Source organism: Marinobacter alexandrii (assembly GCA_039984955.1).
Taxonomy (GTDB): domain Bacteria; phylum Bacteroidota; class Bacteroidia; order Cytophagales; family Cyclobacteriaceae; genus Ekhidna.
Genome location: JBDWTN010000007.1, coordinates 2,158,260 through 2,388,945 on the forward strand (window position 1 = coordinate 2,158,260; position 230,686 = coordinate 2,388,945).

Annotated in this window: 240 protein-coding genes (2 of these 240 only partly in view); 107 read left to right on the forward strand and 133 right to left on the reverse strand. The window is 37.5% G+C overall.

Annotated features, from left to right (window positions below):
• On the forward strand, window positions 1-1,656 hold the 3' portion of the coding sequence (locus ABJQ32_15825) for a penicillin-binding transpeptidase domain-containing protein (protein ID MEP5291122.1). The gene continues 168 nt to the left of window position 1, outside the view; 1,656 of the gene's 1,824 nt are visible here — the last part of the coding sequence; the start codon falls outside the window, past its left edge; the stop codon is at window positions 1,654-1,656.
• Entirely contained in the window at window positions 1,625-2,893 is a 1,269-nt protein-coding gene (gene rodA, locus ABJQ32_15830) for a rod shape-determining protein RodA (protein MEP5291123.1), read from the forward strand. Before ABJQ32_15825 ends, rodA begins: the two co-directional genes overlap by 32 nt.
• A gap of 34 nt (window positions 2,894-2,927) precedes the next feature.
• On the opposite strand, the gene ABJQ32_15835 is transcribed toward rodA, so the two are convergent.
• From ABJQ32_15835 to tpiA, 11 genes are all read right to left on the reverse strand, one after another.
• Window positions 2,928-5,789: an AsmA-like C-terminal region-containing protein gene (locus ABJQ32_15835; protein MEP5291124.1), complete on the reverse strand. Its 2,862-nt coding sequence runs from the start codon at window positions 5,787-5,789 to the stop codon at window positions 2,928-2,930.
• Between the two features lie 81 nt (window positions 5,790-5,870).
• The gene (locus ABJQ32_15840) at window positions 5,871-6,263 is read right to left on the reverse strand and encodes a hypothetical protein (protein ID MEP5291125.1); all 393 of its coding nucleotides are present in this window, start codon (window positions 6,261-6,263) and stop codon (window positions 5,871-5,873) included.
• A 26-nt stretch (window positions 6,264-6,289) separates the two neighbouring features.
• Window positions 6,290-7,690: an aldehyde dehydrogenase family protein gene (locus ABJQ32_15845; protein MEP5291126.1), complete on the reverse strand. Its 1,401-nt coding sequence runs from the start codon at window positions 7,688-7,690 to the stop codon at window positions 6,290-6,292.
• Between the two features lie 61 nt (window positions 7,691-7,751).
• Window positions 7,752-9,800 (reverse strand): OmpA family protein, encoded by a 2,049-nt coding sequence (locus ABJQ32_15850; GenBank protein MEP5291127.1) that lies wholly within the window; start codon window positions 9,798-9,800, stop codon window positions 7,752-7,754.
• A 12-nt stretch (window positions 9,801-9,812) separates the two neighbouring features.
• Entirely contained in the window at window positions 9,813-10,490 is a 678-nt protein-coding gene (locus ABJQ32_15855) for an OmpA family protein (GenBank protein ID MEP5291128.1), read from the reverse strand.
• Between the two features lie 109 nt (window positions 10,491-10,599).
• Window positions 10,600-11,895, reverse strand: coding sequence for a peptidoglycan DD-metalloendopeptidase family protein (locus tag ABJQ32_15860; GenBank protein ID MEP5291129.1), 1,296 nt, complete (start codon window positions 11,893-11,895; stop codon window positions 10,600-10,602).
• An 18-nt stretch (window positions 11,896-11,913) separates the two neighbouring features.
• Window positions 11,914-13,854 carry a thioredoxin family protein gene (locus ABJQ32_15865; GenBank protein ID MEP5291130.1) on the reverse strand — a complete coding sequence of 647 codons (1,941 nt, stop codon included), beginning with the start codon at window positions 13,852-13,854 and terminating at the stop codon, window positions 11,914-11,916.
• Between the two features lie 6 nt (window positions 13,855-13,860).
• A complete protein-coding gene (locus ABJQ32_15870) occupies window positions 13,861-15,228 on the reverse strand; it encodes a dipeptidase (protein MEP5291131.1) in 1,368 nt (455 codons plus the stop codon).
• 70 nt (window positions 15,229-15,298) lie between these two features.
• A complete protein-coding gene (locus ABJQ32_15875; GenBank protein MEP5291132.1) occupies window positions 15,299-20,239 on the reverse strand; it encodes a hypothetical protein in 4,941 nt (1,646 codons plus the stop codon).
• 54 nt (window positions 20,240-20,293) lie between these two features.
• Window positions 20,294-21,118 (reverse strand): 50S ribosomal protein L11 methyltransferase, encoded by an 825-nt coding sequence (prmA, locus tag ABJQ32_15880; GenBank protein ID MEP5291133.1) that lies wholly within the window; start codon window positions 21,116-21,118, stop codon window positions 20,294-20,296.
• Window positions 21,118-21,882 (reverse strand): triose-phosphate isomerase, encoded by a 765-nt coding sequence (gene tpiA / locus ABJQ32_15885; protein MEP5291134.1) that lies wholly within the window; start codon window positions 21,880-21,882, stop codon window positions 21,118-21,120. The genes prmA and tpiA overlap by 1 nt, the downstream gene beginning before the upstream one ends.
• Window positions 21,883-21,951: 69 nt before the next feature.
• On the opposite strand from tpiA, the gene ABJQ32_15890 reads away from it, so the two are divergent.
• The 3 genes from ABJQ32_15890 to ABJQ32_15900 all read left to right on the forward strand — a co-directional run bounded on the left by ABJQ32_15890 (window position 21,952) and on the right by ABJQ32_15900 (window position 24,547).
• Window positions 21,952-23,343 (forward strand): DUF5687 family protein, encoded by a 1,392-nt coding sequence (locus tag ABJQ32_15890; GenBank protein ID MEP5291135.1) that lies wholly within the window; start codon window positions 21,952-21,954, stop codon window positions 23,341-23,343.
• The gene (locus ABJQ32_15895; protein MEP5291136.1) at window positions 23,340-24,029 is read left to right on the forward strand and encodes an ABC transporter ATP-binding protein; all 690 of its coding nucleotides are present in this window, start codon (window positions 23,340-23,342) and stop codon (window positions 24,027-24,029) included. The genes ABJQ32_15890 and ABJQ32_15895 overlap by 4 nt, the downstream gene beginning before the upstream one ends.
• Window positions 24,030-24,142: 113 nt before the next feature.
• Window positions 24,143-24,547: a hypothetical protein gene (locus tag ABJQ32_15900; GenBank protein MEP5291137.1), complete on the forward strand. Its 405-nt coding sequence runs from the start codon at window positions 24,143-24,145 to the stop codon at window positions 24,545-24,547.
• A gap of 16 nt (window positions 24,548-24,563) precedes the next feature.
• Here ABJQ32_15900 and ABJQ32_15905 read toward each other — a convergent pair whose 3' ends face one another.
• Both ABJQ32_15905 and uvrA read right to left on the reverse strand, forming a co-directional pair.
• Window positions 24,564-26,381, reverse strand: coding sequence for a hypothetical protein (locus ABJQ32_15905; protein ID MEP5291138.1), 1,818 nt, complete (start codon window positions 26,379-26,381; stop codon window positions 24,564-24,566).
• Between the two features lie 114 nt (window positions 26,382-26,495).
• Window positions 26,496-29,300 carry an excinuclease ABC subunit UvrA gene (gene uvrA / locus ABJQ32_15910; protein ID MEP5291139.1) on the reverse strand — a complete coding sequence of 935 codons (2,805 nt, stop codon included), beginning with the start codon at window positions 29,298-29,300 and terminating at the stop codon, window positions 26,496-26,498.
• Between the two features lie 178 nt (window positions 29,301-29,478).
• Between uvrA and ABJQ32_15915 the strand changes: the two genes are divergently transcribed.
• The 4 genes from ABJQ32_15915 (at window position 29,479) to ABJQ32_15930 (ending at window position 32,295) form a co-directional block, all read left to right on the forward strand.
• Window positions 29,479-30,078, forward strand: coding sequence for a sigma-70 family RNA polymerase sigma factor (locus tag ABJQ32_15915; GenBank protein MEP5291140.1), 600 nt, complete (start codon window positions 29,479-29,481; stop codon window positions 30,076-30,078).
• Window positions 30,053-30,283: a hypothetical protein gene (locus ABJQ32_15920; GenBank protein MEP5291141.1), complete on the forward strand. Its 231-nt coding sequence runs from the start codon at window positions 30,053-30,055 to the stop codon at window positions 30,281-30,283. Before ABJQ32_15915 ends, ABJQ32_15920 begins: the two co-directional genes overlap by 26 nt.
• Before the next feature lie 52 nt (window positions 30,284-30,335).
• Complete coding sequence (gene nth, locus ABJQ32_15925; protein ID MEP5291142.1) at window positions 30,336-30,980, forward strand: endonuclease III; 645 nt, start codon at window positions 30,336-30,338, stop codon at window positions 30,978-30,980.
• Window positions 30,981-31,092: 112 nt separating this feature from the next.
• A complete protein-coding gene (locus ABJQ32_15930; GenBank protein MEP5291143.1) occupies window positions 31,093-32,295 on the forward strand; it encodes a glycosyltransferase family 4 protein in 1,203 nt (400 codons plus the stop codon).
• On the opposite strand, the gene ABJQ32_15935 is transcribed toward ABJQ32_15930, so the two are convergent.
• Entirely contained in the window at window positions 32,284-33,264 is a 981-nt protein-coding gene (locus tag ABJQ32_15935; GenBank protein MEP5291144.1) for a hypothetical protein, read from the reverse strand. The two genes, ABJQ32_15930 and ABJQ32_15935, sit on opposite strands and share 12 nt — an antisense overlap.
• Window positions 33,265-33,305: 41 nt before the next feature.
• On the opposite strand from ABJQ32_15935, the gene ABJQ32_15940 reads away from it, so the two are divergent.
• On the forward strand, window positions 33,306-33,920 hold the full coding sequence (locus ABJQ32_15940; GenBank protein ID MEP5291145.1) for a porin family protein: 615 nt from the start codon (window positions 33,306-33,308) through the stop codon (window positions 33,918-33,920).
• Here the strand turns inward: ABJQ32_15940 and ABJQ32_15945 are convergent.
• Complete coding sequence (locus ABJQ32_15945; protein MEP5291146.1) at window positions 33,917-35,890, reverse strand: dehydrogenase E1 component subunit alpha/beta; 1,974 nt, start codon at window positions 35,888-35,890, stop codon at window positions 33,917-33,919. The genes ABJQ32_15940 and ABJQ32_15945 overlap by 4 nt on opposite strands.
• A gap of 31 nt (window positions 35,891-35,921) precedes the next feature.
• On the reverse strand, window positions 35,922-36,944 hold the full coding sequence (locus ABJQ32_15950; protein MEP5291147.1) for a radical SAM/SPASM domain-containing protein: 1,023 nt from the start codon (window positions 36,942-36,944) through the stop codon (window positions 35,922-35,924).
• Between the two features lie 23 nt (window positions 36,945-36,967).
• Between ABJQ32_15950 and ABJQ32_15955 the strand changes: the two genes are divergently transcribed.
• The 3 genes from ABJQ32_15955 to ABJQ32_15965 are packed head-to-tail and all read left to right on the forward strand — an operon-like array spanning window position 36,968 to window position 41,360.
• Window positions 36,968-38,134 carry a DUF4105 domain-containing protein gene (locus ABJQ32_15955; protein ID MEP5291148.1) on the forward strand — a complete coding sequence of 389 codons (1,167 nt, stop codon included), beginning with the start codon at window positions 36,968-36,970 and terminating at the stop codon, window positions 38,132-38,134.
• 45 nt (window positions 38,135-38,179) lie between these two features.
• The gene (locus ABJQ32_15960; GenBank protein ID MEP5291149.1) at window positions 38,180-39,397 is read left to right on the forward strand and encodes a carboxypeptidase-like regulatory domain-containing protein; all 1,218 of its coding nucleotides are present in this window, start codon (window positions 38,180-38,182) and stop codon (window positions 39,395-39,397) included.
• 52 nt (window positions 39,398-39,449) lie between these two features.
• The gene (locus ABJQ32_15965) at window positions 39,450-41,360 is read left to right on the forward strand and encodes a T9SS type A sorting domain-containing protein (protein ID MEP5291150.1); all 1,911 of its coding nucleotides are present in this window, start codon (window positions 39,450-39,452) and stop codon (window positions 41,358-41,360) included.
• A 1-nt stretch (window position 41,361) separates the two neighbouring features.
• On the opposite strand, the gene ABJQ32_15970 is transcribed toward ABJQ32_15965, so the two are convergent.
• The 5 genes from ABJQ32_15970 to ABJQ32_15990 all read right to left on the reverse strand — a co-directional run bounded on the left by ABJQ32_15970 (window position 41,362) and on the right by ABJQ32_15990 (window position 46,920).
• Window positions 41,362-41,640 carry a DUF427 domain-containing protein gene (locus ABJQ32_15970; GenBank protein MEP5291151.1) on the reverse strand — a complete coding sequence of 93 codons (279 nt, stop codon included), beginning with the start codon at window positions 41,638-41,640 and terminating at the stop codon, window positions 41,362-41,364.
• A 39-nt stretch (window positions 41,641-41,679) separates the two neighbouring features.
• Entirely contained in the window at window positions 41,680-43,059 is a 1,380-nt protein-coding gene (locus ABJQ32_15975) for a HAMP domain-containing sensor histidine kinase (GenBank protein ID MEP5291152.1), read from the reverse strand.
• A 122-nt stretch (window positions 43,060-43,181) separates the two neighbouring features.
• Window positions 43,182-43,970, reverse strand: a complete 789-nt coding sequence (locus ABJQ32_15980) for a hypothetical protein (protein ID MEP5291153.1) — start codon at window positions 43,968-43,970, stop codon at window positions 43,182-43,184.
• Between the two features lie 95 nt (window positions 43,971-44,065).
• A complete protein-coding gene (locus tag ABJQ32_15985; GenBank protein MEP5291154.1) occupies window positions 44,066-46,312 on the reverse strand; it encodes a M1 family metallopeptidase in 2,247 nt (748 codons plus the stop codon).
• Window positions 46,313-46,332: 20 nt separating this feature from the next.
• On the reverse strand, window positions 46,333-46,920 hold the full coding sequence (locus tag ABJQ32_15990; protein ID MEP5291155.1) for a HupE/UreJ family protein: 588 nt from the start codon (window positions 46,918-46,920) through the stop codon (window positions 46,333-46,335).
• A 104-nt stretch (window positions 46,921-47,024) separates the two neighbouring features.
• Here ABJQ32_15990 and ABJQ32_15995 point away from each other — a divergent pair, with 104 nt between their 5' ends.
• Entirely contained in the window at window positions 47,025-47,510 is a 486-nt protein-coding gene (locus ABJQ32_15995) for a DUF6702 family protein (GenBank protein MEP5291156.1), read from the forward strand.
• 1 nt (window position 47,511) lies between these two features.
• Here the strand turns inward: ABJQ32_15995 and ABJQ32_16000 are convergent, their stop codons facing one another.
• The 8 genes from ABJQ32_16000 to ABJQ32_16035 all read right to left on the reverse strand — a co-directional run bounded on the left by ABJQ32_16000 (window position 47,512) and on the right by ABJQ32_16035 (window position 53,661).
• Window positions 47,512-47,928: a PIN domain-containing protein gene (locus tag ABJQ32_16000; protein MEP5291157.1), complete on the reverse strand. Its 417-nt coding sequence runs from the start codon at window positions 47,926-47,928 to the stop codon at window positions 47,512-47,514.
• Window positions 47,915-48,139 (reverse strand): hypothetical protein, encoded by a 225-nt coding sequence (locus ABJQ32_16005; GenBank protein MEP5291158.1) that lies wholly within the window; start codon window positions 48,137-48,139, stop codon window positions 47,915-47,917. Before ABJQ32_16005 ends, ABJQ32_16000 begins: the two co-directional genes overlap by 14 nt.
• A gap of 48 nt (window positions 48,140-48,187) precedes the next feature.
• Entirely contained in the window at window positions 48,188-49,390 is a 1,203-nt protein-coding gene (locus ABJQ32_16010; protein ID MEP5291159.1) for a DUF763 domain-containing protein, read from the reverse strand.
• A 65-nt stretch (window positions 49,391-49,455) separates the two neighbouring features.
• Window positions 49,456-50,187, reverse strand: coding sequence for an energy transducer TonB (locus tag ABJQ32_16015; protein ID MEP5291160.1), 732 nt, complete (start codon window positions 50,185-50,187; stop codon window positions 49,456-49,458).
• Between the two features lie 12 nt (window positions 50,188-50,199).
• Entirely contained in the window at window positions 50,200-50,751 is a 552-nt protein-coding gene (locus ABJQ32_16020) for a 2'-5' RNA ligase family protein (GenBank protein MEP5291161.1), read from the reverse strand.
• Between the two features lie 124 nt (window positions 50,752-50,875).
• Window positions 50,876-51,898 (reverse strand): M12 family metallopeptidase, encoded by a 1,023-nt coding sequence (locus tag ABJQ32_16025; GenBank protein ID MEP5291162.1) that lies wholly within the window; start codon window positions 51,896-51,898, stop codon window positions 50,876-50,878.
• Between the two features lie 102 nt (window positions 51,899-52,000).
• Window positions 52,001-52,801: an alpha/beta fold hydrolase gene (locus ABJQ32_16030; protein MEP5291163.1), complete on the reverse strand. Its 801-nt coding sequence runs from the start codon at window positions 52,799-52,801 to the stop codon at window positions 52,001-52,003.
• On the reverse strand, window positions 52,798-53,661 hold the full coding sequence (locus ABJQ32_16035; GenBank protein ID MEP5291164.1) for an alpha/beta fold hydrolase: 864 nt from the start codon (window positions 53,659-53,661) through the stop codon (window positions 52,798-52,800). Before ABJQ32_16035 ends, ABJQ32_16030 begins: the two co-directional genes overlap by 4 nt.
• A gap of 56 nt (window positions 53,662-53,717) precedes the next feature.
• Here ABJQ32_16035 and ABJQ32_16040 point away from each other — a divergent pair, with 56 nt between their 5' ends.
• Both ABJQ32_16040 and ABJQ32_16045 read left to right on the forward strand, forming a co-directional pair.
• The gene (locus ABJQ32_16040) at window positions 53,718-56,177 is read left to right on the forward strand and encodes a zinc-dependent metalloprotease (protein ID MEP5291165.1); all 2,460 of its coding nucleotides are present in this window, start codon (window positions 53,718-53,720) and stop codon (window positions 56,175-56,177) included.
• A gap of 9 nt (window positions 56,178-56,186) precedes the next feature.
• Window positions 56,187-57,212: an AbiH family protein gene (locus tag ABJQ32_16045; GenBank protein MEP5291166.1), complete on the forward strand. Its 1,026-nt coding sequence runs from the start codon at window positions 56,187-56,189 to the stop codon at window positions 57,210-57,212.
• On the opposite strand, the gene ABJQ32_16050 is transcribed toward ABJQ32_16045, so the two are convergent.
• A complete protein-coding gene (locus tag ABJQ32_16050; GenBank protein ID MEP5291167.1) occupies window positions 57,209-57,541 on the reverse strand; it encodes a type II toxin-antitoxin system PemK/MazF family toxin in 333 nt (110 codons plus the stop codon). The genes ABJQ32_16045 and ABJQ32_16050 overlap by 4 nt on opposite strands.
• On the reverse strand, window positions 57,538-57,774 hold the full coding sequence (locus ABJQ32_16055; protein ID MEP5291168.1) for a ribbon-helix-helix protein, CopG family: 237 nt from the start codon (window positions 57,772-57,774) through the stop codon (window positions 57,538-57,540). Before ABJQ32_16055 ends, ABJQ32_16050 begins: the two co-directional genes overlap by 4 nt.
• Window positions 57,775-58,024: 250 nt before the next feature.
• Between ABJQ32_16055 and ABJQ32_16060 the strand changes: the two genes are divergently transcribed.
• The 5 genes from ABJQ32_16060 to ABJQ32_16080 all read left to right on the forward strand — a co-directional run bounded on the left by ABJQ32_16060 (window position 58,025) and on the right by ABJQ32_16080 (window position 63,766).
• Window positions 58,025-58,858: a prephenate dehydratase domain-containing protein gene (locus ABJQ32_16060; protein ID MEP5291169.1), complete on the forward strand. Its 834-nt coding sequence runs from the start codon at window positions 58,025-58,027 to the stop codon at window positions 58,856-58,858.
• A complete protein-coding gene (locus ABJQ32_16065; protein MEP5291170.1) occupies window positions 58,851-60,008 on the forward strand; it encodes an aminotransferase class I/II-fold pyridoxal phosphate-dependent enzyme in 1,158 nt (385 codons plus the stop codon). Before ABJQ32_16060 ends, ABJQ32_16065 begins: the two co-directional genes overlap by 8 nt.
• Complete coding sequence (locus tag ABJQ32_16070) at window positions 60,005-61,093, forward strand: chorismate mutase (GenBank protein ID MEP5291171.1); 1,089 nt, start codon at window positions 60,005-60,007, stop codon at window positions 61,091-61,093. The genes ABJQ32_16065 and ABJQ32_16070 overlap by 4 nt, the downstream gene beginning before the upstream one ends.
• 38 nt (window positions 61,094-61,131) lie before the next feature.
• Window positions 61,132-62,097 (forward strand): polyprenyl synthetase family protein, encoded by a 966-nt coding sequence (locus tag ABJQ32_16075; GenBank protein ID MEP5291172.1) that lies wholly within the window; start codon window positions 61,132-61,134, stop codon window positions 62,095-62,097.
• Window positions 62,098-62,200: 103 nt separating this feature from the next.
• Window positions 62,201-63,766 carry a hypothetical protein gene (locus ABJQ32_16080; GenBank protein MEP5291173.1) on the forward strand — a complete coding sequence of 522 codons (1,566 nt, stop codon included), beginning with the start codon at window positions 62,201-62,203 and terminating at the stop codon, window positions 63,764-63,766.
• Window positions 63,767-63,786: 20 nt separating this feature from the next.
• Here the strand turns inward: ABJQ32_16080 and ABJQ32_16085 are convergent, their stop codons facing one another.
• The gene (locus ABJQ32_16085; protein ID MEP5291174.1) at window positions 63,787-64,101 is read right to left on the reverse strand and encodes an ankyrin repeat domain-containing protein; all 315 of its coding nucleotides are present in this window, start codon (window positions 64,099-64,101) and stop codon (window positions 63,787-63,789) included.
• 219 nt (window positions 64,102-64,320) lie between these two features.
• Between ABJQ32_16085 and yaaA the strand changes: the two genes are divergently transcribed.
• The 3 genes from yaaA (at window position 64,321) to ABJQ32_16100 (ending at window position 66,317) form a co-directional block, all read left to right on the forward strand.
• A complete protein-coding gene (gene yaaA, locus ABJQ32_16090; GenBank protein MEP5291175.1) occupies window positions 64,321-65,097 on the forward strand; it encodes a peroxide stress protein YaaA in 777 nt (258 codons plus the stop codon).
• On the forward strand, window positions 65,098-65,934 hold the full coding sequence (locus tag ABJQ32_16095) for a universal stress protein (GenBank protein ID MEP5291176.1): 837 nt from the start codon (window positions 65,098-65,100) through the stop codon (window positions 65,932-65,934).
• A 77-nt stretch (window positions 65,935-66,011) separates the two neighbouring features.
• On the forward strand, window positions 66,012-66,317 hold the full coding sequence (locus tag ABJQ32_16100; protein MEP5291177.1) for a hypothetical protein: 306 nt from the start codon (window positions 66,012-66,014) through the stop codon (window positions 66,315-66,317).
• A gap of 86 nt (window positions 66,318-66,403) precedes the next feature.
• Here the strand turns inward: ABJQ32_16100 and ABJQ32_16105 are convergent, their stop codons facing one another.
• Window positions 66,404-67,351 (reverse strand): CPBP family intramembrane glutamic endopeptidase, encoded by a 948-nt coding sequence (locus tag ABJQ32_16105; protein ID MEP5291178.1) that lies wholly within the window; start codon window positions 67,349-67,351, stop codon window positions 66,404-66,406.
• A gap of 61 nt (window positions 67,352-67,412) precedes the next feature.
• On the opposite strand from ABJQ32_16105, the gene ABJQ32_16110 reads away from it, so the two are divergent.
• The 6 genes from ABJQ32_16110 to ABJQ32_16135 all read left to right on the forward strand — a co-directional run bounded on the left by ABJQ32_16110 (window position 67,413) and on the right by ABJQ32_16135 (window position 72,087).
• A complete protein-coding gene (locus tag ABJQ32_16110; GenBank protein ID MEP5291179.1) occupies window positions 67,413-68,177 on the forward strand; it encodes an NRDE family protein in 765 nt (254 codons plus the stop codon).
• A 2-nt stretch (window positions 68,178-68,179) separates the two neighbouring features.
• The gene (locus ABJQ32_16115; protein ID MEP5291180.1) at window positions 68,180-68,617 is read left to right on the forward strand and encodes a PaaI family thioesterase; all 438 of its coding nucleotides are present in this window, start codon (window positions 68,180-68,182) and stop codon (window positions 68,615-68,617) included.
• Entirely contained in the window at window positions 68,614-69,810 is a 1,197-nt protein-coding gene (locus ABJQ32_16120; protein MEP5291181.1) for an Nramp family divalent metal transporter, read from the forward strand. Before ABJQ32_16115 ends, ABJQ32_16120 begins: the two co-directional genes overlap by 4 nt.
• 63 nt (window positions 69,811-69,873) lie before the next feature.
• The gene (pxpA, locus tag ABJQ32_16125; GenBank protein MEP5291182.1) at window positions 69,874-70,614 is read left to right on the forward strand and encodes a 5-oxoprolinase subunit PxpA; all 741 of its coding nucleotides are present in this window, start codon (window positions 69,874-69,876) and stop codon (window positions 70,612-70,614) included.
• The gene (locus tag ABJQ32_16130) at window positions 70,577-71,266 is read left to right on the forward strand and encodes an allophanate hydrolase subunit 1 (protein MEP5291183.1); all 690 of its coding nucleotides are present in this window, start codon (window positions 70,577-70,579) and stop codon (window positions 71,264-71,266) included. The genes pxpA and ABJQ32_16130 overlap by 38 nt, the downstream gene beginning before the upstream one ends.
• On the forward strand, window positions 71,254-72,087 hold the full coding sequence (locus ABJQ32_16135) for a biotin-dependent carboxyltransferase family protein (protein MEP5291184.1): 834 nt from the start codon (window positions 71,254-71,256) through the stop codon (window positions 72,085-72,087). The genes ABJQ32_16130 and ABJQ32_16135 overlap by 13 nt, the downstream gene beginning before the upstream one ends.
• Here ABJQ32_16135 and ABJQ32_16140 read toward each other — a convergent pair.
• The 10 genes from ABJQ32_16140 to ABJQ32_16185 all read right to left on the reverse strand — a co-directional run bounded on the left by ABJQ32_16140 (window position 72,080) and on the right by ABJQ32_16185 (window position 80,794).
• A complete protein-coding gene (locus ABJQ32_16140; protein ID MEP5291185.1) occupies window positions 72,080-72,658 on the reverse strand; it encodes a hypothetical protein in 579 nt (192 codons plus the stop codon). The genes ABJQ32_16135 and ABJQ32_16140 overlap by 8 nt on opposite strands.
• 59 nt (window positions 72,659-72,717) lie before the next feature.
• A complete protein-coding gene (locus ABJQ32_16145; GenBank protein MEP5291186.1) occupies window positions 72,718-73,614 on the reverse strand; it encodes a hypothetical protein in 897 nt (298 codons plus the stop codon).
• Window positions 73,607-74,509: an SDR family oxidoreductase gene (locus tag ABJQ32_16150; protein MEP5291187.1), complete on the reverse strand. Its 903-nt coding sequence runs from the start codon at window positions 74,507-74,509 to the stop codon at window positions 73,607-73,609. Before ABJQ32_16150 ends, ABJQ32_16145 begins: the two co-directional genes overlap by 8 nt.
• Window positions 74,506-75,336, reverse strand: coding sequence for a peptidylprolyl isomerase (locus ABJQ32_16155; GenBank protein MEP5291188.1), 831 nt, complete (start codon window positions 75,334-75,336; stop codon window positions 74,506-74,508). Before ABJQ32_16155 ends, ABJQ32_16150 begins: the two co-directional genes overlap by 4 nt.
• Window positions 75,337-75,648: 312 nt before the next feature.
• A complete protein-coding gene (locus tag ABJQ32_16160) occupies window positions 75,649-76,536 on the reverse strand; it encodes a leucine-rich repeat protein (protein ID MEP5291189.1) in 888 nt (295 codons plus the stop codon).
• A 283-nt stretch (window positions 76,537-76,819) separates the two neighbouring features.
• Window positions 76,820-77,743, reverse strand: a complete 924-nt coding sequence (gene hemC / locus ABJQ32_16165) for a hydroxymethylbilane synthase (GenBank protein MEP5291190.1) — start codon at window positions 77,741-77,743, stop codon at window positions 76,820-76,822.
• Window positions 77,744-78,169: a RimK/LysX family protein gene (locus tag ABJQ32_16170; protein MEP5291191.1), complete on the reverse strand. Its 426-nt coding sequence runs from the start codon at window positions 78,167-78,169 to the stop codon at window positions 77,744-77,746. It abuts the gene before it with no gap.
• Window positions 78,162-79,277 (reverse strand): hypothetical protein, encoded by a 1,116-nt coding sequence (locus ABJQ32_16175; protein MEP5291192.1) that lies wholly within the window; start codon window positions 79,275-79,277, stop codon window positions 78,162-78,164. The genes ABJQ32_16170 and ABJQ32_16175 overlap by 8 nt, the downstream gene beginning before the upstream one ends.
• Before the next feature lie 3 nt (window positions 79,278-79,280).
• Complete coding sequence (locus ABJQ32_16180; protein ID MEP5291193.1) at window positions 79,281-80,462, reverse strand: GlmU family protein; 1,182 nt, start codon at window positions 80,460-80,462, stop codon at window positions 79,281-79,283.
• Window positions 80,463-80,548: 86 nt separating this feature from the next.
• On the reverse strand, window positions 80,549-80,794 hold the full coding sequence (locus ABJQ32_16185) for a type B 50S ribosomal protein L31 (GenBank protein MEP5291194.1): 246 nt from the start codon (window positions 80,792-80,794) through the stop codon (window positions 80,549-80,551).
• 96 nt (window positions 80,795-80,890) lie between these two features.
• Between ABJQ32_16185 and ABJQ32_16190 the strand changes: the two genes are divergently transcribed.
• The 7 genes from ABJQ32_16190 to ABJQ32_16220 all read left to right on the forward strand — a co-directional run bounded on the left by ABJQ32_16190 (window position 80,891) and on the right by ABJQ32_16220 (window position 88,467).
• Window positions 80,891-82,531, forward strand: a complete 1,641-nt coding sequence (locus ABJQ32_16190; GenBank protein ID MEP5291195.1) for a hypothetical protein — start codon at window positions 80,891-80,893, stop codon at window positions 82,529-82,531.
• A gap of 141 nt (window positions 82,532-82,672) precedes the next feature.
• Window positions 82,673-82,990: a hypothetical protein gene (locus tag ABJQ32_16195; GenBank protein ID MEP5291196.1), complete on the forward strand. Its 318-nt coding sequence runs from the start codon at window positions 82,673-82,675 to the stop codon at window positions 82,988-82,990.
• An 85-nt stretch (window positions 82,991-83,075) separates the two neighbouring features.
• Window positions 83,076-83,954: a magnesium chelatase domain-containing protein gene (locus ABJQ32_16200; GenBank protein MEP5291197.1), complete on the forward strand. Its 879-nt coding sequence runs from the start codon at window positions 83,076-83,078 to the stop codon at window positions 83,952-83,954.
• Between the two features lie 41 nt (window positions 83,955-83,995).
• Window positions 83,996-84,673, forward strand: a complete 678-nt coding sequence (locus ABJQ32_16205) for a TnsA endonuclease N-terminal domain-containing protein (GenBank protein ID MEP5291198.1) — start codon at window positions 83,996-83,998, stop codon at window positions 84,671-84,673.
• Entirely contained in the window at window positions 84,658-86,517 is a 1,860-nt protein-coding gene (locus ABJQ32_16210) for a Mu transposase C-terminal domain-containing protein (protein ID MEP5291199.1), read from the forward strand. Before ABJQ32_16205 ends, ABJQ32_16210 begins: the two co-directional genes overlap by 16 nt.
• Window positions 86,501-87,394 (forward strand): TniB family NTP-binding protein, encoded by an 894-nt coding sequence (locus tag ABJQ32_16215; GenBank protein ID MEP5291200.1) that lies wholly within the window; start codon window positions 86,501-86,503, stop codon window positions 87,392-87,394. Before ABJQ32_16210 ends, ABJQ32_16215 begins: the two co-directional genes overlap by 17 nt.
• The gene (locus ABJQ32_16220) at window positions 87,391-88,467 is read left to right on the forward strand and encodes a TniQ family protein (GenBank protein MEP5291201.1); all 1,077 of its coding nucleotides are present in this window, start codon (window positions 87,391-87,393) and stop codon (window positions 88,465-88,467) included. Before ABJQ32_16215 ends, ABJQ32_16220 begins: the two co-directional genes overlap by 4 nt.
• On the opposite strand, the gene ABJQ32_16225 is transcribed toward ABJQ32_16220, so the two are convergent.
• A complete protein-coding gene (locus ABJQ32_16225; GenBank protein ID MEP5291202.1) occupies window positions 88,457-90,280 on the reverse strand; it encodes a hypothetical protein in 1,824 nt (607 codons plus the stop codon). The genes ABJQ32_16220 and ABJQ32_16225 overlap by 11 nt on opposite strands.
• A 115-nt stretch (window positions 90,281-90,395) precedes the next feature.
• On the opposite strand from ABJQ32_16225, the gene ABJQ32_16230 reads away from it, so the two are divergent.
• Window positions 90,396-90,641, forward strand: a complete 246-nt coding sequence (locus ABJQ32_16230; protein ID MEP5291203.1) for a hypothetical protein — start codon at window positions 90,396-90,398, stop codon at window positions 90,639-90,641.
• Window positions 90,638-91,837: a hypothetical protein gene (locus tag ABJQ32_16235; protein ID MEP5291204.1), complete on the forward strand. Its 1,200-nt coding sequence runs from the start codon at window positions 90,638-90,640 to the stop codon at window positions 91,835-91,837. The genes ABJQ32_16230 and ABJQ32_16235 overlap by 4 nt, the downstream gene beginning before the upstream one ends.
• A 22-nt stretch (window positions 91,838-91,859) precedes the next feature.
• On the opposite strand, the gene ABJQ32_16240 is transcribed toward ABJQ32_16235, so the two are convergent.
• Window positions 91,860-92,075, reverse strand: coding sequence for a hypothetical protein (locus tag ABJQ32_16240; GenBank protein MEP5291205.1), 216 nt, complete (start codon window positions 92,073-92,075; stop codon window positions 91,860-91,862).
• A 118-nt stretch (window positions 92,076-92,193) separates the two neighbouring features.
• On the opposite strand from ABJQ32_16240, the gene ABJQ32_16245 reads away from it, so the two are divergent.
• Both ABJQ32_16245 and ABJQ32_16250 read left to right on the forward strand, forming a co-directional pair.
• Window positions 92,194-92,415, forward strand: coding sequence for a helix-turn-helix transcriptional regulator (locus ABJQ32_16245; GenBank protein MEP5291206.1), 222 nt, complete (start codon window positions 92,194-92,196; stop codon window positions 92,413-92,415).
• 47 nt (window positions 92,416-92,462) lie between these two features.
• Window positions 92,463-92,693: a hypothetical protein gene (locus tag ABJQ32_16250; protein MEP5291207.1), complete on the forward strand. Its 231-nt coding sequence runs from the start codon at window positions 92,463-92,465 to the stop codon at window positions 92,691-92,693.
• Window positions 92,694-92,824: 131 nt separating this feature from the next.
• On the opposite strand, the gene ABJQ32_16255 is transcribed toward ABJQ32_16250, so the two are convergent.
• From ABJQ32_16255 to ABJQ32_16305, 11 genes are all read right to left on the reverse strand, one after another.
• Window positions 92,825-93,637, reverse strand: coding sequence for a DNA/RNA non-specific endonuclease (locus ABJQ32_16255; GenBank protein MEP5291208.1), 813 nt, complete (start codon window positions 93,635-93,637; stop codon window positions 92,825-92,827).
• Between the two features lie 117 nt (window positions 93,638-93,754).
• A complete protein-coding gene (locus tag ABJQ32_16260) occupies window positions 93,755-94,027 on the reverse strand; it encodes a hypothetical protein (GenBank protein ID MEP5291209.1) in 273 nt (90 codons plus the stop codon).
• 13 nt (window positions 94,028-94,040) lie between these two features.
• Window positions 94,041-94,454 (reverse strand): hypothetical protein, encoded by a 414-nt coding sequence (locus tag ABJQ32_16265; protein ID MEP5291210.1) that lies wholly within the window; start codon window positions 94,452-94,454, stop codon window positions 94,041-94,043.
• Window positions 94,455-94,549: 95 nt separating this feature from the next.
• Window positions 94,550-94,735: a hypothetical protein gene (locus tag ABJQ32_16270; GenBank protein ID MEP5291211.1), complete on the reverse strand. Its 186-nt coding sequence runs from the start codon at window positions 94,733-94,735 to the stop codon at window positions 94,550-94,552.
• A gap of 384 nt (window positions 94,736-95,119) precedes the next feature.
• Entirely contained in the window at window positions 95,120-95,272 is a 153-nt protein-coding gene (locus ABJQ32_16275) for a hypothetical protein (GenBank protein ID MEP5291212.1), read from the reverse strand.
• A gap of 22 nt (window positions 95,273-95,294) precedes the next feature.
• The gene (locus ABJQ32_16280) at window positions 95,295-95,777 is read right to left on the reverse strand and encodes a hypothetical protein (GenBank protein ID MEP5291213.1); all 483 of its coding nucleotides are present in this window, start codon (window positions 95,775-95,777) and stop codon (window positions 95,295-95,297) included.
• 32 nt (window positions 95,778-95,809) lie between these two features.
• Window positions 95,810-96,079: a hypothetical protein gene (locus ABJQ32_16285; protein MEP5291214.1), complete on the reverse strand. Its 270-nt coding sequence runs from the start codon at window positions 96,077-96,079 to the stop codon at window positions 95,810-95,812.
• Window positions 96,080-96,088: 9 nt separating this feature from the next.
• Window positions 96,089-96,868 (reverse strand): metallophosphoesterase, encoded by a 780-nt coding sequence (locus tag ABJQ32_16290; protein ID MEP5291215.1) that lies wholly within the window; start codon window positions 96,866-96,868, stop codon window positions 96,089-96,091.
• A gap of 53 nt (window positions 96,869-96,921) precedes the next feature.
• Complete coding sequence (locus ABJQ32_16295; protein MEP5291216.1) at window positions 96,922-97,149, reverse strand: hypothetical protein; 228 nt, start codon at window positions 97,147-97,149, stop codon at window positions 96,922-96,924.
• A gap of 45 nt (window positions 97,150-97,194) precedes the next feature.
• On the reverse strand, window positions 97,195-97,821 hold the full coding sequence (locus ABJQ32_16300) for an outer membrane beta-barrel protein (protein MEP5291217.1): 627 nt from the start codon (window positions 97,819-97,821) through the stop codon (window positions 97,195-97,197).
• 13 nt (window positions 97,822-97,834) lie between these two features.
• A complete protein-coding gene (locus ABJQ32_16305) occupies window positions 97,835-98,080 on the reverse strand; it encodes a hypothetical protein (GenBank protein MEP5291218.1) in 246 nt (81 codons plus the stop codon).
• A gap of 24 nt (window positions 98,081-98,104) precedes the next feature.
• Here ABJQ32_16305 and ABJQ32_16310 point away from each other — a divergent pair, with 24 nt between their 5' ends.
• Window positions 98,105-98,494 (forward strand): hypothetical protein, encoded by a 390-nt coding sequence (locus ABJQ32_16310; protein MEP5291219.1) that lies wholly within the window; start codon window positions 98,105-98,107, stop codon window positions 98,492-98,494.
• 56 nt (window positions 98,495-98,550) lie between these two features.
• On the opposite strand, the gene ABJQ32_16315 is transcribed toward ABJQ32_16310, so the two are convergent.
• The 17 genes from ABJQ32_16315 to ABJQ32_16395 all read right to left on the reverse strand — a co-directional run bounded on the left by ABJQ32_16315 (window position 98,551) and on the right by ABJQ32_16395 (window position 107,779).
• A complete protein-coding gene (locus tag ABJQ32_16315) occupies window positions 98,551-98,769 on the reverse strand; it encodes a hypothetical protein (protein MEP5291220.1) in 219 nt (72 codons plus the stop codon).
• Between the two features lie 23 nt (window positions 98,770-98,792).
• Window positions 98,793-99,728, reverse strand: a complete 936-nt coding sequence (locus tag ABJQ32_16320) for a TIGR02391 family protein (GenBank protein MEP5291221.1) — start codon at window positions 99,726-99,728, stop codon at window positions 98,793-98,795.
• 3 nt (window positions 99,729-99,731) lie between these two features.
• Window positions 99,732-100,166, reverse strand: coding sequence for a hypothetical protein (locus tag ABJQ32_16325; GenBank protein ID MEP5291222.1), 435 nt, complete (start codon window positions 100,164-100,166; stop codon window positions 99,732-99,734).
• Between the two features lie 13 nt (window positions 100,167-100,179).
• The gene (locus tag ABJQ32_16330) at window positions 100,180-100,560 is read right to left on the reverse strand and encodes a hypothetical protein (protein MEP5291223.1); all 381 of its coding nucleotides are present in this window, start codon (window positions 100,558-100,560) and stop codon (window positions 100,180-100,182) included.
• Window positions 100,561-100,592: 32 nt separating this feature from the next.
• The gene (locus ABJQ32_16335) at window positions 100,593-101,060 is read right to left on the reverse strand and encodes a hypothetical protein (protein MEP5291224.1); all 468 of its coding nucleotides are present in this window, start codon (window positions 101,058-101,060) and stop codon (window positions 100,593-100,595) included.
• A gap of 17 nt (window positions 101,061-101,077) precedes the next feature.
• Window positions 101,078-101,833: a CDC27 family protein gene (locus ABJQ32_16340; protein MEP5291225.1), complete on the reverse strand. Its 756-nt coding sequence runs from the start codon at window positions 101,831-101,833 to the stop codon at window positions 101,078-101,080.
• A gap of 33 nt (window positions 101,834-101,866) precedes the next feature.
• The gene (locus ABJQ32_16345) at window positions 101,867-102,460 is read right to left on the reverse strand and encodes a hypothetical protein (GenBank protein MEP5291226.1); all 594 of its coding nucleotides are present in this window, start codon (window positions 102,458-102,460) and stop codon (window positions 101,867-101,869) included.
• 278 nt (window positions 102,461-102,738) lie between these two features.
• Window positions 102,739-103,410 (reverse strand): hypothetical protein, encoded by a 672-nt coding sequence (locus tag ABJQ32_16350; GenBank protein ID MEP5291227.1) that lies wholly within the window; start codon window positions 103,408-103,410, stop codon window positions 102,739-102,741.
• Window positions 103,411-103,434: 24 nt separating this feature from the next.
• Entirely contained in the window at window positions 103,435-104,190 is a 756-nt protein-coding gene (locus tag ABJQ32_16355) for a hypothetical protein (GenBank protein ID MEP5291228.1), read from the reverse strand.
• A 35-nt stretch (window positions 104,191-104,225) separates the two neighbouring features.
• On the reverse strand, window positions 104,226-104,378 hold the full coding sequence (locus tag ABJQ32_16360; protein MEP5291229.1) for a hypothetical protein: 153 nt from the start codon (window positions 104,376-104,378) through the stop codon (window positions 104,226-104,228).
• Between the two features lie 28 nt (window positions 104,379-104,406).
• Complete coding sequence (locus tag ABJQ32_16365) at window positions 104,407-104,868, reverse strand: MlaD family protein (GenBank protein ID MEP5291230.1); 462 nt, start codon at window positions 104,866-104,868, stop codon at window positions 104,407-104,409.
• A 5-nt stretch (window positions 104,869-104,873) separates the two neighbouring features.
• The gene (locus tag ABJQ32_16370; GenBank protein MEP5291231.1) at window positions 104,874-105,197 is read right to left on the reverse strand and encodes a hypothetical protein; all 324 of its coding nucleotides are present in this window, start codon (window positions 105,195-105,197) and stop codon (window positions 104,874-104,876) included.
• Window positions 105,198-105,210: 13 nt separating this feature from the next.
• Window positions 105,211-105,636, reverse strand: a complete 426-nt coding sequence (locus ABJQ32_16375) for a hypothetical protein (protein MEP5291232.1) — start codon at window positions 105,634-105,636, stop codon at window positions 105,211-105,213.
• On the reverse strand, window positions 105,633-106,172 hold the full coding sequence (locus tag ABJQ32_16380) for a hypothetical protein (protein ID MEP5291233.1): 540 nt from the start codon (window positions 106,170-106,172) through the stop codon (window positions 105,633-105,635). Before ABJQ32_16380 ends, ABJQ32_16375 begins: the two co-directional genes overlap by 4 nt.
• An 18-nt stretch (window positions 106,173-106,190) precedes the next feature.
• Window positions 106,191-106,613 (reverse strand): energy transducer TonB, encoded by a 423-nt coding sequence (locus ABJQ32_16385; GenBank protein ID MEP5291234.1) that lies wholly within the window; start codon window positions 106,611-106,613, stop codon window positions 106,191-106,193.
• 61 nt (window positions 106,614-106,674) lie between these two features.
• On the reverse strand, window positions 106,675-107,091 hold the full coding sequence (locus tag ABJQ32_16390; GenBank protein ID MEP5291235.1) for a hypothetical protein: 417 nt from the start codon (window positions 107,089-107,091) through the stop codon (window positions 106,675-106,677).
• Window positions 107,092-107,113: 22 nt separating this feature from the next.
• Window positions 107,114-107,779 (reverse strand): redoxin domain-containing protein, encoded by a 666-nt coding sequence (locus ABJQ32_16395; protein ID MEP5291236.1) that lies wholly within the window; start codon window positions 107,777-107,779, stop codon window positions 107,114-107,116.
• 96 nt (window positions 107,780-107,875) lie between these two features.
• Between ABJQ32_16395 and ABJQ32_16400 the strand changes: the two genes are divergently transcribed.
• Window positions 107,876-109,159, forward strand: coding sequence for a PDZ domain-containing protein (locus tag ABJQ32_16400; protein MEP5291237.1), 1,284 nt, complete (start codon window positions 107,876-107,878; stop codon window positions 109,157-109,159).
• Window positions 109,160-109,240: 81 nt separating this feature from the next.
• On the opposite strand, the gene ABJQ32_16405 is transcribed toward ABJQ32_16400, so the two are convergent.
• From ABJQ32_16405 to ABJQ32_16460, 12 genes are all read right to left on the reverse strand, one after another.
• On the reverse strand, window positions 109,241-110,575 hold the full coding sequence (locus tag ABJQ32_16405) for a hypothetical protein (protein MEP5291238.1): 1,335 nt from the start codon (window positions 110,573-110,575) through the stop codon (window positions 109,241-109,243).
• Between the two features lie 276 nt (window positions 110,576-110,851).
• Window positions 110,852-111,571: a DUF1684 domain-containing protein gene (locus ABJQ32_16410; GenBank protein ID MEP5291239.1), complete on the reverse strand. Its 720-nt coding sequence runs from the start codon at window positions 111,569-111,571 to the stop codon at window positions 110,852-110,854.
• A 170-nt stretch (window positions 111,572-111,741) separates the two neighbouring features.
• Window positions 111,742-112,059: a hypothetical protein gene (locus ABJQ32_16415; protein MEP5291240.1), complete on the reverse strand. Its 318-nt coding sequence runs from the start codon at window positions 112,057-112,059 to the stop codon at window positions 111,742-111,744.
• Window positions 112,060-112,079: 20 nt separating this feature from the next.
• Window positions 112,080-112,361, reverse strand: coding sequence for a hypothetical protein (locus ABJQ32_16420; GenBank protein MEP5291241.1), 282 nt, complete (start codon window positions 112,359-112,361; stop codon window positions 112,080-112,082).
• A gap of 17 nt (window positions 112,362-112,378) precedes the next feature.
• Entirely contained in the window at window positions 112,379-112,624 is a 246-nt protein-coding gene (locus ABJQ32_16425) for a hypothetical protein (protein MEP5291242.1), read from the reverse strand.
• Between the two features lie 293 nt (window positions 112,625-112,917).
• The gene (locus tag ABJQ32_16430) at window positions 112,918-113,325 is read right to left on the reverse strand and encodes a hypothetical protein (protein MEP5291243.1); all 408 of its coding nucleotides are present in this window, start codon (window positions 113,323-113,325) and stop codon (window positions 112,918-112,920) included.
• A 154-nt stretch (window positions 113,326-113,479) separates the two neighbouring features.
• Window positions 113,480-113,752 carry a hypothetical protein gene (locus ABJQ32_16435; GenBank protein MEP5291244.1) on the reverse strand — a complete coding sequence of 91 codons (273 nt, stop codon included), beginning with the start codon at window positions 113,750-113,752 and terminating at the stop codon, window positions 113,480-113,482.
• Between the two features lie 17 nt (window positions 113,753-113,769).
• Window positions 113,770-114,636, reverse strand: a complete 867-nt coding sequence (locus ABJQ32_16440; protein ID MEP5291245.1) for a hypothetical protein — start codon at window positions 114,634-114,636, stop codon at window positions 113,770-113,772.
• A gap of 18 nt (window positions 114,637-114,654) precedes the next feature.
• On the reverse strand, window positions 114,655-115,299 hold the full coding sequence (locus ABJQ32_16445; protein ID MEP5291246.1) for a hypothetical protein: 645 nt from the start codon (window positions 115,297-115,299) through the stop codon (window positions 114,655-114,657).
• A gap of 13 nt (window positions 115,300-115,312) precedes the next feature.
• Window positions 115,313-115,798: a hypothetical protein gene (locus ABJQ32_16450; protein MEP5291247.1), complete on the reverse strand. Its 486-nt coding sequence runs from the start codon at window positions 115,796-115,798 to the stop codon at window positions 115,313-115,315.
• Window positions 115,799-115,812: 14 nt separating this feature from the next.
• Entirely contained in the window at window positions 115,813-116,190 is a 378-nt protein-coding gene (locus tag ABJQ32_16455) for a DUF6678 family protein (protein MEP5291248.1), read from the reverse strand.
• A gap of 23 nt (window positions 116,191-116,213) precedes the next feature.
• The gene (locus ABJQ32_16460) at window positions 116,214-116,384 is read right to left on the reverse strand and encodes a hypothetical protein (GenBank protein ID MEP5291249.1); all 171 of its coding nucleotides are present in this window, start codon (window positions 116,382-116,384) and stop codon (window positions 116,214-116,216) included.
• A 91-nt stretch (window positions 116,385-116,475) separates the two neighbouring features.
• Here ABJQ32_16460 and ABJQ32_16465 point away from each other — a divergent pair, with 91 nt between their 5' ends.
• Entirely contained in the window at window positions 116,476-117,402 is a 927-nt protein-coding gene (locus ABJQ32_16465; GenBank protein MEP5291250.1) for a DUF4145 domain-containing protein, read from the forward strand.
• A 35-nt stretch (window positions 117,403-117,437) separates the two neighbouring features.
• Here ABJQ32_16465 and ABJQ32_16470 read toward each other — a convergent pair whose 3' ends face one another.
• The 3 genes from ABJQ32_16470 to ABJQ32_16480 are packed head-to-tail and all read right to left on the reverse strand — an operon-like array spanning window position 117,438 to window position 118,884.
• Complete coding sequence (locus ABJQ32_16470) at window positions 117,438-117,713, reverse strand: hypothetical protein (protein MEP5291251.1); 276 nt, start codon at window positions 117,711-117,713, stop codon at window positions 117,438-117,440.
• Window positions 117,714-117,751: 38 nt separating this feature from the next.
• Window positions 117,752-118,279: a hypothetical protein gene (locus tag ABJQ32_16475; GenBank protein MEP5291252.1), complete on the reverse strand. Its 528-nt coding sequence runs from the start codon at window positions 118,277-118,279 to the stop codon at window positions 117,752-117,754.
• Between the two features lie 38 nt (window positions 118,280-118,317).
• Complete coding sequence (locus ABJQ32_16480; GenBank protein ID MEP5291253.1) at window positions 118,318-118,884, reverse strand: recombinase family protein; 567 nt, start codon at window positions 118,882-118,884, stop codon at window positions 118,318-118,320.
• Between the two features lie 227 nt (window positions 118,885-119,111).
• Here ABJQ32_16480 and ABJQ32_16485 point away from each other — a divergent pair, with 227 nt between their 5' ends.
• The 6 genes from ABJQ32_16485 (at window position 119,112) to ABJQ32_16510 (ending at window position 124,573) form a co-directional block, all read left to right on the forward strand.
• Complete coding sequence (locus tag ABJQ32_16485) at window positions 119,112-120,029, forward strand: nucleotidyltransferase (GenBank protein ID MEP5291254.1); 918 nt, start codon at window positions 119,112-119,114, stop codon at window positions 120,027-120,029.
• Entirely contained in the window at window positions 120,014-120,952 is a 939-nt protein-coding gene (locus tag ABJQ32_16490; GenBank protein ID MEP5291255.1) for a patatin-like phospholipase family protein, read from the forward strand. The genes ABJQ32_16485 and ABJQ32_16490 overlap by 16 nt, the downstream gene beginning before the upstream one ends.
• Before the next feature lie 328 nt (window positions 120,953-121,280).
• Window positions 121,281-122,573: a hypothetical protein gene (locus ABJQ32_16495; protein MEP5291256.1), complete on the forward strand. Its 1,293-nt coding sequence runs from the start codon at window positions 121,281-121,283 to the stop codon at window positions 122,571-122,573.
• A 273-nt stretch (window positions 122,574-122,846) separates the two neighbouring features.
• The gene (locus ABJQ32_16500) at window positions 122,847-123,155 is read left to right on the forward strand and encodes a cadherin repeat domain-containing protein (GenBank protein ID MEP5291257.1); all 309 of its coding nucleotides are present in this window, start codon (window positions 122,847-122,849) and stop codon (window positions 123,153-123,155) included.
• On the forward strand, window positions 123,139-123,576 hold the full coding sequence (locus tag ABJQ32_16505; protein MEP5291258.1) for a T9SS type A sorting domain-containing protein: 438 nt from the start codon (window positions 123,139-123,141) through the stop codon (window positions 123,574-123,576). The genes ABJQ32_16500 and ABJQ32_16505 overlap by 17 nt, the downstream gene beginning before the upstream one ends.
• Window positions 123,577-123,820: 244 nt before the next feature.
• Complete coding sequence (locus ABJQ32_16510; protein MEP5291259.1) at window positions 123,821-124,573, forward strand: ferritin-like domain-containing protein; 753 nt, start codon at window positions 123,821-123,823, stop codon at window positions 124,571-124,573.
• A gap of 157 nt (window positions 124,574-124,730) precedes the next feature.
• Here ABJQ32_16510 and ABJQ32_16515 read toward each other — a convergent pair whose 3' ends face one another.
• Window positions 124,731-125,246, reverse strand: coding sequence for a hypothetical protein (locus ABJQ32_16515; GenBank protein ID MEP5291260.1), 516 nt, complete (start codon window positions 125,244-125,246; stop codon window positions 124,731-124,733).
• 74 nt (window positions 125,247-125,320) lie between these two features.
• Here ABJQ32_16515 and ABJQ32_16520 point away from each other — a divergent pair, with 74 nt between their 5' ends.
• The 5 genes from ABJQ32_16520 to ABJQ32_16540 all read left to right on the forward strand — a co-directional run bounded on the left by ABJQ32_16520 (window position 125,321) and on the right by ABJQ32_16540 (window position 128,535).
• Window positions 125,321-126,055 (forward strand): ATP-binding protein, encoded by a 735-nt coding sequence (locus ABJQ32_16520; protein MEP5291261.1) that lies wholly within the window; start codon window positions 125,321-125,323, stop codon window positions 126,053-126,055.
• A gap of 58 nt (window positions 126,056-126,113) precedes the next feature.
• On the forward strand, window positions 126,114-126,701 hold the full coding sequence (locus tag ABJQ32_16525) for a DUF1287 domain-containing protein (protein ID MEP5291262.1): 588 nt from the start codon (window positions 126,114-126,116) through the stop codon (window positions 126,699-126,701).
• A gap of 17 nt (window positions 126,702-126,718) precedes the next feature.
• Window positions 126,719-127,264, forward strand: coding sequence for a Crp/Fnr family transcriptional regulator (locus tag ABJQ32_16530; protein ID MEP5291263.1), 546 nt, complete (start codon window positions 126,719-126,721; stop codon window positions 127,262-127,264).
• 64 nt (window positions 127,265-127,328) lie between these two features.
• Entirely contained in the window at window positions 127,329-127,958 is a 630-nt protein-coding gene (locus tag ABJQ32_16535) for a hypothetical protein (GenBank protein MEP5291264.1), read from the forward strand.
• A 118-nt stretch (window positions 127,959-128,076) separates the two neighbouring features.
• Window positions 128,077-128,535 (forward strand): hypothetical protein, encoded by a 459-nt coding sequence (locus ABJQ32_16540; protein MEP5291265.1) that lies wholly within the window; start codon window positions 128,077-128,079, stop codon window positions 128,533-128,535.
• 143 nt (window positions 128,536-128,678) lie between these two features.
• Here ABJQ32_16540 and ABJQ32_16545 read toward each other — a convergent pair whose 3' ends face one another.
• Window positions 128,679-131,243 carry an FtsX-like permease family protein gene (locus ABJQ32_16545; protein MEP5291266.1) on the reverse strand — a complete coding sequence of 855 codons (2,565 nt, stop codon included), beginning with the start codon at window positions 131,241-131,243 and terminating at the stop codon, window positions 128,679-128,681.
• Entirely contained in the window at window positions 131,243-131,566 is a 324-nt protein-coding gene (locus tag ABJQ32_16550; protein ID MEP5291267.1) for a helix-turn-helix transcriptional regulator, read from the reverse strand. Before ABJQ32_16550 ends, ABJQ32_16545 begins: the two co-directional genes overlap by 1 nt.
• A 181-nt stretch (window positions 131,567-131,747) precedes the next feature.
• Between ABJQ32_16550 and ABJQ32_16555 the strand changes: the two genes are divergently transcribed.
• The 10 genes from ABJQ32_16555 (at window position 131,748) to ABJQ32_16600 (ending at window position 145,701) form a co-directional block, all read left to right on the forward strand.
• The gene (locus ABJQ32_16555) at window positions 131,748-132,143 is read left to right on the forward strand and encodes a hypothetical protein (protein MEP5291268.1); all 396 of its coding nucleotides are present in this window, start codon (window positions 131,748-131,750) and stop codon (window positions 132,141-132,143) included.
• Window positions 132,144-132,613: 470 nt separating this feature from the next.
• The gene (locus ABJQ32_16560) at window positions 132,614-132,970 is read left to right on the forward strand and encodes a helix-turn-helix transcriptional regulator (protein MEP5291269.1); all 357 of its coding nucleotides are present in this window, start codon (window positions 132,614-132,616) and stop codon (window positions 132,968-132,970) included.
• Between the two features lie 3 nt (window positions 132,971-132,973).
• Window positions 132,974-135,529 (forward strand): ABC transporter permease, encoded by a 2,556-nt coding sequence (locus tag ABJQ32_16565; GenBank protein MEP5291270.1) that lies wholly within the window; start codon window positions 132,974-132,976, stop codon window positions 135,527-135,529.
• A gap of 48 nt (window positions 135,530-135,577) precedes the next feature.
• Window positions 135,578-136,819: a carboxypeptidase-like regulatory domain-containing protein gene (locus ABJQ32_16570; GenBank protein MEP5291271.1), complete on the forward strand. Its 1,242-nt coding sequence runs from the start codon at window positions 135,578-135,580 to the stop codon at window positions 136,817-136,819.
• 2 nt (window positions 136,820-136,821) lie between these two features.
• Window positions 136,822-138,120 carry a carboxypeptidase-like regulatory domain-containing protein gene (locus ABJQ32_16575; protein ID MEP5291272.1) on the forward strand — a complete coding sequence of 433 codons (1,299 nt, stop codon included), beginning with the start codon at window positions 136,822-136,824 and terminating at the stop codon, window positions 138,118-138,120.
• Between the two features lie 2 nt (window positions 138,121-138,122).
• Window positions 138,123-139,331: a carboxypeptidase-like regulatory domain-containing protein gene (locus ABJQ32_16580; protein MEP5291273.1), complete on the forward strand. Its 1,209-nt coding sequence runs from the start codon at window positions 138,123-138,125 to the stop codon at window positions 139,329-139,331.
• Window positions 139,332-139,537: 206 nt separating this feature from the next.
• Window positions 139,538-139,876 carry a PadR family transcriptional regulator gene (locus ABJQ32_16585; GenBank protein MEP5291274.1) on the forward strand — a complete coding sequence of 113 codons (339 nt, stop codon included), beginning with the start codon at window positions 139,538-139,540 and terminating at the stop codon, window positions 139,874-139,876.
• Window positions 139,877-139,879: 3 nt separating this feature from the next.
• Window positions 139,880-142,543 (forward strand): ABC transporter permease, encoded by a 2,664-nt coding sequence (locus ABJQ32_16590; GenBank protein MEP5291275.1) that lies wholly within the window; start codon window positions 139,880-139,882, stop codon window positions 142,541-142,543.
• 11 nt (window positions 142,544-142,554) lie between these two features.
• Complete coding sequence (locus ABJQ32_16595) at window positions 142,555-145,170, forward strand: ABC transporter permease (GenBank protein MEP5291276.1); 2,616 nt, start codon at window positions 142,555-142,557, stop codon at window positions 145,168-145,170.
• Between the two features lie 6 nt (window positions 145,171-145,176).
• Entirely contained in the window at window positions 145,177-145,701 is a 525-nt protein-coding gene (locus ABJQ32_16600; protein MEP5291277.1) for a hypothetical protein, read from the forward strand.
• 153 nt (window positions 145,702-145,854) lie between these two features.
• Here the strand turns inward: ABJQ32_16600 and ABJQ32_16605 are convergent, their stop codons facing one another.
• A complete protein-coding gene (locus ABJQ32_16605) occupies window positions 145,855-146,061 on the reverse strand; it encodes a hypothetical protein (GenBank protein ID MEP5291278.1) in 207 nt (68 codons plus the stop codon).
• 132 nt (window positions 146,062-146,193) lie between these two features.
• On the opposite strand from ABJQ32_16605, the gene ABJQ32_16610 reads away from it, so the two are divergent.
• From ABJQ32_16610 to ABJQ32_16685, 16 genes are all read left to right on the forward strand, one after another.
• Window positions 146,194-146,913 carry a DUF4386 domain-containing protein gene (locus tag ABJQ32_16610; protein MEP5291279.1) on the forward strand — a complete coding sequence of 240 codons (720 nt, stop codon included), beginning with the start codon at window positions 146,194-146,196 and terminating at the stop codon, window positions 146,911-146,913.
• Between the two features lie 128 nt (window positions 146,914-147,041).
• Entirely contained in the window at window positions 147,042-147,374 is a 333-nt protein-coding gene (locus tag ABJQ32_16615) for a PadR family transcriptional regulator (GenBank protein MEP5291280.1), read from the forward strand.
• Window positions 147,375-147,376: 2 nt separating this feature from the next.
• Window positions 147,377-149,962 (forward strand): ABC transporter permease, encoded by a 2,586-nt coding sequence (locus ABJQ32_16620; protein ID MEP5291281.1) that lies wholly within the window; start codon window positions 147,377-147,379, stop codon window positions 149,960-149,962.
• 18 nt (window positions 149,963-149,980) lie between these two features.
• On the forward strand, window positions 149,981-151,255 hold the full coding sequence (locus ABJQ32_16625) for a nuclear transport factor 2 family protein (protein ID MEP5291282.1): 1,275 nt from the start codon (window positions 149,981-149,983) through the stop codon (window positions 151,253-151,255).
• Between the two features lie 103 nt (window positions 151,256-151,358).
• Window positions 151,359-151,805, forward strand: a complete 447-nt coding sequence (locus ABJQ32_16630; GenBank protein MEP5291283.1) for a hypothetical protein — start codon at window positions 151,359-151,361, stop codon at window positions 151,803-151,805.
• A complete protein-coding gene (locus ABJQ32_16635; protein ID MEP5291284.1) occupies window positions 151,802-152,029 on the forward strand; it encodes a helix-turn-helix transcriptional regulator in 228 nt (75 codons plus the stop codon). The genes ABJQ32_16630 and ABJQ32_16635 overlap by 4 nt, the downstream gene beginning before the upstream one ends.
• A 5-nt stretch (window positions 152,030-152,034) precedes the next feature.
• Window positions 152,035-152,253: a hypothetical protein gene (locus ABJQ32_16640; protein MEP5291285.1), complete on the forward strand. Its 219-nt coding sequence runs from the start codon at window positions 152,035-152,037 to the stop codon at window positions 152,251-152,253.
• 2 nt (window positions 152,254-152,255) lie between these two features.
• Window positions 152,256-152,822, forward strand: coding sequence for a 5-formyltetrahydrofolate cyclo-ligase (locus tag ABJQ32_16645; GenBank protein MEP5291286.1), 567 nt, complete (start codon window positions 152,256-152,258; stop codon window positions 152,820-152,822).
• Entirely contained in the window at window positions 152,815-153,318 is a 504-nt protein-coding gene (gene tpx / locus ABJQ32_16650; protein ID MEP5291287.1) for a thiol peroxidase, read from the forward strand. Before ABJQ32_16645 ends, tpx begins: the two co-directional genes overlap by 8 nt.
• Before the next feature lie 106 nt (window positions 153,319-153,424).
• Window positions 153,425-155,839 (forward strand): TonB-dependent receptor, encoded by a 2,415-nt coding sequence (locus tag ABJQ32_16655; protein MEP5291288.1) that lies wholly within the window; start codon window positions 153,425-153,427, stop codon window positions 155,837-155,839.
• A gap of 1 nt (window position 155,840) precedes the next feature.
• Window positions 155,841-156,938 (forward strand): DUF4249 family protein, encoded by a 1,098-nt coding sequence (locus tag ABJQ32_16660; GenBank protein ID MEP5291289.1) that lies wholly within the window; start codon window positions 155,841-155,843, stop codon window positions 156,936-156,938.
• Between the two features lie 426 nt (window positions 156,939-157,364).
• Window positions 157,365-158,111, forward strand: a complete 747-nt coding sequence (locus ABJQ32_16665) for a DUF4331 family protein (protein MEP5291290.1) — start codon at window positions 157,365-157,367, stop codon at window positions 158,109-158,111.
• Between the two features lie 29 nt (window positions 158,112-158,140).
• Window positions 158,141-158,956: a DUF4331 family protein gene (locus tag ABJQ32_16670; protein ID MEP5291291.1), complete on the forward strand. Its 816-nt coding sequence runs from the start codon at window positions 158,141-158,143 to the stop codon at window positions 158,954-158,956.
• A gap of 203 nt (window positions 158,957-159,159) precedes the next feature.
• Window positions 159,160-160,446, forward strand: coding sequence for a hypothetical protein (locus ABJQ32_16675; GenBank protein ID MEP5291292.1), 1,287 nt, complete (start codon window positions 159,160-159,162; stop codon window positions 160,444-160,446).
• Window positions 160,447-160,659: 213 nt separating this feature from the next.
• Window positions 160,660-161,772 carry a hypothetical protein gene (locus ABJQ32_16680; GenBank protein ID MEP5291293.1) on the forward strand — a complete coding sequence of 371 codons (1,113 nt, stop codon included), beginning with the start codon at window positions 160,660-160,662 and terminating at the stop codon, window positions 161,770-161,772.
• Window positions 161,747-162,583, forward strand: coding sequence for a tetratricopeptide repeat protein (locus tag ABJQ32_16685; protein MEP5291294.1), 837 nt, complete (start codon window positions 161,747-161,749; stop codon window positions 162,581-162,583). Before ABJQ32_16680 ends, ABJQ32_16685 begins: the two co-directional genes overlap by 26 nt.
• A gap of 7 nt (window positions 162,584-162,590) precedes the next feature.
• On the opposite strand, the gene ABJQ32_16690 is transcribed toward ABJQ32_16685, so the two are convergent.
• The 3 genes from ABJQ32_16690 to ABJQ32_16700 all read right to left on the reverse strand — a co-directional run bounded on the left by ABJQ32_16690 (window position 162,591) and on the right by ABJQ32_16700 (window position 166,746).
• A complete protein-coding gene (locus ABJQ32_16690; GenBank protein ID MEP5291295.1) occupies window positions 162,591-163,097 on the reverse strand; it encodes a SiaC family regulatory phosphoprotein in 507 nt (168 codons plus the stop codon).
• Window positions 163,098-163,256: 159 nt separating this feature from the next.
• Entirely contained in the window at window positions 163,257-165,899 is a 2,643-nt protein-coding gene (locus ABJQ32_16695) for a carboxypeptidase-like regulatory domain-containing protein (protein MEP5291296.1), read from the reverse strand.
• A gap of 4 nt (window positions 165,900-165,903) precedes the next feature.
• The gene (locus tag ABJQ32_16700; GenBank protein MEP5291297.1) at window positions 165,904-166,746 is read right to left on the reverse strand and encodes a GLPGLI family protein; all 843 of its coding nucleotides are present in this window, start codon (window positions 166,744-166,746) and stop codon (window positions 165,904-165,906) included.
• Window positions 166,747-166,817: 71 nt separating this feature from the next.
• Between ABJQ32_16700 and ABJQ32_16705 the strand changes: the two genes are divergently transcribed.
• On the forward strand, window positions 166,818-168,335 hold the full coding sequence (locus tag ABJQ32_16705; GenBank protein MEP5291298.1) for a HAMP domain-containing sensor histidine kinase: 1,518 nt from the start codon (window positions 166,818-166,820) through the stop codon (window positions 168,333-168,335).
• 2 nt (window positions 168,336-168,337) lie between these two features.
• Window positions 168,338-169,021 (forward strand): response regulator transcription factor, encoded by a 684-nt coding sequence (locus tag ABJQ32_16710; protein MEP5291299.1) that lies wholly within the window; start codon window positions 168,338-168,340, stop codon window positions 169,019-169,021.
• Window positions 169,022-169,065: 44 nt separating this feature from the next.
• On the opposite strand, the gene ABJQ32_16715 is transcribed toward ABJQ32_16710, so the two are convergent.
• Window positions 169,066-169,308, reverse strand: a complete 243-nt coding sequence (locus ABJQ32_16715) for a hypothetical protein (GenBank protein ID MEP5291300.1) — start codon at window positions 169,306-169,308, stop codon at window positions 169,066-169,068.
• Between the two features lie 160 nt (window positions 169,309-169,468).
• Here ABJQ32_16715 and ABJQ32_16720 point away from each other — a divergent pair, with 160 nt between their 5' ends.
• Complete coding sequence (locus ABJQ32_16720; GenBank protein MEP5291301.1) at window positions 169,469-169,768, forward strand: GIY-YIG nuclease family protein; 300 nt, start codon at window positions 169,469-169,471, stop codon at window positions 169,766-169,768.
• Window positions 169,769-169,875: 107 nt separating this feature from the next.
• On the opposite strand, the gene ABJQ32_16725 is transcribed toward ABJQ32_16720, so the two are convergent.
• Together ABJQ32_16725 and ABJQ32_16730 are read right to left on the reverse strand one after the other, a co-directional pair.
• Window positions 169,876-170,679, reverse strand: a complete 804-nt coding sequence (locus ABJQ32_16725; GenBank protein ID MEP5291302.1) for an anti-sigma factor — start codon at window positions 170,677-170,679, stop codon at window positions 169,876-169,878.
• Complete coding sequence (locus tag ABJQ32_16730) at window positions 170,676-171,230, reverse strand: sigma-70 family RNA polymerase sigma factor (GenBank protein MEP5291303.1); 555 nt, start codon at window positions 171,228-171,230, stop codon at window positions 170,676-170,678. Before ABJQ32_16730 ends, ABJQ32_16725 begins: the two co-directional genes overlap by 4 nt.
• A gap of 260 nt (window positions 171,231-171,490) precedes the next feature.
• Here ABJQ32_16730 and ABJQ32_16735 point away from each other — a divergent pair, with 260 nt between their 5' ends.
• Window positions 171,491-173,713, forward strand: a complete 2,223-nt coding sequence (locus tag ABJQ32_16735; protein ID MEP5291304.1) for a TonB-dependent receptor plug domain-containing protein — start codon at window positions 171,491-171,493, stop codon at window positions 173,711-173,713.
• Window positions 173,714-173,800: 87 nt separating this feature from the next.
• Here ABJQ32_16735 and ABJQ32_16740 read toward each other — a convergent pair whose 3' ends face one another.
• Window positions 173,801-175,063 carry a hypothetical protein gene (locus ABJQ32_16740; protein MEP5291305.1) on the reverse strand — a complete coding sequence of 421 codons (1,263 nt, stop codon included), beginning with the start codon at window positions 175,061-175,063 and terminating at the stop codon, window positions 173,801-173,803.
• 18 nt (window positions 175,064-175,081) lie between these two features.
• Here ABJQ32_16740 and ABJQ32_16745 point away from each other — a divergent pair, with 18 nt between their 5' ends.
• From ABJQ32_16745 to chrA, 6 genes are read left to right on the forward strand one after another with little or no spacing between them, the layout of a single operon-like run.
• Window positions 175,082-175,402 (forward strand): 2Fe-2S iron-sulfur cluster-binding protein, encoded by a 321-nt coding sequence (locus tag ABJQ32_16745; GenBank protein ID MEP5291306.1) that lies wholly within the window; start codon window positions 175,082-175,084, stop codon window positions 175,400-175,402.
• Window position 175,403: 1 nt separating this feature from the next.
• Window positions 175,404-175,991 (forward strand): thymidine kinase, encoded by a 588-nt coding sequence (locus ABJQ32_16750; GenBank protein MEP5291307.1) that lies wholly within the window; start codon window positions 175,404-175,406, stop codon window positions 175,989-175,991.
• Window positions 175,942-178,113, forward strand: coding sequence for a hypothetical protein (locus tag ABJQ32_16755; protein MEP5291308.1), 2,172 nt, complete (start codon window positions 175,942-175,944; stop codon window positions 178,111-178,113). Before ABJQ32_16750 ends, ABJQ32_16755 begins: the two co-directional genes overlap by 50 nt.
• Window positions 178,110-178,787: a DNA repair protein RecO gene (recO, locus tag ABJQ32_16760; GenBank protein MEP5291309.1), complete on the forward strand. Its 678-nt coding sequence runs from the start codon at window positions 178,110-178,112 to the stop codon at window positions 178,785-178,787. The genes ABJQ32_16755 and recO overlap by 4 nt, the downstream gene beginning before the upstream one ends.
• A gap of 45 nt (window positions 178,788-178,832) precedes the next feature.
• The gene (locus ABJQ32_16765) at window positions 178,833-179,795 is read left to right on the forward strand and encodes a 2-oxoglutarate and iron-dependent oxygenase domain-containing protein (protein MEP5291310.1); all 963 of its coding nucleotides are present in this window, start codon (window positions 178,833-178,835) and stop codon (window positions 179,793-179,795) included.
• Between the two features lie 3 nt (window positions 179,796-179,798).
• Window positions 179,799-180,980, forward strand: coding sequence for a chromate efflux transporter (gene chrA, locus ABJQ32_16770; protein ID MEP5291311.1), 1,182 nt, complete (start codon window positions 179,799-179,801; stop codon window positions 180,978-180,980).
• Window positions 180,981-181,035: 55 nt separating this feature from the next.
• Here chrA and ABJQ32_16775 read toward each other — a convergent pair whose 3' ends face one another.
• From ABJQ32_16775 to ABJQ32_16820, 10 genes are all read right to left on the reverse strand, one after another.
• Window positions 181,036-181,563 carry an OmpH family outer membrane protein gene (locus tag ABJQ32_16775; GenBank protein ID MEP5291312.1) on the reverse strand — a complete coding sequence of 176 codons (528 nt, stop codon included), beginning with the start codon at window positions 181,561-181,563 and terminating at the stop codon, window positions 181,036-181,038.
• Between the two features lie 69 nt (window positions 181,564-181,632).
• Window positions 181,633-182,166 carry an OmpH family outer membrane protein gene (locus tag ABJQ32_16780; GenBank protein ID MEP5291313.1) on the reverse strand — a complete coding sequence of 178 codons (534 nt, stop codon included), beginning with the start codon at window positions 182,164-182,166 and terminating at the stop codon, window positions 181,633-181,635.
• 26 nt (window positions 182,167-182,192) lie between these two features.
• The gene (locus ABJQ32_16785; protein MEP5291314.1) at window positions 182,193-184,847 is read right to left on the reverse strand and encodes a POTRA domain-containing protein; all 2,655 of its coding nucleotides are present in this window, start codon (window positions 184,845-184,847) and stop codon (window positions 182,193-182,195) included.
• A gap of 85 nt (window positions 184,848-184,932) precedes the next feature.
• The gene (locus ABJQ32_16790; GenBank protein ID MEP5291315.1) at window positions 184,933-185,682 is read right to left on the reverse strand and encodes an isoprenyl transferase; all 750 of its coding nucleotides are present in this window, start codon (window positions 185,680-185,682) and stop codon (window positions 184,933-184,935) included.
• 54 nt (window positions 185,683-185,736) lie between these two features.
• Window positions 185,737-186,426 carry a DUF6089 family protein gene (locus ABJQ32_16795; protein MEP5291316.1) on the reverse strand — a complete coding sequence of 230 codons (690 nt, stop codon included), beginning with the start codon at window positions 186,424-186,426 and terminating at the stop codon, window positions 185,737-185,739.
• Between the two features lie 3 nt (window positions 186,427-186,429).
• Window positions 186,430-187,518 carry a hypothetical protein gene (locus ABJQ32_16800; GenBank protein MEP5291317.1) on the reverse strand — a complete coding sequence of 363 codons (1,089 nt, stop codon included), beginning with the start codon at window positions 187,516-187,518 and terminating at the stop codon, window positions 186,430-186,432.
• 160 nt (window positions 187,519-187,678) lie between these two features.
• Window positions 187,679-188,545 (reverse strand): NAD kinase, encoded by an 867-nt coding sequence (locus ABJQ32_16805; protein ID MEP5291318.1) that lies wholly within the window; start codon window positions 188,543-188,545, stop codon window positions 187,679-187,681.
• Window positions 188,546-188,550: 5 nt separating this feature from the next.
• The gene (locus ABJQ32_16810) at window positions 188,551-189,213 is read right to left on the reverse strand and encodes a CBS domain-containing protein (GenBank protein MEP5291319.1); all 663 of its coding nucleotides are present in this window, start codon (window positions 189,211-189,213) and stop codon (window positions 188,551-188,553) included.
• Between the two features lie 31 nt (window positions 189,214-189,244).
• On the reverse strand, window positions 189,245-189,799 hold the full coding sequence (locus ABJQ32_16815; GenBank protein ID MEP5291320.1) for a CvpA family protein: 555 nt from the start codon (window positions 189,797-189,799) through the stop codon (window positions 189,245-189,247).
• A 4-nt stretch (window positions 189,800-189,803) separates the two neighbouring features.
• On the reverse strand, window positions 189,804-190,253 hold the full coding sequence (locus tag ABJQ32_16820) for a GatB/YqeY domain-containing protein (GenBank protein ID MEP5291321.1): 450 nt from the start codon (window positions 190,251-190,253) through the stop codon (window positions 189,804-189,806).
• 53 nt (window positions 190,254-190,306) lie between these two features.
• Here ABJQ32_16820 and ABJQ32_16825 point away from each other — a divergent pair, with 53 nt between their 5' ends.
• The 4 genes from ABJQ32_16825 to ABJQ32_16840 all read left to right on the forward strand — a co-directional run bounded on the left by ABJQ32_16825 (window position 190,307) and on the right by ABJQ32_16840 (window position 193,730).
• Complete coding sequence (locus ABJQ32_16825) at window positions 190,307-191,023, forward strand: pyridoxine 5'-phosphate synthase (GenBank protein MEP5291322.1); 717 nt, start codon at window positions 190,307-190,309, stop codon at window positions 191,021-191,023.
• A gap of 38 nt (window positions 191,024-191,061) precedes the next feature.
• Window positions 191,062-192,414, forward strand: a complete 1,353-nt coding sequence (rmuC, locus tag ABJQ32_16830) for a DNA recombination protein RmuC (protein ID MEP5291323.1) — start codon at window positions 191,062-191,064, stop codon at window positions 192,412-192,414.
• A 30-nt stretch (window positions 192,415-192,444) separates the two neighbouring features.
• Window positions 192,445-192,822 carry a co-chaperone GroES family protein gene (locus ABJQ32_16835; protein ID MEP5291324.1) on the forward strand — a complete coding sequence of 126 codons (378 nt, stop codon included), beginning with the start codon at window positions 192,445-192,447 and terminating at the stop codon, window positions 192,820-192,822.
• Window positions 192,823-192,893: 71 nt separating this feature from the next.
• Window positions 192,894-193,730: a hypothetical protein gene (locus tag ABJQ32_16840; protein MEP5291325.1), complete on the forward strand. Its 837-nt coding sequence runs from the start codon at window positions 192,894-192,896 to the stop codon at window positions 193,728-193,730.
• Here the strand turns inward: ABJQ32_16840 and hemB are convergent.
• The 5 genes from hemB to ABJQ32_16865 form a co-directional block, all read right to left on the reverse strand.
• Window positions 193,681-194,655: a porphobilinogen synthase gene (gene hemB, locus ABJQ32_16845; protein ID MEP5291326.1), complete on the reverse strand. Its 975-nt coding sequence runs from the start codon at window positions 194,653-194,655 to the stop codon at window positions 193,681-193,683. The two genes, ABJQ32_16840 and hemB, sit on opposite strands and share 50 nt — an antisense overlap.
• Complete coding sequence (locus ABJQ32_16850; GenBank protein MEP5291327.1) at window positions 194,652-195,686, reverse strand: hypothetical protein; 1,035 nt, start codon at window positions 195,684-195,686, stop codon at window positions 194,652-194,654. Before ABJQ32_16850 ends, hemB begins: the two co-directional genes overlap by 4 nt.
• On the reverse strand, window positions 195,683-196,309 hold the full coding sequence (locus ABJQ32_16855) for a hypothetical protein (GenBank protein ID MEP5291328.1): 627 nt from the start codon (window positions 196,307-196,309) through the stop codon (window positions 195,683-195,685). The genes ABJQ32_16850 and ABJQ32_16855 overlap by 4 nt, the downstream gene beginning before the upstream one ends.
• A gap of 61 nt (window positions 196,310-196,370) precedes the next feature.
• A complete protein-coding gene (locus ABJQ32_16860; GenBank protein MEP5291329.1) occupies window positions 196,371-197,054 on the reverse strand; it encodes a DUF6090 family protein in 684 nt (227 codons plus the stop codon).
• Entirely contained in the window at window positions 197,051-198,775 is a 1,725-nt protein-coding gene (locus tag ABJQ32_16865) for an alpha/beta hydrolase-fold protein (protein MEP5291330.1), read from the reverse strand. The genes ABJQ32_16860 and ABJQ32_16865 overlap by 4 nt, the downstream gene beginning before the upstream one ends.
• Window positions 198,776-198,917: 142 nt before the next feature.
• On the opposite strand from ABJQ32_16865, the gene ABJQ32_16870 reads away from it, so the two are divergent.
• Window positions 198,918-199,490: a DUF2911 domain-containing protein gene (locus ABJQ32_16870; protein MEP5291331.1), complete on the forward strand. Its 573-nt coding sequence runs from the start codon at window positions 198,918-198,920 to the stop codon at window positions 199,488-199,490.
• 55 nt (window positions 199,491-199,545) lie between these two features.
• Here the strand turns inward: ABJQ32_16870 and ABJQ32_16875 are convergent, their stop codons facing one another.
• Window positions 199,546-200,097, reverse strand: coding sequence for a hypothetical protein (locus ABJQ32_16875; GenBank protein MEP5291332.1), 552 nt, complete (start codon window positions 200,095-200,097; stop codon window positions 199,546-199,548).
• A 175-nt stretch (window positions 200,098-200,272) separates the two neighbouring features.
• On the opposite strand from ABJQ32_16875, the gene ABJQ32_16880 reads away from it, so the two are divergent.
• Window positions 200,273-201,460 carry a hypothetical protein gene (locus ABJQ32_16880; GenBank protein ID MEP5291333.1) on the forward strand — a complete coding sequence of 396 codons (1,188 nt, stop codon included), beginning with the start codon at window positions 200,273-200,275 and terminating at the stop codon, window positions 201,458-201,460.
• A gap of 88 nt (window positions 201,461-201,548) precedes the next feature.
• Here the strand turns inward: ABJQ32_16880 and ABJQ32_16885 are convergent, their stop codons facing one another.
• Together ABJQ32_16885 and ABJQ32_16890 are read right to left on the reverse strand one after the other, a co-directional pair.
• Window positions 201,549-202,337 carry a prohibitin family protein gene (locus ABJQ32_16885; protein ID MEP5291334.1) on the reverse strand — a complete coding sequence of 263 codons (789 nt, stop codon included), beginning with the start codon at window positions 202,335-202,337 and terminating at the stop codon, window positions 201,549-201,551.
• Between the two features lie 63 nt (window positions 202,338-202,400).
• Window positions 202,401-202,724 carry a hypothetical protein gene (locus tag ABJQ32_16890; GenBank protein MEP5291335.1) on the reverse strand — a complete coding sequence of 108 codons (324 nt, stop codon included), beginning with the start codon at window positions 202,722-202,724 and terminating at the stop codon, window positions 202,401-202,403.
• A gap of 72 nt (window positions 202,725-202,796) precedes the next feature.
• On the opposite strand from ABJQ32_16890, the gene ABJQ32_16895 reads away from it, so the two are divergent.
• Window positions 202,797-203,942, forward strand: a complete 1,146-nt coding sequence (locus ABJQ32_16895) for an aminotransferase class V-fold PLP-dependent enzyme (protein MEP5291336.1) — start codon at window positions 202,797-202,799, stop codon at window positions 203,940-203,942.
• A gap of 20 nt (window positions 203,943-203,962) precedes the next feature.
• Here the strand turns inward: ABJQ32_16895 and ABJQ32_16900 are convergent, their stop codons facing one another.
• The 11 genes from ABJQ32_16900 to rocD form a co-directional block, all read right to left on the reverse strand.
• Entirely contained in the window at window positions 203,963-205,336 is a 1,374-nt protein-coding gene (locus tag ABJQ32_16900) for a mercuric reductase (GenBank protein MEP5291337.1), read from the reverse strand.
• Window positions 205,337-205,411: 75 nt separating this feature from the next.
• On the reverse strand, window positions 205,412-206,707 hold the full coding sequence (gene bioA, locus ABJQ32_16905; GenBank protein ID MEP5291338.1) for an adenosylmethionine--8-amino-7-oxononanoate transaminase: 1,296 nt from the start codon (window positions 206,705-206,707) through the stop codon (window positions 205,412-205,414).
• The gene (bioD, locus tag ABJQ32_16910) at window positions 206,685-207,293 is read right to left on the reverse strand and encodes a dethiobiotin synthase (protein ID MEP5291339.1); all 609 of its coding nucleotides are present in this window, start codon (window positions 207,291-207,293) and stop codon (window positions 206,685-206,687) included. The genes bioA and bioD overlap by 23 nt, the downstream gene beginning before the upstream one ends.
• Entirely contained in the window at window positions 207,290-208,396 is a 1,107-nt protein-coding gene (locus ABJQ32_16915; GenBank protein ID MEP5291340.1) for a pyridoxal phosphate-dependent aminotransferase family protein, read from the reverse strand. The genes bioD and ABJQ32_16915 overlap by 4 nt, the downstream gene beginning before the upstream one ends.
• Window positions 208,397-208,405: 9 nt before the next feature.
• Window positions 208,406-209,395, reverse strand: a complete 990-nt coding sequence (gene bioB, locus ABJQ32_16920) for a biotin synthase BioB (GenBank protein MEP5291341.1) — start codon at window positions 209,393-209,395, stop codon at window positions 208,406-208,408.
• Window positions 209,396-209,654: 259 nt separating this feature from the next.
• On the reverse strand, window positions 209,655-210,704 hold the full coding sequence (locus ABJQ32_16925) for a hypothetical protein (protein ID MEP5291342.1): 1,050 nt from the start codon (window positions 210,702-210,704) through the stop codon (window positions 209,655-209,657).
• A gap of 243 nt (window positions 210,705-210,947) precedes the next feature.
• Window positions 210,948-211,391 carry a hypothetical protein gene (locus ABJQ32_16930; GenBank protein ID MEP5291343.1) on the reverse strand — a complete coding sequence of 148 codons (444 nt, stop codon included), beginning with the start codon at window positions 211,389-211,391 and terminating at the stop codon, window positions 210,948-210,950.
• Between the two features lie 85 nt (window positions 211,392-211,476).
• Complete coding sequence (locus ABJQ32_16935) at window positions 211,477-212,136, reverse strand: response regulator transcription factor (GenBank protein MEP5291344.1); 660 nt, start codon at window positions 212,134-212,136, stop codon at window positions 211,477-211,479.
• A gap of 56 nt (window positions 212,137-212,192) precedes the next feature.
• On the reverse strand, window positions 212,193-213,971 hold the full coding sequence (locus ABJQ32_16940; protein ID MEP5291345.1) for a tetratricopeptide repeat protein: 1,779 nt from the start codon (window positions 213,969-213,971) through the stop codon (window positions 212,193-212,195).
• A 248-nt stretch (window positions 213,972-214,219) separates the two neighbouring features.
• On the reverse strand, window positions 214,220-217,435 hold the full coding sequence (locus ABJQ32_16945; GenBank protein MEP5291346.1) for a PDZ domain-containing protein: 3,216 nt from the start codon (window positions 217,433-217,435) through the stop codon (window positions 214,220-214,222).
• Between the two features lie 69 nt (window positions 217,436-217,504).
• A complete protein-coding gene (gene rocD / locus ABJQ32_16950) occupies window positions 217,505-218,779 on the reverse strand; it encodes an ornithine--oxo-acid transaminase (protein MEP5291347.1) in 1,275 nt (424 codons plus the stop codon).
• A gap of 265 nt (window positions 218,780-219,044) precedes the next feature.
• Between rocD and rpmB the strand changes: the two genes are divergently transcribed.
• The 6 genes from rpmB (at window position 219,045) to ABJQ32_16980 (ending at window position 224,296) form a co-directional block, all read left to right on the forward strand.
• Window positions 219,045-219,284: a 50S ribosomal protein L28 gene (gene rpmB, locus ABJQ32_16955; protein MEP5291348.1), complete on the forward strand. Its 240-nt coding sequence runs from the start codon at window positions 219,045-219,047 to the stop codon at window positions 219,282-219,284.
• A gap of 162 nt (window positions 219,285-219,446) precedes the next feature.
• Complete coding sequence (locus ABJQ32_16960; GenBank protein MEP5291349.1) at window positions 219,447-220,898, forward strand: aminopeptidase P N-terminal domain-containing protein; 1,452 nt, start codon at window positions 219,447-219,449, stop codon at window positions 220,896-220,898.
• 99 nt (window positions 220,899-220,997) lie between these two features.
• A complete protein-coding gene (gene rpmG / locus ABJQ32_16965) occupies window positions 220,998-221,180 on the forward strand; it encodes a 50S ribosomal protein L33 (GenBank protein MEP5291350.1) in 183 nt (60 codons plus the stop codon).
• A gap of 2 nt (window positions 221,181-221,182) precedes the next feature.
• Complete coding sequence (locus tag ABJQ32_16970) at window positions 221,183-221,332, forward strand: DUF4295 family protein (protein ID MEP5291351.1); 150 nt, start codon at window positions 221,183-221,185, stop codon at window positions 221,330-221,332.
• Window positions 221,333-221,423: 91 nt separating this feature from the next.
• A complete protein-coding gene (gene ftsY / locus ABJQ32_16975; GenBank protein ID MEP5291352.1) occupies window positions 221,424-222,377 on the forward strand; it encodes a signal recognition particle-docking protein FtsY in 954 nt (317 codons plus the stop codon).
• Between the two features lie 17 nt (window positions 222,378-222,394).
• Complete coding sequence (locus ABJQ32_16980; protein ID MEP5291353.1) at window positions 222,395-224,296, forward strand: tetratricopeptide repeat-containing sensor histidine kinase; 1,902 nt, start codon at window positions 222,395-222,397, stop codon at window positions 224,294-224,296.
• Between the two features lie 8 nt (window positions 224,297-224,304).
• On the opposite strand, the gene ABJQ32_16985 is transcribed toward ABJQ32_16980, so the two are convergent.
• Both ABJQ32_16985 and ABJQ32_16990 read right to left on the reverse strand, forming a co-directional pair.
• Entirely contained in the window at window positions 224,305-224,658 is a 354-nt protein-coding gene (locus ABJQ32_16985; protein ID MEP5291354.1) for a response regulator transcription factor, read from the reverse strand.
• A 42-nt stretch (window positions 224,659-224,700) separates the two neighbouring features.
• A complete protein-coding gene (locus ABJQ32_16990) occupies window positions 224,701-225,336 on the reverse strand; it encodes a DUF6134 family protein (protein ID MEP5291355.1) in 636 nt (211 codons plus the stop codon).
• Between the two features lie 80 nt (window positions 225,337-225,416).
• Between ABJQ32_16990 and ABJQ32_16995 the strand changes: the two genes are divergently transcribed.
• From ABJQ32_16995 to ABJQ32_17005, 3 genes are all read left to right on the forward strand, one after another.
• Window positions 225,417-226,625: an alpha/beta fold hydrolase gene (locus tag ABJQ32_16995; GenBank protein MEP5291356.1), complete on the forward strand. Its 1,209-nt coding sequence runs from the start codon at window positions 225,417-225,419 to the stop codon at window positions 226,623-226,625.
• Window positions 226,626-226,675: 50 nt separating this feature from the next.
• A complete protein-coding gene (locus tag ABJQ32_17000) occupies window positions 226,676-227,362 on the forward strand; it encodes an SIMPL domain-containing protein (protein MEP5291357.1) in 687 nt (228 codons plus the stop codon).
• A 76-nt stretch (window positions 227,363-227,438) separates the two neighbouring features.
• Window positions 227,439-228,464, forward strand: coding sequence for a hypothetical protein (locus tag ABJQ32_17005; protein ID MEP5291358.1), 1,026 nt, complete (start codon window positions 227,439-227,441; stop codon window positions 228,462-228,464).
• 63 nt (window positions 228,465-228,527) lie between these two features.
• Here the strand turns inward: ABJQ32_17005 and ABJQ32_17010 are convergent, their stop codons facing one another.
• The 3 genes in view from ABJQ32_17010 to ileS are tightly spaced (at most 5 nt apart) and all read right to left on the reverse strand, a layout consistent with a single transcriptional unit that may run on beyond the window.
• Window positions 228,528-229,274: a DUF1835 domain-containing protein gene (locus tag ABJQ32_17010; GenBank protein ID MEP5291359.1), complete on the reverse strand. Its 747-nt coding sequence runs from the start codon at window positions 229,272-229,274 to the stop codon at window positions 228,528-228,530.
• Between the two features lie 5 nt (window positions 229,275-229,279).
• Window positions 229,280-229,909, reverse strand: coding sequence for a lipoprotein signal peptidase (locus ABJQ32_17015; protein ID MEP5291360.1), 630 nt, complete (start codon window positions 229,907-229,909; stop codon window positions 229,280-229,282).
• Window positions 229,910-230,686: the 3' end of an isoleucine--tRNA ligase gene (gene ileS, locus ABJQ32_17020; protein MEP5291361.1), read on the reverse strand. It continues 2,604 nt past the right edge of the window; the window shows 777 of its 3,381 coding nt (coding positions 2,605-3,381); the start codon falls outside the window, past its right edge; it ends in the stop codon at window positions 229,910-229,912.

The following is a 230,686-nucleotide window of genomic DNA, read 5'->3' on the forward strand; positions in this document are numbered from 1 at the left end:
AGCAATGACAGCTTAGTCATCTATAATTCACCTGTTTATGACCTAATGGTCGTACCTAAAGAAGCGGAGATTCTTGATACGACTACTTTTTGTTCGTTGCTTGAAATAGAACGTGAAGATTTAATTAAGCGATTAAAAAAGGCTAAAAATTACTCATCCATATTAGCTTCAAAGTTTGTTGAACAGATATCTGATGATCTTTTTGCGAAGCTTCAAGATCAGCTTATAAACTATCCAGGCTTTTATGTTCTTCCAAGAACCGTGAGATCCTACAATACAAAATCTCTAGCCAATGTTGTGGGTTATGTTGGTGAAGTAAGTGGAAACTTTATCAATAGAGACACTTCAAATTATTATAAACCAGGAGACTACATTGGTATAGGAGGTATTGAAAAGGCTTATGAAGAGTACCTGCGAGGCAAGCGTGGTGCTACCTATAAAGTTGTAAACGTTCAGGGAATTATAAAAGATGACTATCGCGATGGCGAATATGACACGCTTCCTAAATCGGGAGAGAGTATTCATTTAACCATTGATTTGGAATTGCAGCAGTATGCTGAAGGACTGATGGAAGGAAAGGTCGGAAGTGTTGTTGCAATTGAACCTAGCACTGGGAGAATTCTTGCGTTAGTTTCAGCTCCATCTTATGACCCACAATTGCTAAGTGGAAAAAATCTAAGTAAGAATTTTCCTGAATTGAATCGTAATCAAGAAAAACCGCTTTTTAATAGACCATTGCAAGCTCGCTATCCTCCTGGCTCAATGTTTAAGACCATTCAAGGAATAATTGCGATGCACGAGGGTGTAGTAACAGCAGATGAGATTATAAAAACTGATGGAAGCAATATCGGTGACTTGGCACCTCCCGGGCCTTACAACATGGTCAAAGCAATTACTAAGTCATCCAATAACTATTTCTATCTTATAATGCGCCGTATGGTTCAGCAAGGACTAGATGAAAGTGCATATATTGATTCCAGGATTGGGCTTGAAAAATGGAGGGAATACGTCAAAGAGTTTGGCTTAGGTAGAAAACTGGGAGTTGATCTTCCAAATGAAATTTATGGGAATGTTCCAAGCCTTGAATGGTATGATAAGCAATATGGCGCTAAGCGCTGGAAGTATTCGAACATCGCATCACTTAGTATTGGTCAAGGGGAGCTTTTAGTAACGCCTCTTCAGATGGCCAACCTTGGGGCAATACTAGCGAACAGGGGATATTTCATTACACCACATGTAGTAGATAAAATTCAAGGGTGGCCAAATCCGAATATTAAAAAGGAGACACTTCCTTTTGATGCTGAGTTGTATGGCCCGATATTGAAAGGGATGGAACAAGTAATAATGGCAGGGTCTGGACGTAGAGGCTATTTAGATTCTCTTAAGTTAGCTGGAAAAACAAGTACGGTTCAAAACCCACATGGAGAAGATCATTCAGGTTTTATGGGTTTTGCACCTTTAGATAACCCAAAGATTTCTATTGCAGCATATGTAGAAAATGCTGGACAAGGAGGACGAGCAGCAGTATCGGTAGCGAGCTTGCTTGCGGAGAAATATGTACTCGGCGAGATCTCTCGCCAATGGTTAGAAGACTATATTTTAGAAGAAAGATATTTACCTGAGAATGCGCCCAGACCCACTATCGCAGAAAATTGACTGGACATCAGCCCTACTCTTCGGGTCGCTTGTTATTGCAGGCTGGTTGAATATCTATGCAGCAGAATATGATCCTGAAATCAATCAAAGTATTTTTGATTTCAGCACAAGCGCTGGTCGACAGTTTATATGGATTTTGACTTCTATTGTGATCGCTTTTGTCATTTTCTTTTTTGACTATAAGTTTTTTGATTCGTTCGCCTACATCATTTATGGAATATTTATGGCTCTATTGCTCTTCATACTGGTTGGAGGTAAAGAGGTAGCAGGGTCAAAGTCATGGGTTGGTATTGGAGCTTTTGGATTGCAACCTTCGGAGTTTGCCAAGTTTGCCACAGCCTTCGCATTGGCTAAATTTCTGGATCAACCCAATCGTAGGCTTACGGACTTAAATACTTTACTCATTGCATTTGCCATTATCATTTTGCCTATGGCAATGACAGTACTACAAGGAGATACGGGGACTGCCATGGTTTTCGCTGCATTAGTATTGCCAATGTTTAGGGAAGGGATGCCACCACTGTTCATAGTTATAGGATTTTCAATCTTAGCTATATTCCTGCTCACATTATTGGTGAGTCAGACAGTGATTTTAGCAGGAATCGCAATTATTACACTCTTAGCTTTAGGACTCAATGCGAGACGCCCAAAGAGATTGTTGTATATAGTCGCATCAACAATTATTGTAACCCTGGCAGTGCGAAGTGTGGATTTTATTTTAACGGATGTTCTGAAGCCACATCAGCAAAAAAGGGTGCTTTCGTTAATAAACCCCAATATAGATCCACTAGGTATTGGGTGGAATGTAACTCAATCAAAAATAGCGATAGGGTCAGGTGGTTTTGGAGGAAAAGGATTTTTAGAAGGTACTCAAACTAAGTTTGATTTTGTGCCTGAGCAAACTACCGATTTTATTTTTTGTACTATTGGTGAAGAGCATGGATGGATAGGAAGCATTATCATGCTTGGCTTATTTACGGGATTGCTATTGCGTTTGGTGTATTTAGCAGAGCGTCAAAAATCGACGTTTTCTAGAGTATTCGGTTTTAGCGTTGTGGGAATAATCTTTTTTCATTTTACGGTAAACATAGCGATGACCGTAGGGCTTTTTCCGGTGATTGGAATTCCCCTACCATTTTTTAGTTATGGAGGGTCATCCCTTTGGGCTTTCACAATTCTCCTTTTTAGCTTCTTAAAGCTAGACGCACATAGAATGCAGGTACTTCAAAGGTGGTAACCCTCTTTTTTGCATAAGTCCTCGAATCAAAAACTTATATTTTTGCTGCGTTTGCTTTAGCTTCTGATTCTATTTTGCTTGCTTTTTGATTTGCTTCCGACTCTAATTTTGCAGCATTTTTGTCTGCTTCTGACCTTAGTTTTTTTGCAGCTTCTTGAGCTACTTTCTTTTTGATAGGGTTAGACCCTGCATCTTTGATTAATTTATCAGCCGCCGCATATCCCTCTTTTTTAACTTTTTCAGCACTTGCTTTGCCTTGAGCTCTTATTTTATCTGCTTGAACTTGAGATTGAGAAATAATTTTTTGCCGCTGTTCTTCTTTCTTTTTTTCAAGTTCCGCCTTTCTCTTTGCCAGCTCGGCTTCCGCCTTTTCCTTCTGATCATCTACTTTGGATGTAAGCTCTTTTTTGAAATCAGTCGTAGCGCTGGAGCTCCCGCCATCCGCATTACTGGTTCCCAATAGCTTCACTTGAGGATCTTCGTAATTACCTCCAATTCCAAGGTTTAAATTGATTTTATCCGAGACTAATTTTTTACCTCCTGTCAATGAACTCACAGCGTTATTTAGTGCATTGCCAATTGCTCCGGTAGGTACATCTTGCAATAGCATGGAATAGTCTAGTTTTCCATCTAATGTATTATTTCCTCCAACCGTGGCTTTCAGTCCGTTGACTTGCAAGTCAAACGGCTCAACATACAATTTACCATCGCGTATTTCGGTAGCTATCAGCACATCTTTCAACTCTATCTTTTTCGATTCACTACTTGCTCCAGATTTTAAAGCCGCTACCGCAGATAGTTTTTGCATAAATGCTCCTTTATCTAGTGTTGCTTTGGCAATGTTGACTAGCCCGGAAAGATAAATTTCATCCATGATTGGCATCATGTCCTCTCCAAGTAACCCATTAACATTGAAATCTGTTGAGAATTTGCCAGCCACCTGCTTAGCAATTGGCACATAATTTTGAATGGTCTCAAAAGTCTCAAAAGCACTTCCAATGGAGAGGTCTTTCACGCTAAAACCAAGATCATACTTAGGCTTTTCTAAATCTTTGGTGACATACGAACCTGTCAGTTCAAACGTACCATCCAGCATATTAAAGCTGTTTTCATCTAGCATGATCGAACCATTCTTTATGAGCACCTTACCCTTGAAATTTGTGATGGGCATATTTGAATATGCTATTTTATTAATAGAGGTAGCTAGTGTGAAGTCAATGTTTTCGGGAATTCTTACAACCTCCAGTGGCTCTCCTTCTTCACTGCTGATGCTGTCTTGATCCGTTAAAACTTGCTCAGCTTCCTCTTCCATAGTCTCTTCGGGCATTAATTCATTTATGTCAATGAGATTTGAATTGAAGTTCAATCGACCAGTAAGCATTTCGTTTTCTGAAAGTGCAAAACCTAGGTAATTACTAATCTTACCATCCATATTGAAATCTGAATTTCCAGATTTGGAAGAAAACTCCGTAAGATTGATTTCCGAAGGATTAAATGTGAGGTTAGCTCTGGAAATACTGAATCCTTGAGGTAAATATTCCTCACTTTTAAATAAGAATTCATTTATGGTCATACTTCCAGAGGTTGGAAGCTTATCATACCGTTCAGCTTCTACGTCAGACATTCTACCTGCCGTCTTTAGTTGGGCGTTTATCTTTCCAAGAAGAGTCATTCCACCTAGAGGTACAATTTTAGTGATCTTTTCTAAGTCAGCATTTCCTTCAACCCCAAAATCCCACATAAAGTCTTCAAGGTTTTTGAACTTTAAGTAGGCTGATACAGACTCACCATCCACAAGCATAGAAAAATTGTCGACATTAAAACTCGTCTCCCGCAGGTCGGCTGATGGGTAGTTAAAACTTGATTTGATATCAAGATTTTCGATTGGGATGTTAAATTCTTCATAAGATATTGAACCGTTATCAACGCTGAGATTTGCTGCTACTTGAGGCATTGAAGTCTCATTAAATGTTCCTTTTACATATCCATCAAAATCTATGGAACCACCAGTGGTCACACCGTTTAGGTATTCCTGATATACGCCTGGAATAAGGGATAGAATGCTTTTTATACTAATATCTTTTCCACCAAAATTGATATCCATATTGATGTCATCACCAGGCATACTTAAGAAGCCGTCAGCCTCCATAGCGAAATTATTAACCGCTATTCGATTCTCCTTGAAGGTGAATTTCATTTCGCTTAGGTTCATATTTAGCGTTACGTCTAAGCCTAATTGTTTGTTAGAAACATATTCAACCCCTTCAAAACCTAAGGATGCAGCATCAATAGTAGTTTTGGTAGTCATATCGAAAACGTCCAAGGTAAAGTCCCCAGAACCTTCATGATTTAATCCAATAAGCGAAGTATAAAAATTCATGGATTGATCTGTGTAAACCACCTTTCCATCTTTGATGCTCCATTTTTCAATTCCGACATTCACACTACTGGATTCTTCATTACCTATTTCCTCATCAACCACTTCTTCTTCGCTTGGTTTTGCTATATCATAGTTTGCCTTTCCATTTGGCAATACCAATACCGAGATTTTGGGTTCGTCCAGTAGAATTTCCTCTACGATGATTTGATCGCCACTTATAACGGACATAATATCGATAGTCACCTGAAAAGTACCTATAGAGGCCAAAGTATCTTTTTCAAACTCTTCAATACCTACCACCCCAAAATCACTCATGCTTACAGTAATGTCTGGGAAGTCCTTTATAAGGGATAAGCTAAATGCATCAATGTCGTAGTACACCCTGGCATTGAGGCTTTCTGACATAGTATCATCCAATGCTGTGCGAATATCATCCTTGAAGACGATAGGCAAAACGATAATCGATGCTATTAGAATGATAAATACAACACCTAGAATGATTAGCAACTTCTTCATATCACTGTTTATTTATGAGCAAATTAATGAGAATACGCGCGAACTAATACAACGCAACGTTTTTTTAACATAAAGGTCAAATCACTTTGTGAGTGTAACGAAGATATCTTCCATTAACTGAAGCTTGATTCGATTCTCAGATTTGGATGCAATCTTGTATGTCATGCCGGGAGTATCAGGCTCATTCAAAAGAAACAATGTGTCATTGGAAACATACCATGATTGAGTGTGTGATAAGGTGTCTATATTGAATATACAGTCAGGATAACCATTTGCCGTTACTGTCAAACTATCTGTTGTAAAGTTAAAATTGCCATCCATGTAGAACTCCATATCTTCAACCCCAGGGTAAGATTCGGGAGGTGTTTCCCATTCAGCAGTCCATGTTCCTTGCCACTCTGATGGCCTGTTATATTCTTTTTCACTGGTACATGCAACAATCAGTAAGAATGGGATAAAGAAAAGCTTTTTCATATTCGAGATTTAATATTCTCTGTTCCTCAAAAATACTTAACCATTAAATCAATCATAAACTTTTTGAAGCTTGAATATGGAGGATATACAGTTTTAGCCATTGTAAGCCCTCTCCTTTGCTTCACCACGGCTTTTTCATTGGAGAAAGCAATAAAGCCAGCATGCCCATGTCCTTTTCCAATGCCGCTGTTATTAACTCCTCCAATAGGAAGATTAGGATGTGCAAATTGTAGTACTACGTCATTAATTGTCATCATGCCTGCACTCGTTTCTTTCTTTACTTTTTCAATGATGGAATTACTTCCAGAGAAAAGATAGAGCGCTAGTGGTTTAGGTTTTTGATTGATAAAGTCGATAACGTTTTTGATATCATGATATACTAATAGAGGAAGAATAGGACCAAAAATTTCTTCTTCCATCACTTTTGAATCTTTAGCAACATTGCTAAGTAAGGTAGGGGTGAAGCGTAGATTGTCTCTATCTGACTTACCTCCGAATTCAATGTTGGCTCCCTTGTCGATAGCATCTGCCATCAAGTCATTGATCCTGTTATGATGATGCCTACTAATAATTCCCCCGTAGGTCTCTTTCGAACCATACATTTTATTTGATTGTATAACTAGCTCATCAATGAGTTTGTCTTTCACATCTTCGTGGACATACAGATAATCAGGTGCAATACAGACTTGTCCTGCATTTTGCCACTTACCCCAAGCAATTTTTTGAGCGGCATCTTTGATGTTTGCATTTTTGTCAACTATGGTTGGTGATTTACCTCCCAACTCTAGTGTTACTGATGCTAAGTGTTTTGAAGCGGCACTCATGACTATTTTTCCGACCTGAGGGCTTCCTGTGAAAAAGATGTGGTCAAAGGGAAGAGAAAGAAGTTCTTTTGATTCTTCTACAGCTCCCAATATGACTGAAACTTCATTTGATTGGAATACTTCATCACACATTTGTTTTATGAGAATAGAAGTGTTTTCGGAAAATTCTGATGGTTTAACAATCACGGTATTCCCTGCGGCAATTGCAGATACCAGTGGTCCAATGGCAAGCTGAAACGGATAATTCCAGGGAGCAATAATTAGACAAGCTCCTTTGGGTTCGTAAAATGTTTCAGCTTTTGTCCCTAGATATGTCAGGCTTGTGGCTGCAGGCTTTGACATCATCCAGCTTCTTAAATTCTTTTTTGCTTTTCGAATCTCAGAAAGAACAACAAAAATTTCCGTTAAGTCTGTTTCTTGGTGAGGCTTTTGAAGATCTCTATGAACCGCTTCCTGAATTTGAGTTCGGTGATTGAGGATCCAATCACCAAGGGTTTTTAGTAACTTCTTTCTCTCCGAAAGTGTAGATTTTCTCTTCTCTATTGAATGGGTTTTTATTCTATGAAAAAGATCATGTATCTGAGGGTTTGTGGATATATCCATAGCTTAAAAATAAAAAAAGTCAGCCCGAAGGCTGACTTAGATAAGAGTTTCTCTTAAGATTTTATTCGATCATGAATTCAACACGTCTGTTTTTCTGTCTGTTTTCTGGCGTATCGTTGGGAACTTTTGGCTGACTCTCACCTAGCGCTTTGTATGAAAGTCTGTCTCTACGAATTCCATTTTTAATGAAATAGTCCATTACAGATTTAGCGCGTTTGCCAGAAAGAGTCATGTTATAGTTAGGATCACCAACACTATCAGTGTGTCCGGCAATGGATATTTTCTCAATTTTTCCATCTTTCAGGTAGTTGAGAATACGATTTAACTCTGGATAAGAAGCTGTCTTCAAATCCCACTTAGCAAAATCAAAGAAAATATTCTTGATTTCAATGGTCTCTCCTTTCTGAATAGGGAATATTCTAATTGCTTTTTCTACAGTATCAGATTTCTTGAGATCCTGAAAGTCTAGTCTTTCTGTTTCTGAAATAAATCCTTCAGCTTCACCAACTAGCCCATATTGCCACCCACCTTGTACAGTAAAATTGAAACTTCCAGTTTCATTTGTTGCTGCATGTCCAATATCCAAACCATCTGGTAAACGTTCGATTAGTACTGTTGCACCTTCAATTGGCTTATCTGTATTTGCATCTAATACAGTTCCCATAACATTCACAATGACTTCTTCATTCATTAGATGTTCCACTGATGAAGCAAGTGGCGAAACTTGATCAGAAAAGAGGTCTTCTACTTTGAAGCTAAAAATATCAGTATCCTCACCTTTCTCACCTCTCGTGAAGTAAAGGTTTTGGCCTGAAGTAGGAATACTAAAGTATTCGTCGTTTCCTTCTTTATTGATGCCAGGCCCTAAATTTTCAGGTTCGGACCAACGCTTCCAAGTATCATCCAGTTTAAATGAAACATATATATCTGATCCTCCATATCCAGTGTATCCGTCAGATGAAAAATATAAAGTTTTGCCATCTGCTGCCATGAATGGTGATTCATCTTCACCAAGGGTATTAATATCATCTCCTAAATTTCTCGGCTCTGTCCATGTGCCATCCTTTTTCTTAAACGATACATACAAATCTCTTGAGCCATATGTATCATCTCTCTCTGCTGACATAATCATTGCTTTTCCTCCTGGAGCAAGGAAAAAATCTGCATTTGGTGAATAGTTATATTCATTTTCTATTTCAATAGATTCAGGATCAGAGAATGTATCTCCTTCTTTTACTGCAGTAGATACACCCGTATACATTCTTCCTTTTTTGCCATATCTATTGCCAAGAATTAAAACTTCTTTTTCACCGACCATACTCATTGAACTGATAAAGTTAGGGCCCTTGGTATTTAAAGGGGCGCCAACATTTTTAGCAGGAAGCCATTCACCAGTTTCCTCATCAAGCTCAGAAACCCAGATGTCTTCAGCATCATTTTCGCCACCTACATTATCTGGGTGAAATTGTCTTGAGAAGTAAAGTTTCTTTCCATCTGGAGATATAATTGGGCTATGTTCTACATAATCGCTATTCACATTGGTGCTTAGCTTTTCAGCATCTACGGTACTATTAACTCCTGGTGCGAGGTTCAATAGGACATTTATTGGAATATTAGATGCAGAAATACCGATAGCGTCCAGCGCATTGTACCCATCGGAAATGCTACAATCTAAGACCACTCGAACTGCCTGAACTGCGTAGGGAGTAAGCTCAAAAAATAGGTTTAATAGACGTGACTCAATAGGAAGATCTCTTGGAGTCAGTTCAAAAAGCAAATATTCATTGTAGTCGCTATCATAACCATAGACAGCTTTCACAGCACCTGGATTCTCAGATTCGGCAATTGCGATTTGCTTAGCTTTTATTGGCGTATTAAAAGAGACCAATATAAACTCTTCCTTGTCTTTGCTTTTTGGTCGCCATGCATTTGGATTTTCGCCTCCACCAGGGAGTACATTGGGTCTATGCAGGGTTTGTATGGCGGAATACTCGTAAGGAGAATATTCCGAGGAAACATCGATTACTTGCGTTCCCCAGGCAACAGTTTCTTGGGCTCTAATGGCGCTGTAGGCCAGCAGGCAAAAAACGATTAGGTATGTTTTTTTCATTACTATTTCTATTTAACGGCGGATCACTCTTACTTCAACTCGTCTGTTGAGGACTTTTGCCTCGTCAGTTCTATCTTGTGTAACTGGTTGAGTACCACCAAAGGCCTTAGTGAAAATTCTACTTTTCTTCACTTTCTGGTCTATTAGGTATTCTTGAACGGCCACTACCCTTGCTTCAGATAGCCGCATGTTGGCATCTGGATTTCCAGCGAAATCAGTATGACCTTCTAATTGTATGATGATGGATGAGTTTTCGTTTAACCATGTAGCAAGATCATTCAACTCTTGATATGAGCTTGATGAGATTTGATCACTACCTCTGGCAAAGATTAGGTTTTCTAGTTTCCTTAATTCAATTAAGTCTTCAGCGATATAGATATTAAAGTTTTGATTGCCGTTTATCTGGACTTCCTCTGCATATTTTTTGAACCCACCCTTGTTAACTAGAAAATTATACGTTTTTCCTTTTATTAATTGAATTTCGTATGAGCCATCTGTTTTCGTGGAGGTCATACCCATATCATCATAATAAGGAAGTTTTTCATATAGGATATTTCCTACAACTGGGGTAGAATCTGCTGCTTTCAACATTTTACCTTGCACGAGCACTAATGTGTCATTAGAGACTTGAGCAAAGGATGAGGCGACTAAAGCGAGCGAAAAAATGGCAATTAGATTAATTTTTCGCATTTGATTTTTAGATGATTTAACCCAAAATAACTCAATTAAATGCAAAAACTAAAGAATAGTTGTTCGTTTTGATTCTTCAAGAGTCAGAACGACTTCTGTGATCTGCGACTTATTCACTAATTTCTTCCGGCAACTTAGCTAAAAGTGATTCTTTTTCACGGTATGAAATACTATCTAAAACCGTTTTAATAGAATCACTCATTATTTTAAATTCTGCAATTCTTGTAGAGTCAATTCCACTTGATGAAGGTAGGTCTACTTTAAGGGCATCAACTTGTCTCCCATTTTTCCAAAATCTAAAACAGAGATGAGGGCCATTGGCTAATCCTGTGCTTCCTACATATCCAATTGTTGTCCCTTGTTTCAAATGCGTGCCAGGCCGAATGCCTCTTGCAATTTTAGACATATGCAGATACTGGGTAGTATAATTACTGTTATGACGAATTTTGACGTAGTTACCATTGCCGCCATGATATCTTGCTTCGAGAACTACACCATCTCCGACAGTCCGAATAGGTGTTCCAGTAGGTGCAGCATAATCAGTCCCTAGATGCGCTTTATACCTTTTTTGAACGGGGTGAAATCTTCTTCGAGAGTACCTAGAACTGATACGACTATAGTTAAGTGGAGCTCTCAAAAAAGTCTTCCTTAAACTATTTCCTTCTTCATCAAAATAGTCATCTTTCTCTCCTGTATTAAATGAGATGGCATAATACTGTTTACCCCAATGTTCAAAATAAGCTCCTTGAATATTTTTTATGCCCACAATTTGTCCGTCAACCGTTTCTTCTTCAAAGATTAATTTGAATCGATCTCCTTTGGCAATTCTGAAAAAATCTACCTGCCATGCAAAAACATCTACTAATTGACTGACTAGCATAGGTGATGCCCCTTGATCCAGAATAGAATTGTATAGTGAGGAGTTAATCTCTGCTGCGATTGTTCGCTTGTTAATTTCAACAGGTTTTTGGTGAAGTGTTACGTAAATGGAATCTTTCAGATTGTAGACCACATACTCTGTTGGCGAAGGTTCAAAAATAAATTGATGAGCTGTTTGGAGAGAATCATCATTGTGTATGATCGAATATGTTGACCCAGCTTTTAGTTTTCTAACGTCATATACTTCTTTAGACCTTTGTGAGAGTATATGTAGGTCTTGGTAGGAGATATTGAATTTGGTCAAAATCTCCGAAAGGTTTTGATTCCACTTCACCTTCCCTTCAGCTACTTTGAATGAATCTATAGGAAATCCATAATGTAATGTTGGTAGCTGAAAAAATGCTGAGTCTATTTCAATTTCGACTACAGTATCCTTCTGCTCATTGAAAGGAGCATAGTTATATAATACTGAGATTACAGCGATGGTTAGCCCGGTGATTACGAGCCAAATTCTCGATTTTCTCATTTTTTTAGCTTGATGACGCTACAAAACTCTGTTATTTCTATGGTTTTCCAATGCTTTGTCGAGAAAATCAACAAATGAAGAGATATTCAAGTCGTAAGCTTTTGGTTGGATCAACAACTCCTCATCCTCATTTATGATGACATAAAAAGGTTGTGCATTGTTGTTAAATCGGGTAATTTGAAAATCAGCATTCTGCTGTCCGATTGTCTTCTTAGTTTTTGCATCATAGGATGATTTGTACCATTCGTTTTCTGGCAATTTTGTCCGATCATCAACGTAAAGGGCGACAAGTACAAAATCTTTGCTTAATCTCTTTAGTACTGCAGGATCTGACCATACACGCTGTTCCATTTCTCGACAATTGACACAGCCATGACCTGTAAAGTCTATGAATATAGGTTTGCCTTGTTCTTTTGCACAGGCTAATGCTTGACTATAATCAAAATAACCATTCAGACCATGTGGCCAATGAAGGATATTAGCATATTTTGGTTCTTCACATGTGCTTCCACCAGCATTTTGCTCTAACAAATTGAAATTATGTGTTGACATTGGAGGGAGAAATCCCGATAAGGATTTCAAAGGCGCTCCCCAAAGACCAGGGATGAGTGAGAATACAAACGAGAAAGTAAGGATGGCTAGAATTAATCTCGAGACAGGAATCTTGTTAGATTCTGAATCACTCTTGAGTTTCACTTTACCTATCAGATAAAGTCCAAGTAAGCCGAAAATAGCAATCCATAGTGCAATGAATACCTCCCTATCCAAAAGTCCCCAGTGATAGGCTAAATCAGCAACACTCAAAAACTTCAATGCAAGCGCTAACTCCAGAAATCCTAAAACCACTTTAACTGAATTTAGCCAACCGCCTGATTCCGGGATTGACTTTAGCCAAGTAGGAAATATTGCAAAGGCAGTGAAAGGAATGGCGAAGGCTAGAGAGAACCCAAACATTGCCGTTGTGCCTTCTAAAATACTTCCCCCACTCAGTGTATTGATAAGAGCTGTTCCAACAATAGGAAATGTGCACGAAAAGCTAACCAGTACCAACGTGATAGCCATAAAGAAAATGCCAATCAAACCTCCTCGATCAGCTTGCCTGTCGATTTTGTTTACGAGTCCAGACGGGAGCGTGATTTCGAACAAGCCAAAAAAGGAAAGCGCGAAAAGAATAAAGACAGAAAATATGATCAAGTTGAAGAGCCAGTGTGTACTTAACTCATTTAGCGCTGTGAACCCCCATACCCATGAGATTAAAAAGCCAAGAAGGCTAAAAAAAATAATGATGGATGCTCCGTATAATAAGGCTTTGCCAACTCCTTCTTTCTTGCTCTTGCTTTGTTTTAGAAAAATAGATACCGTAATGGGTATCATAGGGTAAACACATGGTGTAAGTAGTGCTACCAGCCCAGCTAGAAACGCGGTGATAAGTATTGACCAGAGACTAGAGTCCTGACTTAGTTCGGGCTTTTTTTTTAAACTGGCTGAGTTTTTGGGAGTACTCCCTAAAGAGAATTCATCATCAAAAGGAATACATTTTCCGTCTACGTCCGTACAGACTTGATACATATAGCCTCCTTCAATATGAAACTCCTTTTTTAGTATTCGAATTTTCTGTTTGAATAAGCCTTCTTTTTCAAAGTATGTATATTCTCCAAACCAAATGGTTGAATCATATTTCCTTTTAGGGTTTATGGCTTCAATACTATCTAGTAACTCGTAAGTATCATTTTCAATAAAAGAAAACTTAGTTACTTGTGGACCTAAGTCTGGATCAAAATCGGATGAGTAGAGGTACCAATCTTTTTCGATAGTGGCTTTGAACAATATTTCAACGTCATCTCCAATTTGGACATTCTCATCAGACAAAGAAACTTCCCAACTTATAGGCTTTAGAATCTGACTAAAAGTAGAAAGACTGAAAGATATCAGTAGAAATAAGGTTAAAGAACTTCTCATTAGAGTTTATGATTTGGACATATCCGTGAAGAACTGATAGAAATGAGAAATCGTTTCAATTCCTCTGTAGTAATTAAAAAGCCCATAGCTTTCATTTGGTGAATGGATTGCGTCTTCGTTTAGGCCGAAACCCATCAGAATAGAATCTAAACCGAGAACTTCTTGGAATAGAGCCACAATTGGAATACTACCTCCCTCGCGAGTTGGGATAGGTTCTTTTCCCCAGGTTTTTTCCATAGACTTAGCGGCGGCCTTATATCCAATTGAATTAGTAGGAATGACGGAAGGTTCTCCACCATGATGTGGAGTCACTTTCACTGTAACATGATCCGGTGCAATACTTTCAAAATGTTTAGTGAAAAGCTCAGTTATTTCCTTACTTGATTGATTTGGAACAAGTCGTGTAGAAATTTTTGCGTATGCTTTCGATGGAAGAACCGTCTTTGCTCCTTCGCCTATATAACCTCCCCAGATTCCGTTAACATCAAGTGTTGGTCGGATTCCAGTTCTTTCTATTGTTGTATATCCATCCTCTCCCTTCACAGCATCTATTTCCAAATGCTTCTTATACTCATCCAAATTAAAGGGAGCTTGATTCATTTTTTTTCTATATTCCTCAGACAGTACTTCAACTTTATCGTAGAAACCAGGAATTGTAATCTCTCCCTTTTCATTTTGCAATGAAGCAATCATCTGACAGAGTGTATTAATTGGGTTTCCTACAGCACCTCCATAAGTTCCTGAATGTAAGTCACGATTTGGTCCTGTCACTTCTACTTCCATGTAGCTCAACCCTCTAAGACCTACCGTAATTGATGGGGTATCGTTGCTTAGAATAGATGTATCTGAGATGAGGATTACGTCGGCAGCCAATTTTCCCTTGTTAGCGCGGACAAAAATTTCGAGATTTTCAGAACCAACCTCTTCTTCTCCCTCAATCATAAACTTGACATTGCATGGGAGGCTATCCGTTTTTATTAATGCTTCATATGCTTTTACATGCATGTACATTTGGCCTTTATCATCGGCAGAACCACGCGCATAGATCTTTTCATTTTTAACCACGGGTTCAAAAGGGGGAGAATCCCACAACTCGTAAGGGTCCGCTGGCTGTACATCATAATGACCATAGACTAAAACAGTCGGCAAAGAAGGATCTTTTATATGTTCGGCATAGATAATCGGATATCCTGCTGTCTCACATACCTCAACGTGTGTGTCTAAATCTTTGAAACGCTCCCTAAGGTATTCTGCGGCATTTCTTACATCTCCAGCAAATTTAGAATCGGCACTTACAGAAGGGATACGTAGAAGCTCCATGAGCTCGTTAAGAAATTGGTCTTTGTGATCTTCTATGTAGGATATGGCACTCATGAGATTGTATTTTTCAGCAAACTTAATTCACATAAACTAGCTGGCAATATTTATGAATTGTAAGATGGTTTTAGAATCCGAATCCATCGTCTTCTTCATCTTCTTCGATCGTATCAAAATTCTCATCTTCAAGATTGACATCATCCGGAGATACCAGGTTATATGGCTCTTTGATTCCAAAATAATTGAGACGAAAGTTATTGATGTAACTCAACGTTTCATTTTGATCTCCTAGTGCGAGAATGAGTTCTCCAGGCTTAGAATTTTCAGCATTTGATTTTGACTTTATCAACTCATTAAATTCCGTATTTGATGAAAAAAGAATTAATTGATTGAAAGTGTAACCTAGGTAATACCAAATTCCTGGAGCTGCTTGAATAAAGAGGTTAACAACATCAGCGCCAGACTCGTCTTTTTTGATTTCTAGGAACCCATCAAGTTTTGCATTTAGATCGTTTCGATAGATATTAGATAATGCTAGCTTGGTTGTATTATGCCATGCTTTTTGACCTATATCCCACTTCATTTTTACACCAGAGATTAGAAACTGTCTTTCCAAGTCACGAGAGACGGATACTAGAGGTGTATAATCCTTCAGGCTTTCTTGTTCATATTGTTTTGTAGTAGCATCATCTGTAAGATTAGCAAGCTTGTATAGCATTTCGATTGAAATATCGTTTGCCAGCGGAGGTCCAATACGTTCGATAATATCAATAAGATCTGATGCCATGATGTCAAATGCGGCATCAGGAGCAGGAAAATCTATGGCAAACATTGCATCTGCGGTGTATTCATTCGTTCCCTTATTACCTACTCCAAGGATGGATGAGGAAAGGCTTAATTGAGTATTTGATGGGCTGAGAAAATTGGCTTTTCCTTCAAAAAACACAGATTTACTGCTATCCATGTAAATCATGGTATGCCCTTGATAAGAAGCTCCTGAAGTTTTATCTGGGTTTTCTATTCGATAGGTTTTTAAGGAATCGTTAAAGGTCAATACTCCACTTGCATTGAATAGGTCAAGGTCAGCACTGTTCGTTTTGGTTTCCATAAATGAGGTATAAAGCTCATCTCGTATATTAGAGTGAATTCCGGAATATACACGTTCACCCGTTTCTAGTATGGCATTATCAAACGGGAGTTCGACATCACGTTCTCCTTCGGTTCTTTTGAATTTAACCCAGTGATCATAATCAGGATCTATTAGGTCTAACTTGATTTGACCATCTAGTTCCAAGGCTGGTTTAGAGGCATACATATTTACTGATCCTTTGTAGAAAAACCCAGGGGAGATTATCAGGTTTAGATTTTCCTCTACCTCGCCTCCCGAAACAGTCATCAAACGCATTTCAACATTTCCTCTCTTGTCTGGTTCGCCAACAGGGACCTCTTGTAGCTCAAAGCTGTCGAACCGTATGTCGAAAGTATCGATTCCAACTATCTGCTTATAGTAAGCATTTCCTTCAAATTTATTTCGGGAAATAACTCTGATGTTAGCTCTATCCAAATAGTGATACCCATTTAACGTATCGATGATGATCTCTGCATTTTTAAATTCCTCTAAAACGGAGTTAGCCAGTATGGTAGTTTCGTTTCCTTCGGGAATAATTCTGGAATCTGCTACCGTGATGTAAGGAATGCCCTGAACATTTAATTCTTGCGAATTGATATCATAGATGGCTCTTTCAGCATTGAAAGACAGTGAATCTAAATCCTCTCTGGTTGAGAAAAAGTAAGAATCTTTAATGTCAACATCATCTGGTTTAGTCATTGTTACAACTGAGTCTTCCAAATCCCAGACGGCCTCAGTAATAGATGTTTTCATTTGTGCGTAAGGGAAAGAGATGGCAGCTAATCCTACACGTTCAGGTCTAATAGTTGCCGTATTACTTGTAAGATCAAAACCCAATCGGATATCATCTCCAGCCATGGCGGGTTTTTCAGGGTCATCCGATAGAACTTCAAATTGTGCATGTCTTGCAGTATATACCAACTCCTTAAATGAAAGCTCTTCTGAAACTGATCGAGAACCACGAGTAAGCATTGTTCCCCCTCCATAAACTCCCTGAGTCGTAATATTGGCCTCTCCCGTTAGCTCAGCAGTAGAGTTGTAAAACTTGAAAGGCTCATCAACGGTTCTTAGGTACATACTATCCTTTCTAGGCAACCAATACATGTCATATTTGCCGAGCACAGCTTCTGGATAACTGGCACCTTTGTAGGTACCTGGAGAAATCACTCCACCAGTCCCGTCGGTAGTTACTGAATCAGGATAATAAATAAAGTCATCAGAGTAAATGGTAGTAGTAAGGAAATCTATTTGACCATAACCTCGCATTCCTTTATTGCTCAATCGAATTTCTTCATATGTCTTAGCTTCTGTTCCATATAAGTTATAACCTTCTGCAGGTATCTGATGAACAAAGCCCAAAGACTTATCTTCCTGGACATGGAGCGTTTCAGGGAAAGTAGGAAATATATCTCCAGAGTTAAAAGTTCCTTCAAAACTTATCGATTCACCGTCGGCTCTTTCGATACTATCTAACTTAAATGGTGGAATTAGAAATCTCACCGACTTGTCATAGGCGCCATTTAAAATTTCCGGGCCATCAAAGTAAACGATGGCTTCACTGTCTGATGCAAAAAAGGGATAACTGCTATTCTTTTCTACTCCTGATTTATTTTCTGTTTTATCTATAAACAGTGTACCCGAAGTACTCGTGATTTGATTAGAAAGTTCTGTTTGCTGGAATCCTTCTTCCAACTGAGTAGTATCCTGAAGAGGAACTGTGATTCGCATTGAATCAATTTGAGGCATATTGAATAAGAATTCGTCATAGCTAAATCGGTGACCTGTTCCTTGATAGTCAAAATCCCCGGCGTGTACATCTCCATCAAACTCAATGTCTCTACCTTTTAAAAGTGTGAGGGTGCTGTCATAGGGTTCGACATACACTTTAAAATCTGTTGTTAGATAGAATCTACTTACTCCACGTAAGTTCAGTTTTCCACTGTCAAGTTGGATATATGCGTTGGAACCATCCTTGATTTTAGATGGAACCATAAAATTGTCGAAATCGACAGCCTCGGCGGAAGCATCATAATAATGATAGGCATTAGGATATAATTTCAGTAAACCGGTAGTAGAGTTATATTTAGCAAATCCATATTGAGACAATATTTTTCCTGCACCTTGTGCAAAACGCTCATCTATTCCATATTCCAGAGCTAATTCACCTACATAAAATTCCTGAACATCATATTTTCTTGAATAAAAAACGGCCGCATTTATTGGATGAAAATCCAGAAATCGAGCAAGTTTTCGGTATCGAATAAGGTCAAAGAAATCTGAAGACTCAAACGTAGCTGGCAGTAGATCTTTTCCATTCATTATTTCTAAACCAATGGAGTCCACTTCCATGTCCCATTTGATTAGATCCACATTCATGGAAACATTGAAGTAAGAAGATTTGTAAGCGGTAAGTGTGGAGTTCCTTAAAACAAGAAGCTTGCGCGTATTAATATCGAACTTGGCTCTTACATATTCATGGAATATCGAATCACTTCCATGTAAAATGGTTATTGAGCCACTATTCATAGAGACTAATGAGTCACCTAGGTTGAATTCTTTTGATTTTAGAACGACTGTGTTTCCTCTACCATCCAATATTTTAAGGGTACCTGTTTCCTTGGAAACAGACTTTCCAAATAATTGATTTCCTCGAATTTGAATTCCACCAGTATAACTCAACTTGTCATCATTCAACTTTACAGTGTGATCAGCATTATTGGAGGTAAAAACTGGAAATTTGTTTGGCTTTCTTTTTGGTCTCGGGACACTTTTATACTCAAAAACACCATCGACGAAACCGGCTCCAGTTAGCCCATCGAATTGAAGTTTAGCATTTGGTGTCCAAAAATCGGAGCGATCTTTTTTAAGGCTGAAATCTTTTAATTGAATAACAGCGCCTTTAAATTTTGAATTTTGTGCAGGCCATTCAATAGATCCTTGATTGCCAACCAGAGTTCGACTTTTCAGTAGAAAAGAACCATTCACGCTTTTGATCCTTAATGAATCGTAAGGAGTAGATATGATGACTCGCGAATTAGTAATCTCTATCACTGGTCCTTCTAGCTCAGGGTGAATGTATTGATATTGTTTAAGAGTTAAATAATCTGGAATTATAGGCGCATAGCTTTGACGTACTGCTTTGGGGGCCTCATAAACCTTTTCTTCTGGTTCTGAATCCCAAGAATCCCCCCAGCTATCATTGCTATCTCCCCAACTATCATCATTATTTCCCCATGAGTCATCTGAATCCCCCCAAGAGTCGTCACTCGACCCCCATGAGTCATCCGAGTTTCCCCAACCGTCATCATTTCCCCAAGAGTCATTTGAGTTGCCCCAAGAATCATCGGAAGAACCCTCAACAATCTCGGGCATTTCTTCTTCGGTAATGAAGGCTGTTGTATCTTCTTCAATTTCTTCTTCGCCAGCCTCTTCAATAGATATGTATTCACCTAAGAGTTTAAAATCATAAGTTCCTTCCCCTGCCTGAACGGCTAGATTTTTATCAAGACTTAAATACCTTCTGGCGAAGTAGATGTTTAATCCAAAAAGAAATTCTTTGTATTCTGACTTTGATAAAGTTTGAACAACCTGTTCATTGATCTCCAAAACCTTATCCAATTTATCTCTTTGTAGGTTTTCTTGTGCGACTGAAAAAGCCAAATAGGTAAAGTAATGATAGAAATAGGGGTAAAATTTATACCCCTTTTTTTGCATGGTTAGGGCAATCTTATGAGCTCTATCTTGCTGTTCTGAGGTGAATTTTCCATCCCATGCATTTTGGAAATCGAATGCAATCTTGTTAGCAGACTCAGATCCGATAGACTTTAATTTTGAAATAGCTTGTGCTCGAAATTCCGTCTTGTCATTGGAATAACGTTGTGCACTTGCTATCTGAATAACAAGTGAAGATGCGAAAATGAATAGTATCAGCGAGCGCATAACGCGTTAAAGGTATTTATAAGTACTCAGTGTTTAGTCAATAAGACGACTGTTTTAGACGGAGTATTTTATCAAGGCGACCATTGCCCATCGATCTTTGCTGGTAGTTTGGATCTTTTTTAGTTGATATTTTGAAGCTTCAGTCACTAAATCTTCAACATCTTCTTCATAAAAACCACTTAACAGCAGTTGACCATCAGTTTTTAAACGCATGGCATACTCATTGATTTGATCCATCAACACGTTTTTATTGATATTGGCTATGACAATATCAAAACCTAATTCTTCCACCTCCTCAATCTGGCCTTGAATCAATCTCACATCATTCACATTATTCAACGCAAAATTCTCTTTGCTATTTTCTATGCACCAGTCATCAATATCTGTAACAACGATTTTAGAGGCACCTCTTTTCTTGGCCATAATTGCAAGAATGCCTGTTCCTGTGCCCACATCAAGGATTTTTTTATCCTGATGATCGAGTTTCATTTGGTAGGCCAGAGCCTGATAAGTTGTCGCATGGTGGCCAGTTCCAAACGACATTTTGGGTGTGACTACAATTTCGTACTCGAATTGTGGTTGAGGATTATGAAATGATGCTCTTACGATACATTTATCCTCAACAATGATTGGATCATAGTTTTTTTCCCATTCTTCATTCCAGTTAACTTTTTCCTGTTCTTTAATGGCAAAACTGACATTAGAATAATTAGAAAAGATCTCATTTACTATTTTTTCAGAAAATTCGGATTTATCACAGCTACCCTCAAAACCATCATCGAATTCTTGGAAAGAGTCAAAACTAACTTCGAAAAGTTCGGCGATCAACACATCAATCAAGTCTACTGGACAATTGACTTTAATGGTGATGAATTCCATCAATCAATGGCTTTTACAATATCCACAAAATCTTTGGATTTCAGACTTGCGCCACCAATTAGACCTCCATCTACATCAAGTTGAGAGAAAATTTCTTTCGCATTTCCTGGCTTTACACTCCCTCCGTAGAGGATAGGAATAGATTCTGCTAATTCTGAAGAATACTTTTTGGCAATTTCATTTCTAATGAAAGCATGCATTTCCTGTGCCTGATCTGCAGTGGCGGTTTTGCCGGTCCCAATAGCCCATACAGGCTCATATGCTATTACAACATTTTTGATTTCATTTTCTGATAATCCAAAAAGTGCTTTTTCTATTTGTATAGCAACAAGAGATTCGTGATTTCCAGCTTCTCTAACTTCTAGTTTTTCTCCACAACAAAAAATAGGTACTAAGTTGTTTTCCAAAGCAAACTTTACTTTTTCAGCAAGAAGCTCATCAGTCTCTCCGAAATATTCTCTGCGTTCGCTATGACCCAGGACAACATGAGTAGCTCCAGATGAAACGAGCATAGCTGCTGATACTTCGCCTGTGAAGGCGCCCTCTGCATCTTGATGACAGTTTTGCGCTCCTAGAAAGATTTGCTGGGAAGTACCTATGAGGTTATGAATCCCAGTCAGATGAATAAATGGAGGTATTAAAACTACTTCAGCATTATTTTGGACTTGGTCCTGAACCATATGTATTACCTCAGAAGCTAGTTTTTTTCCTTCTGGAAGTGAACAGTTCATTTTCCAATTTCCAGCAACGATCTTTTTTCTCATGTCCAAGTGTAAGTATTTAGATTGCAATGATACTAACCTAGCATTACTATCTCCTAAAATTGTGTAGGAATGGATCTATTTTACGTACGACATCACTATCAATCTATTGTGAGAAGCCCTTCGTTTGACGGAGAAATTTTTGCTTTTGTCATTCTGGGTATTCTTTTTGGCAGTTCAGTATCATATACCTATTCCTCTCTAGAAAGCTATGCTATTTATGTAAGTGAGTTTTTTGGTAAGGAGGAGGTAAAATATGATCTACTACTCATGATTTACATCTTTTTGGATTTAAGTATCCGCTTGGTGTTTAGAAGACCTCTACCGAAGCTTAGATACTATATACTTTGGAGCAATAAATCCAAACAAATTGCCTCTCAATACCTATTTACTTCGCTTTTTGGGATTGTTCCTTTTGTAATAGCGATCACAATGTTAATGATTACAGCTAAAGCAGGTGAATGGCTTGGTGGAGCGGCGATGCTTTCGATTGTACTTTGGTGGTTGGCAAATCACTTTATTGGGCTGATTGCTCAATTTGCTAATCGATGGTTTAAAAGTTCAGTGGTTGGGGTAGTTGTTCTTATTTTGGTTTTAACTGCTTTTATTCCTGAGTTTAGTGTTTCAGGAGTAGTGGTGTCACCACTGACTGCTCTAATGATTCTAATTCTAGCAATAACAGGAGCTTATTATGTGACTCAATCAGCCATTGTTAAAAGGGATGTATATCAAGAGAATAAGAAGCCTGGTTTATTAGACTCATTGCCTGTTTTAAGCTTTAAAAATCCAATTATCCAACTTGAGTGGGCTTTGTTGGCAAGAAATAAGCGGACAAGGAGTAACCTTTTATTTGGATTAATAAGTGTTTTAATACTGCCATTTCTTATAGATAGTGATAATGATGCTGGTATGATTGATACTTTAGTCTTTTTCATAATCACGGGGTTTTTTATTATTCAACATGGTGTTTATTCTTTAGGCTGGGAGGGTAGCTATTTTGATTTTCTGATTACAAATATTTCCCCAAAGGTTTTTATCAAAACACGATATCTATTCTATGCTGGTGCGTGCCTAATTGGATTGATGCTAGCACTCATTCCGACTGCTATAAATGGCTTAAACTGGTTGGATTTGTTCATGGTTTTTTTATACAATATAGGCATTACCATCCCTCTTGTCTTGTACAGGTCTACCTTAAATAACACAAAAATTGTTTTGACGGAGAACTCATTTATGAACTACAATGGAATGATGACAGGACCCATTTTCGTGAGTAGCTTCTTGGTGATGTTGATTCCTCTTTTTATTTATGGGATCGCTCAGGTGTTTTTAGGCAACAATGCAATTTGGGTCTTAGGATTTATTGGAGTAATGGGATTGATTTTATTTCCGCAGATAACGAATCTGATTGCAAAAAGATATCAAAACAAGAAGTATCACCTTTCTCAAAGTTTTAAAGCGTGATTAAAGTCCAAAACCTTAGGAAATCTTTTAATGGAGTTGAGGCATTGAATATAGCGTCTCTTGAAATACATCCAGGTGAGTGTGTTGGAGTTGTAGGAAATAATGGAGCTGGAAAGACTACATTCTTCAAGTCTATGCTGGATCTTCTCAAACCTGATGATGGTTTTATCTCGGTGGAAGACGCCCACGTAAATTTATCAGCAGATTGGCAAAATCATTTGAATGCTTTTATTGATGAGTCATTCTTAATTGAGTTTTTGAAGCCAAAGGAATATTTGACATTTATTTTAAAGATGAAGAATTCCCAGTTTGGAGTAGAGGAATTGCTCGAAAAATATGCTGAGTTTTCCAATAAGGATATCGATGAAAACAAGAAATACATTCGCAATCTTTCTACAGGGACGAAAGTAAGAATTGGAGTGCTTTCTCTACTAGCCGGAGACCCAAAATATATTGTCATGGATGAACCATTTGCTCACATAGATCCTACTTCTCAAGCAAAACTTCGAAAGTTGATAAGGGCTCAGAAAGGTCAGGGAAGGTCTGTCATAGTATCAAGTCACAACCTTCAAAACATTGCTGAATCATGTGATCGTGTGATTCTAATAGAAGGAGGACAAGTGAAATACGATGTAGAGGTGAATGATAAAAATATGAGAGAACTCGAAGCGTATTTTTACAACTAGCCAAATATTTAGAGTTTCGGCTATTCAACGACTTAAATCGTTGTTTGATCAATAACATTCAAGATAATAAATAGGATTTTATCATCTTGTGAGAGTAAACATTTAGTTGATCTATGAAAGATGTTGTAAAATTCAGGGCGTTGGTCGGAATAGCACAATCAGACGGGGAGTTTGATAGCTCTGAAAAAGACTTTATTCGACATTTAGCTGATCTTGAAGGCTTATCGTTAAAAGAGCTGAAAGAGCTGCTTAAAAATGCAGATAAAACTAGAAATCTAGTTCAGAACCTTGGCTTTGATGATAAAGTTGATATCCTCATTTATATTGTTAAACTTATGAAGATTGATGGCAAGGTGCTTCTTAGTGAAATTAAATTTTGTGAAAGGGTAGCAAAGTCGCTTGGTTTCGAGGAAAAGTCTATTGGGTTTTTATCAGGAATTATTGAAGGCAACCCTAACGATACGCCGAATGTTGGTAGTATTAACCACAGAATGAGAAAGTATTTGATTCTACAGTAATAATTCCTGGGTCTACTCACTTTTTCTGAATGAATAGTGTCAAGTCTTCTGAATCACTCAGTCCTAGTTTTTTCTTGAGTCTATACTTATTCATGCTTACACTTCTCGGTTCAATATTTAAAAGATTTGATATTTCTCTGTTAGTGAGATCCAATTTGATTAACACAGCTAATCTGCGTTCTTGATGGGTAATTTTGCCCGAATTACTTAAAAGATTGCTGTTAAATTCTGGATGAATATTACAAAAGTAAGACTCAAGTTGTTGCCACTCTTTGTCCATGGATTTACTAAGTGTGATGTTGCTAAGTACTTTTTGTACATCTTGGCTTGATACAACTTCCTTTTGTTTAACCGTCTGTAATTTTTCTTCCACTTCAGAAATACTATTGTTCAGGTTAATCATGTGTAAGGTCTGTTGCTGTAATTCAACTTCCTTTTTCTCTATTTTTTGTCTGAGTTCTAACTGTTTAATTTTTTGCTTTCTGTGCTTGTTCTTATGTTGATTTTTTAGGATTAAAATTATTGCAATGGAAAGACCTGCCATTGCGATGATTATGATAAGTAGATAGACTCTTTTTGCATTATCTAATTCTTGTTTTTTCTTCAGGAGTTCAATTTCTTTCTGTTTTTCTAATGTCTCAATTTCGACTCTCAGATCAGCAAATCTTTTTTGCTTTTCGTTATTGAAAACAGAATCTCTATATGCAAGACTTGACCTTAAATAATAGATGGAACTATCTAGTGATCCATTAGAATAGAGCAGGTCGGAAATAAGTTTAGAAGTATTGCTTATTTCGTTGATGTTAGATTTTTTCCTTGCAAACTTTAATGACATATGAGCGTTTGTCAAGGCCTCATTGATTTCTCCCAATGCTGCATGGCTTTTACTTAGGTAAAAGTAGTCTGACCCCTGATTCACGGAAAACTGTGATTGACTTTTCATCGAAAGAGCACGAGATAGATTATCAATGGCTTTTTCAAATTCTCCAAGCTGATAATAGAGTGTTCCTTTTTTAGCGGCAAATGCTGACAAGTGATGCTGCTGTTCTTTGGGTGTTGTTTCAATGAGTAGATCGTAGTAATATATAGCGCTATCCAAGTTTCCTGATGTAGAATAGGCATGTCCTAACGCGTCATAGACATCTACTTTTAAAATAAGGCTTAGGTTAGAATCATTGACCATTGACAGAGATTCTTTTGCAAAATCGATAGATTTTTTAAAATTCTTTAAATAAGAATAAGACCATGATATGCCGTTTAACGCTTGAATTCTTTCTCTTGCGCTTTGACTGATCACCAGCTTCTTATTGTAATAGTCAAGGCTTTTGGTATAGTCTCCTTTTCTTTCATAAGTACTCCCTAGACCACCATAGATATGATTCATCAAATAATGATCACTTTGATTAATTAGTCTTTCGGCTTCTTTATAATTATAGATTGCCAGAGCGATATTCTCCATTCTAGAATACACAATGCCTAAGTATGTATGGGCATATGCAGCTATATATTCGTGATTGTTTTTTAGGAGAAATTCTTTACTCCTGATAAGAATTTGTTCTGCGGTATCAAATTTGAGTTTGGCTATATAGTATTTTGCCATAGGAATCATACTTACATGTTTTTGAAAATCATGTTTTGAGGAAGCATAGTAGGCAGTTTTGGCAAGGCTGTAAGCGTCATCAACAGTATTCCTGAATTGCATTTTCTCAAATGCTTCCCTATTTAATTCATCTATTTCTCTACGGTTAAGATCTTGAGCACCTGATAGGTGAAACATTAGAAAGAATGAAAAGAATAGAATGTCACGTATTCTTTTAGTAGAATTTTTATTCATGACTGCTCCAATACTATGAAAGGCAAAAATTAGGGTGAAAAAGTGTAAGATAATAAATAGCAAAGAGCGTTATCAGATGATAAGTCGATAGCTTTCAAGTATCAGTATGAATAATTAGTGATTTGGAGCTAGCTTCTCCTTCAAGTATTGGGCAGTATAGTTATCCTTGAGTTTGATCATATCTTCAGGGAGTCCGGTAAAGCAAATGGTCCCTCCTTCTTCCCCTCCTTCTGGTCCCAAATCGATAACCCAATCGGCATTTTTAATTACTTCTGTATTGTGCTCAATGATAATCACAGAGTTTCCTGCATCTACTAATGCATTGATTGCATCTAGCAATTTTTTGATGTCATGGAAATGGAGACCGGTTGTAGGTTCGTCAAATATGAAGAGGATGTGGTCTGTGTTGCTATTCTTACTTCCTTTTGAAAGAAAAGAAGCAAGTTTTACTCTTTGTGCCTCACCACCACTTAGAGAATTAGATCCTTGTCCAAGTTTCACATAACCGAGCCCCACATCAAATAACGGCTTTAACTTGTTGGTAACTCCATTATTACCCTCAAAAAATTCGATGGCTTCCTGAACAGATAGATCAAGTACTTCTGATATATTCTTGTCATTATATTTGACTTCAAGAATCTCTTTCTTGAATCTTTTTCCACCACAATTTTCGCAGGTTAAGTGGAGATCAGCCATAAATTGCATTTCAATCTTCACTGTACCCTCACCTTCACAGACCTCACATCTTCCACCATCTACATTGAAAGAGAAATGTGCAGGTTTGAAATTATTCGTTTTTGATAGGGGCTGATCAGAAAAAAGCTGCCGTATTGCATCATAAGCTTTGACATAAGTAACGGGGTTCGATCTAGAACTTTTGCCGATAGGATTCTGGTCTACAAACTCAACCTGAGTTATTTTCTTATAATTTCCTGTCAGATTCGTAAACTTTCCTGATGCCTCTCCGATTAACCCTAATTGCTTACCAATGGCAGGGTGAATTATTTTCCTCACTAATGTGGACTTTCCAGATCCACTTACACCCGTAACAACTGTAAGCACGCCTAATGGTACTTCAACATTGATGTCTTTTAGGTTATTCTCTCTTGCTCCTTCTATCTGAACTGAAGTTCTCCAAGGTCTCCTGCGTTCCGGAACAGGTATTGATTCTTTTCCCTGAAGATATTTGGAGGTATATGAATTAGTATCTCCATTCATCTCAGAAGTTTTACCTTGAAAGACGAGCTCTCCACCAAAAACTCCAGCATCTGGACCAATGTCAATGATTTGATCTGCAGCTTCCATAACCTTTTCCTCATGCTCTACTACAATCACTGTATTGCCAACATCTCGAAGTGTTTTCAAAACATCAATCAATCGGTCAGTATCTCTAGGGTGAAGTCCTATGCTGGGCTCATCCAATATATACATGGAACCTACCAAGGCGCTACCCAGCGATGTAGCCAATTTGATTCGTTGAAATTCTCCACCCGAAAGGGTACTGGTTAATCGATTCAAGGTGAGATAACCTAAACCTACTTGATCTAGATATGAAAGACGATTTTTGATTTCTTCAAGGATTCGCTTTGCTATTTTTTCATCATGCTTACTCAGTTTGATGGAGTCAAAAAATGGCCTCAGCTTTTTAACGGGCATTAATACTAAGTCGGTAATTGAGTGCGCATCAATTTTAACATAGCTTGCATCTTTTCTAAGCTTAGTGCCTCTGCAATCCGGACAAGTAGTCTTTCCCCTGTAGCGAGAAAGCATCACTCGGTATTGAATCTTGTGGAGCTTTGATTCCAAGTGGGAGAAAAACGCGTTCAATCCTTCAAAGTATTCATTGCCTGTCCATAGGAGATCATATTCATTTTGTGAGAGCTCAGCAATTGGACGATGGATAGGAAAATCAAACTTGATTCCGTCTCTAAGGAGAGGTTCCGCCCATTTTTTCATGGTTTCCCCTTTCCATGGAGCAATTGCGCCTTCGTAGACAGAAAGATTTCTATCTGGGATGACAAGATCAGGATCTATGCCTAAAACTCTTCCAAACCCTTCACACTTTCTACATGCACCATAAGGATTATTGAAGCTGAAGAAATTGACTGTTGGCTCCTCGAATATGATATCATCTAATTCAAAACGATCTGAAAAGCTTTTTTGTCCTTTATCAACAAGGGTCACAGTACAATCACCTTCTCCTTCGAAAAAGGCAGTTTGAACGGAATCAGCTAATCTAAACTGCGTTGCTTCATCACTTTGTACTACTGCTCGATCTATTAGAATCTCTACTTCTCCTTTGGGTTCTTTTTTAGTATCTAAGGTGTCTTGAATGAAGGCAACTTCACTATCAATGAGTACTCGGGTGTATCCTTTACTCATCAAAATTTGAAACTCTTTGGTCAGCGTTCGATCTTCTTTCAGCTTTAAAGGGGTAGTAATCATCAACTTTACTCCTTCGTCATGAGATAATATATAGTTGACAACATCTGTGACAGTATCTTTTTTGACTTCTTTGCCAGAAGTAGGAGATATGGTTTTTCCAATCCTTGCAAACAATAGTTTGAGATAATCGTAGATTTCTGTGGTTGTACCAACGGTTGACCTAGGATTTCTTGAGGAGACTTTTTGCTCAATAGCTATTGCAGGAGCAACTCCTTTGATATAATCGACTTCCGGCTTTTCCATTCTCCCCAAAAACTGTCGAGCATACGAACTCAGGCTCTCTACATATTTCCTTTGGCCTTCGGCAAAGAGTGTATCAAATGCCAAGGAAGATTTACCAGAACCTGAAAGCCCTGTTATTACCACGAGTTGATCACGAGGAATTGCAACATCCAGGTTTTTGAGGTTATTTACCCTTGCACCTTTGATGATAATGTATTCTTTGGGATCTAATTTGTCAATTTTTCCAACCATTTTAGGGGTATGCCTGTCTATGAAACACTAACAAAAGAATTCGGTTTCAAGCAGTGCAAAAATAAGGTGCTTACTTTTCCGAGTTGTTTAATTTTTATAATCTTGCTCACAAAATTATTTCAAACCCTTAACCATACAATATGATATAGACCTCTACGTTAACAAACAGGTGAAATACATGAACAAGACAGGTTTGAACGATAGCGAATTGCTATCCCTCTATATTGGAGGAAACGAAGAGGCATTTGAGGAACTCCTCAATCGTCATAAAGACAGGGTTTTTACCACTATCTATTTAATTGTAAAAGACAGGTACACTGCGGAAGATCTCATGCAAGAGGTTTTTATCAAAGCAATTCGTACCATCAAATCCGGCAGGTACAACGAGGAAGGAAAATTCCTTCCATGGATTCTTAGAATCGCTCATAACCTGTCTATAGACCACTTCAGAAAAGCCAAGCGATATCCTATGATCGTGATGGAAGATGGGAGCAGTGTGTTTAACACACTTGATTTTTCAGAGTCGTCTATTGAGGAAGAACATATCAAACAAGATACCTACAACCTTCTAAAAGCCTTCATCAAGGATTTACCGGACTCTCAACGTGAGGTGCTCGTGATGCGACACTACATGAAGATGAGCTTTCAGGAAATTGCTGATGCAACAGATGTAAGTATCAACACGGCGCTAGGAAGGATGAGGTATGCATTGATAAACTTGAGAAAAAAGTTTGAGCAAACCCAAAACGCGTATGACAAAAACCTTTACAAAAAATGATTTAGTAAGATTTCTATACGAAGAGCTAAATGAGGACGAGCGATTAGAAATGAAAGAATCGCTGTGTGCTGACATGGAACTCCGAACAAAATTGGATGAATTAGAAGAAGCAAAGTCTGCTTTGGAGTCTTTAACGCTTAAGGCCCCAAAGGAGGTTGTTTCTAGAATTCTGTATGCTTCGAAAAACCTTTCCGTAAGTAGTTAGATGCTAGAAGTTAGACATTAGATTGCATATGCATCTAATATAACTTTGAACAATGACTAAAAAGGAAAGATTTGAAGCGTTCGTAACGTACTTTTCAGAGTCTTACCCACAACCGGAAACAGAACTTCAGTATTCCAATCCGTTTGAGCTACTTGTGGCAGTGGTGCTTAGTGCCCAATGTACAGATGCAAGGATCAATAAAGTTACGCCTGCCTTATTCAGAGATTTTCCTACTCCTGAACATATGGCGGCTAGTCACTTTGATGAATTGTTCCCTTACATTCGAAGTGTGTCCTATCCAAATAATAAGACCAAACACTTACTAGCACTTAGCAAAAGATTGGTAGAGGAATTCAATTCGGAAATCCCGAATACAATACAGGATTTAACATCTCTGCAAGGGGTAGGAAGAAAAACAGCCAATGTAATTGTTTCGGTTCTTTACAATCAACCTGCTATGGCTGTGGATACGCATGTCTTTAGGGTTTCAAAACGATTAGGTCTTGTTACTCAAACAGCTAAAACACCTCTTGAGGTAGAAAAACAACTAGTCAAACATATTCCAGATGAATATATCTCACGAGCGCACCATTGGTTGATTCTACATGGTAGATACGTTTGCCTTGCCCGATCTCCCAAATGTGATAAATGTGAGATTACTAATTTTTGTAAATATTTTGAGAAAAACCTTTCTTAATCTTATTTTATTTTAATAATCTCAAGCTTTCCTTACTAGTTACCGATGGGTTGATTGTTTTCTTCGAAAACCAATTTGGTTTTTTTCAATAAGATTACATCTTTAAGGTTCAGTGAAAATTTTATACATCCATCAATACTTTAAAACGCCTGAAGAAGGGGGATCAATTAGATCCTACTATTTGGCAAAAGGATTGATTGATGCTGGTCATGAGGTCACGATGATCACAGCACATAATGGCCCATATGAAGTCAAAAAGATCAATGGAATTGAAGTTCACTACCTCTCTGTCCCATATGATAACAGCTTTGGATTTGCACAACGCTTATGGTCTTTTTGGTCTTTTGTGAAACGTGCAAAAAAAGAGGCTAAAGGGCTCTCAAAGCATGATCTAGCTTACGTGATGACTACTCCGCTTACTACAGGCTTTATTGCCACTCATTTAAAGAAAGAACTTAACCTTCCGTATTACTTTGAAGTTGGTGATTTGTGGCCAGAAGCGCCTGTACAAATGGGTGTAATCAAGAATAAATGGCTTAAAAAATGGCTCTATTCATTAGAAAAGAGATTCTATTTTGAAGCAGAAAAAGTCATAGCGCTTTCTCCAGCAATTAGAAATTATATCGAGAAAGTAAGCCCCAACACACGTGTTTATGTGATTCCCAATATGGCGGATTGTTCTTTTTTTGAAGCAGAGTACAGCGTTGGAGATTTTAGTGATAATAATAAATTTCAGATTACTTACTGCGGAGCAATAGGTAAGGCGAACCATTTGGAAAATTTCATTGAAGCGGCAAAGCAGTGTAGGGAAGCTCAACTGCCCGTTCATTTCAATATGATTGGTTATGGCTCGGAAATGAAGCGATTAAAAGCTTCAGCTAAGCGATTACAAAATGTTTCGTTTTACCCACATTCAAGTAAGCAATGTGTGAAAAACCTCTTAGATAAGAGTGATGCGGTTTACGTTTCATTCAAAGATGTAAAAGTATTAGGAACAGGAAGTCCGAATAAGTTTTTTGATTCGTTGGCGGCAGGAAAATTGACAATTATCAACTTCGATGGTTGGATTAAGAATTTAGTAGATAAGAATAAATGTGGGTTTCATCATAACCCATATTCAAGATCTGCTTTCGTGCGAAAATTGAAAGTATTTTTGGAATCTCCTGAGTTGCTTGTTAAATACCAGCGAAATGCGAGAAAACTAGCAGAACTCTATTATGATAAGGATATTCAGGTAACCAAACTCCTGAAGATTCTTAACAATGAATACAAGTTTGAAGTCACAGATTCTGAGGTTTACATTCTAACCGCCTGATGGCTTGTAGCCAGATTGAGTAAATAGTTTGTTTGCGTCTTGTTCAGACATGATTTGCTCCAATGTAGCACCAGTTTTTTTTGCGTACGAATTGACGATTTGCCAACCAACCCATCTGCCAATTCTTCCAGGGCACTTTTCTCCAATCTCATAGACATTTGGCCGCTCTCCTAAAAATTTTTGTTTTTTCTTATGGCTGGTTTCATAAAGCAATTCATTTTCGACAAAGTTTGCCCAGATAATAGCGTCATTATCGAAAACATCTTTCCATTCTTCTTCTGTATATCCGATTAGAATTCGCTCAGGAGTGCATGGTAATATTTTGCTCAAGAGATAGTATGACTTACCATAATCAATCATTTCATTGAGCATAGCATCTCCTAGACTTGTAGCAATATATTGACTTGAGATAAATTGTAAAATGCTAGCTGCTAAATGGTCGGTGGTGTATCTGCTCAATATGTAATCAGGAATTTGCTGCGGTTTATATGAGGCATTCTTTCCTATAAAAAAATCCATTCCAATCATGATGTGTTCATTGGAAATGAAGAGATCATTGTAAAGACCAGTAACTGCTGTTTGAACCATAGGCGAAGGTGTTTGGGGATAGTAAACCTTCAACCTGCCCAGTCCCTCTTCAAGACTGGCTACTACTTCATTGAAATCTTTAAAAGCTTGAGAAGACTCCTCATAAAGGGTATCAATGGAGGGGTTCTGGATTAAATCAAAGATGCTTTTCGCCAGAATATCATTTGAAGGATATTGGTCTGAGTGAAGAAAAAATTGAGCAAAATCCACATGGTATTCCAGGAATTTTTCTACCTCATCGGCGGAACTACTTTTGAACAATTCTTGCTCCAAACGCTCTACTTCTAACATAACATCCAAAGGCTCTACTGAATCTCTGCAAGACTCAGTGTTGCAAGAAGATAAGAAAACAACGCAAATGATTAGGAGGACTACTCGCATACTATCTATTTTTGGCACAAATTTAGAAGTAACAACGATACATGAAGAAGTTTCTTTTCTCTCTCCTTATACTTTTATCAATTGGTTCAATGGCTCAAGTAAAATTGGGATTGAAATTAGCTCCCGTTATATCTTCCAACAGAGCCAAGAATGATGCTCAAACCGTTGAAAATGACGGCTCGAAACTGAAGTTTTCCGTTGGGCTTATAGCTGATAAAACCCTATCTGACACCTACTTCCTTAGTTCCGGGTTAATGTACCTACCAAAGCAGGTAGCTTTTCGAAATGCTGATGGAACGGTAGAGGAAGAATATACAATTCAATATTTACAGCTGCCCGTTACGCTAAAGCTTTTCACCAATGAGCTTGCTCCGGATTTTAAAGCTTATCTGCAAGTCGGCTCTGGGTTAGAAATTAAAGTATTTGATGAGCCAGGAGATCCATCTTTCGTTACTGTTGAAAAATTTACCCCTATTGATATTCCTGTAATACTGGGTGCGGGGATTGAATACAGAGCAGGGATAAATACAACCCTGTTTGGTGGCTTCTCTTATCAACGTGGACTCGTGAATGTAGTCAATGAAGCAGCTACTGGATTTGGAGACCTGCAGCTGCGCAGTACCATTTTTTCTATTGATCTTGGGGTGAAGTTTTAGTAGTTAGCTAAAGCCTCAATTTTTTCTTTTAGTCTAGAATTGGCTAAAAAGTTTCTCTCTAAATCAGCAGCAAATGGAACGGGAGTATCCAAGCTGGCTTCTCGCATAACAGGAGCATCCAGAGACTCAAACCAATGTTCTGAAATCCAAGCTGATATTTCTGCTCCAATACCCCCAGTGAGACAATCTTCATGAAGAACGAGAACTCTACCAGTTTTTTGAACAGATGCTCTTACAGCTTCTTTATCCCACGGAAGTAAAGTTCTCAAGTCAACGATTTCTATGGACGCTTCCAATTCATCAGCAATTTGATTCGCCCAATGAACCCCCATTCCATAAGTGATTATGGATAAATCTGATCCTTCTTTGTTTACAACAGCTTTTCCTACTTCAGTAGTATAATAAGCATCTGGGACATTGCCTGATAAGGATCTGTAAAGAGCTTTGTGCTCAAAATATAAGTAAGGGTTAGGATCTTCTATGGCAGCTGCTAATAATCCTTTAGCATCATGTGGATTTGATGGGTAGACAATTTTTAACCCCGGTGTATGGAAAAACCAAGCTTCATTTGATTGTGAGTGAAACGGCCCTGCCCCTACTCCTGCTCCTGTTGGCATACGCACAACTACATCTGCATTTTGGCCCCAGCGATAGTGAATCTTTGCCAAGTTGTTTACAATCTGATTGAAGCCTTCGGTAACGAAATCTGCAAATTGCATTTCTACCACTGCTTTCATACCCGCGATACTTAAACCTAGCCCTGTACCAACAATAGCAGCTTCGCAAAGAGGTGTGTTTCGAATTCTCTCTTTACCAAATTGCTCCATGAAGCCTTCAGTAATTTTGAAAACACCACCATAATCCGCAATGTCCTGACCCATTACAATAAGTTCATCATGCTTTTCGAGCGACTGTTTTAACCCATCTGAAATGGCATCTACGAGACGCTTCTCGGTTTCCTTTCCTTTTGGATCTATAACCTTCTGCTCATATGGAAAATAGACATTATCGATTTCATTATCTGTATCTGCCGTTATAGAATCTTCGGCGAAGGCTTCTTTGACAGCATCACTTATTTCTTTTTGGATGGACTTTCTGATCTCAGCTATTTGATCATTGGTGCAAACTTTCTCCTTAATTAAGAAGCTTTCGAATGACTTTACTGGATCTTTTTTTGCCCATTGCTCCATGAGTTCTTTAGGCACATACTTTGTTCCTGAAGCTTCTTCATGGCCTCTCATCCTGAATGTTTTTGCTTCAAAAATGATCGGCCGGGGATTTTTTCTAATATCTTCTATGAGTGGCTCTAATTCATTCAAAACTTCCAGAATAGAGTTGCCTTCCACGCTATATGCTTCCATACCATAGGCAGGGCCCTTCACAGTAAAGGAATCAAAGTTGAATTGTTCTCTGCTGGGTGTAGAAAGACCATACCCATTATTTTCAATGACGAATATTACAGGGAGTTTCCAAACAGAAGCCACATTTACTGCTTCATGAAAATCTCCTTGACTGGTACCGCCATCTCCAGTAAAAACAAGACTTACTTTTTCTTCTTTCTTGAGAAGATGAGACAAGGCAATTCCATCTGCGATTCCCATTTGTGGGCCTAGATGGGAGATCATTCCTACAATGTTGTATTCTTGAGTTCCAAAGTGGAAACTACGATCTCGCCCATTGGTAAACCCGTTGATCTTTCCTTGAAATTGTGAGAACAGTCTTTGAAAGGGAACTCCTCTGGACGTGAATACTCCCAGGTTTCTGTGCATGGGAAGGATGTATTCTTCTTTTTCCAGAGCTAGAGCTGCACCAACCGAAATTGCTTCTTGGCCTATTCCGGAGAACCATTTACTGATTTTACCTTGACGAAGGAGAATTAACATTTTCTCCTCAATCAGTCTAGGAGTTACTAAAGCTTCATGGATTGCTAGAAGCTCTTCGTTGGTACGGCCTTTTCTATCAAATTTCATTTTGGATGAATTGAAATGCGAAATAAGTACATCATGCCCAAACCTTCAGCCCTTCCGTGCAGTTTTTGCAGATTTCTATTTCAGAGCGGGAGGTAAGTAACGCTTTTCTAAAGTTTTGATATGATTGAGAATGCCAGATATTGAGAAAATTTTTATCTGAAATACTTCCCATGCTATGACTTGCATCTTTGTCGAAACAGCAAGGGATAACCTGTCCATCCCATGTGATTACGCATGATTGCCACATCTTCCAACATTTATTTTCTAGTTCGTTTTTAATGGAATATGTACCATCCTCATTTTCCCTATATCGAGAATACTTCTCAATACTGGGAATCAAATCACTGCCATTTTGGTAGTCATAAATCTGAGCTGTCTTGAAAGCAACTTTATCTACGTCGTATTCTTTCGCTAGTTTCTTGATTTTAGGAATTTCATGTTCATTAGGCTTAACCACTAAAAATTGCCATACTACCTTGGGGCTTTTTGCCTTTAGCTCTTTTCTCCATTTTAAAATATTTTTTGTGCCTTCTAGTACTTTGGTTAGATCACCTTCTTTTCTATAAGATTCATAGGTTTCCTGAGAAGCACCATCAATAGAAATAATCAACCTATTGAGTCCTGATTCAACAGTCTTTTTCGCGTTCTCATCATTTAGAAAATGCGCGTTTGTGGAGGTGGTTGTATAGATCTTGTGATCATTGGCAATTTTGACCATGTCAAGGAATTGAGGATTGAGATAAGGTTCTCCCTGAAAATAAAAAGTCAAATAAATCAAATGATCACTTACTTCATTTATGATTTTCTCAAAAAGCTGCGTATCAAGTTTTCCTGTTGGTCGTGTGAACGATCGCAAGCCACTAGGGCACTCAGGACATCTTAGGTTGCAAGCGGTAGTTGGTTCAATAGCCATGCTTATGGGAAGACCGGTGATTGCAGCTTTTCCTGATCGTTGGGATTGTTGATAGCTCCTCCAAATCTTCCAGGCATTAGATATCCTTTTTGGGGTTAGCTTTGAAGCCAGTGAGATGCTATCGTGGAGATTGACCAACATTAAACAAAGTAAACACTTGAATCATGAGATTCTTATTGATAGGCCTGCTATTTTTTCTTTGCTTCACAGCAAAATCTCAAATCCAACTTTCTGAGGAGGCTGAAATAGCTGTTGTTACCTTAGGTCCATACCAAGGGGAGCCATGGTCTGCTTTTGGTCATAATGGATTCCGAGTGGTAGACCCTACGTTAGGCATAGATTGGTTTTATGACTATGGTTTATATGACTTTGAGCAAGAAAATTTCTTTTTGAACTTTGCGAAAGGTCTCTTAAAGTACAGAGTTGGAGTTAGGGAATGGGAGCGTTCATTCCGTCTACATAAATACTTGAAACGATATATAAAGCTTCAATATCTGAATTTAAACCTCGAAGAGAAGCAGAAACTGTTTGATTTTTTGCAGAATAATGCGAAACCTGAGAATGCTGAGTATCTCTATCATTATGTCTATGATAATTGTGCTACGAAAATCAGGGATGTGGTAGAGGAAAATTTTCCAAGACGTATTGAATTTGATCTTAGCTATAAAGTAGAAGAGAAGACTTTTCGTCAATTGATGGACGATTATCTTGGTCAACAGGCTTGGGGCGATTTTGGAATAGATCTAGGTCTTGGCCTACAAGTAGATCAGGAGGCATCAGCAGAGGAATATATGTTTTTACCTCCCTATGTATATCGAGCTTTTGATGGCGGAACAATGAAGAGAAATGGAGAAATCTTACCTCTTGTGAGAGAATCTGTTGACGCATATATACCAAAAGAGCCAAGCTCTTTGTCAGTGTGGATGACGCCATTCAATTTTTTTGTTATTCTTTTCTTTATAGCAGGCTTAATTACACATAGAAACTTAAAATCAGGTAGGCGCACTAAATGGATAGATGCTTTGCTTTTTGGCTTTGCTGGATTTGTAGGGTTATGGGTAGTTTATCTATGGTTTGGAACAGAGCATATGTCTAAAAATAACCTAAATATTCTGTGGGCAATACCCTTTCATCTACCATTAATCTTCTTTATTGGAAGGGAAAGATTTAGAAACTTTTTTCGAACCTACTTCAAGGTACTTGCTTATTGGTATTGCGGTCTGTTATTAGTCTGGGCGATTTTACCTCAACCACTGCATCAGGCTTTGGTACCTTTTGTACTTACACTGGTATTGAGGAGCTTTTACATTAGCTATGATTTAAAAAAGTAATAACTATTTTTATAGTTATTCGTTTTATTGGCAAAGTTTGAGTCAATGAGGATAATTATTCTTTCCCTAATTTTTATAGCTTTTACTATTCCTACATTCTCACAATCCTCTATACAAGGGAAGGTTGTAGATGCCGAGACAAATGAGCCAATCCCGTTTGCGAATGTGTTTTTTTCCGGGACGCTAGTCGGAACGACTACAGATGTTGATGGTAACTTTTCTTTGGACTTCTTTTCAGAAGGCAAGTATGATTTAATAATCAAGTTCGTTGGTTATCAAGAATACTTTAGGCAGGTTGATTCTTCTGAAGAAATTCCATTTCTTGATGTGACTTTAAACCAAGAAGTGATTGAGCTTAAAGAGGTTTATGTAAATGCAGATACTTCTGGATGGGAAAACAACTATCCATCTTTCAAAGATCTGTTTCTAGGAAGAACGGAAAATGCTTCTAAAGTAGAAATAGCTAATCCCAGAGATATTTTTTTGTATTATGATGCTGTTGACAATGGATTGTTCGCGCATTCCAGAAAGGAGATAGTCATTGAAAATAAAGCGTTAGGCTATAGAATGAACTACATCATGAAAGACTTTCAGATGCACTATCGAACAGGTGAGTTTGGCTCTTTTGGAGTTCCAAGATTTGAAGAATTGGAATCGAGAGGAAAGGCGCGAATGAAGAGATGGAAAAAAGAAAGGAAACGAGCATACCTTGGATCGTTTAATCATTTTTTGAATTCATTGATTTCCAATACGTTTTCTGAAGAAGGTTTTATTGTACAGGAGCTACATATGATCCCGAATAAAAAGAGACCTTCTCAAGAGCTAATTGATCAAAAATTATCTCTCTTCAGAGGTGAACTAAGATCAACTGGATCTGTGAGTCTAAGCATTGGGGGAAATACTTCCAATATGGATAGTATTCGTCTTTGGAGTCGGTTAAATAGGCTTCCTGCTTTAATTGATAGTCTTGGTGTTAAATACACTAAAAACGATGATTTAGTAGAGCTTGGAAAAGTTATCAATTACAAGGGATACTTACGTATTATCTATACAAAAGAACCTGAGGAGAATAATTATTCCTTGACTAGGCCTGGGGGTGGGGTGGATAATAAACAGACTTCAACAGTTCTTTTTAGGGAACCGTTGAAAGTCTATAAGAATGGCTATTACGATGTTGGTAAAGTGATTTTCTTGGGCTATTTTGGATGGTCTTCCAAAATTGCAGAAATGTTGCCTTTAGGATATCAGCCAGAGTCAGAGTGATTTAACCGACTTCAATTAACATTTCTAAGCAAGATGGTTTAAGTTAGTCTGTATGAATTTGAATTATTCATTCTTAAAACCTTTAGTCCTACTTGGCTTTCTCATTCTTTTTCCAAGTGTGTTAATGTGTCAAAATTTTGGACTTGGTGCAACAAGATTAGACCTTATTGGAGAAGAAGACAATTCCACAATTTTAGAAATTGGCTTTACTCACTATGGAAATTCAGTTAATGCTGCTTCTGTAGAAGTATCATTTTCGATTGTAAATAGCGAAGATTCTATCTTTTTGGGTAAAGCGAGCTATCAAGTTCCAGATATGGAAAATTATCGTTCAGAAAGACAAAGTTTTGTTGTTTCATTGAATGGTAAAATTAGCAATGGAACCAATTACATTATAGCATTAATCGATCCTGAAAACAAACTAATTGAATCAAACGAGAATGATAATGATTTCACTTATTCTTTCGTCTATTCTGAGACCGATTTTCCTAAATCCTATGATACAGTTTACTACGATCAGAAATTCTATAAAGAAGATAATTCTGTTTCAGAATTAATAATGACAAAAAATATTGGTGATTTCGATGGAGATGGCGTTGACGATTTAGCTCTTTTGTATACTGATTCTGTCGAAGTTTACACTAATGCTTTTTGTAAGAAGCTTGTCTTCCAAATTGACAGGGCTGATAATTTTTTTAATACAATCCAATCCGGATTATTCAATAATGATAATTATTCGGATATTATTATTTCTGTAAATAACAATAAGGTAGCAGGATCAGATTATCTTTATTTGATTCATGGTGGTAAAGATAAAGCAAGTGAAAAGGGAGCGGATAGCATCATTTTTTTTAATCATCACATCGGATTCCAAGTTGTTGGGGATGTTAATGGTGACGGAAAAGATGACCTTGGCATAGCTTTAAAGGATGACGTTTTAAGGAGTTCGGCAGATTTGCAGATTCTTTATGGGGGTTCGTTTTCTAGTTCACTAACTGTATCATCCTCTTCTCGCTTATTGCTGGCTCCTAGATTCCATAAGATTGGAGATTTAAATGGAGATGGTATTGATGATTTTGCCTTTACTGAAATCAGTAGCGATTACGTAGATATTCATTACGGTTCGATAAACAAAGAGTCTTTTACTCCTGACAAAACAATTGAAGGAAGTTTTAATTCTAGACTTGGTTATAATATAATTTCCGGCCAGTTCTCTAATGATAAGGTTGATGATTTAATCATCATACCAGCCAATTTTGAATCATCATATTCTGCTCTTCTGGTTAGAGGTGGTTCCATTCCTGAAGTTGTAGATTCAATAAAACTTCCAAGTTATCCTTTTGGAGATTTTACAGGACCCAATAAATTAGGCCTTAGTACTTACGCATTTTCAATTACTGATACTGATTCCAATGGTTATGATGAATTTATGATATCATCGCTTAAAGGACAGGGAGTTTATGAATCAAATGCTCTTCAAGTTGATGGTTCAAGTTTTGAGCAAGATAAGATTAACGCTAAAATCCTCAAGGGTCCTTTCAAGTGGTTAGGTTTTTTGAGTCCAAATACTGGCATCACTAGAACATTAAGCAATGCAGTAGGAGATTTTGATGGAAATGGATCAATAGAAGTCTTATTTCATGTGTCACGCCCTTTTCTTGACCCGATTAATATATTTATTTATTCTCTGGGGCAAGGGATTTTTAACCAAAGTCTTTGTAGCAAACTCCCACTTAATATTATTGAAAGTAATATGGAGAAAGAGATACCCAAGCTTTTCCCTAATCCTGCATCGGATTATGTCAATATTAATAATTTTTCTAATGGTAAATGGTCCATCTTAGATCATACAGGGAGGATAATTCTTCAAGGTGATACTTCAACAATATTCATTGGTAATCTTAGTCCAGGTATTTATATAATGCGTCAAGATAGTCACTTCATTCGTTTCTTGAAAAAATGATTTAACCGACCTGAACCCCTTTCCAGAAAGCTACATACCCTTTAATATTTTTGGCTAGTTCGCTTGTTTCCGGGTAGTACCATGCAGCATCTGCGTTTTCTTCACCGTTCACTGCTAATGTGTAGTAGCTGGCAGTTCCTTTCCATGGGCAAACACTATGTGTCTCCGTTTCTTTGAAAAAATCTTGCTTGATTGATGAAGGAGGGAAATAATGATTTCCTTCTACTACTACTGTTTCATCACTTTCAGCGATTACTTCGCCATTCCATGTTGCTTTCATATTTTTTTATTTCAATAATCGCTTTTTAATACAAAACGTTCAGGCTAAATCTCTAATGAAAATATCGAATGTCGTGCCGATACCTTTTTCGGACGTTACTTTAATGGATCCTTTCATTTTGTCCAATGCATCTTTTACTAAGTAAAGACCTAGTCCAGTTCCTGTAGATGATTGGTTTGCTCTGTAAAACATATCGAAAATCTTGGAAAGGTGCTTTTTATCAATTCCAGGTCCATTGTCTTCTATTTTCAATTTTACTCCACCCTCTATCTGACAAAGTGAGATGTCAATGCTAGGGTGTTTTTTTGAATAATCATGGTACTTGATTGCGTTTGAAATAATGTTAATGAGTACTGTGTGGAGTCTTATAGGGTCATTATGAATTTTGGATGATCCTATTTCTGAAATTGAAAGAATGGGGGCCTTGGAATTGGGAGCAAGTAGTAAATCAAATTGCTGTTGAATTTCCTTTTTTAAGTCAATTTCCCTGATCTCTACATCAGTTTTCTGTCCCCTTCTTAGTGTTATTATATCCCTGATAACATTATCTGCTTGAGCTATCCTAGCTTCTGCTGCATCTAAAAATTCCTTGATGGTGGATTCATCTTTGGTAGTTTTTATGGCTGAAATAATTCCAGATATGGTGGTCAATGGAGCTCTTAAGTCATGGGATGAATGGTATAGAAAGGTATCTAGTTCTTTATTAGCTTTTTTTAATCCATACCTTTCAAACTCAAGCATGCTTATAATCATGCCCATACCCATCATTGAATGAAAAAAGAGATCGTAGATACCCAGATAATATGGAAAATTAACTGGTGAGTTAATATTTGTGAAGAACTCTACAGATGAAATGAAATAGTTGAGTTGCTCTAATCCATATAAAAGGAAAGCTATGGCAATGAATTTAACACCGATACCGATTTTCCATAGACGAACAATAAGTATTGAGGATGCTATAAAAGCAATTGCAGAAAATAGGGCTTTGATTCCTACTCTAAAAAAAATGCGTTGATTGACAGCTTCCGGTATCTTTAAATAGGAGAATACGAGTATAAATGCAATTGGCACGGATAGTATACTCAATATTATTATAATGCGCTGATTTAGCCGCTTCCTTAGACTTAACTCATATGAGCCAGCATAAAGCCAAACTACCTGGGTAATTCCTGCAGCAATTGTGATAATTGAAACAGCGAGTCTAAAGGGGTGTTCGGCGGGATAAACGAATACATTTCTTAACGCTAGGCCTGAACCTAGCATATTTACAATCATTGCCAACCAGCTCCATGACCAATATTCGAAGTACTTGTTTTGGTACTCTTTATAAAATCTCCTTAATATTAATATGATAATAAGGGCCAAAAGAGCCTGAACGACATAGAGAGAAATGACAATGAATGTAGATTCTCTTTGCATAATAATTAGCCTGGTCAAAGAGGATGTAAAATAAGCAGTGTCAAATATTTTTTAGCATCGTTTCGTTAAATGCAGTCTTTTTGACTTCTAAGAATTTTTAGTGGGCTCAATCGGATTCTATATCAGAAAGAGTCGAAAGTTCCTTGAGCCACTTCCTCTAATACTTTTATGTTAGACAGCTCAGACTTACCTCTGTTTCCGGACAAAAGAATGTTTCCATATTTGTTATAGTCTGCCCACGGTGTAATGAAGCTGGGTTCAAGTGATGTAGAATCTGGGTAGAAAGCCCACTGAGTCACCAATTTGGAATCTGTATCAATCCATACCTCGTAAACGTTTTGAGGTGTTACACCAACTTCTTCAAAAGCCAGGCTTATAACATCTGATTGATCCCCAGTGAGAGTAGTGTCTTCTCTGAGATATTTTAAAGTCACACCAGAATCTTTTAGTTTAAATGGCATGACTAACCAATAAGAATCGTTTACCCACAATCCATAGCCTCTATTTAGATAGAAGTCTAAGGAATCAGAGACCTCTTGTCCTCCTTTCATTGCCTTTCCTTCCTTGGTATTAATATTCATTAGAATAGTCAGATCACTTTCAGGTTCTTCTATTCTAACATTACCAGTCAACTTGTCCCAAGTATGATTTCTCCGTCCAAAGAAACTCCAAGAAATGTATCTGGTGTCGTCCCAAGCTTTTCGACCACCCATCGCCAACATTGATTTGTCAGCTAAAAGTGTTGCTAAGAGATCTGACCCTTCTTGATTGAAACCATCTGCTGGTGGATTGCTATACTCAATAAATTCACTTTCAATTGCCAGTGTATCTGCACTGTCTGATGAAGAGGAGCTGGAAGAGCAAGATGATGCAATGATCAAAACAGTAACTAGTAGCGTGAGATTTTTCATAGCTTTTTTAAATAGAGGCTAAAGATAGAAAATAAAAAAGGAGACCAAAATGATCCCCTTTTTATAGTTTAGGTTGGTTATGTACTTTTTAAATCTTAATCCTTACCTTCTTTGAACTGCTCAAATCTATCTCCTTCTTCCGATCTAGGATACACATTGTTGTCCTCATATGCATCTGCAGTCATCTTATCAGGATCAATGACAATTTTAGCTACTTCTTTGCTTTTCATGAAGACTTTCGTCACTTCTTTTTCATTGATCTTCCAGATTTCTGCTGGAATTTTCTCTAATTCAACTGTACCATCAGCATAAGTCCATTGAATGATGACTGGAGTGACAAGCCCACCTTTGTTTTTAAGGGTTAGCTCATAGAAGTTTTTACCTTCAGCAGACTTTTTAACTTTTTCTTGATTCATAGATTGACGATACTCACCAGAACCACCTGTCCATTCCTGGAAAACAAATGGCTCAGGAGCGCTACCAAAATCTTTCTTGCCATCGTCTTTTCCGTCGATACCTTGGCCAGCCCCTTGGATGCTTCTGGTTTCGAGACCATTTTGCTCGGTTTGCATCTGGAACCATCGAACATTTGATAGATCTACATCTACATAGTCCGTACCGTAGAACCATCCTCTCCAGAACCAATCTAGATCTACAGCAGATGCGTCCTCTAATGTTCTAAAAAGATCAGCAGGAGTTGGGTGCTTAAATGCCCATCTTTCTGAATATGTCTTGAAAGCTTTATCAAAAAGCTCTGGTCCCATTACAGTGGTTCTTAAAAGGTTTAGTGCTGTGGCAGGTTTAGCGTACGCATTGTTTCCAAATTGTCTGATTTGCTCCGAGTTTGTCATAATTGGTCTTACCAGTCCTCTTTCTCCACTCATGTAAGGAACAATGTTTGCAGCAGGTCCTCTTCTAGATGGATATTCATAATCCAGATAGTTGTCATCAAACTCTTGCTCAGTTAGATACTGAACAAACGTATTTAACCCTTCATCCATCCAAGTCCACTGACGCTCATCAGAATTGATGATCATCGGGAAGAAGTTGTGTCCAACCTCGTGGATAATAACAGAGATCATTCCATGCTTCAGCCTGTCAGAGTATGATCCGTCTTCGTTGGGTCTTCCGTAGTTAAAGCAAATCATTGGATACTCCATTCCTATAGATGCAGTATGTACTGAAATGGCTACAGGATATGTGTACTCGATGGTGAATTTTGAATAAGTTTCGAGCGTTTGCTTTACAGCCAGCGTCGAAAACTCCTCCCAAAGCGGATTACCTTCTTTTGGATAATAAGACATGGCCAATGGCTCATTTCCATCGCTCAATTTTACCGCCATTGCATCCCAGATGAATTTTCTAGATGCACAGAACCCATAGTCTCTTACGTTTTCAGCTTTGAATTTCCATGTTTTGGTTCCTGATGCTTTTGTTTTTTCGTTTTTCTTAGCTTCTTTCTCTGTTACGATGATCACAGGTTTTTCATACGATTTTTTCGCCTGTTCGAATCGTTCCATTTGATCTGCTGTGAGTACATCCTTTGGATTTTGTAGCATTCCTGTTGCACCAACTACGAAATCAGATGGAACCGTAAGGTTTACTTCATAATCACCAAAAGTCAGCGCAAACTCACCTCTACCTAAAAACTGCTTGTTCTGCCACCCTTCATTATCAATGTAGACTGCCATTCTTGGAAAGAACTGGGCGATGGTGTACAGGTAGTTATCTTCTTCCTCGAAGTACTCAAGCCCGGAACGACCACCATCAGTCATACGATTATTGATATTGTACATCCAATCAATGCTGAAAGACATGTTTTCACCAGATTCCAATGGCTTTTCTAGATCAAGTCGCATCATTGTTTTATTGATGATGTAATCCATGTTTTTACCAGCACTTTTTACGGATTTGATTTTGAATCCTCCGTCATAATCATTGTTGCCAGTTAATCCGAATACTGCAAAGGCGCTTAATGTATCCCTCATACTGCTTCTACCAATCAACGGGGAATCAGAATCAGATGCTCTCATGTTCTGATCTAGCTGAACCCAGAGGTACTCTAGATCATCAGGAGAGTTGTTATAGTAAGTGATCGTCTCGCTACCGGTGATTGACTGATTATTATCATCCAGTACAATGCTCATTTTGTAGTCAGCCTTTTGCTGCCAGTATTGATGACCTGGAGCTCCAGAAGCTGTTCTGTACACGTTGGGCGTTGGCAGCATGGTTCCAAGCTGCTCAAACTTTTGCTCCCACTCTGTGTCTTTTTGCTTTTGATCTTGCCCTATAGCTACAGAGCCAATCAAAAACGCTACGATAAGTAGAATGCTATTCTTCATAGGGTTATTATTAATGGTTTTCAGTTTAAGTAATTTGTGTCTAACATCAACATCAGCGCTATTCCACCTACTGCTGAAGAAATGATCATCTTCCAATCTTTTCTGCTCACGCCTCCAATTCCCACGAAAATGAAGCTAATTATCATGAATAATCCAACGATAATTATTTGACCCACCTCTAATCCTACATTAAAGGCAAAAAGCTGTAAAATGATTGTCTCATCTCCTCCCAACAACGCTCTGAGGTAATTTGAAAATCCCAGACCATGAATGAGCCCAAAGAAACCAGCGTATAAGTAGTTTCTCCAGATCTTGCCTTCTGCAATACGACCTTCTTTTGTAATAAGATTTGAGATTGCAGTGAACAGAATGGTCACAGGAATCAAAAATTCAATAAGATCGGCATTTATTTTAATGATTCGTAAAGTTGCAAGCGCCAATGTAATGGAGTGCCCTATGGTAAAAGCCGTAATAAGGATCAATACTTTTTTCCAGTCAGTAGATTGATAAAGCGCACAAAGCACTACTACAAAAAGAATATGATCATAGCCATTGACATCTAATATGTGATCGAAACCTAATCCGTAATACAGTCTAAACTCACTCATGGGGTTGCGAATATAAATCAAGGAAACGATCTGTTAATTTCTTAATTGAGATCATTTGATGAGTGGTATTGATCTGAGGCACATCATTTGCGTAAATTTGAATTATGATTTCACTAGCACTCATATTTTTTCAGTCTCTGCTGCATCCATTTCATGTCAGTGTCTCGGATATTAAGTATAAAGAAGATAAAAAGGCGCTTCAGATAAGTACGAGAATATTTCTAGATGACTTGGAACTTGCGCTTCAGACTTATTCTGGGAATGAAAAATTGGATATTGCCAAAGCAGAAGATTGGAATTTTGTCAAAGAGAACCTGAAGCCATACATTCTGGAGCGACTGAAACTTTGGGATGAAAAAGGGGAAGCGTATGAGCTCAACTACATTGGTGCAGAAATCGAAGATGATGTAATGTGGTGCTACATTGAAATTGAAAAAGTGAAGAAACTAAAACAGGTGAAGGTTAGCAATACAATCTTACACGAAGTATGGGGAGATCAGGAAAACCTTGTACATTTCAGGGCTTTTGATGATGTGCAGAGCGCCAGGCTTTACAAAGGGGATGAGAGTGAGATTTTTAGTTGGGACTAGTCTATTTGAAGGGATTAATAATCGTCAATGATTCAATTTTTTGATTGTGCTGTAAATCTTCAGAGTAGAGTGTTTTGCAATTTCCTTCCAAAGCGGCAGCAATAATTAACGAGTCATAAAAGGAGTACCGATAATGTTCCTTGGTTCTGATTGCCTGTAAATAAAGGTCACGTGTAGGATAGATTTCCCAAAGTGGAAATATTACCGATTTGAGATATTTCTCCGTCTCTGAATCAGGAACTTTTTTTCGAATGCACGTATTCAAAAACTCTTGAACAACCTGAAAACTGACAATGAGTTTGCCGCTCAAAAACTGCTCTGTGATTAATTCTGAGGCAATCCCTTTTTTTTCTTCACCTAAGTCATCGATTGAATAAATGAAGATATTAGTGTCTATAAATACATTATCCTCTTTCATTCATTTCGTCTCTAGTGAAAGGGGCACCGATAGGAAAACTCATTTTTTCGAAGATTTCTTTTAATTCCTTTTCTTTATTTTTTGCTTGATTTCTGGAATAGTCCTCTAACCATTCTCTAAATCGCTGATTGAGCGTAGTATTTTCTTTTCTAGCACGCTCTCTAGCTTTTTTTATCAATGTTTCATCAGCAGAAAATGTAATGTTTTTCATGTTTTACACTTTTATCGTGTACACGAAAATAGTGTAAAATTGTTTGATTTAAAACAAAGTCCCTTGAATCAACTTCGGCTTCTTCGCAAATCCATTGACTGTTCTTCCACCATACTTCCAGGAGTCTTTCCGTTCTTTTTCAATTAGATCATCCAGATTTCCACTGGGATTAAAGTCTTTCTCCATTCGTTGGGATGCATTTGTAAGTGAATTCAGTGCTCTTAACTTATCAGTATTTCCAATTTTTGCTTTTTCGACGGCTGTTTTTAAAACTGAAATACTCTCATCATACACCTGAGTAGGTACGGGAAATGGATGTCCGTCCTTGCCACCATGAGCAAATGAAAACCGGGCAGGATCTTTAAATCGAGATGTAGTACCGTAGATGACTTCACTGACCAGAGCAAGTGATTGCAAGGTTCTTGGTCCTAAACCTTTGACTAAGAGAAGTTCTTCAAATTGGTCAATGGGCAATTCATTAGAGATGGCAAGTATTGCACCAAGCCTTTTAAGATCAACATCCTTTTGACGCACATCGTGATGAGCGGGCAACCGAATTTTCCTGATTTCTTCAATCATTTTGACCGGATGTTCTTTGCTAAGTGATAGAATGGAACCTCTAGCTTCTTTCGCATTCTTATCGGTAAGGTTTAAGATATCTCCTTGATTTTTTCCATAGATGAATTGGTGAGGATCATCTATATAGCTTTTTAGGTCGGTTGAAGACCAATGATACCTCCTTGCATATCCTGAATCACCATTCATTCCTTGCTGCACGACTGACCAATCCCCTTCATCTGAAACAATGAATGAATGGAGGTAGATTTGAAAGCCATCTTGAATGGCCGTACTGTCAACTTTTGCAACGAGTCGACTACTTCTAACAAGGGAATCACCATCAAGTCCAGTTTTGTCTCCAACTCTTAAAAGCTCCTCTGGTGTCTTTCTACTATGCTTTCCACGTCCTCCGCATACATAGATGCCTAATTCCTTGGCTCGGGGATTTATAGCAGCTTTGAGTGCACCCATCACGGATGTGGTGATTCCAGAACTATGCCAATCCATTCCAAGTACACATCCCAATGACTGAAACCAGGCAGGATCACTCATTCGCCGGATAAAAGCTTTCTTTCCAAACTCCAATAAAATTGCCTCGGTGATTGCCCCTCCCAGTTTGGACATACGCTCGGCTAGCCATTTTGGTACATGGCCATTAAGTAGGGGAAGATCTGCAGATCCAGCGTGTCGCATGGATTAAATTTACTAAAAATTTTAGTTTTTCAATTTATATCAAAGACAGTCCTGAAAAGAAAATATTATTGAAGAGAAAAATTTACGCCTTCAATTAATGTCTGTCTAACCAATTTTCCTCTTTGCTTGGCAGGTTTCCATTTTGGCATTTTTTTAAAAATTCTCAGCACCTCTTCATCGGTTCCACTTCCAAGTCCTTTGACAATTTTGAGACCTGTCAAAGTACCATCTTTTTCAACCACAAATTGTATAAAAACCCTTCCATTGATTCTTTTTTGTTGAGCCGCCATAGGATAGGTCAAATTATTGTAAACAAATTCATATAGTGCTTCTTTTCCTCCAATGAAGCTAGCGGGATCATCAACTTTAGTAAATATAAGTTCGTCATTGGATTGAATTCGTAGTTTGAATCTTTGGCTTTGATTTTGTCCATCAAAGAATGCAGGATTCCAGTCACCTAAATTATATAGACACGTAACTATTAATGTATCGATTTTGCTTACTTGATCACCTAGAATAAAACTTTCGAGATGACCTTCTTTATTTACTGTGAATGAAATAGAAGTGTAGATTTTTGAGTGTTTAAATTTTTTATCTTTCAATATACTGTTAACGTATCTTCTAATAAATATCTCTAAACTGTCCTCTTTAGGTTGAGCATAATGCTTAGGAATCTTGGGATTAATGAAGTGATACGTGTTGCTATCTAAAATTATCAAACCTAAATCGATTTCTTCGGTTTGAGACCTAGCGGTGATGGCGACAATAAATAGAGCTATAGTGATTAGAAACCTCATTCCACAATTTTATCAAAAATCAACCACATCCCACTTGTTTCCATCGTGCTTCAAAAGAGTAATCTTTTGCACCTGAAACTTGCACCTAAATTCTCTTTCCACAAACTCTTTCTTAGCTTCAAAAAACATTACATTCTTTAAATCTCTAAATCCAATGGTTACATGTGGATGAAAAGGGTGATTCTTGTAATCAGAATTATCCAGTTTTAATTGTTTTCTGCAAAGATCTTTTACTTTGGCTTGCAATTGATTTAGCTGTTCATTTTCTAAAACATCCACAAAAACAACCCGAGGCTCAAAGAAGTCAAAGTCTTTTAACTCAATAATGAATGGATCCAAACGCTCATTAAGCCCTTTCATTACTTGCCTTAGTTCCTCAAAGCGCTTGTCTTTCCATTTGAAAGGCATGTGAAGTGTAATGTGAGGAGGAGAATTTAGCGCATGACTACTTCCGTACTTCTCCGCGATCTCATGCTTTAAGTTAGTAATAGCACTCTGAACTTCGTGAGGAGGAACAATTGCAATAAAGTATAACTGGAGCTGATCCTCAGGTTTTACTTTCAAGATTAATTCTTGTTATCTGTTTCATAACCTATTCAGATCAATCTTAAAGAATCTGGAGATAAAAGAAAAGCCGCTTCTAAATTATTGAAGCGGCTTTTTTAAGTTAACAGTATTAAATTTTTCTTTAAGCATAGAACCAAGAACCATTTCTATTGACTACTTGGTACCATCTTGTTCCATTTCGGCCATTGCCATACCAGTACCATAAATTATTGTAGCGGTAAACCCTCAATCCATCTATTGTGTAGTACTGACCATTTTGATATTCTTCTCCACCACCATTTCCAGATTCTGGATACATGATGTTTATGCCAGCAATGTCGCCGCTAGAGAGTCCGTCTCGTTGCGCACCAAATGTACTTCCATCTTTTTTGGTGATCGTCGGCTGTCCATTATTCGAAAAAGCGTTTGAAGGGTACATCATAATAGATCCAAAATCTAATGCAGATGTATATTCATCTCCATCTCTTCCACGTTGCACGTAAGTCTGGAAGTTCTGCTGTGTTCCAGACTGAATATTTTGGAATAAAATATTCACGTAATCATCTCTATCGGCCCTTGATTGTTCGTGGTATAAACCAATGGCATGACCAATTTCATGGATGTTATTTCCAGTAGAGCATCCGTTAGCCAAGTTGATGTATTGAACCCCACCTACTCTACCAACGCTCGAAGAACAGCCTCCACCAGAACGAAAGAAGATGTAGTCACTCTGATTTGTTCGCTGTACAAAGCGAAGTGAGGTCCTTGCTTCCCAATGCGCAATGGCGTCTGTCACTCTGCTTTGGTTCGGAAGGCTTGAACTTACCGCGTAATAGACGGTATTATTTGACCATCTTCCTTGAGTTCTACCAGTACTTTCAGTTGAAACGGTGATTTCAGGTGGCGCCACAAATGAAATCTGGGATTCTGGGACGATGATATCACCATTTAGGAGATACTCTCCTGCGACAAGTTCCAATTCTACAAGCTCTCCTAGATAATACCCCTCAATTAGCTCTCCTTGTACACCAGGAGCTGCCTGTTCTACATTTGCTATAACATCAGCGGGGTTAGATACGAGATCGACAGATTCATCTGATTCGCTACACGCTGCGATGGCCATAACTCCTATGGCCAAGAAAAAACATTTTCTTAGAAATTTCATACTCTTACGGTTAGGTTAAAAAAATTTCCAAGAAGTTAATCATTTTGATTTTATTACACAAAACGGATGAATAAAAAAAGAATATCAAAGCTGACTTAAGACTTAATTACTTATCAAAACTTCTTCCATCTTATTCTGATAGGAATCAAAGCCCATCAAATCATTATGGTGTCCACCTTCAATCGTAAATAACTTGGAATTACCCTCGATACTTTCAAACAGTCGCTTTCCTGACTCATAAGGCACTACTTCATCGTCGGTACCATGGAATATGTAAATCGGAGAATCAGCTGTTTTCAAGTATTCAAAACTTTTGAATTGGTAGCTGAGTAAGTAGCTAGTTGGGTAGATGGGAATGACATCTTTAGCCACATCTTTTAAACTATAAAAAGGTGTTTCTAAAATGACTTTTCTCGGAGTATTCTTACCTGCAAGATACGAAGCAAATGTAGAGCCAAGTGACCGACCAAACAGGATAATCCGCTCTTCTTTCTCTAATGTTTTAGCAAAGGAATAAAGCTCATCCGCATCTCTTAGCAATTTTTTATCTGACCGCTTGCCGGTACTTTTTCCATAGCCTCGGTAGTCAGGTATCAACACCTCAAACCCCATATCTACGAACGGAGTAACGACCTCACCCCAGCGAGCTAGGTTTCCTGCATTCCCATGAAAATATAGAATCAGACCTCTAGAACTGTCTGATGTAAAACGGAGTGTATTGATAATTGCCCCATCCTTCATCTTAAGGCTGTACTCCTCAAAATTCTGATTAAATGAATATTGGTAATCCTGATCTAAAGATTCTGGAAGAAAAATTAGCCTTTCTTGTAAAAGGTACAATCCTACACCACCTACTGCATACAGGATTAATATTACAAGAACGAAAACCTTTAAACCATTCATTGTTTAGTTTTTCGATTGCGTGTAAAATTCAAACTGGATTTTTCCGGATCAATTGGTTTGAGTTCTGAGGAACTCAAGGCTTCTTCAAGCATTCTATGGTATTCTTCAAACGTGTGAAGATTATTATGACCACCCCCAATTACCGAATACAAGCGAGTGATACCTGGATTGATATTAGCGAGTGCCAGACTTGATTTGAATGGAATAAGTGTATCCTTGGTTCCGTGAATGATTTTGATTGGACACTGAACATACTTGATCCATTTATAGGTGGTCAGCGGAAATTTAAGAATCAAGGAAGCAGGCATAAAAGGAATATACCTTTTCGCTACTTTCCTCATACTGTAATAAGGAGACTCTAGTACAAGCATACGGGGGCTGTTGTTGCTTGCAAGCTTAGCGGCAAAACCAGATCCCATTGATCGACCATAGATAACGATGTATTTTTCATCCACTTTACCCTTCAGGATATCATAGACTTTTTGAAGGTCTCCTTTAATTTCTCGTTCTGATCGTCTGCCGGTACTTTTTCCAAATCCTCGGTAGTCCATCATCACTACATCAAAACCCAATCGATTAAAATCGACGGCAAATTTCCCCCAACCTTTTATTGATCGAGAATTACCTTTTAGATACAGAACAACCCCTTTTGATTTGGTAACACTGAAGTGAACGCCATTAATCCTGACATCATCCCCAATGTAGAGATTGTGCTCTTGTACATTTTGCTCTTCATACTTAAACTGGAAATCTGTTGGGAGCTTTTCTGGCTTGAACAAAAACTTTTCCTGTAAGAAATACGCCGCTACATTAACGATAACATAGATTGATACAATTACTAATATGATTGTTGTGATCAATACCTTACTTTAATAGCTCATTTCAAACTCTAAACAGTATCATAAATATACAACTAATGAGAACCTACCCTATTTTGGCCATACTCCTGATCACATTCACTTTAGTAGGATGTCAGACATCTAATCCAGCGGCTACCTCAATCAATTCTACTCCTTCTAACAACATTGAAGGATTTACTTCTGGTATGAACAAGCAAGAAGGCTTTTTCAATTTCTATTATGATGAAGAGGTAGGCAGAGTGTTTCTAGCAGTAGATAAAGTTGGACAAGAGTTTTTATACGTCAATTCCCTTGCGGCTGGAATAGGTTCCAATGACATAGGTTTAGATAGAGGGCAGCTTGGAGGAGAACGAGTTGTGAAGTTTGAAAAACATGGAAACAAGCTATTACTTATTCAGCCAAATTTAGATTACCGTGCAGTGAGTAATAATCAAGATGAAGTAAAATCCGTGGCGGAGGCTTTTGCCAGCTCGGTAATTGGGGGATTTGAAATTAAGACAAAGAATAGCAGTGCTTATCTGATTGATATCACAGATTTTCTGCTAAGAGATTCGCATGATGTCAGTGGAAGATTAAGAGGTTCGAGTCAAGGAAATTTTTCGGTGGACAAATCCAGATCAGCCATCTACATGGATGCCACCTTCAACTTCCCTCAAAATACAGAATTTGAGTCGCTGCTTACTTTTTCTGGAACTGCGAAAGGGCGATTGTTAAGATCCGTGACCCCCACTCCAGATGCTGTAACAGTGCGAACTCATCACTCATTTGTCGAACTCCCTGATAACAATTACACCCCTCGGGAATTTGATCCACGGAGTGGCTTTTTCAATATCTCTTATCAAGACTATGCGACTCCAATAGAGGAGCCTTTAGTTAAACGATTTATTGTCAGACACAGACTGGAAAAGAAAGACCCGAATGCGGCAATGAGTGAGGCTGTTGAACCAATTATTTACTACCTAGATAGAGGAGCGCCTGAACCTGTTCGATCTGCCTTGATTGAAGGCGCAAGCTGGTGGAATCAGGCTTTCGAAGCAGCAGGGTACAAAGATGCGTTTCAAGTCAAGGTACTACCTGAAGGGGCACATCCCTTGGATGTTAGATACAATGTGATCCAATGGGTACATCGCTCTACCAGAGGGTGGAGTTATGGTGGTGGAGTGACTGACCCTCGAACTGGAGAGATGATTAAAGGGCATGTGAGCTTAGGATCGTTACGGGTGCGTCAAGATTTTCTGATTGCTACCGGATTGCTACAACCCTACGAAAATGGAGATGAGACACCCAATGCAATGACAGAAATGGCTCTTGCCAGGTTACGTCAACTCTCAGCACATGAGGTCGGCCACACACTTGGGTTGGCACACAACTTTGCTGCTAGCGTCAATCAAAGAGCATCAGTTATGGATTATCCGCATCCTTATGTGAAAATGGATGAACAAGGCAATATTGATTTAAGTGAAGCTTATGATGATAAAATTGGTGCATGGGACAAAGTGACCATCACGTATGGCTACAGTGATTTTCCAGACGGAGAGAACAAGTCTAAACTTGATGAAATCCTGAAAGAAGCATTTGATGATGATCTTAGGTACATCACAGATCAAGATGCACGTCCAGTAAGTGGCCTTCATTCAGAAGCTCACCTTTGGGATAATGCAACAAATGCTGCCACTGAACTTAATCGCATGATGAAGATTCGGCGTGTTATTCTGGATAAATTTTCAGAGAAAGCAATCCGTACCGGTATGCCAATGAGTTCCATCGAGGAGGCTCTAGTTCCCATGTATTTGTTTCATCGATATCAAGTTGATGCTACCTCTAAACTGATAGGAGGACTGAATTATAGTTACGCATTGCGTGGTGGGGACGAAGTGATTACTGAGATGCTATCAGCAGATGAGCAAATGGCTGCACTAGAAGCATTGCTGAATACGGTCACTTCAGAAAGTCTGAAACTCCCTGAAGCCTTACTTCAGAAAATACCGCCTAGAGCTTTTGGGTTTGGTAGATCCAGGGAGACATTCCAATCCAAGACAGGTCCTACATTTGATTACCTGGCTGCCGTTGAAACCGCAGCAAGTGTTCCTTTCAGTTTTATTTTTAATGCTGACCGCTTCAATAGATTGCTTACTTTCAAAGCAAGAAATGCGGATCAGCCTGGTATTGACGCAGTGCTTGACAGAATTACAAGAGCAGTCTGGATGACCCCATCTGCCAGCACCTTGGATAGAACGATTGAGCGAGTAATAGAAATGGAGATGCTTAAAAAACTGATGGGTCTGGCTGTGAATGATAGAGCTTATGATGAAGTGAAAGCTAAGGCATTTGCTAAAATCAAAGAAATTAAATCATATGCTGTAGGAAGAACAGGAAGAAAAACCAATGACGATGGTACGTACTATCAATACGTTGTTTCACAGATTGATCAGTTCATGGATGGGCCTGGTGACTATAAATTGCCTAGTACCATTAAAGCGCCGGATGGATCTCCTATTGGCAGTTGTGATTTTTAAAAGAGGAAAGTGAATAGACTAATAATTCTGGGGAATGGGTTTGATTTAGCTCATGGCCTTCCCACCAAATATTCAGATTTTCTATTATATTATTTAAAAAAAGCAATATCTGAAGTTCGTCAAACAAGAACGAAATATAGAGACCCTCTAATTAATCTCAATTATCCTTTAGGGCATCTTACAAAAGATGATTTTAACTCTTACAGAACTTTAGTCGATTCACTACTCGAAACTGGCAGTCCACTTTCATCATATACACCTCTTACAATAAATAAGAAGGGATTTCTTCATAAAATTCTTTCAAAGGGGAGTCTTTCAAAATGGCAAAATTTAGAGCTTTTATACCACGATTTTATTATCAATCTATTAGATTCGTTAAAGTCGAAAAAGATTACTGATAAAACTGCCAACACAAGGCTCAAAGAATTCCATAAGTCATTGGAGTTTTTTCTTCAGGAATTCAAGCTTTATCTAGAACAAGTAGTGTCCCCTATGATAGATAAGACGGAATCAATTGAGGCCTTTAAGAAGGAATTCGATTCAAAAGAGAAACTAATATTTTTAAACTTTAATTATACTCAGACTGTAAGAAAGTACATTAAGTTTGAAGAAGCATATATTATTAATATTCATGGATTGGCGGATTCTATTGAATCTGAAATTTGTTTTGGTTTTGGAGATGAACACTCTCCTAGATATGATGAAATAGAAAACTTGTATGAAAACGAGTTTTTAAAGTATTCTAAATCAATGTTTTATTCAAGGGATGAAACCTATAGGCACTTATTGGGCCTTTTAAGCCAAAAATTCAAGGTAGATATTTTTGGTCATTCATGTGGAATTACTGATAGGACTTTACTCAAGCAAATCTTTGAAGACGAACATTGCGTAGGGATACATTATCATTATTATTCATCTCGCAAAGACCATCGTGAAAAATATATTGAGTTAAGTAGGCACTTTGAAGATAAAAAAAGACTAAGAAAAATTGTACGACCTGCAGAGTCGAGCACTCCATGTCCTCAACTTAGTTAATACCTCAAAATATCACTGACAGTAGTTTGAAAAGTAGATACCTCTTGTTTTGAGATTTTGCCAATCTTTCTGACTAATCGATTTTTAGACACTGATCGAATGTGAAAGACCAATATTTCTGATCGCCCAGAAAGTTTGTTTTGTTTGTTAGGTGCTAATATCGGATTCCCTTTATATCCTTTCACTTTGGTAGTTAGTGGGCAGACTATAACAATTTTAAGATGCTCATTCAGGAGATTTCCGCTTACAATTACAACCGGTCGAAAACCAGACTGCTCACTTCCTTTCACTGGGCTCAAGTCCGCATACCAAATTTCTCCCTGTTTCACTGATCCTCAATTTGTTTGTAATAATCAGACATCCCTTCCTCTGCCGCCTTCATGATATCCTCATCATCACCAAATTGCTTATATGATTTAGCATATTCAGCTTTATTTATTTGGTCTAAATAAGCATTTAGAGCTCTTTCTAAAAGCTTGTTTTTAGGGACAGAAAGCTTCTTGGCATTTTCAGAAAGCCTTTTAAGTAAATCGTCTGGGAGAGTGCTTGTAAAAACAGCCATGATATAAATATTTATTTAAATATAAATTTATTTATTTTTATTTGAATAGAAAAAGAACAAACTAAATTTTGCTTTTTAAGAATTAATCAGTTTTGTTTACTTCAACAATGAGAAACAACAGCACATATTTTAGCTATTACTTTTTTTATCCAAAGGATAATAAGGGGTGGCTATAGTATATGCTTAGATTAAATATAAAATTTAAGAAGCCTCCCCAACAGGGAGGCTTTTTTTATGTCAATGATTTGAAATGACGAAACAAAAAATAGCCATACAAGGACTCAAGGGTAGCTTTCACCATGAAGCAGCTAATCATTTTTTTGGAAATGATATTGGGCTTGCGGAGTGCGAAACGTTTTCGGAAGTCATGCATGGGGTGACCAGAGGAGAAGTAGACCATGGTTTAATGGCAATAGAGAATTCTACTGCGGGCTGTATCATTCCTAATTATTCCTTGTTGAGGAAGAATGACGTAGAAGTAGTAGGGGAGGTGGGCCTCAGAGTAAAACTCAACTTGATGACATTAGAGGAAACCTCATTGGATGAATTGGAGGAGGCACATTCTCATCAGATGGCCATCAGGCAATGTGGAAACTTCTTTAAAGATTTTCAACATATCAAGTTGGTAGAAGCTTTTGATACAGCTGGCAGTGCCAAAATGGTTAGAGATAAAAAAATGGAGAAAACTGCTGCCATAGCAGGAAATCTTGCTGCTGAAGAATATGGATTGAAGGTCATTCAAGCGGGTATTGAAGATCATGAATTGAATTATACAAGATTTCTGGTAATCCAAAAGAAGGGTTCTGAACAAGTAGATAATCCTAATAAAGTATCAGTTTATTTCCAGACTAAACATGATCCCGGATCATTATCTCAGGTGCTTGGCGTAATAAGCGGACTTGGAATAAATCTTGGCAAACTGCAGTCTCATCCAGTCCCTAGTAAGAATTCACTCTATGGGTTTTATGCTACACTTGAGATTCAAGACAGACACCAATTAGAAGATTTAAAGCGACTGATGGTAAGGATGACAATACAATTTGAAATTTTAGGAGTTTACAAAAAAGGAGAGACGCATGGTTGATTCATTAAAATCTAAACGGTTATCAGGAGTCGGGGAATACTATTTTTCTAAAAAGCTCAAGCAAATAGAAGAGCTAAACAAAGCTGGCCATCAAGTGCTAAACCTTGGTATCGGAAGCCCCGACTTGAAACCTCCTCAATCAGTTCAGGATGCACTAATAGCTGGTTTGGAAGAGTCAAACGCCAATCAGTACCAAAGTTATAAGGGCATTCCAGAATTGAGAGAAGCATTTGCGAGTTGGTACCAAACATATTTCGATCTTTCTCTCAACCCTGATCAAGAAGTTCTTCCATTGATCGGGTCGAAAGAAGGAATTATGCATATAAGCATGTCGCTTCTTAATGAAAGAGATAAGGTGCTTGTACCGAACCCTGGTTATCCTACATATGGAGCTGCCTCAAAGATTGCTGGAGCAGAGGTGATTCATTATACACTAAATGAGAACAACAATTACCTCCCGGATTTTGATGAATTGGAGTTGTTAGAAAATGTGAAATTGATGTGGGTGAATTATCCCCATATGCCCACCGGAACTGATGGAAGTGAAGAATTATTCCAAAGGCTTGTGAATTTCTCTCGAAAGAAAGGAATCATCATCGTCAATGACAATCCCTATGGATTCATTCTAACAAATGAACAAAACAGCCTACTTAAGCACAGACATGAATCTGATTTGGTTTTGGAACTCAACAGTTTATCTAAGTCGCATAATATGGCTGGTTGGAGAGTTGGATTAATTTCCGGAAATCCCGACTTAATACAAACCATCTTGACCTTCAAAAGCAATATGGATTCTGGTCAGTTTAAACCGATAATGCGCGCAGCTATTGCAGCTTTAAACGAACCTAAAAGTTGGTATGATCAAATAAACAGTGAGTATAGAAAACGAAGGGAGAAAGTGTTGGAAATAGTGGATCTCATCGACTGTAAGATCACGAATAAACAAGTAGGCATGTTTGTATGGACTAAAATTTCCACGAAGCATCAACAAGCTGAATTATTTGCAGATCACCTATTAGAAGAATATAAAATTTTTGTCCCTCCAGGAAGTGTTTTTGGATCTGAGGGAGGTCAGTATATCAGGTTTTCACTATGCAGTGATATGCCCGTTTGGAATGAAGTTATTAATAGAATTAAGGAAAAGAAATGAATACTAAGCCAATAGAATTAATTAATCAAAAGCGACCTGTTGTAATCTCAGGCCCTTGTAGTGCTGAGACAGAAGATCAGGTTTTGCAAACGTGTACCCAGCTTGCAGAAACAGGGAAAGTAGATGTTTTACGGGCAGGTATTTGGAAGCCAAGGACCCGGCCAAACAGTTTTGAAGGAGTAGGTGCTGTAGGTCTTGGATGGTTGAAAAAAGCCAGAGAACAGACGGGCTTACCTATATCAGTAGAAGTAGCAAATTTGAATCACGTCTTTGAGTGTTTGAAACATCAAGTTGATATACTCTGGATTGGGGCAAGAACTACCGTAAATCCATTCTCTGTGCAGGAAATTGCTGATGCCTTAAAAGGAACTGACGCCACAGTTTTGGTTAAAAACCCGATTAATGCAGATATAGAATTGTGGACAGGGGCATTAGAGCGTTTGAACAAGGCTGGAATTACCAAGCTTGGAATGGTGCATCGTGGGTTCGCGCAGCATGGTAATAGCATCTACCGAAATGAACCTAAATGGCAGCTGGCTGTCGAAATGAAAAGGCGTTTTTCTGAGATTCCACTTATATGTGATCCAAGCCATATTGCAGGGAATCGAGAGCTATTGCAAGGAATTTCACAGCAAGCATTAGACATGGATTTTGATGGATTGATGATTGAGTCTCACATTACTCCAGATGAGGCATTGAGTGATCGTGCTCAGCAAGTAACGCCTCAGCGACTGGAGGAGCTTGTGGATAGTTTAGTAATCAGACGTCCTCACATTCCGGACGAAGAGTTGACCAATAAGCTTTCGCTTTTAAGAAATCAAATCGATTTAATTGACGATGATCTTTTGAAATTGCTTGGTGAAAGAATGAAGGTAGCTGAGGAAATTGGGGAGGTTAAAAAGGAAAAGGGAATTACGATACTTCAAACAAACAGATGGGAAGAAATCATTGAAAAAGCGAGTGAGAATGGTGCTTTGCAAGGTTTATCTAAAAAATTCATGATTAGATATTTGAATGCTATACATCAAGAGTCAATCGATCATCAAAATGAAGTGATGAATCAATCAGAGTTGAGTGAAGAATAAAACATCCAAATCAGTTTGTGGTTTTATCTTGCAAGCCAATGAAAAATCTACTTGCTAAGCTGGAAGAAGAAATTGCTGCCCTATCATTTGGCAACAACCCTCCTAATCTTTACGACCCTATCCGGTACATCCTTTCCTTAGGAGGAAAGCGCCTGCGTCCGATGCTTGTTTTACTTGGCTATGGCCTCAAAAAAGAAAATTTGGAGGAGGCTATTTCTCCTGCTCTGGCCGTTGAGATCTTCCACAACTTCACTTTGATGCATGATGATATCATGGATGAAGCTCCTATCAGAAGAGGGCAGCCAACCGTCCACGAGAAATGGAACAATACAGTAGCCATATTGAGTGGCGATACCATGATGGTTAAAGCTTATGATCAACTACTCACCGGGCCGAAAGAGTCACTTGCTGATGCGATTCAAAAGTTCAATAAATGCGCAGTAGAGGTATGTGAAGGTCAGCAACTAGATATGAACTTTGAGGAGTTGGAAACAGTCACCGAAGAGCAGTATATAGAAATGATCCGGTTGAAAACGGCAGTCTTACTTGGGTTTAGTTTGGAATATGGAGGATTGCTTGCCGGGATGGATAAAGAAGAATTAACTCAATTGAATGCTGTTGGGGAAAAAGCGGGAATTGGCTTCCAATTAATGGATGATTTATTGGACGTCTATGGAGACAAAGCTAAGTTCGGTAAGCAGGTAGGAGGAGATATTGTATCCAACAAAAAGACGTATTTATTGATCAAAGCGCTGGAGCTTGCTAATGGTGATCAAAGAAAAGAATTGGATAGATGGCTGTCCGCCTCGGACTTTGATGTCGAAGAAAAAGTAGAAGCAGTCAAAAAAGTATATGGCGAGCTAGGCATTTTTGAGCTGACTCAAACCAAGATGAATGCATACTATGATGAGGCATTTCAGTTATTGGAAGAACTGAATGTAAGAAAAGAAGGAAAGAAAGCGCTAGTTGAATTTTTTGAAAAATTGATGAAGCGAGAAAGGTAGTTTATTGCCTTTTGAAAAATAGTTTGGCTATTTTTACTTGTACTTACCTTAGAAGTAATTACACAATTCCATGATCAAGCCAGCTAAACTTCTTCTGTCAATTATGGTTCCTTTATTTTTTCAAGGGTGTAATAGTGATGATCCTGACCCAGGACAAATCACTTTTGGCTTGCTTGAGCCAAAAGTGACAGATAGAACATATTCTTCTATCACATTTAATATCGGGTTACGGTTTTCAGACGCTGAAGTAGAAGAAGTTTTTGTGGCGATCAGTGAGGACCAAGATCTAGATATCAATGAATTCTATGATAGAACACTAAGATTTAAAGATTTTTCCTTTTCTAAATTACCTTTTACAGGAAACCAAGTTGATTTCAAGAGCACAGACTTAACTCCTGAGACTGGTTATACATTTATTTTTTATCACACCAGTGGAAATGATACCTTGGTAGAAACTCGAAGTGAGTCTACGGCATTTCTAGAACCGTTTGGTTTTGAACCTCGTATAGTTGGCTCTGGAGGTAAGGTCAACCTAATAAACTTAAAAGTAGATGAGGATGATTTAAGTAGATTATCATTCTATGCAGGAGAACGAGAATTGGAAATCATTTCTAGTGAGCAAAGTCCAAATTTGGTAAATAGCGAAAGGTCATTCATAATTCAAGTACCAGAATTTGATTCTTATGATAGCTTGAAACTCACAGCAAAATTTGATGATAATGAGCTTGAGGGGCAGTATGTTGAATATGGATCGAATGGAACGGGTATTCAGCCATTTTATCAAGAAAAGCTGAAATATATAATCCCTTCGGATTGGAGCTATAAATCAATGTTGATACAAGAGCTTTCTGACAACAGGCGAGCTTTTTTTAAAAACGAGATTTATGTGGAGTTAAATGGTGAGATATATTTTTATGGACATGGATCCGTAGGTGACGAAACTTTTGGTTTATACTCATTTGATTTTGAGAACTTGGATCACGAACGAGTTATTTCACATGATTTTTCAGAGAGTTTTTTGAATCAAACATTAGTAGAAGAAGAGGGTCAACTCATTCGGTATCACGTTGAGGAGGATTCAATTGTAAAAGAGAAAATCAATCTGGATTCTAAATCTTATGAATTATTAGACGATGATGTGCTCGATCAAATAGAGGTGGGTAAAGGGTTTTTTCATGAAGGTGATTTTTACCATTATACTTTTTCTGGTGCTAAGAAATACAATCTTGTTTCCGGAGAAGAAACAGGCTTAAACATGTTAGATGATTATTCTTCCGTTTTAGCACCTAGAAGAGACATTTACCAAACCAAATCATACGTAATATCTAAGGATTTTGATGATACATTCAATTTCTGGGATTTAAGAATTTATGATATTTCAAATGACACCTGGACAAGCACTCAATTTCCGAATGAGGCAGTTTCAAACTTCACTATTTTCGAACATGAGGGCCTCATTGGAGCTGGGCATGTAAAAAAAGAACTGTATTTCTTTTTTCCTGGATCTAATGAGTGGAAGTATTTGAATGAATTTCAGGTTTCACATCATGCTCGAAATGATTTTATTCAAACGGTTCCATTTTATATCCCATCATCTCAAAAAACTATTTTTTTAGCTGGTGAAGGAATCTATGAATTCAATCCTATCGGTGTTGATCTTATTGATTAGTATTAAGAGCCAAAGGGGCATTACCTTCTTTTCAAAAGCGAAATCAATTCCTTGTTTCTCAATGATTTGGCTATTTTGATCGGAGATTCTCCTAGCTGGGAAACAATCTTCGGATTTGCTCCATTGTCTAATAACAGTTGAACGATTTCAATATTGCCAACTTTGGTAGCCTCTATGAGTGGATTGGTCATGATTTCAGGGTGTAGAAAGTTAACATCCATTCCGATGGAAATGTAGTAAGCCACTCCATCTATATCTTCATTCATTACAGAGTGGATGAATCCTTTAAAATCACCTGATCGTATCATAAAATCCTTATTGAAATCGCTACTCATCTCATAAAGTTAAAAACAAAAAAATATGATCTTGCAGCCTCAATCAACCAGCTTGTCATAGTCTTGAGATCTAGAAAATCGACATCCATACCTATAGACAAATAGTATGAAACTGCCTAAACGCCTTTATTTATTACTGATTGGATAAACCCTTTATTATCGCCAGAAGGTGTATTAATTTCGTTTGAACCATTTGACATGTCATAAAGTTAAAACAACATGATCGCAGTTGTATCTCCGGCTAAGAGCCTCGATTTTGAAACAAATCACGATGTAAAAACTACACAGCCTCGCTTGTTAGAATGCACTTCGGAGCTTATTGATGTTTTGCAGAAGAAATCTCCAGAAGAAATCCAAGAGTTGATGAGCATCAGCGATAACTTGGCTGAACTCAATGTTGATAGGTATCGAAAATTCGAATCTATACATTCTAAAAAAAATGCTAAACCTTCTGTCCTCGCTTTTCAGGGGGACGTATACCAAGGATTGAAGGCAGAAACTTTTGATGAAACAAAGATGGATTTTGCTCAAAAGCATTTCCGTATTTTGTCTGGATTGTACGGTCTGCTGAGGCCACTGGATTTGATTCAGCCCTATAGATTAGAGATGGGAACCAAGCTTGCCTTTGATGATTATAACACACTTTATCAATACTGGGACAACAAGATTTTGAATTTGCTTTTGAAAGATTTGAAAGCTCAAGGAGATGACATCATCCTTAATTTGGCTTCTGTAGAGTATTTTAAATCTGTCCATAAGAAAGATGTTCCAGCGACTATTATTGATGTAGAATTCAAAGACTTCAAAAATGGTCAATACAAAATCATCTCTTTTTATGCCAAGAAAGCAAGAGGTTTGATGTCAAAGTATGTGATAGAAAATCAAATAAGTGATCCTGCTGATTTAAGAGGTTTTGATTACGAAGGTTATTACTTTGACAAAAGTGCATCTACCGAAAAAATGTTTGCATTTAAGAGAGATAGCAAAAAACATTAGATGCAACGAATACTTGTACCAACGGAATTTACTTATTTAAGCAAATGTGCTCTAAACTTAGGCATGCAGCTTGCTAAGCTAGCAAACGCTGAAGTCCGGATTGCATCAGTAGTAGAGCCGCTACATAATGATTTCATGGAGGAAAGGGATGAATACAGCCATGACCCTACCTCATCTATTCGAAACATTGAAATCACAGAAGAAGCGAGAGCTCGGATGCATGAGCGTGCTGAAGAGGTTTCCAAATGGTTTCCAGATCAGATAATAGCACCCAAAATTCTATTTGGTAATAAGGTGAAATCGCTCGTTAAAGAAGTCAATGAGCAAGCCATAGATTTGGTGATCATGGGAGGTGATTTGTATGAGCCTAAAGACCTTCAATCGAACGAATTTTTAAGACAATCCAATTCTCCAGTCGTCATTCTAAAATGCATGATCAATCAGCTGGAAAAGTTTAAAGACATCATTTTTCTGGCAGATGTGGATAATGATAGTGAAAAATTGATTTCACATGCGAAAGAACTTCAAAGCTTACTCAAAGCGAAAATTCATGTAGTTCGTGTAAACACGCCGAAGAATTTTTTAGCTCCGAAAAGGTGTAAGGAGACATTAGAAAATTTTGTCTCTAGATGTAGACTTGAAAATACTGAATTGGTGAGTTTGGAAGCTAAGACGGAAATAGAAGGCCTGATGAGCTACTGTGAAACCATCAAAAATGCCTTTGTTTGCTTAGGAATTCACGAAAGAAGTTTTTTACAGTCACTCATAACGAGTTCGATTAGCGAAGGAGAGGTTATTGCCAATAGTATACATCCAGTTTGGACCTTTAAAGATTAAATCCAGAAGTTTTTACGAGCTCATTTTAATCTTGAATCTTGTTATTCATTATCTTAGAAGAGCAACTAAGTTCTAAAATGGAAGAGATTATCAAACTACTTTGGGAAGCATCAGAAAGTTTTCTTGCGTGTAGAGTGGTATTGCAAGGAGAACCTTTTCCAAGGGTAATTCACCCTTACGGAGTTGCCAGGACTTCAAAAAATAAAATAGTTCTTGTTTGTCAGCAGTCTACTGGATTTACCAAAGCTGGTGGCAAGGCAGGTTATAGAAATTTGATGTTGAAGCGTATAGAATCGGTTGAAATCCTAAAGGAGAAATTTGAAGTTTCAGATGATTTTAACCCATCAGATATCCAATACAATGAGTGGATTTTTCATGTTTGATTCGAATGAATGGATTTGATTACAGTAAACCTACTAACCTAAAAAGGCTCGCTGACTTAATCAAGGAGGCCCAAGTAAGGTAAACTTTATTTACCCAGGCCCTGCAGCCACCCAAATAGCTCCATCAACCAAGCCACTCCAAGATGAATAAATATTCCTCCCCAGATATTGCGGCTATTGTAGGAGATAATTCCAAGAACATATCCTCCGAAAATGGAACTGATAGTCTCTCCCATTGGCTTGCCAAAATGAAGAAAAGCATAAGTGATAACCATAGGTAAGACAGCATATCCGCCAAGTGTTCGAGTAAAAGCAAAGATTAGAAAACCTCTAAAAATCAGTTCTACAGAGATGAAACTACTTCCATAGCAAAGTTCATAAATGGTCACTAACCAGGATTCTGAAATTTCAGGATTTTCCCTTAAATAAAAGTTAGCTCCAGAGCCTCGGTATCTAGGATAAAAGTCTTGTATATCTCCTATAAACGAACCAATGCCGATAAATACAGCGGATATTCCTAGGAGAATCAGGTACGGTTTTGCATCAAATTTCTTCAAGCTCAATCCATAGTAATTTTTGGTTTCGTCTTTCTCCAAAAATGGATATAGAATCAACATAGGGATGACGACTAAAATTAAACTGGAGGCCCAATTGATGCAACGAATGATAAAGGGGTATTCTAGGCGTGGGAGATATTTAAACCACTCGATGAAACCGTAAAAAGATCGATCCAGAGCCAATAGACCAAACCCGATAATAAATTTGATCCAATAATTTTTGTCCGTAAGCCAGTCTCTTTTTTTGCCAAAAGCATATAGAATAAGACATACAATTAGAAAGGGTCCTCCGTGAAAAAGAAACATCCACAGCCACTTAATGGGTTGCCCATTATAGGAGTCTATTACACCATCTTCAAAATCGTATTTGTAGTTTAAAGCAATACAGATACCCGTGAAAATAAGGATGGTCAGATAGAGCTTGAGATCAAAATGTTCTCGTTGGTAGGCCTTAAGATATTGAAGAACTTTCTTCATTGATTGAGTTAATGCTTTTGAAAATCCTAAATTAGACTATTCAAGTCAAAGCAATTATTGAATGTGCCTAATCACTTTCGCCTACAAGGCTCACCCAAAATATAAGTTTATTCTTGCAGCGAATCGAGATGAGTTTTATGCACGACCTACTGCGGCTACCCATTGGTGGGAGGACCATCCTGAAATTTTGGGAGGCAGGGACCTTCAAGCGCATGGCACATGGATGGCAATTCACAGGAATGGAAGATTTGCAGCAGTTACCAATTACAGAGACATGAAGCATATAAAACCAGATGCTAAATCCAGGGGTGATTTGCCGGTCCATTTTTTACTTAAAAATGACTCACCAAGCTCTTACTCGAAAGCAGTTCACAAAGAAGGAGCCAGTTACAGTGGATATAATCTTATTACGCTAGAAGATGAAATGACTCATGTAAGTAACTACGACTCACAAGTAAACCTATTGGATGCTGGAATATATGGTTTGAGCAATGCCCTCTTAGATACGTCATGGGCGAAAGTGAAGAAAGCAAAAGGAGATTTTAAAACACTTATAGAACAAAAGTTCGATTTGGAAGATCTAATTGAAATGATGCAGAATACAGAAACCGCAGAAGACGGGGCTTTGCCGAATACTGGGCTGGATTATGAGCGTGAAAAGGCGCTTTCAGCAATGTGTATTCGAACGCCTGATTACGGAACCTGTTGTTCAACAGCAATCACGATTGATTATGATGGTAATGTGGCATTCATGGAAAAAAGCTATCCAGTGGGAGACCGGAATGATGAAATTGTATCATTTAACTTTCAAATCGAAAGAAGATAAATATGGATCAGGATCATTATAGGAAGCTTGAAAGAATGTACTTAGCCTCTAAGGTTAATACGCAAATATTTGATTCAACTACGGCGAAGGTTAGTCATGAAAAGGCAGAAATTGGATTGAAGATAGATCCAAAATATTTTCATGCACTTGGAGCTATCCATGGATCAGTCTACTTTAAGTTACTAGATGATGCAGCATTTTTTGCTGTGAATTCTATTGTCGCAGAGGTATTTGTATTGACGACTACTTTTAATATTCAATTAATTCGCCCAGCATCAGAGGGACTCCTAAGAGCAATTGGTACAGTACGATTCAAGTCTAAAAGTTTATTCGTTGCAGAATCAAGGTTGTACAATGATCAAGGCAAAGAGATTGCTTTTGGTTCTGGAAACTTTGCTAAAAGTAAAGTCGCTCTCTCACCTGAAATAGGGTATAGATGAACATCCTTAAAAAATACTTTGGACCAAGTACATTGGTGACTGCTGCATTCATAGGGCCTGGTACATTGACAGTGTGTACCATATCGGGAGCCAACTTTGGATATACACTATTGTGGGTCTTGCTCTTTGCTACTCTAGCTACAATCATTCTTCAGGAAATGACAGCTAGACTTGGACTAATTACTCAAGGGGGCTTAGGTGAGGCTATTCGATCCAATATCAAAAATTTGGGAGTAAGGATAATGGCTGTTACCTTGGTTTTTACTGCCATAATAATTGGAAATGCAGCTTATGAGGCTGGCAATATTTCTGGAGCAGTTTTAGGAATAGAAGGCGTTGTGGGATCAAGAGTTCCTTGGGCTTTAGTAATTGGAGGAGTCTCATTTGGTGTTCTGTACATTGGTAGATTTAAATTGATCGAACAGATCTTGATAGGACTAGTCATTCTAATGAGCATTGTTTTTCTAGTGACGGCAATTGTGGTGAAACCGGATTTAGGAGATTTGTTTTCAGGATTTGTGCCTTCTTTTACTGAGAATAATCAGCTGGCAATTCTTGGGCTTATTGGAACTACCATCGTTCCGTACAATTTGTTCCTTCACGCTTCTTCGGTAAGTCAAAAATGGAAAAACGCAGATCAACTTGGCGATTTGCAAAAAGAAAATGTAATCGCAATTGGACTTGGAGGTTTGATCTCCATGGCGATCGTTATTACAAGTGCAGCTACCATCTTTGGTGTAGGTGTTTCTGGAATCAATGAGATGGCTACACAATTGGAACCACTTCTTGGAAGCTGGGCTAAATACTTCTTAGCATTGGGCCTCTTTGCGGCAGGAATTTCATCTTCTATTACAGCACCGCTAGCAGCAGCTTATACAGCACAGGGCATTTTTGGATGGAAGGTAGATGCGAAGGACGTTAAATTTCGAGCGATTTGGGTCCTCATTCTCGTTGTGGGAACTGTATTTTCAATGATTGGATACAAGCCGATTGAAGTTATTCAAGTCGCGCAAATTGCTAATGGAATTTTGCTGCCTGTTATTGTATTCTTTCTGATCTACCTATGCAATAAAAAATCACTTTTGAAAAACTATGTGAATAAATCATGGCAGAACGGGCTAGCCATCTTAGTCATACTAGTGAGCCTTATTGTAAGTTTTAGGAGTTTAAATAGTGTGTTCGGATTTTTATAATGTTTAAACGAGAAAGAATAATTCCCCCTTTGGAGGGGGTTAGGGGGAGGTTATATTACGTTCATGTTTTCAATTGACCTAAATGCCGACTTAGGAGAGCATCCAGATTCTAATCTTGATGAAATGATCATGCCATTCATTTCTTCATGTAACATTGCTTGTGGCGGGCATATTGGTGATGAGACCTCCGTTAGGCAGACCCTTATTTTGGCGAAAAGATTTAACGTAGCAGTGGGAGCGCACCCTTCTTATTCAGATAAAGAAAATTTCGGAAGAAAAATTTTAGATATCCAGCCAGGAAAGCTAGCTGAAGACGTCAAAGAGCAGATTTCATTGGTTTCTCGAATCTGTCAAGAAGAGGGAGTTACCCTTCATCACATCAAACCACATGGGGCTTTGTATAATCATGCAGCGTCTAATAGATTTGTTTCTGAGCTTATTCTTGAAGTATTAAAGGATACAGTACCAGGTATTTATTGGATGGGTTTTGCAAGCTCTGAATCGGAAAAAATAGCAAAAGAGAATAATTATCCATTCATAACAGAAGGATTTGCAGATCGTAAATATGAATCGGATGGTTCACTCCGATTAAGAACATTGGAAGGTGCGGTTTTGAATCCCCGACAAGTATTAGATCAGGTAGAGGAAATTGTGATTAATCATCGGGTGCATGCTGAAGAATGGATAGACTTAAGTATTCAATCCCTATGCCTACATGGAGATACCAAAGGGGCAGTAACTTTATCTAAAGAAATCAATCAACATCTTGTCACTAAAGGAGTCCAAATCACTGCAGTTCAATGAAATTATCTGGGAGGTTTCCCTATTAGGAGAGCAGGTGATTTTGCTCAAATGCCCGAAGCAAACTCCGATTGAAAAAATCCATGAAAGCACGCATGTCATTGAGCGAGAATTAGGTCAAAGGCTAGTGGATATTGTTCCAGCTTATCATTCTATAGCAGTGTTCACGACTATCCCACTTGAAGAGTTGATTGATTTATTGCAAAAAGCACAAATAAAACCGTCAAATAATTCTAGCGAAAAAGAGCATATAGAACTTCCAATTTGCTATGAGTTAGGTCTAGATATTGAATTAGTTGCTTTGAAGAAAGGGCTTAAGGTTGAAGAATTGATTGCCATTCATTTAGCAGGGAAGTATCGCATTTCTTTTATCGGGTTCACTCCCGGATTCATTTATGCTGATGGATTAGATGAAACACTTTCCTGTTCAAGGCTTGAGAATCCTAGGAAGAAGGTTTTGGCTGGTTCAGTTGGAATTGGCGGAGGTCAAACAGGAATCTATTCGCTTGATAGTCCTGGGGGATGGAACATCATTGGACTAACTCCAGTCAAGCTATTTGATCCCGTAAAACAACCTCCAATGATGATTGATGTTGGGAGTTCGTATAACTTTTATAGAATCACACAAGAAGAATTTGAGTCATGGGGAAGTTGAGAGTGGTTAAAACAGGGCCAGTAGCGACCATTCAGGATTTGGGTCGTTTTGGTTTTCGTAGGTATGGCATCCCTCAATCTGGAGTGATGGACATTGAGATGATGAAAATGGCTAACAAAGCAATCGGAAATCCAGATAATTACCCTGTGGTTGAGTTTGCGATGATGGGAATAAAACTAGAAGTGTTAGAAAAAACTTCTATTTCTGTCATTGGAGCTGCCTTAAAAGTGAATGGAAATTCATTCAAAAAAAAATCTGCCTTCTTGAATAATGGAGACGAACTAGAGATTTCTACGCCAGATAATGTATATGCCTATTTAGGGATAGGGGGTAAAATTGAGGCAAAGGAAGACTTTGGGAGTTTCGCTACGTATCCACCTGCAGGATTTGGAGGCGTAGATGGTAGAGTGTTAGAAAAAGAGGATATCATAATTACTGATTCACAAAAACATAATATTCATGAGGTTGATTTTCCTATAAGGAAGCAGGATACCTTGGAAGTAATTAGAATTTTGAAAGGACCTGAATGGAGTGCATTAAAGGAACTTCCTGATTCAAAAGGTTTTCAAGTGCATCCTTCAAGCAATCGTATGGGTATTCGATTGATTGGAGAAAGGCTTGAGAACACTGGAAAAGAAATCATTTCTTCAGCGGTCATTCCAGGGACCATTCAGCTTCCGCCAGATGGACAACCGATTATATTAATGAACGATTGTCAAACGACAGGAGGGTATCCAAGGATTGGGAAAGTGATTGAGGAAGACATGGGTAAGGTTGCTCAAGTGAAACCTGGCAAGCTAATCTCTCTTCTTCTTAATTGAATCGGAAACCGAATTCAAATCCACCAATAATGCCAAACTTGTTATCAACCATGATGATGTCATCTGATTCAAAGCCGGTATAACCCAAACCCACACTAATGTCTAAATGTATTCCGCTTGCATAGTTTCTCTGAATACCCCAGACCGGTCCAACTGTAAATCCATTAAGATCAGATTCGAAAGTTCCAAATCCGCCTGCATCCACGATTGTATTAAATTGATAAGAAGAATAAAGTCCTACATAGTTTCCGGAGTTGTTTTTCAAATTATCTTTTTTAATCCTCTTTCTATTGTAGTAATTTCTAAAAGAGGCAGTTAAAAAAGGCGTAGAATAGGATTCGAAACTTTCCTCGCCATTGATGCTCTGAAAGTAGAAGCTATACGCCAGACCACCTCCGAAAGTAACGGATTGTTTTTCTCCGACCTTTGCCTCAAGGTGTGCCATTAAGGGGAGTATACTTATAGTAAATTGTGTCGTGTCAAGAGTTACCTCTTTTCCTTGAGCTAGTGATCTTTGCTGACTGGAAATTAGAATTATAAGTGATAGTAAAGTGGTAATAAGAGGTTTCATATCGGGTTATTTCAGAATTAGCTTACAAATAAAGCTGAATAGTTAATTCAACTATGGATTTAGTGCTGAAAGATTTTGTGGATTTCACTAGCTAACATCTCAGCGGCCTTCTCATTTTTCCTAAACCACATCTCTGGCTCAACTAATTCCAGCTCTGAGATAGCAGGATTTCCTCCATTATCATTTACAATGTCCACCCTTGCATAAAGAGGGGTGGTTTGGCAGGCATTCACGGCTGCTACAGCTAAATCGATTTCAGCTTGAGACGGAGTATAATCTTTTACAGTCCCCCCAAAATCATCTTGCACTCGAAAATCTCCTGCCTTTGCAATTTTGAGCACCGCATGAGTATACTCTTTTCCGATCATCATAAGTGAGATTTCTCCACGCTCAGTTACACTTCGTTGAAATGGCTGCAGCATCATAGACTCATCGTTGATTAGGTGTGCAAAGCGATCCTCATGATCAGTTACGTTTTCAGGGGTCAGCTTGAAGGTATCTTTTGCAGCAGCAGAAATTGCTGGTTTCAAAACAGTATCCCTCCAACCTAGTTCCTGATGAATCTGTTTTAAGGTGCGCTGATCCTTAGGCTCAATAAAGTAAGTCTCAACAACATTTACCCCTTTATCTTTTAAATCATCTAGATAATGTTTGTCCAGATTCCAAATGATCGTCTCATAATCATTGATTAATTGAGTTTTAATGGAAACGTCGATTAGCCAGTCGCTGAATTCTGTGAATTTTTCTGCATAGTCCCAGGTAGTTCTGAAAAGGGCAATCTTAGTTTGAGTCCAATCAAAAGAAGCATCAGACCAGGCAATTTTTTTTACTTTCAACCCTAAGTTCTCTAATGCTTTAAGAACCAAACCATCTTCGACGATTACATTGTCAATATATTCGTTCTTCTTTTTTGGCTCTACATAACGCTCATCCGTAAGAATAATAACATCAAGCATAACTAAGTTGAGATTTCAAAATGGCTAATCCTTCTTTAAAGCTAACAGGTTCATACCCTAATTCTGCTCTTGCTTTATCTAAAATGAATCCGGTTTTTCTAGGACGTTTAGCTGGTTGTGTAAAGATGGAGCCATCCACCTCTTCAATAAGGGACTTATCTAGCTGGAAAAAGTCTGCTGTAGCAATGGCCATTTCATAAGGAGTGAGTAGGTCCTTTCCTGAGATATGAAACACACCTTTTGATCTTTTTCCCGCAATGAGTGCACATCCCTTGGCTAGATCTTCAGCCAATGTTGGGGTCCGCCATTGATCGTTTACAACTTTTATAGACTTATTATCTTCTAAACTTTTCTTTACCCAAAGAATGATATTAGATCGACTCATATCTTGTACTATTCCATAGACAAGCATCGTACGAACTACGGAATAGTTGAGATTACTCGATTCTAACAATCTCTCAGAAGCTAGTTTACTTTCTGCATATTTGCTTAGTGGGTTAGGCAAATTTTCTTCTCTGTAAGGCCCATTTTCCCCGTCAAATATGAAGTCTGTAGAAAGTTGAACAAAGAAACTGTCCGTTTCTTTACAGGCCTTGATTAAATGTTCGACCGCCGTTACGTTTAGCGCCCAACATGTATTCGGATCTAGTTCACATTGGTCTACATGAGTCAAAGCAGCAGTATTAATAACCACATCTGGTTTGTGAGATGAAATTACTTCACTTACTTCTTCCTTAGAGGTAACGTCCATTGGAATATAGAGATAGGATCCTGGCAGATTTCTATTTTCTCCTCTTCCAGTTGCAATAACTTCTACATTACTCTTCTCCTCATAAAGCTGAACCAGTTTCTGACCTAGCAGTCCATTTGCTCCTGTGATTAAGATCTTGGTCATTCAGCGGGATACTCGTATCCATATTTTTCAGTCACTTCTTTTTTCTTTATTTCTATGATTTCCATTGTCATTGGAACAGGCTCCACAGGTCTATCTGCTCTTCCTGTTTTTACTGCAGCAATTTTATCAATGATATCAAGCCCTTCTATAACCTTTCCGAATACGGTGTACTCGCCATCTAAACCTGGGTACCCTCCAACCCCTTGATACACATCTGGGTATTCAGAAATATCGACATTTAAATCAACTCCGAACGTCTCTTCAACCAATGATTTGTTGGCTAAAGCAAGACTTGTCATCCCTTTATTATCTCTATTTTTTGCCAATTCCTGAAATTGTTCAAGGAGATCGCTGTATGACGTGTCTTGAAGCAATTCGCTCATTTTTTGATTTAGCAACCTCACATTGGTTGCCATCATTTCCCATGAAAAACCGTCAACAATATAAAATTGAGTGGAAGAAGACTTCTTTTCAGGATTTACATTATCCGGTTGACGAGCTGCCGCCAATGCACCTTTATGATGATAAAAGCCATCAACAATTTCAGCAGGAACTTGATCTTGATCATTTTCACGTACTCCTTCTTTCTCTGAAACGTTTCCACCTTGTATCATGAAATCTTCTATCACACGATGAAAAATAGTGCTATCATATTTTCCTGATTTTGCGAGCTCTAAAAAATTCTTTTTGTGAAGAGGTGTTTCATCATAAAGTAATACGGTCATGTCTCCGTATTCCGTTTTGATTTTTACGAGATAGTCTTTGTTTTTATCACCACATGCCGTGATGCATAGCATCACTGAAAGTATTAAAAGTATCTTCTTCATTGTCGTTATATTATTCTACAAAAATAGGAAGACTTTTCAGGCTACTAGCGAACAATTTAAACTTTACGGAAGACGTCTATGATCTTTGAGAAGATTTCCAGGGTTTCGAATACCCATCTTCATGGAATAATCGAATATTGGGTATCCCGAAACCCATTCTTAATTCATTTGCAAACTCTATTGCGAGCTCTTTTGATTTAAATATTTGGAAGACTTCTGTATTAGAAAATCTATCATTAATAGAAGTCCTGATAAAAATAGGAATATAGTTTTCGGGTTTTGGGTGATTTTTTTGGACTATCCAAAACATAGTTAATTGCCAATGTTTATTCTTAAAGTAGGTGCATACAATTGCTTGAAATTCTCCAGCTCAAATTGTGGTAGTGGATTTCCACTAATGTCCAGATATTGAAGTGATTTTACCTCCTCGAAAGTCGAAGGCAATTTGTAAATTTCGTTTTGATTTAAATAAAGAAGCTTCAAATTGTTCATTTGAAAGATTTCATCTGGAAGGATTTTCAATCGGTCATTTTCCAGATGTAATTCTTGTAACTTGTTTAATCCGATAAGCACTTCAGTGCTACTTTCTATGTCAAAATATGGGTCGTTGTTTAAATAGAGTATTTGAAGAGAATTGATGCGGGTGAGGTATGCCGGCAGTCGTTTTATTGGATTTCCTGATAAATCTAAAGTCTTAAGATTTTTTAGTTCGGCAATGCTTGGAGGAAGATCTGACAAACCATCATATTTTAAATCAAGTGTCTCGAGTGTAGATATTTTGGTAAGTACAGAGAGCACTTGATTGATATCGATAGAAGAGTTATATCCTAAATGAATGGATTTTAGATTGTTAAGACTAGCAACTGATTTAGGAAGTTGCTTTATTCTGTTATCAGATATGTCGAGATATTGAAGTCGCGAAAGAGTAGCCAAATCATTAGGGAGTTCAGCAATGCTATTGCCAGAAATATCAAGAGATCGTAGATTTTTGAAACGAAGAATCGTTTTCGGAAATTCAGTAAGGCCTTTATTCTTTAGGTTCAAAACAACGACACTATCTGGATTAGATAATGCCATGTTTAGATCATTAAATCTCCCCTTTGTTTGCCCAAAGGAATTAGAAAATGAAATTATAAATAATAGTTTGATGAGCCCTTTGAAATACCAGAATTTGAATTGATTAATCTTTTTGTTGTTCATTGGAATATTATTTTTCAGAAAACCCCTATTTACAAATGAAAGTATTACTACTATTTTTTATAGTAATACTAAACGAGAATTATAAATAATAGTTTTATCTGTTTGGCAATTTCATAACTACAGGCATTTTTGCGTAGGAGAAAGGATTTAGAGGTTATTGATTTTCCTATTTCTTATCTAAATTTTTATAAGCATCTTCTAGGCGTTTCGCTGGATCAGTAGAATTAGGATGTGACTTTACTAAGAGCTCTGCTTAACCATATGTTTAACACATCATTAACAATTACAAGACTGACTTAATATCCTCCAGAACTTTCTTTCCTCCGCTTTGGAGGATTTCTTCTGCTAATGAAGTACCAAGTTCAATTGGATCAGAACCGTTCATGGTGCGTTGGATTAATTGTTTGCCATCCAAGCTAGCTATGCCTCCTTTTAGGACTAACTGTCCATCCATCTCCATTTGAGCATGCCCAAAAACGGGGATACTGCACCCACCATCCATTCTGCGCAAGAAAGCTCGCTCAGTCAACAATACTTTCTCTGTAAGATTGTGGTTTGTCGCTTTTTTTATACGATGGGCAATTTCTTTATTCAGATTGTCATGGGTTTCAATGGCTATTGACCCCTGTCCTACAGGAGGGACAAATCGATCAGTATCAAACCAATATTTGACCATATCGTCGAAGTTCATACGTCTTACACCAGCGTATGCTAGCACTAGACCATCCATAATTCCGGTTTCCATTTTCTCCAATCTAGTTTGGAGATTGCCACGTACATCCACAGTGGTGATATGTGGATAATAATGCTTTAGCATAGCTATTCTTCGTGTACTGCTGGTACCTAGAATTAGCTTGGGATTATTCAGATCGATTTCTTTATGAGATACCACAACATCATCGGGTGACTCACGCTCACAGAATGAAAGTACATGAAACCCTTCAGGTAGCTGAGATTGAAGATCCTTAGCACTATGTACTGCTATATCTATTTGACCTCTTCTCAACATAGATTCAAGTTCTTCAGTGAATACCCCCTTGCTACCAATCTTTGATAGTGCTACGTGTTGAATTTTGTCTCCTTTTGTCTCTATAGGTATCAGTTGAGGTTGAAAACCTTCTGCATCCAAGAGGTCAGCCACATAATTAGCTTGCCACATGGCAAGCTTGCTTTTCCGTGTTCCTATTTTAATGATCTGTCGCTCCATTCAGTTTGCTTTCTTTTCATTATATGAAAGATTCTTCTGTGACACATCTACGATGAATTTTCCTGCCAAAACCTTCCTTCCTACCAATAGAGGGTTTTTCATTTCACTTCTATCAGTAAGTGAAATGGATGTGTTATAGTCTTTGCTAAAGAGTCTAATACGTGTTTTAATTACGTATCGCTTCTGTATTTTACCATTCGAGCTTTTAACTAATCGTTGAGTCCATTCCTTGGTAGCATACTCCTGATAGCCTGTTTCAGTATGGAGAGTGAAGTAAAGAAACCCTTCTTCTTCATGTACTTTTTTGCAATGAAGTGAGGAGCGATAAGCACCTGTATCGATTTTCGCATGAATATTTAAGACTCCCAAATCAGGAAGGTCGATTATATCCAGTCGTCCGATTATGTGTGTTTCCTTTTTAGCCATTTAATACCCGAATAATGTCAAGGGATAAATTTAAATGAGTTATTCGAGGGTTTGAATTTCGTTCCAGATGAATGATTGCTTCATTGGATAGTGCGTACGTTTTTTCTAGTCGCTCAAAACCTAATTTATCCGAAAACTTACCAATAAAAGATTTTTCTGACTCGCTTTGAACTGGAGGTGTCTGACCTGAAGCGTGAACAACGGCATTTCTAAGGAGAGCGATTGCAAAATTTAACGTACTTTTCTGAGCTGCCTTTCCCGATTTTGAAAAATCCTCACTTCTTTTCACAAGTCCAGTTAAATTCTTATTCCAACATTCCAACATCCACTGCTGGAAATCTTCGTATTCCTGAGAGTCTCCAGTGTTAGCAATAGATAGCCCCAAGCCTATTTTACCTTCAGCTAATTTAGCTGCTTGATCAGCTTTGCTGGATTCCATGCCTTTCTGAATCAGGTAATCTTTTACTTCTCCTTCTGTATTGGGGGAAACGTTTACAAGTTGTGTTCTGGAAGTGATTGTCGCTAAAAGACTATCATAACTGTAGGAAACAAGAAGATATAGTGTTTTTTCTGGTGGTTCTTCTAATATTTTCAGGATTGCATTGGCAGAGCTTGGATTCATAAATTCTGGCATCCAGATCAATAAAATTTTATAGCCACCTTCCACTGATCTCATACTCACGTTTTTCAACATTTGCCGACTATCCTGCCGACTTATCAACAAGTTTTTGTTCTCTTGGCCATATTTTTTTGTCCATGTTTCGAGATCACCAAATGGAGTTTCCATTACGAACTCTCTAAAACGGGGGATTGCTTCAGCCATTACCTTTTCGTACTTGCTTTCAGCGGCAGATATCTTTGGAAAATGAAGATGAATATCCGGATGAACAAGCTTTTTTATTCGAACACAGTTTGCACATGAGCCACAGCTATCTGCTTCTGTTTTGTTTTCGCACATCAAATAACTCGCATAGGCGAGCGCCATGGGAAGTGCAGCAGTGCCCTGCCTACCGGCGAAAAGCTGAGCGTGAGCTACTTTTCCACGTTTATGCGCAGAAACAAGTTGTTTTTTTAGTTCTGATAGTCCCGGTATTTCTGAAAATTGCATGAATTACTTCTTCTCCCAGACCCGATTTTCGGCTGTAATCTCAAAGATATGTGAAAGCATCGCTTTGTCTGCTTCAGTCAGGTCTTTCTTACGCCTTTTCATAACCAACTCAGCAGTCTCGAAAGCCTTTTTGGTTTGATAGGTAGTGAACCCTGACGCACCACCCCAAGCAAAGGAAGGAATAATATTTCTTGGAAATCCATCACCAAAAATATTGGCTGAAACACCGACAGTGGTGCCTGTGTTAAACATGGTATTGATGCCACACTTAGAATGATCTCCCATGATGAGTCCGCAAAACTGAAGACCGGTATCCTTAAATCTGCCTGAAGCAAAATCCCACATCTTCACATTGGTATAGTTGTTTTTTAGATTGGAATTGTTTGTGTCTGCACCCAGGTTACACCATTCTCCTATCACGGAATTTCCTAAAAAACCCTCATGTCCTTTGTTGGAATATCCAAAAATCACAGAGTTTGAGACTTCTCCCCCTACTTTGGAATGGGGCCCGACTGTGGTGTCCCCTTTGATCTTTGAACCCATATTGACTACTGAGTGAGCACAAAGTGCAAATGGACCTCTAATGAGTGATCCTTCTTGAATTTCGGTATCCCTTCCGATGTAAATAGGACCATTTTCTGCGTTTAAAATAGCGGATTTTACAACAGCCCCTTCCTCCAAAAAGATTTGATCTCCATACGTATTTGTATGTGGGTCATTGATTGATTGAGAGCTTCTGTTTTTAGTTATGAGTTCAAAATCATTTTTGATTTCCTCTCCATTAAGCCTGAAGATATCCCATGGGTGAGCTACTTGCTCGACTGTGTCAATCGTAATTGTTTTTCGATGACCAGCTTCAATAACTTCAGTAGGCTCGAAGTATCCTGCAATGATTTGATTCTCAAAACATAAACATTCATCTTCTTTTAGATCTTGAATCAACAATGCCAATTCTGATGTCGGTAGAACATTACCGAGAATAAACAATCCCTTTTCTTTTGGTCCCTCAAAGAGAGTGCTCAAATAATCTTGCGAACGAAAAAAGGTTGTGTTTATATGAAGATGTTTTGACCACTTTTCATGAACCTTCAAAATCCCAACTCTAACTTTTGCTACAGGGCGCGTATAGCTCAATGGGAGCATTTGTTTCCAGCTTTCTTCTGTATCTATGAAGGTGACTTGCATAAATCAAACTTAGTCGGTTTTCAAAAGGACACAAAAAAAGTCTTCGAGCAACTCGAAGACTTTTAAAATTTCTTTGTTCTGAAGAATTACTTTTTCTTGTACTTTTTGTTGAATTTCTCCACACGTCCAGCAGTATCCAAGAAAATTTTCTTACCAGTGTAGAAAGGATGTGATGCAGAGCTCACCTCGACTTTGATGACTGGATACTCATTACCATCTTCCCATTTGATGGTTTCCTTAGAAGTCATTGTTGATTTTGTCAAAAACTTGAACTCACTTGTAGTATCAAGAAAAACAACTTCTTTGTACTCAGGATGTATATCTTTTTTCATTTCTCTCGTCTCTTTTTCAAAAAGGATGGCAAAGATAGGTATTATTTTATCTTCTTCAAACCCCTTTCTTCAAGTAAAATGGAATATGTTTGATTCATGAGAAAAACGTTCTTTATCCTCAGTATTCTCACCGTTAGTGTTTTGAGTGCACAATCTACTGATTTTGCACTGGGACATCCAGCTTATCAAGTTATAGAGCTTGAAGAAATCAGGTCAAAAATGTCATTTAGTTCCACACTAAAGCCCTTTTCGAGAAAAGAGGTTTATGACCTACTTAATAAATATGATGGTCATTACATGAAGAGAGAACTTCGAGAATATACAAACGATTCCACTTCATCTGATGCACCAATTTTGGGAAGGTTCTATAAATATCCTGCTGATTTATTTTACTATCAGGATGAAAAGGTTGATTTACATATCAATCCAGTGCTCCAACTCTCATACGGGAAAACAAACGATGCGCTTGGTACAACTTATGTGAATAGTAGAGGAGCGGAAATCCGAGGGCAGATTGATAAAAAGGTTTCCTTCTATACAATGCTTGTCGAAAATCAGGCACGCTATCCAGTTTATGTAAACGATGTTCGTGATAGCACATTGGTAGTTCCATATGAAGGGTTTTGGAAGCAGTTTAATGAAACAGGCGTGGATTTTTTTAGAGCTCAAGGGTATGTCGATTTTGGCTTTACTGAAAGTATCTCTGCCCAACTTGGATTTGGGAAACACTTTGTGGGTAATGGCGTACGCTCGCTTATTTTATCAGACTACTCGAACAATTACCCTTATCTAAGAATCAATACGAACACAAAAATCTTCGATTACACCAATGTATTTGCAGAACTAATAGCGGGTGTAAGAGGCGGGACTTTTGGCCTTGAAGGAACAGGAGGATTTGAGAAAAAATACATGGCCTTCCATCATCTAAACATGAAGATCAAGCCAAACTTGCATGTAGGGCTATTTGAGTCGGTAATGTATGGTGATTCCACAGGAGGTCTTAAGGTGGAGTACCTCAATCCAATCATTTTTTATCGAGCGGTAGAGCAACAAAATGGAAGTGAAGATAATGCTATTATAGGTATGGACTTTAAGTGGAATATTAAGAATAGAGTTTCATTATATGGTCAATTGGTCATTGATGAAATGATTGTAGGGGAAGTTTTAGCAGGAAATGGATGGTGGGGAAACAAACAGGGGTTTCAGCTGGGGGCAAAATATGTAGATCCCTTTGGTTTAGAGGACCTAATCGTTCAGGCAGAAATCAACCGAGTTCGCCCGTACATGTATGCTCATGAAGATGGATTTACAAGTTACAGTCACTACAATTTGGCTTTGGCTCATCCTTTGGGTGCCAACTTTACTGAATACATCGGTAGGGCTAATTATGGACTAAATGATCAATGGAACTTTGAAGGTATGCTGATGCTTGCTAGCTATGGGAATGATATTGGGGATGTAAATTATGGAAGAGATATCCTAAAGGATTATACAATACGCAGACCAGATGGAAATGGAGGAAGCCTAGAATTTGGGAATACACATCTCCAGGGAAACAAAACGGATTTGATGATGGGTTTCTTTCGTGCATCTTACATGTGGAAACACAACCTTTTTATCGATGCTGATGTCACATTGAGAACAGAATCTGATTCGAATGGACTAATTGACAGCTCTACTTCCATATTTGGTTTATCGTTTAGATGGAATGTTCCTTCCAGGAGATATTTATTCTAAATAATTGGTGCAGTTATCAACACATATTCACTCGATTTAAAATATCCTGAAGTAAAACTTGAAAAGTTTAATAACTTTCAGCCCAACTCAACTACTCAAATGCAAAGGTTTAAACTCATCTTTCACATAATATATGTAATCGTGGCTATTACGATTATGTATTTTTCGGTAGATATTTTACTGAATACGCAGGAATATCTTTCCAAAATAAAGCTGTCGTCATATATAAAGTTTCCTCGTTATATCATGGGACTCTTCCTGTTTATCTCTATTCTGATGGTTGTGGAGTTTGTCCTTCAGCAATTAAAAATCAGGAGTATAAAGGGTGGGATAGATGATTTAAAGGATGAAATAGTAGACTTAAAAGCCAAACTTTACGATAAGTCTCAATCTGAACCAGATTTTTCTTTTGAGGACAGTGATGAGTCTGAGGAGGAAGATGAGGATGACGAAGATTAATTAAGAGCATTTGATACACTCAACTATTTCTGCTATTTATCTAATTCCTATATTAGGAGATTATTAAGAATTTCATTCAGTTAAGATGCTCGCAAAAACCTATGGAAGTGCAGTCTATGGAGTAGACGCATATAAAATCACTGTAGAAGTAAATGTTGGTCAAGGCACTAAATTTTTTATGGTTGGCCTACCTGATTCTGCAGTAAAAGAAAGTGAGCAGCGCGTAGAATCAGCTATTAAAAATTTTGGCTATCGAATGCCACGTCAAAAAGTGGTAGTGAACCTTGCTCCTGCAGATATTCGAAAAGAAGGATCCGCGTATGATCTTCCCATTGCACTAGGAATATTGAAAGCTTCAGAACAAATCGTCGCTGAAAACCTAGAAGAGTATCTAATCATGGGGGAATTGGCACTTGATGGTGACTTACGTCCAATCAAAGGAGCTTTGCCAATCGCGATTGAAGCAAGAAAAAATGGATTTAAGGGGTTCATACTTCCAAAGGAAAACGCTACAGAGGCGGCCATTGTAGACGGACTTGATGTCATAGGTGTAGACAATATTAAAGAGGCGATTCTACATGTAGAAGGAGAGGAGGTTATTGAGCCACTGATCTACGATACTCGTGATATATTTTTCGCCAATCTGGACAATTATGCTTCGGACTTCTCAGATGTGCAAGGTCAAGAAAACATTAAACGAGCCATGGAAATTGCAGCAGCAGGAGGACACAATGTGATCATGATTGGCCCTCCTGGAGCTGGTAAAACAATGTTGGCGAAAAGATTACCATCGATCCTTCCGCCACTCACATTGCATGAAGCATTGGAAACAACCAAAATTCATTCTGTTGCAGGAAAGCTTGGAACAGAAGGACAGTTAATTTCTCAGCGTCCCTTCAGACAACCTCACCATACTATTTCTGATGCTGCATTAGTAGGCGGTGCAAATAACCAAAGTAATTGAGATATTTACAATAGAGGAGAGACAGTCTCAATTACTATTGTATGAATAAAGAAGAATTAAAGCCGGTTCGAACACTTAAAAAAAACCATACTTCACTTACGGGGAAGGTTTCGAATTCAGATGGAGATTTAAATTCTTTCGAATCTTCTCTTGAAAGAGACTTTATTTTGCTAACGAATTTTGACTCTAATGTCGAGAAATTTGTAGAACAACCCACTAAGATCGAATATCATGATGAATTTGGCAGATTGAGACATTATACTCCAGACTTTCTAGTGTTCTACAGGAACAAAGCTTTAGATCAACCTTATTACAAACCGACACTCGTTGAAATTAAGTATAGTGAAAGGCTTAAAAAGGATAGAGATATACTTAAACCAAAGTTCGATGCGGCAAACATTCACTGTAGAAAAAAGGGATGGGAATTCAAGGTGGTTACTGAAAAAGATATTCGAACAGATTTCCTTTATAATGTCAAGTTTCTATCAGGATATCTTAATAGCTCTGAAGTTAAAAATGAAGATATTAATCTACTTATAGACAGTATTTCTGAAATGGAAATAGCTACTCCATTGAAGTTAATTGATAGTTTGTCTTCGGAGGATAAAGTAAAGGCAACTCTATTGTATACCATTTGGTACATGTTATCAAACCACCTAATAGGAGCGGACCTATCTATTCGGCTAACTATGAAATCAGAGATATGGAGCAGGATATAACAGGTATGGTTGGAGCAGTTGTACTTTACAACGATGAGAAGTATATAATTAATGATATCAAAGTAGATGATGTTGAATTAGTAAATGATTTTGGAGAGGTAATATCGATTGATATTAAAGAACTAGAGGGTAAAATTAAAAGTGGGATCAATTCAATAACATCATTTAGAACAAAGGATATTGAATTAGCTAAACAAAGATTAAAAATTATTGAACCCCTTCTCAGTGAAAGTTCTCGTACCCATGTAGAAGAAATTGCTAAGGCGGAAAACAAAAGTGCTGCAACTCTCTATAGGTGGATTAAGAATTATCGAGAAACTGGATTACTGACTTCACTTATTCCAGAGCAGCGTACAGGTGGAAAAGGTAAAAGTAGACTAGACAGCGAAATAGACCTGATCATTGACAAAAATATTGAGAAACATTACCTGCAATCCCAAAGGAAATCGATCAAAAATGTTCACATTCATATTCAGCTAGAGTGTCGTGAGAAGAATATTGAGGCACCGCACTATAATACACTCAGAAGAAGGATAGCATCATTATCTGAATATAATATCACAAAACATCGTTTTGGTAAAGCGAGAGCTAGAAAAGAGTTTGATGCTAAGATTAAAAAATTCCCTGATGCCTTGTTTCCATTATCATCAGTTCAAATAGATCATACACCTCTTGATATTATAGTTGTAGATGAGAAGCATAGGGAACCGCTCGGAAGACCATGGTTGACCCTTGCAATAGATTCTTACAGTAGGATGGTTGTAGGGTTTTATATAGGATTTGAAAACCCAAACTCAATGAGCGTCGGCCTATGTATTTCTCAAGCTATTCTGTCGAAAGAACAATATCTGGCAAGGATGGAGATAAAAGGAGACTGGCCTTGCTATGGTAGAATCAAATGTATCCATGTAGATAACGCAATGGAGTTCAGGTCAAGAATGCTTGAGGATGCTTGTGTAGAATACCAAATGGACATCAATTGGAGGCCGGTAAAAAAACCAGAGTTTGGTGGCTATATAGAGCGATTGCTAGGCACATTTATGTCGGAATTACATAACCTACCAGGAACTACATTTAGAGCACTCTCTGAGAGAGGTGAATATGATTCAGAAAAAATGGCTGTTTTTACATTTGATGAAATGGAGAAGTGGTTGGCATATTACATAGTGAATGTTTACCATAAGAGAAAGCACAGTGGTCTTGGAACTTCGCCTATTAAAAAGTGGAATGATGGGATTTTTGGATCTGACGATTTTCCAGGGGTTGGGTATCAACCGATACAAGTCGATGATAGGAAGGTGCATTTAGATTTTATGCCTTTTCAGGAGAGAACTATACAGGATTACGGAGTACTTATTGACGGCATATACTACTATAGTGATATTCTGAGAAAATGGATTAACTCTATTGATGTAAAATCTGGAAAACTACGAGCGAAAAGAAAGTTTAAATTCAAACGGGACCCTAGAGATATAAGTGTCGTGTATTTTTTAGATCCTGAATTGAAAGAATATTTTCCTATTAATTATCGAGACTTATCAAATCCAGCAATAACCATTTGGGAACTAAGAAAAATAAGGTCTATTCTGCAAGAGAGAGGAGACAGAGATATTGATGAAAGTGCAATCTTTGATGCATATCGTGTTCTACAAGACATGGAAGAGAGAGCCAAATCGGAAACTAAAAAGATGAGGAGACTCAAGGTTGTCAAAGAGAAACAAAAATCACTTAAACAAACGGTGAGTCAAATGAAAGAAGATAGTATTCAAGACGAGGGACTGTCGGAAGATATTTTTAATGATTTAGGGGCATTTGAAGATATTGACGATGGATCATCTGAATGAGTCAACATCTAAAATAGCTCAGCTAAGTTCTGAGGAAAGAATTCAATTTATCTTGGGTAATAAGTGGGTCGGATATACGAGGGCAACAGAAGTTCTAGAAAAGTTAAATGGATTGGTTACTGCACCTCGCACAACTAGAATGAGGAACTTCCTATTGCTTGGAGCGAGTAATAATGGGAAGACAGTAATTATAGATCGATTTGAGAAAAACTACCCTATGTATTTTGATGATAAAGTCGAAGATGTTCAAAAGCAGGTATTAATGATAGAGTCGCCGCCTTATCCTGACGAAGTGAGGTTTTATCAATCTATCCTTAGAAAGTTGGTTGTTCCTTTCAGGACGAATCATAAAGCCGAACATTTATTTGATCAAGTTATAAATGCTTTTCAACATCTTGACTTAAAAGTTTTGATCATAGATGAAGTTCATCATCTTAATCACGATGTAGGAAGAAAAAGCAGCAAACAGGTTTTTTTAAATTCAATTAAGTCACTCTCTAATATTTTAAGTATCTCAATAGTTGCTGTTGGAACCAAGGAAGCCCATTATGTTTTTCAGTCTGACCCTCAAATAGCTAGTCGATTTGAACTTATAACACTAGACAGATGGAAAATAGATAAAGAGTATATAAGGTTTTTGGTTAGCTATGAAAAGATTTTGCCTTTGAGGAAGAAATCCTCTCTCTACGAAAAAGAATTAGCTATTAAAATTTTATCAATGACAGACTCCACTATTGGAGGAGTCTGTAGGGTATTGAGGGAAGCAGCTATAATGGCTATCAAATCTGGACAAGAAAAAATCACAGTCGAAGTTTTAAATCAACTCAAAATATTACCTCCAGATAAAATGAAAGTTTCATCTATAAAAAACATATGAAGGGTGACAAAATCGCCATTCATGAGAAAATTTTACCTGACGAATTACTGACTAGTTGGTTACTGAGATTCTCTCAGAAGATGAGAGTAAAATATCATACTCTATGTGACGCGCTTTTTAATAAGGCAGACTTGGACTTGAGAGATGCTGACCTCACTATAAAAAAAGAACTTATTGAAAAATTAGCTGATATAACTTTTCACTCAAAAGAGAATCTAAATCAAACAACCCTCAGAAGTTATGAACCTAATCTTGCTTTGGGTAATAATCTTAATTATTGGATTTTAAGCAGAGGTAATTATCATCGAATACCTAAGAATAATTATCTAGTATACTGCCCTAGTTGTCTTGATAAAGATAGTATTCCATATTATAGAAGAGGATGGCGTCTAATAACTACTTTGATATGCGTGAAATGTCAAACAGAGTTGCTGGATTGCTGTCCTAGTTGTTATCAACCTATTAGCTTTTTGAGACTTGACTTTAATAATAAAGAAAAAATCGTTGATGGGCCAATAAGTACATGTTCATGTTGTGATTTCGATTTGAGAAAGGCACATAAAGAAAAAGCAGCCAAGAACTCTTTAGAATATCAAAAAAAAGTTGATAAATATCTGCTATCTGGGTGTACTGAAACTCTAAACTATTCGCATCAATATTTTATAGTATTAAGGCTTATACTAGGACTTATAAATTCTAAAAGAAAGAGATATGTTGAGTTTAACAGGTTTTTAAGTAGAACTACAGAAATACCTCAACAAGAATATCAAACTGGAACTCTTTTACTGAAAAATTCAAATATTGTTTATCGAAAAAACGCCATCTTAAAAGCTCATTGGTTGATTTCAAGAAGTAGAGAGGAGTTGGTTGATATATTTAAGAGACATGGCCTTTGGTCATGTTTCATAAAGAATGACCTTGACTCTGACGATATACCTTACTGGTTTTATAAAATTCTCAGTAATGAATTGAGTATTAAATATTCAGAATGGAAGAAATTCTATCCTGATAGTTCTAGTTTATCCTCATACATATGCCTTGGAGCCAAGTTGAAAAATCGATTTACAAATTAGCGCTGAATTTATTTTCTATGAATTCCAAGATGCGATCATAAGTATGCTTCGGACCTTGAGCGAATTGATGATCAAATTTCTTGAGTTCTAATTCTCTAAAAAGATTTCTATTCAAACTATCGTAAGAATCAGGATCAGGGGATAAACTTTGATTTTTGCAAAATATTAAAAACAACTTATCAAATTGATCCCTACCTACTATTCTGAAGTCATTTGAATGGATAAGTTGAATGCTGCCAAATGATTCAGAATGACCTTCACGAGGCAATACGTCTAATAAGTAGAATGAGTGCCCAGTATTTCTTTTTAGCTCTGTAAGTAATGTGTTTCTTTTACCATAATATGGACCTTTTGTTATTGGATCTTTCCAGCCTTTAGCGTAGTTCGTAGCCTTATCTTCAGAGAGTCTTTGTTCGATGTAGTTAGGATCAAAAGAAATATCCAACTTGTTTATTTGAAAGTTACTATTCGTTGAAAACTCTTTTATTATAGATTGATAAAACTCTACATACTCTTGATTCCCTTTTCTGTCATTAAGCTTAGAATTCTTGGGATCTTTTTTTGGAAAGCTACTTTTGGAATCAATCAATTTTATCTCACCTGCATTGGATTCATCGAATTGAACCTTATGAAAAGAATCGTATTCTGCTTCCTCCTGTGGAATAATGGATCCTTTATTCTTAGTTTTTTGATCCAGTTTTTCTAGATGTATAAAGAGGTTGTCGTCTGGTTCACTTTTAAACCTTGATGTATCAACCGTATGTTTTTTTCTAAGTGCTCCAGATTCGATGGTGCTTTTGTTATTTGCATTCACGCCGTCAACTTCTTGTTCTTCTCCCTGTTTCGGATGATTGACATCTTCTGCATTTTCGTCAGAAGCTCTTCTGTTGTCATTATCTCTAGTCCATTCTACACCATTCCTAGCGAAAGGTCTACTACATGAATGTATTCTGATAATAAAGCATGCTTCTTGCCCTTCAAACTCATGCCCTTTGGAATAAACACCAAGATTAAGCATGCTAACATCAATAGTCGTTTCTCCTTCAAAAGGAAAGAACCCTATTGGATATCTTTGATCTTTCCTAATGCTGTAACCCACTGCTTTTGTCGCTCTAAATCCCTCTTCGGTTAATGCAATTCTTGCTATATGCTTTACATCAGCGTTAAGCATATGCTTTGAGAGTCTAAGCTGATCGGACCCATCATGTCGAGCGTATTTGTAATTGGTAGTTTTCTCTTTTCTAAAAATGGTGTCATGATTCAAGCCATCAAGAAATACACGTTCGATCAAAGCTGATGAAACTCCCAGATAAAACCTTATTAATTCGATACAGGGGAATATATATACTTTATTGTCTAAAATATAGTGTAAGCAATACATGGAGGAATGCCTAGAAAATGGGAAGTTGAAATTTTGATAGACAATGTTTTTATCCGTTTTCCCCTCACCAAACGAGAAATCAGAGAAGATCCTCACTTTTCTAAGAGGGTTTAATCTTCCAGGGGTAACACCCAAACCCGAAACACTTATAGAATCATTTATTTTGGGTAAAATAATTTTCCTCTTATAAATACAACACCCAATAGATAAAAATACCAAAATACCTACGTCAATTTGTGTTGGTATAGCTGAACCTAAAGGTCTATGATTTTGAGGATCAAATCCTTCATCAATAACACTTTCGTCTACCTCAAAAAATATAACGTCTATAACAGGTTGATCACCTTCAACAAAGGAAACTTTTCCAAAGGTTGAAAGCCAGTACGTTTTCTCTGGATCTAGTTTATTATCGTTAAATGTAATTCGACTCAAACCTGTTCTTAGAGTTGGACCATTTTCGAATATATAGTATTTACTTAATTCGTAACGGAATCAACATCGAACGAATCATACTTTTTACTTAAAAAGTTTAAGAATAAGTTTGTGCATGGACAAGAAATTTTTAAGGCTCAAAGGTCTTTCAATATCAAAAGAGGATTTTGAACTTAGATATAATGTTTCATTATCGGACTTAGAATGGCATAACCTGATAAACTCATGTACAAGCTCTTGGGAAGATCATATAGAAGAGTTAAAACTTATGGCGTTTAAGCATATTAAAGAATCTATGAATAGCATAGGGTATAGAGTGGCTCTTGAGGAGAAGGATATAATATTTCAAAAGATAAAATGAATCTTCTTTACTTTAATATTAATTCCAAAATATTCAATTTAAGATTAGGTGTTATTGTTTTACTATCATTGACCTACTCAATAAGTGCTTTTACTCAAGGTGTTTGGACTGCAACTCATTCTTGGAAAACTGCATTGGTTAATAAGGATACGTTGGATTATTATGAAAATGCTGATAATCCTGGAATTCCTAATTTTGGAGACACGTTATACTATAGAAGTTCCGGAATCTGGTATTTAAATAATAATCGCCTTTATCCTTGGTTTGGAACCAGGCATAATTCAGAATTTCCTTTTAGTGTTGAGTTTACAAAAAATCAAGATAGCATATCATTTATTTATCACAGGGACAGATATACTGGGATAATCAAAGATGATTCTATGGTCACTTGGTCAAGCTCGGATTATATTGATTATAGAACATTCCATAAGAAGGTTTTGACGTCTACAATATATCCAAAAGTTCACATATCTAGACTAGCTGACAGCACTGCTTGGATCATAAAACATGACAATAGAGAATACAAGCTTTTGCTTCACGATGATTCTAAAATGACCATTCAAATATCTAATGATTCGATCTCTTACTCTACTGAAGGAGAGTGGAAAGTGGGTGAATTAGGTGGACATATGTTTCTTTCTATTTACTCAGGACATTTGAATAGCTATTCACAAAATGAGTTACGTCCGAAAGGACCTATACATTTTACAGATACAGACGGAAAGGGATATAGGGGAGCTATTTATTTATACGATTCAATTAATGGCCCCTACATTGAAGAGATTTCAATTGAACCATCACAATATAAATTAAGTAAGAAAGTCATTGCAAAAATTGAAAAAAGACTAATTGGAGTATGGTCCGCAGATATAAAACCGAAAAATCATAAGTCTAGGTATAGGGATCTATTTGAAGATAATCCCATTCACTTTTCGCTAGAATTTAAAAACAATATGGAATACGAAATAATCCAGTATTGTGACGATGTGAAAAACCAAGCTATACTTAGTAAACGAAAAGAATCCGGTATTTGGTCACTTGGTCTTTCTGGAGATTATATTTTATTTAAAAAAAATTATTCTACACCTGGAAAAATAGTTTCTCTAAAGAAAAGGAAGATGATATTTGATCGTGAGATCTCGACTCAAGTCAGCAATCACAAAAAATATATGCGCCTTAATTTGACTAAGCAATGATCAAAATGGAATATAGAAAGCTCTATTTCTGTAACTTTTTCATCATATCCTCTTTAATTAGTTCTTCATATTCATCTTTCCAATCTAGTAGTACATTCGTTATTAATGTCGCCATACTTACATCATAGTGCATAGCAACATGCTTGTAGTAGGTATGCAAGCTATCCTTAATATTAACTGTTCTGTTTCTCCCCTTTATTTGACCATCAATTTCTTTTATAAATCTTTCTACGTTCATCCTTAAAATTCTTTGGTTAATCGTCACTTTACTGAAGGGCAAAAATTAAGCTATTTATTTTACACTTAGACTATAGTCTATGGACATAGGATTACGCTAGTAATAGCTTGTCCTATCGATGGAAGGTCAATCAATAGGGAAAGAATTTGGAAGCCAGCTAAGGAAACTAAGGCTTGAAAAAGGTCTTTCTCAAGAAAGGCTTGCTTTGAATTCTGGATACCATCCTACCTATATATCTCATCTTGAAACGGGGAAGAAACTTCCGACTCTAGAAACATTAATTGAACTCTCAAAGTCCTTAGGTACCAACTTAACTATTCTCTTAGAGCCTTTCATCTAAAACTGGTATAATATAGTTTTTCTATATTCCTCAATTTTAGATGCAAAATGTCTAGTAAAAATCATCTAAGACCAGTTATAATAAGGTTTAAAGGCAAAGAGCAGAGAGGCTTTTTTCATAGATTCGTTTATAGTTCCTCTAACTATCATAGTGTAACACAAGCTTTGGTAGAACTGACTGATGGTCGGTTAAAATATTTTGATCCTTACTTCATACAGTTTACCGATCGACAATTAAAAGAAGAAGAGCTAAAAAATTCTAAGAAAAATGATGACTAAAAATATTACTTTATAGAAGAAAGCTTGAAATTATAAACAGTACAATAGATGAATTTAAAATAGGAACTGCAACGCTATTTAACCACTTTCTTAATAGTATAACCTCAATATCTTGCACTTGGGAAAAGGAACTAATTGATCTCATTCAGCTTAAAATCTCGCTTTTTGCTTTCTAGATTTCTTTGTTTAGCCTCAGAAAGTTCTGGAAAAAAATCTATGCCTGTCAATACTTCAACTTCGTCAACACTTTTCACATAATCCATGAAATCACTTGATTCAGGATGCTGAGGAAAAACAAAAGCAATCGTTTTAATAGTTGCTCGATAGCCTCGTTGATAAGCAAATATCTTATAGCTATGAGACGGTATTGGGATTTCATTTCCTATTGTTCCCATTTCGTCCTTAAATACAGGACCTGTTATCACAAATAAATCGTTTACTTCTTTTTCTTCGGTATCATCTTGTGAAAGTGTTTTTCGAGCATAGCTTTCTAGACGCTGCCATATTCCCCTATTTAAGTCACGATGTTGAGGAATAATATTTGACATTAGATAGGTTTCTAACAATGCTGCTTGGCCATACTGTGCTTGAATAGCAGCATCTGGAGCCATGTGCCCTCGGTCATAGCCAGACCCACTGTAATCTTCATGTTTGATTTTAGCGGATGTCCTAGAATCGATCTGAAATGCTCTGGGTCGTTCCCATTTGATGAATGTGGTATCTGCCTTAAAATAAGATTTTTTGACATTACCCAAACGATAGCATACCCACATTGGATTTTTTGCGTCATTGGAATATCCAACTATAAAGCCTTTGTTATACAATATTTTTACTTCCCGGCCTTGTGGGAGACCTCCATAGGTAAACAATGAAGCCAGATGCTCTTGACCATAGACTTGTGCTATTAAAGAGACATACAGGAATAAACCTATTGATTTTTTCATGACACTTTTGGGTTTTTTTAAAGATAGTAAGAGTTCGGTTGAATGGTAAATAGGCTACGCCGTTCTTGAAAAGATCTTATTATATTCTAATTGTTCAAAATAGATTCTTATACAAGACTAATTTGAGCGAAATAACCATATCCAAAAAACAGAGCCTATTAATCCTGTTATATTGATTAATAATAAACCAATACTAGTCTGATGCTTCTTAAAAAGCGACATTACTCCTGGAATGATATATAAATGAGCTACAATGGTTATGGGTAAGAATAGTAATCCATATCCAAATCCACCACCTCCTGAACTTATCACACTAAATGTCATAGGTATGAAAAAAACCACATTGGAGATGATTAGAATAATTCCCGTTGTCAGAATTAGCTTTTTCATTCGTTTTATGAGACTAATCAAGACTATTCCAATACCATTCCTCCCAAATTTTTCTTGGTACGGTTTTATTACTTATTGTCCATCCCTTGAAATTACTAGGGTGGTTATAATTCAATACCGTGAACTGTAAGCGATAATGGCAGCCACATTTAAGTTTCCCTCCTTTATAAACAGTGGCATTATCGGTTACTTCGAATCCAATCACACTACCACCACTTAATTTAATAACCTTGACATCCAATTGAGCTTTACATGGACCATGGGTTTTTATAGACATCTGAAGGGAATCACTAAAGATTTCAGGTTGGAAAACTTTTCCTCCAGCTCTAGGATCGTCTAAACACTCGAAAGTTAAATCATTTACTTCTTGACTATAACACCAAGTATTAAAAGTAAAGATCAATGTAATTAATAGGACGGATTTCATTTCATTCGTTTTGTGAGACAGTTATTTTCAAAACATATTGCTACACCCGTCCTCTCCCTTAATGAGCTTTGCGAGTGGTTTCGAAAGGCTGAAAACTAAGATCTTAGAGCTCTGTACTCCATGTAGCGTTGATAATCCCAAACATAGGCAGCTTCTATGTCCGGAATATCTGGAACTGTTTGGCCATCCAACCACTTCATAAAGTCCTTGGAATCCTTGACTTGATCTACGATGATATATTCAATGCCATCATACTCGTGTATTGGTGCGTCTACTTTCATTAATGAGAACAAAAAAATAAAAGTAGCCAAATAATTCATATATGCACTATCGGAAATTGAATGTTCTTTTTGTGAGACACTTAATTTGATTGACTCAAGAGTTTAAGAAAATCTACTATACAAATAACCAATCCTATGATTCCAAAATTATTTCTGTGTTTCTTTATCGATAATCCTCCAAGTACTAATCCTACTAAAACCGTCACAAAGAGGACTCTTTTATTAGTGCGGCCGTATACAAAATAGGATACATTTTCAAATTGACTTTGAAGTTCATAGAACCTGAGGTTAAAATGTATGATGAAGCCAAGGACTATCAATCCAATCAAAATTGAGGCTATTCCCAACCGCTTGTTCATTCCATCATTCGTTTTGTGAGAAACTCTATGTTTTCAATTTACCCCAGAATAGTATTACAATAAGCATTGTTATAAGCAAAATTGTCATAGCAATTCCAGCAATCCTATTCGAACGAGCTTGCTGCTTCAAAGCTCTTTTCCTTACTTCAATTAAATCCTCGGACTCTTCCTCTTTCATTCGTTTTGTGAGATCAGATACGTTAAGTTTTAGTCGATTTACCAGTTTGCAAATCAATTTTACTTAGTTCACCAACCATCCAATAAGAGTCTCTACGAATTTTATTGAAATCATTTTGCATACTGGCAATGTAGATTTCTTTCTCTTCGAGGAATTCAGTAATTCTTTTGGGGCTATTTTTTCTTGAAAAACCTTCTAATAGCATGTCGTGAACTAGTCCGGCCATTTCATTTGTAATTTTCACAAAGCCCTTTACCATTTTTAAGGATTGGTCGTGTTCTTTGATAGTGTCCTTTGGAATTTTAATAGTTAAGTCATGTAATAAATTCTCAAAATCTCCCTTAATACGGAAGAGATCTATTGACAAGCTTCTCAATCGAATTTTTAAGGCACTTTTTTGCTCCAGATCATTTTTTCGCTTGGTCCAGTAGAAACTTAAGGCAGAAACAAATAGAGCAAGAATTGCTATCCAATTATTCTCAACATTTGAAATGAGTTCGTCCATTCTATTCTATTTGTTCGTTTTGTGAGACACAATTAATAAGCCGAAGTACTCACCTGACTATTTACAATATTGGAGGTAGTACTCCAAGCCAAACCAAAAACTAAAACTCCAAGAGCTGCTCCTACAATAGCTCGTTTGAGTTTCGAGTATTCCGAGAAAAGATATTCAGATTTACTATAACTCCATACATTGATTAGCAGCGCCAAAGAAAACCCAATTATCCAATAACCGATCATTGCTACCATCACACCAATCAGGGCAGCTATAAGAAGAGTGAAAATTGGAATTCGCTTTGCATTCATTTCGTTCAATTATAGTTCAATAGTTGCAGATTCATCAAATGATAGATGCTCATCGGTCTCAACATATCCTAGCTGATTTGTATGAACCATAGTGCTTTCTATTTTTAACGATTCATGATTGACATGAGTGTGGCCGGATATCCAATGATCTATTTTATAAGAATCCATCAACGGAACCATATTTACATGAAAAGCTTCTGATAGGTCATGGTTAAATCTTGGGTAGTCTTTGATGTAGTAATTGTTGTATGGAACGTGATGAGTAACGATAACCGTCTTTCCATCAAATTCATTTAACAATTCTTCTTGAAGAAATTTCTTACACTGATCATGACACGTATTGAACAGATTTACAGAGAGTTTTTCAGCTGTGTTTTCATAGTATTTACTCACATGAAAGTCAGATATCATCCTTTCTATAGACCATTGCTTTTTCTCTGAAACTTTTGAGAAAAGAGTGCTCATCAACATCCGAACATTATCACGAACTATAACCTTATTATTATAATAAGTGATGTTATTACGAATCTTGAATTCAAAATCAGGAAAAATATTTTCAATAGGAAAAACAAACCTATAGAATTCATGATTACCTGGAATCATTAAGACTTCATCAAATGTATCAGATAGTTGGTCCAGAACTTTATTTGCTAGATACGATTCCTCCAAATAGGTAATGTCTCCCGCTAAGATCAGTATGTCTGCTACCTTTTTAATTGGATTTTCTAGTAAATATTGGGTATTCGCATCCATTTCAAGATGTAGGTCAGATGCATATTGAATCGTCATTATTTGAGATGTTTATATCAAATTTAAGCCCTTTTATATCTTCGTTTTTGAGACTACTTTCTCATTTCCTTGTTTGACAAATCACCTCTATAAGTTTTGCCGTCCTTTCCAAATGACCAAACATTTGAAATTTCTCTAAGCTCCGATAACTGTTCATCACCTTTCTTTACTTGTTGCTTAGTCTTTCTCCGGAACTTTCTGTTAGCATCCATTTTATCTTCTTTCTCAGAATCAATACTTGCAATCCCTTGAATCTTGGTTTTCTTCCTCGATCTGCTCATTTCATTCGTTTTGTGAGACTTGTGTTACTTTCTAATTAATATATTTTAGAATTTCAAAATTGGATACGCCAAAGAAAACTGAATAGTTCTATTGAAGAATTCTGGATTATAATCTCTTATGTCAGAAACTCCATGAACGTACCTCAAATCCAGTTCTATTCCAATAGGTGATATCCAACCCAACCCAACCAACAGTCCAATATCTAGATTTGAATGTGCATTTGTGAAATTTCTAATAGTCGGAGGAGAAAAATTTACTTCCTTAGACTCATACGACATTAAGAAGCCTACTTGTGAGCCCGCTTGAAGTTTGATTCCTTTAAAAACAATTAACTCAAATATCAAAGGAATATTAACGAAATCAAGAGTATGCACTTCTCTATTTCTTGACCCGTTAGAGATGACAAAATTATGCACATCATCATGTTCATTGATAGCATATATGATTTCAATTCTTGAATTAATTTTATTGGACATTCTATATGAACCATACAACCCTGCTTGCCAGCCCCAACCATATTCGATTGTGCTATTGGGAGACAAATCTGGTATGTTTTTATCGGGATTAGAAGTTACGGCACCCACCTTTACGCCGAGTTGGAATTTATCTTGAGAATAAGATTCATTAATTAATCCTAGCCCAATTATTACTAATATCAATTTCTTTTTCATTCGTTTTGTGAGACTAATTATTGTTCTTCGAAGGTATGCGATCAATTATATATTCAGCTAGTTGAACGAACAAGGAAAAGAAAATGATAATTGGTAATCCACAAATTCCAAAGACGAAAATGATACCTGAGATACTTCTTGAAGTTTCTGTGCCTGAAGATTCAGAATACCAGCTCAGTCCCAAAAAGATTAAGCCTAAAAGTATCCAGGCAACTATAGCGAATAAGTAGAACTTGAAATACTTCTTCCTCTTTGTCATTCGTTTTGTAAACTAAAAAGATCTTTGAATTTATATATTAAATTCAAGGAAGGTGACAACTTTGCAATTGAAAGGATGCTAGAAATGAAAGAATCAAGTAGAACCGCTCCGTTTGTTTGCTTCTCCTGCAGAAAGCAATTTGAAAGAAATTGGGATTTCAAAACAAATTTCAAAGAGTGTCCTGAGTGTGGTGAAACTACTATTAGATATGACCACAAGTTTAGAATTCCAAAGAGAACGGATGACACTCAATGGAGGAAAATTGAATTTCTCAGAGATAATGGATTCTATTTCCAGAGAGTCTATGATCATATTGAAGACGGCGCATATCAAAATGCGAACTATCCAAGGGATTTAAACGAAGCAAAGGAATTTGTGGTGAAATACAGTGATTTTGCAATTAATCTGGAATAGATCTCAAAGACTTTATCCAATTGCTTCATTCGTTTTGTGTGACTAACGCTTAAAATTTAAAAATCAAATCCTCTTTGGAGATCTTCAGACTTCAAGTGTTTGCTTGCTTCTTTAATAAATTGCTCAGCATTCTCATCGGAAATTTCTTTTCCATTTAAACGATCTTGCCAGCCTTTTTCGGGAGGCCAAGAAATCCCTAGAAGCTCTAATTGCTTTTTAGACCAACCTCCATTTTTACTTCTTCCTTCTTCTATAAATTTCTTAGTAACAATCATAATGAATTCGTTTTGTGAGACAGTTAATCCTCTATTTTCTCATCAAAATAAACGTGTACAACTTCTTTAAATTCACTGTAAACGTTACTAATTCTAACAACTATAGACTTACATTGATCTTCAGTTAGAATCTTAAAATTGTGCGCGAAATCATTGCGGATAAATTTAAAGACTGTTCTTAATTCACCACGATAGTTTTTAATTGCAGAACTGAAGTTCTCTCTGTTTTTGACAATTACATCCCTGATATGAAACTCAATTAATCTCTGACCATATAAGTGAGTCTGATGGAGTTTTCTGATCGATGATTCTAAAAACAAAGAGGCTTCTCGTACAGCAGCATCATACTTTTTAATTTCAATAAAAGGCATAACTAATGATTCAATTTCTTCATGGAACTTAAGTTCTTGTACTATCTCGTAAACCTTCCTAAATCCTTCTGGAGTAATACTTACTGTCGACTCAACTTTTGCGAAAGTCTTATGATGTTCATCATCCTCGTGCTTAATTGGGCGGCTATATGTAGATTCTGCTAATTCCCCTTCAGTATTCTTAAGTGGGAGAAGTAGATTTCCATCTCTATCATATTTATTATGCGGTCCAAAAACTTTCTCAATTTCTTTGAACTTAATCATACTAAATTCAAAATCGCTAATCGCCCTAACACCCTCAATTAGGCTCATTTCTTGAAGTTCGATCAAATCCTCGTGCCACATTGCTAAATGGTAATTTTTATAGTCATAAACGTCTGTTAGGTTGCCAGGATCGCTATCAACGAAAAGAATACACTTATCTATGTCATCTATTTGATAAAAAGAGGTACCGTTCGGAAAGTTAGCCATAGTGGTTAAAGCCAATTTCCAGCCCATTCCAGGTGGATAGATTGGCCAATCAGCATGAATTGCCATCATACCTGGCAAATTGTTTTCAGTATAGTGAAGGAGTCCTGGACCAAACATACATCATTCTTTTTGTGAGCCTTTTTTTAATACAAACCAGATTGTCAATAGAAGTCCTAGACTATAGGAAATAGACATCATTCCAATTGAAGATAATGATCCATTTAGAATTAGATGACTTAAGATGATACTTAGCCCGGTGACTAAACCGACAATTGAAAGTACAAATAAGAGCTCCAAAGGTTGATTAAGATCAAATATGTTCCTGCCCAATTTAGGTCTTACAAGCACAGATTTATTACTATTTAGCTTTCCAAAGAACCAAAGAAGAGCATAAAACATACCTGCTACAAATAAGGTTATGAAGGGTGAAATAATTAATGTATAACCTAAACCGACTCCTTCATCAGGCAGTTGTTCTCCAGAAATAATCGAACTAAAATTGAGCAACCCGATTAACGTAAGAAATACAACAAGAATATTTTTGTTTCTTTTCATTAGTTTTATGAGACTAATTAACTAGGAAGAGATCTACTAGAAAAAGTGCTATCCCTGCTACTGCGAGCAGACTGAATTTATTTGATACTGAATTAGCATAATAGATGTACTTCCCGTGCTTAATAATATCAATTTCATCATGTATTTGAAAGTATCGACCAGAAGTACTAGCAAATTTCACCCAACCACTTTGCATCGTTCCAGATGAATCTGTATACTCAACTATTGGATATTCCAGTGTAGTCCAGGTACCTCCCACTCTACGGAATTTACTTTCGTAACCAGTTACTATTGCTTTAGATCTGACACCATTCCTCCTGATTGCCTTAACCCTGAGGAAAGTTGTAACACCTAGTGCTACAAGAAAGAGTCCAACGAGTGATAAAATGCTCAATGCTTAATTATTCGTTTTATGAGACAACTTAGCTATTTGGTGGTTACGTAAAGTGATTTTTCAATCGTACCTAAAAACTGTCCTAAATGACCTTTGTCTTTTGAATTAAAGATTCCGAAAATCTGAACTTCTCTTCCATTTATACGCTCCTCAAAATTGGCTACTATTATAGTATCATAATCAAAGCCTTCAACCCAAATTTGATTTGAGCCAAAACTTAAACGAACATTTTCAAATATGTAGGTGTATTTTCCCGAAATCAAAATCGTATCTCCATTAAAATCCTCGGGGTTTTCACTTATCGTATTCCAGCTAACTTCAGACAGGCCATCAATAAGATTCTCATCGCCCATCGAAAACCTGCAATTGTTTGAGGAATAATTCCAGCTCCCTCCCTGATCAAGACAATTGTCGCTCTTAAAAAATCTTACAACTCTCGGGTACCCCAAAGCTAATATTGCAATCAGCACAACTAATGTTATGAAAAGGTTCCTATTCATTCGTTTTGTGAGACAGATTAGTCTGGGTTATAACCGAGTGATTTGGCTTGTTCAATAAACTTGGATGACTTTTTCTTATCACCCCTTTCAAGATATAGTTGACCTAAGAAATAACTTCCTTCACCGTCATTCTTTAGCTTATTCCTTACACTGACTAGCAATTCAAAAGCTCTGGAATCATTAGAAGCAAAATATGTTTTTCCAAGAAGCAAATCAACTTTAGCTTTATTGTATCCAATGATATTCTCTGTTTCATTTTTACCTTTTTCGATAGCTGCAATTACTTCTTGATATCTTTTAATTCCAAAATAAGCCTGTGCTTTTCCATAATATCCATCAATCAAAGTTGAGTTAATCATAATGGCCTTGTCAAACCTCTGAATTGCCTGATTGTACTCCTTTTGTAAAAGCATTGCGTTTCCAAGAGTCACGTACGCTGAATAGTTTTCATTTAACCTAATTGATTTCTCAGCTAGTTCGATTGCTTTAACTGGATTTCCGAGAATGCGATGCATGGACCCAGCTAGATAATAAGCATCACAGAAACTACTATCTAACTCTATTGCTTTATTGAAATTCTTCAAAGCCTTACTATGATAATCTCCAACTCGGGCCATTAATATTTCTATTCCCTTTTTTGAAGCTAAAAAAGCATTATACGAGTTAGCTTGACAGAATTGTTTATACTCATTTATGAAGTTATCCTTAGGGTTATGCTGAGCAATCAATGAAAGAAAAGCTAAAAAGAAGAAGCTTGAAATTAAGTTACGCATTTACTAAAATTATTCGTTTTGTGAGACACAATTCTATTTATTTTCAATTGGATTTCCTGATGAATCATAGAGAACGGATTTTTCGTTAGAACCCCTATTCTTCTTTCGCTCCTGAAATTTAGTTATCCAAAATGGAACCGTTAAAAGTGGACCTAGTATCCATCCCAAAACAGAAATTAAATCCCTTAGATTATCGTAAGTAGGTTTTATAACTTTTAAGGAAATTCTATGATTTCTATCCCCGATCTTAACATTAATGCTTTGATCCCCGAGATATTTTGGCAAGACATTCCATGACATATTAGTGATTCCATGCAACCAAAATTGACCACTAGGACCACTTACTTCAAATGCGGCTGCTTGAACTTGAATTTGAGCTAAGCAACTATCACCTGTATTCCCAATTTCGAACTCCAAATCAAACGATTCATGGATTATTACTTTCCCCTCAGGATACCTGTGACCAGAGATAAATACGTCACAAGATTTAAGTGAATCAGTTAGGCTCGCGTACCAGGACTGGGTATACTCAACTTCATTTCGTGGTAAGAAGATATTAGAAATACCAATTAATAGGATGAAGACTCCTAAAAATGCAAATCTTTTAGCAGATTTCTGGTTTATCATAAGCTCGAAATATTATCCAATGTACAGTATGGTTCGTTTCGTTTTGTGAGACAAAATTGACAAACCAAATCTTAACATTTACAATTGATTCTTAACTTACCACAGTAGCCACAATACTTTTCATGGACATAATAAGCTCGCGCTAACCTTACATTTTTTACAAACCCAGGCTTAAATTCAAAGCCACACATTCTGCAGTAGTTATGCCCTTGGCTCTCGTACTCATTACAATCACTACATCTTTCCTTACTGATCATATTCAATTTCGTTTTGTGAGCTTAAATTTTGAGTTTCATTCTCAGATTTAGTTCTTTCTTATAGGCAGTTTCTTTATCCAATCCATACAATTCGATTTGCTCACGTATCAATCCATCATACCAGGTTGAGTAGCTATCAAAAGTGTTGTCACCACATATTTCTTTAGATTTTAGAAAGAATTGCTTGCTAGGGAATACCTCAATATAATTTAAGGCATTGTAGTTGTCGAATTCAGACACAGATCTTGATTCCATCGGTTTAACCATACTCTTCAGATCGTTATGATCCGGGAATAAGCATATCTCTAAATGCTGGTTATTCTCAAATGAAGACAACCAACCAATGATTTGATTTTCTTGCAGTGTCTGAACAAGTTTTTCTCTTTTTCTAAAATCCCTTTGCTTAATATCTAAATCATCAATTTCAGTTTCAAGTGGGTAACTATTTTGGTAAATCTCAACAATTGAAGATATCGCCCTTGCCCTTCGATCAATATAACTCACCATAAAGACTAAATCAATGTCGCTAACAACCTTCCAAACTTGGGGTGTTGGGTTATTTCCCTGGCTATGAATAGCAATAGTATTAAGCGAAAAGAAGATGCAATCTCTATAATCGAACCCATTTCCAAGTCGAACTAAAAATGTACCCTTTGGCACTATGGCATGTCCATATTTTGTTACTGGACTCACGGATTATTCGTTTTGTGAGACTACTTAATGGACATCAATTCCATCAAAAAAGATCTCTGAAATCACAGTATCATCGTATTTGTCCCCTTTATACACTTCGAGAATCTCAAACTTAAGTGTCCAGGATTCTTCCTTTTTTAGTTCTTCGAAATCTGCTCGATTACCTTTGCCAAATTGGCCAATCTTGAATTTCTGTTCAGCAATTCTATCTTCCAACAAGAGAATACCTACTGGAGTATCATTATAATACACCTTCAATTTTTTTACTCTCGAATTAGCCCTCCATGAGGATTCACTTTTCACATAACCATTTACAACGATAATGTCCGTGACTCTCGGACTTTCAGGAGCAAATTCATAAATTAAAAATTCTCCAATTCCATACCCTTTCACTCCTTCTACCCAAGCATTTTTATAGCTTAAATCATGAGCATTCTTTGGTATATAAATATTGCTACCCTGTGATTGTAAGTAGCTAGAAGCAGTCACTTCACGAGGACCACCGCCACAGTACCAACTACAACCTTCACCAACAATGTCCCACATATCTTTGTAAACTTCACCATATTTTTCAAATACAGTTTTCTCTTTTTGAGATAATTCTTCCCAAGACTTTTCTCCACTATTCAAGGCCTTCATGGCTTTATCCTTGACTGCCCATTCGGCTTGAGCTTCGACTCCAAAATCCAACGCCTTAACCTCAGGTGTGAAGACCTTAAATTCCTGACTCCACATAATTTGAGAAAAGATCATTAAGATGCTAAACATTAAGAATTTCATTCTTGTAATTGTTTTAGTTCGCATTGTGAAAACGTCTATGTTTTCAATTTAGCCCAGAATAATATTACAATAAGCATGGTGATAAGCAAAATTATCATAGCAATTCCAGCAACCCTATTCGAACGAGCTTGCTGCTTCAAAGCTCTTTTCCTTACTTCAATCAAATCCTCGGGCTCTTCCTCTTTCATTCGTTTTGTGAGGCTTGGTTATTTATTCTCAATTTCTCTTTTCCAGATTATCGTTAAGTCTTCTCAATTCAATTAAAATTGAATCTATCTTATTTATTTTATCCATAAAAAGGAATTCAAATTCAGAATCTCCACTTGTCATCGGTTCGAAATTATCTCTTAAATCGATTGTATCACTCTGATTGATAAATCGACTTGAGGTCCCAAGCACAATAACTATTGCTTTCCCTCCAAGTAAACCATCATTAATCACTTTTAACTCTGAATCCAATGGGACTTCTTTAATCTGCTGATTTAAACTAATTGATACTAGAATTGAATTTCTTGAGGATATACTAAAGCCCTCTACTTTTCCAATAACTAGACCATTAGTATATACTGAGGAAGAAGTTGTAAGTCCATCTGCATTATCAATTTCAATTAAGAAACTCCTTCTATTCGAGCAAGAACACAATAACACTGTCAACAAGATGGTAATATATTTCTTCATTCGTTTTATGAGACAGATTTGAGTTCGTCATTAATAATTGAGTTAATCACTCCTGTTCCAACAATTCTATCTCCCTCTTTGAACTCAAAACTTAAACCCTTATCGAGTTTACCTGCAAAGTAATCAACACTTGCGATTCGAATTCTAGCTTCTACTTTATTTCCGGGGAATGCTCGGGAAACACCAATAAATTCTTGCTCACCTGATGTCTGCATGGAGTCGAAAGGGAATTGAATACCAGGCCTATATCCTAAACTAACAGGACTTGTTCTACCACCCTCATCTTCCGTTAAGTAGTAGAGAGTCGCTATAAAGTCAGGTGATTTCATTCGTTTTGTAAGACTAATCAGCTTGGTGAATCCATGTTAATTTACCATCCAGAAAGGTGATTATTCCACCGCCTGAAGGGTCCAACTTACCAACATAAACTCCATCATTTTGAAGAGTAACTGCTCGATCACCAGCTATATCGCCATTATCCTCAAAGTAAATCTCATAGGTTTTCCTACCCGTAAAAATCTTCCAATACTCAACCCAGCCAAAATCCTCATGCTCTATCAATTGATTTGGATTTTCACATCCGATTATCACTTCATCCAGCAAGTCTCCCCCAATAATTCTTAGTTGTTTGCAATTATTATAATCAATAAAATAGATACTCTCTTCTAATCCTTTTCCATCTATATCTACTTTTAACGTATCAGTTAATGATTGAGCTGATCCGTATATTGAGAACAGCAATAGTAATGTTTTAATAAGTGGTTTCATTCCTTTACTAAGCGTCTAATTTGATTGATTTCTTCTCTAAGAACAACCAATGCTCGTTGCTTATATTCTGCTTCTTTGATCGCCATTTCAAGATACCAGTCAGCTGGACTAGTCTCATAATCTATGTCCTTAACTGGTGGTGGTACGCTAACTTTCGGATTATCCGATAGTAAAAATGGAAAATTGAAACTTCTTGAAATTCCACAATCACCTATATCAATGGTCTTATTCTTCTTACTAATGTTTGTATAGACCAACCATGTTCCATCTCTTTTTCTCGGAACTTGTGAACAACTATTTAGGTATTGACCAACAATTGTCGAATCCCTGTAGTCGCCTTTAAGTACTTCAATAATCTTCATGGTGTAGTAGCCACCTTCATTAATATCACTGATAGCATATCCGATAAAAATTAAATTATGCTCATCATATGATTCTTTCTGTTCTGTTTGTAAATCGCTAATCATCCCACATGAGCAAGAAAATGCCCTCGGAGAAAGAATAATTAAAACAAAGATGATATAGATACGCTTCATTTTGCTATAAGGGATACTTTACTTATCAATACCAAACTTAATAGGCATTACTAATTTTTGTCTCATTGGGGTGCCTTGAATGTTTGCGGGTATCCAATTTGGCATTTCCCCCACCATCCGTAATGCGGCTTCGTTACATGATTTACAAGCATCAATTCCTCTTAGAATTACGGGTTCTTTTATTGCTCCTTGTTGATCTACTACGAATGACACAAAAACTCTTCCTTGAATAAATTTTTCTGAATTCCGCTTGAGAGTTGTAGCCACGAATTGATTGAGCTTATCATTTCCTCCTGGAAACTGGGCTATTATTTCAACTCGACAACCTATCAATGTTGTTTTCACAATCTCACTATTACCCTCAGAACTTGCTTTAGAAACACGCAAGTCATTTTCAGTACAACTTAGGATGGCCAGAGAAAGTAGCAAAAGATATTTCACAAAATGAAATACTCAATAACTATGCCGATAGATTCTGTTCGTTTTGTGAGACTTCTAAATGTTACTTATAGAGTTTTTCAATCTCTTTGATGTCGTCATTCACAAAGTACTCCAGATATCTAATGGCATCAGTTAAGCTATAATCCCAAATATCATCAACCACCATTTTCTCTTTCTCTCCAAGAATACCGAAAAGAACCTTAACCTTCTTTGGCCTATTGTACCACAGTGAAAAACTAAGCTCTTTTCTATCGTTATATATAGCAGTAAGAGTGAAACTGTGATTTGTATTAGTATTGATAAACTCTAATGAGGGACTATAGTGTACATTTTCCACACCAAGCTTTTCGGTAAGCTCCAACTGACTGATCCAGGGGTATCTTTTTGCATTCTCTAAAACTTGGTCTCCATTCAAGATCTCATCAAAGTATTGAATTTCACTCTTATCGGGAAGGCAGATCGTATATTTAAATTTCATACTTTATTCGTTTTGTGAGACATTAGGGGTTAAGAATTGGAGTAAGAAACTTCATTAAGTTCTTCTCATTAATTCGATTTACTTCATCCCAATCCATTTTGTCGTTTGGAAAAGCAGCTCCTCTAGAAATATCAAGAATCTTCTTCTCAGTGTCAATCAAATATGTAGTTGGAAAATCCAGCAGGTGCTCAAATCCAGATATGGATAAAGTCCTCTGGTCGGACGGAGGATTTAATGCAGGAATGAGAATTATTTTGTCATCATAACGAGTAGCCATTTTTTTCATCTTATTCTTAGTGTCAGCAAATAAGACAATGATTTGAAGCTTATCACTATACTTGCTGGCAACCTTATTTAAAGTTGGTATTTCACCATAGCAAGGAGCACACCAAGATGCTGAAGTTACGATTAAGATAGATTTTTCAAATTCATCAGTATTAATGTTTCTTTTCTTCAGTGTCCTGAATTCATAGTTCGAAAGATATCTTCCTTTAATACAACTGTTTACCAAAGAGTCGAATAGATTCCTTCCTAACTCATAGTCTTTAGATACTAAAAAAGCATCATTTGACTTCTGACTCAGATCCAAGACGCAATCCAAATTGTCTTTATAGTATTCTTTAATGCTTTGAGAATTAGCCTGGAAGAAACATACAAAGAATAAAGTGGTTACTAATATCTTTTTCATTATCGTTAATATTCGCTTTTTGAGACGCAAAATAGTTATTAGTAAAAATACTATGCTTCATATTTCTTTATTTTAAGGTGAACTGATAATGATTATATGGAACAAGTTTACTACTCTCTGTTAGGATTTCTATTCATCAACTTCGTTTACCTTTTTTTCAAATTTCTAATAGCAATAATCCTAGGAGTACATGACGAACAAATATTCCTGGGTTATGGACATCATGAGGCTTTTAAGATTAGAATAAAAAAACTTACTATCTATTTCGGATTATTTATCCCTCTTCCCTGGCTTGCTAAATTCTACAGTTACAAGAACGAAACTAAAGGTAGGATCACCTTCGAATGGGAATTTTTTGAAAAATCAAAGGTATTTAGGATGCTAGTGATTTTCGCTGGGACGATTGGTTCTCTACTGACTTCCATCCTTATTTTCACTATCCTTTCCTATCAGGAATTAGACCAGTATATTTCTAAAGAAGAGCTAAACAAATTCGGAATATTTCCATCTGAATTTGCAGAATCCTCAGGATTTAAAAAAGGTGATCTTATTCTCAAGGTTAATGGAGAAGATTATGATCGGTTTGAAGATCTATTGTCACCATTAACTCTTCTAAACGATTCATCCTACTATGAAATCCTGAGAGAAAAGGACACTCTAATACTTCAATCCAGTTGGGACCTTGACAAGATTGCTGAAAACGCATCCTTCATTTTCGCACCCAATGCACCATATGAAATAATGGGGCTTGTTGATGGAATGCCTGCAGCTAAATCAGGAATGAAAGAAGGAGATATTATCACAAAAATCGATAGCATCAATGTTAGCTCTCAACAGGAAATTAAGAACGTATTTGCCTTGTATTCAGGTGATACTGTTGAAGTTCAAGTTAAAAGAGATAAAGAATTCCTCTTAACGACTCTAAAAGTTTCAGAAGATGGAATGATCGGTTACTATTCCGTTTCATTAATAGAATATAGCTTGTATCAAAAAAACATCCCTGAAGCTTTTATTGAAGGTGTTTCTAGTCCATTTAAGATTATAGGAATAAATCTCAAAGCCCTGGCTCAATTACTTGGTGCAGAAGTAGCAACTAACAAGAAGGCAAATGGACCTGTAAGAATTGCTAATTTATTTGGAGACAGGAATACTGCACAGTTTTTTAGGATTTCAGCTCTTCTACTCGCTCTCATCCCACTATGGGACCTTTTTCCATTCCCGAAATCAGCCGCTTTAAAAAGCATGCCCTTGATTTACGAGATAGCTTTTGAAAGGAGATTTAAATATGAGTCGTTCATCAAAATTCGGAGGGTAGGTTGGTTCATTATCGTTACTTTGTTTGCCGTCACCATTATCAATGATATAGTCAGTTTATTCTAAGTTCCTTTCGTTTTAAGAGACAGATCAGTTTTAAGTAAAATTTAAGCTGATGGATAACAAAAAAGTTAAGTAGAAATGGTTTCAATTTCTATCTTGTTTATCATTAAACTCGATTGCATAATTTTCGGGAAGTAATTGATAGCAATTTGCTGCAATAACGTTGTAGGCAAAGGCTAACTCCATACACTCTTCCTCTTTATTAATTATTTGTGTTATCACATCAGTAGAATTCCTCCTATTTTCAAGTATTTCTCCAAGTTCAGATGCTGGCCAAATAACCTCATGAGGATCTTTATATGTGAAATTCAAGGACCCAGGCCAATTCATTGGGTGAGAATCAGTCAAAGTTCTGATACCATCAATACTGGCATATAACTTAAAACTTCCCAAGTTCTCAAAAGGAGATCTATCCCAAATCAAATCATTCTCAGAAAATGAAGATGTATTTAAACTGTTAGATCTAGTAAGTAAATTGAATGTTTCTTTCTTGTTGAAATTAACGCTCTCAAATTTAACTTTGGACACCCTTCCTGAGACATAGCATCGTTCTAAATCAAATCCCAATTTTCCCTCGACAATTGAAGCAATACCTGTGCTATCCATGTTACAATGAATAAATTTAGTTCTTGCAAAATCTCCGATAATTTTGGATTTTGAAAGGTCACAATTCAAGAAAACCAATCCTGATGCATCAATTTCAGAAAGTCTCACATTGCTTAAGTTTAAGCCCTCAAATGTGAATCCAAAATTAGATTCTCCCAAAAAAACGCCCTCGTCAGTCATTATTCTTTTGTCATCGAATGTGTAATAGGTAGTACTTTTTTCTTTTAGGTAATTAACGACTTTCAATGCAGACCAAAAGATAATTGTCCTTTCTTTCTCTTCCAGATTTTCTACCTTTAGTAGGTTCAGTAGTAATTGGAGAGAAACTTCTGTATATAAACTATCTTCTACAGCAAGATTTCGCAGGGAATTTACACCCCCAAGACGGCTAATAGCCCTATCAGACCCTAACAGCTTTACTGCTTCAGTAAAGAGTAAGACATTGGACTGCCTATTTGAAATAATCTGTTGTGTCCTTATTTGATGAGCAAGTAAATCTCTTTGAGCCTTATTGTCCTTAAGTGTGGAATCTAATAGCCTTATTCTTTCGTTCAAATCTTCGCGGGCAAGAGATCTATCAGCTTCTGCTATTTCAACATTTTTGTTAATCTCTGAGATCATTAATTTATTGTTTTGAAAAGATAATTCGCGATTTAAGGCTCTTTCCTCTCTTGCTATACTTGCTGTGGTATCAAGTTGTAGAAGAATTAAATTTCTTGACTCTTTTATTCCATGAATACTTTGAATAAATGTTGCTCCGAGTATCAGGCCACCTAGTATTTGAGCAATTGTCGCTCGTAACTTATTGGTCATTTCCAATTTCTCACTCGAAGGTTTAATAGATTTAGTTTGCCATTTCGGTACAAAAATTAATACCAAAATTGCTATAACAAGTATTGATAGATAAAATAACAATTGTGATAAACCCATGATTTTATTCAGTCATCAAAATACAATGTAAACAATTCATGTAGTCACCAAATTTATCAATGTAATCGTCTAGTTATTTGGAAGCAAATGTGAGCATAGCTCGATTATAAAATTCATCATTCACATTGAGCCTCTATTTATTCGTTTTGTGAGACTAATTTATTTAAAGTACTTAGGGTCTATAACAAATATTAAGTACTTCCTTACTTTATTTCCATTTAATTCAGCAGGTTCAAATGAACCCTTTCCCATCTTTGTAAATGCGTTTAGTACTACTTTGTCAAAATCTTCTTGGAAGCCGTGTTTCATAACAGGATTAGATATTGAGCCATCTATATTTATGATTGCTCTTACTGATATTGGGAACTTCATTAGTGATCTATCAACATGATTTGGGTACTTAGCTTCCTTTAGTAAGTCTGGGTAAAAAGCATTCCCTTTTTTGTATTTTGGTTGTTTAGTTAATTTTTTCCAGTTTTTATCTTGAAAGAATTTGGCACCAGCTCTAATTGGAAAGTTGAAATGATTATCTCTTGGCGGCCATCCGCATGGCGGTTCATGGGTGTAAGCGCAATCTATATTCATAGATTTATTAAAATCAATTAATACTTTATCCATGTTAGGGAATGGAATTATCAGATAGCGCCCACTCGTATGTGTTTCAAAACCGGTTGTTAAATCAGTATAGGGCAAAAAAAGTAATTTTTCATTGCCTGAATACTTGTAAAGCAAAAATTGGACTGAATCCCGATTAATCAAAAAGCTAATCTCAGCAACTGCTTCTTTGCTAGCATCTAAATATTGAAGGCGTTTAAAATTAGCTTCGATTCTATAGGCACTATCAATTTCGAAAAAAGGCAATGATTCAAATTCATCCATGATATGTAATGGAAGAGGTGAATACTCTTGTAATGAAAACCTTAGGTTTACACTGTCTCTGAATTTTAAGTTATCCTCGTACACTTCAGAAATACTTAATTGAGCAAACAAAAATGATGGAGCTATAAGAGCTATTATTCTAAGAGAATTTTTCAAGATTATTCGTTTCATTAAACAGTTTTAAGCTTAGGGTTTAAAACCTCTTCTATCACACCAGTACCCATTACTCTTTGTGGTTCCTTGAATTCGAACTTGATTCCCTCCTTCAATTTACCAGCAAAGTAATCAACGCCAACGATTCTTATCTCGGCCTTTACTGTTTCTCCTGGATTCACTTCATTTTTGCCTAAGAATTTCTGTTCACCCGACGTTGGCATGGTGTCGAATTCGAATTGGATTAATGGCCGATAGCCGGAATAAACGATTCCCGTCCTTCCTCCATCCTCAGTCTTCTTATAATGAAGTGTTGCTATAAAATCAGCTGCCATTTTTCATTCGTTTTATGAGACTAAAAAATCCTATTAAATAGTCGGAGAAAGTAGTTTCCAACAGAATAATAAATCCAAAAAACTATAGCAAAACAAAGGGCTATCCAGGGTATCAGCACAAGTGTCATTGAGAATCCAAGAATGCCATAATACTGTTTATCATTAAAGGTAAACGGAACTGCGCCAAATAGAACAAAGAAGCTACCGAATAGAACGAATGGCGCTATACAGAAAAGCATATTCCAGAATAGTTTTCCGAATAGCTTAGTTGGTTTTTCTTCAAATTGCTTTAAATGTTTCATCGCTCCGTTTTTTGAGACTAATTATTGTTCTTCGAAGGTATGCGATCGATTATATATTCAGCTAGTTGAACGAACAAGGAAAAGAAAATGATAATTGGTATTCCACAAATTCCAAATACGAAAATGATACCTGAGATACTTCTTGAAGTTTCTGTGCCAGAAGATTCAGAATACCAGCTCAGTCCCAAAAAGATTAAGCCTAAAAGTATCCAGGCAACTATGGCGAATAAGTAGAACTTGAAATACTTCTTCCTCTTTGTCATTCGTTTTGTGAGATTAACTTTTTCTTTTCAAAAGTAAGCTCCTAATTAATTCACTTAACCCAAACATCAGGAAAAAAAGAGAGAAGAACTTCACTGAAAAAGGATAGTCTAGCTCCCAATGAATGTGATCTAAGAATAGTATTAAGAAGACAATATTCAGATTAATCAAATACACCAGGAAATCAGATTTTGTGTATTTGTAGTAAGATCTAACCCTCCATAATAAAGCTGCGAATCCAAAATTCATAATAATTACAAGGAAGAGAATTAATTCAACCATTCGTTTTGTGAGACTATTCCAGCCTTGACTTTAAGTCATCTATGTAAAAAGATTCTTTATCTAACCATCCTTCATCACCTTGCTGTATGCGTGTCCCCGATGAATCAATCCATCTTATCATCTCTCCGTCATCAAAGTAGAATCTGCTTTCTAAGAGCTCTGTTTTGTTGGGATCAAACCATTGGTCAAATCCTGATTGAACCGCTCGAGTAGAGTCCATATAATACGGCATGTTGTAGTTGAACTCTTGATCAAATGCAAAAAGTAATTCATTATTATCTACATAGTATTCTCTGAATAGTTTTCCAGTCTCTCCAAAGTATTCAAGTCTAATCTTCACACATTTTTCTCCATCAAAGTATTTCATAATCTCAGCTCCATCTGTTGACTCATCAAATGTCTTAGATTTCTCAATTCTCATTGAGCTTATATTTTCATTCACATAAGAATAATGCTGCCTAATCAACTGAATTTGATTCTGATTTTGAGCACTAAGTGAAGAGCTTATTAGGAACAGTATAATAGATAGTGCAAGTGACTTCATAGGACTATTATCATTCATTCTTTCTACGAGACTAATTTGAGCTAAAAAACCATATCCAAAAAACAGAGCCTATTAATCCTGATATATTGATTAGTAATAATCCGATACTAGTCTGATACTTCTTAAAAAGCGAAATAACTCCTGGAATAATATATAAATGAGCTACAATGGTTATAGGCAAGAGCAGTAATCCATATCCAAAACCACCACCTCCAGAACGTAATACACTAAATGTCATAGGTACGAAAAAAACCATATTGGAGATGATTAGAATAATTCCAGTTGTCACAATCAGCTTTTTCATTCGTTTTGCGAGGCTGCCTATAGTTGAATTTCCCAAATGAGATATTTCCCAAACAAATACTTGAAGACAATCTCTTTGTAATTTCCATCAAGCTTAATTTTTGCTACATGCAAGGTAGCTTGACCCAAGGCCACTCTAATATTTTCTTCATACTGTAGAGAATCCATTGGATCAATTCTATTAAGAATTTGACTCAATTCTTTTGCGAGAGAGAATATTCCAGAACCATCTTCATTGATTTCTTTCATCATTGAACTATGAAAATAATAGACAGAATCGTTTTTATATACTTCAATTCCTGGAGCAAGAATATTGGATATGAGTTGTCGATTTTCAGAATTTAGTATTTCTGAATACTTCTTAAAATTGGGAATTTCAGTTATGTCGGAAATGGTAAAAAACTCTTGAGATTGATCAATGATTTTTATCCCTGCCAGCAATCCGTTAGGACTTATTTCAAGAGAATAGTTGGTGTTGTCATAAACCCACTTATCTCCATAACCTCCTATGTCTTCAACAGTTGATGCTTCGCCAATAAGTGATTCTATTTCATCTTCAGGCATGCCGAGTTTTAGTCCCTTAAATCCACAGTCAAAGCCTTTCTTTGTACCTGTAAGTTGGATTGACCAAATTGTCTTAAGATCATAATTGGCATATTCAAATAGCATATAAACTGATGTATCAGGTTCAACTAAGAAGATTTCATACTCAAAGCCATCATCAAATTTATTCTCTTGAATAATGGTATTTAATTCATTTTTTGGAACGTCTCGAAATTGCCCTAATCTAAAACCGTTAAGGTCTGTCACAAAATCTTGAATCTCCTGACAGTAACTATTGGAGTTTATAATCAGGATTAATAGAAATGACAATAACAATTTCATATTCATTCGTTTGTGAGACTATTGAAAAAACAAATACCATTCAAACAATGTAAATGGAATTGCAAACCAAAATAAGCCATTACCAGCCTTTCTTGTTTTTGAATCATAGCCATAGACCTTCTGTCCGTTAGGAAGTGTCTTTTTGTAATTCATAAGAATGTATCCAAAGAATATACCAGGGAGTCCACCTGCTAGGACTGAAAGATAGGATAATAATATCTTGTAAAAAGGGAGTGAGTCCTGCTGACCAAGTTCCTCATTTCTTTTAGCCTTAATCTCCGATATAGATTGATTGCTTACTGAAACACCTCTTTCATTCAATAATTTCTGAGCAAGCTTTAAATCAAAAGCACTCCATTCATCTGGTTTCAATACAATCTCGGAGAGCTCTTCATTGGAAAATGAAAACAAGTAGTGATCTGAATCGACATTATTAATAGCATCTAAAGCTTCTTTCTCAAGTAGTTTTTCTGCTTCTGTAAAGTGTTCTTGCCTTACATATAATAGTATTTCATTTTGGAGTTCATTACCTGAGAAGGTAACATCTACAGAAGGTGAATTATCTTTTAAGATAGTATCAATATCACTCTCGAGGAGTAGATTGGTGATTTCAGATGCTTGTGCTGAATCTAAGAATTTACGAAAAACAGAGTATCCTTTCATTCGTTTTGTGAGATTATGCTACGCCATTGACACCAAAGTCATAAAATTGTTCTTGATCTAAATTGTATTTGACTTGCCAATATTGACTTCCCCCATCTGAAACGTTAATCCATTCTTCTTTCCAACCATCTGCAAATGAAGATTTAAGCCATAAGCAATTGATTAGTATTACCCTCTCCCCTTTTTCATTGATAAATCCTAGGTACTGGCGCACATACTTTCTTAAGTTTTTATGAATAGCAGGACCATATCCCTTCCCCTGATTAAGACCATCAGAGTTCAAATCATTTATTTCTAGCTTCAGTTTTACTTCTATCTTATCTATCTCCTCAGATGTAGGAGTAAACCTCTTTTCCTTAATCGTAAAAGTCCATGGAGGCATTGCATATTCTGAATTAAATATTGCTCCCCGGTATTTCTTCCCTGAGACCACTTCTGCTGATTGGCCTTGAAGACTTATTGAAGCAACAAGTAGGATATGGGTTATGATAAGTTTCATTCGTTTTATATGACTTAATTACCTGGCTTATATCCGTAGATAGTGTATATACCATTATCAAGTTCAAATGGTATGTTGCAAGATTTTAATCCTTGTTCTATGAAATCAGAATAGTCTGTTTCACTTGGTTCAACCAAACGTCCGACATATTCTTTACTAATAGGATCTATTTTAACCCATTCAATAATCTCAAACCCATCACGTTTGACATCTTCCCACCATACTGGTGTAAAGCTAGAAGTAATCTTATCTTCTTGAATGTACTTAATGATAACATTAGGATTATGATTTGGATCAGATGTAATCGCTGATACTAGCTCATTCCACTTTGTATTATTCATACAAGAATTAAGGTTTTTGTCACTTATTATTTTCAAAGTGTGAGCATCCATTTCATTCGTTTTGTGAGACACTTTTATTTATTAAGCATTCCCTTGGAAATCATCGAGACAATCTTGCTTCGGATCACTTCTTTTTCCAAAGAAGTTTCAGACTGCAGTTGATTTACAATCGATTCTGATACATTTTTAGAACCAAGCAAATTGCCCACCTTATATAGTTTATGAATTCTTTCTTCAATACTCATATTAATTAAAATTCGTTTTGTGAGACAATCCAGTTATTCACAAATAAAACTTAACTTCATGTAATTTGAAAAGCTATTAACTAATGAGGCAATGTATATCGACTTTCATAAATACAACTATGAATTAGTTCCCTCTCAAAAGGTAGATCAATTCAAACAAAGGGACCAGGAGAGTTATAAATCTCTGTTAAGGAGGTGGTTTGATGAAAACCTAGATGAAATAGTTGATCGAAAATGGGAAATTGAAGAAATCCATTACTTAAAAAACATAAGTGATTTCATAAAATTAGTTCGTGAAGGTGAACAGCTTTTTGAGTTTGGATTTTATACTGGTTGTATTTCACTGATTGGTGTCGCTAGTGAAGACTTTTGTAGATATATCTCCGGTCAACTGGGGAAACCGGAATATGAAAATCTCACTCAGTTTAACCGATTGAAAAACCTTAAATCTGATGGCTTAATTTCCAACGCTACATACAGTTTGCTTGATAGTATCAGGAAAATCAGGAATGATTGTTTACACTATAATCAAAACTTCAAGCAAAAGGACATTAGTGAACTCAGATCTGATGCAATCAAAGTGTTGAATAATATAAAGAACACATTGAAAAGAATGCTTGGTGAAAGTGAAGTTGATTTTCAGTCTAACTTAACTACTGTTATTTCAGAGATTGGATCGAATGAAGGCACAAGGAATAAGGACGAAATTGCGATTAAAGTAAAAAACGCAATATCACACCTTCTCAATTTTCCAGTTGCCTTTGATCCTAATTCAAAGTTTCAAATTAGGACTTCTGTCTTTGAAATATTGGAGATTGATGCGGATTATGACGAGATATCACTCAAAGATTTAATTAGTGAAATACCTGTGATTGTTGAATTTCCCAAAAAAGAGAGAGAGTACTACCAAGACAAAGAACTCAACACTAGGGATAAAGTCAGCGCAACCTTAATATCTATGATTGATCAAAACGGATTAACTGGTGAATGGACCATAATAGATATCAACAAAATATAGCTACAGCACACATTTCCAATATTCGCTTTATGAGACTAATTCTTTGCTTGTCGATTCTTGAGTTCAAGAAGATAATACTCTAGTTCATCATGAACTAGCTCTTCTAGAATTAGTAATCTGTCAGAATGTCCTTTTGGGTATGGACGCAGAAGTAATTCGTTGTGAGAATTAATATTGACAGTGACTATGCCAATCAGCTCTGACGCTTCAAAAGCTCCATCCAAACTTAGCTTCCTTATTTCTTGATATACATCAGTATCATATATCACTTTGGCTACCTCGCCTTCTGTAGTACGGTAATCATCTGTCATTTATCGATAGATCTAATCGTTTTGTGAGACTAATTCCGTTACTCCTTTTTCAATCTAGCTATACTACTAACATTACCTGAATCTCTTGCTTTGAAACATATTTCAGGTAGCCAATGAAGGAAGTAATCGGCTTTTTCCATAAAAAGATCCAATTGTTCTTTGATCTCTTTGTACTCAATCGATCCCTTATTATTGAGGATCTTAATACTATGATAGATTTTCTCATCTACTTCATCGTTTACCTCATAATAAATAGAATGAGCAAACCCATTTCTAATATTTGCCATTTGCATAAGAGATGAATAATCTTGATTATCAATAATGGCCAAACTTCGCAATAACTTTGCTTTACTCCCAAAAGGTGTGATACTACTATGCATAAGTAAATCCATGAACTCTTCTCGTTCTTGAGGTTTGAAATAGAAAGCAAGTATTTCTCCCATCCAATGTTCAAGATTATTTAGTTGGACAATAACATGAGATGAAATCTCAGAAATATTCAAATTATTAATGTCTCCAACTTTCGTATTTACTCTTAAGTCCTTAAAATCATCCCTTTTCTTCATTTCGAGATCTATTTAGTAAAAAGCTTTATTTACAAAAGCTAACTTTTCACACCTTCATTCCTTAAGTACTGATATAGGGTTGATCTACTTATTTTTAGTGATTCAGTTATTTCAGTAATAGGTAGTTCCCTTTTGTACAAAGTTACTGCGGCCGCAGCTTTGTTTTTATCATATGATCCCTTAGGCCTACCTCCCTTTCTACCCCTAACTCGTGCAGCCTCGAGACCATGTTTGGTTCGTTCACTTAAGACCTGAACCTCCATAGCTTTCAGTATTGCTATTATTTGAAAAACAGCTTCGCCCATTGGGCTGGTAGTGTCAAAGACTCCTTCTTGAATACTCTTGAACTGAATTCCTTTTTCCTTAAAATCCGACAAGAGTGATATTAACTCCTTGGAAGTCCTGCCCAATCTATCAAGACTATAGACCATAACAACATCACCACTTCGAAGCTTACTTAATAGTTCATTAAGCTTAGGCTTATTCTCACTTCTACCTGAGAGCTTTTCGGAAAAGACTTCTTCACATCCCTCCTTCTTAAGTGCATCGATTTGTAGAGCCAAACTTTGGTCCTTAGTTGATACCCTTGCATATCCAAATTTCATATCAGTTCGATTTAACCATATATATGTAATTAATCAAACATAGATTAAACCAACTAGTTTTTCGAACTATTAGTTTTAACTATATTCATTAATTTAGTTAAGTGTAATAAGAGTTCGATTAAACGAACGAATTATCGAACCTAGTTACCATCGTTTATAACTAAAATTATAATGAGTATAGGGCGCACAAAGTACGCCATATCGGATGTTGGCAACAATTTAAATAAATGGCGATACCAGAAAGACAATTACAAACATGGTCAAATCAAGGAGCAGTTCAATCTTCGGCAACTACTCACAGGAGTGTTGAAAATTGCATTAAAAAAGTTAATTGGAATGACGATGTAAGCTATGTTACTTATCTGCAGGGATCCTATCCAAATTACACAAATATTTATGGGAACAGTGATGTAGATTTAGTTGTTGAGTTTCGCTCCTTATTTTCAAAGAACTTGTCAGCACTCACACAAGAACAAAAAAGACAATTTGATTCTGACTATGATGATGCAAAATATTCATTAGCTTCTTTTAAGCAAGCGGTTATTGAACAATTAAAAGATTGTTATGGTGACAATGTGGAAGTTGGCAACAAAGCTATAGTTGTGAAGGGCGATGGGAGCAGTAGACTCGATTGTGATGTAGTTGTATGTAATCCGTATAGAAAATATAATTCGTATTCTTCATTAAATAAGTCAGACTATATTGAAGGAATTATTTTCAATACAGAACATGATGTCCCTCAAAAAACAATCATAAATTATCCAAAGGTTCACTTAAAAAATGGTAGTATAAAAAACCGCCAAGAGAATACAAATGGAAATTTTAAGCCTTCAGTTAGAGTGCTAAAAAACATTAAAGCATCTATGGTAGACAAAGGTTACATAACCAAAGAACTTGCACCTTCCTACTTCTTAGAATGTCTAATTTATAATTCAGAAAACACGAATTTTCGATTTAACACATATCAAGAAATAGCAGTTTCCATCATAAATCAGTTCAGCACAGATTTAAAGAATGGGGCGATGACAAATTACTTAGTACAAAATGAGCAACGGAAGCTTTTTGGTTCTGAAGACCAACAATGGAATATTGAGGATGCAACGACTTTCGTTAACCAACTAATTAAGTTTTGGAACGAATACTAATGGATAACGCTGAACTTAACATATTAGTTTTAGATGGTGGCGGCTCAAAAGGGGTCTATACTCTCGGTGTTTTAAAAGAGCTTGAATTAAAATTAGGCAGCCCTCTCTGTGAGCATTTTGGATTGATTTTTGGGACAAGCACAGGTTCAATTATTGCCGCTTTAATTGGGCTGGGATACCACATTAAAAAGATTGAAGAGCTCTACCTGACACTCATTCCAGAAATAATGGGAAAAAGCTCAAGGACAGGAAAAAGTGAAGCCATGGAAGAACAAGCCAAAAAGGTGTTTGGCGACAAAAAATTTGACTCTTTCAAAACGAATATTGGAATTGTAGCATTGAATTTTGAGACACAAATGCCCTTAATTTTCAAGACTAATATTGATCAGGCCCATGCCATGAAACAATCCTTCAAATCGGGGTTTGACCGCACCATAGAAACAGCTGTAAGATGCTCGTCTGCTGCTTATCCTTTTTTCAATAAAATGAAAATTAACACAGATAACCATGGAGAGATTGAAGTTGTTGATGGAGGATTTATTGCTAATAACTCTACACTCTATTCTATGGTCGATGCATACAAGGCTTTAGGATATAAAGAATCAAACATTCATCTTTTAAATGTTGGTGTTGGTCAGTACATAGAAAAGTCTTCAGGCCTTCGTTCTAAAATCTTAAAGAAGTTTGGCTTCTTTCAATTTATTGAACGAGTGCTAACCGCAAACACCAACAGTAATACACTTGTGGCCAAATTGCTCTTTCCTGAACTAGATATGCTAAGAATCAGTGACTCCTTTCCTGAACCACAGCATGGTACCAATATGTTTGAAGCAGATTTAAAGAAACTGAACAAAATGATTCAGCTAGGTCGATCTTCATACGCCAAGTATGAAAAAGATATAATTAAACTTTTAAGATTATAAAGAAAAGCACATCTGAATCTCGTTTTATGTGTCTCCCGAATCAAAACCCTTTGGTGAGACTTTGCTTCATTCACTAGCCTTCGATGATTTCAGCAAAATATATGGCTTATCAATTGACCGTTTAATAGATACTATTGGTATTATCAACTTTGCAATAATCTAAGAAAATGAGATTCTCTCACAAGCATTGATCCATACAGGATTCTGTCCATTCCATGATAAAATTAACAAACTCGTAAGTTGGACTTCAGACTTAGGGTTTATTAAGGTATATCCAACTTACTATATTTTATAATACCTTTATATATCATATACCAAAAATTAAGCTATGAGATATTTAATAGCGTTATCCCTAATTATTGTTCAATTCAAAATTGCTTATTCACAAAATATTGTAAATAACGGAAGCTTTGAAATTCGTCAAGCAGGCACTAATTGTCCGAACGGACCTTGGAATACTCCAGGCTCAACGCAAGGCTTTCCAAGGGATTGGACATATGGCTGTAGATCTACAATTATCAATGGTGGTGGTAATACTATAAATGGAACACCAGATTATCTTCAAACTTGCTCCTCACTAGGCAGTGGATATAATCCTGCGAATCATATATATGGATCTGAAGTTCCTAGAACAGGGACTTCAATGACAGGAATAATTGCCGCAAGCCCATTTTCATTTGGCGGAACAAGTGCTGAGTACTTAATTTATGAATTTGATACACCTCTTCAGATGGGTGCGTTTTACAGCGTCGAATTCTTCGTAAGCTTGGCTGATGATACTGAATATGCCGTAAAGGGATTGGGAGCCTATTTTACCTCTAATTTTTCTGAACTCGTTCTAGATGATTTTCCTTTAAACTACTCGCAATTCACACCTCAAGTACCATCTAACTATCCATCACCGTTTGCTTTTTTAAACTCTAATGGTTGGAGTAAAGTGTCAGGTACTTATTCGCCCAACAATTCAAATGTCAAGTATATGGTTCTAGGAAATTTTGCTACCGATCAAAGTCAACTTGTTACTAATCCTGGACACAATGATAATAATAATGCCTACTATTATATTGATGATGTTTCAATTGAAATCTCAGGATTTAATCAAACATGCAGTGTACAAATAACTGATGTTGGTGAACTTAATGCACTAGGTCAAGATGAAGTAACATTTCTTACCACAACCACTAAAACTGCAGGTACACAGGTTACAGGTGGTAACTTCCTCATTTATTTTGAGAATGGTGATTCTTTCTTTTATCCTGCAACTGTTAATTTCTTAGGTAATACTCAAGTTTCAATACCAGTAAGCTGTTCGAACAAAGTTACAAGTGTTGTTGCAACAGTTTTTGCAAGTAATTCTAACATAAATACCAATTGCAACGATTCATATTCTAAAAACTTCACATTCGGCGTATGTGGTACGGGTGGTGGATTTGGAGGGTTTCAAATGACCAACAACTCAGTTATAGAAGTTAATATTCTTCAACTAAACGGTGATTTAGTAAAATCACAAACTCTTAAATCTATGGATCAAGTTGACTTCAATGGTATAAAAAGTGGCTTATACATTATTCAAACAATGAATAATAATCACTTAACACAGAAATTGTTGAGAATTAAATAAGTACCGGTGAGCTTACATTCATTGTTGCACCGGATTTTGAAAGCCTTCAAGACGATGGCACCAATAATGTCTATGATATAGTAGTAACGGCAACAGATGAGTCAGGAAACATTTCTGAATTGTCTATTGCGATCACCGTCTTCGATATTGAAGATGAGAACAACCCGGTTTTCACTTCCTCTGCTACGGCTTCCTTTGAGGAGAATGATACTGGAATAGTATATTACAGCAGTAGCAACTGATGAGAACACCCTGAACTATGGCTTAGCAGGAATGAGCGACGATGAATTATTCGCCATTGATGCCAATACAGGCTCACTTACTTTCGTCAATGCTCCAGACTTTGAAACTGCTCTGGACGATGATGCAGATAATGTGTATAACATCGTAGTCACTGCTACAGATGAAGCCAGCAATACGTCTAGCATGACAGTTGGAATCACTGCTCTAGATGTAGATGAGGATGCTCCGGTCTTCACCTCACCAGCAGCAGCTTCCTTTGAAGAGAATGGTACTGGCACTGTATATACTGCAGTAGCAACAGATCAAGGTACCATCCTACAGCTTGACAGGAAGTATTGACGACGACTTGTTCACTCTTAACATAAGTACCGGTCAACTCAATTTTATTGTTGCTCCGGACTTTGCAAACCCGCAAGACAACAACGCAGACAATGTGTATGACCTAGAAATCGCTGCGACCGATGAAGTGGGGAATATGAGTAGTTTGGTGGTTACTATCACCGTCAACGAAAAACCACTCTCAATAACTTCAAATGAAGACATATCTATCTATCCAAATCCGACTACAGATCGCTTTTTGGTTAATTTGAATAACTACATTGAAATATACCTGATCAGAGTATTTAATCAGTCGGGTAAAAGTGTGATGGAATTCAAACCAAACAAAGATCATTCCTACGACATCTCAAGATTGAGTGAGGGTATCTATTATGTCATCCTCGATCAATCTGGGAGTACGGAGTTGATTATTGGATCATGAAAAGCGAATGAAGCTTAAAAAGCCTTAAATGAATTTATTGGAGATGGATCAATTTCTTTAATCTAGATAACCCCTCGTTTTATGAGTCTCACGAATCAAAGCCATTGGTGAGACTTTTTCCAATTTCAATGACTTTCTTGATTTCAGGTTGAAATGTGATTCATCAACTGACCGTTTTGCTAATTAATGTTAAATAGAAATCAAGAAATATTAGCATCCGTTAAATTCAAGAAAAACGGATATTATGCACTCATCAACTTTCTGGAAAAATCACTTTCAAAACAACTTAACGAAAAAAAGAGTAGACTGGAATCTACCATTGAGTATCACGCAAGGTGAAAAAAATAAAATTCTCTATTCTCTGAAGGCATGGCAGTTAGGCGAAACTAGTGATGGAACTCATTTACTAGCTGCTGCAGCAAAACATGCGAAGAAAACAGATGATCCTACTTATCTTGATGCTGTTAAACTCTTTATAAAAGAGGAACAGAAACATGGGAGTAATCTTGGAAGCTATATTGACCAAATAGGAGAAAAACGTGCTAATAAAGATTGGGGCGATACACTTTTTAGGAAAGTTAGATACTTTAATACAAGCATGGAGCTTTGGACTATTACTGTAATCATTGTTGAAAGCGCTGCTCAAGTGTTCTACCAAGCATTACATGATGCAACGAATTGCCAACTTTTAAAAGCGATATGTAAAGACATCCTAATTGATGAATCACATCATATAAAATTTCAAAATGAGCGACTCTACAAAATCTTCAATAGCAAGGGGTTTTACAATAAAGCATTTAGTGTTGGATTTTACGGTTTGTTATTTTTTGCTACTATTCACGCCATTTGGTTTGGACATAATAGAGCTCTTAAAGCTGGAGGAGTAAATAAAAAAGAGTTTATGCGCCAGATGTATTATAAGTTCTTCAATAGCTTAAAATTCTGTCACTCAAAATCTAAAAAAGCAGCATATAAAGTAGCAGCTATTACTAGTTAAGAAGCACTATTACCTCAATGCAAGGAATCTCAAGAATCAAAGACTTCCATGAGACTTTTTGCTTATCTAACTAATTCATTGCTTTCAGTTTAAAGATGATTTATCAATTGACCCTTTTACTAAATTTTGCACTACAACAAGATCAGATTAATCCACTTTACTGTATGGTGTTATTATTTTTAGCTAGCTGTTCTAGCATTTTATAATTAGCATCTGTAATAGATTTAAATAAAATTTTAGCTTTTTCTCCTCCAGACCAATTTTTAAACATTCCTGTTATTAGATAATTCTTGTCATTAACAGTATATTTCATTTCTGTGAGCATAGTAGCTGAAGTTGCTGTAAAGATCCATTTTGCTGAAATTATTTCGCTTTTTACCTGAACTTGATCATCATGAAAATTTATCGCAGCATTTGAAAATTCAATTTTAATGTTATTATCCTTGGCAATTTGATTTATCGAATTTTCAAAAACTTCTCTGTTTGATGGATCTCTTGTTGCACTGACACTAGGGCCTTTTTTTACTATCCTAACATCATCACTCGATCTGGATAAAGTAAAAACATAACTTGTATTTTGAGATCCGATAGCATTGATATCTGTGTATTTTTTTGATGACGAACACGAGGATAAAACAGTTAGAATTGTAAAAGCGGTAATCATCGATTTCATAGTCATAATTGGTTGTAGTATCATGTCTTAAAAGAATAGAAAAATCAATATAATGTATCTTTAGAAAAAAGCTTGTGTCTCATTTTCTTTGGTTAAAGTCTCAAAGGCTTTGGTTTTTAACAGGCGGTGGAGGTATTCCACAACCAGGAGAAATATCGCTAGCAAATAATGGTGTGCTGTTTTTGGATGAGCTTCCCGAGTTTCAAAGATCCGTATTAGAGGTAATGAGACAACCCTTGGAAGAGCGAAAAGTTACCATCTCACGAGCCAGGATTTCACTGGATTATCCATCCAATTTCATGCTGATCGCTAGCATGAACCCTTGTCCCTGTGGATATTATAACCATCCTGAAAAGGAATGTGTATGTGCACCAGGCGTTGTGCAGCGATATTTAAATAAAATAAGCGGACCACTGCTTGATCGAATTGATCTACATGTAGAAGTTACCCCCGTGTCTTTTGATCAAATGACTGAAAATCGAAAGACCGAATCTAGCAAGGTTATAAGAGATCGTGTTATTAAGGCTCGAGAAATTCAGGAGGAAAGATTTAAGGATCAATCGGGTGTTTTCAACAACGCCATGATGAGTTCTAATATGGTGAAAGAAGTTTGCCAAATAAATGAAGCTGGCAAAACATTGCTTAAAACAGCCATGGAGCGATTGGGTCTTTCGGCTCGTGCTTATGATAGAATTCTGAGAGTATCTAGGACAATTGCTGACCTGGCAGGCACTGATTCAATTGCCATTGAGCACTTAGCAGAAGCCATTCAGTACAGGAGCCTTGATCGAGAAGGCTGGGCGGGCTAATGGCATTATTATTCTCAAAATATCGAAAACTCCTGTACGTTTTGATAAAAATTATCGCATGATTTTCATCAGAAAACTTCTAATTGTATCGTGTCTTTTCACTTGCGGATGGAGCTATTGTCAAGAGCCCTTTCAGCAGCGATTATCATCTTCTGCTATTGAGTTAACGAATCAACAAGTAGTTTACGATCCTTCTTATTTTTCTATTGGTTATCCAAATGGAGATGTGCCTAAGGGTAAGGGAGTTTGCACAGATGTCATAATTAGGGCCTATAGAAAGCTTGATATTGATCTTCAGAAAGAAGTTCATGAGGATATGAGAGCCAATTTTAGTCTTTACCCGAAAATATGGGGACTGTCCAAGCCAGATAAGAATATTGATCATCGAAGAGTACCTAACCTTATGACATTTTTCTCACGGCATGGAACAGAAAAGTCTCTATCGAATGATCCGAAGGAATATGAAGTTGGCGATATCGTATGCTGGAATTTAGGAGGTGCAATTACCCACATAGGAATTGTAGTAATACATAAATCGAAGGATGGTGAAAGGAATATGATTGTTCATAACATTGGGAATGGTCAAGTAATGGAAGATGTGCTTTTCGATTTTAAAATTATTGGACACTATTCTTACAAGAAGTAGAATGCAATCTTGATTGAATGAATGATGCAATCACCAAATCAATGCAGAGCTATGGCTCTTTTACAGCGGAAGAATTGGAACTCTTTCATTCACAGCTGGATAAAAGAGAAATTGCCAAAGGAGAATCAATTCTTGATAAAGGAGAAACCTGCATGGAGATTTCATTTCTCAAACAAGGCAGTTTTAAGCAGTTTTACCGAAATAGCGAATTGGATGAGGTAATCATTAATCTTTTTGCCGAAAACAGTTGGGTACTCGATCATTCAAGTTTTACAGGACAAAAACCTTCGAAATGTAAAATTGAAGCATTTGAGGATAGTGAGATCCTGACCATAAATGTTCACCACTTACATGAACTAATAGGGAGGTATCCATCTTTTTTCGCTTTAGGTAAAATTTTGGAGGTCGACAGATCATTTGATGGTAAATCACCTGAAGAGAAATACCTCAAACTGCTGGATCAAAACCCAGTAATTATTCAAAAATTCCCTTTGAAATATATTGCCTCTTATTTGGGAATGACTCCCGAGACGCTTAGCAGAGTCAGAAGAAAAATCCTGTAGTATTTCTTGATTTCGATCAAGTGCTCTTTCAAGCACTCGAATCTAAGTTTGTTCAAAAAAACAAATGGAATTAAAAGAACAAAAAGGATCAGGTTTAGCATTAATTATTGGGTCTATACTCATGATAGCTACCATGGTTTTACACCCTGTAGGAGGAGACTTTAATCACTTATTGAGCATAGTCACTATCGGGATGGTTTCTCATAGCATTGCTATAATATCTGTTCCATTTGTAGCCTATGGATTTTGGGGACTCACTGCTAGGTTAAGCTCAGAATCATTTTTATCTAAAGTTGGCTTTTCGATCATGTTTTTTGGGTTGATCGCTGTAATGATCGCTGCTGCTACCAATGGAATCATACTTATGGATTTTGTGAAATCTTATGAGGAAGCTTCTAAAGAAACTTTGAAGTCACTTGCCCCAATTTTTGTTTTCATTCGGAGTTTCAATCATGCATTTGATTTCATATTTATAGGCGCGGTTTGTATCTCCACATTATTGTGGTCGATTTCCATTGTGAGAACTAAAAAACTAGCTGTCTGGCTTGGGTGGTTTGGCATTTCCATTTCATTATTGGCGGTTCTTTTTCTTACACTAGGATTTGTTTTTGTTGACCTTCATGGTTTTCGACTTTTCATCTTCGGATGGGTTGCTTGGGTAGTTGCGGCTGGATTATGTCTCTTGAAAAAATAGCTTTTCATATTTAAAAGTTTTGACCCTCAAGAAATAATCCACTTATGTAAGATTTTTTGATAGATAGAGGGAAACTCTGAGGAGTTATTAGTCATGATAGTGAAAAAAAGTTTAAACTATGGATGATGTACAAATTGGCCCAGTTATATCAGGAGGATGTGGCTTTGTGGCAGGTGGCTATGGAGGTCACGCAGTTGGAATAATTAATGGTCAGGCAGCATTTGAAGTTGCCAATGGGTTAATTATAGCCGAACATACTACCTTGACCGCAGAAGGTGTAGGATTAAGTGTAGAAGGAAGCATCGCACTTGCAGAAGCTGAAGCCGGAATCTACACATCTGGTGTGACTCTTGGGGCGGCAGGAGCAGCAGCGGGGTTAGCAGGTGGAATAACTGGATACTTTGTTGCTGATTACGTAGAGGAAAAAACAGATAGCAAAATAGCTGGTGTAGCTGCAGGAACTCTTTCAGGAGCGGCTGTTGGCGCTGGAGTAGGTTTTTTGATTGGAGGCCCGGCAGGAGCAGCGGTTGGTGCTGTCGCTGGAGGGATCGCGGGATTTATCGGAGGGCTATTTTAATCTATTATTCATCACAACTCCAAAGACAAGGTAGTATGCATAAGGATAGATGTAGCCTTAGATCAGCATCAAAAAATCATTAAATGATCCTGACAAAAAAGGTTAAGACTATGAGATCCTATGGAAAAAAGTAGATCAGTTGTTCATTCAGACCTCAACTGTTCCGCAGGATTGATTTTTCCTGTCTGGTATACCTTATACCCTATGGTTAGTACAACGATGGCTAACACAACGATGGTTGCGAGAATAAAGTGATCGGGACCTGGAGAAACATGATAGGCGTAAATAATATCGAATACCATATTTAATATGATAGGACTAGCAGTCAATCCCACACATGCAGCTATCCCGAGTATCCAGTACAAGTCTTTTCCAAGCAAATGGATGATGGTATTTCTGGAAGCACCCAGCACTTTTCGAATACCAAATTCTTTGCTTCTCTTCTGCACTTTCAGTGAGATTAATGTATATAATCCAAGGATAGAAATAAGAATGGATATGATGGCCATAAAGCAATTTATTTTAATGAATACACCATTTGTACCTCGGGAACTTTGACGTATATCACTTTGCAAAAAGCCAGCATACAATTCTTGAGGGAAGACCTTATACCAGATCAACTCCATTTCTTTATTGATGCGTTCAGAGCTTCCGGAAAGTTTCGCAACAGCATAATTGTAGTTCTCTTGGGCAGCATACCTGATTACTGCCGGAGTGATTTTATTATCCATCATGATGTTTCGCATGTTGAAATCATCCACTACGCCGATGACCACCAATCGCTCACCTCCAACAACCAATGTTTCGTTCAGTAAGTCCTTTCCAAACTGCCTTTCCAACATAGAGTTGATGATGATCTTATCCGAGTTATCGCCTAGTTCGGTAAAAAATGAGCCTTTATTCAATCTTAAGCCTATCACTTCAGTATAATTCTGTCCAACACGAATCATAGATATTGGGACATCCAGCCCTTCTTGATCTACAGATTGATGTTCAATTGAAAAACCAACGAGATGACGCGATCCTGCTAAATGCTGTATGTTGGGTTCTTGATTTAAATGGTCAGCAAGAACCTGATATTGTTCCGGTCGATTAAGTTGAATGTTTACAACCTGATCGGAATCGTATCCAAGATCTAATGTGTTTTGGTAATGGGCGTTATCAACGTTTAGAAAGACACCAAACACATTATAAAAACACAAGGCAAACTGGAAAGTGAGTAACCCCACCATCAATCCATTTTTCCCTGAAAGAGTGATTTTATCTTTAAATATTTTTAATGCTGAAAATCGAGAGACATAAAAGGAAGGATAAGCAGCTGAGAGAATGGTTACTATCAGAATGAGAATTAATGCAAATTGAATAAGTGTTGAAATAGGGATTTGGTCCATTTGTATCAGCTCACGTTCGAAAAGTGCATTGTATTTTGGAATCAATAATGTGGAAATTCCAATGGAGAGAATTACAGCGATAGAAATCATGAACGTATTCTCAATAATGAATTGAGTAATTGTGCTCTTCTTGTTTCCTCCCATTACTTTACGAACAGCGATTTCCTTCAATCTTTTTCCTGATAATGCTATGCTTGTGTTGATAAAATTGAAACAAGCCATCAATAAAATTGAAATGGCTGCACTTGCGATTCCTATGACGGAAGATGAATGTAGGTGATGCCTAAATTCTCCTCGGTATAAGTAATTCTCAAATGAAGGCCATGAATGCAAATCAGCAAGTTCATAATCAGTGATTAATAATTCAGGGTTATTTTCATTTCGAATTTCTTTCAAAACGGATAACTCTCTTTTGACTAAGTCCAGTTGATCTTTCTCAGCATATATAAAGGTTCCATTAATGCTTCGTCTCCAGTTATTATTATCGATGTTATAGTTGTTCAACAGGTTATTAAAAGACGTGATGATGGATTGACTAAAGCTCGTATTTGTTGGAGGTTCCTCGAATACATCTTTGATGAGAAATGATTCTTCTCTTTGACCATCAAAAGCCATTTTTACAAATTCTCCAACCGGATAAGGTTCATTGAACAGCTTCATTGCTAATTTTTCCGATATAGCTACCTCATTGATGCCAGGTAAACTAACAGAACGATCATTTAAGCTTTTTAAAGATAGCTTTTGAAGGAAGGATTCATCTACGTAAGCTACTCGTGTTGAGAAAAGGAAATCTTTTTCTCTTATGGCTACATTTCCTGCTGTGTATCTGAACGCATCAATTCCAGATTCTCGTAGTATTGGAGCGAGTGCTACCGAACTTGAACCAAGTGTGGACTCGCCTGTTCTGGATCCGTTGACCTTATAGACGTTCTTTGCTTCTTTATAATAGGAATTAAAGGATGTGTTGAATCGGTAATTGAAGTACCCAATGGTGCAAAGGGATATAGCAAGAGCTAATCCGAAAATATTGGCAAAGACATAAAATGGATTCAATTTTATGGATCTGATAGATGTTTTCAGGTAGTTTTTAGGTAGTCTCATCATATTTGCGGGAATTAGATTAATTGATCGGATGACGGATGGGCGAATCATTTTCAACACCTCTTTGACATATATACTTCTGGCTTTCTTCTCTCCCAAAACATCTATATTTTCGAAGTAAGCCTCTTCTAGATCCCCTTGGAGTTCTTCAAAAGAGACTGGATCACAAAACCACTGAAATAGCGTCGAAGGAAATTTTGGCAAATCCCTTTTCATCAGATGCTGAATTTTGGGGCAAGACTCCACATTTCTTCACGAAGTTCTTTGGCTTGTTTCAATGCGGATTTTCCACTAGATGTTAAGGTGTAGAAACGCTTTCTTCTTCCACCTCTTTCAGCGGTAGCTCCACCAACATGAGATTCCAAAAATCCTTTCTCCTCAAGCCTTGACAATGCAGTGTGTAATGCTCCGCGACTAAGTGTTCGCTTTAATCTTTCACTGATTTCTTTTTGAATTTTGAGACCGTACGCTTGCTCATCTAGTATGAGGATGGATAGTAAAACGATCTCTTGAAATTCTCCCAGGTTAGTGCCTTTCATATTGTACTACTTTAATCAATCAGTTGAATGGGTTAAGCGTCACGCTTATTTGTTTCTTTTTTGAAGACCAAACGTAGTTGAATACTATTTGTTTCACAAATGAAGACCTAATTGTGATAAGTTTTGTCAAAAAAATATGGTAATATTGAGAATTAATTTAATTATTTTAATAATATCTAACATGACGAAGATTTTTAAGAGACTATTCATTTTGATAACATTCATTGCTTTCATTTCTTGTTCCGATGATGAAGCAAGCGACTGCTCACCAGAACTTACAGAGATTTCTGGGGCAAGTCTAGGGACTTATACGGGACTATTAACTTTGAACGGAACAGAGGTATTTAATCAAAATGGCACAGCTACTTTGGTTGAAACAAGCTGTAAAACCTATCGAGTGGATTTTAGTGATGATGTGTCTTCTATTGAGGGAGTAACCTTTATTGCAAATAGTGATAATACAGTATTTACTTATACGAATAGTAATGCCACTACTACAGTAGTTATAGATGACGAAGGAGACCTTTCCATATCACAAACAGTTTCATCTCTCATTGTCTTTACGGGCAGTAAGTAGAAGATTTTTTTAACCTAGTCAGGCTGTAAATCTGACTGGGTTATCCTTTGCTCATTTTTTTCTGACCTGTGATGTAGAGTTAGGAGTACATCAAAAACAATCTTCATCAAAGTCTTCCTTCAGAGTGCGTCATTAAACTTAAAGAGCCAATCTAAAAATGTTAGCGAAGACATAGAATAGATTCAATTTTATGGATCAGATAGATGTTTTCAGGTAGTCTCATCATGTTTGCTGATCGGATGATCGATGGCCGAATCATTTTTAGCACCTCCTTGAAATATATCTTTCTTTTCTTCCTCAGATAAATTTCTCATTTTCAAAATAAGCCTCTTCTAGATACCCCTGGAGTTACCATTGAAACAGCCTTGAAGGAAATTTGGCAAATCACTTTTCACCCGAGGAGCTATCATATCATATTTTTCTATTTGTATATAAAATATATTATATACATTTGGATAGAAATAATCACTATGGGTTCAAAAGGAAAATACTTAGGAGAATTTGAAGAGATGGTTCTATTGGCAGTAGGTATACTAGCTAATGAAGCCTATGGAATATCTGTAAAGAATAAGATTGAGGAAATGACGAATCGTAGTGTAAGTATGGGAGCACTACATGCGGCTCTCAATAGGTTAGAGGAAAAAGAGTATGTTTCTTCCAAGCTAGGTGAAGCTACTAAAACGAGGGGAGGCAAAAGAAAACGTTTTTATTCTGTCACTACCTATGGGCAACAAGAAGTCAGTGACTTGATGGCTAAGCGCCAGCAACTCTGGGAAGCTATTCCGCAGGGAGCATTTTCGGTTAGGTGGACACCTGATAATAAATAAGTTATGTCAAAACCACCGAAACTTTTTGATAGAATACTTCAATGGTACTGTGCTCAATCAGAAATGGAAGATATTCAGGGTGATTTTTACGAAGTATACATTGAGCGTGCCGCATCTTCAAAATTTAAAGCAAACGTTCTGTTCGCCTTTGATACACTTAAGCTTTTCAACCCCTTTTCTAAACAACGCAAGCGAGGAACTTGGTTAAGCGAGTCTTACCATTTCAATTTCCGAAATCAATTGAATCGGTCTTTCAGATACCTAAAGAAATACCCCTTTATCAATACATTAAAGATTGTAGGTCTAGGCATAGCCATTAGTGCTTTTTTCTACATTTCTGATTATGCCAATTTCCATTACAACTTTGATCAATTCCATGAAAAGAAAGATCGAATTTATCGTGTAGTAACTACGGTAACTTCTCCTGACCTACAAGATGTAACTGCTTGGTCTCATGCTTATTTAAGAGATATCGCCGACGAATTTCCTGGCGTTGAACAGATCGTTAGGCTTTTAAAAGTAGAAGAAGCCGTAGTTGTTAATACTGGAGAGAAACACTTCAAAGAGAGAGAAGTATTCTTTTCTGATCCCGAATTTTCTGAAGTCTTCAGCTATAAGTGGATAGAAGGCAACCCAAATACGGCACTGTTCAATCCTAACTCTGTCGTCTTGACCAGAAGTATTGCAAAGAAGTATTTTAATGATACGGAACAAATAGTCGGAAAAGCCATAAAAATTGATCAAGAATCCTATCAAGTAACTGGATTAGTGGAGGATATTCCGGCAAATAGTGATTTGAAATTTGATTTGTTAATTCCATTCGATTATTCTTTCATGGAGGAGTGGATGTTCGTTTATGTATTGCTACACCCGGAAACCTCTGGCAAGGAACTAGCGTCAGATTTTGGAGAAATAATAACAGACTACAATGATCACTATACAGATCAGGGGATTTCTTTAACCTATTCTTTTGAAAACATCACTGAAGTTCATTTCAGTAAACCAAAGCTCTACGATACTCCTAAAATGGATAAGCAGCGCATTTTACTTTTCCAACTAGTCGGCTGGATCATTTTACTTATTGCGTCAGTCAATTACATCAACTTGTACGCAACACAATTACTCCAACGCATTCGAAGTGTAAACGTCCAAATGGTCGTTGGAGCATCAAAGAAGCAACTGCTACTTGAGTTTTGTACCGAAGCATTCATGTATCTAAGCCTGGCCTTATCGCTTGGTGTATTAATGACTTACCTGACTAGTGGTTTAGTAATTCATTACACCAACTTTTCATTCTTTAGTATTCCCATTTCTGCGATTACTATAGTATATATTCTAATCAGCTTCGTTGGAGCAATTGTTTTATCAGCAGTCTATGCTTTGATCATTACGACCAGGAGATCTCACTCACAATTGTTTGAAGCTAAAACAATCAAAGCACCTTTCAGAAAAGGATTGATAGGCGTGCAGTTTGCGCTTTCTTTTGCTATGATTCTTGGGACATTGGTGATTTATCTTCAAACTGCCCATATTCAAAATCAGCCATTAGGTTTCAACCCTGACCAAACAATCAACTTTCAGTTTCCGGATTACATGGAGCAAAGCAAAATAGACGTTCTTAAGCAGGAATTATCCAAGCTAGACTTTGTTCAGTCTATCTCTCAAATTGAAAGTAATTCCATTCCTGGAATGGATGCCTGGGTAGAAGAATATTACATTCATGAATTAGAGCAGACCAAGCTCTTTGAAGAATTGGGAGTGGATGATCAATATGCCAAGACACTCCAGGTAGAAGTGTTAACCGGTGAGTTCTTCAATGAAAAAAAACATCAACCCTATCAAGCATTCGTAGTAAACAAAGCATTTGTTGATCATTTGGGATGGGATCCATATTCCGCATTGGACAAGAAACTCAATGTATATGGGCATAATGCGCCAATCGTTGGAGTAGTCGATAACTTTTATTTCAATTCTCCTCACGAATTGATAAAACCACTTATTCTCAACTATTCTCCTAGAGGAGCATTCGCAATGGCCAAATTGAGCTCAACCATTGATTTGAAGTCGGCTATTTCTAGAATGGAGATAGTCTGGCATAAGCATTTGCCGGCCCTGCCGTTTAATTTTTCTTTTTTGAAATCTGACTATGTGTTGCAATTCGAACAAGAACAAACAACGTTAAACGTATTGGGAATTATTGCTGGATTGGTCATTACCTTATCCATTCTAGGCATGTATGCTATTCTGCTCATGCTAGGAAAAGCAAGGGAAAAGGAATTGGGTATTCGAAAGATAAATGGTGCCCGTCAAGTCGACTTGTTCACCTTGTTCTCAAAAGAATTTGTCAAGATACTTGTGATAGCTATTGCACTTTCTGCACCTATTGTTTGGGTTGGGTTAAGCAACTGGCTAGCTGAGTACCCACTTCGGATTTCTCTTAATCCACTGTACTTTGTTTTGACGGCAGTAGTTGTTGTATTTATCGCTTGTGGAGTGATTTACATTCAGGCATTGAAGTCCTATCGATCCAATACAGTTGACTCTTTGAAGTATGAGTAATCGAAATCCTGGATTATAAGATTTGGAAATAAGAACGGGTAAGTAGCTATGAAAAGAATTCTTTGTACAATCTTCATTTTGCTTTCATTAGTTGGCTATACCCAAGAGCACTTCACCCTTTCAGGTAAAATAGTGAGTGCTGAAACAAATGAGCCACTGTCCTTTTCAACCATTAGCATTTTAGGCACTTCAATAGGAGTTGTTTCCAACTTTTTGGGAGAATTTGAATTGCGAATTCCAAGGGATCATGCAAAAGACACACTCTTGGTTTCGATGCTAGGTTATAATCCTTATACCAATCCATTGAGCAAAATGGAAAACGACTCTTCTCTAATAATAGCATTGGAAGATAATATTATTTCTTTATCAGAAGTAGAAGTAAACGCTCACAAATTGACAGCCTTAGAAATAGTGGAAAAAGTGATCGAAAGCATAGCCGATAACTACCCAATTTCTCCTTACCTATTAGAAGGATTTACCCGATCTCACATGAGAGAATGCGGGAAGTATGTGAAACTATATGAAGCTGACTTTGAATTGTACGGACAAGGCTATCACAAAAAAAGTCCAGAGAAAATATATATCAACGAGTCCAGACAAAGTGAACAAGTGGCAAACTATCAAAGTGTTGTATTGCGTGGTAATCGAAACCCATTCATTGCCATGAGGCACATAAATGATGTCTTATTTAGATCCTATTCCCTTAAGACTGCCAATAAGAATTATGTCATTGATGGCTACACCTATGTTGATGATCAATTGATCTATATCATCAAAACAAACCACTCTAAATACGAAAATCACACCATGTATATCAATGCTGAAGATTATGCATTAATCAAGGTCAATATGATCATGGCCACACCAGAAGACGAGGATTGGAACCCGATCCTCAACAAAGGGACCTCTACTGATTCTTCCAATTTTCAAGTCACTCAAATTTCTAAGGTCATTCAATTTGAAAAAGTCGAAGATCGATATTATGCCAAATACATGGATTGGCTCATTGAAGGAAACTTGACTAACAGAAAAACGGCTGAGGAGTTTTGCGATTGGGGATTTCGATTCGAAACGATGTTTGATCAAGTCAAATTCAAAAATTTTGAAAAACCAGCTCGTGATCGGTTAATGATTCCACATCCCAAAAAAGACCCAAAACACACTCCTTACAATGCCCTTTTTTGGGAGAATTATCAATTGATTCAAGATTTTCCAATTACCCCTCAAATCATTCAAGATCTGGAAATAAGTACTCCATTAGAAACTCAATTTAAAAGAACTGATAAGTAACTATGAAAAGAATTCTTTGCGCGATGTTCATTTTACTTTGGCTATCAGCTGAATCCCAAGAGTTTCTCACCATTTCCGGGAAAGTGATTGATAAAAAATCCCAAGAGACTCTAAGCTTTGCTACAATTGGACTAAAGAAGGATCAGCAGGGGACTATTACTAATCTAGATGGAGAGTTTAGTTTTTCAATACCCAAGGAAAATGCCGCTGATACGCTTTTTGTTCGGTACCTAGGCTATGAAACCTACCGGGCTTCTGTTTCGAGCATGCTCGAAGAAAAAAACGTGATTCAACTTGAGGAAAGTGTGGTGCAATTAGCCGAAGTAGAGGTTAATAACCTGACCGCTGATCAAATTATGCAAAAAGTGTTTGAACGCATGCCTGAAAATTATTCAACAGACCCATTCGTTATAAAAGGCTTTTTCAGAGACATAAGAAATCAAAATGATCAATCCTCCTATCTAGTGGAAAGTGCCGTTGAGGTTTATGACCCTGGAATAAAGATGAATAAAGAGGGGAATAAAAAGGAGCGTCGGAGTTTTTTTATAAAAGACATGCGGGCTTCTGAAAACAAGATCAATGAACTCCTCACTCCAGTGCTGAACAGGTTCAATTTCCTTCACTTTACATTGGAAAATAATTGGTATAAATACTACGCGGTATCTCTGAAACCTTCCTCAGCAAGTCACTACGAACTTAAAGACATTATTCACTCAGATGGAAGCTACCTGTTCGTGATCCGTCTTGAAGAACAAAAAGTAACGCCGGGCAATGACTCGAGCTATGTGAATCTTTCCTATACACTAGAAACACTTTTCTATGTGGATAGTGAAACATATGCGATTCATAAAATTGTTCATACAGAGATTCCTATAAATGAAACTTTTGTAGCCATCGAACCTCCCTACCCTGGTGACTCTCTTTACTACAGACAAAAAGGATGGAAGATTGTAAGAGAGTATGGTGAATACCGAGGAAAAATGTATCCAAAATACATTAGCCAGATATATCCTTTTGACATTTACAACAAAAAGCAGGATCGAGTTTACCTGGATTTAGCCTTTCACATGACCTTTGTTACCACAGATGTTCAGTTAGAAAACGTAAAACGGCCGACTGGAGGAAAGGCACTCCGAGGGAAAGACCTCATGCTACAGACCCAAAAGTATAATCCTGCTTTTTGGAGCAACAAGCAGAATGTTAAGCTGGTACCACTAACGCAAAAGCAAATACAGGGATTGGAGCGGGAGAAGTCATTGGAAGAACAGTTTCGGTTTAAAAAGACAAAATCAAAAAAATGAGGATGGCTAGATTTTTCTGCATTTTAGTTATGATAATGTCTGTTGGTTTAGGCTATTCACAACAGTTTATCACCATCTCTGGTAAAATAATAGATGCTGAAACGAATGAGCCATTGGCGTTTTCGACCATAAGCATTCTTGAAAAACCTATAGGAGTAGTTGCTAACGAAGAAGGATATTTTGAATTCACTTTTTCAACGGAATTACAGAGTGACTCCTTAGTGATATCGATGATGGGATATGCCTCGGAAAAATATTTACTCCAAACTTTAGCAGACAAAAAAAATCTATCAATCAAGCTCGTGAGTAAAGCGGTAATGCTTGATGAAGTAGTGGTTACCGACAAGCAATTGACTGTCGAAGATATTCTTGACTTGGTACGACGAAACATTAAGCATAATTACCCGACAACTCCTTTTGAATTCGAGGCTTTTTATCGAGACTATAAAATTGAAAATGATAAGTGTGTGGGCTTGTTTGAGGCTGCAGTATCGGTGTACGATAAGAGATATTCAAAAGTAGTAAACGGAGATGTGCTAAAAGAAAAAGTTACTCTAAACCAGGTGAGGAAGAGCTTTGCTACTTCTTATCAAACGCATGCATTCAAGCGGATCAATATTATGAAAGAACTTTTGCGGCTTAATGATGTGCGATATCAATCACGTGTATTAGATAAAAAGAGAAAGTATAAGCGCGAATTAGATGGTTACAAAATCATTAATGATCGCCTGATGTATCGAATCAAAGCAGTAGAAGATTGGACGTTTTATATCTATGTCGATGTTTCAACTTATGCTGTCCCTAAAATCGAAATGAATTTTGAATGGGAAGATGATGTAGCTGAAAATGAATGGACACTTGGAGATACGATTAAATATCAGCAGCGAAGCGCAAAAGAAATTCTGGACTTTCAGCTAATTGATGGTCTTTACTACCCGAAGTATCACAGCTTTAGAACTGTCCTTCACGCATTTGATTTCAATTCGGACAGCCTTCTCTTTACGTCTGACTTACTTCAAGAGTACATGGTCACCAATATTGACTTTTCTCCTGGAGAAAAACCAGCAAAGAATAACATTATGGACCCAGATGAAATGCTAGAGAAGCAAGAAACCACATATGATCCTGAGTTTTGGAAGCATTATAACATCCTTAAAATGCATCCTAGAGATGAACAACTAATCAGAGGCTTGGAGAAGACTAGCTGGTGAAATAGCAATATATAATCATGTATTTCTTTTACTAGACCTCTTTTAGTAGGTTCAGATTCTGTTTATGCCTCGTTTATTTTTTCAAAAAGACGCTCGTTTTATGAAGCGATTTTGATTTTTAACGAAACCTATGATTTAATCTTTCGTTATACTTTGGTATTCTATGTATATAGAATGCTTGTATGACAAAGTATAAATCTTAACTAATGATTTCTAAAAATTTAACTGCTGCATCGACAAAACCAATCATTCTAGGAATCCTTAAACAAGGAAATAGTTATGGCTATTTGATCATCAAGAAGATCAAGGAGCTATCGGGAGGTAAAATGGAATACTCTGATGGGATGCTATATCCTGTACTTCATCGATTGGAAAAAGAAGGTCTCATCAAATCTAATTGGACGATGGATGGGGGCACCAGACCAAGAAAATATTATGAAATCACAGAACTTGGTAAAGAAGAGCTTATCACTGAGCAAGCACAGTGGAAACAAGTAAATGCATTGCTAAACTCACTTTGGGATGTAAATCCTTCAACTACCTAATGAATGTTTAATCTGGAAAAAGAGATAGGGAAATGGTTAAAATCCTTTAGAAAGCAACAAGCTTTTGACGAAGGAGCGATTCATGAGATGGAGCTTCATCTCCGTGATCATATTGAGGATCTAATAGCGGAAGGAATTGACAGAAAAGATGCATTTAATCAAGCAGTCAAGGAGTTTGGAGACGTTCCGAAGGTTGCAGAGGAAGAATTTTGGAATCAGCAACGAAAACCAACCATCAAGTCAGTTATTTATTCTTCTTTGTTGAAAAGCTTTTACTCGGTTGCATTGAGAAACCTAATAAAGCATAAAACCTACTTTGCGATAAACGTTCTCGGACTTTCCATTGGGCTTTCTGGCTTCATATTTATAAGTCTATTTGTAGCTAATGAGCTGAGCTACGATCGCTTTCATGCCAACTACAAAAACATTTACATGGTAACTTCTCCAGCTACAATAAGGGGAGAGAAAAACCATGATGCAAGATCTTCTATGCCGCTTGCAAATACCCTTTTGCAAGAATATCCGCAAATAATTGAATCTACTAGAATCTATAATCCAGGGTCGATATTAATTGGCAAATTGAAGAATGTAGCTAATGAGGAAGGAGTCTTATTTGTAGACGATAGATTTCTAGGAGTATTTGATTTTAAGCTTTTGAAAGGTGACCTGAATAAAGCATTGAAGGAGCCCAGGTCGATCGTGCTTACCAAATCGTATGCAAAAAAATATTTTGGAAAAGAAAACCCTGTTGGAAAAGAGCTTTTGGTGGGGACAGATGAAACGTCTTATAAGGTAACAGGTGTCATTGAAGATGCCCCAGCGAATTCACACATTAAGTTCAATATGCTAGGATCTATTTCTTCCAATGATGCTTGGAATTCCAACAGATGGATTGGAGGGACGCAGTACACCTATGCGGTTTTAAATGAAGAAACTAAAGTAGATGCGCTTGAAATTGAAATGAAGGAACTCTTCTATAAGTTCATGGCTCCTGAAATAGAATATTATACAGGGATGAGCATCGAAGAATGGGAGGTTGGAAACATCATAGGTTATGAGCTAACTCCTATAAAAGATATTCATTTGAAGTCCTCTTTCACCGCTGGTGAGCTCGAACCCCCAGGTAATATTTCTTATATATATATCTATTCTTTGATCGGGGTTTTGATATTGCTTATGGCGATTTTCAACTTTGTTAACCTAGCTACTGCGTATTCCTCAACAAGAGCAAAAGAAGTCGGGATAAGAAAAGTCATTGGCTCTTCAAAGGGCCATCTAATATCTCAATTTGTTCTTGAATCTATATTTATTGCCTTTTTTGCCACCATAGTAGCGGCGCTTATCGTTGCAGTTACTACTCCCTACTTTATTGATCTTATTGGAAAAAATCTTGCTTTCAAATTGACGGATCATTTGGTATATGCCTCCATATTGATTGGATTGGCATTGATAGTCGGTCTTTTAGCTGGCTTCTATCCCGCTTTGATTCTCTCTTCATTTAGGCCTGTAGAAGTGCTCAAAGGGAAAATGCGTTCGGGAATGAAGTCTGGATGGTTAAGGAATATGCTCGTAACAGCACAATTTGGTGTTGCCATTGTAATCATCATAGGAACGACAATCACCTATGAGCAGGTCAAATTCATGCTCAGTAAGAGTTTAGGTTTTGAGAAGGAGCAGGTGTTGGTGATTGAGCGACCGGATTGGTTAGGAGATAATATTGATACATTCAAAGAAGCGTTGCTCTCCCAATCAGCTGTATTAGGAGTTTCCAATTCTTTGACTCTACCAGGAAAACGATTTGAAATGCGGTCGTATAGAAAAAAAGATGAACAAGAAGTTTTCCTCTTTTTAAATAATCAGGTGAATTATGATTACCTGGATGTGATCGGTTTAGAGTTAGTTTCCGGAAGATTTTTTGAAAAAAAATTTGGCGCGGACTCCAATGCTATAGTTATTAATGAATCGGCAGCAAAATCTTTTGGTTTTGAAGATCCAATTGGGAAACCGATGAAATCTGCTTTCAAGAAAGGAAGACCTCTAACAGTTATTGGAGTAGTAAAAGATTATAACACTGAATCACTTCATAAGTCAATCGGGCCAATGTCACTTGAGTTAGATGAAAGAAGTGCGGGATATATAAGCCTGAAAATCGCTAGCAATCAAAATATTAGAGAGACTATTTCATTCATAGAAGATGCCTGGTACGAATATGCGGATAGCAAGCCCTTCGAATATTTCTTTTTTGATGAAGATTATGAAAATTTATATAAGACTGAAACTAACACTGGAAGAGTATTAGTGGTATTTGCGTCGCTTTCCATTTTGATAGCATGCCTAGGCTTGATCGGTTTGATCACGTTTACTACATCAGTAAGAACAAAGGAAATAGGGCTAAGAAAGATATTGGGAGCAGGTTCAGGAACTCTGATAAGGTTACTCTCGAGGGAAACACTTATCCTTATCGGTTTTGCAATCTTCATCGGATGGCCCCTTGCCTATTTTGCTAGCGAATATTGGCTTCAAAATTTCGCTGATCGTATTGAGGTCAGTCTTTGGATCTACCTCGTGCCAACATTTGCATTAATACTTGTTGTGGGGTTAACAATTAGCTTCCAGACTATCAAAGCGGCAACAAGCAATCCAGTCGATTCATTGAGACAAGAATAAAAAAAACTAAAATGGACTTAGAAAAATCAATTCAAAAATGGCTAAAAACCTTTAGAAAGCAACGAGCTTTTGACGAGGGAAATATTCAAGAAATGGAGGTTCACCTACGTGATCATATCGAAGATCTGATTGCTGAAGGGTTTGGCGAAAGTGAAGCTTTTGAAAAGGCTATTGGAGAATTCGGAGAAGTCCCTGTAGTAGCTAGAGAGGAGTATTCAAACATTAAACGAAAGACTTCCTTGAAAAGCATATTGTTTACAACGATGCTTAACAACTACTTCAAAACTACACTTCGGAGTATGATGAAGAATCCACTCAGCTCTTTCATCAACGTCTTTGGTCTTGCTGTTGCGATTGGTGTCTGCACTGTAGTCTACGCATTTATCGATTTCGATTACAGTATCGATCGACATCATACAAACGAAAATGAGATTTATCTGGCTACATTTTTCATTGATAGAGATGGCAAGGAAGATCATTACGGGTTAAGCCCCGCTCCTTTGGGAAGTATGCTGGAGCAGGACTTTTCTACCATTAAAAGTGTATGTAGAATTAAGCGCGGCGAAGCGATTGTAAAATATGATGACAAAGTTTTTAATGAAAGCATACGTTTAGTAGACCCAAGCTTTTTAGAGTTTTTCACTTTCCCATTAAAATGGGGGGAATCCGCATCTTTAAAGGATGTAAACAGCGTGATTTTAAGCGAATTCATGTCTAAAAAATATTTCGGGGACACGAATCCGATAGGACAGCAACTTTTGATAAAATTCACAGAAACAAAGAGCAAAACCTTCACAGTCTCGGGTGTAGCGGAAAAATTTCCTAGAACACGTGCGGTTACTTTTGACTTTCTTATCAACCTTGAAAACTACGATTACTTCAATAGCTCCTTCGATTTTTCTGATTGGAGTGAATTTGTAGCAGCCACACTCATTTTTGTGCCAAACCCAGAGGATATTAAAGAGATTTCTTCTGGCATGCAGAAGTATATAACTCTCCAAAATGAGAAAGAAAGAGATTGGGCTATAAGCTCTTCAGAATTGATAAAACTTAAAGATTTACACTTTAGATCCAGAGATATTCAAAAAGATATTTCACATGATAATTTTTACGAAGCTCGGGTGATTCTACCGATCATCGGGATATTCCTGATTGTTTTAGCCTGTTTTAACTATATAAATATTGCGGTAGTTTCTGCAGCTAAAAGATTAAAAGAGATTGGAATAAGAAAGGTTATAGGAGCTAATCGCTCCAAAGTTATTAGCCAATTTCTGACAGAAAATATAATACTTACACTTTTTGCCTTAATCATTGGAGTGTTGTTGGCATTTACTGTAATGCTCCCCTGGTTTAATGGTATTTCCAGCATAGGGTTATCCCTTTCGATATCCGATTACAAACTTTGGTTTTTCCTAACAGGTCTTCTTGTTTTTACAGGAGTTGTATCAGGAATTTACCCAGCATTCTATATTTCAAAGTTTCCTGTTGTTTCCATCTTTAAGGGGTCTGTAAGATTCGGAAAGAAGAATTTGTTGACTAAGGTGTTTTTGGCTTTTCAAATTATACTGTCTTGTGTCGGCATTACCGTTGCAGTTATGTTCACCCAAAATAGCAGTTATCAAAATCAGCGTGGCTGGGGATATGATCAGCGAGGAGCTATGTATCTATTTGTTTCCAATGAATCCGGATTTAGACAATTACAAGCTATACTTTCCCAAGATCCGGATATTACTCATCTATCAGGATCAAGCCATCACTTAGGAAATTCACGTGGATTACAAGTCGTATGGGATGAAAATCGGGAATATGAAGTATCAGAACTAGCAGTAGACGCGAATTACTTTGAGACAATGGGGCTTTCCATAATAGAAGGAAGTGGTTTCGATGCTGGTACAAATACTGATCAACGTTCAATTATTATTAATGAACTTCTTGTTGAAAACCTCGAAATCGATACACCAATTGGTTACCAATTAAAGATTGATAGTGTCAATTACACAATAGTTGGTGTAGTCAAAAACTTTCATTTTAATAATTTCTATTATGAAAATGAACCATCAATTTTCACAAAAGCAAAAGGAGAAAATTATCGATTTCTGACTGTCCGATCTCTAGCAGGAAAAGAAGAAAAAGTCTATCAAAATATGCGCAAGCAATGGGCTGAACTCTTTCCAGAAACTCCCTTTAGGGGTGGCTATCAAGAAGATATCTGGGGAACCTTTTATGAGGAATTAGATATCCAAAGGGTATTCACAAGAAACATTGCATACATTTTCATCATTCTTACAGGACTTGGCTTATATGGTTTGGTGTCTCTAAATGTGGCTGGGAGAATCAGAGAATTCAGTGTTAGAAAAACCTTAGGTGCAGGGGCGAAGCACATAGCATACGGCATCATTAAGCAGTATATTTTGCTTGCTACCGTTGCATTACTTTTTGGAGCTCCTATTTCTTATGTTTTGGCAAAAGCCAACCTCGACATGATGTATCCAGACCCAAGACCATTTGGGGTTGACAGTGTATTCATAGCAGTCACAATTCTATGTTCAGTACTCATAAGTGTCATGTTAATGCAAGTAAGAAGGGTTACTAAATCGAACCCTGTGGAAGGGCTAAAAACAGAATAAATACAAATGGAATTTAAATTGAATACCAAGCTTCATCGCTATGGTTTTGTGCTCTTCACGTTATATGCTTGGGTACTTATAGCCTGGGATTATTTTCACGATGGAGTTTCCACTCATTACCTATTACATGATGAAAACATGCCGGGGATTTCCAATTGGTGGGGCGCACTGATTATCCCAGTTCTGTCATACATGACACTTTCTCGAATACAAAAAAGGCAAAATGAATATCCCTCTGAATCTAATAGGAAGATCTTTATTAGATTCATTTTGTCACTTGTTTTTGCTTCCGCACTTTCAATTTCCTTCTTTTATAGCCCAGAGTTGATTGATTATGGCATGATTGCCATATTTGTTATATCATTTGGAATTCCTCTATATAAAAGTGAGTACTTACTTGGGTTTGTCATCGGTGCGATGTTCGCCTTCGGAGCTTTCATTCCGACTTTGGCTGGCTTGATTTTAATAGGCATTTATTTCCTGTTCTATACTATTGGGAAAAAGAGTTTAACGCTAATATTTAAAAAGTAATCATAGTGTAACTGTAATCTGATATTTAGAAAATTTATAAAATAAAATTGAGTAAAATTTAAAAAGTGATATGTTGGAGAACCCCAAATTGAACATCAAAATTAAGCTTTCGGCTTTATGGACATCAGTAGTATTCTGCTATTTATATGGCGATTATTTTGAATTATACGTGCCAGAAAAAGTTGATAGTCTTATAACGGGAGTCAACGTATTGGACAGTCCAACCAAGTTACTAATTGCCTCAATAATCTTAGCAATTCCCTCTCTAATGATTGCTTTATCAATTCTACTGAACCCAAAAGTGAATAGATTTCTAAATGTATTTTTTGGAATTGTATTTACATTGATGATGGTATTCATAGGTACCAATTCCCTAACTCCTTGGTATAGTTTTTATGTATTCTTCGCATTTCTTGAAAGCGTGATAACCTTTTCAATAGTGTTTCTAGCCTGGAACTGGCCTAAGCAAGTAATAAATTCAGACGGATAGATATGACATCAAGAAATAAAAATGCTAGACTAGCAGGAATACTATACTTAATACTAATAATAGGTGGAATTATAAGTCTTGCATACATTCCTTCCCAGCTAATAGTCCGTGAAAGTGAATCTAAAACATTTGAGAACATAACAAATTCTGAACTGTTGTTCCGCTTGGGAATAGTAAGTGGTATTATCACTTTTCTTATCTATATACTTCTACCATTGGTTTTGTATAAGCTATTAAATCAAGTAAATAAGGCTTATGCAAGTCTTATGGTAATATTTGCACTGATAAGCGTTCCAATCTTTTTTGTTAATATTTTGAATAAATTTTCAGTTTTAACACTGATCAATAAAAAATCTTTTTTGCAAAAGATGGGGGAAGTTGAACTTCAAACACAAGTGATGTTTCATATTGACAGTTACAATAATGGACTTGAATTATCACAAATATTTTGGGGACTCTGGCTATTTCCTTTTGGCTATTTGGTTTATAAATCAGGTTTCCTACCAAAAATCCTTGGAATACTCTTAATGGCGGGCTGTTTTGGCTATTTAATTACTTTTTTTGGAAGTTTTCTATACCCAGATTTCAACGAGACAATTCTATCCAATATTGCTGGATATCCTGCGCCTCTTGGCGAAATCGGGATTTGTTTATGGCTTTTAATAATGGGAACAAATAGATTAAGAGGAAATAAAAAATTGGAGATCAAACAACACGAATAGAAGATCTTTTTCCTTACCTATTTAAGCTTGATCAAAGTAAAGTATCTGGATCAAATGAATATTTATTCTATAAAGTAGAACATATTATTTTTGCTTCCGTATATTTGTTCTATTAAATAGAATAAATCATGTCGAAAGATCATTTAGGCGAACTAGAAGAGTTGATTTTACTGATCATTGTGATGCTAAAGGAGGAGGCTTACGGTCTAGCTATTAGAAAGGCGCTCAAGGATCAGGCAAATCGGAATGTAACTATTGGAGCAATACACGCTACAGTAAATCGCTTGGAAAGCAAGGGGTTTATCGGATCGAGCATGGGTGGAGCTACCGAAGAACGTGGTGGAAGGCGTAAGCGAATATTTACCATTACGGCCTCCGGAAAAAACGTACTCCAAAAGAGCCGTGATGTCAAAGTAAATCTTTGGCAGCAAATTCCTGAACTATCAATTGAAAACTCATAGCGATGGCAGCTTCAAGACCTCCCAAATTTGCAGATCGGCTCCTAGGTTGGTTTATCAAAGGTGATGTGCTGGAAGAGGCACTTGGCGACCTGTATGAGTACCATGATGAGATGGAAGGACGGTCTTCATGGAAAAGAAAACTGTTCTACTGGTTTCATGTATTTCAGTTTCTCAGACCTCAACTAGTCAAGTCATTGATGCCTAAAAATCAACGCTTTTTCTGGGAAATGATAAACTTTAACTCCAAAATAGCACTTAGAACATTGCTAAATAATAAGTTGGTATCGATCACAAGTATGACCTGTCTCATATTAGGATCCCTTTGCTTTCAGCTTATTTATACTTGGTTTTACAATGAATTGAGTACCGATAAGTTCCACACCAAAATAGATCGGGTTTACATGGGTGTGGCACGTACAAACCCCATGGCAGATCTAGCCCCAGTCAGTCTTCAAGCATTCTTTAACCTGGATTATGATCAATTTCCGGAAATAGAAAATAAACTAGTGCTGCATGTCTACAGAAAAGATGAAATAAAATTTATTGCCGGCCAGCGAGAGTTTACAGGAAAAGGACTCATTACAGATAGCACATTCTTTGACTTCTTTGATTTCAAGATATCCCAAGGAACCAAGAATTTAACAGATCCTTCTGGTATTATCATTACTCAATCATTTGCCAATCGAGTTTTCGGAAAAACCAATCCAATTGGGAAATCGGTAAAAATTAGATGCGATCAGGAAGGTACTTACAAGATTGTTGGTGTTCTGGATAAAATCCCATCCAATAGCTCTATCTATTTTGACTTTATTGTTCCAAAACATTCTCAGCAATTTTGGAGAAGAATACCCCTAGATTTAATATTGACCTCTCCTCATTTTGATTACACTGCTTTCAATAAAAAAGTGGCATTTATGGGAAGAGAATCCGTTGATCGATTTCCAGAGAGTTTGTTGAGTGTGGTTCCTTTTACGGATCTATATTTTGAAAAAACGGCAGAATCTATCTTACTCAATAAGTATGGTAGTAAGGACAGTGTCTACACCATGATTTTTATAGCCATAATGATCTGGGTAATTACGCTATTAGGGTTCAATAACCTTCAATCTACCTTACAATTATCTTCAGCAAAAAAGCATGGCATTAAGCAAATCATCGGAGCAACAAAAGGAGCACTGATCAATGAAATAGTTTTAATGAGATTTTATATGCTGCTGATTGGAGTACTAGTCTCATTCTTTCTTTTTCAATTTATTTTCCCATACTACAGTGCCTTCATGGAGTTTGAAATCGATCATGTTTTGACCGATGATTTCTTATCCATTTTGGGCGTTTCCTCACTCTTTTTGATTATTTCAACAATTATTTCTGTTCTTCAAATCAATGGCATCAAAGCAGATCAAGCAGTTACTAATACAACTAATTTGTTTAGAATCTCTAAACTGCAACGCGGACTTGTGATTACGCAATATGCAATCACAATCATATTGATGATTACCACTTCGGTGGTTTTTATCCAGTATAACTACATGTCCAATAAAGATCCTGGAGTTAAAGTTGATGATATTGTTAGCGTAGATTTTTTTGAAATCCAAAGCAGAAACTTGAGTGAAGATCAGCTAAGAAGCTTTGATTTTGTGCAAAATTCTTTAAGCCAAAGTACACTAGTAAAAAATTACTCGCAGGGAGATATGCCCATTGGTTCTAAAGTCAAAGTATCCTCTTGGAGCAGAGTAGGAGAAGGATTTGATTATGCAAGTGAGAATATCATGACCGTTGATACGGGATATGATCAGCTTTTAGGACTAAAGCTGATTGAAGGTCGTTTTTTCTCTGACTCTCTAGATCAACCCCGCCAACAAAAGGTTGTCATCAATAATGCAGCAAAAAAATATTGGCAGATAGATAATATTCAAAATGCAAAACTCTCTAGTAATACAAGTGGAAGACAAGAATATGAATTTGATATAATTGGAGTAGTTGAAGACTTCCACTACGAACATCTATCAAATAAGATAAAACCGTTAGTTCTTCGATACAGACCATATCCTGATGAGAGCTTTCTCATTGAGTTGGTGGAAGGCAGAGAAAAAGAAGGTCTGAATTTTATTGAGGACCTATTTAAAGAAGTGAATCCAATAGGAGGTTTTGACTACCAACTATTATCGAGTGAGGTTGAAGAACAGTACCTATCTGAAAAGAGGTTGAGAAAAGTATACTTTTCGTTTACACTTGTTGCTCTAGTGCTATCCAGTATCTGTTTATTAGCATTTTCTTTCTACGAAGCTAATAGAAGAACAAAAGAGGTAGGCATCAGGAAAGTAAATGGTGCCACAGCGAAAGATGTATTTGGCCTGCTCAGTTTTTCATTCATGAAAATCATACTTCTGGCCATCTTGATTGCAGCTCCATTTAGCTGGTACTTTATCCAAAAATGGATGGATAGATTTGCTTATAGAGCAGCTATTGATTGGTGGGTTTACCTTTTGGTGTGCTTATTCGCAATTTTAACCGCACTAGTTGTCACCATGTGGCAGACAATCAGTGTAGCCAAAAAGAACCCAATCCATAGTCTTAGATACGAATAGAATTTTAATCAATACCTTATGAAATCAAGAATTACACTTTTAGTGCTGTTTATAGTTGGCACTGCTTTGCAGAGTTATGCTCAATCGAATCAAAAGTATTTCCGACAAATATCATACAATCATGTGTCCCCGCATGTAGAGATAAGAGGGATTTATGAAATAGAAAAAGAAGAATCGGTAGATGAATCCCACTATATTTTTTCCTATGATGACGAAAGAAGGCTAGTAGAGATCGTAAATAATCACTATGCTACGGAGAGGCGTCATCCTCTCACCACTTTAGGAGCTTATAAAACAGTTGTTGAATACAGCTCTAACAAGCAGACCTGGACCTATTTTGACAAAAATGGAAACGCCATAGAAAATGATCGCCAAGTTTTTAAAGAGGAATTTCTTATAGATAAAAGAGGCTTCAGATATGAGTTGAATTTTTATGATGCTGCTGATCAACCTATGGAAAGCATGTGGAAGATTTCGAAGTACACATGGAAGAAACATAAAAATCTGGTGATTGAAAAACGATTCAATGTCAATGGTGATGAAGTGAATGTCTCCCCATATTTCCCTTTTGGAACCTCAGGAATAGAGTATACAAAAAAGGGCTATCCAAAAGCTCATCACAATCTGGATGATGAGCTTAACATTGTGAATAATGTGCATGGCCTGGCAAGCTATAAAGATGAGTATGATGAATTTGGCAATCATAAGAAATGGTCATACTATGATGCCTCGGATAAATTGATTAAAAATCAATGGGGGTATGCTTACGCAATAAAAGAGTACGACAATAAAGGGAATCTCTTAAACTGGAATACCTATGATGAAAATGATGAATTGATGCAAGAGAGAAAGATGGTTACCAATGTGAAAGTCCAGATTCCAAAACCGGCAACTAAGGACGATTCGCTTGAAATTGAAACGGTATCTAAAGGCTATTTAGAATCACTTCAAAACCTTGATTCCGTTCAGATGAAAAGGGTAATGCATCAGCAATTAGCCAAGAGGACGATAGCGTACGATCGAAGAATGCAAACGGAGAACATAAGGGAAACATCTTACGATCAGATGGTGGAGTTCTCTAAATCATGGAATAAAAGTGGAAATAGATTTCCATTCAACCCTTCCAATAAAGCGATTATTCTTGATGTTTACGATCGAATTGCTACAGTAAAGCTAGTATCCGATAATTGGATTGAATACTTGCACCTCACTAAAATTGAAGGCGAATGGAAGATCACTAATCTATTATGGCAACATAAAAATATAAATGCATATTCCAATTTTGGAAAATAACAATAATGTAAAATAAACTTTACATTTAGTAAAACATTTTTAACTTACTGTTCGTAATACTTTACATTGAGTAAAGAAAAACGTACAACTACTACTGTTAAAAATGGACTATCACGAAAGAAAAAGTATTGTTAACATGCTCAGTACAGTCATAGTACTGGGCATTTATTATTGGTCCGTATTTGAGCGCTTCAGCAGTGAGGTTATGAATACAGATGAGCAGCTACAGTTTTGGGCTAAAGCAATTTTAATTGCCATCCCAATTTCCATCGCTGCTAAAATTGTGGTGATGATCATTTTTGCCATCGGCGATTATGTAATCACGAAGGAAAAGATCCCATGTTTTGAGGATGAAAGAGATAAGCTTATTGAATTGAAATCAACTCGAAATTCTTACTTTATTTTCGGGGCAGGATTCTTCATCGCACTTGTTGTTCTCGCTTTTGGCTACCCTCCAAAGTATATGTTTATCTCCCTGATTTTAGCTGGAGTAGGATCTGAAATTTTCGATAATCTTTCTAAACTTTATTATCACAGAAAGGGCGTATGAAAAAGAGTCAGCATAGCGTCACCAATAACATCCGTAAGCTCAGGTTTGAGCACGATGAAATGACTCAGCAACAGCTCGCTGATTCAGTCAAAGTAACAAGACAAACCATAGTGGCTATTGAAAAAGAAAAGTATTCTCCATCACTTGAATTAGCCTTTAAGATCGCTCACCTATTTAATACTCCGCTAGAAGAAGTCTTCTCATTTACACCAGCTAAAGATTAAATCCAATGAAATTATTTATTCTTAAAACAGACATAAAATCGAAAAGGCAATTGAACAGGCTTAAGCCTATTTTTCAACAAAATGAGCACATTTTTCGATGGTCCATAGACTTAGATGATATTGACAAAGTATTAAAAGTAGAGACTAATGAAGATTCTAAACAAAATGAGATGATTCAGCTGGTTCGAGATCAAGGTATTTATTGCGAAGAGCTACCAGACTAGCGATGATTAGCAAATCCTACCTTCGTAAAGTAATCCTGCAGTATCGAGTGCTTACCGATGGACTCATGTACGACCAGCGGAATGAGCAATTGTGTAGAGCTATTTTTGAATTTATAGAGTCTAAAAACATCAAGAAACTGCATACTTTTTTATCAATCGAAAAGAACAAAGAACCTGACATTTCACCACTTTTTAAAAGCTTTTGGAAGGAGGGAAAACAAGTAATTGTCTCAAAAACAGATTTTATGTTTAAGCAGATGCGACACTATCATCTAGATGAGAAAACAGATTTGGTAGTAAACAAAAAGGGCATACCTGAACCCTCAGATGCCGAGGAAACATCGCTTGAAGATTTAGACATAATTTTTGTTCCGCTTCTACTTTCGGATAGACTAGGTTACCGTATCGGATATGGTGGTGGATATTATGATCGATTGCTCGGAGAAACAAAAGCATTAAAAGTGGGGTTATCCTTATCACCTCCTGTTGACAGAATTATTCAAACAGAAAAATGGGATGTACCTTTGGATTACTTAATAACACCTTTTAAAACTTACCAATATGGCTAAAATCACACTAGGCGGAACAGACACAAATACAATAGGGGACTTACCTGCAGTCGGAAGTCAGGCACCAGATTTTCAATTGGTAAGAAAAGATATGAAGGATATCACACTTGCCAATTATCATGGTCAAAAAGTAATCATGAATATCTATCCAAGTATTGATACAGGGGTTTGTGCTATGTCAACTACAAAATTCAACCAAGAAGCTTCGAAACTTGACAATACCAGAATAATCTGTGTCTCCAAGGACTTACCTTTTGCTTTGAATCGCTATTGTGAGGCAGAAGGAATTGACAACCTGGACAACCTAACGAATTTCAGAGATGCAGGAAATTTTGGCAAAGACTATGGAGTAGAAATCACCGATGGAGCCTTCCAAGGATTAAATGCAAGAGCAATCGTTGTTGTAGATGAAGAAGGAAAGGTGGTATATAATGAGCTGGTTCCAGAGGTTGGTCAAGAGCCTAATTATGAGAAGGCTTTAGCGGCCGCTCAATAGTGCAAAGCAACCATTTGCCATCTTTGTACATTAAGTGTCTGTTAAGTTCGAAACAATTTGAGCTTTCGTACGTCTTTGGATAGATTATCACTTAAAAAACACCACTTTGAAGAAAATACTACTGCTACTGGCAGTCCTTCCTTTATTCCTTCATGGCCAGGAAAAAAGCACGATTAGCGGATACGTAAAAGATATCGCTAATGGGGAAGCCTTGATAGGAGCTACTGTTCTTGTGAAAGAGCTTGAGACTGGTAACATTACCAATGTATACGGTTTCTACTCAATCACTTTACCACCTGGAGAATACACAGTTGAGTTTCGTTACATAGGATTTAATACACAGACAAAAACGATTAGTCTCAATGAAGATCTAAGGATAGATATGGAATTGAGCGAGGAAGAAACGCAACTTCAAGAGGTGGTGGTCACAGCCACCCCAGAGGATCAAAATGTTTCTTCCACAGAGATGAGTGTCGTAGAGCTTGATATAAAGACGGCAAGCAAGCTCCCAGTATTTGCTGGTGAGGTGGATATTATAAAGAGTATCCAACTACTTCCAGGTGTTAGTACGGTGGGAGAAGGTTCCTCTGGCTTCAATGTTCGAGGAGGTGGAGTAGGCCAAAACCTTATCTTGTTGGACGAAGCGCCTGTTTATCAGAGTTCTCACTTATTTGGCTTTTTCTCTGTATTCAACCCTGATGCAGTAAAGGATGTGAAGCTCTATAAAGGGGGGATTCCAGCCAAATATGGTGGACGGTTGGCATCAATTCTCGACATCCGAATGAAAGAAGGGAATTCAAAAGAATTTGATGTATCAGGAGGAATCGGTACCGTTTTTAGCAGACTCACCGTGGAAGGTCCCATCAAAAAGGATAAAGCTTCGTTTATTGTAGCAGGCCGAAGATCTTACGCAGATGTTCCTATCAAACTTTTAACTGATGTTTTAAGTGATGGTGCCGGATTATTTTTCTATGACTTCACGGCAAAAACCAACTACAACATCAATGAAAATAATAGAATCTTTGCTTCAGGATATTTTGGAAGAGATGTATTCAAGTTTGATGCTCTGCAAGGATTTAACTGGGGCAATCAAACTGCCTCGATAAGATGGAATCATCTATTCAATGATCGTTTCTTCAGCAACTTTACTGCCTTCTATAGCAACTATGACTATGCATTTGCCTTTGGTTCTACGGAAGACGACCAATTTGATTGGGAGTCTAAGATACAGACCGTAAACTTCAAGCCTTCGTTTTCTTATTTTCTTAATCAGAATAATGAGTTGAGTTTCGGAGGTGAGTTGCTTTATTACACCTTTTTCCCAGCTAATGCCACAGGGGTCAGTTCAGGAGAAGTTATTGACCTCACGTTAGATAAGAAAAATGCACTGGAAGCAGGTATTTACGTATCCAACAATCAAAAAATTGGAGATAAATGGGAAGTTAATTATGGAGTTAGGTATTCTTATTTCAATAATCTGGGCCCTGGAAATAGGTTCACTTTCGGCGAAGTACTCCCTGGGGAGAGAAAACCTGTCGTAGATACCGTATCTGTAGGATCAAGCGAATCAATTGCGTCTTTTAACAATCTGGAACCACGATTTTCCATCAAATATCAACTAAACAATTCATCCTCAATCAAAGCGAGCTATAACCGAATGAATCAATACATTCATTTAGTTTCGAATACAGTCGCAGCTACCCCGATAGACGTTTGGCAACCAAGCACAAACAACATAGATCCACAACAGGGAGATCAGGTAGCTTTAGGATACTTTCGAAATTTCTCAAATAATAAGATTGAAACATCTGTAGAAACGTACTATAAATGGACACGCAACCAGCTTGATTACATAGATGGTGCTGACCTTTTTATCAATGAACTGTTAGAGGCAGATGTCCTTTCAGGAATTGGACGTGCATACGGTATCGAATTTTATTTAAAGAAGAATACCGGAAAAATCAACGGATGGCTTAGCTACACACTCGGAAGGTCAGAACTTAAAATTGATGGGATTAATGCTGGACTGAACAGTGTAGATAGAGAAGGAAGATGGTATCCTACACGATTTGATCAAACTCACAATCTGAAATTGGTTGGTAACCTTCAAATCAATGAAAGGAAAAACTTTTCAGCAGTATTTAGCTACGTCTCTGGTGCGCCAATCACTTACGCAATAGATCGTATTTATGTGGCTGGAAAAGTTATTCCAATTAATGATGGTAGCCGAAATGATGTGCGCTTGCGGGATTATCATCGTCTGGATGTTTCTTACACAATAGACTACAACAGAATTTCGAAAAAAGGGAAAAAGAGATCAAGTAGTCTGGTATTGTCTATATACAATCTATACAACCGCAAAAATGCGTTTGCCATAAACTTCCTACAGAATGATGAGCGAGTCGGATTTACGCAGATTAACAATCTTAATGTTCCTAACGAACGAGTAAATACTCAGGCTTTTGAGACTTCAATTCTGTTTTTCATTCTTCCATCTGTGACCTACAATTTCAAGTTTTAAAATGAAAAAATTAATATATACACTTACTCTGGCGGTTTGTTTTTATTCCTGTGAAACAGAAGTAACTCCGGACTTAGATGCATCATTGGGTGTTTTGGTGATAGATGCCTGGCTTACAGATAATGATCCCATTCAACACATCAATATTACCAGATCACAACCCTATTTTGATAATTCGCTTCCTGAAAAAGTGCCAGGAGCAACAGTCACAATAAGAGATCTTACAGACACATCTATTGAATATATATTTGATGAAGAAGAGGATCGTTACACGTGGGAAAGTACTGATGGCTCTACCCTCGGAGTAGTGGGTCATACATATGAATTGACAGTCATTTTAGATGGAGCCTCCTACACTTCTGTAACAGAACTTAACCCTGTGCCTCCTGTTGATAGCCTTACATTTAGATTGGAGGAAGGAAATGCCTTTTTTGATGATTTGTTCTTTGCTGAACTCTTCGCAACAGATCTTGAAGGAACTGACAATACATACTGGATTCAGACATGGAAAAATGGTAGATATCTAGGGAAGCCGGAAGAGATTAACATCGCTTATGATGCTGCTTTTGGCCCTGCTGCAGATAATGATGGTGTGCAATTTATTCAGCCTATCAGAGATTTGATCAGCCCTTTTGAAGTAAATAAAGATGATGAAGTATTATCTCCGTATAATCTGCCTCAAAGATTGCTTGTTGATAATGATACCATTTTCAACGATAATGGATCCATTTATGGAGTTATTGAAAACAACACAATCTTTTTTGAAAATGCTAAAGTTGCGGAGGATTTTGAGTCCGTATCATTAGATGATGACCAATATCGGCTGATGAATGACTCCCTTTTTATACAAGGAGATTCAGTATATGCTGAGATTCATTCCATTTCAAATGATGCCTATTTTTTCCTAAATCAGGTAATTATTGAAACGAATAGAGAGGGAGGTTTTGGAGCTCTGTTTGCAACTCCCCTTGCAAATGTCTCTACTAACATTGTGCCCCAGAGTACTGATAATACAGTTGCTGGTTTTTTCAATATTGCATCTGTCTCCTCTGCTGGAAATAGATTAGAAAATGAAGAGCAGATCAGAATTATCGAATAGCATTCAATTAAGCGAAATACTAGATTAACCACGTTAAAGCGCAATTTTAATTGTATAGAATTGTTAGCATCCAAGAAAAAATATACGATTACCATACGTGAAGGAGCGTGGGAAAGAAGATTTGGAGCGGTGGAGATGGGCCTAGTGAGCAAAGGCTTTTAATCTTCCGCCAGGCGGCCCTGTTGCCTTTTTTGTTACTTTTTTCGTCAAGGAAAAAAACGGTCCGCCGCTGCGGTAAGGAGAGAAATGCTAGGAAATGTTGTCTTAATGTAGGAGGGTGATTTTTGATTCAGGACAAAAAACTTATCTAAAGATTTCGGAGTATTTAAAACAAAATTTTTAGTCGAATGACAGTACGATAAATCCACTTGACCTGATAGCCTCGTAGGTAGCTTGAATTTTAAAACACTAAAAAATTTAAACACTATGAGAAAATTAGTTTTATCACTAGGCCTTGTTATTACAGCTGCCTTAGTGATTGTTTTGGTGGCCGCTGACCACATAGACGCTCCAGCGGTAGGTACACTATCGGAGGGAAGCACAGTAAAAGACATCACCGATTACTATGCTTTTGAGAGTCCGTCAAACTCGAACAACTATGTGTTTGTTTGTAATGTTGCCGGACTAAGTTCTGAAACATCATTTAGTGATGATGTCATGTATGAGTTTAACATTGACACAGATGCAGACAATGTTGAAGATCAATTAATTCAGGTTTTCTTTAGAGATGGTCAAGCCATTACTTATGGAGTAGTTTCAGCTTCATCACAAACTGGACTAAGCAGTGAAATAGTTTCTGGGACTAACAGAGTAGCTACAAACGTTTCGAGCTCAGCTACAGTTGGTGGAGTTCAGCTCTTTGCAGGTCTTAGAGATGATCCATTTTTTATGGATCTTTTCCAATTTATCAATATTGTGAATGGTGTAGGAGCTTCTTTAAGTGACGATACCAATACTGGGATTTATGATCCTGAAAGAGATTCTGATCCTGATACAGAAGGTATTCAACCTTACCCTGCTTCTTTCAAGTCGGCCACAGATCCTACGGACGCAGCTGCTGATGCACTTGCTGGAACAAATGTACTTTCAGTAGTTGTAGAGGTTCCTAAAAGCGATATTGGAGATACAGATGGAAAGTTTACATCGTGGGTGGAAGCCAAAGTAGGCCAGTAATTTTTTGAACATTTATAAAGAAAAGAACTATGAAAAACATATTTAAATTATTCATGATTTTGGCGGTAGGAGCTACAACACTTGTTGGCTGTGGCGATGATGATAGTACTACGCCGGAAGAATTAGAAGCTACATTAGGTGCAGACTTAACTGTAGAGATAGAAACGACAGTTACTTTAGATGCAACCGCAACAGTTGGAACAATTTCAACTTTCGAATGGATGGTGACCGATCCTGATGGTACTGAAGTATCATTAGATGGCGCAACCACTTCTTCCCCCTCTTTCATTGCAACAAAAGGAGGAACATATGATGTAGACCTTACCGTAGCATCCTCGACTGGTGTAGAATCTACAGCTATGGGATCAGTGATTGTGGAAAATCCAAGCTATGAAACAGCTGACCAAATGGGCCGTCCAGCAATCAATACTGTCTTCAACTTTTTCGGAACAGCCGAAGTAAAGAATGGATACAACGAAACCCTTCCTTCTAATGGCTCTGACGATGCTACAGCTTTTGCAGGAATTTTGGATGCACTTCAAACATACATTGGATTAGATCCAGAGCAGTTTGAGAATATCCTAGGAATAGGAAATGATGCACTTGCTGGTGTTTTGGCGGTAGATGTGCTACAGTCTGACAAAGGATCTGCTACTGCATATGGATCCCTTAATGGACGTGCTCTGGCAGATGATGTTATCGATGTAACATTGACCCTGGCTTTCGGCGATCAATCAACAGCAGGTGAAGCAAATGCTGTGAAAGATGGGCTTGTATCGGACAATGTAGGTGCAAATGATAAATCATTTACTAACAGTTTTCCATACTTGGCTGATCCTCACTAATTAATTACTGAATTTGTTAAGAAGGTGTCTCAAAAGCCACATAAACGTCATAGCGAACAAAGTGAATCGGATCGCCGAAGCGACTATCTCAAATGCTCTAGCATTTTTCTATCATTAGATCGCTTCGGTTCCCTGCCTTTGCAGGCAGGCTCGCGATGACGATTTTGAGACACCCTCTTTTTTCAATCACAAAAACCAATGCTATGAAATCGTTTTTACATCTATCAATACTTATTATTCTAATGGCTTGTGCGAAAGAGGAACAAAGTGCAATAAGCCAAAAAGAAGACTATTCACCCTTTCTAAATATTGCCAACGAGGACACAACACATCTCATCAAACGAGTCTCTCTTTGGAAGGGAAAAATTGAAAATCAACCAAAAGGTTTTATCTATTACGAGAAGCTTGGAGGAATCTATAATCAGTTATTTGAACAAACAGCTGAGGTAGAGTATTTACACAAAGCAAAAGAGTCTTTTACGCAAGCAGAAAAACTTACAAGAGGGAAATGGAAAATCTCAAGCTTACTCAGTTTGAGCAGTCTTTCTATAAAAAAACACGATTTTAAATCAGCAGCAAATTATGCAGTGAATGCACGAGAAATTACCAATGAAAAGTTCGGTGCTTTAATGATGCAATTTGATGCTGAAATGGAACTTGGTAATTATAAAATGGCAGGGGCTATTTTAAGAGAAAACAAGCGTTTTGATTCCTTTGATTACCTCGTTAGACTTTCAAAATTCAAGGACTATGAAGGCGATTTAGATTCTGCTATTCATTATATGGAAAAAGCTGATATCGGTTTATTCAAGTATCAAAAAGGGAAAAAATTGTGGGTGACAGCAAATCTGGGAGACATGTATGGACATGCAGGAAGGGTAAAAGACTCCTATAAAAAGTACCTCGAAACTCTTTCGATGGATTCTACATACGATTATGCACTCAAAGGAATAGCCTGGGTGGCTTATTCAGCGGATAAAAATGTAGATGATGCAAAAAAAATAATTATGGCACTAGCAGATAGAAGACTAACACCCGACCTATATCTAAACCTGGCAGAGATTTATGCATTTGAAGGGAATACTGAAATGAAGGAGTTATATGAAGATTCTTTTCTGAAAGAAGTAGAAAAAGAAAAGTATGGAGATATGTACAACAAGTATTTAATATCAATATACAATGATCGAAAGATGTTTGAGAAGGCAAAGGGGCTTGCCCAGTTGGAAATCAATAACAGACCTACTCCCGCTTCCTATGATTGGCTTGCATGGACGCTATACAATCAAGGAGAATCCGATAAGGCGCTAAAAATTTACAAGGAAAATGTAGAAGGTCAAACATATGAGCCAGAAGCCCTGTATCATATGGGGACTGTGTATCATGAGATGGATCAAAAAGCAGGAAGAAAGCTGCTCGAAGAATCTTTAGAAGCAAGTTATGAGCTGGGACCACTCATAAGCTTAGAAATCAAAGAAAAACTGAATGGATAATTGCTATGAATTAAATCCGGCAATGGATTTAGTTCGTAAGTAGAATTAGACTGTTATCGTGCTCAGCACGATATATAGCTGGTTGGTGATAGATGACCCTGATTATTCAAATGATCAGGGTTTTTTCATTCATAATGAAATGTTAATGCCATCAAAAAGCGGATGACCATTGAATACATTTCGTATTTTTCTGCAACCTATAAAATCACGAGCTTGAAAAAACTTGTCGCCTTATTTTTAACCGCCCAACTATTTGGTTGTACTCAGGAGGAATCCAATCATCCTGTTTTTAAGTATTATCCTCCCAATGATGTGTTTGAGGAGGGTTTTGTCAATAAGTATTATCGTCATAATTACCCCAAAAATCAAGACGCTCGTGCAGCTACAGAGGTTACTTATTCAAGTTTAAGAAAAGAAGGCAATAAGATATTTATTGAAAAGTTCAATGCTGGATTTGAGTTAGCAGCGGTTACTGAGTTACGTGTTTCTGATAATGGTGATGTATTCACAGAGAAGCTAACTGATATTGTGAGAATGGATACTATCCCTATTGAAATCCTTAGCCCTGTTAGTTCAAGGTGGATTAACAATCAAGACGAACCTTATAAGATTCGATACTCATTTTCTGATAAATATTATCAGTTCACCGAAAGGCAGTTAAAAGTGTATGATACACTCATCGATGGAAAAGCTGCTAAAGTCTTTATAAAGTCTGGTGAGTATCTCAATGAAGAAACTGGTGAAGTAACCAATCGATTTATGGATACGACCACCTACTTAACAGATATTGGTTTTTTTGAATCCAGAGGCGGGAATGAAAACTATCGTTTTGAAACCGAGATGGTCGAGCAGATGCCACTCGATGAATTCAAAAAGAGAGCAAACCATGGAGAGCATCGAGTTGCATACATAGACCCTTCAAACACTTTAGAAAATGGTGAGCAATTCAAAATTTGTGGTCAAGAGAAATCCATTGCCGACTACTATAATTCTACGCCTGATGGAAGATACTTCCACGGAAAACGTGCTATGATGGATACCATCTTTGATAATCTGGATAGGGCTAAACTTTTTGATCAAAACGGTAGTCTGGTTTTTCGTTTTGTGGTGAATTGTGAAGGGAAGGCAGGGAGATTCATTGGGGAAGGTTACGATCCAAACTACCATCCAATGGAGTTCAATCCAGAAACTATTGACCACTTGTTCAGCATACTCAGGAAGCTGAAAGAGTGGAGAGCAGTAGTCATTCGAGAAGAAGCCAGAGACGCATATTTCTACATCAACTTTAAAATCGAGAATGGTGAAATCATCGATATACTTCCTTAGTGCTTGTTTAGCATTATGTTGTTCTTGCTCACAAAGAGAATGGTATAAGAAAGAGCTTTCTGATGAGGTGAAGAAAAGATATTCCCCTCAGGTAAGAGGAGGTAGGGCTTATTCTTATCAAGGCTCTGTTCCAGAACAATTTCAGCTGAAAGAAGCCATGATGCTGGATTCAACAGATGCAGACTTGTGGCGAGAATTTGGCACAGCTCGTGTAAAGCGAGGAATTTTGGATGAGATGTATTTCTTCTATGAAGAAGCAGTTAAAAGAAAACCTGAAAAATGGGCAGGCTTTAGAGGTTACTTGTACTTATACTTTTATCGAGATTACTACCGTGCAATTGCCGATTTTAATTTAGGCGATGAAGTAAATGGACAAGTGGAATACTCCCAAGGACAAAGTCATGATTACATGCGAGGAATCTGCTATTTTGGATTAAAGGATTATCCGGCTTCATACGACTTACTCTCGAAGTACATTGATAAAGTGACCAAGGATGAAGGCGAAGAATGGGTAGATGTGTATGCTATGCTTTATAGAGGGCTAACACTCATAAAAATGGATAGCCTGGATGAGGCTGTTATTGAATTTGATCGCGCTTTAAAGTATTATCCTACCCTTTCAGACTGCTTTTATCATAAAGCAAGAGTATATGTAGCAAGGGGTCAATTTGAATTGGCATTGGAGCAGTTGGAACTAGCAGAGAAATACCATAATCAAGGCTATTATCATCAAAGGCCGTATGTTGAGGTACTCGAGCAAATTTATATTCAAGACATTCAACAACTCAGAAATCAGATCTCTACCAGCTGAGTGCCGACTAGGCTGCTGCTTTAGTTCTAACGGATCTAAAAAGTAACTTTCTATGATTCATCGCTTGCTTATCTTCAATAGATGTTGTGTTAAAAGTAGAATTATCAGTAATAATTTTGAATTCAAAATTGCTCATTAGACTTAGGTCAAGTCCTACTTCCGTCATTTCATCATCTCTATTGGCATTCACCCTCCAATAGATTTTCATTTGTTTACCAAGTTTGTGTGCCTTGTTCATCAGTTTGATAATGGATAACAAATACTTGACAGTCGTGGTATTAAACATTTCCAGTTTAAAGCTTAGTATCAATTCAGATTGACTTTCGAGGAATTGATTGACTTTCAAAATCAGATCATCATATTGAGCGCTTACATTATCTGATACTGACCAACCTTTTAGTTCAACAAAATTGAGCTGCAAGTTGTAATTGATATGTAATAGTTTTTCTTCATATGGGAGACCTTTTATTTGAATGGGAGGTCTCTGATTTTGACTAGCTACTTGAAGATTCATAATGATGAGTTTTAATTTCTTAGCAAAGATTTAGAAATAATGAATCTTAGATGAGAGTGATTCTCTGATATAAAAAAATACGTGGATTACGTATTTCTCCAAGCATCACCACCCCAGCATTCGAAAAATAGATGAATTTCCAGGGTGATGATCCAAAACCTATAAGTCATATTTTATAGTAAACAAGCCATAGCGTTGCTGAATATTGTAAGAGTAAGTGCTGATCAAATTATCGCTAAAACTATCTCTACGTACAGATCGTGTATCTAGCAAGTTGAGACCTTGTGCTTTAAATTCCCATGGACTTTTCTTTTTCCGGTAGCTCAGAGAAAAGTCAAGCATATCAAAAGAAGTATCTTGATTTTGACCCTGATTGACATATTTATTAAAAGCATACTCTGTGTCAAAGCGGAATCCTTTGAACGTTAAAGTAGTACTCACATTTGGGCGATAGTTTACAAATTGGTTCGTGAATGAACCAGAGGTGTATCGATTGACTGACACTGTATACCCGGTTCGAACCGATAGTTTTTTGAAGAGTCTCGCAGACATATTTAGCCGATATTGGTGAGTGAAGTTATCATTTTGAATGATCTGGTTTTCAATCTGATTATTTAGCACCGTTTGTGCTACAGTTACTCTTCCACTTATCTTGAAATGATTAAAGCGCTTCTCCAGGTTTACATAACCGCTTGTTGTTTTGTTAGCCTCTGTAGCGTTGATAGAGGTGAGCAGATTCTCTACTCCACTTAGCTCTTGATTATTGGTGAAACCATCTTTGATATATTGAAAATTTAGCCCCCCACTTATGTTGAAAAAACTATACATGTTGAAGTTTCTATAGCTCAAGCTTACATTTTGCAATAGAGCTGGGTTTAATTGCGCATTTCCTGATACTAACGTATTATATCTGTTCAGTACAAATCCTTCTGAATAAGAACCTACACCATTGTATTCCAGTGATTGGCTATAGTTTAACTCGATATCGTGCGAGCTTCCAAACTCGTAACGTGCATTGAGCTGAGGAAAAAGGTATTGAGCTTCTTCTGAAGCTTCTACAGCACTTTGCACCGTATAACTGTTAAGACTGACGCCCGGACTTATAGTTAGACGTTCCCATTTTTTACGAAACCGCAGACTCACGAATCTATTAGTAATTTCAAGTTCTCCATCCAGCTCTTCTACTTCTTCTCGTTCATCATTTAGATTTGACGTCAGCGTTTGACGAGATAGATTTAGACCAAAAGAAGCGTTTATATGGGTAGTTTTATTAAGGATATAATAATAGTTAAATACGCCATCTATACGCCTGGATAAGATGTTTTGATCTTGAAATAATTGTAATGAATTAGTAGAGAGAAAATCGCTAAACAAGGGGAGTTGACTTGACAATAGCTGAACGGAAGGTGTTTTTTCTTTAGTATAGTTCAACTCTGCGGAAATAATGTTTTTCTCATTGAGCGCATTGAACATTCGCAGCTGATGAAGTTGACTTTGCGGGCCGCGTCCATTGTCTTCCTGAAGTAAATTATCACCTGATATAAGTTGTGAGTTTCGGATCATTGCCTGATCAATAGAGCTACGTTTACCAAAGAAAGTATAGTCTAGTTGCATGTTATAATTGGGAGTATACTTAGCAGAAAATCTCCCCAACCCAGATCTATTGGCAATAGAAGTGGCCGTAATTAATTGCTCTTGGGTTTGATCTTCTAGCTGAGGATATGTTCTCAGAGAGTTGGATCCGAGGGTAGCATCATTGTCAAAACCAATAACAAAGCCAGTGAATTGTAATCTATCCGATGGACGTGTAGTAAAGTTCAATGCACCAAGCTTGTTGGTAAGATCGCTGGCTGAATTTCTATCTGTCAAGGGAATGCCAATATCTCCAGCATTCATTCGAAATGATGTGCCATTACGAGATGCGAGAGAAGCCATTCCTCCTGACATTCGGAAGTAATCGTTTAACGTCAATGCCAGCTCACCTACATTATTGGCATCTCCTATGAAGTTTATACTGGTTTCTGGAGCGTAGTAAAATGTATTAGCATGACCAAAATATCGTTTTTCGGGACCCCCTCCAGCTTCAATATCACCAAAGACAATCCTTTTTTTGTCGGCTTTCAGTTCGATGTTAAGGGCTAATTGGTTATCGCTATTTAATCCTTGCATGGGCTGAATGTCATTGTAGTTCTGAAGTACTTGAACCCGATCTACTACATCTGCAGGGATGTTTTTGGTAGCTAACTTAGTATCTCCTTGGAAAAACTCCTTACCATCCACCAGCACTTTGTCCACCTTTTCTCCTTGCACCTCAATGTCTCCATTTTCTTTGATATCAAATCCCGGTAGCTCAGCTAGCACATCTTCTAGCTTTCGCTCATCGCCATTCGTAAAAGCCTCAGCTTTGTAGGAGATAGTGTCTCCTCTCACAAGTACAGGCATCTCAGCGACTACAGTTACTTCATCTAGTGAATTGACAGCCTCTTTCATGATAATCATGAGTGGATCATCTAAGGCCTTTTCTAGCTGTAAGTACTGGCTTATGGGTACAAATCCTACGTAAGTGACCTTGAGTTCATACACAATATTTTCTTGTAAGCGTAGCTGAAAGCCACCCTTGATGTCCGTCACAGCGAAGGCTTTCATTTCCTTAGTAGCAGTATCGATTGCCATTACATTAGCAAATGCGATGGGTGCATATGTTGAATCTCGTGTTTGACCCTTGAGGAAAATATGGTTCTGAGCCTTTGCTGTAAGTGATCCCAGCAAGCTCATTAAGCAAATAAGAATTAGTCCTTTCATGTTCTTATCCTCCTATTCTAATTACACGTCTTTCGCCTCCTTCACCAGTATCATACTTCTTCATCATTTCCTGAAGTTTTTCATCACGTATTTTATCTGCCTCTTCACGCGTTACCCGCTTACCTTTGCTTGGCACTTCTATTTGAATTGGAGTGGCTGGGTTGAGTTCTACTTTAGTACATAAATAGGTGAAACTTCCATCCTTGAGTTCAAGAATAAGACCTGGTAAACCCCAGGTATTTGAAGGTCCTTGAGAAACGGGGATTTCTGATGTATACCAGGCAGTGATCATTGTTGTATCCATGATGGTCTCTGTCTTTTCCTCAGAATTGCTAAATGACATGGTGGTCTGCTCACGGATGTTCTGATACTCCGCCTTGGTCACTACATAGTCACCAATTTTTTTTGTTTCATTGGTGATTTTCCAGGTAAAACTGGGTAGTTCATCCTCAATAAGAAATTTCTTTCCGAAGATTTCCGTTTCTTCAAGGAATTGATTTTTACTTGGGTTGAGGTAGCTGATAGAATTACCAGTAGATAACTTGATTTGCATACCTCCACTAGCAGCAGCGTTGGTTTCAGGTGCAAGTGCTGCATCTTCCTTCCATGTAGCTTCTTGCAGATTGAATGTCAAGGTATAATCTTTTTGCGATTGCTGCATTAGCTGTTTACGAACAGATTCTTGCATATCTGGACTCATATTTCTTCCAGTCACTTGTAGGGTTCCTACACTCATGGAAGATCTGTATGTAGCGATTCCTTCAAAATTTTGCTGACAGACAGCACTGAACACGATTCCCAATAGCAAACCTGGTACTAGTGAGATGATAAGCATCTTTTTTCTCATTGTCTTTTTGTTTCCAGCAAACCAATGAGAATGAGTGCTAACATACAGTTAAGCAGTGTTAACGTGTGTTAATGGATGGAAGACAGCCAACATGTGCCTCGTATATTTGTGATGTGACAAAACAATCATATCGTAATAGCTTGATTTTGATCGTGGTGACAGCAATAGCCTTGACAGCTGCCCAGGTATACTTCACAGTGCAAAATTATGAGGTAAACAAGCAGCGGTTCATTCAGGATGTGCAGCAGTCGCTGGATTCAAGTATAGAAAACTACTTTGCAGGGAAGGCCAAAAAAAGCGTCTATATCTTTGGACAGAGCTCACTTGATACATTGATAGATGGAAAAAATTCCATAGCGTATACATCCACTATCAACAATATAGATAGCATTTTCAAAATTGCAAGTGACAGCTCGCGAGCATTACGCTCCGGGTATACCCATATATGGTCCAGCTCAGACGCGGATTCGATTCAGCTAGACACGATAATCGCCTCCAGAAGAAATCCGAAAAAACAGATCAAGATTTCAGGAAATCTTGATTCTTCGCGAGCCAAAGAATTCCAATTTCTAACGCAGAAAGTGATGCTCTCCATTAGTGAGGATCTGATAGATCTCGGACAACTATATGAGGAGTTGGAAAAAGAACTTAGCAATAAGAATCTGGATATCGGATTTGTGCTGAAACAGAAAAGTCAAGGGCAGGATACAAGCATAGGAGCCATTAATAACTCCAACTTTCTTACTACTACTGCTGCTTCGACTTTTCTTAATGACTTGAACTCCATAGAGTTGGATTTTGAAAATGCAACGTTGATTATTCTAAAAAACGGGATAGGAGGATTAATACTTTCTGTCCTCCTTATAGGATTAGTTATAGGCACATTAATTCACTTATACAGGACCATTTTTGCGCAGAAGCAACTGGCAGCTATCAAAGACGACTTGATCAGCAATATTACGCATGAATTCAAGACGCCAATTGCTACGATCTTTTCTGCACTTGAGGGCGTAACCAGTTTCAATACAACCAACGATCAGGAAAAGACACGTCGCTATCTGGCACTCTCCAATGATCAGCTGAAAAAACTGAATGACATGGTGGAAAAAATGCTTGAGACCGCTATCATAGATCAAGGTAAACTGACCATAAATAATGAAGAAGTGGAAGCAGTAGCCTGGACAAATGAAATTGTGAAGCGTTTTCAGCTAGTTGAAAGTGAAAAACAAATTGCCTTTGAAAGTGAGCTAAAATCATCCGTAAATGAGTTGGACCGTTTTCATTTAGAGAATACCCTTTCCAATCTTATTGACAATGCGATTAAATATGGTGGAAATAAAATCGTAGTACGTCTTTTTAAGAAAGAAGAAAACGTGGTTTGGGAGGTGGAAGACGATGGAGGAAACATCCCTCAAGCACAAAAACATAAAATATTTGATAAGCTCTACCGCATTCCAACAGGAAACCAACACGATGTAAAAGGGTTTGGCATTGGGTTATACTATGCACGCTCAATAGCAGAACTTCACGGAGGTCATCTTACTTTGGATATTTCGGATCATCGAACACTCTTTAAGTTAACCATATGAGTGTGGAATCAACTAAAATATTGCTGGCAGAAGATGAGGCCGCCTTGGGTATGATTATCCGGGAGAGCCTGGAGTCTCGCGGTTTTCAGGTAATCTTTTGCAGAGATGGCGAGGAGGCTAAAAAAGCCTATGAAGCAGAAAAACCAGATATACTGGTTCTGGATGTTATGATGCCTAAGTTAGACGGCTTCTCGCTAGTAAAAGAACTCCGTAAGTATGACCAGTTCATCCCCATCATTTTCCTAACGGCCAAATCAAGAACGGAAGATGTAGTAGAAGGATTTGGTTATGGCGCCAATGACTATCTGAAGAAACCGTTCAGTATGGAAGAGCTAATTGTACGGATTCATGCGTTGCTAAACCGTAAAGTATCTCGAACATCGGAGGCAGAGCAAGAGATTGGTGAATATGTATTTGACTGCCAAAAGCAAGTGCTTTTTCACAGTCCAAGTAAGCAAGAGGAGAACCTTACTCATCGAGAAGCACAGCTTCTGGATGCGTTAGTTAAAAACATCAATGAGCTGACGGAGCGTCAACAAATATTGAAATCACTTTGGGGGAATGATGATTTTTTCAATGCTCGTAGTATGGACGTATTTATCAGTAAGTTGAGAAAGAAACTCGCACGAGATTCCACGATCCAAATCATCAATGTAAGGGGGTATGGGTATAAACTGGTGGTATGAAATTGCTGATCTTTTCTTCATCAAGAACACAGTTCGTCATACTTTTAACCCACCTTTTTTACCTTCTGATCCCCTGTAATGGCATCTATCATTTTGGTATAGCTGACTTTTTTTCCAGAGTGTTGAGATACATAGAAATATTGCAAGCCTTCGAGCTCTACAGTGCATTTACCCAGCTCATACCGTTGAGCTAATACTTCGTCTCCTTCTAAGATTTGGACACCATCCACATCAAGTATTTCCGGTGGGAGCTTTTCTTTAGGTTTCTTTTTAAAAATTCCGAACATCTACAAGGATTCTTTTGAAGCGTGCAATAGTAAGTGGATTTATGCAGGTATCAAAAAAGGTCGAAAAAAGATAATGAAATGATCCTTTGATAACTTAAGACAATAGGAGTGCTATCGAAGGGCAACAATCAGTGCGAATCCTTTCATTAAATTTGAAAATATGAAACACTATACGGTCTATACCCTAAAATGCGCTGATGATTCTTATTATGTAGGAGTTACAAATGATATTGAAACCAGATTAGTGCAACATAACGAGGGTATTGATCCGAAAACATACACATTTAGAAGAAGACCTGTTGAATTAAGGTTTCAGGAACATTTTCATGATATCAATCAAGCCATCGCATTTGAGAAGCAGGTGAAGGGATGGAGAAGAGCCAAGAAAGAAGCTTTGATCAATCGTGATTGGGATCTACTACCGGAGTTGAGTAAAGCGTACTTTTTGAAGAAAGGGTAATTGTGCACTTTACCCTTCGATAAACTCAGGGTGACAAAGTGAGTTTGATTGTCGTCCTGATTAGCGACGATAGGAGCGCTATCGAAGTGCAAACAATCAGTGTGACATCAGACATTCCCCACAACTTGCATGGTCTCTAGCGAAGGACTTTCACTTCCGCCACGTGGTTCAATAGTTACTGCAAAGGCTGCAGCACCTGAACCTATATTCTTCATTTGAACTAGGGAATTTGAGTTACCAGGACTAAAAACCCCAGCATCGACGGGCTTGCCATCGATAATCGCCCAGAGCTGATATTGTTGATCTTGAGATAACTCTTTTAGGTTTTGAATACTTAAGTACACATCGGCATTGGATTCATTCCAGTATACGGTAGCTAGAGCATTAGGAGAACTATCAGTGCCGTTCATCACCACACGTTTGTACGCTGTGTTATTCATGATAGCCACAGCATTCTGTATATCATCCAATTGCTGGTTTACCTGATTATAATTATCAGCAAACTGTTGATTTTGTGCAATTAAATCCGAAAGTTGATTTTCGGCAGACTTCCATTTGCTCCAGTAATTAAATGCTAAGAATGCTGAAGCAAGTGCAATTACTATAGAGGCTGCAGCTGCATACTTGAGCGCACCAAATGAACCATTTGGCTGCATAGCAATGACTGGAGTTTCTTTTTCCTTTTCTGATGGCTCAATTTTAGTCATCAATTTCTCTTTCACATTCGAAGGAGGAGTGACGGCAGTGGCAAAAGCAAGCGTTTCCATTGACAACTCAATCGCCTCAATTTCATCTTTTAATTCAGGATGCTTTGCAATCATGCTTTCTACTTCAGTGCGCTCAGCTTTACTTAGCTGATCCATCACGTAAGCTTCCAGTATTCCGGACGATATGTATTCTTCTATATTCACTCTACTTGCAATACTTTTCTCATGTTCTTCAATGCCATTCGAAGACGCGTTTTCACGGTTCCGAGTGGAATATCAAATTCCTCTGAAATTTCTGATTGGGTGTAGCCTTTAAAATAAACCATCTCTAAAATGAATTTCTCTTCATTTCGTAGAGAGGTGAGCGTTTCTTTCAACCCAATGCCATCGACATTTAAGTAGTTTAGTTTCTCACGCTCAATACCAGTTACGTAAGTTTCTATGTTATCGGTTTTCCCAACCTTCTTCATTTCTTTTGATCGTAGCTTATCGATCGCCAAATTTCGACTAATATTCACCATCCAGGTAAAAAAACGTCCTTTCGAAGAATCATATTGATCAATCTTATCCCAAAATTTCATGAACGCATCTTGAAGAACTTCCTCGGCAACATCTTCATCATTCACTATTCGGGAGATCGATCCGTAAATCGCCGCAGAATAATTGTCATACAAATAACTAAACGCCTCCGCCTTCTTTGCTCGCAGTTGAGCAACAAGTTGATCTTGATCGATTTGTTGATGGGGAGAAGTCACTATTAGCTAATTGCAATGCCTAAATTATGAATTATTGCTCTTCTGATCACTTTCTAGTCCGATTTAAATTTATGGTAAGGCCCTTCAATTGTCAGTAGAGATTTGAATATATAATTCTATTTCTTGATTATTATATTTACGTATTTAGGATCCACTTAGGATTTCATGTTTGAATTATAGGATGACAACTAAAAATCCAATCATTCCAATTCGATCGTATGTTGGAGCAATTATTATTGATAATTAGCATCTAATACGTTATGAATTTTCTGAGGAATACACACTACTTATTGTTACTCCTTCTATCACTATCAGGATTAACTCAAACCATCAACGGATCCATTAAGGATGCGAAGACTGGAGAACCTGTGGAGTTTGTTACAGTCTATAATCTGACAAGTGAAGAGCACTCACATTCGAATGTTACTGGTCAGTTTTCACTCAAGAATGTATCGAATGGTGACTCGATTTTTATTTCTATGGTGGGCTATGAACGTATTCAATTTAAAGTTGTAGAAAGTACCAATTGGATGATTTCATTGGAACCAGCACCTGTCGAGCTCTCGCAAGTTGTTATTACTCCTGAGATTAATACACTCAATAAGATTAAACAAGTTGATTTAAAGCTCAATCAGGTAAATTCCTCTCAAGAGATATTAAGAAAGGTGCCGGGACTTTTTATAGCGCAGCATGCTGGTGGTGGGAAGGCGGAGCAAATATTTTTGCGTGGTTTCGACATAGATCATGGTACAGATATTCAAATCACAGCAGATGGTATTCCTGTAAATATGGTCTCGCATGCCCATGGTCAGGGCTATGCTGATTTGCATTTCCTTATTCCTGAGACTGTACAGGGAGTCGACTTTGGAAAAGGTCCGTATTATACGGAAAAAGGAAATTTCACTACGGCTGGCTATGTTGATTTTAGTACCTACGATAGAATTGACGAAAGCAGTATAAAAATTGAAGGAGGAAGATTTAATACGCTTCGAACAGTCAGCATGATTGACCTGATGAAGGGGAATGCGAAACAAGATGCTTATATAGCCACTGAATACCTTGTCTCAGATGGGCCTTTTGAATCATCTCAAAACTTCAATCGACTAAATCTTTTTGGAAAGTACAATGCTCAAATCGGAAACAATTTCTTGACGATTCAAGCTTCTACCTTTAGCAGCAAATGGGATGCTTCAGGACAAATTCCCTTGAGGGCAGTTGAATCAAGTCTTATCGATCGATTTGGGGCGATTGATGATACGGAGGGAGGAGAAACATCCAGACAAAACTTTTTAGTCGATTATACTTCCTCATTTTCAAATGGAGATTTTGTACAAACAAAAGCGTTTGTTTCAACATATGATTTTGAGCTGTATTCGAATTTTACGTTCTTTTTAGAAGACCCGGTCAATGGAGATCAGATTCGACAAAAAGAATCTAGAACGATTTATGGCATTCAATCCACTTATAATTATGGGACTCAACTTTTGAAGGGCGATTTGACCTTAGCGAGTGGTGTTGGTTTTAGATATGATGATGTGAACGGCATAGAGCTATCTCACAGGAGGAATAGAAAAGAAACACTGGATTCTATTGCCCTTGCTGATGTGGATGAGCTTAATGGGTTTGCGTTTTTGAATGCCACTTGGGAGTCTGGAAAATGGATGATAAACACAGGGATAAGATTAGACCAATTCAGATTTGAAGAAGTTGACTTTCTCTCATCTGTTTACGATAGAAAATCTATGTCCCAAATGATTGCTTCACCAAAATTTAATGTGATTTTCAGCCCAAAAAATAATTGGCAACTTTATGCAAAATCAGGACGAGGTTTCCATAGTAATGACACACGAGTTGTTTTAAGAGAGCAAAATCAAAACACACTTCCTGCAGCATGGGGATATGATTTAGGGACTGTTTATCAGCCAATTGATCGATTGTTCATAGATGTTGCTTATTGGGAGTTGCGTTTAGAGCAAGAGTTTGTTTATGTCGGTGATGCGGGCATTGTTGAGCCAAGTGGCCGAACAAAAAGATCAGGAATAGATCTGGGCATCAATTATCAAGCTCTCAACCAGCTGTTTATCTATGCGAATTTTAATTACGCGAATCCGAGAGCTATTGATGAGCCAGAAGGAACAGATTATATTCCACTTGCCCCTACATTAACAAGTATCGGTGGACTTACTTATCGGGGAAGCAACTTCAGCGGAAGTATTCGATATCGAAACATTCAGGATAGAGCAGCAAACGAGGACAACTCAACGATAGCTCAGGGTTATTTCTTGACAGATGTGAATCTGTCCTATGATCGCCCAAGATGGACAGCCACGATGGCGATTGAAAATTTATTTGATGTAGAATGGAGAGAAGCTCAATTTGATACCGAATCCCGTTTAGCCGATGAGCCGGAACCCGTTTCTGAAATACACTTTACTCCAGGTGTGCCTTTCTTCTTGAAGGCAGGAATAACATTTAAATTTTAAACACTTGCGTCATTACAGGGGGAAAATGCTGAAGGGATCTCATATTTAGATCACTTCTCCGCTTGCAGCCTCTTTGAGTATATAGTATTATCGAAACCTTCTAAAGAGGACTTTTAAAAATTCTTTCACCTCATCAGACTGCATATCCCATTCATGGTGTTTGGCGTAACCCTGAACAAGAAATTCTACTGATTCGTCAAAGCTCTGGTAATCTTCTAGCTCACCCAATGCTTTTTCAAATTCCTCTTTATCATTTCTGAATAATTCTTTGATGAACATATACCGATGATTAAGAGAAATGAGGCTTAGTATCCCACTTTCCTTATTGGTACTTTCTAAATGTTGAGCTACAGTTTCTTCATCTTTCTCAAACTGCTCATTGATTGTCTCTTCAGGAAAGTCATCTTCTTTGTCTTCCTCTTCTAGGATCACGGGAGTTTTTACTTCCTTTTTAGGCTCCTCTTCTTCCTTTTCCTTGACTTCAGGTTGAGCTTGGCTTTCTTCTTCTTTTGGGGGTTCTGGAGTTTCTTCTACTATGGACTTTTCAGCTTTAGCATCTCCATCTTCAATATCTTCTTCCAGCATAGCATCATCTTCTATGCTCACCTCTATGTTTTCATTTTCTGGAGTTGCATCAGGAGCAATCTTTTTTGATTTGGGACGCTCATCTACAAGATCTTCTTCCCCGGGTTCAAACAAATCATCTTCGTCAAACTCATCCATCTCTGGGTCATCTGAAAAGATTTTTTCAGCAGTGATTTCGAGAACATCAGTCAACAATGCACATTCTTCTTTTACAGCTTCCGTGGTGTCAAACTCATCGAACTCTTCAGGGAGTTCATCAACTACATCGTCAATTGTGAGCCCCTTCATGTCAGACAAAAAGTTCTGAATTTCTTTTTTATGGATTTTCAAATACTTGACTGTACCTTCAACAGACTTATCTTTTATGGTCTCTACACCTCTGCTATCTAAATCAATTTCCACATAGGCCTGTGGCATTGCGGCAAGGTAAATCGTATCTTTTACTGCATGATTTAGCAGTGTCTCAAACTTTTCTCGATTGATTTCAATGTGCTGGGAAAGTACATTCATAAACTGAATCATAGCCTGTCGCACTTCATCGTGTTTATAGTTGAAGAAGGGGCTTTCCAGTTTCTTGGTCTCTTCTTGCCAATACCTGAACAATAATTTTATCACGAAGAAATTGACCTGTTTAGAAGGGGTGACCTTCAATATTTCTTTACCAGTGATGACCTCTTTTCCATCTTTGAAGAAATTGGCAGTCACCGTGGATGCAAATTTCTCACAATAACCGTCTATAAAGTCTTCGTTTAGTTTCTTTTGCATTATTGAAATTGATAAAGCATGTCGACTGTAGTAATTGCCAACTTACAAAGTAAATCTATTCATTGTGATGATAAAAGGGAAAGTTTGCTTGATATTTTGCTTACTGAGACTGATTGGATGCATGCATGTGGAGGGAAAGGTAGATGTACATCATGCAAAGCTAAAATCTTAGAGGGCATGGATAATCTAATGCCTAGAACAAAGGTGGAGGAGCAATATTTGGAATTGAATAAATTGCGAGGAGATGAACGCTTAACTTGCCAAGCTTGCGTGACAGGAGACGTCACCATTAAAGTGCCGAAGGAAACACAATTGCCACATTTGATATATTCTGAATAAGATGTTTGTAGAACCACATATTGGAAAGGGTACCTTAAGGAGAGGTGGATGGATAGAGGTGGTCTGTGGATCAATGTTTTCCGGGAAAACAGAAGAACTTATCAGAAGGTTAAATAGAGCAATGTTGGCAAACCAGCACGTTGAGATTTTTAAGCCTGCTGTAGATAAGAGATATGATAAAGTGAAAATTGTTTCACATAAAGACTCATCAATCCCATCTACTCCAGTCAATTTTGCCAATGATATTTTGCTTCGCGCAGGAAATTGTGAAGTTGTGGGAATTGACGAAGCTCAATTTTTTGATGAGGAGATTATCAGCGTTGCTGATAAACTCGCAAATCAGGGAAAACGTGTGATTGTTGCAGGACTAGATATGGATTTTAAGGGTAGACCATTCAGACCTATGGATTCACTGATGTCTATAGCGGAATACATTACCAAGGTACATGCAGTATGTATGAAATGTGGAAATGTGGCATCTTATTCCCATCGACGTACTAAATCCAAGCAAACAATAGTTTTAGGAGAAAAGGATATTTATGAAGCGCTTTGCAGGTCATGCTTTTTTGAGGCACTTGATACTGAGTAGTTTACTAGTACTCACATCTGTGGTTTTTGCTTTTTCGCAGAATATTGCTGTAGGTACATGGAGGACTCATTTCAGTTATAGCAATGCTCGGTTTTTAGAGGTTACTCCCGATAAAATCTTCTGTGCCACTCAAAACGGGCTTTTTTCAAGGGAAATTTCATCAGGAGCTTTAAGAAGACTGTCTAAGATTGATGGATTGTCGGATGTGGGTGTCTCTGCTTTAGCCTATGATGAAATTAACAATGTACTCGTGATCGGGTACGGGTCTGGTTTCGTTGACTTTGTTTTTGAAGACCAATTGTTGACCATTTCTGATATTGCCACGTCTAATCTGGACATAGATAAAACCATTAATGACATTGCTTTCGGAAGTCCCATGACGTATCTGGCGACAGATTTGGGAGTCATTGTTGTAAATACTTCAGACGTAGAGGTAACGGAGAATTATGTTCAAATTGGCGATGGAGGAAATGAGGTTGAAATATTCGAGATCATTTTCAAAAATGATTCACTTTTTGTTAGAACCAGCGAAGGAGTACAATCGGGTAGTCTTGATACAAACTTATTAGACTTTAATAACTGGGTAATGTACGCTGGAACATCAGGTTACTCAGACCTTACACTTGTAGGGAATGAAATATTTGCTATTTCAGCGTCTGATTTGATGAGGCTAGCAAATGACACATGGCTAGATACTGGAGTCGATTTGCCTGCAGGATCATCAAAATTATTTGAAGTTGATAACCAGCTGATAACTTCAGTGTTAGGTACGCTTTATACATATAATGGTAGTGAATTCCTCCCTCAGAACACAACTCTTGCTTTGAATGTGAATGACTTGGCAATAGCTGGCAGTTCGCTTGTAGTGGCCGATGGTGAGCTCGGATTGGTAGAAGAAGGGGGTAACACACTTTCTCCTCAAGGACCACTCTCGGACAATTTTTCAAACTTTCGAGTGATCAATAGTCAGGTCTTCGGTTTTCATGCCCCATCACCTTTTACGTATGATGGATCCGATCAAGTAGAATCATTTTCTCTTTTTTCAGAAGGGGAGTGGCAAGAACGATCAATAGCAGGGTTTGGAAATGTATCTGATGTTGCAAGATTCAATAACAATTTCTACTATTCATCCATAGGAGATGGAATATATGATGAATTGAATGAGAGGGTCATTTCAGATATTCCAGGAAGTTCTAGCGAGTTAGATACAATCGTTACTGCATTAGCGAGTGCTCAAAATCTATGGGTTTCCTCTTTTGGAAATTCAAACCCAATTCATGTAATGAATAGTGAACAGAGCTGGACGTCTTATACGAATGTGTTTCTTGGAGAAAGCGAATATTTGACAATAGACCTTTCCGAAACAGGAATTGGTTGGCTCGGTTCGTCATCTGGTGTCATCATTGTTTTAGATTCAGAGGAGAACATCTCTGACCAAATTACGACGGCAGATGGTCTGCCATCTTCATTCACAGATATAGATATAAGTATTGAAGACAATGCATGGATAGGCACGACTCGTGGGCCAGTGATTTTTCCTTTTGCTTCATTCATTTTTTCGGATTCACAAGGGATTCTCCCATCGTTTGAAAATAGAACACTGTTTGAAGGAGAGGAAATTACAGCAGTAATGACGGATGGAGGCAACAGGATTTGGTTTGGGACCAATCAAGGACTTTGGGTATATGATGAAAATACTTCCGAACAAGTGGCAGTTTTCAATGAATCAAATAGTCCTTTACCTTCAAATCAAATTATTCAGCTAGCCTACGATGGAATTACCGGGGAAGTATTTATTCTTACTGCCAAAGGAATGGTTTCCTTTAGAAGTTCGTCTTCTGTTGGCGGTAGAAAGCATAGCGATGTTAATATTTTTCCAAACCCCGTTCGTCCTGATTATCAAGGATTGGTGGGTTTAACAGGCCTGGCAAATAATGCAAATGTGAAAGTGACAGATGTCAATGGAAACTTAGTTAAAGAAATTGATGCAAACGGAGGGTCTGCTTCTTGGAACCTGCTAGATATAAACGGATCTATGATAAGGACTGGAATTTACCTGTTTTTTAGTTCCACGTCTGATGGAGAAGAAACGTATGTTGGGAAAATTGCCGTGGTAAGATGATTGTTAAGTCTAAGGGGATTGTTCTTAGCTATATGAAGTATGGCGATACTTCAATAATCGCAAGGATATTTACAGAGGAGAGCGGTTATGGTGCTTACATAGTCAATTCAATTAGAAGCCAGAAGTCAAAAAAGAGTATTGGCTACTTTCAACCATTCACCATCCTTGACTTGGTCTTGTATGTTAAGGAAACCAGGGATCTTCAACGCATTTCAGAATTCAAGAGCTTTTATCCATTGCATCATATCCATCAGGATTTAGTGAAGAGCTCTATTACACTTTTTCTTACGGAGGTCTTTTCAAAATTGCTTCAGTCAGAACAATCTCCAAACCCTGAACTTTATAAATTTGCAGAAGAATCGATTAAGCAATTCGATTTGCTAGATAAAGGTGTCAGTAATTTTCATTTACAATTTTTGCTGAAAATCGGCCCATTTTTGGGATATGCAATAGATGATATAGACAACCTTTTTAGTTCCACTGATAAGCTAGTTCCTTCAACGGAGAACCATGAAATTATGGATGCCCTGCTAAAAGAATCATATGGCTATGATTTTAAGATGGCGAGAGAAGTAAAAGGAATTTTGTTAGATACAATTTTGGAGTACTATCAACATCATGCTCATATCTCAAAACCAAAGTCTTTGGAAGTTTTACGCAGTGTTTTACATTGATTTCCACTTTATTCTGAATTAAATTGTACCTCTAATTACTCGAAAATGGCTGACATACTTTACGATGAGATCCCTTCACTGGACTTAGCGGATTTTACCAATGGTACGAAAGAGCAAAAGGATGCTTTTGTAAAAGCTCTGGGAAAGGCGTACACGAATATTGGATTTGTATCTATAAAAAATCATGGACTTTCTGATGATCTCACTGAAAATTTATATCAGTCGGTGGAAAGATTTTTTCGGCTTCCCGACAATGTGAAATTGGCCTATGAAAAGAAAGAACTAGCGGGACAAAGAGGCTATATAAGTAAAGGACGCGAAAAGGCAAAAGGCAGAAATACGGGAGATCTCAAAGAATTTTTTCATGTTGGACAGCCTCCTGAAAAACAGAGGTCAGACTATCCTGAAAATATATGGCCTACTGAAGTGCCGGAGTTAGAGAAGTATGCTTCAGAAGCATTTTTAACTCTTTTACATGCCGGAATAGAGATGTTAAGAGCTATTGCACTCTATCTGGATTTACCTGAAAATTATTTTGACGATAGGGTAGAGGATGGAAACAGTATCTTAAGACCTATTCATTACTTTCCAATAGAAGACCCGGATGCGATTCCGCCAGATGCCGTTAGAGCAGCAGAGCACGGAGATATCAACCTTATCACCTTGTTAATGGGTGCAAGTGCTGATGGCTTACAAGTATTGAGGAGGGATGGGAAATGGATCCCTATCACCGCATTACCAGATCAGATAGTGGTCAATGTTGGGGATATGCTAGAGCGACATACCAATGGGAAGCTCAAATCCACGATCCATAGAGTGGTCAATCCACCAAGAGAGTTAATGCATACATCACGATTTTCGATTCCCTTCTTCATGCACCCAGTTTCAGAAATGGATCTAACGTGCTTAAAAGGATGTATCGATGCAGAGTACCCAAAAGCATTTGAAGATATAAGTGCCGGAGATTTTTTAGATGAAAGATTAAGAGAGATAGGATTGAAGGCGTAAAAAATGTCGATTAGACGCGTTAGAAATATCATTTTCCTCAAGGATGTGTCAGTCCTGTCCCTTACAGCCTTTGGAGGACCGCAAGGGCACTTTGGAATGTTTCTTGATTTGCTCGTTGGAAAGAGGGCATACTTGACTGAGGAGGATTTAATTGAACTATATGCACTGTGTCAAATATTACCTGGACCCACATCCACACAAACCATAACGGCTCTCGGGTATAAAATAGGCGGACCCAATTTAGCTTACCTCACGCTTTTAGTTTGGATGCTCCCCGCAGTATCCATTATGACAGCATTAGCCATTTTCGTTTCATCGGCACAAAACATGAACGTCTCTCTTGACTTTCTTCGATTTATAGAACCAATTGCAGTAGGTATTGTCACATATTCGTCATATAAGATTGCGGTAAAGGTGGTGAATACTAAAGTTGGTTTTGGCTTAATGATCTTTTCTGCTGCTGCATCTTTCACTCTTAAAAGCCCATATGCTTTTCCTATTTTGATTATTCTAGGTGGGCTAGCTACTACATGGAAGTATAAAAAACAGCCAATTGAAGAAAAGGAGAAAATAAGCATCAACTGGTCAAATCTTATTCTCTGGATTTCAGTCCTAATAGCTGCGGCAGTACTTGGGGGAGTCACACAATTTCAGTCAATAAAGATATTTGAGAATTTTTATAGGAATGGAAGCTTAATTTTTGGTGGTGGGCAGGTTCTGGTGCCGCTTCTTTATACAGAATTCGTTGAGTTTAAAGACTACTTAAGTTCGCAAGAGTTTATTTCAGGGTATGGATTTGTTCAGGCTATACCTGGTCCTGTATTTTCATTTAGTGCTTATGTGGGAGCGCTGAGTGCAAGAGAATTTGGTGCTGGTGCGCAAATACTCAATGCAGGAGCAGCTGCTGCAGGAATATTCTTGCCAGGCACGTTTCTGATTTTCTTTATTATCAGATTTTGGGAACAGCTAAAAAAATATAGAATTGTAAAAGCCTCTTTAGAAGGAATTACCGCAGTGAGTGCTGGGATGGTAATTGCAGCGGCCTTTTTACTTTTTATGCCGATGGAGTTCAAGACGATAAACTTCATTCTTCTATTTGGCACAGTTGGGATGATGCACTTTACTAAGGTCCCTACACCTATCATCATCATTGTAGGACTTGTGTTTGGAATTATTATTGCATAAACAACCCCATCTGCCAACTAGCAGATGGGGTTGTTTTTTAAATCTTCAATTGCTTTTAGTTATCAGCAGGAGGATTAATACCTAGTTTCTTCAATACGATATTCGTCACATTGTCTTCTTCTCGCGCATATAAAAGAATGCTTTGTCCACCGGCAGTCATGTTAAAAACATGGGAGTATCCGTTTTCTTTGGAGATTTGCTCAATAGCCGTTCCAATTTTTTCAAAAGCGGGCTGAAGAAGTTGGTTTCTTTTGTTAACCATGGAGTTCTGCGCGTTTTGCTCAAACTCTTGGATAGAAGTTTGAAGGTTTACGATTTCGCTCTCTTTATCAGCTCTTACAACTTCCGTATAACCTTCAGCATTTTGCTGATAATCGGCAACTTTTGCCTGATAGTCAGCATATTTTGCTTCTAGTTGAGAAGATAATTGCTTATCATACGCAGCTAATTCGCTTTCAATTTGTTTTGCCTCAGGCATTAGGCTCAAAACGTACTCTACATTTGTATAGCCTATTTTTAACTGCGCCATTACTCCAAAACCGATTACAGCAAGGGCAGTACTTAGTAACATTCTAACTTTCATATCTAAATCACTTTTCGTTTATGGTTTGGGCGTTCACCCATTGGTTTGATTAAGTTTCAATTTTTATGCTCAATTATTATTAACACTCTGATTTTCTACCAATCCCAGATCTTCCAGTACGAAATCAGTATAATCATGGACTGGATCAGTGTAGATCATCACAAGATCTCCGGACTTATCGAAGACAATTTGGAGTCGATTATTCTTAGCCACACGTTCAACAGCTTCAAATACCTGGTCTTGTACTGGTTTTACCAACTCTTTCTTTTTTAAGAAATAAAGACCGTCAAATCCAAAAATCGATTGTTGAAACTCTTTCACCTCTTTCCATTTACGCTCAATTTCAGCATTCCTATCCTCCCACATCTCCTTTGTCAGAAGTACTTCTTCCGCCTTCAACTCCACTTCCATAGCCTCTACCTGTTGATACAAATCTTGAATTTCAACTTCCCAACCTTTAGCGAGCTTCTCAATTTCTGCTTGAGCATCTTTATACTCAGGCATTTTTTCCAAAATGTATTGAGTGTCTACATACCCAAATTTTTGCGCAAATGTAGCACTGACGCAAAACAGTCCAAATAGCAATAGAAATATCTTTTTCATAATATCGGTATTTTAAGACATCTCTATTAACGAATCTGCTGACCAATAGAGAAGTGGAATTGTGGACCTGAATTTTCAAAGCTTCCAGGAACTCTATCAAAACCGTAAGCCCAATCAATCCCCATAAGCCCAAACGCTGGCATGAAGATTCTAAGGCCTATACCTGCAGATTTTTTTATGTTGTATGGGTTAAATTCTGCAAAGCGATCCCAGTTGTTTCCTCCTTCTACAAAGGTTAATGCATAAATAGTAGCAGATTGAGCAAGTGAAATAGGATATCTTACTTCCATTACATACTTATTGAAAAGTGTTCCGCCTTCAATGTTATTTTCTTGATCGAATGGTGTAATAGAATTGTTCGGATAGCCTCTTAAGCCGACCACATCTGTTCCTAATAAGAAGTTTTGACCAGTGAGACCATCGCCTCCTAGCTGGAATCGTTCAAAAGGCCCAACACCTGTTTTGCTGGTATAGGTGCCCAAATACCCAAAATGTGCTCGGGCAGAAAGAACGAGTTTTCCAGTAAGTGTTAAGAAATATTTGGTGTCAAAATTCCATTTATGATATTCTAGCCATTTAAATCGCTCTTCTGGTTCAGCATTTTCATAATCAAGATTTCTCCAAAGGGAATATGGGGGAGTAAAGGAAGCACTTAACGAAATACTTGATCCATTTCTAGGGTACATTGGGTTATTAACCGTATTTCTTGATAATGAGGTATTGAATGTAAAGCTATTCGCAGCACCCGTTTGGAATCCAAGGGCTCTACTTTGGAATTGGAATAGGTCATATCTCTGGTAGGAAAGACCGGTGCTTACTGTGAAATAATCATCAGGCCACTTTACCCTTCTTCCTAACGAGGCGGAAATTCCTGTTACTTTCAAAGATCCAAAAGTCTCATTCGTAAAACGATTAATTGAGCGTTGGATTGATTTGCTGTAGCTAAGACCAAAAGAGTTTGGATTTCTTCCGCCTAGCCATGGTTCTACGAAACTGAAGGAGTAACTCTGAAAATTTCTACCGTTTGCCTGGAATCTTACCGAGAGACTTTGTCCATCTCCTACAGGTAAACCTCTCCAGTTTTCCGGTTTGGTAATATTTCTTACAGAGAAATTATTAAATGTTACTCCAAATGTCCCAACAAAGCCAAACGCTCCACCCCATCCACCAGAGAGTTCAATTTGATCATTTGATCGCTCTACTAATTGCCACTCAATATCTACTGTTTCATTGATTGGATCAGGTATCGGAAGAGGATTTACTTGTTCTGGGTCAAAATATCCTAACTGGGAAAGTTCTTGCTGTGTCCTGATAAGCTGCGCTCTACTAAATTTATCACCTGGCCTAGTCCATAGAGCTCTTAGTATTACATGGTCATTGGTTTTATCGTTTCCACTTATATAAACCTTGTCAATTGTGGCTTGAGCACCTTCATAGATTCTCATTTCTAAATCAATCGAATCCTCTGAAACTCGAATTTCCACTGGATTTATATTGAAGAAAAGATATCCATCATCCATATACAAAGAGCTGATATCAGGCCCATTAGGATTGAAGTTTAGCTTTTTATTTACTAAGTCAAGATCGTATACATCACCCTTTCCGATTCCAAGAATACGCTGTAACTGTTCATCTGTGTAGATATAGTTTCCACTCCATGATACATCCCTGAAATAATATTTGTTACCTTCAGCTAAGGAGATATCAATATTCATGTACTTATTTGAGATATCGTATATGGTATCTAAAACAATTTCTGCATCTCTATATCCTTTTGAATTATAAAAACTAATGATATTATTTTTGTCCTCTTCGTAATCATCTTTGACAAACTTGGCAGACTTAAAGAAATTTAAGTTTACATGTGTTGCAAGATATTCTCGTGCCTCTTCTTTCGAGGTTTTCTTCGAGCCTTTTATGAATGAGATTAGATTTGGAGGCCACATGAGTTTTGCTGTGGTTTCAATGATCTCGGTAGGTAATGAAAACTTAGGGATCATTCCAACCCCTTTCATTTTAGATCTGAGCTTTTTTGAAGTAAACTGCTCATTCCCGTCAAAGCGGATATTCCTAATTTTTACTTTTTGGCCTTGATCAATGACGACTTTCAGATAAGCACTATTTCGAAGTACTGTATCGCCTTGTTGAAAAACTTTAACGTCAGCATTCAAGAAACCCTTGCTTTCCATATAGCTCCTTACTGCTAGTTCGGTATTCTTAATGACTACATCAGTTAATACTTTTCCCCTAATCAATCCTATTTTTTCCTCTATCTCCCCTTGCTTTGTTTTACTAACACCTTCAATGATGTACTTTGTCAACCTTGGGCGCTCAGTAAGTTCGATAACTAACCAAATTTTATCCCCTTCTACTTTCGAAGCATAAATGGATACATTTCCTATAATTCCCTGATTCCAAAGTTTCTTAATTGCTGTAGTGATTTCATCACCCGGGACTTTGATCTTATCTCCCACCCTTAGACCAGACAATGAAATCAGCGCATTATTGTCAAGGTATTGGACTCCTCTAACCTCAATATCAGCTATTTCGTACTCTTTCGGGCTTGAATAGTTTATTGAAAGCCCACTTCCAGGATTATTTTGATCTCTTCCAAAGACTACCTGTGATTGGACTTCAAATATTGTCAAAAAGCAAACAGCTATCAATAATGTTTTTTTCATGCTTAAAATCAATTCACCCAACTGCTGCGCAGAACTTACATGACTAGTTTTAATATTTCTCGTATTTCTTGTTATCATGCTCATTTCATGCTTTCACTTGATCACTTGTCTTTCCAAATCTTCTTTCGCGTCGTTGATACGATACGATTGCTTCATAAAGATCTTTTTTTCTAAAATCGGGCCAAAGTACATCTGTAAAATGTAATTCTGTATAGGCCAGCTGCCAAAGTAGAAAATTACTTATCCTCATTTCTCCGCTAGTTCTAATAAGCAGATCAGGGTCTGGAATATTTGCTGTGGATAAATTGTGATCAATATCCGTGCTCTCTACAATGGATTTACCTTGTTCAATAAGCTTATTCACAGCATTTACGATATCCCACTTTCCTGAATAATTAAGGGCTAGGATAAGTTCCATACCATCATTTTCATTTGTTAAATCACTTGCTTCCTTCAACTTCTTTTGAGCATTAACCGGAAGCCCTGATATATCCCCTATTGCCAAGAGCTTAATTTTATTCTTCTGAAGCGTATGTAATTCATCTTTTATGGTGTTGACTAAAAGAGTCATGAGGCCATCTACTTCGTATTTTGGGCGATCCCAATTTTCAGTAGAGAAAGCATATAGTGTAAGATGTTTTACTCCTAGCTCAGCAGCTCCTTCAGTAGCATCCCTTACTGCTTCAATTGCATTTTGATGCCCAAAAATTCGCTTGACTCCTTGGCGTTGGGCCCATCTCCCATTACCATCCATTATTATGGCGATATGTTCGGGCACTTTTTTAAGCTCTATTTGATTCTTTAGTTCTTCCAACACAATTTTCGAAAAGTCCACAAAAATGAACTTTTTTTTACTTAAAGGGAATGAAAACCAATGATTTAACTTCTCTTAACGTGAAAGAATGGATTGGTTAGGTCGGTATGGGAAAGGACATGGGATATTGAATAGCGTAATACTGAAAGAAAGCCCTGTAAAAAAATACCAATCATCATCTTTAGGATTGCCATATTGATAATCTTTGATTGCTTGATCCCCATCAGAAATACCATCTAGATAATCGAAAAAAGTTTTTCTAGCACCTGCTTCAAACCCAATAGTATATTTTTTTTGGATCAGATATTTAAATCCTACACCTACCGGGAGTACAGGCTGTATTTTTCCAACACCTTCGTCTGCAGGTGCATCACTAAAATTAATGAAACCGATCCCTCCAAATATATATGGAGAATAGTTGACTCTTGAATTTTCGGACTTGAAATCCAAGAAGTGATATTCAAAAACGGAAGAAACTTCTAAGATTGTTGAGTTAAAAGCATGATCACGTTGTATTGCGAAAGCATCTATGGGTGTTTCAGATCCTCTTACTTTTCCAACAGTGAGTGCTAACTTAATGGTTAGTATTTCTGAAAAATTCATCCGATAAAAAGCTGTTCCTGCTAACGAAGAAGTACTGAAACTATACCCTCTTACCAAATCTCCCGAGTAATTCATGGTTCCAAGCCCACCGCCAAACTCCATGAATTGAGCTGAAGAGCTTAAACTTATGATGACAAAGAAGATGGGAATAAGTTTTCGCAAATTTTATCTGTATTTAGCTCGTCTACGTGTTTTTTCGCCTAGAGCGTATGATATTTTTATCTGTGTAACGAAGATCATATCATTATCGTCTGGATTACCTCTTGTAGCTCCATCATATCCTCCACCTATAAATGACGAAGAATAGAAACCATGCTCGGATAAATTGTGAATACCTGCATTAGAAAGATCTCTGGCATCTCCTTGTAAAGAGGTAGGTTCAGCAGATCTATCAGACAGAATTCTAGATAACACCCCGTCATTGCCTTCTAAATCTCTTAAGTCAACGTAGTTACTACTCACATCATCAATGTAATCTGTGAACAAATATCTTAGGCCAAGCTCAAGGCCAGCTGTAAGTTGCGTATTAGGGATTCGTACCTGAGCCCCTACCGCTATAGGTATAGAGAAGGCTATTGATTTGTATGGATCTACAATACCCAAATTTTGTCCTTCCGTTCCCAAAGGCCTTAATTTAACCCATTGACCCGCATTTGGAGCATTAACAGAACCGTCCGGTGAACTTTGATAATCTGAGTCAGGCACTTTCCCTTTAGGTTCATGGTGGAAGATGGATGCACCGACCGATAGGTAAGCATTGAAAGGTAGTCGCTGACGCACACCTCCATAGTTTGGCAATAAAAATACTTGAAGACCTATTCTAAATTCTTTAATATCATTTCTAAAACTGAGATTTCTAGCAAATCTTGGGAAACTATCTTCTGAAGAAGGATCAGAAGTAAAATCGTCACCAAAAACCCTCACCCAATTTATGCCCGCGGTTAATGCAAGAGAATGATGAAACTTGTATCCTCCAAACAAGCCAAATCCTGGACGGGTAAACGAAACATCAGTACTAGCAGCTTTATTTACAGGAGCTAGATCTCCGAAGTAATTACCTGCATTCAGATTTGCTCCAACAAAATAGTATGGTTCGAATCTTCCATACCCACGTATGCCTCCCTTGTAGTGGGATACTCTTTTGTTCGTCTGTCTTCGCTTTTTATATTTATTTCTTCTCTGCGCTTCAGCATTATCTGCTAACCCCAGCATGATTATGGAAAGTGCAATTACAACTAGGTTTCTGAGTTTCATATTTCTCACTCTTTAAAACACAAAAATATGTTTTTGATTGTTCTTCGCTACTGGATTATTCGACAAATCACTTATTATCAATGGATAAAAGTAGATAAACAATGTTTTTTTGAACAAAAAATCACTTTTAACTTAGCATTTCAGCTAAAATGTGACAAATTCAATTCCTCTTATCAAACCCCCAACCAAGCTTATTCCTAATAGTATCTGGAAAATTAATGCCTTCAATACGAATAAGCTTTGCTTGAAAATCAGCTTTTTTGACTACTATATCTACGTCGTTTTCAATTGTTTCGGATCTTGAATCAAGTGATATGAGGAAATTTCTATCTCGGGTTTCAATTTGAAATTTGAGCTCAGAGTGATCTGAAACTATAAGAGGTCTCACATTCAAATTATGAGGACTGACAGGAGTGATGATAAAGTCTTTTGAATCAGGCATCATGAGGGGTCCTCCACAGCTTAAGGAATATCCTGTGGATCCTGTAGGTGTTGATACCATCAAACCATCTGCCCAATAGGTATTTAAATATTGATCATTGATATAACATTTAATCATGATCATGGAAGAAGTATCTTTTCTTAAAATGGCGCATTCGTTTAAGGCATATGTCTTGCCTTGGAAGAGGTCCATATTCGTTTCAAGAGATAGCAATGATCGACTTTCTATTTCATACTCTCCATTAAACAAAAGGTAAAGAGATTCTTTTATGTATTCCTTCGCGATGGATGCCAAAAACCCAAGACGTCCCATGTTAATTCCCAAAATTGGTACTTCTGTATCACCAACCCAAAGCAAAGATTCGAGAAAGGTACCGTCACCACCAAGACTGAAAACTGCATCTAAATCGGATGAGGAGCTATCAATAATGCTTTTAGAGTCATTAATAAGCTCCATATTTCGTGAATGAAATATGGAGGTATATTTGATATCTACATTTTCTTTTTGAAGGCGATCAATAATCTGTATCAAGTATTTCTCTGAATGTGACTCAACAGCTAGTCCATGCAAGACAATCTTTTTCATTTTACTCATGGATCGAGAAATTTCATAAGTAGCCCAAACCGATCCTTTTCATCAAATGAATTATCTTCAGTGTTGAATGATGAAGTGACTTTATAACCGCTTTTTGAAAGCCCCGTTGCTATTTGATTTACATCTTGATGATTGATCCGTAAGACTATCTCTATTAGTGAAGGATCCTCAAAATCAGGTTTGATGTTAGCTCCTAGAACCGTGGAACCATTCATTTCTACAATTCGAGAGATTTCAGAAAGCGAATAATCATTTAAGCTTGTCTGAAGTGTAACTATTGCACCAACTGAGTTAACAATTGCTGTCTTAGCAAATTCCTTTAAAATGTCAGAAATAAGTACGACTCCTTTAAATTCCTCCTGACTCAGGACAGCCACTACCTCCATTTGATGTTCATTCTGAACCTTAAGGATATCATAATAGTGATTTGAAGCTTTGACTACACAGTCTTGACCAATAAGCGGATATTTCCCCACTTCAGGATGCATGATTTCAGAATCATAAAGTAATTCTTCAGATACGAAACCAAGGAGTTTATTGTCATGAACAACTGGAAGTTCTTTGACACGAAACTCATCCATCCACTGTTTTGCTCGAGCAATATCATCGCTGGGCTTTAATGGAGGTATCATATAATTTATAAGCTGTTCTGCAATCATGGGTATAAATTTTAATATCCTAATCTAAATGTTACAAAACGATTAAGAAGGTCATAAATGTGTTGTTCTTCTTTGGCATGTTTTCTAGTGAATCAATCATATCCTTTAAAAAAGGAAGAATATAACTAAGCCATTCGAAGACTGCTGGTGCGATATGTACAATATACGGAAAAAGGATAGTTTCGTCCGCATAGCGGTCAGTTAGATCAAATCCTACTGACTCAAACACCCAGAAGATTACACTGAGTACAAAAGCCCATTTAAGTATTCCTATCACTGCACCTGCAATGTTGTCTAAGGATCCAAAAAGAGTCATATCAATCGCATTCTTTAGAGCTTTTGCTCCTACCTTAATTGCCATACTCAGGAAGATGAAAAGAACGATGAATACAAAAATGGAGGCAATCTCAAAATAATTTGAGCCACCGAATAATTCATTTGACACTGGAATAGTAAGCTCGAGGGCTAGGTACAGTCCTACAAAAAAAGCAATGAAGGAAAATATTTCAACAATAAACCCTCTTCCATAGCCTTTAAATGTGCCAATCCCTAAAAGGATGATTAATACCAGATCGAAAGTGCTCAATGTACTAGCTCAGAAGTTTTTTAGCTAACGAAGAAATCATTTTTCCGTCAGCCTTTCCAGCTAATTTTTTTGTTGCCACTCCCATGACTTTACCCATATCTTGTGGACCGGTCGCTCCAGTCTCAGATATTATCGCTTTTACTTCTGTCTCAACTTCTGCTTCGCTTAGCTGCTTAGGTAGAAAACTTTCAATGACAGTAAGTTCAGATTTTTCCGTTGCTGACAGATCATCTCTTCCTTGTTGTTCGAAAACTTCTATAGAGTCTTTTCTTTGTTTAGCGGCTTTAGTCAACAGTTTTAGTTCAGCATCTTCTGAAAGTTCACCTTCAGAGCCTTTTTCTGTTTCTGCTAAAAGAATTTGAGACTTTATGGCTCTCAACGCTCTAAGACGATCCTTGTCTTTGCTAAGCATTGCCTGCTTTATTTCTGATTCAATGGTAGTTTTTAAACTCATGTTTTCATTGTTTATTTAATGAACAATTTTGCGAAGAAAAACATTCTTGAGATATGACCCAACTAAGTGTAAATATCAATAAGATCGCAACACTAAGAAATGCACGTGGAGGCGATAATCCTAGTGTAGTGCAAGTTGCTAAAGATTGTGAGAGATTTGGTGCACAAGGTATCACGGTTCATCCAAGACCGGATGAACGGCACATTACCAAGCAAGATGTCTATGATCTTAAGGAAGTGGTAACTACTGAATTCAACATAGAAGGATATCCAGACGAACGCTTTATGAAAATAATTGAAGAGGTACGACCAACTCAAGCCACTCTTGTGCCTGATCCGCCAAACGTGCTTACTTCTAATGCCGGATGGGATACCTTGAAAAATGAGAGAATGTTATCTGAGATAATTGATCAACTAAAAAAATGGGGCATAAGAAGCTCTATTTTCATTGAGCCAAATATTTCAATGATGGATGGGGCAAAGCTGTGTGGAACTGATAGGGTAGAGTTATATACTGAAATGTATGCGTCTTCTTTTCTTCAGAGTCATGAGCGCGCCATAAAAGAGTATAAAAATTCTGCTGATCATGCTAACTCAATAGGCCTAGGAGTTAATGCAGGACATGATCTTGATCTTAAGAATATTAGTTTCCTCAAAAGGGAGCTTCCGTATTTGAAAGAAGTATCTATTGGACATGCGCTTGTTTGTGATGCACTTTATTATGGGTTGGAAAATACGATTCAGATGTATATCAGAGAATTAGACAGATAAAATGCTAAACATTTTAGTAAAATGATTAATTTTGATTAATGGAAATTTCTAGCTTGATTTTTTTGATTGCCGGTTTAATCGTTGGTGTACCAATGGGCTGGTTAATATTTCGAGTTAAGAGCTCCTCTCAGGTTCCTGAAAGTGGAGAGTTAAAAATTCAGCTAAAACTTGAGCTGGAGCGTTCCAAAAAACTAACGGAAGAATTACAGCTACTAAATGATAGTCTTAAGCAGGAGCGTGAAGAGATTATTAATTTGAATAATCAAAATTCGACACTAAAAGCAAATTACCAAAATTTGCAGGTTAGGCTGGAAGAACAAAAAGGCGAATTGAGTCAGCTTCAAAGCAAATTCGCAATAGAGTTTAAAAATCTCGCAAACGAAATTTTTGAGGAAAAAAGCAAAAAATTTACTGATCAGAATAAGACAAACCTTCATGAGCTTCTAAGTCCGCTTGGACAAAAATTGACTGATTTTGAAAAGAAAGTTGAGCAAACGAATAAGGAGAGCTTAGAAAGAAGTACCGCTCTTAGAGAACAAATCATAGGCCTGAGAGAGCTAAATGATCGGATGACAAAAGAGGCAGAGAACCTTACTAAGGCACTAAAAGGAGATGTGAAAATGCAGGGTAATTGGGGTGAGGTGATTCTTGAGCGGATACTTGAAAAATCTGGCCTTGAAAAAGATCGTGAATATTTCGTTCAAGAAACGTTGCATTCCGAGGATGGAAAGCGCTTGCGCCCTGATGTGATCATCAAACTACCGGATAACAAGAACCTGGTAGTAGATGCTAAGATGTCGCTTATAGCTTATGAGAAGTACATGAATGCTGAGGATGAAGTTGAAAAAGAACAGTACTTAAAGGATCATATACTTTCAGTAAAGGCTCATGTGAAGGGATTATCAGAGAAAAATTACCACCAATTATTTGATGGCGGATCCCTAGACTATGTCTTAATGTTTGTGCCTATTGAGTCAGCATTTGCTTTGGTTGTGCAGCATGGAGGCGAATTATATAATGAAGCGCACGAAAAAAGTATCATAATCGTAAGTCCGGCCACATTAATTGCCACACTCAGAACTGTGTCCAGCATTTGGAAACATGAGTATCAAAACAGAAACGCTTTGGAAATTGCAAGACAAGGCGGAGCACTGTACGATAAATTCAAAGCCTTTGTGGATGACCTAATAGAAGTAGGAAAATCACTGGATAAATCTAAACAGCAGTACGGTCAAGCGATGAATAAGCTTGTTGAGGGGAAAGATAATCTGATTCGAAAGACTGAGAGGCTTAAAGAACTTGGATCTAAAACTTCCAAATCAATGGATGACAAATTGCTGCACAGAGCTGGAGCAAAAGAGGACGATGATTCACCGAAACTCTTCGAATAATCTGTAATTTTGAGTTCCAAATATTGATACATGGAACTAACCGCGGAAATCAAACTGAAAAATATCATTGTAGTTGGTGATCGAGTGCTAATCAAGCCGGTAAAAGAAACCCAGAAAACGGATAGCGGAATTTACCTTCCTCCAGGAGTTCAGGAAAAAGAAAAGGTCCAAAGTGGCTACATCGTAAAAGCAGGACCCGGTTATCCAATACCTAATGTAGTTGAAGAGGAGGATTGGAAACCTGAGGATGAGAAAGTAAAGTATATTCCTCTGCAGGCAAAGGAAGGAGACTTAGCAATTTTTTTGCAAAAAGGAGCATTTGAAGTGCAATACAATAAAGAAAAATATTTCATTGTAGCACAGTCTTCTATTTTAATGTTAGAGAGAGAAGAAGATTTATTCGACTAAATTTTTCGTAGTTTTTAAGATAATATTCTGTTAATACGTACTTTTAGAAAAGATTAACAAGTGTAGTAAGGATGCGAAACCTGTGCTTTTTACTGATATTTTCAATTCTACTTTCACTATCTGCACATAGTCAGGAAGATTTACCATTTCAAGTTCTAGTGGCAAAAGGCGCTAATATTTATGGTACTCCTGTTGAAGCTTTGCAAATGATAGATGATGTTACCTCTATTGAGGTTGTGGAGGGAGGCTTTCTGAGCTTAGTTCATAAAGGAGGTACTACTTATGAACATACAGAGAAAATATTCACATTTTATTTGAAACCTGAAGAACTAAAAGATAGGAAGGAAAGGCCTAGTTTGAACTTGCTCTACATGGATAGTACTGCTCTTGATCAGACAAAGTTGATTACTGTATTATATCCTCCATTCGATCGATCGGGTTATTTAATTTGGAATGAAGCAGAAGGCTTTGAGGTTTTTTGGCACCTTCATGATGAACCAGTTTTAAATTACATTCTGTCTGTCACTGACAATGCAGGTAATAAAATCCAAGATTTCAGGACGAGATTGCATAAACACTCGCTTAGACCAAAAACATATGGTTTAAGCGATGGAGTCTTTAGTTTGAAAATAAGCAGCACATTTGGAGGGGAAACTGTAGAATCTAAGACTTATACAATTCAACTTAAACCTGCGCAGGTTTATGAAAAAAAAGCAACGGATTTTATTCTTCAAGCTTTGGATCTGGAATTAAGCCCGGAATTGGCTTTGCCCATCTGGCAGGAAGCTATTGGAATGCAGAATGGTGAATTCTATAAGCCACTATTCGAAAAATTTCTGAACCGAAATGCTATTGTTCTTACAGAGGCAGGTCAAGATGTGAAGCAGCTTCTTTCGCAAAATAAGTAAGTATCATGTCAGCTCCAGCCCTTTTGATTGAAAGTAAGGACTCCATCATTGCTCGTTCCCCGTCCAACCATCCTTTTTGTGCTGATGCTTTAATCATAGCGTATTCTCCAGAAACGTTGTAAGCAGCTATTGGAATGTTGAAATTGGATTTTAATCGATGTATTATATCTAAATACGCTAAAGCTGGCTTTACCATAAGAACGTCGGCACCTTCATTGAAATCTAATTGTGCTTCTATTAAGGCCTCATCACTATTCGCAGGATTCATCTGATAGGTTTTCTTATCGCCAAACTTCGGAGCAGAATCAAGTGCATCACGAAAAGGTCCATAAAATGCACTAGCGTACTTGGCGGTATAGCTCATTATTCCAGTGTCAGTAAACCCCTGTTCATCAAGCACATTTCTTAAATAACCAACTCGGAAATCCATCATATCTGATGGTCCAATCATATCCACACCGGTATCAGCTTGAGCAAGTGCCATTTGACCAAGGATATCAAGAGTTTCATCATTCAAGATTTTACCATCCTCAACAATTCCATCATGCCCATCACTGCTGTAAGGATCCATTGCTACATCCGTTACTATAAGAGCTTCAGGAAATTCTTTCTTGATCTTTGTTAGAGTCTTCAGATAAAAGAAATCAGGATCGTAACTCCTGGTAGCAGATTTATCTTTGTATTTTTCATCTACCACTGGGAAGATGTCAAACCCTTTTATGCCTGCTTTTAAGCAGAATTCAATTTCTTTAAGTATTAAATCCTCTGACAGACGAAAAATACCAGGCATGGATGCAATCTCAGATTTTTTATTCTTCCCTTCCAATAAGAATAGTGGGAATATAAAATCATTGGTAGTTAATACGGTCTCTTGTGTCAGATCTCTGATAGCAGCTGATACTCTATTTCTTCTTGGACGCCTCATTGTTGCAAAGATATCTTCAATATTTTCCCATTAGTACCGGCTGCATATCCAATGTTGTCTTTCACACTAACTGCCCAGTAGTTGAGAGTGTCTAATCTGTTCCAATTTTTTCCAAAATCAAGAGTGTAATCCAGTCCTTTTGGGCCACAAGCGAAAGCAAAGGGTTGATCATCAATTTTAGTGATTGCGCTTCCATAAAAAGCACCTACTGTTTGTGGTTGATTTCCTAAAATCCAAGACATTCCCCCATCTTGAGAAAAAGCATTGTTATTTGTGTACTCTGAAGGCTTTAATAAATCACCACCCGTAACAACGCCAATTTCCCCTATGAATGATACAGAGGTATTACCTGCTGCTTCACCGGTTATAAGAGGAGATTCTACTTCTTTCCATGATTGGCCATAATCATTGGTAATAAGAAATCTACAGTTGCCACTTGCTCCTGTTGCTATCCAGGCTTTACCTGCTTCTCCGGTAGTCACACATGTACCACTTGAAGCGAACCCTCCTTCTCCTTTACCGGCCTTTGGCATATATGTCGTATCAGCTCGTGACCAGCTTTGACCTCCATTAATAGTAAGCATGATGTATGGATATGCATCGATTGCATCTCCGTATGCAATCCCTCTCTGACCATCCCAAAAATCTATACAGTCAAGGAAGCCAAGTGAGTCTTTCATGACAAAATTCTCTTTCCACTGATTAGGAGTTTCAAAACTAATTATCCTAGAAAGAGTCCCAGGTCCAGCACTCATGAGGATGACTTTTTTTTCATTGAATGCATGAATATCGCGAAACTGAAGTGTGTCACCAGTTGGATGAATAAAAAGCTCCCAACTCTCTCCACCGTCTAGCGATCGTATAAAAGACCCATTGTGTCCGCTCATCCAAACTGATTGATTATCGATGATGCTAATTGCTTGCAGCAGAGCATCAGTCGGACTGTTTAGGAGTTCAATCTGAGGTTTGATCTCTTTGGAAGAACAGCTCCAGGATAGAATGGTGATAAGAACTAAAGAGATATTTCTCATGCAAGTAATGTTTCTTGTTTCAATGATTTCCCAATAGCGGAAATCCATTTTGCGAATAGTTTTTTCTCTAAGGATAACGCAAACTCCCCATACGATTTCCAATCACCAAAGAACGTATCCATTTGTTGGATCATTTCTTCCAAATGCCCCTGCTCTTCCACCACAATCATCCGTACACTGATCCTACTTCCTTGGCTTTTCAACACTTCTTCATATACGGGATACAGTTCATCAGCTCTTACCTCAATAGCATACGTTACTAATAAGTATGCTGCATATTTCAGTTTACTTCCTGAATAATCAAGATTATTTTTTAAGTAACGACTAATGGACGTGTCCAAAGCGTGCAAGTATTGAGTGCTTTGAATGGGTGCTAGCAATTCGTCTGATTGATATGTTTTGCAACCATCATATCCTGTTTTTTTGATCTGACTTTTAAGATAGTAGGCGTGTCTAGCCTCTTCTGCTGCATGTTTAAGTACAATTTCATCAACCAACTGATCATGTTCGGAGGCCGAAATTTTTCTAGCTCCCGTGTTTTCCATCATGGATAGTGAGTTTAGCCATTTAGCATGAAGCTCTGAGTTGGGTACTATTTGTTCAATTAGTTTTTGAAAGTCCATTTATATCGTGTTGAAATTCAAAGCTACTCAGGCACGTGAAATACATGAAATTAGAATAGGTCTAATTAATATTTAATTCATTCTTTATCATGTGCTGTAGGTCAAGATTGCTTTGAATAAATTTCCTAAGTACCATTAATGTTTGGCTATTATTATCCTTTCCTCCCACTAATTCTCTTTCTAGATCCAAGTAGAACTCATTGGTTCGAGCACTTGGAGTTGCACTTGTCAACCACGCAAATTCTGTAATGTGCTTTCTGGCAAACGGAACCAAAAATCTGTGAAACTGATTTTCTACATCTAGTAAGCCTGATTGAACTCTGTTTTGTTCATATTCATAATACCTGCTAATCGCGTTCTTAAGTATATTATCAGAGATGGTAATTGATGAAGATTTTAGCGTTTCATAGGCATTGTCAATAGGGTGATATTTATAAAAATTAATGAATAAAGCTAGATTAAGTGATAATGTCTCATCATCTAATTCTGGAAGCTTGGATTCAAGTAATACACCAATACTTTCGACTGATTTCTTTAGTTGATTTTCAGCTTGGACAATATTTACTTCATCTTCTTTTAAATTATCAAATATCTCTGAAAGAATTTTTACCTCTTCATTCCTAGCTTTTCGATTTTCATTCCAGTTATTTAAACCAAATGCTCCAACTATACCGACAGTTATAACGATAATTTCCAGTAGGAATTCTGGCCATTTGTCAGAAAGTGTTAATAGGATGCGTTTCATTCCTTATACCTCCAACTTGTTAAATCAGCACCTTTTGGTGCGCTTTCTTGAATACGTTTTATAATCTTGTCTACATACATAGTGTTATACCTCAGCCGAGAGATGTGGTTAGGGTTATCTTGATCACCATTCCAGCAGTGCTCCGCTCGGTCTCCATAATCTACTTCACCTTCATAATAGGGATTGCTCGTACTTTCCAGAAACTCCTCCATCAAGTAGACAGCATTATTGAGATAATAGTTATCCATATCGCCACAATAAATGTTGATCTTTCCCTGAAGTTTAGGGCCGAGTTTATCCCAGTCTCTTTCCAAAATGTATCTTAGGTCGTAGTTTTCTCTCCAGTATTCAGCTACTTCTTTATTAATCTTGCCAGTCAGTCTATCCCATACGCGTGCGGGATATCCATCATCACCTTGAGGAGAATAGGTTGCTTCCCAAATATCGAGCTGCTGTCCGGAGCGTGATTTATCACCTAGTGCGAGTTCTTTGTAGCTGAAATCCTTTACGGATGAATTGACCATTCCTAGATAGTCTCTATGTGCGGGAATAGGCAGCTCTTTGTGCTCACTTGCATAGTAGTATGCATTGTCATATTCATAAAGATTTATTGAACAGTAAGCTCTGAAATCAATGGGATCAGGACATGCAGCAAAGCATCCATTGTATTCGTCAGGATACATGACTTGTGCTGCTAAAGCTTCCCAGCCTCCCGTAGATCCGCCATATAGGAAGCGAGCCCAACCTTCCCCTATTCCTTGAAATTGTTTTTCAATATATGGAATCAATTCGTATGTAATAGCGTCACCATAAGGTCCCTGACTTGCTGAATTAACGGCATAGGAGTCATCATAATAGGGTGTAGGATGTTGAATTTTGATAATAATGAAACGAGGGAAATCATCGCTTATCCACTGCAGATATTGATTGTAGGCCTCCTGTTGTTGAATAATGTTATATCCCGGGATATCAAATCTGGCTGAATAATCTGGCTTAAGGTTTGGATCGGGAGGGGTAGTTCTAAAACCACCAAAATCAGAAGGATAATGACCATGAAAAACCATTAAAGGGTAGTTAGCTTCAGGGTGGTTTTCAAACCCTTTTGGTAAAAGTACATGAGCACCTAAGTAGGTGTCTCGACCCCAAAAATCACTAAGTAGATCACTTTTCACCTTGATGTGCTTAATCCAATCGGTATCTTTTGGCTCCTCAATGGGTGGGATGATCTGATCCATTACAATCGAAAAATTGGCTGATTGCCCTTCCGCAATGGTTATTTTTATTGGTGTACTGTACAGATTCCCTGGAGAGCGATTCCATTGCTGTCCTTCTCCATTATCCATGGGCAACTTCACGGTATGGCCAGTGGATAAATTGAAAGTTTCATACGTGTGGAGTAGTGCTTGTGCCCAGTAATCTCCCGACTTTAGATCGTCTAAACTTTGGATAGGATATCCAAAGTGTTCCCCATCGAATAGAATGGTTTGATCAGGATCCATTCCTTCTACGTTTTGTCCATAAACTAGCTGAGAGGAAGGGCCATCGTTTATTTGAAAGCGAGGCTCTTTTGAGTCATCAGTTGATAAAAGTAGAAGCAAACGTCCATCTCTTGGCTCATTAGATACATCAGAGTTTAATGAAACATTGAAGGTAATTTGGGGATCAGATGGTTCGCAACCGAAGCAGCATAGGATTACCATTAGAGTGATATAAATTTTCATAAGCGAGGCTCTTTTAATGCTTAATTTAATTATATCTGGCTATTCGTTTTTTACTAATTCATTACAAATCGAATGATGATTGAACAATCTCAAGAATTTTAAGGTTATTAGGCTTGAATTAATGAACCTAATTAAAACAATTATGAAAAATTTATTTGTCTTCGCAGTAGTTTGTCTAATGGCAATCGGTACATCTGCACAAGATTTTCCAAAATCGGATGCAAGTCCAATGGATGCTGCTTATTTTCCATCCAGAGCAGCTTTTAGAGGCTTTGAAAAAACGGACGAGGCTAAGAAAGCAAACGAACCAAAAATTCGTGTTATCTATTCAAGACCTCAGAAAAAAGAGCGTGACATTTTTGGAGGATTACAAAAGTATGGAGAGGTATGGAGAGTAGGTGCTAACGAAGCAACAGAGATCACTTTTTTTGCAGATGCTAAGATTGGAGATGCGAAAGTAAAAGCGGGTAGATATACTATCTATGCTATCCCTCAGGAAAGTGAGTGGGAAGTTCACTTCAGCAGCGATAATGATCGTTGGGGTCAGTATGCATACAAACCTGAAGAAAGTTTAGTAACTAAAATAACTGTACCTACCGCGAAAACGCCTTCAACTGTAGAGTCACTTGCAATAATGTTTGAAGCTGTAGATGGTGGAGCTCATATGATCATAGGGTGGGATGATACGATGGTACGTGTGCCTATTATGATGTAAAGTTTCGAAAAGATTTAAAAATGGGCTTCTCAAAAAGAGAGGCCTTTTTTGTTTCTTACTTCCAAGAGATTTTCACTTCAAATACCTCGTCTCCATTAGCTATTGATTTTGGTATTTGCATGGATAAATCTTTGCATCCGCAAATTTCCAATGCTTTTTCCACCCATCCGGCAATTCGATATTCAAGATGCTCGCTTTGAGTTGGGAGCTTCGTAAAATGTACTAGCATAGATTTGTCAGTACTGTCTACAACTTCCACTTCCGTTGGATCGTAAAATGTTGCCAAAATTCTTGAAGCTCTTCTGATTAGAAATACTGGAGTACTAACAACAACAAAAACTTTATAAATACCAGTAAGACTAACTTCAGCGCTATACCTGCCAGATTTCCAGGCTCCCTCTTTGGACGAGGTATAAAACATTTCACACATGATCTTTGTAGGCTCCAAAATGCCTTCATCAATGGAATACCAACTAGAGCTACCATTTTTTTGCATAAGCTTTTGTGAAGCTGTTGGTAGTGCGTCTATCCATTTATTATAGTCTTTGGAATGGATATTTTTTACGTAAGCATTGATGTTACTGATGATAGATCCTCTTACTTTCATGACTAGGCGCGGTGTTTAGGTTAGGTTAACGTGAAATAGAAAAGTTGCTACTCTAGCGACCTTTAAAAATATGATAAAATAAGAATTTATTCAGCTTCCGGAGAAGTAAGAGTAACTAGTTTTTTTCAACTCGAATTGGATCTACTCTAAACAAATACCTACCCTATATTTACTTATGCAAAAACTCACCTATTGCCTTTTATCACTTTTGTTATTTATTGGGTGTACATCGGATAAAGAATCGAGGTTGTCCTCTTTTAATGTATTCTGTGAAATGGTCGCTGGCGAAGCAAAGCCCCTTGCTCTATCTGAACCTATGACAAGTAGGGAGCTTGATAAATACTGGCAAGATTTTGAGAAAATCGCCGCAAAATTTCAAGTGAGAATCTATCGTGAGAAGGACTTTCCGGTAACTCCATTATTTCCTCCTGATGTTACTCAGGGTAAAGAAGTTGTTATTATCTACAGAGCAAATAGGCTAGTTCAATATGATCAATTAAAAGCTGACCTTAACAAAACTGTTCCGTTAATGGCTGCAAGAAGATTGGGTCGTTTATTGGGTTACAGTCCTCAAGGAATAAACGGCCTCTTGATGAAAAATTCTGAGTACCGAACATTCAATAGTTACGGAGTTACTGATCAGGTGACGCACGTATATTATGAAAATATAGCGGGTGCAAATACCTTCTACAGCGATATTATAGGGTTGAAAGAATTAGATACTGATTTATACAAAATCAGTGATGGAGCCTTTTTAAAATTGCATTCTTTTGATGATAAACACCCAAAGAATCAACCTAAGTCCACAGCTATTGCATTCCTGACGGATCAATTGCCTGAGTGGTATACTTATATAAAACAGAGTGGAGCCCCCATCAAATACACGTATAAGCCTAAAGAAGATGGGCCACATGACGGATTTGTTGCTATTGACCCTGGAGGGTATTTGTTAGAGTTTGAAGAGTTTAAACAACATCCTGAAAATGAGCTTTTCATGGCGATATTAGAAAATACACCTAGAGTTGAAACCAGAGTGGAGTCACTTAATTTTCACGGATCTATTACCTGGACTTACCACAATGATCTTCTGAAAATGCAAAAATTCTATGAGGAAGACTTAGGCTTTACAATGGTGGCAGATCAAGGATGGACTAAAATTTATCAAACGACTTCAAGTGCATTTATTGGATTGGTTGATGAGCGAAGGGGGATGATGGATTATGCAGATAATAAAGCAGTTGAAATTGAATGGAAATTGGATAATCGCACTGGTGCTATTACCTATTTCTCAGGGCAAGAAAGCTGGCAATCTGAAGAAGATATGATGATGGGTCCAGAAAATTACCGATACTTAATTCGTTAGCTTAAAACATAGCATTATCTATCAAATGGGAATCTTTCAAACAAAAAAAACCGGGACGAACCCGGGTTTTTGTTCATTAAAATAAGATTTAATTCCCACCTTCTGGCTGAATGAGAAATGGCGCTTTACCATCTGTAATGATCACACGTGACCCTGGTGAGCTTGCCAACTCTTTAAATGCTTGTATACTTTGCCATTGAATAATCTCAGGACTGATGCCTTCCTGCAAGATTTTTTGTGCGTCACGGATACCTTCTGCTTCCAGCATCCTACGCTGTGCTTCCAGACGTTCTTTTTGAAGAACAAATTCCATTCGTTGCGCTTCTTGTTCAGCCTCAAGTTTATCCTCTACTGCCATATATAGTCCTGGAGGTAGTTGAATAGTTTTCAACAGCACAGCTTCAATTTCGAATCCACGTTTGGATAGCAGACTTTGCATCCTCGTTTTTATTTCATCTTCTATTTCAGCTCGCTTAATCGTGTGCATATCCTTCGCGAAAAAACGCGAACAAACATCAGCAGAAGCTGACCTAAACACACTCTTAATCACTACTTCTTCATAGTTCGTGCCAATATTCTCAATGACATTGGCAGCTTCCTCTTTCCTTATATGATAAAGTATTGAAATAATCGACTGGACATTAAGTCCCTCTTTTGACGGAAGGTTACTTTGAATTTCGACATTCACTGTTCTAATGGGCAACTTTATTACTGTAGAGGTAAAGGGATTAAATACTCTAGCCCCTGCTTCCATTGTTGTAGGATTTAGTTTTCCCAATTTTCGTTTTACCCCAACTTCTCCTTGACGTATAACGGCACAAGATGAAACTAATACAATTAGTGTAAGGCTTACTAAGCCATTTTTTAAAATTTTCATGATAAACTCAATTTAGATTAGACATTTATTTGAGAAAGATTGCCTAGAGTAGGTATCTTCAATCTAAATGTGCGAGTCGAGGTAACTGATTGTATAGATGTAGTCCACATTGAAATTGCCATTTACAGGATGTTCAATGAGGCGAATTGTTGAATAAAATGAAATTCTTGATGATGTTCTTTTTTGCCTGTTCTGCTTTAAGGCAATGGATCGCATGAAGGCCTGCGAATGGTAAATACTGTGCAGCGCTTCTTCTGATTTTTCCGTCTTCTCCGTTTTTTCGGAGGTTTCTTCCATTAAAACAAAACTCCCCGTATACACCAATGTGATGATGAGGATGACTTGAGCTATTTTGGAAAGAGCGGATTTAATCAAATTAGTAAGCATTTGATTTGTATTAAACAATAACCAAACCAAGAATCTGTCTCATTCACATGTTTTTTAAAATACAAGTGAGTGATGCTTAAATCAAATATCTTCAAGAACTTTATAAAGAATATGATTTACCTGAATAATGCTGGTACTTCCTGGCCTAAACCAAATAACGTAACGGAAGCGATTGAAGAATTTAATCGAAGTGATCCTGATCAGTGGATGGAGATCTTCGAGGAGGGCATCCAAACAGTGACTTCCTTTTTTGGAATTGCTGATCCAAGCAGATTTCTATTTACGCAGAGTTGTACGCAGAGTCTGGCAACTGCTTTCACGGATTTCCCATGGGAAGCAGGAGATCAACTGATTATAAGCGAGATGGAACATCATGCGCTATCCAGATGGTATTACAAACTACAAACTGAAAGGGGAGTTGAGGGTATCATCATTCCACGAGCAGCAGCGGGCCCTCTTGATTTAGAAAAACTAGAGAAGGAGCTTAAGAAAGGAGCTAAGATGGTAGCTATATCTATGGCTAGTAATGTAACTGGTGAGATTCTACCTTATGAGGAGGTTGTTAGACTATCGAAAGCATATGGAGCTGTTTGTTTATTGGATGGTGCTCAAGTAGCTGGTATTATCCCAATCAATATCTCTGAATTAGATCCAGATATTTTTGTGTTTGCGGGTCATAAAGGCCCACTTGGTCCACAAGGAATAGGTGGATTGTATATCTCAGATCCTGTATCTATGGTTTGCCCTAGTGCAGCATGTGAAGTCACTCCTGGACAGAATAAGAACACCATTTTCCCTACGTACTGTGACATAGGATCTGCTCCAATGATGACTATTGCCGGATTGACTGCAGGAATTAAATGGCTGGAAGCGAAAGGCTGGGATGCTCTCTTAGATCATCAAAAAACCTTAGTAGAGAAAATGCGATCTGGACTTAGTGACATAGAAGGGGTAGAAATAGTAGGAAGCTCAAGCTACGGAAGATATACAGGTGCTGTTTCAATCAAGAGTCTTACCAAGCCACTCGAAGAAATCAAAAGACAACTTTGGGACAATTACCAAATCAAAGGTAGTATGGGTTTTCAATGTGCACCACTAGCACATGAAGCATTGGGAACAAGTGAAACCGGAACTTTACGTTTTAGTGTTGGTCCAATGAATACAGAAGAGGATGTGGAGGTGTTTATAAGTGGGTTGGATGATATCCTAGCATCTTAGTCAATGAATACGAATATTTGCTATTTAACCTGCTTCAACCCCTCCAATACAAATGGCATAAGCTCAGATACGGTAGGATGTACTAAGACAACATCACGATACTTTTTACAGGGTATATGACTATGCATAATGGCAGCAAACATATTGATGATTTCGTCACCGCCCGGACCCAGGATGGCAGCTCCTAAAATCAAGTCTGTGTCTGCATCCACTATCAATTTAGCCAGACCTTTGGTTTCGCCCATTTCTTTAGCTCTGGATATTTCAGCCATGGGCTTAGTAGCCTTCATAATCGAATGACCGTTCTCAAGGGCTTCTTTTTCTGTCATGCCTACTCTACCGAGAGGAGGGTCTGTGAATAGTCCATAGATTGGAATTCGATCCGATATTTTTCTGACGCCTCCGTTCAGGTGATCGAGTACAATTTCTGCATCATTAACAGCTGTATGCGTAAATGCTCCGTGCCCATTTACATCCCCAACTGCAAATACATCAGATTCAGTTGTTTGACACTTGCCATCAACTTGTATAAAACCTCTTTTGTCAACCTCTATTTTAGTAGCACCTAAATTCAGTTTGTCGCTATTCGGTTTTCTTCCCACTGCGATTAATAAATGTGAGCCATCTATCTGTTTTTGCTGACTGTTTTTTTCGATAGTCAGACTGATTCCTGTGGATGTTTTTTCTACTTTTTTAGCTGATGCATTAAGCTCAATAGCAACTCCTTCTTCAGAAAGAAATTCATGGATGGGCTTAGCAATATCCTCATCCTCTTGAGGCATAATTTGACCACCTCGTTGAATCACAGTCACTTTGGAGCCAAATCTTCTGAATACTTGGGAAAACTCGATTCCAATGTATCCACCACCGACAATGATCAAATGCTGGGGAAGTTCATTTAGCTCAAGAAGGCGTTCGCTATCCAGCCATAGGATATCTTCCAAACCCTCGATAGGTGGGGCGGTAGGTCGTGTGCCTACGTTTAAATAGATTTTTTTTCCTTGAACTAATTCATCATTCACCTTCAATGTATGTGAGCTTTCAAATGCCGCCCATCCTCGAATAAGGTCTACATTTTCAGTTGATTCAATCCAGTTTGTGAGACCATCACTACTTTTATTCCTCACCTCATTCATGCGATCTATGATCCGAGACCAATCAATGGAAATATCTCCAGTTTCAAAACCAAAAAAACTACCTCTTCTGGCTTGATGAAGAGCCTTTGCGGAGGCTATCATTGTTTTGGTAGGTGTACATCCGTAGTTAACACAACTCCCTCCTACTTTGTGTCCTTCTATAACGGCAATGGAATCCCCAGAGGGGATTAGTTTTCCTAACAAAGTACCTGTGGCTTGTCCGGTACCTACTATGATATGATCGTATGTTTTACTCATGCTGAAATTCAAATAATGATCATTGAATTTAATGAGAAATGATCAAGATATTAGAAAGAGTGTCTGGTCTATATATTAAATACGCTGAATAAGTGATGCCATCACTTTAATTAATTTTGATAAATCCTCTTCTCTAATAACATATGGGGGCATGATATAGATCAGATTTCTAAACGGACGAATCCACACACCATTTTCTACAAAGAATTTCTGTGCTTTTGGGACATCAACCGCTTCTTTCATTTCGATGACTCCAATCGCACCGAGTACGCGTGCGTCTTTAACATTGAGCGCATTGGCAATAGGCATGAGCTCTCTTTTTAGCTGTCGCTCAATATTACTGACCCTATTTTCCCAATCTGAGTTGAAAAGCAACTCCAGACTCTTATTTGCAATAGCACATGCCAAGGGATTCCCCATGAAAGTAGGGCCATGCATGAATACGCCTGCTTCTCCATTGCAGACTGTTTCTGCAACATGTTGTGTCGTCAATGTAGCAGCTAGAGTTATGTAGCCACCAGTAAGTGCCTTACCGACACACATGATATCGGGTGATATTTCTGCATGCTCACAGGCAAATAGCTTCCCAGTTCGTCCAAAGCCCGTTGCTATTTCATCTGCAATCAAGAGTAAATCATACTTAGTACAGAGTTGTCTGATTTTCTTAAGGTAATCAGGTGAGTAGAACCACATACCGCCAGCTCCTTGTACAATCGGCTCTAGAATGAAGGCTGCACATTTAGGAGAGTTTAGGCGGAAAAACTGGGTGAGGTGTTCCAGTTCCTCTTCTTCATATTTTTCACCGAACGATTTTTTTGGCTGATCTACAAAAAAGTGTTTTGGCAAGAAATCTGAAAATAGATGATGCATACCTCCATCTGGATCGCACACAGACATAGCTCCTGTGGTATCGCCGTGGTATCCATTGCGAATAGTCATGAACTTATTCTTCTCAGGGTGTCCTTGAGCATGCTGGTATTGGATAGCCATTTTCATAGCGACCTCTACAGAGACAGATCCACTGTCAGCTAAGAAGACTTTTTCTAATCCTGCTGGAGTTATTTCAACTAATTTTTGACAAAGCTTGCTGGCAGGTTCATGAGTTATGCCACCAAACATTACATGCGCCATTTTACCTAATTGGTCATTAGCGGCTTCATTCAATTCTGGAACATTATAGCCATGGATAGCGGTCCACCAGCTAGACATTCCATCTATCAGTTCACGCCCATCAGAAAGCGTTAACCTGACGTCTTGAGCTGAGACTACAGGGTAGACGGGGAGGGGGTTCGTCAGAGAGGTATATGGATGCCAGATATGATCTCTGTCAAACTCTAGAAGTTTTGAATCAAAGTTTGAGTCTTGCTGCATACTTCCGGATGATTTCTGGCATGATTGATTCTTCTTTTTCGATCTCAAGTAGACACTTTGCTCCCGTTCTTTTCATGATCACATCAAAGGTAGACGGATTCTTCTGTCCATTGAAAATGATGCCTAACAAAGGAATATTTTGCTGCTTAAGTAGATTGAGTGAAAGCAATGTATGGTTGATGCTGCCCAAGTAATAGTTGGAAACTAAGACTACTGGGAGTCCTGTTTTGGCAACCCAGTCAATATTCAAATAGTCCTCTCTCATAGGGACCATTAAGCCTCCTGCTAATTCAATAATCAACCTATTCTTGGTTTCTGGTATGCTGAGTTCAGCTTCATCTACATGAACATTGTCAATAGATGCAGCAGCATGCGGACTCATGGGCTGGGTTAACCGATAGGCTTCTGAATGAACAGTAGTATTTGGTGACCAGCGTTGTACTTTGTGAGAGTCGGTGTTTTCTAAATCTCCTGCCTGAACGGGTTTCCAGTAATCTGCTTTCAGTGCTTCACATAGGATTGCCGATACGACTGTTTTTCCGGTATCTGTGCCTATTCCTGCTACGATAAATCTTTGATCTTTCATTTATTCAAGATTTCAAATAGCAAATCTATTTCTTCCTGGGTGTTGTATGCATGTAAGCAAAAACGAATTCGTTCAGACCCCTCTGCGACACTCGGTTTCCTAATGGGCAGTGCATTTATTCCAGCGTCCATTAGCTGATTACCTATGGCGATCACATTTTCATTTCCAGGAATAATCAATGATTGAATTTGAGACGGGGAATCGAGCCAGTCTAAAGTAGATTCCTTTCTCTGTTCAATAAAGTAATTGATGCGATCTTGAAGCTTTTTTCTTTCACTCGTTGCATAGGGGAGATAATCATAAAATGCAGAGATAGCTGCAAAATGATGTCCAGTTGGAGCAGTAGAGAAGATTAATGAACGAGAAAAATTTACCTGATAATCTTTAAGCCACATCGGCCCAACAACTGCCGCCCCATGAATTCCTGGACCTTTTCCATAGGTCACAATTCTTGCCATGACTTTTTCCTCTAGACCTAGTGCTTGAGTAAGTCCTTCACCTTTTTCACCGTAAACTGCTATTGAATGAGCTTCATCTACAATCAACATCGCTTCAAACTGTTCGCATATATTGGTTATTTCCTCCAGAGGGCAGATATCACCATCCATACTGTATACCGATTCTACTATGACTAATTTTTGACCATCACAGCTTTGAAGTTTTGCGCTGAGATCTTCAACATCATTATGCTTGAATTTAATTTTTTTAGATACTCCTAAACGAGCGCCATCTATCAGGCTGGCATGAATAAGCTCGTCGCAAATAAGTGTCGTTTCTCTGGTTGCTAAACAGGAGATTAGTCCAAGGTTTGCCGCGTAACCTGAGGAATAAACCAAAGAGCTTTCTACTTGATGAAAGTCAGCAACTTTTTGTTCTACCTGCTCTGCATAATCAGAATTTCCGCTGAGTAGTCTCGAACCTGTGGCACCATTTGTACAATCGGAAGATTGGATTTCTTTATCTATCGATTTTGATAGTTCTTTGGATTTAGCGAATCCTAAATAGTCATTGGAATAAAAATCAATCCCCTCTGGTGGGAGGGGAAGAGTTCGCAACAGATGTTGCTTTTGTCTTTCTTGGAGTGCCTTTTGATAGCTATTCATCCAAATTATTTAAGCTTCTACTTCTGCTTCTTTTTTGTCGTATTTGAAAGCCTCTCTTGGTTGCAATCCAAGTAGATTAAACATTTCTTTGTCGTCATTGAAGTCTGGGTTGGGAGTCGTAAGTAGTTTATCTCCAGCAAAAATCGAATTTGCGCCAGCCATAAAGCATAAGGCTTGTTCGGTCAAGCTCATTCCTTCTCTTCCAGCTGACAGCCTTACGACAGAGGCTGGCATTACTAGACGAGCAGTTGCAATCATTCTCACCAACTCATGTGCCGCTACTCTTGGCTGTTCTGCTAGTGGAGTTCCTTCGACAGGTACTAGTGCGTTTACAGGAACTGACTCTGGATGAACATCCATATTGGCTAATGTGAGTAGCATGCCCATTCTATCCTCTGCTGACTCACCCATGCCAATGATACCGCCCGAACAAACAGTGATCTTCGCTTTTCTCACATTATCAATGGTTTTTAATCGATCGTCATATTCTCTTGTGCTGATGATGTCATCATAATAAGCTTCTGATGTATCAATGTTGTGGTTGTAGGCATACAATCCAGCATCAGCTAATTTTTTAGCTTGGTCTTCTGAGACCATTCCCAGAGTACAACATACTTCCATATCCATACTGTTCACCGTTTTCACCATGTTCAATACTTTATCGAAATCACTGTTATCCCTGACTTCTCTCCAGGCAGCTCCTAAACACATTCTTGAAGCGCCATTTGCTTTGGCAGATTCAGCTTGAGCTCTTACCTCATCTACTTCCATCAGTTTGTGCACTTTGATGTCGGTATGGTACCTCGCAGCTTGCGGGCAGTAAGCGCAATCTTCTGGGCACCCCCCAGTTTTGATGGAAATAAGACTACTGACCTGCACCTCTTGAGGATTATGGTATTTTCTGTGAGCTACCTGAGCTTCAAATACTAGGTCGAGCAGTGGTCTATTATAGATTTCTGCAATTTCTTCTAATGTCCAGTTGTGTCTTACTTCCGCCATAAAATAGATTATTTATTCGAGCTGCAATAATAGATCAAATCAACTCGATCATACATAAAGATAAGGAGTCAGTGAAATAATTCTAATTTTTGGCTGATTGAGTATCGAGGTAAAACAAAGTGTAAACTGTTTTGATACGAATGATATAAAAAGATTACGCTTATAGCTAAATAAAGATACCCCTAACAGCTTTTCTATTAGGGGTTAATACACAAACCACTCTCACGATGATTTGTAATACGCTGAATTAGTCAACTATCTATTTTGCATATTCAAGAAAACCATTCAACGATTTCATAACAAATACTTTGGAAGCATTATAGGCACCATTGATGAATTTGTCTTCGTCACACTCTACAGCTTGAACACGGTTTAACTCTCTGTCATCAACATTGAAAATGGTGAATGAACCCATATTTGTTCCAGACATTTTAGTTTGAGCTGACTCTACTGCCTTATATTTTTTCTTTGGATCGAATACGCCTTCAATTTCGACTGGCTTTTTTATGGCATAGTTTGCAAACCCTTGCTTTTTCATACTCTCTGTATGACCAAAATTGCAATATGAAGTGATTGGAAAGCCCCCTTTTAAGCTTTTAGTCGTGATCCATTCATTTGGAGATATTCTAAAATTAGCTTTTGCTACTACTTTTGCGACTCCTCCAGCTGTTTTAGCAGCGGTCTTACTGAATTGAGATTCTCCGTCTTCAAATACTGGGATGATTAGATTTACTTTAGCAATTATTGCTCCATTAAGTGCTTTCGATAGTTTTGGAGTATAATCTAAGAATGTGTTTTTACCTCTACCATCTTTCTTGATTTTCTTGTAAAAGAATTCATATCCGGTAGGAGTAACCAATAGATAGCCAGGATTTTGAGCTTCATTAATTGTTCCTCCTTTTGTTCTACTCCATTCTGCCATATACTCCGTTTGGGCAACTTCATCTGGGGAAATAATTTCAAAACCCGCGGCTTTTAATTTGTTGGTATATTCTTTATACAGCTTATCTACACTTTCTTGTAATCTTTCTTGAGATATTCCGGGAATTCCTAGCGTTAAGCTAACTCTTGCATCGCCTCTGTATCCTCCACCAAACTCAGAACCTCCTCTAGCAACTTCTGCGGCACTGTACATTAGTTGATAGTTGATGAAAAATTCTGCTATAAAGACTCTTTTTGGAGCATCTTTTAGTTTTTTCTGACCATATGCTCCGACTCCTTTGGTTGGTTCAAAATCATCGAATGATTGAGCAATCAACAATGAGCTTCCTAGAACAAAAAATGAGACTATTAAATAAATTTTTTTCATGACGGATAAATTTTGATTTGTGTGACTCAAAATTCGAGATATAACGAGGTAGATTCCATCCCATTCAAGAGGCATTTTCGTATACCATGAAACCCGTAGAAACAAAAAGTCCTCTTGTTGTGAGGACTTATGAAGTCATGCTTTTAATTCAGATAGAATCTTCGCAACTCACTATTGAATTGGTCAATTTTCTTCACGTACACAATTGAAAGGAGTCCACTTGGACCTTCTTCTTAGAAAGTGTCAATAAGGGACATCAGTAAAAGAACCAGAGGCTGAATATTCGTAAGCCTGGGAGTTGCTGTTGCCTTCTCCGAATACTGCAAAAGTCCCTGATATCGTTTTATTCTCTTTGTCGAGCGTAGTAATTTCAATGATGGTTCCATCGGTTCTATTTAATTGATTAAACCAAAAGCTTGCGCCATCTTGAAGTGTATAAACTTTTTCCTCTAAAGGGGCAGAGGATCTGATAAAAAGATCCAATCCTCCAGTACTCCATCCAATCCCCATTTCAAATCCGTTAATATCGTTTCCGCCACTGGTGCGCGTGATTCTGGCAAATGCACACTCTTGTTCGGAAAGTTTGACTACAGCGTTTTTTTCACAAACGAATGGCTCCTCTTTTTCACAGCTCAGGAAGGAGATTGAGCAGATTATTAAGGTCGAAATAAGATTTATTTTTTTCATTGATTTTTTAATGTCAAAAATCAATTCTTATTTGATGAAATGAATCAGTGGCAATGGGGGTTCTGCGTACGTAGTTGACGGTATTTTAGATCAAATTGTTAGCGTAAGCGAATTTTATGAGTCCAACTAAGTTATTGGTACCTGTTTTTCTGAAGATGTTTTTGCGGTGAGTCTCTACCGTTCGTTCACTTATGAATAGCTCTTCGGCCATCTGCTTGTTTGTATACTCTTTGGAGATTAGCTTAAGAATTTCTCGTTCACGGTCAGTCAGAAGTTTTTGTTCCCCAGTGCCATTTAACCCTCTCATTAGCATGGTGTTGACATCCGAACTTAGATAGACTTTACCATTTTTTACGGCTCGAACGGCATTGATCAATTCCTCATGAGAGTCCTTTTTTAGAATGTATCCATCCACTCCTTCTTTTAGGATCTCTTTGATTAAATGTGCTTCATCATGCATACTTAGCACAATGATTTTGACGGAAGGGTATTTTTGTTTTACCCTTCGAACCAGTGTAAGCCCATCATCGTCGGGCAAATTATAGTCTGTAATCAAAAGATCGGGACTCTTTCGGGTTAGGGAATCCAGTGTTTCTTGAACAGAACCAGCAGTTCCAATTACTTCGAATACATCTTCGCTAGAAAGAATTTTCACAAGACCACCCAATAATATGGCGTGATCATCAGTAAGAAATATTTTCATTTTGGCGGATTTATCTCCTCTGATGAAAGATAGTAAATTCATTCTTTCTTGATCTTAAAATTCTCAGAATCAAAGAAGGTTTTGAAAGAGGATTAATACTATACCATTTCCAGGGTATTTTCTTTTTTTGATAAACTAATCTTACTTGGGGCATTGATGATCAACGTATTTCCTTTTTTCTTAGGTTGTGTTTCTAAATCTAATTCACCCTTAATGAGGTTGGTTCTAGTGTTCAGATTTTTCCATCCATTCCCTTTCCCTGAGGTGAGTAGAGATTTATCAAATCCAATACCATTATCCTCAATGAGCAGCGTTATCTCGTGATCATCTTTTGTGATCTGAAGTGTTATTTTATCAGCATTGGAGTACTTCAATATATTGTTGATCCATTCTTGAGAAATACGATAAAGTGATACCTCCTGAATTTCGGTTAAACGCTTGTTTAAGCCAAAAACATCAAGCTCCACAAACACTTTTCCTGATTGATTGATGCGCCCAGTAAACTCCTCGAATGCACTTTTAAGACCATTTTGAATCAATGTTTGCGGCATAAGGTCAAAACAAATGTTTTTTAATTCCTTATACATTTCTTCTATGACTTGAGAAGATGATTCAAAAACTTTTTGGCGTTCATCTGGTTTGGCACCTTCCTCAAGATTTTTAAGGTTCATGTTGAGTAGTGAAATCATTTGCCCAAACCCATCGTGTAAATCTCTTGCATAGCGTGAGCGTTCTTTTTCCTGTGAGGAAATGGTTGCTGTTATTTCTGCTTCACGCGCTATTCTTTGACTCTCTTCTTTGAGCTTTTCAGATTTTAGTTTCATCTGCTGTTTGAATTGAATGAAAAGGAATATCAACAAGAGAATAATTGCTGCTGAGCCGATTAATTGAGTGTTTTTTTGTTTGATCTCCGCTTTCTGAGTTTGTATTTCTGTTTCCTTTTTTTCTGTCTGATATTTAGTCTCAACCTCTGCTAATTGCTGACTTTTTCGTTCGTTAAAAAGACTGTCTTTTACTTTTACATGATCCTTATAATATTTTAGCGCACTAGCATATTCGCCTCTACGTTCTTCTACCAATGAGAGCATTTGTAAAACATGCTTTTCAAAGTCGGGAAAAGACACTTTCCGCGCAACGTTCAGTGCTTCTTCAAAATAAGTTTCAGCTTGATTGGTTTCACCTATTTCGAGTAGCATCTCCCCAATATTATTTTTTACAATAGCATACCCCACTTCATCTTTTATAATGAGCTTATATTTTGCAGCTAATTCAAAATAGTGTTGTGCACTATCATACTTGGCTAGCTGTGTATACACCATTCCAAGGTTGTCATAATTATAGCTGAGCCCGATAGTATCTCCTATTGCGAACTTTACCTTTGTAGATCTTAGGTAATAGTCTAATGATATTTCTAGCTCATTTTTTTGAAAATGGAGTACTCCGAGATTATTGAGACTATTTCCAATACCTATTGAATCATTTTTCTCATTAGCATATTTCAGACCTTCCAAAAAGTAGTCTGAGGCTAAATCGAAGTTTTGTTGCTTCTTCTGCAAAGTGCCTATGAGGTTAAGAATTTCGGCCGGCTTTTCTTTTGAATTAAGCGACTTAAATATGTCTAATGATCTTTGATATTGCTCCAAGGCAGGTTCGAATTGTCCCAAGCAGTAGTGTGCTAATCCTAACTGAAGAATTGCTTCAGCCTTTAAAGATGAAGCATCCGATTTGTCAATGTTTAGACGGTTAAGCAGCAGAAGTGTACTGTCGCACGTCAGCTGTGCATCCACAATTTCTTCCAATGAGTTTTTTGAAAGGCTAATTTGTGAGCGAACTGAAAAAGTGATACAAATAAGAAATGCTAAGGCAGGCAATTTCATGTGACTAATTTGTAAAAATCTCCTGATCGATAAAAATTGTTTTCGTTTAATCAGCGATATGATAAGACGACTATTTTTAACGAGCTTTTTAAAATGAATTTGTTTACTTCTATAAGTTAAATCATCATCAGCTCCAGGCGCAGAGGAGGTTGTTGAGGAGAGCAGTTGGTGGGATGATGTCTATGACTGGGTAGACTCATTGTTCTAAAAGAAAAAACCCTCTAAGGAATTAGAGGGTTTTTTAACTATCAATCTTTCTTTGTAGCTCTTTTTGACCTAATAGGAGGCGCTGGCTCGTCTTTCAATTCAATGCTTTCTGTCGTAAGCTTTTCAAGTGCAATCTCAATGGCCTTATCGAGTTGAGGATCTTTCCCTTGTAGAACCAGTTTTGGCTCTTGAATTACTTCAATATCAGGCGCAACACCTTCACCTTCCACAGCCCATTCTCCGTTCGCATCAAAGAACCCTCCACGAGGGGCTACCATTCGCCCACCATCTATGAATGGAGGAGTATCCCACGTACCTACAAGCCCTCCCCATGTTCTGGTTCCTACTAAAGTGCCAATGTCCATTGCTCTAAACAGATAAGGTAAAAGGTCCCCACCAGATCCTGCTCTTTCGTTGATAATCATCACTTTTGGACCCCAAACTGCAGACATAGGAGTGGTCCATGGCTTATGATCACCTACTTTACTATTGAAATAACCGTAAAGCTTTCTATTCATGACATCAGCCATATAGTCGGCAGCTGATCCTCCACCATTATTTCGCTCGTCGACGATCATGCCTTGCTTATCCTGCTGCGAAAAGTAGTATCGGTTGAAAGAGGTATAACCTCCCCCTCCTGTATTTGGAACATAAGTGTATCCTATTTTGCCATCTGTTTTTTCAGAAACATACCTTCTGTTGTCCTCAATCCACGCTCGAGATCTTAACCCATTTTCATTACGTACAGGGACTACATTTATAGTCCTTGCATCACCAATATTTGTAGATCTGCTGATTTTTATTTGAGTGACCTTGCCTGAAGTCTGCTCGAACAGGTCATATAAATTTTTCGTGTCATCCAATCGTACTCCATTTACTTCTAGAAGGTATTCTCCTTCTTTGACTTCTTGGCCAGGGATTGCTAAGGGAGCTTGAAGGTCGGGGTTCCAATTTTCCCCAGTAAATATTTTACTGAACTGATAATTTCCATTCTTAATGGTATAATCTGCACCTAATAGGCCAATCGGGACACGATCTATGTCGGGGTAGTCCCCACCTCGAGTGTAGGAATGACCGACAGCTATTTCTCCGCCAAGAATGTCAATGATGTAATTCATATCTTCCCTGTGTTTTACATGGCTGACCCAGGGCTTGTACCACTCGTAAATGTCATCCCAAGGGGCTCCATGTTGATTATTTACATACAGAAAATCGCGCTGATATCTCCAGGCTTCACGATAGATTTGCTGCCACTCCTCTGTTGGACTTACCTTCATTTTAATGTCAATCGTCAATCGACCATCGGAAGATTTTTGACTTTTACCACCCGTACTTACGATCCCCCAATCCCCACTAGATTGATAGAGAAGTTGTTTTTTATCAGAAGAGGTTTCTGCAAATTGAATTCCAGACATAAACTCTGAAGATTCAATTTTTTCAAGATCATATTTATGAAGTGTTACTCCGTTTTGATTTGGAATATTTTCCATATAAAAAACAGAATTTTCAGGCCCTGAAACCAAAGCAGAATAGTTACGCTGAGGAACATCCAGTGCAACAATTCTTGACAGAACGCCCTCATCGATCTTCACTTTTACTTCCTCAGTATCTTCTTTTTTATCGTCTTCTTTTATTTCTTCATCACTTTTAGGAGCAAGAGGAGATTTATCGGAATTTGATAAAACTGCGGCATAGAGTCCTCTGGTGACCGGAATGTTATAGGAACTCATATCCAACCAGCCAGTATTCAATCCCCAATTTGTACTAGCAAGGAAGTATAAGTACTTCCCTGAAGCATCCCACACAGGTTCCAATGCATCAGCCATATGATCGGAAATGTTCATAATTTTTCCGGAGACAACATTGTATGCTTTCACTACTTTAAACTGCGCATCTGTCAGTTTTACGTAGGCAATCCATTTACTATCTGGAGACCAAACTGGATTTAAGGACCTATTTGGATGTGCATAGCGCTCGGTATCTGCCTTCGTTGCTTTTCCGCTTTCCAGGTTCAATACCCACATGTTAAAATCTGTGTCAGTATAACTTATGTATTTCCCATCAGGAGACCATGCAGGCCTAAAGTAAAAAGTGGGATTAGGTAGTGGATAGGTCTTTTTGATTGTATTTCCATATTGATCACTAATCACTAACTGGTACTCGCCGGATCGATCTGAGAACCAGGCGATTTCCTGTCCATCTGGAGACCAAACTGGAGAGCGATCTGCAAAGGTTGATTTTGAGATATTTCTCCATGATCCATTTTCTTTAGGCACAGTGAATATTTCACCTCGGTATTCAAATAATGTACGCTGGCCAGTTGGGGATAGTGATGCGTTTTGTAATTGTCGTCCTGAGGCTTCATCCCATCTTTCTCGAGCCCAATTTAAATCTCCATTGACTGTTATCTCTAGCTGTTTTCTATCTCCGGTTTCCGGGTTAAGCGAATGAAGATATCCTCCTTGTTCATACACGATGAGATCGTCGGTAGCATCTAGGCTTTTAGTATCAAATCGTGTATGGAAAGTAGCTTGAGTATAGTTTTTAGTAGACAAGTCATAGGACCATATGTTGCTGGTATAGTCTCTTTCGGAAAGGAAATAGATTTTGTTTTTATACCAGACAGGATCCAGATGTCTCTCTTTATCTGGTTGGGGAGTTCGTTGTAATTCATTGGTTTTGAGATTCAAGATCCAAATAGGCATGGCTTGACCACCACGATAATTTCTCCACTCCGGGTCCCATGAAGTAATGGGAGTATAAGCAGCATAATTCCCGTCTGGAGAAATTTCACCGTACGCTATTCTTGGAATTGATAGCTCTTTGGGAAAGCCTCCATTCACACTTACGGAATAGAACTTATTAAGTCTTGTTGGTTGTCCTTTTCTAGTAGAAGCGAAAATCACTTCATCATCAGGGGACCAACCTTGAACCCTATCAGCACCTGGATGATAGGTTAATCTTTTAGGAGCTCCGCCATCAACGGATACAACAAATACATCTGTATTACCATCATATTGGCCACTGAAAGCAACCCACTTTCCATCTTTCGAAAAATGTGGAAATGATTCTGCTCCTTCAGAAGAGGTAAGTCTGGTTGCATTTCCTCCTTCTCGATCTACTACCCAAAGGTCGTTGGCATGAACAAAAACAATTTGAGATTGACTGACGGTAGGCTGACGAAGCAGCATAGTGCCTTGCGCAAAAATGCTTGATGTACACAGCGTCAAAAGGGAGATAAAAAAAATTCTCTTCATGATTCTTTAGGTTAGACTATCAAGTTAGCCTAAAGCTTAGATCATCACAAAGAGAACTTTATAAGTGGGTTATTTCCAGTTTAAAATCGTTTTTTCAATGATATCACAGCATTCGTGCAGCTGCTCCTCGGTCATTACCAATGGAGGCGCAAATCGAATAATGTTGCCGTGTGTTGGCTTGGCTAGCAAACCATTTTCTTTTAGTTGAACACAAATATCCCATGCTGTTGAGCTGTCTTCCGAGTCATTGATAATAATTGCATTCAGAAGACCTTTCCCTCTTACTAAATTGACAAGATCAGTTTTCGCAATCATGGCGTTCATTCTATCTCGAAAGATGTTCCCAAGCTTACGAGCATTTTGGGTCAATTTCTCATCTCGAATCACATTTAATGCGGCAATTCCAACAGCTCCTGCTACCGGATTACCCCCAAAAGTTGAACCATGCTGACCAGGCTTAATAACTTCCATGATGGCATCATTGGCAAGTACTGCCGATACAGGGTAGGCACCTCCTGAAAGCGCTTTTCCTAATATTAGTATATCAGGCTCAGTGTATGTAGACTGTTTTTCACAATGAGATTCACAAGAGCAGTCACCACAAACTCTAAGTAAAGCTCCGGTTCTTCCTACCCCTGTTTGCACTTCATCAGCTATAAACAATACACCATGCTTTTGGCAAATTTCCTTAGCAGCTTTTATGTATCCTTCATCAGGCACAAAAACCCCTGCTTCTCCTTGAATAGGTTCCACCAAAAACCCGGCTACATTCTCGCCTTGAACAGCTCTTTCTAGTTCCTCCAAATCATTGTAAGGAATCCGTGTGAACCCAGGAGTGAAAGGGCCAAAGTTTTTGTTTGCAACTGGATCATTAGAAAATGAAACAATTGTAGTTGTTCTGCCATGGAAATTGTTATCACAAACAATTATTTGAGCTTTATTTTCAGCGATACCTTTTTTCTCATAGGCCCATTTTCTGCACAACTTGATCGCTGTTTCTACAGCTTCTGCTCCTGTATTCATAGGGAGTACCTTATCAAAACCGAAATACTCAGTTATGAACTTTTCATAAGGTCCTAGTGCATCATTATAAAATGCTCTGGATGTCAGCGTAAGAGTTTCAGCTTGCTTAGCCATTGCGCCAACTATTGCTGGGTGGCAATGCCCCTGATTTACGGCAGAATATGCAGAAAGAAAATCATAGTATTGCTTACCTTCAACATCCCAAACATGAACTCCATTACCTTTTGCAAGCACTACTGGAAGAGGATGGTAATTATGTGCACCATGCTTATCTTCCAATTTCATCAATTCCTCACTTGTCAGTGTCTTGTTTTCTGTCATATATTTTACCGTTTGTATCTTCACCACAAGATTAACAATTTAACTGCGTAGGCACAATTTGAAAGAGGAAAAGGAATCAGCGGATTATTACTTTAATGAGGCAGGCTTAATGGTTTTTACGAAGGAATTCCACCTGAAACGAGGCTATTGTTGTGGAAATGCTTGTCTACATTGTCCATATAGTCATGAAAATGTTAAACAATAGTTTGCATATTGAATTCAAATCCCGATATTTGCACTCCATTTTTGAAAACGGGATAGAAAGATGTCAAAAGTTTGCGATATAACTGGTAAAAGGCCACAGGTAGGAAACAACGTTTCTCACGCTAATAATAAAACGAAAAGAAGGTTCAATCCGAATCTTCAGAAGAAGCGATTCTACATCCCTGAAGAGGATAAGTGGATCACACTGAAAGTGTCTACTTCTGCAATTAGAACAATCAATAAGAATGGTATCACTGCGGTGCTAAAGAAAGCAAGAGCAAACGGGATGGTGATCAATTAATATTGATTTAAAAGAAATTCAAACCCTGACGATATCGTCAGGGTTTTTTTTGCTCTTTTTTAACCTAATTCCCATCCATATAATCATTATGCCGATATTGGATTGCTATGATTGTAGTCGGTTATATCCTGACTATATTTATTGTTCCAAAATTTGAATAACATGATGAAGAAGTTTTTTTCCTTGATTTTAGTTTTTCTCTCAATAGGATCATTTGCACAAAATGAACCCGATGATTTTTTAACTAGTACATTCCATAAAGAGCGAAGAACATTGGCTCGAGAGAAAATGCCTACAAATTCTGTTGCCGTGTTTTTTGCTAATCCAGTAAGAAATCGAGCCAATGATGTTGACTTCATTTATCATCAGGATCCAAATTTCTATTATTTATCAGGTTACAAAGAGCCGCATGCTGTTTTAATGATTTTTAAAGATGAGCAAGAAGGTCCTGAGGGTAACTTCAATGAAATAATATTCATTCAACCGAGAAATGCAATGGCTGAGATGTGGACTGGCAGAAGGATGGGGATAGCTGGGGTAAAAGAAAAATTAGAATTTAATCAGGCATTCAATAATACTGATTTTGATGACTATAATATTGATTTTTCAACATTTGATAAAGTTCTTTTTTATGATTTTTTCGATGATGTAAGGGATACGCAAACAGAAGGAGATCTATATGACCTGATCGCTTCTTTCAAACAAAAGGCTGGTTATCCTACCGAAGGTGATTTAACTATTGAGTCAGCGGCGAATAATCTTGATATGGAAACATTGGATCAAATTATGAAAGATTTGAGGGGTATCAAGACGGAAGCTGAAATTGACTTATTGCGTAAAGCTGTAGACATCTCATGTATTGGTCAGGCGGAGGTAATGAAAGCGATGCGACCAGGGATGAGTGAGAGAGAGGTTCAAGGCATTCATGAATTTGTATTTAAAAAGTATCAAGCAGAATATGAAGGCTATCCTTCCATTGTAGGGGAAGGAAATAACGGTTGTATTCTTCATTACATAGAAAACTACAAGCCTGAAATAAACAGTGATAAGATGATTTTAATGGACCTGGGTGCAGAATATCATGGATACACTGCTGATGTGACCAGAACTATTCCGGTCGATGGAAAATTCTCTAAAGAAGAGAAAGCAATTTACGATTTGGTATATAAAGCCCAAGATGAGGCGATTAAAGCAGCTAAGCCAGGCGTGAATGTTAGAAGGGATTTGGACGCTGGAATCGCGAGAAAGATTATTAACGAGGGCTTGGTAGAACTTGGAATAATTGAAAGTGTAGATGAGCGTCACCTTTACTATCCGCATGGGCTTGGGCATCATATCGGTCTTGACGTACACGATAAAGGAAATTATGAGTTTCTGGAGGCTGGAATGGCCATCACAATTGAGCCAGGAATATACATTCCAGAAGGCGCTAAATGCGATGAAAAATGGTGGGGTATAGCAGTAAGAATTGAAGATTGCATACTTATCACAGAAGATGGGAATGAGCTTCTTTCAGATTTGGCTCCTAGAAAAAGTGATGAAATCGAAAAGTTGATGAAGCAATCAAGTCCTTTAGATTCTTTTGTTCTTCCAGACTTAGAAAAAGGTAAATAATTTGTAAGAGAGGAGTGAGTAAATTTTAGCAGAACTAACATTTTTAAAATCAACTAATTCAACTACATTTGCACTCCTTTTTGGAAAAGACAAAATAAAATGGCGAAGAAAGGTAATAGAGTTCAAGTAATACTGGAATGTACGGAGCATAAGCAAAGTGGCCTTGCGGGTACTAGTAGATACATTACAACAAAGAATAGAAAAAATACTCCAGATCGAATTGAGTTGAAGAAATACAATTCGATCATGAGAAAGTATACTTTACACAAAGAAATTAAGTAACCATGGCAAAGAAAGTAGTAGCAACTCTTAAGCAACCCGGTGGAGCGAAGTACGCTAAAGTGATCAAAGCGATCAAAGGAGATAACGGATCTTACACTTACCGAGAAGAAATGGTTCTTGAAGGTGATGTAAAAGACACTTTAGCGAAGTAAAAAATTAAATCCTAAAAGAAGGGAAGGCCGCTCCGACAAACATGTCAGGGTGGCTTTTTTTGTATTTACCACCTCTTAATCCAGACCAATAATGGGACTAAAAAGTTTTTTCTCCAAAGACAAAAAAGAGTCGCTCGATAAAGGGCTTGAAAAGTCAAAACAAAACTTTTTTACTAAACTCAATAAAGCAGTAGTTGGAAAATCCACTGTTGATGCTGATGTTCTGGACGAATTGGAAGAAATACTCATTACGTCTGATGTAGGTGTTGAAACTACGGTGAAAATTATTGATCGAATTGAAGATCGTGTGGCCAAGGATAAATACTTAAATGCATCGGAGTTGAATCAAATTCTTAGGGAGGAGATTGCTTCTTTGCTTTCGGAAAACAATACTAAAGATCTTGTCGATTTTGATCTGCCTAGCGTAGACGGACCCTATGTCATTTTAGTAGTGGGTGTAAATGGAGTGGGTAAAACTACAACAATAGGTAAGCTTGCTGCTCAGTTTAAGTCTTTGGGTAAGAATGTGATTTTGGGAGCAGCAGACACATTTAGGGCAGCAGCAGTAGATCAGCTTATTATGTGGGGAGAAAAAGTCGGAGTACCCGTAGTTTCCAAAGGAATGAATACGGATCCCGCAGCTGTAGCGTTTGAAGCAGCAAAGAGAGGTAAGGAGGAAAATGCCGATGTTGTCATTATTGATACTGCTGGGAGATTACATACAAAAGTGAATTTGATGAATGAGCTTTCTAAGATTAAAAATGTAGTTCAAAAATTCATTCCAGAGGCACCTCATGATGTGATGCTTGTGCTTGATGGAAGTACAGGACAAAATGCCTTTATTCAGGCAAAAGAATTTACGAAGGCTACAGAAGTTTCATCATTGGCTGTTACCAAGCTTGATGGTACGGCAAAGGGTGGAGTAGTTATTGGCATATCAGATCAATTTAAAATCCCAGTAAAATACATAGGCGTTGGAGAGAAGGTAGAAGACCTACAGGTATTCAATAAGACTGAATTTGTTGATTCCTTTTTCAAGAATTAGCGGTTACTTTGAACACAATGAAAAAGCCAGCCTTCTTTTTCACATTTGTTTTACTCTCTATTTCTGTTTTTTCTCAGAATCAATCAATAGCAGATAGTCTCTATACCGTTATTCAGAAAATAGATGAAGACGATACATCACGTCTTCGATTACTTGTTTGGATCACGCAAAATGAAAATGTGCCTGAGAAAAGAAGAGAAATAGCAGAAGAGCTACTAAAGTCTGCTGAAGAGGTTAATAATAAAAAATATATGCATCATGCATATATCCAAATTGGTCAGGTGCATCGTATTCAAGGAAATTTTGATTCTGCAATTGAGGACTTGATGAAGGCTCGGCAATATTCCGAAGAAGCGAATTATCACCGAGGCATTATAGCTTCTACTACGGCTCTGGCTGATGCATATTCACTGTTAGGCAATTACGATGCTGCAATTGAGTACTACAGAAAAAGTATTCTAGAGATGAATGAAGCAGACAGCTCACTATTGGCAGTGACCCTTCTCAACTTAGGTGATACGTATTATATGACAAAGCAATTTGATTCGGCACTCTACCATTTTGAGAGCTCCAAATTAATTTATGAACAGATAGGAAATAGTCCATCTGGAATAGCTTATAATCTTGGTAACATAGGACTAGTACAAGCTGAATTAGGTAAAATGCAAGAGGCAGAATCTAACATAGCGCTTTCTATTGAAGCTCTGGAAGAGCTCGGAGATCACTATGGAAGTTGTATTTTCCTAGGCTACATGTCAGATATTTATCTAAATAATGGCTATAAGGATGAGGCAAGAACCTTTGCGGATTCATGTATGCGAATTGGAACACGATTCGGATTGAAAACAGAGATACGAGATAACCTTCTTAGACTTTCGAACATTGCGGAACAACAAAACGATTATGTATCAGCATATAGATATCATAAAAGATATTTGAATTTAAAGGATAGTATATCAAATGACGAAGTTTTTTCAAGAATCAAAGGCCTAGAGAGTGCTTATGAACTATCTCAAAAACAGGCTGAAGTAGATCTTCTCAAAGCGCAAAGAAAGAATCAACAGTCAGTAATTGTGACAGCCACGGTTGTGGTTTTTGCATTTGCTATTCTTGTCATCGTGATTTTTGTCTATTACAGATCGAAAATCAAAATCAATCGGGTCCTTAAAAGACAAACAGTTTCGCTGGAGAGACTCAACGAGACAAAAGATAAATTTTTCTCAATTATTTCGCATGACTTAAGAGGACCTGTGAGCTCATTATTTGGTGTCAGTCAATTGATCCGACATTTTGTGAAAGCGAAGAACACTGACCAACTGCTAGATATGGCCGATCACATGGAAACATCTGTTGAACGTCTCTCAAACCTACTAGATAACTTGCTTAATTGGGCCCTACAACAACAAGGTCATTTTCCGAATGTCCCGGAGAAAGTGAATGTAACAGAAATGATAGATGAGATCTTGGAAATGTTCTCAAATATGGCTTCAGGTAAGCTTCTTGAAATGACATCCTCTATTTCTCAACCAATTTATTTGTGGGTAGATCGCAATAGTGTTCATACTATATTTAGAAATCTCATCAATAATTCGATCAAGTTTACAGACAAAGAAGGTTATGTGGAAGTAAGCGCTTCAATGGATAAAGCGAGTGCAATTATTTCTATAAAAGATAATGGTGTTGGAATACCAAGTGATAAACTTGCAAGCCTTTTTAAGCTCAACGAGAAAAGTTCAACATACGGCACTGCTGGTGAAAAAGGACTTGGATTAGGCCTCCAACTTGTTCAGGAGTTTGTTGAAATGAATAATGGTAGAATGGAGGTGGAGAGTAATGGAGAAAAAGGAACAGTTTTTAGTTTAACGCTTCCTCTATTTGAAAACCAAACTATTGAAGTAGATTCAAAAGTCCACGTCTAATTCAGCTTTCACTCACTTAAAACCCTATCTATTGCGGATTTAAGTTTTTCACTACTGAAATCTACCTTTCTTAGATACTTATCTATTTTTAAGATCTTCTCTTTTGTCGGTTGATTTACATGTGCTGAGATCATTACGATTTTTGGTTTCTTATCGAGTGTATCTAATGTTTCAAAACCATCTAGGTATGGCATTTCCAGATCAATCAACAAGAGGTCTGGTTTATGCTTCACCACTTGCATTATTCCATCAACGGGGTTTTCAAAAGCTCCTAGAAGCTCCATTTCATCATATTCTTCAAAATATGATTTGATCAATTGGAGAAAAAGAGTGTCATCATCAATGGCAATACAGGTGATCATCTTAGCTGGTTAAATATGAAGACGAATGTAAGAATGATTTTCTCAATCAACAACCGGAGATCCTCCAACAATCTGCTTGGATTGCACTTCTTTCAATGATTCTGGAGTCATACGGAAAGAAAAATTAGCAAAATCCCTGCTGACCTTTACTTCAGAACAAATTCCGTTTGTATAGGTATAGATATTCTCTCCATCTGGTGATTCCATTTCATACTGATGCTCACCTATTTTCGTAAATGCAAGGTAGTCACCAAATTGAGGTGAAAAGACATGTTGTCCATTCTGAGGCTCTTCAAAATAGACAGTGGCTACTGAATATTCAATGATTTCATGGATGTTTGATCGGGATCCGTTTAAATCCAGCGTATATTTTTCTCCATCGAACCAAATGGTTGATTTTTTCTGTGTAGACCCATTCAACATATTGTGAGTGTATTCCTTAATTAGTTTTCCGTATTTATACTCACTTGTAGATTCATAGTCTATTGTAAAGGAGAATAAAACTTTAAAGATGACTTTACTGTCGATTTCATAATAGACACGATTTTCAGATAAAGATCGCTTCACTGTCATGTCTCCAAGTTTCTTACTTCCCTTGACTACATCATAGTGCAATGTCTGGCCTGTAGCATATTGGCAAATAATCAAAAGAAATAATATGGTAATGGAACTTCTCAATGCGTTGAAATCATTAGCTTAATGACAGGAAAAAAATCAATTGGTTTCAACATCCAAGATAAATTAAAAACATTCAACCTATGCGCTTAAAAAAAGTTAGTTTCAAAAATTCAGATGGACAAGAACTTTCCGGCAGACTCGATTTCCCCTTAATTGGCAGTCCCAAAGCTTACGTATTGTTTGCGCACTGTTTTACGTGTTCGAAAAACCTTAAATCGGTTGATCATGTAAGTCAGGCTTTTACGCAACAAGGAATGGCGATTCTCCGATTTGATTTTACTGGATTAGGACAGAGTAAAGGAGACTTTGCAGACACCAATTTCTCTTCAAACATCTCTGACCTAAAGGATGCTTATCATTTTTTGGAGGAAAACTATGAGGCGCCCCAAATCATGGTTGGCCACTCTCTTGGTGGGGCGGCAGTATTACATGTCTCAGGTGAATTAGAAAATGTGAAGGCCGTAGCTACTATTGGTGCCCCGTCTACTCCCGATCATGTTGCTCATCTTTTGGATAGCGGTCGAAAGGAGCTAGAGGAAAAAGGAGAAGCGACTGTGAATATTGGAGGTCGATCATTCAAAATGAAAAAACAATTTTTAGACGATATTGAAGGAGACCGAGGGGGGGCAATAAAAAACCTGGGGAAATCGCTGCTTATCATTCACTCCCCGCAAGACAGTATAGTAGGTATCGAGAATGCGCAAGAAATCTACATTGAAGCGCAGCATCCCAAAAGTTTTGTTTCGCTAGATGGAGGTGATCATTTGATGACAAAAGAAGCAGATGCAAAATATGCGGGTATGATGATAGCCAATTGGGCGGATAGATACTTAGATAAAAACATCTCCGAAGAAGCTCCAGAAGGAGAAGTGTTGATTCGCTTAGGCGAAAAAGGATATACAACAGAAGTGATTGCGGGAAAACATCTAATGGTTGCGGATGAACCACCAAGTGTAGGAGGAGATGACAATGGCCCAACTCCGTACGGTTATTTGTTGGCAGGCCTAGGGGCGTGTACCGCGATGACTTTGAGGATGTATGCGGATTTTAAGAAAATTGATTTAAAAGAAGTGGAAGTGAAACTTACTCATGACAAGATCCACAAAGTAGACGGTGAAAACAGCGAGAGCAGTACAGGAAAGATTGATCAGATTACTCGAAAAATAAAAGTGACTGGCGATTTAACAGACGAACAACACAAAAGGCTTATTGAGATCGCAGATAGATGCCCAGTACACAAAACACTTGAAGGAAAGCCGGAAATCATCACAGAAGAGAGTTTTGAATAAATTTTATGGAATGTTAAACGTAGATGCATCTAAATGATAAAATTAGCATTATGAAAAATTTATTAGTCGCATTTTTATTTATTGTGAGCCTTGGAACGATGGCCCAGACAAAAGATAAGGTTCGCTCGATCGAAGTAAAAGGAAGCAGTGAAATTGAAATTACACCGGATGAAATCTTCTTAAGAATTACATTGAAAGAATATAAAAAGGGAGGTAATAAGATTGATTTAAACAAATTAGAATCCGAATTGGTAAGATCAGTTAAAAAGTTAGGTGTCCCAGAGCAGAACTTACGTGTTGAAAATATTAACGGATATAACTGGAATTGGAGAAAGAAAAAGGCGGACGATTTTTTAGGAAGCAAGAGCTTTATCTTGCAAGTAAGTGATCTAAAAAAGATGAACAACTTGGTTGACATGCTGGATTCGGAAGGATTGAATAATGTGAATGTTCAATCTTATTCTCATAGTGACATTGAGGAGTATAGAAAAAAAGTAAAGGTTGGAGCTATGAAAGCAGCAAAAGAAAAAGCAACCTACTTACTTGAAAGTGTTGATGCTGAATTGGGCAGTCTTCTTGAAGTACAAGAAATTGACTATGGCTATCAAGCCCCCATGATGAGCATGAGATCTAATATGGCTTTGGCAGAATCAGATGTTTCTGGATACCAATCTGAAGTGGAGTTCATGAAGATAAAAGTGAGAGCAGAGATTCGGGTAGTTTTTGAGATAAAGTGATTAAATACTATTGAGGCTATTTAACTAGCTACCAACTAAAAATCCGTATCTTGAAGTTCACCCTGAATTATTCGTCATGAAAAAACTGATCACACTTTTAATGCTATTCCCACTCTTTTCCAACGCACAGTGGACAGCCGCTTCACGTATGTCTTCTGGAAAAGGTGAAACAATTGTCACAAATTTTATAAGAGGATATGTAGAGTTGAACAGTGGAACTCGTAAAGAAGGGGAGATCCAACTAAAGGTTTTGAATGGGGATACAGTAGAAATTCGAATAAAGCCAAATGGTGGGAAAAAGGAAAAATATGCGAGAGATCAAGTGGCGAAATTCTACGGAATAATCCTCCTGAAGGATGTGAAGAATGATTTTAAGAAGCCGTTCAAAAACTTCCATTCGGGGAAGGTTTTTCTGGAAAATGGTGAGGAAAAATCCGGAAAAATAGCAATGAGAGTAAGGGAGGCTGCTGAGCATGACGGGACTAAAATTTATGGACCCGTAGGAGTAAAATATGCGAATGAGAATGATGAAGTTACTATTCATATGGCTGCCAATAGTCAGATTGTATATGTCATTCAAACCATCAATGGAACTGATAATCATTACATCAAAGTAGGAAGACAGTTTGTTTCTGTTGGCAATCCGACTGGGAGATTCAGCTATTTCAAGAATCCTAAGCCAACCCATGTACGAGAAGGGACTACAAACTTCACTAAGACAGCAATCCAAGAAGTGGGTGAGGAGGTAGCAGAAGAAGCGGCTGAAGCTGCCGCAAGGAGAAGTCTAAAAGAAAGCCAAAAAAGAGGTGACGATTTTGGGGAATCTATTGGTAACGCAACAGTGGCCGCCATGAACACTGCTAAAGAAGTGAATGAGTTATTCACTCCAGATGAGGATGGAGCCATCTATTTTGAGGAGTATTACATTGTTGACAATACAAATTTGACTCGAAGTATTGTATACAAAAAAAATGTAGATGAAGTGCTTTATTCCTTGCTGGAAGGATGTGGTGTTGATGATCAGATTCCAGATGTCACTAATGGCATCAAAGAACTCACAGAAGTTATGGTTTTCTTGGAGGAGAGTATTTGCGATCAATGATTATGGATTCTCTTGATTTACGTCACAGAGAAATGAGATGACTATGCTCGGGCAATTGGAGAATTACAATAAACTTGCGTTTTTGATAATTTCGTCAAAAATCCGTTTGACTTGTGAGTCTCCATATCCATAGATGGGTGCCCTTTTATTAAACTCTTGAAAGATCACTCCAAAATCTCTGGTAGACTTCTCTTTCATTATGTCGAGGACTAATTGCTCCGGTTGGCCCAGTTTGTCCTCACTCGGAATTCTGTCAAAATGAGCTTCAATAGCTTTCATCACAAAGGGAAAATCGGCATGCATTTGTACTCCCAATTTTAGAAGTCTTTCAATGTCATTACCTCTATAGGCAAACCATAGAATTGCAAATTGATTGACGTTGATTTTAGTTAAAGTTCTCCTTTCATTAAAGGTGGGTATTAGTTCTCCTTTGTCCAATCCTCCAAATCCATACCTCAATGAATTTTTAGGTATCACGAGGGATACTTGAATATTTTTTAGGTAGAGTAAACTGCATACAAACCATAAATTGACCTGACAGAATAGGTCTTCTTCAAACCAAAGGTTTACGTCACCATTTTCTAGACCTGCAATTTTCTGAAATTCAGGTGATACATGCTTATGGTAATCACTATGAGCGTAAGTCTGATCAATAAAGCCTGCCCTTAGCTTGAGCAGCTCTTCCAGTTCTTTAGCTTGAACAGGCCCCTCTACTAAACATTCTCTGGCAATAATGATTTCTCCTGGAAGGTGATCCACAGGAAACTGCTCTTTGAGCGCATCACCATTGAGAATGTGGTAGGTTTTCAAGATTATTAGTTTTGAGTTTCCAGCTCTTCCGTATTTATTTCTGATTCGTTTTCCTCTTTCTTAAAATATCTTTTTTGGAAGATGATAATAAAGCAAATAGCTGTAAAAATTGATGCATCTGCAATATTAAAGACAGGCCACAGAGCCATGTAGTCTCCTCCTAGTAATGGCAACCAACTTGGTAAATAGCCTTCCCAGATATCAATGTAGAACATGTCAATTACTTGCCCATGAAACCAAGGTGTTGGTGCATCAAATGGTGCATTATCAAACCAAATTCCATAAAAAATCGAGTCAATGAGGTTGCCAATAGCACCGCCAAGAATCAAAGCAATACAAATGATCAGTCCAGCATTCATCTGCTTTTTGATCAGACTGTAGAGGTAGTAACCAATAGCGAACATAGCACCGATTCTGAACACAGTAAGGACAAGTTTGCCATATTCAAAATTCAGTTTCATACCAAACGCCATACCGGGATTGGTGAGATAATGTAGTTTAAACCAACTACCGAAAATCATAATTTGACCCTTAGTGCCCATGTCCATATTATAGTACACGACCATTTTTACGATCTGATCCACCAAAATAACTAAGAAGCTTATGAGGAAATATTTCAGTATCTGGTTTTTCATTTAATTAGCTACTTCTATTTGAACATTTATTTCAATCCCGTCAATATCGAATTTTTCAGCTCCATTCACTTCTGTTGCTTGAAGAGCAACAGCTTGCGTCTCAGTTTTGATATACTCTGAAAAATCCACGAGAGCAGTTTTTAGTAGGTCATCCGAAGTGTGATAGCTTATGGCAATTTTATCCTGAACCTCAAGCCCTTTATCTTTTCTTAGATTCTGAATTCTATTCACAACATCTCTGCTCAAACCTTCTTTTCTTAAGTCATTAGTAAGCGTAATATCCAAAGCAACAGTCAATGCTCCTTCGGAAGCAACTAGCCAGCCAGGAATATCTTGTGATGTAATTTCGACATCATCTAACGAAAGCGTAATTTTTTCACCTTCCACTTCAATCTGATATGATCCCGTACTTTCTAAAATTGAAATGTCTTCTTTGGCAAACCCATTAATCACGGCAGCTATAGCTTTCATTTTTGGACCGTGAACCTGGCCAAGCTTTCTGAAGTTTGGTTTGATGTTTTTCACCAAAATCCCAGAAGCATCATCTACATATTCAATTTCTTTTACATTGATCTCTGAAAGAATTAATTCTTCAACAGCCTCAATACTTTCTCTTACCTCGGCTTTTAATATCGGTATCAATACCTTTTGAAGTGGCTGACGTACTTTAATTTTTTCCTTCTTTCTGAGTGAATGAACCAATGAAGAAATGCCTTGAGCAAAGTGCATACTCTCACTCAATGATTGATCAATTACATCTTTTTCTGATTTGGTAAG

Excerpts from the sequence above, each read along its gene's own strand:
- ABJQ32_16765 (MEP5291310.1), top strand. The coding sequence starts at position 178,833 with ATGGCTGACATACTTTACGATGAGATCCCTTCACTGGACTTAGCGGAT.
- ABJQ32_16010 (MEP5291159.1), bottom strand. The coding sequence starts at position 49,390 with ATGCGACACGCTGGATCTGCAGATCTTCCCCTACTTAATGGCCATGTA.
- ABJQ32_16005 (MEP5291158.1), bottom strand. The coding sequence starts at position 48,139 with ATGAAAAACATTACATTTTCTGCTGATGAAACATTGATAAAAAAAGCT.
- hemC (MEP5291190.1), bottom strand. The coding sequence starts at position 77,743 with ATGGAGCGACAGATCATTAAAATAGGAACACGGAAAAGCAAGCTTGCC.
- ABJQ32_16345 (MEP5291226.1), bottom strand. The coding sequence starts at position 102,460 with ATGATAAACCAGAAATCTGCTAAAAGATTTGCATTTTTAGGAGTCTTC.
- ABJQ32_16295 (MEP5291216.1), bottom strand. The coding sequence starts at position 97,149 with ATGAGCAGATCGAGGAAGAAAACCAAGATTCAAGGGATTGCAAGTATT.
- ABJQ32_16420 (MEP5291241.1), bottom strand. The coding sequence starts at position 112,361 with ATGAAACATTTAAAGCAATTTGAAGAAAAACCAACTAAGCTATTCGGA.
- ABJQ32_16605 (MEP5291278.1), bottom strand. The coding sequence starts at position 146,061 with ATGAATACCATCATCAATGTAAATACAATTCCAAAAAATACATTTAGA.
- ABJQ32_16620 (MEP5291281.1), top strand. The coding sequence starts at position 147,377 with ATGGCAGCTTCAAGACCTCCCAAATTTGCAGATCGGCTCCTAGGTTGG.
- rocD (MEP5291347.1), bottom strand. The coding sequence starts at position 218,779 with ATGACAGAAAACAAGACACTGACAAGTGAGGAATTGATGAAATTGGAA.
- ABJQ32_16500 (MEP5291257.1), top strand. The coding sequence starts at position 122,847 with ATGAGCGACGATGAATTATTCGCCATTGATGCCAATACAGGCTCACTT.
- ABJQ32_16270 (MEP5291211.1), bottom strand. The coding sequence starts at position 94,735 with ATGAAAGTAGACGCACCAATACACGAGTATGATGGCATTGAATATATC.
- ABJQ32_16935 (MEP5291344.1), bottom strand. The coding sequence starts at position 212,136 with ATGAATTTACTATCTTTCATCAGAGGAGATAAATCCGCCAAAATGAAA.
- ABJQ32_15935 (MEP5291144.1), bottom strand. The coding sequence starts at position 33,264 with ATGCGAGTAGTCCTCCTAATCATTTGCGTTGTTTTCTTATCTTCTTGC.
- ABJQ32_16635 (MEP5291284.1), top strand. The coding sequence starts at position 151,802 with ATGAAAAAGAGTCAGCATAGCGTCACCAATAACATCCGTAAGCTCAGG.
- tpx (MEP5291287.1), top strand. The coding sequence starts at position 152,815 with ATGGCTAAAATCACACTAGGCGGAACAGACACAAATACAATAGGGGAC.
- ABJQ32_16040 (MEP5291165.1), top strand. The coding sequence starts at position 53,718 with ATGAGAACCTACCCTATTTTGGCCATACTCCTGATCACATTCACTTTA.
- ABJQ32_15985 (MEP5291154.1), bottom strand. The coding sequence starts at position 46,312 with ATGAAGAATAGCATTCTACTTATCGTAGCGTTTTTGATTGGCTCTGTA.
- ABJQ32_16540 (MEP5291265.1), top strand. The coding sequence starts at position 128,077 with ATGGATGATGTACAAATTGGCCCAGTTATATCAGGAGGATGTGGCTTT.
- ABJQ32_16835 (MEP5291324.1), top strand. The coding sequence starts at position 192,445 with ATGGAACTAACCGCGGAAATCAAACTGAAAAATATCATTGTAGTTGGT.
- ABJQ32_16665 (MEP5291290.1), top strand. The coding sequence starts at position 157,365 with ATGAGAAAATTAGTTTTATCACTAGGCCTTGTTATTACAGCTGCCTTA.
- ABJQ32_16140 (MEP5291185.1), bottom strand. The coding sequence starts at position 72,658 with ATGAAACCTCTTATTACCACTTTACTATCACTTATAATTCTAATTTCC.
- ABJQ32_16280 (MEP5291213.1), bottom strand. The coding sequence starts at position 95,777 with ATGGACGAACTCATTTCAAATGTTGAGAATAATTGGATAGCAATTCTT.
- hemB (MEP5291326.1), bottom strand. The coding sequence starts at position 194,655 with ATGAGGCGTCCAAGAAGAAATAGAGTATCAGCTGCTATCAGAGATCTG.
- pxpA (MEP5291182.1), top strand. The coding sequence starts at position 69,874 with ATGTTTTCAATTGACCTAAATGCCGACTTAGGAGAGCATCCAGATTCT.
- ABJQ32_16645 (MEP5291286.1), top strand. The coding sequence starts at position 152,256 with ATGATTAGCAAATCCTACCTTCGTAAAGTAATCCTGCAGTATCGAGTG.
- ABJQ32_15835 (MEP5291124.1), bottom strand. The coding sequence starts at position 5,789 with ATGAAGAAGTTGCTAATCATTCTAGGTGTTGTATTTATCATTCTAATA.
- ABJQ32_16315 (MEP5291220.1), bottom strand. The coding sequence starts at position 98,769 with ATGATTGTTACTAAGAAATTTATAGAAGAAGGAAGAAGTAAAAATGGA.
- ABJQ32_16300 (MEP5291217.1), bottom strand. The coding sequence starts at position 97,821 with ATGAAAAAGAAATTGATATTAGTAATAATTGGGCTAGGATTAATTAAT.
- ABJQ32_16455 (MEP5291248.1), bottom strand. The coding sequence starts at position 116,190 with ATGGATGCTCACACTTTGAAAATAATAAGTGACAAAAACCTTAATTCT.
- ABJQ32_16470 (MEP5291251.1), bottom strand. The coding sequence starts at position 117,713 with ATGACAGATGATTACCGTACTACAGAAGGCGAGGTAGCCAAAGTGATA.
- ABJQ32_15965 (MEP5291150.1), top strand. The coding sequence starts at position 39,450 with ATGAATTTGAATTATTCATTCTTAAAACCTTTAGTCCTACTTGGCTTT.
- ABJQ32_16335 (MEP5291224.1), bottom strand. The coding sequence starts at position 101,060 with ATGAATAGGAACCTTTTCATAACATTAGTTGTGCTGATTGCAATATTA.
- ABJQ32_16940 (MEP5291345.1), bottom strand. The coding sequence starts at position 213,971 with ATGAAATTGCCTGCCTTAGCATTTCTTATTTGTATCACTTTTTCAGTT.
- ABJQ32_16820 (MEP5291321.1), bottom strand. The coding sequence starts at position 190,253 with ATGAGTTTAAAAACTACCATTGAATCAGAAATAAAGCAGGCAATGCTT.
- ABJQ32_16535 (MEP5291264.1), top strand. The coding sequence starts at position 127,329 with ATGGAATTAAAAGAACAAAAAGGATCAGGTTTAGCATTAATTATTGGG.
- ABJQ32_16695 (MEP5291296.1), bottom strand. The coding sequence starts at position 165,899 with ATGAAAGGACTAATTCTTATTTGCTTAATGAGCTTGCTGGGATCACTT.
- ABJQ32_16870 (MEP5291331.1), top strand. The coding sequence starts at position 198,918 with ATGAAAAATTTATTTGTCTTCGCAGTAGTTTGTCTAATGGCAATCGGT.
- recO (MEP5291309.1), top strand. The coding sequence starts at position 178,110 with ATGATTGTTAAGTCTAAGGGGATTGTTCTTAGCTATATGAAGTATGGC.
- ftsY (MEP5291352.1), top strand. The coding sequence starts at position 221,424 with ATGGGACTAAAAAGTTTTTTCTCCAAAGACAAAAAAGAGTCGCTCGAT.
- ABJQ32_15860 (MEP5291129.1), bottom strand. The coding sequence starts at position 11,895 with ATGAGAAAATCGAGAATTTGGCTCGTAATCACCGGGCTAACCATCGCT.
- ABJQ32_16285 (MEP5291214.1), bottom strand. The coding sequence starts at position 96,079 with ATGAATGCAAAGCGAATTCCAATTTTCACTCTTCTTATAGCTGCCCTG.
- ABJQ32_16900 (MEP5291337.1), bottom strand. The coding sequence starts at position 205,336 with ATGAGTAAAACATACGATCATATCATAGTAGGTACCGGACAAGCCACA.
- ABJQ32_16615 (MEP5291280.1), top strand. The coding sequence starts at position 147,042 with ATGTCGAAAGATCATTTAGGCGAACTAGAAGAGTTGATTTTACTGATC.
- ABJQ32_16375 (MEP5291232.1), bottom strand. The coding sequence starts at position 105,636 with ATGAAACCACTTATTAAAACATTACTATTGCTGTTCTCAATATACGGA.
- ABJQ32_16450 (MEP5291247.1), bottom strand. The coding sequence starts at position 115,798 with ATGAAACTTATCATAACCCATATCCTACTTGTTGCTTCAATAAGTCTT.
- ABJQ32_16210 (MEP5291199.1), top strand. The coding sequence starts at position 84,658 with ATGGAGCAGGATATAACAGGTATGGTTGGAGCAGTTGTACTTTACAAC.
- rmuC (MEP5291323.1), top strand. The coding sequence starts at position 191,062 with ATGGAAATTTCTAGCTTGATTTTTTTGATTGCCGGTTTAATCGTTGGT.
- ABJQ32_15990 (MEP5291155.1), bottom strand. The coding sequence starts at position 46,920 with ATGAGTGAGTTTAGACTGTATTACGGATTAGGTTTCGATCACATATTA.
- ABJQ32_16425 (MEP5291242.1), bottom strand. The coding sequence starts at position 112,624 with ATGACAAAGAGGAAGAAGTATTTCAAGTTCTACTTATTCGCCATAGTT.
- ABJQ32_16960 (MEP5291349.1), top strand. The coding sequence starts at position 219,447 with ATGATGAAGAAGTTTTTTTCCTTGATTTTAGTTTTTCTCTCAATAGGA.
- ABJQ32_15975 (MEP5291152.1), bottom strand. The coding sequence starts at position 43,059 with ATGCAAAGAGAATCTACATTCATTGTCATTTCTCTCTATGTCGTTCAG.
- ABJQ32_16585 (MEP5291274.1), top strand. The coding sequence starts at position 139,538 with ATGATTTCTAAAAATTTAACTGCTGCATCGACAAAACCAATCATTCTA.
- ABJQ32_16805 (MEP5291318.1), bottom strand. The coding sequence starts at position 188,545 with ATGAAAAAGATTGTCTTGCATGGACTAGCTGTTGAGTCACATTCAGAG.
- ABJQ32_15875 (MEP5291132.1), bottom strand. The coding sequence starts at position 20,239 with ATGCGCTCGCTGATACTATTCATTTTCGCATCTTCACTTGTTATTCAG.
- ABJQ32_16135 (MEP5291184.1), top strand. The coding sequence starts at position 71,254 with ATGGGGAAGTTGAGAGTGGTTAAAACAGGGCCAGTAGCGACCATTCAG.
- ABJQ32_16460 (MEP5291249.1), bottom strand. The coding sequence starts at position 116,384 with ATGAGTATTGAAGAAAGAATTCATAAACTATATAAGGTGGGCAATTTG.
- ABJQ32_16660 (MEP5291289.1), top strand. The coding sequence starts at position 155,841 with ATGAAAAAATTAATATATACACTTACTCTGGCGGTTTGTTTTTATTCC.
- ABJQ32_16115 (MEP5291180.1), top strand. The coding sequence starts at position 68,180 with ATGGATCAGGATCATTATAGGAAGCTTGAAAGAATGTACTTAGCCTCT.
- ABJQ32_15870 (MEP5291131.1), bottom strand. The coding sequence starts at position 15,228 with ATGAGTGCCATATCCTACATAGAAGATCACAAAGACCAATTTCTTAAC.
- ABJQ32_16625 (MEP5291282.1), top strand. The coding sequence starts at position 149,981 with ATGAAATCAAGAATTACACTTTTAGTGCTGTTTATAGTTGGCACTGCT.
- ABJQ32_16175 (MEP5291192.1), bottom strand. The coding sequence starts at position 79,277 with ATGCAATTTTCAGAAATACCGGGACTATCAGAACTAAAAAAACAACTT.
- rpmG (MEP5291350.1), top strand. The coding sequence starts at position 220,998 with ATGGCGAAGAAAGGTAATAGAGTTCAAGTAATACTGGAATGTACGGAG.
- ABJQ32_15890 (MEP5291135.1), top strand. The coding sequence starts at position 21,952 with ATGGATCTATTTTACGTACGACATCACTATCAATCTATTGTGAGAAGC.
- ABJQ32_15915 (MEP5291140.1), top strand. The coding sequence starts at position 29,479 with ATGAACAAGACAGGTTTGAACGATAGCGAATTGCTATCCCTCTATATT.
- ABJQ32_16110 (MEP5291179.1), top strand. The coding sequence starts at position 67,413 with ATGTGCCTAATCACTTTCGCCTACAAGGCTCACCCAAAATATAAGTTT.
- ABJQ32_15950 (MEP5291147.1), bottom strand. The coding sequence starts at position 36,944 with ATGTTGGTCAATCTCCACGATAGCATCTCACTGGCTTCAAAGCTAACC.
- ABJQ32_16200 (MEP5291197.1), top strand. The coding sequence starts at position 83,076 with ATGCTCGCAAAAACCTATGGAAGTGCAGTCTATGGAGTAGACGCATAT.
- ABJQ32_15995 (MEP5291156.1), top strand. The coding sequence starts at position 47,025 with ATGATTTCACTAGCACTCATATTTTTTCAGTCTCTGCTGCATCCATTT.
- ABJQ32_15850 (MEP5291127.1), bottom strand. The coding sequence starts at position 9,800 with ATGAAAAAAACATACCTAATCGTTTTTTGCCTGCTGGCCTACAGCGCC.
- ABJQ32_15900 (MEP5291137.1), top strand. The coding sequence starts at position 24,143 with ATGAAAGATGTTGTAAAATTCAGGGCGTTGGTCGGAATAGCACAATCA.
- chrA (MEP5291311.1), top strand. The coding sequence starts at position 179,799 with ATGTCGATTAGACGCGTTAGAAATATCATTTTCCTCAAGGATGTGTCA.
- ABJQ32_16700 (MEP5291297.1), bottom strand. The coding sequence starts at position 166,746 with ATGAGAAAAAAGATGCTTATCATCTCACTAGTACCAGGTTTGCTATTG.
- ABJQ32_16025 (MEP5291162.1), bottom strand. The coding sequence starts at position 51,898 with ATGAAATTTCTAAGAAAATGTTTTTTCTTGGCCATAGGAGTTATGGCC.
- ABJQ32_16755 (MEP5291308.1), top strand. The coding sequence starts at position 175,942 with ATGAAGCGCTTTGCAGGTCATGCTTTTTTGAGGCACTTGATACTGAGT.
- ABJQ32_16785 (MEP5291314.1), bottom strand. The coding sequence starts at position 184,847 with ATGAAAAAAACATTATTGATAGCTGTTTGCTTTTTGACAATATTTGAA.
- ABJQ32_16030 (MEP5291163.1), bottom strand. The coding sequence starts at position 52,801 with ATGAATGGTTTAAAGGTTTTCGTTCTTGTAATATTAATCCTGTATGCA.
- bioA (MEP5291338.1), bottom strand. The coding sequence starts at position 206,707 with ATGCAGCAAGACTCAAACTTTGATTCAAAACTTCTAGAGTTTGACAGA.
- ABJQ32_16715 (MEP5291300.1), bottom strand. The coding sequence starts at position 169,308 with ATGTTCGGAATTTTTAAAAAGAAACCTAAAGAAAAGCTCCCACCGGAA.
- ABJQ32_16745 (MEP5291306.1), top strand. The coding sequence starts at position 175,082 with ATGTCGACTGTAGTAATTGCCAACTTACAAAGTAAATCTATTCATTGT.
- ABJQ32_16590 (MEP5291275.1), top strand. The coding sequence starts at position 139,880 with ATGTTTAATCTGGAAAAAGAGATAGGGAAATGGTTAAAATCCTTTAGA.
- ABJQ32_16465 (MEP5291250.1), top strand. The coding sequence starts at position 116,476 with ATGTATATCGACTTTCATAAATACAACTATGAATTAGTTCCCTCTCAA.
- ABJQ32_16235 (MEP5291204.1), top strand. The coding sequence starts at position 90,638 with ATGAATCTTCTTTACTTTAATATTAATTCCAAAATATTCAATTTAAGA.
- ABJQ32_15970 (MEP5291151.1), bottom strand. The coding sequence starts at position 41,640 with ATGAAAGCAACATGGAATGGCGAAGTAATCGCTGAAAGTGATGAAACA.
- ABJQ32_16415 (MEP5291240.1), bottom strand. The coding sequence starts at position 112,059 with ATGGCAGCTGATTTTATAGCAACACTTCATTATAAGAAGACTGAGGAT.
- ABJQ32_16365 (MEP5291230.1), bottom strand. The coding sequence starts at position 104,868 with ATGAAGAAATATATTACCATCTTGTTGACAGTGTTATTGTGTTCTTGC.
- ABJQ32_16265 (MEP5291210.1), bottom strand. The coding sequence starts at position 94,454 with ATGAAATCCGTCCTATTAATTACATTGATCTTTACTTTTAATACTTGG.
- ABJQ32_15840 (MEP5291125.1), bottom strand. The coding sequence starts at position 6,263 with ATGAAAAAGCTTTTCTTTATCCCATTCTTACTGATTGTTGCATGTACC.
- ABJQ32_16355 (MEP5291228.1), bottom strand. The coding sequence starts at position 104,190 with ATGAAATTCTTAATGTTTAGCATCTTAATGATCTTTTCTCAAATTATG.
- ABJQ32_16410 (MEP5291239.1), bottom strand. The coding sequence starts at position 111,571 with ATGGATGAATTTGAATCATTGCCTTTTTTCGAAATTGATAGTGCCTAT.
- ABJQ32_16890 (MEP5291335.1), bottom strand. The coding sequence starts at position 202,724 with ATGCTTACTAATTTGATTAAATCCGCTCTTTCCAAAATAGCTCAAGTC.
- ABJQ32_16275 (MEP5291212.1), bottom strand. The coding sequence starts at position 95,272 with ATGAAAGAGGAAGAGTCCGAGGATTTAATTGAAGTAAGGAAAAGAGCT.
- ABJQ32_16370 (MEP5291231.1), bottom strand. The coding sequence starts at position 105,197 with ATGAAATCACCTGACTTTATAGCGACTCTCTACTACTTAACGGAAGAT.
- ABJQ32_15920 (MEP5291141.1), top strand. The coding sequence starts at position 30,053 with ATGACAAAAACCTTTACAAAAAATGATTTAGTAAGATTTCTATACGAA.
- ABJQ32_16525 (MEP5291262.1), top strand. The coding sequence starts at position 126,114 with ATGATTTTCATCAGAAAACTTCTAATTGTATCGTGTCTTTTCACTTGC.
- ABJQ32_16670 (MEP5291291.1), top strand. The coding sequence starts at position 158,141 with ATGAAAAACATATTTAAATTATTCATGATTTTGGCGGTAGGAGCTACA.
- ABJQ32_16750 (MEP5291307.1), top strand. The coding sequence starts at position 175,404 with ATGTTTGTAGAACCACATATTGGAAAGGGTACCTTAAGGAGAGGTGGA.
- ABJQ32_16915 (MEP5291340.1), bottom strand. The coding sequence starts at position 208,396 with ATGAATAGCTATCAAAAGGCACTCCAAGAAAGACAAAAGCAACATCTG.
- ABJQ32_15955 (MEP5291148.1), top strand. The coding sequence starts at position 36,968 with ATGAGATTCTTATTGATAGGCCTGCTATTTTTTCTTTGCTTCACAGCA.
- ABJQ32_16480 (MEP5291253.1), bottom strand. The coding sequence starts at position 118,884 with ATGAAATTTGGATATGCAAGGGTATCAACTAAGGACCAAAGTTTGGCT.
- ABJQ32_16095 (MEP5291176.1), top strand. The coding sequence starts at position 65,098 with ATGCAACGAATACTTGTACCAACGGAATTTACTTATTTAAGCAAATGT.
- ABJQ32_16085 (MEP5291174.1), bottom strand. The coding sequence starts at position 64,101 with ATGAGTAGCGATTTCAATAAGGATTTTATGATACGATCAGGTGATTTT.
- ABJQ32_16145 (MEP5291186.1), bottom strand. The coding sequence starts at position 73,614 with ATGCTTGATGTTATTATTCTTACGGATGAGCGTTATGTAGAGCCAAAA.
- rpmB (MEP5291348.1), top strand. The coding sequence starts at position 219,045 with ATGTCAAAAGTTTGCGATATAACTGGTAAAAGGCCACAGGTAGGAAAC.
- ABJQ32_16155 (MEP5291188.1), bottom strand. The coding sequence starts at position 75,336 with ATGAAGAAGATACTTTTAATACTTTCAGTGATGCTATGCATCACGGCA.
- ABJQ32_15980 (MEP5291153.1), bottom strand. The coding sequence starts at position 43,970 with ATGAAAAATCTCACGCTACTAGTTACTGTTTTGATCATTGCATCATCT.
- ABJQ32_16015 (MEP5291160.1), bottom strand. The coding sequence starts at position 50,187 with ATGAGGTTTCTAATCACTATAGCTCTATTTATTGTCGCCATCACCGCT.
- ABJQ32_16360 (MEP5291229.1), bottom strand. The coding sequence starts at position 104,378 with ATGAAAGAGGAAGAGCCCGAGGATTTGATTGAAGTAAGGAAAAGAGCT.
- ABJQ32_16170 (MEP5291191.1), bottom strand. The coding sequence starts at position 78,169 with ATGGCTAAAAAGGAAACACACATAATCGGACGACTGGATATAATCGAC.
- ABJQ32_16060 (MEP5291169.1), top strand. The coding sequence starts at position 58,025 with ATGACGAAACAAAAAATAGCCATACAAGGACTCAAGGGTAGCTTTCAC.
- ABJQ32_16510 (MEP5291259.1), top strand. The coding sequence starts at position 123,821 with ATGCACTCATCAACTTTCTGGAAAAATCACTTTCAAAACAACTTAACG.
- ABJQ32_16325 (MEP5291222.1), bottom strand. The coding sequence starts at position 100,166 with ATGAAAAGAAACAAAAATATTCTTGTTGTATTTCTTACGTTAATCGGG.
- ABJQ32_17015 (MEP5291360.1), bottom strand. The coding sequence starts at position 229,909 with ATGAAAAACCAGATACTGAAATATTTCCTCATAAGCTTCTTAGTTATT.
- ABJQ32_17005 (MEP5291358.1), top strand. The coding sequence starts at position 227,439 with ATGAAAAAACTGATCACACTTTTAATGCTATTCCCACTCTTTTCCAAC.
- ABJQ32_15855 (MEP5291128.1), bottom strand. The coding sequence starts at position 10,490 with ATGCGAAAAATTAATCTAATTGCCATTTTTTCGCTCGCTTTAGTCGCC.
- ABJQ32_16000 (MEP5291157.1), bottom strand. The coding sequence starts at position 47,928 with ATGAAAGAGGATAATGTATTTATAGACACTAATATCTTCATTTATTCA.
- ABJQ32_16840 (MEP5291325.1), top strand. The coding sequence starts at position 192,894 with ATGCGAAACCTGTGCTTTTTACTGATATTTTCAATTCTACTTTCACTA.
- ABJQ32_15940 (MEP5291145.1), top strand. The coding sequence starts at position 33,306 with ATGAAGAAGTTTCTTTTCTCTCTCCTTATACTTTTATCAATTGGTTCA.
- ABJQ32_16435 (MEP5291244.1), bottom strand. The coding sequence starts at position 113,752 with ATGAAAAAGCTGATTGTGACAACTGGAATTATTCTAATCATCTCCAAT.
- ABJQ32_16190 (MEP5291195.1), top strand. The coding sequence starts at position 80,891 with ATGAGAAAAACGTTCTTTATCCTCAGTATTCTCACCGTTAGTGTTTTG.
- ABJQ32_16740 (MEP5291305.1), bottom strand. The coding sequence starts at position 175,063 with ATGCAAAAGAAACTAAACGAAGACTTTATAGACGGTTATTGTGAGAAA.
- ABJQ32_16485 (MEP5291254.1), top strand. The coding sequence starts at position 119,112 with ATGGCGATACCAGAAAGACAATTACAAACATGGTCAAATCAAGGAGCA.
- ABJQ32_16105 (MEP5291178.1), bottom strand. The coding sequence starts at position 67,351 with ATGAAGAAAGTTCTTCAATATCTTAAGGCCTACCAACGAGAACATTTT.
- ABJQ32_16320 (MEP5291221.1), bottom strand. The coding sequence starts at position 99,728 with ATGTTTGGTCCAGGACTCCTTCACTATACTGAAAACAATTTGCCAGGT.
- ABJQ32_16290 (MEP5291215.1), bottom strand. The coding sequence starts at position 96,868 with ATGACGATTCAATATGCATCTGACCTACATCTTGAAATGGATGCGAAT.
- ABJQ32_16440 (MEP5291245.1), bottom strand. The coding sequence starts at position 114,636 with ATGAAATTGTTATTGTCATTTCTATTAATCCTGATTATAAACTCCAAT.
- ABJQ32_16600 (MEP5291277.1), top strand. The coding sequence starts at position 145,177 with ATGGAATTTAAATTGAATACCAAGCTTCATCGCTATGGTTTTGTGCTC.
- ABJQ32_16395 (MEP5291236.1), bottom strand. The coding sequence starts at position 107,779 with ATGAAAAAGATATTAGTAACCACTTTATTCTTTGTATGTTTCTTCCAG.
- ABJQ32_16850 (MEP5291327.1), bottom strand. The coding sequence starts at position 195,686 with ATGAGAAATATCTCTTTAGTTCTTATCACCATTCTATCCTGGAGCTGT.
- ABJQ32_16205 (MEP5291198.1), top strand. The coding sequence starts at position 83,996 with ATGAATAAAGAAGAATTAAAGCCGGTTCGAACACTTAAAAAAAACCAT.
- ABJQ32_16100 (MEP5291177.1), top strand. The coding sequence starts at position 66,012 with ATGGAAGAGATTATCAAACTACTTTGGGAAGCATCAGAAAGTTTTCTT.
- ABJQ32_16995 (MEP5291356.1), top strand. The coding sequence starts at position 225,417 with ATGCGCTTAAAAAAAGTTAGTTTCAAAAATTCAGATGGACAAGAACTT.
- ABJQ32_16220 (MEP5291201.1), top strand. The coding sequence starts at position 87,391 with ATGAAGGGTGACAAAATCGCCATTCATGAGAAAATTTTACCTGACGAA.
- ABJQ32_16530 (MEP5291263.1), top strand. The coding sequence starts at position 126,719 with ATGAATGATGCAATCACCAAATCAATGCAGAGCTATGGCTCTTTTACA.
- ABJQ32_16595 (MEP5291276.1), top strand. The coding sequence starts at position 142,555 with ATGGACTTAGAAAAATCAATTCAAAAATGGCTAAAAACCTTTAGAAAG.
- ABJQ32_17000 (MEP5291357.1), top strand. The coding sequence starts at position 226,676 with ATGAAAAATTTATTAGTCGCATTTTTATTTATTGTGAGCCTTGGAACG.
- ABJQ32_16880 (MEP5291333.1), top strand. The coding sequence starts at position 200,273 with ATGCAAAAACTCACCTATTGCCTTTTATCACTTTTGTTATTTATTGGG.
- ABJQ32_16825 (MEP5291322.1), top strand. The coding sequence starts at position 190,307 with ATGACCCAACTAAGTGTAAATATCAATAAGATCGCAACACTAAGAAAT.
- ABJQ32_16515 (MEP5291260.1), bottom strand. The coding sequence starts at position 125,246 with ATGAAATCGATGATTACCGCTTTTACAATTCTAACTGTTTTATCCTCG.
- yaaA (MEP5291175.1), top strand. The coding sequence starts at position 64,321 with ATGATCGCAGTTGTATCTCCGGCTAAGAGCCTCGATTTTGAAACAAAT.
- ABJQ32_16855 (MEP5291328.1), bottom strand. The coding sequence starts at position 196,309 with ATGGACTTTCAAAAACTAATTGAACAAATAGTACCCAACTCAGAGCTT.
- ABJQ32_16160 (MEP5291189.1), bottom strand. The coding sequence starts at position 76,536 with ATGAACAACAAAAAGATTAATCAATTCAAATTCTGGTATTTCAAAGGG.
- ABJQ32_16400 (MEP5291237.1), top strand. The coding sequence starts at position 107,876 with ATGGAACAAGTTTACTACTCTCTGTTAGGATTTCTATTCATCAACTTC.
- ABJQ32_16380 (MEP5291233.1), bottom strand. The coding sequence starts at position 106,172 with ATGAAGCGTATCTATATCATCTTTGTTTTAATTATTCTTTCTCCGAGG.
- ABJQ32_16580 (MEP5291273.1), top strand. The coding sequence starts at position 138,123 with ATGGCTAGATTTTTCTGCATTTTAGTTATGATAATGTCTGTTGGTTTA.
- ABJQ32_16305 (MEP5291218.1), bottom strand. The coding sequence starts at position 98,080 with ATGACAAAGAGGAAGAAGTATTTCAAGTTCTACTTATTCGCTATAGTT.
- ABJQ32_16800 (MEP5291317.1), bottom strand. The coding sequence starts at position 187,518 with ATGAAACTCAGAAACCTAGTTGTAATTGCACTTTCCATAATCATGCTG.
- ABJQ32_16860 (MEP5291329.1), bottom strand. The coding sequence starts at position 197,054 with ATGAAACGCATCCTATTAACACTTTCTGACAAATGGCCAGAATTCCTA.
- prmA (MEP5291133.1), bottom strand. The coding sequence starts at position 21,118 with ATGGAATTCATCACCATTAAAGTCAATTGTCCAGTAGACTTGATTGAT.
- ABJQ32_16240 (MEP5291205.1), bottom strand. The coding sequence starts at position 92,075 with ATGAACGTAGAAAGATTTATAAAAGAAATTGATGGTCAAATAAAGGGG.
- ABJQ32_15945 (MEP5291146.1), bottom strand. The coding sequence starts at position 35,890 with ATGAAATTTGATAGAAAAGGCCGTACCAACGAAGAGCTTCTAGCAATC.
- ABJQ32_16230 (MEP5291203.1), top strand. The coding sequence starts at position 90,396 with ATGGACAAGAAATTTTTAAGGCTCAAAGGTCTTTCAATATCAAAAGAG.
- ABJQ32_16875 (MEP5291332.1), bottom strand. The coding sequence starts at position 200,097 with ATGAAAGTAAGAGGATCTATCATCAGTAACATCAATGCTTACGTAAAA.
- ABJQ32_16690 (MEP5291295.1), bottom strand. The coding sequence starts at position 163,097 with ATGAATCTTCAAGTAGCTAGTCAAAATCAGAGACCTCCCATTCAAATA.
- ABJQ32_16630 (MEP5291283.1), top strand. The coding sequence starts at position 151,359 with ATGGACTATCACGAAAGAAAAAGTATTGTTAACATGCTCAGTACAGTC.
- ABJQ32_16065 (MEP5291170.1), top strand. The coding sequence starts at position 58,851 with ATGGTTGATTCATTAAAATCTAAACGGTTATCAGGAGTCGGGGAATAC.
- ABJQ32_16545 (MEP5291266.1), bottom strand. The coding sequence starts at position 131,243 with ATGAAAAGGGATTTGCCAAAATTTCCTTCGACGCTATTTCAGTGGTTT.
- ABJQ32_16120 (MEP5291181.1), top strand. The coding sequence starts at position 68,614 with ATGAACATCCTTAAAAAATACTTTGGACCAAGTACATTGGTGACTGCT.
- ABJQ32_16055 (MEP5291168.1), bottom strand. The coding sequence starts at position 57,774 with ATGGCTGTTTTTACAAGCACTCTCCCAGACGATTTACTTAAAAGGCTT.
- ABJQ32_16775 (MEP5291312.1), bottom strand. The coding sequence starts at position 181,563 with ATGAAAGTTAGAATGTTACTAAGTACTGCCCTTGCTGTAATCGGTTTT.
- ABJQ32_16080 (MEP5291173.1), top strand. The coding sequence starts at position 62,201 with ATGGTTCCTTTATTTTTTCAAGGGTGTAATAGTGATGATCCTGACCCA.
- ABJQ32_16925 (MEP5291342.1), bottom strand. The coding sequence starts at position 210,704 with ATGAAAAAAATTTATTTAATAGTCTCATTTTTTGTTCTAGGAAGCTCA.
- ABJQ32_16895 (MEP5291336.1), top strand. The coding sequence starts at position 202,797 with ATGCTTAAATCAAATATCTTCAAGAACTTTATAAAGAATATGATTTAC.
- ABJQ32_15905 (MEP5291138.1), bottom strand. The coding sequence starts at position 26,381 with ATGAATAAAAATTCTACTAAAAGAATACGTGACATTCTATTCTTTTCA.
- ABJQ32_16810 (MEP5291319.1), bottom strand. The coding sequence starts at position 189,213 with ATGATTGCAGAACAGCTTATAAATTATATGATACCTCCATTAAAGCCC.
- uvrA (MEP5291139.1), bottom strand. The coding sequence starts at position 29,300 with ATGGTTGGAAAAATTGACAAATTAGATCCCAAAGAATACATTATCATC.
- ABJQ32_16985 (MEP5291354.1), bottom strand. The coding sequence starts at position 224,658 with ATGATCACCTGTATTGCCATTGATGATGACACTCTTTTTCTCCAATTG.
- nth (MEP5291142.1), top strand. The coding sequence starts at position 30,336 with ATGACTAAAAAGGAAAGATTTGAAGCGTTCGTAACGTACTTTTCAGAG.
- ABJQ32_16970 (MEP5291351.1), top strand. The coding sequence starts at position 221,183 with ATGGCAAAGAAAGTAGTAGCAACTCTTAAGCAACCCGGTGGAGCGAAG.
- bioD (MEP5291339.1), bottom strand. The coding sequence starts at position 207,293 with ATGAAAGATCAAAGATTTATCGTAGCAGGAATAGGCACAGATACCGGA.
- ABJQ32_16705 (MEP5291298.1), top strand. The coding sequence starts at position 166,818 with ATGGATGGAAGACAGCCAACATGTGCCTCGTATATTTGTGATGTGACA.
- ABJQ32_15960 (MEP5291149.1), top strand. The coding sequence starts at position 38,180 with ATGAGGATAATTATTCTTTCCCTAATTTTTATAGCTTTTACTATTCCT.
- ABJQ32_16185 (MEP5291194.1), bottom strand. The coding sequence starts at position 80,794 with ATGAAAAAAGATATACATCCTGAGTACAAAGAAGTTGTTTTTCTTGAT.
- ABJQ32_16865 (MEP5291330.1), bottom strand. The coding sequence starts at position 198,775 with ATGAAAATTTATATCACTCTAATGGTAATCCTATGCTGCTTCGGTTGC.
- ABJQ32_16550 (MEP5291267.1), bottom strand. The coding sequence starts at position 131,566 with ATGAAAGGCACTAACCTGGGAGAATTTCAAGAGATCGTTTTACTATCC.
- ABJQ32_16575 (MEP5291272.1), top strand. The coding sequence starts at position 136,822 with ATGAAAAGAATTCTTTGCGCGATGTTCATTTTACTTTGGCTATCAGCT.
- ABJQ32_16430 (MEP5291243.1), bottom strand. The coding sequence starts at position 113,325 with ATGAGAATTGAGAAATCTAAGACATTTGATGAGTCAACAGATGGAGCT.
- ABJQ32_16570 (MEP5291271.1), top strand. The coding sequence starts at position 135,578 with ATGAAAAGAATTCTTTGTACAATCTTCATTTTGCTTTCATTAGTTGGC.
- ABJQ32_16250 (MEP5291207.1), top strand. The coding sequence starts at position 92,463 with ATGTCTAGTAAAAATCATCTAAGACCAGTTATAATAAGGTTTAAAGGC.
- ABJQ32_16495 (MEP5291256.1), top strand. The coding sequence starts at position 121,281 with ATGAGATATTTAATAGCGTTATCCCTAATTATTGTTCAATTCAAAATT.
- ABJQ32_16405 (MEP5291238.1), bottom strand. The coding sequence starts at position 110,575 with ATGACCAATAAGTTACGAGCGACAATTGCTCAAATACTAGGTGGCCTG.
- rodA (MEP5291123.1), top strand. The coding sequence starts at position 1,625 with ATGCGCCCAGACCCACTATCGCAGAAAATTGACTGGACATCAGCCCTA.
- ABJQ32_16260 (MEP5291209.1), bottom strand. The coding sequence starts at position 94,027 with ATGAAAAAGCTAATTCTGACAACGGGAATTATTCTAATCATCTCCAAT.
- ABJQ32_16610 (MEP5291279.1), top strand. The coding sequence starts at position 146,194 with ATGACATCAAGAAATAAAAATGCTAGACTAGCAGGAATACTATACTTA.
- ABJQ32_16070 (MEP5291171.1), top strand. The coding sequence starts at position 60,005 with ATGAATACTAAGCCAATAGAATTAATTAATCAAAAGCGACCTGTTGTA.
- ABJQ32_16930 (MEP5291343.1), bottom strand. The coding sequence starts at position 211,391 with ATGAAAAAAATAAATCTTATTTCGACCTTAATAATCTGCTCAATCTCC.
- ABJQ32_16720 (MEP5291301.1), top strand. The coding sequence starts at position 169,469 with ATGAAACACTATACGGTCTATACCCTAAAATGCGCTGATGATTCTTAT.
- ABJQ32_16980 (MEP5291353.1), top strand. The coding sequence starts at position 222,395 with ATGAAAAAGCCAGCCTTCTTTTTCACATTTGTTTTACTCTCTATTTCT.
- ABJQ32_16475 (MEP5291252.1), bottom strand. The coding sequence starts at position 118,279 with ATGAAGAAAAGGGATGATTTTAAGGACTTAAGAGTAAATACGAAAGTT.
- ABJQ32_16075 (MEP5291172.1), top strand. The coding sequence starts at position 61,132 with ATGAAAAATCTACTTGCTAAGCTGGAAGAAGAAATTGCTGCCCTATCA.
- ABJQ32_16675 (MEP5291292.1), top strand. The coding sequence starts at position 159,160 with ATGAAATCGTTTTTACATCTATCAATACTTATTATTCTAATGGCTTGT.
- ABJQ32_16215 (MEP5291200.1), top strand. The coding sequence starts at position 86,501 with ATGGATCATCTGAATGAGTCAACATCTAAAATAGCTCAGCTAAGTTCT.
- tpiA (MEP5291134.1), bottom strand. The coding sequence starts at position 21,882 with ATGAGAAAAAAGATCGTTGCTGGAAATTGGAAAATGAACTGTTCACTT.
- ABJQ32_16180 (MEP5291193.1), bottom strand. The coding sequence starts at position 80,462 with ATGCAAGTCACCTTCATAGATACAGAAGAAAGCTGGAAACAAATGCTC.
- ABJQ32_16560 (MEP5291269.1), top strand. The coding sequence starts at position 132,614 with ATGGGTTCAAAAGGAAAATACTTAGGAGAATTTGAAGAGATGGTTCTA.
- ABJQ32_16780 (MEP5291313.1), bottom strand. The coding sequence starts at position 182,166 with ATGAAAAAGATATTTCTATTGCTATTTGGACTGTTTTGCGTCAGTGCT.
- ABJQ32_16565 (MEP5291270.1), top strand. The coding sequence starts at position 132,974 with ATGTCAAAACCACCGAAACTTTTTGATAGAATACTTCAATGGTACTGT.
- ABJQ32_16945 (MEP5291346.1), bottom strand. The coding sequence starts at position 217,435 with ATGAAGAGAATTTTTTTTATCTCCCTTTTGACGCTGTGTACATCAAGC.
- ABJQ32_16555 (MEP5291268.1), top strand. The coding sequence starts at position 131,748 with ATGACGAAGATTTTTAAGAGACTATTCATTTTGATAACATTCATTGCT.
- ABJQ32_16255 (MEP5291208.1), bottom strand. The coding sequence starts at position 93,637 with ATGAAAAAATCAATAGGTTTATTCCTGTATGTCTCTTTAATAGCACAA.
- ABJQ32_16445 (MEP5291246.1), bottom strand. The coding sequence starts at position 115,299 with ATGAAAGGATACTCTGTTTTTCGTAAATTCTTAGATTCAGCACAAGCA.
- ABJQ32_16390 (MEP5291235.1), bottom strand. The coding sequence starts at position 107,091 with ATGAAATTTAAATATACGATCTGCCTTCCCGATAAGAGTGAAATTCAA.
- ABJQ32_16340 (MEP5291225.1), bottom strand. The coding sequence starts at position 101,833 with ATGCGTAACTTAATTTCAAGCTTCTTCTTTTTAGCTTTTCTTTCATTG.
- ABJQ32_16735 (MEP5291304.1), top strand. The coding sequence starts at position 171,491 with ATGAATTTTCTGAGGAATACACACTACTTATTGTTACTCCTTCTATCA.
- bioB (MEP5291341.1), bottom strand. The coding sequence starts at position 209,395 with ATGGCGGAAGTAAGACACAACTGGACATTAGAAGAAATTGCAGAAATC.
- ABJQ32_16245 (MEP5291206.1), top strand. The coding sequence starts at position 92,194 with ATGGAAGGTCAATCAATAGGGAAAGAATTTGGAAGCCAGCTAAGGAAA.
- ABJQ32_16150 (MEP5291187.1), bottom strand. The coding sequence starts at position 74,509 with ATGACCAAGATCTTAATCACAGGAGCAAATGGACTGCTAGGTCAGAAA.
- ABJQ32_15845 (MEP5291126.1), bottom strand. The coding sequence starts at position 7,690 with ATGGATATATCCACAAACCCTCAGATACATGATCTTTTTCATAGAATA.
- ABJQ32_16640 (MEP5291285.1), top strand. The coding sequence starts at position 152,035 with ATGAAATTATTTATTCTTAAAACAGACATAAAATCGAAAAGGCAATTG.
- ABJQ32_16885 (MEP5291334.1), bottom strand. The coding sequence starts at position 202,337 with ATGAAAATTTTAAAAAATGGCTTAGTAAGCCTTACACTAATTGTATTA.
- ABJQ32_15865 (MEP5291130.1), bottom strand. The coding sequence starts at position 13,854 with ATGAGAAGTTCTTTAACCTTATTTCTACTGATATCTTTCAGTCTTTCT.